209 protein-coding genes, 1 tRNA gene, 1 pseudogene and 1 riboswitch (1 of these 212 only partly in view) are annotated in these 225,396 nt (G+C 72.8%); of the genes and pseudogenes, 81 read left to right on the forward strand and 130 right to left on the reverse strand.

Going from position 1 to position 225,396, the window contains the following annotated elements:
- Positions 1-524 precede the first annotated feature (524 nt).
- Positions 525-1,166 carry a DNA-3-methyladenine glycosylase gene (locus ACSMX9_RS04225; protein ID WP_445400073.1) on the reverse strand — a complete coding sequence of 214 codons (642 nt, stop codon included), beginning with the start codon at positions 1,164-1,166 and terminating at the stop codon, positions 525-527.
- A gap of 132 nt (positions 1,167-1,298) precedes the next feature.
- Here ACSMX9_RS04225 and ACSMX9_RS04230 point away from each other — a divergent pair, with 132 nt between their 5' ends.
- From ACSMX9_RS04230 to ACSMX9_RS04240, 3 genes are all read left to right on the forward strand, one after another.
- The gene (locus ACSMX9_RS04230; RefSeq protein WP_366117855.1) at positions 1,299-2,081 is read left to right on the forward strand and encodes a sporulation protein; all 783 of its coding nucleotides are present in this window, start codon (positions 1,299-1,301) and stop codon (positions 2,079-2,081) included.
- Between the two features lie 66 nt (positions 2,082-2,147).
- On the forward strand, positions 2,148-2,687 hold the full coding sequence (locus ACSMX9_RS04235) for a YbhB/YbcL family Raf kinase inhibitor-like protein (RefSeq protein WP_445400075.1): 540 nt from the start codon (positions 2,148-2,150) through the stop codon (positions 2,685-2,687).
- A 239-nt stretch (positions 2,688-2,926) separates the two neighbouring features.
- The gene (locus ACSMX9_RS04240) at positions 2,927-3,466 is read left to right on the forward strand and encodes an HNH endonuclease (protein WP_445400077.1); all 540 of its coding nucleotides are present in this window, start codon (positions 2,927-2,929) and stop codon (positions 3,464-3,466) included.
- A gap of 72 nt (positions 3,467-3,538) precedes the next feature.
- On the opposite strand, the gene ACSMX9_RS04245 is transcribed toward ACSMX9_RS04240, so the two are convergent.
- The 3 genes from ACSMX9_RS04245 to ACSMX9_RS04255 all read right to left on the reverse strand — a co-directional run bounded on the left by ACSMX9_RS04245 (position 3,539) and on the right by ACSMX9_RS04255 (position 6,029).
- The gene (locus ACSMX9_RS04245) at positions 3,539-4,477 is read right to left on the reverse strand and encodes an SPFH domain-containing protein (RefSeq protein ID WP_351244164.1); all 939 of its coding nucleotides are present in this window, start codon (positions 4,475-4,477) and stop codon (positions 3,539-3,541) included.
- 178 nt (positions 4,478-4,655) lie between these two features.
- The gene (locus ACSMX9_RS04250; protein WP_351244166.1) at positions 4,656-5,084 is read right to left on the reverse strand and encodes an NfeD family protein; all 429 of its coding nucleotides are present in this window, start codon (positions 5,082-5,084) and stop codon (positions 4,656-4,658) included.
- Positions 5,085-5,237: 153 nt separating this feature from the next.
- The gene (locus ACSMX9_RS04255) at positions 5,238-6,029 is read right to left on the reverse strand and encodes an ABC transporter ATP-binding protein (RefSeq protein ID WP_351244168.1); all 792 of its coding nucleotides are present in this window, start codon (positions 6,027-6,029) and stop codon (positions 5,238-5,240) included.
- A gap of 118 nt (positions 6,030-6,147) precedes the next feature.
- On the opposite strand from ACSMX9_RS04255, the gene ACSMX9_RS04260 reads away from it, so the two are divergent.
- Positions 6,148-6,951, forward strand: a complete 804-nt coding sequence (locus ACSMX9_RS04260; protein WP_445400079.1) for a hypothetical protein — start codon at positions 6,148-6,150, stop codon at positions 6,949-6,951.
- A gap of 15 nt (positions 6,952-6,966) precedes the next feature.
- On the opposite strand, the gene ACSMX9_RS04265 is transcribed toward ACSMX9_RS04260, so the two are convergent.
- From ACSMX9_RS04265 to ACSMX9_RS04280, 4 genes are all read right to left on the reverse strand, one after another.
- The gene (locus ACSMX9_RS04265; RefSeq protein WP_351244172.1) at positions 6,967-7,206 is read right to left on the reverse strand and encodes a chaplin; all 240 of its coding nucleotides are present in this window, start codon (positions 7,204-7,206) and stop codon (positions 6,967-6,969) included.
- A gap of 228 nt (positions 7,207-7,434) precedes the next feature.
- The gene (locus ACSMX9_RS04270; protein WP_351244174.1) at positions 7,435-7,677 is read right to left on the reverse strand and encodes a chaplin family protein; all 243 of its coding nucleotides are present in this window, start codon (positions 7,675-7,677) and stop codon (positions 7,435-7,437) included.
- A 227-nt stretch (positions 7,678-7,904) separates the two neighbouring features.
- A complete protein-coding gene (locus ACSMX9_RS04275; protein ID WP_351244176.1) occupies positions 7,905-8,549 on the reverse strand; it encodes a response regulator transcription factor in 645 nt (214 codons plus the stop codon).
- Entirely contained in the window at positions 8,542-9,687 is a 1,146-nt protein-coding gene (locus tag ACSMX9_RS04280) for a GAF domain-containing sensor histidine kinase (protein WP_445400081.1), read from the reverse strand. The genes ACSMX9_RS04275 and ACSMX9_RS04280 overlap by 8 nt, the downstream gene beginning before the upstream one ends.
- 258 nt (positions 9,688-9,945) lie before the next feature.
- Here ACSMX9_RS04280 and ACSMX9_RS04285 point away from each other — a divergent pair, with 258 nt between their 5' ends.
- Together ACSMX9_RS04285 and ACSMX9_RS04290 are read left to right on the forward strand one after the other, a co-directional pair.
- Positions 9,946-10,650 (forward strand): SDR family NAD(P)-dependent oxidoreductase, encoded by a 705-nt coding sequence (locus tag ACSMX9_RS04285; RefSeq protein WP_351244180.1) that lies wholly within the window; start codon positions 9,946-9,948, stop codon positions 10,648-10,650.
- A gap of 488 nt (positions 10,651-11,138) precedes the next feature.
- Complete coding sequence (locus tag ACSMX9_RS04290) at positions 11,139-11,909, forward strand: transglycosylase SLT domain-containing protein (protein ID WP_445400083.1); 771 nt, start codon at positions 11,139-11,141, stop codon at positions 11,907-11,909.
- A 102-nt stretch (positions 11,910-12,011) separates the two neighbouring features.
- On the opposite strand, the gene ACSMX9_RS04295 is transcribed toward ACSMX9_RS04290, so the two are convergent.
- Positions 12,012-14,474, reverse strand: coding sequence for an FHA domain-containing protein (locus ACSMX9_RS04295; protein WP_445400085.1), 2,463 nt, complete (start codon positions 14,472-14,474; stop codon positions 12,012-12,014).
- Positions 14,475-14,820: 346 nt separating this feature from the next.
- On the opposite strand from ACSMX9_RS04295, the gene serB reads away from it, so the two are divergent.
- Positions 14,821-16,029 (forward strand): phosphoserine phosphatase SerB, encoded by a 1,209-nt coding sequence (gene serB, locus ACSMX9_RS04300; protein ID WP_445400087.1) that lies wholly within the window; start codon positions 14,821-14,823, stop codon positions 16,027-16,029.
- A gap of 55 nt (positions 16,030-16,084) precedes the next feature.
- On the opposite strand, the gene ACSMX9_RS04305 is transcribed toward serB, so the two are convergent.
- The 4 genes from ACSMX9_RS04305 to ACSMX9_RS04320 all read right to left on the reverse strand — a co-directional run bounded on the left by ACSMX9_RS04305 (position 16,085) and on the right by ACSMX9_RS04320 (position 18,542).
- Positions 16,085-16,609, reverse strand: coding sequence for a SixA phosphatase family protein (locus ACSMX9_RS04305; protein ID WP_445400089.1), 525 nt, complete (start codon positions 16,607-16,609; stop codon positions 16,085-16,087).
- Between the two features lie 93 nt (positions 16,610-16,702).
- A complete protein-coding gene (locus ACSMX9_RS04310; RefSeq protein WP_351244190.1) occupies positions 16,703-16,921 on the reverse strand; it encodes a hypothetical protein in 219 nt (72 codons plus the stop codon).
- A 153-nt stretch (positions 16,922-17,074) separates the two neighbouring features.
- Positions 17,075-17,191 (reverse strand): SGM_5486 family transporter-associated protein, encoded by a 117-nt coding sequence (locus ACSMX9_RS04315; RefSeq protein WP_351244192.1) that lies wholly within the window; start codon positions 17,189-17,191, stop codon positions 17,075-17,077.
- 43 nt (positions 17,192-17,234) lie between these two features.
- Positions 17,235-18,542 (reverse strand): CynX/NimT family MFS transporter, encoded by a 1,308-nt coding sequence (locus ACSMX9_RS04320; RefSeq protein WP_445400091.1) that lies wholly within the window; start codon positions 18,540-18,542, stop codon positions 17,235-17,237.
- 140 nt (positions 18,543-18,682) lie between these two features.
- Between ACSMX9_RS04320 and ACSMX9_RS04325 the strand changes: the two genes are divergently transcribed.
- Complete coding sequence (locus ACSMX9_RS04325) at positions 18,683-19,399, forward strand: FadR/GntR family transcriptional regulator (RefSeq protein WP_445400093.1); 717 nt, start codon at positions 18,683-18,685, stop codon at positions 19,397-19,399.
- A gap of 10 nt (positions 19,400-19,409) precedes the next feature.
- On the opposite strand, the gene ACSMX9_RS04330 is transcribed toward ACSMX9_RS04325, so the two are convergent.
- From ACSMX9_RS04330 to fabG, 3 genes are all read right to left on the reverse strand, one after another.
- Positions 19,410-19,778, reverse strand: coding sequence for a hypothetical protein (locus tag ACSMX9_RS04330; RefSeq protein ID WP_445400095.1), 369 nt, complete (start codon positions 19,776-19,778; stop codon positions 19,410-19,412).
- Positions 19,779-19,956: 178 nt separating this feature from the next.
- Positions 19,957-20,724 (reverse strand): enoyl-ACP reductase FabI, encoded by a 768-nt coding sequence (gene fabI / locus ACSMX9_RS04335; protein ID WP_445400097.1) that lies wholly within the window; start codon positions 20,722-20,724, stop codon positions 19,957-19,959.
- Between the two features lie 5 nt (positions 20,725-20,729).
- Complete coding sequence (fabG, locus tag ACSMX9_RS04340) at positions 20,730-21,446, reverse strand: 3-oxoacyl-[acyl-carrier-protein] reductase (protein WP_351244202.1); 717 nt, start codon at positions 21,444-21,446, stop codon at positions 20,730-20,732.
- 342 nt (positions 21,447-21,788) lie between these two features.
- Between fabG and ACSMX9_RS04345 the strand changes: the two genes are divergently transcribed.
- From ACSMX9_RS04345 to tyrS, 3 genes are all read left to right on the forward strand, one after another.
- Positions 21,789-23,312 (forward strand): TldD/PmbA family protein, encoded by a 1,524-nt coding sequence (locus ACSMX9_RS04345; protein ID WP_445400099.1) that lies wholly within the window; start codon positions 21,789-21,791, stop codon positions 23,310-23,312.
- Positions 23,309-24,703: a metallopeptidase TldD-related protein gene (locus ACSMX9_RS04350; protein WP_445400101.1), complete on the forward strand. Its 1,395-nt coding sequence runs from the start codon at positions 23,309-23,311 to the stop codon at positions 24,701-24,703. The genes ACSMX9_RS04345 and ACSMX9_RS04350 overlap by 4 nt, the downstream gene beginning before the upstream one ends.
- Positions 24,704-24,807: 104 nt before the next feature.
- The gene (gene tyrS, locus ACSMX9_RS04355) at positions 24,808-26,097 is read left to right on the forward strand and encodes a tyrosine--tRNA ligase (RefSeq protein ID WP_445400103.1); all 1,290 of its coding nucleotides are present in this window, start codon (positions 24,808-24,810) and stop codon (positions 26,095-26,097) included.
- Between the two features lie 83 nt (positions 26,098-26,180).
- Here tyrS and ACSMX9_RS04360 read toward each other — a convergent pair whose 3' ends face one another.
- A complete protein-coding gene (locus tag ACSMX9_RS04360) occupies positions 26,181-26,462 on the reverse strand; it encodes a GlsB/YeaQ/YmgE family stress response membrane protein (RefSeq protein ID WP_445400105.1) in 282 nt (93 codons plus the stop codon).
- A gap of 220 nt (positions 26,463-26,682) precedes the next feature.
- Between ACSMX9_RS04360 and ACSMX9_RS04365 the strand changes: the two genes are divergently transcribed.
- Together ACSMX9_RS04365 and ACSMX9_RS04370 are read left to right on the forward strand one after the other, a co-directional pair.
- Entirely contained in the window at positions 26,683-27,069 is a 387-nt protein-coding gene (locus ACSMX9_RS04365; RefSeq protein WP_445400107.1) for a DUF3099 domain-containing protein, read from the forward strand.
- Between the two features lie 303 nt (positions 27,070-27,372).
- Positions 27,373-27,624 carry a hypothetical protein gene (locus tag ACSMX9_RS04370; RefSeq protein ID WP_445402885.1) on the forward strand — a complete coding sequence of 84 codons (252 nt, stop codon included), beginning with the start codon at positions 27,373-27,375 and terminating at the stop codon, positions 27,622-27,624.
- 22 nt (positions 27,625-27,646) lie between these two features.
- Here ACSMX9_RS04370 and moaA read toward each other — a convergent pair whose 3' ends face one another.
- The 3 genes from moaA to ACSMX9_RS04385 all read right to left on the reverse strand — a co-directional run bounded on the left by moaA (position 27,647) and on the right by ACSMX9_RS04385 (position 30,852).
- Complete coding sequence (gene moaA, locus ACSMX9_RS04375; RefSeq protein ID WP_445400109.1) at positions 27,647-28,648, reverse strand: GTP 3',8-cyclase MoaA; 1,002 nt, start codon at positions 28,646-28,648, stop codon at positions 27,647-27,649.
- A 192-nt stretch (positions 28,649-28,840) separates the two neighbouring features.
- A complete protein-coding gene (locus ACSMX9_RS04380; RefSeq protein WP_445400111.1) occupies positions 28,841-30,481 on the reverse strand; it encodes a solute symporter family protein in 1,641 nt (546 codons plus the stop codon).
- On the reverse strand, positions 30,478-30,852 hold the full coding sequence (locus ACSMX9_RS04385; RefSeq protein WP_351244217.1) for a DUF485 domain-containing protein: 375 nt from the start codon (positions 30,850-30,852) through the stop codon (positions 30,478-30,480). Before ACSMX9_RS04385 ends, ACSMX9_RS04380 begins: the two co-directional genes overlap by 4 nt.
- A gap of 576 nt (positions 30,853-31,428) precedes the next feature.
- On the opposite strand from ACSMX9_RS04385, the gene ACSMX9_RS04390 reads away from it, so the two are divergent.
- From ACSMX9_RS04390 to ACSMX9_RS04400, 3 genes are all read left to right on the forward strand, one after another.
- The gene (locus tag ACSMX9_RS04390) at positions 31,429-32,994 is read left to right on the forward strand and encodes a S8 family serine peptidase (RefSeq protein WP_445400113.1); all 1,566 of its coding nucleotides are present in this window, start codon (positions 31,429-31,431) and stop codon (positions 32,992-32,994) included.
- Positions 32,995-33,180: 186 nt separating this feature from the next.
- The gene (locus ACSMX9_RS04395; protein ID WP_445400115.1) at positions 33,181-34,719 is read left to right on the forward strand and encodes a S8 family serine peptidase; all 1,539 of its coding nucleotides are present in this window, start codon (positions 33,181-33,183) and stop codon (positions 34,717-34,719) included.
- Between the two features lie 202 nt (positions 34,720-34,921).
- The gene (locus ACSMX9_RS04400; RefSeq protein WP_445402886.1) at positions 34,922-35,971 is read left to right on the forward strand and encodes a CopD family protein; all 1,050 of its coding nucleotides are present in this window, start codon (positions 34,922-34,924) and stop codon (positions 35,969-35,971) included.
- Here the strand turns inward: ACSMX9_RS04400 and ACSMX9_RS04405 are convergent.
- The 3 genes from ACSMX9_RS04405 to ACSMX9_RS04415 form a co-directional block, all read right to left on the reverse strand.
- The gene (locus ACSMX9_RS04405; RefSeq protein WP_445400117.1) at positions 35,925-36,665 is read right to left on the reverse strand and encodes a lysoplasmalogenase; all 741 of its coding nucleotides are present in this window, start codon (positions 36,663-36,665) and stop codon (positions 35,925-35,927) included. The genes ACSMX9_RS04400 and ACSMX9_RS04405 overlap by 47 nt on opposite strands.
- Before the next feature lie 182 nt (positions 36,666-36,847).
- The gene (locus ACSMX9_RS04410; RefSeq protein WP_445400118.1) at positions 36,848-37,579 is read right to left on the reverse strand and encodes a VIT1/CCC1 transporter family protein; all 732 of its coding nucleotides are present in this window, start codon (positions 37,577-37,579) and stop codon (positions 36,848-36,850) included.
- A 75-nt stretch (positions 37,580-37,654) separates the two neighbouring features.
- A complete protein-coding gene (locus tag ACSMX9_RS04415; RefSeq protein ID WP_351244227.1) occupies positions 37,655-37,981 on the reverse strand; it encodes an antibiotic biosynthesis monooxygenase family protein in 327 nt (108 codons plus the stop codon).
- A 387-nt stretch (positions 37,982-38,368) separates the two neighbouring features.
- Here ACSMX9_RS04415 and ACSMX9_RS04420 point away from each other — a divergent pair, with 387 nt between their 5' ends.
- The 8 genes and pseudogenes from ACSMX9_RS04420 (at position 38,369) to ACSMX9_RS04455 (ending at position 44,100) form a co-directional block, all read left to right on the forward strand.
- On the forward strand, positions 38,369-39,235 hold the full coding sequence (locus tag ACSMX9_RS04420) for a hypothetical protein (RefSeq protein WP_445400119.1): 867 nt from the start codon (positions 38,369-38,371) through the stop codon (positions 39,233-39,235).
- A gap of 673 nt (positions 39,236-39,908) precedes the next feature.
- Positions 39,909-40,376: pseudogene (locus ACSMX9_RS04425) on the forward strand (Scr1 family TA system antitoxin-like transcriptional regulator); the annotation flags it as partial.
- Positions 40,301-40,639: a Scr1 family TA system antitoxin-like transcriptional regulator gene (locus tag ACSMX9_RS04430; RefSeq protein ID WP_445402887.1), complete on the forward strand. Its 339-nt coding sequence runs from the start codon at positions 40,301-40,303 to the stop codon at positions 40,637-40,639. The pseudogene ACSMX9_RS04425 and the gene ACSMX9_RS04430, both read left to right, overlap by 76 nt.
- Entirely contained in the window at positions 40,636-40,824 is a 189-nt protein-coding gene (locus tag ACSMX9_RS04435; RefSeq protein ID WP_445400121.1) for a DUF397 domain-containing protein, read from the forward strand. Before ACSMX9_RS04430 ends, ACSMX9_RS04435 begins: the two co-directional genes overlap by 4 nt.
- Before the next feature lie 145 nt (positions 40,825-40,969).
- Entirely contained in the window at positions 40,970-41,158 is a 189-nt protein-coding gene (locus tag ACSMX9_RS04440) for a DUF397 domain-containing protein (protein ID WP_445400123.1), read from the forward strand.
- A gap of 170 nt (positions 41,159-41,328) precedes the next feature.
- Complete coding sequence (locus ACSMX9_RS04445) at positions 41,329-42,336, forward strand: DEDDh family exonuclease (RefSeq protein ID WP_445400125.1); 1,008 nt, start codon at positions 41,329-41,331, stop codon at positions 42,334-42,336.
- Positions 42,337-42,494: 158 nt separating this feature from the next.
- Entirely contained in the window at positions 42,495-43,295 is an 801-nt protein-coding gene (locus tag ACSMX9_RS04450; protein WP_351244237.1) for an SURF1 family cytochrome oxidase biogenesis protein, read from the forward strand.
- A 49-nt stretch (positions 43,296-43,344) separates the two neighbouring features.
- Positions 43,345-44,100: an SDR family oxidoreductase gene (locus ACSMX9_RS04455; protein ID WP_445400126.1), complete on the forward strand. Its 756-nt coding sequence runs from the start codon at positions 43,345-43,347 to the stop codon at positions 44,098-44,100.
- Positions 44,101-44,135: 35 nt separating this feature from the next.
- Here ACSMX9_RS04455 and amaP read toward each other — a convergent pair whose 3' ends face one another.
- The 8 genes from amaP to abc-f all read right to left on the reverse strand — a co-directional run bounded on the left by amaP (position 44,136) and on the right by abc-f (position 49,775).
- The gene (gene amaP / locus ACSMX9_RS04460) at positions 44,136-44,714 is read right to left on the reverse strand and encodes an alkaline shock response membrane anchor protein AmaP (protein WP_445400128.1); all 579 of its coding nucleotides are present in this window, start codon (positions 44,712-44,714) and stop codon (positions 44,136-44,138) included.
- Positions 44,715-44,719: 5 nt separating this feature from the next.
- Entirely contained in the window at positions 44,720-45,343 is a 624-nt protein-coding gene (locus tag ACSMX9_RS04465; protein WP_445400130.1) for a DUF6286 domain-containing protein, read from the reverse strand.
- Positions 45,340-45,735: a hypothetical protein gene (locus tag ACSMX9_RS04470; protein ID WP_445400132.1), complete on the reverse strand. Its 396-nt coding sequence runs from the start codon at positions 45,733-45,735 to the stop codon at positions 45,340-45,342. Before ACSMX9_RS04470 ends, ACSMX9_RS04465 begins: the two co-directional genes overlap by 4 nt.
- 3 nt (positions 45,736-45,738) lie before the next feature.
- Positions 45,739-45,924, reverse strand: a complete 186-nt coding sequence (locus ACSMX9_RS04475) for a hypothetical protein (protein ID WP_351244247.1) — start codon at positions 45,922-45,924, stop codon at positions 45,739-45,741.
- Positions 45,925-46,006: 82 nt separating this feature from the next.
- Positions 46,007-46,459, reverse strand: coding sequence for an Asp23/Gls24 family envelope stress response protein (locus ACSMX9_RS04480; RefSeq protein ID WP_351244249.1), 453 nt, complete (start codon positions 46,457-46,459; stop codon positions 46,007-46,009).
- Between the two features lie 120 nt (positions 46,460-46,579).
- Positions 46,580-47,359, reverse strand: coding sequence for an enoyl-CoA hydratase/isomerase family protein (locus tag ACSMX9_RS04485; protein WP_445400134.1), 780 nt, complete (start codon positions 47,357-47,359; stop codon positions 46,580-46,582).
- 180 nt (positions 47,360-47,539) lie between these two features.
- The gene (locus ACSMX9_RS04490) at positions 47,540-47,764 is read right to left on the reverse strand and encodes a helix-turn-helix domain-containing protein (RefSeq protein ID WP_351244253.1); all 225 of its coding nucleotides are present in this window, start codon (positions 47,762-47,764) and stop codon (positions 47,540-47,542) included.
- Between the two features lie 412 nt (positions 47,765-48,176).
- Entirely contained in the window at positions 48,177-49,775 is a 1,599-nt protein-coding gene (gene abc-f, locus ACSMX9_RS04495) for a ribosomal protection-like ABC-F family protein (protein ID WP_351244255.1), read from the reverse strand.
- 255 nt (positions 49,776-50,030) lie between these two features.
- On the opposite strand from abc-f, the gene ACSMX9_RS04500 reads away from it, so the two are divergent.
- Positions 50,031-50,444 carry a VOC family protein gene (locus ACSMX9_RS04500; protein ID WP_351244257.1) on the forward strand — a complete coding sequence of 138 codons (414 nt, stop codon included), beginning with the start codon at positions 50,031-50,033 and terminating at the stop codon, positions 50,442-50,444.
- 3 nt (positions 50,445-50,447) lie between these two features.
- On the opposite strand, the gene ACSMX9_RS04505 is transcribed toward ACSMX9_RS04500, so the two are convergent.
- Both ACSMX9_RS04505 and ACSMX9_RS04510 read right to left on the reverse strand, forming a co-directional pair.
- The gene (locus ACSMX9_RS04505) at positions 50,448-51,881 is read right to left on the reverse strand and encodes a hypothetical protein (protein WP_445400136.1); all 1,434 of its coding nucleotides are present in this window, start codon (positions 51,879-51,881) and stop codon (positions 50,448-50,450) included.
- 194 nt (positions 51,882-52,075) lie between these two features.
- Positions 52,076-53,212: an alpha/beta hydrolase family protein gene (locus ACSMX9_RS04510; RefSeq protein WP_445400138.1), complete on the reverse strand. Its 1,137-nt coding sequence runs from the start codon at positions 53,210-53,212 to the stop codon at positions 52,076-52,078.
- Between the two features lie 411 nt (positions 53,213-53,623).
- On the opposite strand from ACSMX9_RS04510, the gene ACSMX9_RS04515 reads away from it, so the two are divergent.
- The 7 genes from ACSMX9_RS04515 to ACSMX9_RS04545 all read left to right on the forward strand — a co-directional run bounded on the left by ACSMX9_RS04515 (position 53,624) and on the right by ACSMX9_RS04545 (position 62,279).
- Positions 53,624-54,880, forward strand: coding sequence for an anion permease (locus ACSMX9_RS04515; protein WP_445400140.1), 1,257 nt, complete (start codon positions 53,624-53,626; stop codon positions 54,878-54,880).
- A gap of 10 nt (positions 54,881-54,890) precedes the next feature.
- On the forward strand, positions 54,891-55,127 hold the full coding sequence (locus tag ACSMX9_RS04520) for a hypothetical protein (protein ID WP_445400142.1): 237 nt from the start codon (positions 54,891-54,893) through the stop codon (positions 55,125-55,127).
- Between the two features lie 171 nt (positions 55,128-55,298).
- Positions 55,299-55,424, forward strand: a riboswitch (cobalamin riboswitch).
- A gap of 144 nt (positions 55,425-55,568) precedes the next feature.
- A complete protein-coding gene (locus ACSMX9_RS04525; protein WP_445400144.1) occupies positions 55,569-56,528 on the forward strand; it encodes a cobalamin biosynthesis protein in 960 nt (319 codons plus the stop codon).
- A gap of 5 nt (positions 56,529-56,533) precedes the next feature.
- Complete coding sequence (locus ACSMX9_RS04530; RefSeq protein ID WP_445402888.1) at positions 56,534-58,075, forward strand: cobyric acid synthase; 1,542 nt, start codon at positions 56,534-56,536, stop codon at positions 58,073-58,075.
- Positions 58,076-58,163: 88 nt separating this feature from the next.
- On the forward strand, positions 58,164-60,245 hold the full coding sequence (locus ACSMX9_RS04535; protein WP_445400146.1) for a putative cobaltochelatase: 2,082 nt from the start codon (positions 58,164-58,166) through the stop codon (positions 60,243-60,245).
- Positions 60,245-60,880, forward strand: coding sequence for a cob(I)yrinic acid a,c-diamide adenosyltransferase (cobO, locus tag ACSMX9_RS04540; protein ID WP_445400148.1), 636 nt, complete (start codon positions 60,245-60,247; stop codon positions 60,878-60,880). Before ACSMX9_RS04535 ends, cobO begins: the two co-directional genes overlap by 1 nt.
- A 7-nt stretch (positions 60,881-60,887) precedes the next feature.
- A complete protein-coding gene (locus tag ACSMX9_RS04545; protein WP_445400150.1) occupies positions 60,888-62,279 on the forward strand; it encodes a cobyrinate a,c-diamide synthase in 1,392 nt (463 codons plus the stop codon).
- A gap of 23 nt (positions 62,280-62,302) precedes the next feature.
- Here ACSMX9_RS04545 and ACSMX9_RS04550 read toward each other — a convergent pair whose 3' ends face one another.
- On the reverse strand, positions 62,303-63,031 hold the full coding sequence (locus ACSMX9_RS04550; protein ID WP_351244275.1) for a ZIP family metal transporter: 729 nt from the start codon (positions 63,029-63,031) through the stop codon (positions 62,303-62,305).
- An 88-nt stretch (positions 63,032-63,119) separates the two neighbouring features.
- On the opposite strand from ACSMX9_RS04550, the gene cobC reads away from it, so the two are divergent.
- Complete coding sequence (gene cobC, locus ACSMX9_RS04555) at positions 63,120-64,637, forward strand: Rv2231c family pyridoxal phosphate-dependent protein CobC (RefSeq protein WP_445400152.1); 1,518 nt, start codon at positions 63,120-63,122, stop codon at positions 64,635-64,637.
- Positions 64,638-64,697: 60 nt separating this feature from the next.
- On the opposite strand, the gene ACSMX9_RS04560 is transcribed toward cobC, so the two are convergent.
- Both ACSMX9_RS04560 and ACSMX9_RS04565 read right to left on the reverse strand, forming a co-directional pair.
- A complete protein-coding gene (locus tag ACSMX9_RS04560; RefSeq protein ID WP_445400154.1) occupies positions 64,698-65,657 on the reverse strand; it encodes an SCO1860 family LAETG-anchored protein in 960 nt (319 codons plus the stop codon).
- Between the two features lie 329 nt (positions 65,658-65,986).
- A complete protein-coding gene (locus tag ACSMX9_RS04565) occupies positions 65,987-67,078 on the reverse strand; it encodes an amidohydrolase family protein (RefSeq protein WP_445400155.1) in 1,092 nt (363 codons plus the stop codon).
- A 102-nt stretch (positions 67,079-67,180) separates the two neighbouring features.
- On the opposite strand from ACSMX9_RS04565, the gene ACSMX9_RS04570 reads away from it, so the two are divergent.
- The 5 genes from ACSMX9_RS04570 to thpD all read left to right on the forward strand — a co-directional run bounded on the left by ACSMX9_RS04570 (position 67,181) and on the right by thpD (position 71,884).
- Positions 67,181-68,227 carry a pyridoxal-phosphate-dependent aminotransferase family protein gene (locus ACSMX9_RS04570; protein WP_445400156.1) on the forward strand — a complete coding sequence of 349 codons (1,047 nt, stop codon included), beginning with the start codon at positions 67,181-67,183 and terminating at the stop codon, positions 68,225-68,227.
- Positions 68,228-68,657: 430 nt separating this feature from the next.
- Positions 68,658-69,212: a diaminobutyrate acetyltransferase gene (gene ectA / locus ACSMX9_RS04575; RefSeq protein WP_445400158.1), complete on the forward strand. Its 555-nt coding sequence runs from the start codon at positions 68,658-68,660 to the stop codon at positions 69,210-69,212.
- A gap of 46 nt (positions 69,213-69,258) precedes the next feature.
- Positions 69,259-70,530: a diaminobutyrate--2-oxoglutarate transaminase gene (ectB, locus tag ACSMX9_RS04580; protein WP_445400160.1), complete on the forward strand. Its 1,272-nt coding sequence runs from the start codon at positions 69,259-69,261 to the stop codon at positions 70,528-70,530.
- 53 nt (positions 70,531-70,583) lie between these two features.
- The gene (locus tag ACSMX9_RS04585) at positions 70,584-70,982 is read left to right on the forward strand and encodes an ectoine synthase (RefSeq protein WP_351244289.1); all 399 of its coding nucleotides are present in this window, start codon (positions 70,584-70,586) and stop codon (positions 70,980-70,982) included.
- Positions 70,983-70,984: 2 nt separating this feature from the next.
- Positions 70,985-71,884, forward strand: a complete 900-nt coding sequence (thpD, locus tag ACSMX9_RS04590) for an ectoine hydroxylase (RefSeq protein ID WP_445400162.1) — start codon at positions 70,985-70,987, stop codon at positions 71,882-71,884.
- Between the two features lie 52 nt (positions 71,885-71,936).
- On the opposite strand, the gene ACSMX9_RS04595 is transcribed toward thpD, so the two are convergent.
- Complete coding sequence (locus ACSMX9_RS04595) at positions 71,937-72,983, reverse strand: aminotransferase class V-fold PLP-dependent enzyme (protein WP_445400164.1); 1,047 nt, start codon at positions 72,981-72,983, stop codon at positions 71,937-71,939.
- A 51-nt stretch (positions 72,984-73,034) separates the two neighbouring features.
- Complete coding sequence (locus tag ACSMX9_RS04600; RefSeq protein WP_445400166.1) at positions 73,035-73,571, reverse strand: GNAT family N-acetyltransferase; 537 nt, start codon at positions 73,569-73,571, stop codon at positions 73,035-73,037.
- A gap of 173 nt (positions 73,572-73,744) precedes the next feature.
- Here ACSMX9_RS04600 and ACSMX9_RS04605 point away from each other — a divergent pair, with 173 nt between their 5' ends.
- Positions 73,745-74,944, forward strand: coding sequence for a TerD family protein (locus tag ACSMX9_RS04605; RefSeq protein ID WP_445402889.1), 1,200 nt, complete (start codon positions 73,745-73,747; stop codon positions 74,942-74,944).
- Positions 74,945-74,995: 51 nt separating this feature from the next.
- Here the strand turns inward: ACSMX9_RS04605 and ACSMX9_RS04610 are convergent, their stop codons facing one another.
- Positions 74,996-76,519: a hypothetical protein gene (locus ACSMX9_RS04610; RefSeq protein WP_445400168.1), complete on the reverse strand. Its 1,524-nt coding sequence runs from the start codon at positions 76,517-76,519 to the stop codon at positions 74,996-74,998.
- Between the two features lie 277 nt (positions 76,520-76,796).
- Here ACSMX9_RS04610 and ACSMX9_RS04615 point away from each other — a divergent pair, with 277 nt between their 5' ends.
- On the forward strand, positions 76,797-78,644 hold the full coding sequence (locus tag ACSMX9_RS04615) for an endonuclease/exonuclease/phosphatase family protein (protein ID WP_445400170.1): 1,848 nt from the start codon (positions 76,797-76,799) through the stop codon (positions 78,642-78,644).
- Between the two features lie 30 nt (positions 78,645-78,674).
- Here ACSMX9_RS04615 and ACSMX9_RS04620 read toward each other — a convergent pair whose 3' ends face one another.
- The 13 genes from ACSMX9_RS04620 to ACSMX9_RS04680 form a co-directional block, all read right to left on the reverse strand.
- On the reverse strand, positions 78,675-79,853 hold the full coding sequence (locus ACSMX9_RS04620; protein WP_445400172.1) for a hypothetical protein: 1,179 nt from the start codon (positions 79,851-79,853) through the stop codon (positions 78,675-78,677).
- Positions 79,850-80,470, reverse strand: coding sequence for a SigE family RNA polymerase sigma factor (locus ACSMX9_RS04625; RefSeq protein WP_445400174.1), 621 nt, complete (start codon positions 80,468-80,470; stop codon positions 79,850-79,852). Before ACSMX9_RS04625 ends, ACSMX9_RS04620 begins: the two co-directional genes overlap by 4 nt.
- 178 nt (positions 80,471-80,648) lie before the next feature.
- The gene (gene dapD / locus ACSMX9_RS04630) at positions 80,649-81,638 is read right to left on the reverse strand and encodes a 2,3,4,5-tetrahydropyridine-2,6-dicarboxylate N-succinyltransferase (RefSeq protein ID WP_445400176.1); all 990 of its coding nucleotides are present in this window, start codon (positions 81,636-81,638) and stop codon (positions 80,649-80,651) included.
- A gap of 77 nt (positions 81,639-81,715) precedes the next feature.
- Positions 81,716-82,255, reverse strand: a complete 540-nt coding sequence (locus tag ACSMX9_RS04635; RefSeq protein WP_445400178.1) for a TetR/AcrR family transcriptional regulator — start codon at positions 82,253-82,255, stop codon at positions 81,716-81,718.
- Positions 82,255-82,575, reverse strand: coding sequence for a DMT family transporter (locus ACSMX9_RS04640; RefSeq protein ID WP_351244307.1), 321 nt, complete (start codon positions 82,573-82,575; stop codon positions 82,255-82,257). The genes ACSMX9_RS04635 and ACSMX9_RS04640 overlap by 1 nt, the downstream gene beginning before the upstream one ends.
- A 127-nt stretch (positions 82,576-82,702) precedes the next feature.
- The gene (locus ACSMX9_RS04645) at positions 82,703-83,038 is read right to left on the reverse strand and encodes a metal-sulfur cluster assembly factor (RefSeq protein WP_351244309.1); all 336 of its coding nucleotides are present in this window, start codon (positions 83,036-83,038) and stop codon (positions 82,703-82,705) included.
- A complete protein-coding gene (gene sufU, locus ACSMX9_RS04650) occupies positions 83,035-83,493 on the reverse strand; it encodes a Fe-S cluster assembly sulfur transfer protein SufU (RefSeq protein WP_351244311.1) in 459 nt (152 codons plus the stop codon). The genes ACSMX9_RS04645 and sufU overlap by 4 nt, the downstream gene beginning before the upstream one ends.
- Before the next feature lie 10 nt (positions 83,494-83,503).
- Complete coding sequence (locus tag ACSMX9_RS04655) at positions 83,504-84,772, reverse strand: cysteine desulfurase (protein WP_351244313.1); 1,269 nt, start codon at positions 84,770-84,772, stop codon at positions 83,504-83,506.
- Positions 84,769-85,533, reverse strand: coding sequence for a Fe-S cluster assembly ATPase SufC (sufC, locus tag ACSMX9_RS04660; RefSeq protein ID WP_351244315.1), 765 nt, complete (start codon positions 85,531-85,533; stop codon positions 84,769-84,771). The genes ACSMX9_RS04655 and sufC overlap by 4 nt, the downstream gene beginning before the upstream one ends.
- A 7-nt stretch (positions 85,534-85,540) precedes the next feature.
- Positions 85,541-85,858: a non-heme iron oxygenase ferredoxin subunit gene (locus tag ACSMX9_RS04665; RefSeq protein WP_351244317.1), complete on the reverse strand. Its 318-nt coding sequence runs from the start codon at positions 85,856-85,858 to the stop codon at positions 85,541-85,543.
- Entirely contained in the window at positions 85,855-87,039 is a 1,185-nt protein-coding gene (gene sufD, locus ACSMX9_RS04670) for a Fe-S cluster assembly protein SufD (RefSeq protein ID WP_445400180.1), read from the reverse strand. Before sufD ends, ACSMX9_RS04665 begins: the two co-directional genes overlap by 4 nt.
- A gap of 81 nt (positions 87,040-87,120) precedes the next feature.
- The gene (gene sufB, locus ACSMX9_RS04675; RefSeq protein WP_445400182.1) at positions 87,121-88,542 is read right to left on the reverse strand and encodes a Fe-S cluster assembly protein SufB; all 1,422 of its coding nucleotides are present in this window, start codon (positions 88,540-88,542) and stop codon (positions 87,121-87,123) included.
- Complete coding sequence (locus ACSMX9_RS04680; protein ID WP_351244323.1) at positions 88,539-89,384, reverse strand: helix-turn-helix transcriptional regulator; 846 nt, start codon at positions 89,382-89,384, stop codon at positions 88,539-88,541. Before ACSMX9_RS04680 ends, sufB begins: the two co-directional genes overlap by 4 nt.
- 193 nt (positions 89,385-89,577) lie before the next feature.
- On the opposite strand from ACSMX9_RS04680, the gene ACSMX9_RS04685 reads away from it, so the two are divergent.
- From ACSMX9_RS04685 to ACSMX9_RS04695, 3 genes are all read left to right on the forward strand, one after another.
- A complete protein-coding gene (locus ACSMX9_RS04685) occupies positions 89,578-90,510 on the forward strand; it encodes an ABC transporter ATP-binding protein (RefSeq protein ID WP_445400184.1) in 933 nt (310 codons plus the stop codon).
- Complete coding sequence (locus ACSMX9_RS04690; protein WP_445400186.1) at positions 90,507-91,313, forward strand: ABC transporter permease; 807 nt, start codon at positions 90,507-90,509, stop codon at positions 91,311-91,313. Before ACSMX9_RS04685 ends, ACSMX9_RS04690 begins: the two co-directional genes overlap by 4 nt.
- Positions 91,314-91,374: 61 nt before the next feature.
- Entirely contained in the window at positions 91,375-92,373 is a 999-nt protein-coding gene (locus ACSMX9_RS04695; protein WP_445400189.1) for a COX15/CtaA family protein, read from the forward strand.
- Positions 92,374-92,462: 89 nt separating this feature from the next.
- Here the strand turns inward: ACSMX9_RS04695 and ACSMX9_RS04700 are convergent, their stop codons facing one another.
- From ACSMX9_RS04700 to ACSMX9_RS04715, 4 genes are all read right to left on the reverse strand, one after another.
- The gene (locus ACSMX9_RS04700; RefSeq protein WP_445400191.1) at positions 92,463-93,566 is read right to left on the reverse strand and encodes an amidohydrolase family protein; all 1,104 of its coding nucleotides are present in this window, start codon (positions 93,564-93,566) and stop codon (positions 92,463-92,465) included.
- Positions 93,566-94,903, reverse strand: coding sequence for a glutamine synthetase (locus tag ACSMX9_RS04705; RefSeq protein ID WP_445400193.1), 1,338 nt, complete (start codon positions 94,901-94,903; stop codon positions 93,566-93,568). Before ACSMX9_RS04705 ends, ACSMX9_RS04700 begins: the two co-directional genes overlap by 1 nt.
- A 145-nt stretch (positions 94,904-95,048) precedes the next feature.
- Positions 95,049-95,405: a hypothetical protein gene (locus ACSMX9_RS04710; protein WP_445400195.1), complete on the reverse strand. Its 357-nt coding sequence runs from the start codon at positions 95,403-95,405 to the stop codon at positions 95,049-95,051.
- 101 nt (positions 95,406-95,506) lie between these two features.
- A complete protein-coding gene (locus ACSMX9_RS04715) occupies positions 95,507-96,469 on the reverse strand; it encodes a heme o synthase (RefSeq protein WP_445400197.1) in 963 nt (320 codons plus the stop codon).
- A 542-nt stretch (positions 96,470-97,011) separates the two neighbouring features.
- On the opposite strand from ACSMX9_RS04715, the gene tkt reads away from it, so the two are divergent.
- The 5 genes from tkt to pgl are packed head-to-tail and all read left to right on the forward strand — an operon-like array spanning position 97,012 to position 103,651.
- A complete protein-coding gene (gene tkt, locus ACSMX9_RS04720) occupies positions 97,012-99,099 on the forward strand; it encodes a transketolase (protein ID WP_445400199.1) in 2,088 nt (695 codons plus the stop codon).
- A gap of 40 nt (positions 99,100-99,139) precedes the next feature.
- The gene (tal, locus tag ACSMX9_RS04725) at positions 99,140-100,258 is read left to right on the forward strand and encodes a transaldolase (protein ID WP_351244341.1); all 1,119 of its coding nucleotides are present in this window, start codon (positions 99,140-99,142) and stop codon (positions 100,256-100,258) included.
- Between the two features lie 5 nt (positions 100,259-100,263).
- Positions 100,264-101,796 (forward strand): glucose-6-phosphate dehydrogenase, encoded by a 1,533-nt coding sequence (gene zwf / locus ACSMX9_RS04730; protein WP_445400201.1) that lies wholly within the window; start codon positions 100,264-100,266, stop codon positions 101,794-101,796.
- Positions 101,793-102,854 (forward strand): glucose-6-phosphate dehydrogenase assembly protein OpcA, encoded by a 1,062-nt coding sequence (gene opcA, locus ACSMX9_RS04735; RefSeq protein ID WP_445400203.1) that lies wholly within the window; start codon positions 101,793-101,795, stop codon positions 102,852-102,854. The genes zwf and opcA overlap by 4 nt, the downstream gene beginning before the upstream one ends.
- A complete protein-coding gene (gene pgl / locus ACSMX9_RS04740) occupies positions 102,851-103,651 on the forward strand; it encodes a 6-phosphogluconolactonase (protein ID WP_445400205.1) in 801 nt (266 codons plus the stop codon). The genes opcA and pgl overlap by 4 nt, the downstream gene beginning before the upstream one ends.
- Positions 103,652-103,725: 74 nt before the next feature.
- On the opposite strand, the gene pgi is transcribed toward pgl, so the two are convergent.
- The 13 genes from pgi to ACSMX9_RS04805 all read right to left on the reverse strand — a co-directional run bounded on the left by pgi (position 103,726) and on the right by ACSMX9_RS04805 (position 118,494).
- A complete protein-coding gene (gene pgi, locus ACSMX9_RS04745; RefSeq protein ID WP_445400207.1) occupies positions 103,726-105,378 on the reverse strand; it encodes a glucose-6-phosphate isomerase in 1,653 nt (550 codons plus the stop codon).
- 64 nt (positions 105,379-105,442) lie between these two features.
- Positions 105,443-106,714: an MFS transporter gene (locus ACSMX9_RS04750; RefSeq protein WP_445402890.1), complete on the reverse strand. Its 1,272-nt coding sequence runs from the start codon at positions 106,712-106,714 to the stop codon at positions 105,443-105,445.
- A 132-nt stretch (positions 106,715-106,846) separates the two neighbouring features.
- Positions 106,847-107,182: an RNA polymerase-binding protein RbpA gene (locus tag ACSMX9_RS04755; protein WP_173263245.1), complete on the reverse strand. Its 336-nt coding sequence runs from the start codon at positions 107,180-107,182 to the stop codon at positions 106,847-106,849.
- Positions 107,183-107,386: 204 nt separating this feature from the next.
- Entirely contained in the window at positions 107,387-107,623 is a 237-nt protein-coding gene (gene secG / locus ACSMX9_RS04760) for a preprotein translocase subunit SecG (protein WP_366116652.1), read from the reverse strand.
- 182 nt (positions 107,624-107,805) lie between these two features.
- Entirely contained in the window at positions 107,806-108,588 is a 783-nt protein-coding gene (gene tpiA, locus ACSMX9_RS04765; RefSeq protein WP_445400209.1) for a triose-phosphate isomerase, read from the reverse strand.
- A 6-nt stretch (positions 108,589-108,594) separates the two neighbouring features.
- Positions 108,595-109,806 carry a phosphoglycerate kinase gene (locus ACSMX9_RS04770; protein ID WP_366116654.1) on the reverse strand — a complete coding sequence of 404 codons (1,212 nt, stop codon included), beginning with the start codon at positions 109,804-109,806 and terminating at the stop codon, positions 108,595-108,597.
- Between the two features lie 169 nt (positions 109,807-109,975).
- Positions 109,976-110,986 (reverse strand): type I glyceraldehyde-3-phosphate dehydrogenase, encoded by a 1,011-nt coding sequence (gene gap, locus ACSMX9_RS04775; protein ID WP_351244360.1) that lies wholly within the window; start codon positions 110,984-110,986, stop codon positions 109,976-109,978.
- 447 nt (positions 110,987-111,433) lie between these two features.
- On the reverse strand, positions 111,434-112,423 hold the full coding sequence (gene whiA / locus ACSMX9_RS04780) for a DNA-binding protein WhiA (RefSeq protein ID WP_351244362.1): 990 nt from the start codon (positions 112,421-112,423) through the stop codon (positions 111,434-111,436).
- Positions 112,414-113,466, reverse strand: a complete 1,053-nt coding sequence (locus tag ACSMX9_RS04785) for a gluconeogenesis factor YvcK family protein (RefSeq protein WP_445400211.1) — start codon at positions 113,464-113,466, stop codon at positions 112,414-112,416. Before ACSMX9_RS04785 ends, whiA begins: the two co-directional genes overlap by 10 nt.
- Positions 113,463-114,356, reverse strand: coding sequence for an RNase adapter RapZ (gene rapZ / locus ACSMX9_RS04790; protein ID WP_351244378.1), 894 nt, complete (start codon positions 114,354-114,356; stop codon positions 113,463-113,465). The genes ACSMX9_RS04785 and rapZ overlap by 4 nt, the downstream gene beginning before the upstream one ends.
- Before the next feature lie 140 nt (positions 114,357-114,496).
- The gene (gene uvrC, locus ACSMX9_RS04795; protein WP_445400213.1) at positions 114,497-116,641 is read right to left on the reverse strand and encodes an excinuclease ABC subunit UvrC; all 2,145 of its coding nucleotides are present in this window, start codon (positions 116,639-116,641) and stop codon (positions 114,497-114,499) included.
- A gap of 297 nt (positions 116,642-116,938) precedes the next feature.
- A complete protein-coding gene (locus tag ACSMX9_RS04800; RefSeq protein WP_445400215.1) occupies positions 116,939-117,841 on the reverse strand; it encodes a hypothetical protein in 903 nt (300 codons plus the stop codon).
- Positions 117,838-118,494: a papain-like cysteine protease family protein gene (locus ACSMX9_RS04805; protein ID WP_445400217.1), complete on the reverse strand. Its 657-nt coding sequence runs from the start codon at positions 118,492-118,494 to the stop codon at positions 117,838-117,840. The genes ACSMX9_RS04800 and ACSMX9_RS04805 overlap by 4 nt, the downstream gene beginning before the upstream one ends.
- 226 nt (positions 118,495-118,720) lie before the next feature.
- Between ACSMX9_RS04805 and ACSMX9_RS04810 the strand changes: the two genes are divergently transcribed.
- The gene (locus tag ACSMX9_RS04810; RefSeq protein WP_445400219.1) at positions 118,721-119,698 is read left to right on the forward strand and encodes a hypothetical protein; all 978 of its coding nucleotides are present in this window, start codon (positions 118,721-118,723) and stop codon (positions 119,696-119,698) included.
- A gap of 15 nt (positions 119,699-119,713) precedes the next feature.
- On the opposite strand, the gene ACSMX9_RS04815 is transcribed toward ACSMX9_RS04810, so the two are convergent.
- Complete coding sequence (locus tag ACSMX9_RS04815) at positions 119,714-120,145, reverse strand: Rieske 2Fe-2S domain-containing protein (RefSeq protein WP_445400221.1); 432 nt, start codon at positions 120,143-120,145, stop codon at positions 119,714-119,716.
- A 217-nt stretch (positions 120,146-120,362) separates the two neighbouring features.
- On the opposite strand from ACSMX9_RS04815, the gene ACSMX9_RS04820 reads away from it, so the two are divergent.
- A complete protein-coding gene (locus tag ACSMX9_RS04820; protein WP_445402891.1) occupies positions 120,363-121,274 on the forward strand; it encodes a carbohydrate kinase family protein in 912 nt (303 codons plus the stop codon).
- A gap of 46 nt (positions 121,275-121,320) precedes the next feature.
- Here ACSMX9_RS04820 and uvrA read toward each other — a convergent pair whose 3' ends face one another.
- The gene (gene uvrA / locus ACSMX9_RS04825; RefSeq protein ID WP_445400223.1) at positions 121,321-124,296 is read right to left on the reverse strand and encodes an excinuclease ABC subunit UvrA; all 2,976 of its coding nucleotides are present in this window, start codon (positions 124,294-124,296) and stop codon (positions 121,321-121,323) included.
- Positions 124,297-124,529: 233 nt separating this feature from the next.
- On the opposite strand from uvrA, the gene ACSMX9_RS04830 reads away from it, so the two are divergent.
- Positions 124,530-125,216: a maleylpyruvate isomerase family mycothiol-dependent enzyme gene (locus ACSMX9_RS04830; RefSeq protein ID WP_445400225.1), complete on the forward strand. Its 687-nt coding sequence runs from the start codon at positions 124,530-124,532 to the stop codon at positions 125,214-125,216.
- An 88-nt stretch (positions 125,217-125,304) separates the two neighbouring features.
- A complete protein-coding gene (locus ACSMX9_RS04835; RefSeq protein WP_445400227.1) occupies positions 125,305-125,961 on the forward strand; it encodes an MBL fold metallo-hydrolase in 657 nt (218 codons plus the stop codon).
- Between the two features lie 17 nt (positions 125,962-125,978).
- Here the strand turns inward: ACSMX9_RS04835 and aroQ are convergent, their stop codons facing one another.
- From aroQ to ACSMX9_RS04870, 7 genes are all read right to left on the reverse strand, one after another.
- Positions 125,979-126,458, reverse strand: a complete 480-nt coding sequence (gene aroQ, locus ACSMX9_RS04840; protein WP_445400229.1) for a type II 3-dehydroquinate dehydratase — start codon at positions 126,456-126,458, stop codon at positions 125,979-125,981.
- Between the two features lie 73 nt (positions 126,459-126,531).
- The gene (locus tag ACSMX9_RS04845; protein ID WP_445400231.1) at positions 126,532-127,641 is read right to left on the reverse strand and encodes a calcium:proton antiporter; all 1,110 of its coding nucleotides are present in this window, start codon (positions 127,639-127,641) and stop codon (positions 126,532-126,534) included.
- Positions 127,642-127,802: 161 nt separating this feature from the next.
- Complete coding sequence (locus ACSMX9_RS04850; protein ID WP_445400233.1) at positions 127,803-128,789, reverse strand: TerC family protein; 987 nt, start codon at positions 128,787-128,789, stop codon at positions 127,803-127,805.
- Between the two features lie 444 nt (positions 128,790-129,233).
- Complete coding sequence (locus tag ACSMX9_RS04855; RefSeq protein WP_445400235.1) at positions 129,234-130,964, reverse strand: TerD family protein; 1,731 nt, start codon at positions 130,962-130,964, stop codon at positions 129,234-129,236.
- A 135-nt stretch (positions 130,965-131,099) separates the two neighbouring features.
- Entirely contained in the window at positions 131,100-131,720 is a 621-nt protein-coding gene (locus ACSMX9_RS04860; RefSeq protein WP_445400237.1) for a TerD family protein, read from the reverse strand.
- 171 nt (positions 131,721-131,891) lie between these two features.
- Positions 131,892-134,030 carry an excinuclease ABC subunit UvrB gene (uvrB, locus tag ACSMX9_RS04865; RefSeq protein ID WP_445400239.1) on the reverse strand — a complete coding sequence of 713 codons (2,139 nt, stop codon included), beginning with the start codon at positions 134,028-134,030 and terminating at the stop codon, positions 131,892-131,894.
- 96 nt (positions 134,031-134,126) lie between these two features.
- Positions 134,127-135,074 (reverse strand): MHYT domain-containing protein, encoded by a 948-nt coding sequence (locus ACSMX9_RS04870; protein WP_445400241.1) that lies wholly within the window; start codon positions 135,072-135,074, stop codon positions 134,127-134,129.
- Positions 135,075-135,365: 291 nt separating this feature from the next.
- On the opposite strand from ACSMX9_RS04870, the gene ACSMX9_RS04875 reads away from it, so the two are divergent.
- From ACSMX9_RS04875 to ACSMX9_RS04885, 3 genes are all read left to right on the forward strand, one after another.
- A complete protein-coding gene (locus tag ACSMX9_RS04875; RefSeq protein ID WP_445400243.1) occupies positions 135,366-136,256 on the forward strand; it encodes a glycerophosphodiester phosphodiesterase in 891 nt (296 codons plus the stop codon).
- Positions 136,257-136,331: 75 nt separating this feature from the next.
- A complete protein-coding gene (locus ACSMX9_RS04880) occupies positions 136,332-136,931 on the forward strand; it encodes a methylated-DNA--[protein]-cysteine S-methyltransferase (protein ID WP_445400245.1) in 600 nt (199 codons plus the stop codon).
- A 218-nt stretch (positions 136,932-137,149) separates the two neighbouring features.
- Positions 137,150-138,295: a magnesium and cobalt transport protein CorA gene (locus ACSMX9_RS04885; RefSeq protein ID WP_445400247.1), complete on the forward strand. Its 1,146-nt coding sequence runs from the start codon at positions 137,150-137,152 to the stop codon at positions 138,293-138,295.
- A gap of 15 nt (positions 138,296-138,310) precedes the next feature.
- Here ACSMX9_RS04885 and ACSMX9_RS04890 read toward each other — a convergent pair whose 3' ends face one another.
- Positions 138,311-138,730, reverse strand: coding sequence for a CBS domain-containing protein (locus tag ACSMX9_RS04890; RefSeq protein ID WP_445400249.1), 420 nt, complete (start codon positions 138,728-138,730; stop codon positions 138,311-138,313).
- 173 nt (positions 138,731-138,903) lie between these two features.
- Here ACSMX9_RS04890 and ACSMX9_RS04895 point away from each other — a divergent pair, with 173 nt between their 5' ends.
- Positions 138,904-140,391: a glutamate synthase subunit beta gene (locus ACSMX9_RS04895; RefSeq protein ID WP_445400251.1), complete on the forward strand. Its 1,488-nt coding sequence runs from the start codon at positions 138,904-138,906 to the stop codon at positions 140,389-140,391.
- Between the two features lie 96 nt (positions 140,392-140,487).
- Here the strand turns inward: ACSMX9_RS04895 and ACSMX9_RS04900 are convergent, their stop codons facing one another.
- Entirely contained in the window at positions 140,488-140,730 is a 243-nt protein-coding gene (locus ACSMX9_RS04900) for a DUF397 domain-containing protein (RefSeq protein ID WP_351248499.1), read from the reverse strand.
- Positions 140,731-141,591 carry a helix-turn-helix domain-containing protein gene (locus ACSMX9_RS04905; RefSeq protein WP_351248501.1) on the reverse strand — a complete coding sequence of 287 codons (861 nt, stop codon included), beginning with the start codon at positions 141,589-141,591 and terminating at the stop codon, positions 140,731-140,733. It lies immediately after the preceding gene.
- Between the two features lie 214 nt (positions 141,592-141,805).
- Between ACSMX9_RS04905 and ACSMX9_RS04910 the strand changes: the two genes are divergently transcribed.
- The 3 genes from ACSMX9_RS04910 (at position 141,806) to ACSMX9_RS04920 (ending at position 143,639) form a co-directional block, all read left to right on the forward strand.
- Complete coding sequence (locus tag ACSMX9_RS04910; protein WP_351248503.1) at positions 141,806-142,309, forward strand: ATP-binding protein; 504 nt, start codon at positions 141,806-141,808, stop codon at positions 142,307-142,309.
- Positions 142,300-142,740, forward strand: coding sequence for a hypothetical protein (locus ACSMX9_RS04915; protein ID WP_351248505.1), 441 nt, complete (start codon positions 142,300-142,302; stop codon positions 142,738-142,740). Before ACSMX9_RS04910 ends, ACSMX9_RS04915 begins: the two co-directional genes overlap by 10 nt.
- Positions 142,741-143,234: 494 nt before the next feature.
- Positions 143,235-143,639, forward strand: coding sequence for a RidA family protein (locus ACSMX9_RS04920; protein ID WP_366116321.1), 405 nt, complete (start codon positions 143,235-143,237; stop codon positions 143,637-143,639).
- Here ACSMX9_RS04920 and ACSMX9_RS04925 read toward each other — a convergent pair.
- Entirely contained in the window at positions 143,608-144,417 is an 810-nt protein-coding gene (locus ACSMX9_RS04925; protein WP_445402892.1) for a uracil-DNA glycosylase, read from the reverse strand. The two genes, ACSMX9_RS04920 and ACSMX9_RS04925, sit on opposite strands and share 32 nt — an antisense overlap.
- Before the next feature lie 104 nt (positions 144,418-144,521).
- Here ACSMX9_RS04925 and ACSMX9_RS04930 point away from each other — a divergent pair, with 104 nt between their 5' ends.
- Entirely contained in the window at positions 144,522-145,058 is a 537-nt protein-coding gene (locus ACSMX9_RS04930; RefSeq protein WP_445400253.1) for an RNA-binding S4 domain-containing protein, read from the forward strand.
- Between the two features lie 15 nt (positions 145,059-145,073).
- On the opposite strand, the gene ACSMX9_RS04935 is transcribed toward ACSMX9_RS04930, so the two are convergent.
- Positions 145,074-145,751: a class I SAM-dependent methyltransferase gene (locus tag ACSMX9_RS04935; protein ID WP_445400255.1), complete on the reverse strand. Its 678-nt coding sequence runs from the start codon at positions 145,749-145,751 to the stop codon at positions 145,074-145,076.
- A gap of 82 nt (positions 145,752-145,833) precedes the next feature.
- On the opposite strand from ACSMX9_RS04935, the gene ACSMX9_RS04940 reads away from it, so the two are divergent.
- Complete coding sequence (locus ACSMX9_RS04940) at positions 145,834-146,097, forward strand: DUF6343 family protein (protein ID WP_351248513.1); 264 nt, start codon at positions 145,834-145,836, stop codon at positions 146,095-146,097.
- Positions 146,098-146,124: 27 nt separating this feature from the next.
- On the opposite strand, the gene ACSMX9_RS04945 is transcribed toward ACSMX9_RS04940, so the two are convergent.
- The 4 genes from ACSMX9_RS04945 to rpsA form a co-directional block, all read right to left on the reverse strand.
- Positions 146,125-146,505 (reverse strand): tetratricopeptide repeat protein, encoded by a 381-nt coding sequence (locus ACSMX9_RS04945; RefSeq protein ID WP_445400257.1) that lies wholly within the window; start codon positions 146,503-146,505, stop codon positions 146,125-146,127.
- An 80-nt stretch (positions 146,506-146,585) separates the two neighbouring features.
- The gene (gene coaE / locus ACSMX9_RS04950) at positions 146,586-147,188 is read right to left on the reverse strand and encodes a dephospho-CoA kinase (RefSeq protein WP_445400259.1); all 603 of its coding nucleotides are present in this window, start codon (positions 147,186-147,188) and stop codon (positions 146,586-146,588) included.
- 31 nt (positions 147,189-147,219) lie between these two features.
- Positions 147,220-148,158, reverse strand: coding sequence for a PAC2 family protein (locus ACSMX9_RS04955; RefSeq protein ID WP_445400261.1), 939 nt, complete (start codon positions 148,156-148,158; stop codon positions 147,220-147,222).
- Positions 148,159-148,359: 201 nt separating this feature from the next.
- On the reverse strand, positions 148,360-149,856 hold the full coding sequence (rpsA, locus tag ACSMX9_RS04960) for a 30S ribosomal protein S1 (RefSeq protein WP_445400262.1): 1,497 nt from the start codon (positions 149,854-149,856) through the stop codon (positions 148,360-148,362).
- Positions 149,857-150,093: 237 nt separating this feature from the next.
- Between rpsA and ACSMX9_RS04965 the strand changes: the two genes are divergently transcribed.
- On the forward strand, positions 150,094-151,062 hold the full coding sequence (locus ACSMX9_RS04965; protein WP_445400263.1) for a class I SAM-dependent methyltransferase: 969 nt from the start codon (positions 150,094-150,096) through the stop codon (positions 151,060-151,062).
- Between the two features lie 121 nt (positions 151,063-151,183).
- Positions 151,184-153,769 carry an ATP-dependent helicase HrpB gene (gene hrpB, locus ACSMX9_RS04970; protein ID WP_445400265.1) on the forward strand — a complete coding sequence of 862 codons (2,586 nt, stop codon included), beginning with the start codon at positions 151,184-151,186 and terminating at the stop codon, positions 153,767-153,769.
- Between the two features lie 54 nt (positions 153,770-153,823).
- Here the strand turns inward: hrpB and ACSMX9_RS04975 are convergent, their stop codons facing one another.
- Together ACSMX9_RS04975 and polA are read right to left on the reverse strand one after the other, a co-directional pair.
- The gene (locus ACSMX9_RS04975; protein WP_445400267.1) at positions 153,824-155,608 is read right to left on the reverse strand and encodes a lytic transglycosylase domain-containing protein; all 1,785 of its coding nucleotides are present in this window, start codon (positions 155,606-155,608) and stop codon (positions 153,824-153,826) included.
- 274 nt (positions 155,609-155,882) lie between these two features.
- A complete protein-coding gene (polA, locus tag ACSMX9_RS04980; RefSeq protein ID WP_445400269.1) occupies positions 155,883-158,612 on the reverse strand; it encodes a DNA polymerase I in 2,730 nt (909 codons plus the stop codon).
- Positions 158,613-158,797: 185 nt separating this feature from the next.
- On the opposite strand from polA, the gene ACSMX9_RS04985 reads away from it, so the two are divergent.
- The 7 genes from ACSMX9_RS04985 (at position 158,798) to ACSMX9_RS05015 (ending at position 168,070) form a co-directional block, all read left to right on the forward strand.
- On the forward strand, positions 158,798-161,104 hold the full coding sequence (locus ACSMX9_RS04985; protein ID WP_445400271.1) for an FdhF/YdeP family oxidoreductase: 2,307 nt from the start codon (positions 158,798-158,800) through the stop codon (positions 161,102-161,104).
- Between the two features lie 76 nt (positions 161,105-161,180).
- Positions 161,181-161,648 (forward strand): PaaI family thioesterase, encoded by a 468-nt coding sequence (locus tag ACSMX9_RS04990; protein ID WP_351246866.1) that lies wholly within the window; start codon positions 161,181-161,183, stop codon positions 161,646-161,648.
- Between the two features lie 699 nt (positions 161,649-162,347).
- Positions 162,348-163,571 (forward strand): branched-chain amino acid ABC transporter substrate-binding protein, encoded by a 1,224-nt coding sequence (locus ACSMX9_RS04995; RefSeq protein WP_445402893.1) that lies wholly within the window; start codon positions 162,348-162,350, stop codon positions 163,569-163,571.
- A gap of 149 nt (positions 163,572-163,720) precedes the next feature.
- Positions 163,721-164,653, forward strand: coding sequence for a branched-chain amino acid ABC transporter permease (locus ACSMX9_RS05000; RefSeq protein WP_445400273.1), 933 nt, complete (start codon positions 163,721-163,723; stop codon positions 164,651-164,653).
- The gene (locus tag ACSMX9_RS05005) at positions 164,650-166,455 is read left to right on the forward strand and encodes a branched-chain amino acid ABC transporter permease (RefSeq protein ID WP_445400275.1); all 1,806 of its coding nucleotides are present in this window, start codon (positions 164,650-164,652) and stop codon (positions 166,453-166,455) included. The genes ACSMX9_RS05000 and ACSMX9_RS05005 overlap by 4 nt, the downstream gene beginning before the upstream one ends.
- Before the next feature lie 77 nt (positions 166,456-166,532).
- Entirely contained in the window at positions 166,533-167,357 is an 825-nt protein-coding gene (locus tag ACSMX9_RS05010; RefSeq protein ID WP_445402894.1) for an ABC transporter ATP-binding protein, read from the forward strand.
- Entirely contained in the window at positions 167,354-168,070 is a 717-nt protein-coding gene (locus ACSMX9_RS05015; protein ID WP_445400277.1) for an ABC transporter ATP-binding protein, read from the forward strand. The genes ACSMX9_RS05010 and ACSMX9_RS05015 overlap by 4 nt, the downstream gene beginning before the upstream one ends.
- 123 nt (positions 168,071-168,193) lie before the next feature.
- Here ACSMX9_RS05015 and ACSMX9_RS05020 read toward each other — a convergent pair whose 3' ends face one another.
- Positions 168,194-168,853 carry an ANTAR domain-containing response regulator gene (locus tag ACSMX9_RS05020; protein ID WP_445400279.1) on the reverse strand — a complete coding sequence of 220 codons (660 nt, stop codon included), beginning with the start codon at positions 168,851-168,853 and terminating at the stop codon, positions 168,194-168,196.
- A 93-nt stretch (positions 168,854-168,946) separates the two neighbouring features.
- Here ACSMX9_RS05020 and ACSMX9_RS05025 point away from each other — a divergent pair.
- A tRNA-Leu gene (locus ACSMX9_RS05025) sits at positions 168,947-169,029 on the forward strand.
- A 294-nt stretch (positions 169,030-169,323) separates the two neighbouring features.
- On the opposite strand, the gene pyk is transcribed toward ACSMX9_RS05025, so the two are convergent.
- From pyk to ACSMX9_RS05050, 5 genes are all read right to left on the reverse strand, one after another.
- Positions 169,324-170,754: a pyruvate kinase gene (gene pyk / locus ACSMX9_RS05030; protein ID WP_445400281.1), complete on the reverse strand. Its 1,431-nt coding sequence runs from the start codon at positions 170,752-170,754 to the stop codon at positions 169,324-169,326.
- A gap of 211 nt (positions 170,755-170,965) precedes the next feature.
- Positions 170,966-172,411 carry a lysine N(6)-hydroxylase/L-ornithine N(5)-oxygenase family protein gene (locus tag ACSMX9_RS05035; RefSeq protein WP_445400283.1) on the reverse strand — a complete coding sequence of 482 codons (1,446 nt, stop codon included), beginning with the start codon at positions 172,409-172,411 and terminating at the stop codon, positions 170,966-170,968.
- A gap of 295 nt (positions 172,412-172,706) precedes the next feature.
- Positions 172,707-175,199 (reverse strand): aminopeptidase N, encoded by a 2,493-nt coding sequence (gene pepN / locus ACSMX9_RS05040; protein ID WP_445400285.1) that lies wholly within the window; start codon positions 175,197-175,199, stop codon positions 172,707-172,709.
- 249 nt (positions 175,200-175,448) lie between these two features.
- Positions 175,449-175,793, reverse strand: coding sequence for a chorismate mutase (locus ACSMX9_RS05045; RefSeq protein ID WP_351246880.1), 345 nt, complete (start codon positions 175,791-175,793; stop codon positions 175,449-175,451).
- Between the two features lie 98 nt (positions 175,794-175,891).
- Positions 175,892-176,677: a S1 family peptidase gene (locus tag ACSMX9_RS05050; RefSeq protein WP_445400287.1), complete on the reverse strand. Its 786-nt coding sequence runs from the start codon at positions 176,675-176,677 to the stop codon at positions 175,892-175,894.
- A 231-nt stretch (positions 176,678-176,908) separates the two neighbouring features.
- On the opposite strand from ACSMX9_RS05050, the gene ACSMX9_RS05055 reads away from it, so the two are divergent.
- Positions 176,909-177,796, forward strand: coding sequence for a hypothetical protein (locus ACSMX9_RS05055; RefSeq protein WP_445400289.1), 888 nt, complete (start codon positions 176,909-176,911; stop codon positions 177,794-177,796).
- Positions 177,797-177,805: 9 nt separating this feature from the next.
- Here ACSMX9_RS05055 and ACSMX9_RS05060 read toward each other — a convergent pair whose 3' ends face one another.
- From ACSMX9_RS05060 to hisI, 15 genes are all read right to left on the reverse strand, one after another.
- Positions 177,806-178,636, reverse strand: coding sequence for a TrmH family RNA methyltransferase (locus ACSMX9_RS05060; protein ID WP_366117637.1), 831 nt, complete (start codon positions 178,634-178,636; stop codon positions 177,806-177,808).
- 150 nt (positions 178,637-178,786) lie between these two features.
- Positions 178,787-180,247: a glutamate synthase subunit beta gene (locus ACSMX9_RS05065; protein WP_445400291.1), complete on the reverse strand. Its 1,461-nt coding sequence runs from the start codon at positions 180,245-180,247 to the stop codon at positions 178,787-178,789.
- The gene (gene gltB, locus ACSMX9_RS05070) at positions 180,240-184,754 is read right to left on the reverse strand and encodes a glutamate synthase large subunit (RefSeq protein WP_445402895.1); all 4,515 of its coding nucleotides are present in this window, start codon (positions 184,752-184,754) and stop codon (positions 180,240-180,242) included. Before gltB ends, ACSMX9_RS05065 begins: the two co-directional genes overlap by 8 nt.
- Positions 184,755-185,253: 499 nt before the next feature.
- Positions 185,254-185,985, reverse strand: a complete 732-nt coding sequence (locus tag ACSMX9_RS05075; RefSeq protein WP_351246890.1) for a VIT1/CCC1 transporter family protein — start codon at positions 185,983-185,985, stop codon at positions 185,254-185,256.
- Positions 185,986-186,173: 188 nt separating this feature from the next.
- Positions 186,174-187,115 carry a prolipoprotein diacylglyceryl transferase gene (gene lgt, locus ACSMX9_RS05080; protein WP_445400293.1) on the reverse strand — a complete coding sequence of 314 codons (942 nt, stop codon included), beginning with the start codon at positions 187,113-187,115 and terminating at the stop codon, positions 186,174-186,176.
- A 135-nt stretch (positions 187,116-187,250) separates the two neighbouring features.
- Positions 187,251-188,033 (reverse strand): DsbA family protein, encoded by a 783-nt coding sequence (locus tag ACSMX9_RS05085; RefSeq protein ID WP_445400295.1) that lies wholly within the window; start codon positions 188,031-188,033, stop codon positions 187,251-187,253.
- Positions 188,034-188,172: 139 nt separating this feature from the next.
- Complete coding sequence (gene trpA, locus ACSMX9_RS05090) at positions 188,173-189,027, reverse strand: tryptophan synthase subunit alpha (RefSeq protein ID WP_366117225.1); 855 nt, start codon at positions 189,025-189,027, stop codon at positions 188,173-188,175.
- Positions 189,024-190,310, reverse strand: a complete 1,287-nt coding sequence (gene trpB / locus ACSMX9_RS05095; RefSeq protein WP_366117224.1) for a tryptophan synthase subunit beta — start codon at positions 190,308-190,310, stop codon at positions 189,024-189,026. The genes trpA and trpB overlap by 4 nt, the downstream gene beginning before the upstream one ends.
- 110 nt (positions 190,311-190,420) lie before the next feature.
- Positions 190,421-190,615, reverse strand: coding sequence for a tryptophan biosynthesis modulator TrpM (gene trpM / locus ACSMX9_RS05100; protein WP_445400297.1), 195 nt, complete (start codon positions 190,613-190,615; stop codon positions 190,421-190,423).
- Between the two features lie 8 nt (positions 190,616-190,623).
- A complete protein-coding gene (trpC, locus tag ACSMX9_RS05105; RefSeq protein ID WP_351246900.1) occupies positions 190,624-191,433 on the reverse strand; it encodes an indole-3-glycerol phosphate synthase TrpC in 810 nt (269 codons plus the stop codon).
- A 157-nt stretch (positions 191,434-191,590) separates the two neighbouring features.
- Complete coding sequence (locus ACSMX9_RS05110; protein WP_445400299.1) at positions 191,591-192,028, reverse strand: DUF2752 domain-containing protein; 438 nt, start codon at positions 192,026-192,028, stop codon at positions 191,591-191,593.
- Positions 192,029-192,207: 179 nt separating this feature from the next.
- Complete coding sequence (locus ACSMX9_RS05115) at positions 192,208-192,432, reverse strand: HGxxPAAW family protein (protein WP_445400301.1); 225 nt, start codon at positions 192,430-192,432, stop codon at positions 192,208-192,210.
- A gap of 152 nt (positions 192,433-192,584) precedes the next feature.
- Entirely contained in the window at positions 192,585-193,226 is a 642-nt protein-coding gene (locus ACSMX9_RS05120; RefSeq protein ID WP_445400303.1) for a TIGR02234 family membrane protein, read from the reverse strand.
- Positions 193,227-193,280: 54 nt separating this feature from the next.
- On the reverse strand, positions 193,281-194,768 hold the full coding sequence (locus ACSMX9_RS05125) for an anthranilate synthase component I (RefSeq protein ID WP_445400305.1): 1,488 nt from the start codon (positions 194,766-194,768) through the stop codon (positions 193,281-193,283).
- 11 nt (positions 194,769-194,779) lie between these two features.
- Entirely contained in the window at positions 194,780-195,148 is a 369-nt protein-coding gene (gene hisI, locus ACSMX9_RS05130; RefSeq protein WP_351246910.1) for a phosphoribosyl-AMP cyclohydrolase, read from the reverse strand.
- 144 nt (positions 195,149-195,292) lie between these two features.
- Between hisI and ACSMX9_RS05135 the strand changes: the two genes are divergently transcribed.
- Complete coding sequence (locus tag ACSMX9_RS05135) at positions 195,293-195,928, forward strand: TIGR03085 family metal-binding protein (RefSeq protein ID WP_351246912.1); 636 nt, start codon at positions 195,293-195,295, stop codon at positions 195,926-195,928.
- Positions 195,929-195,951: 23 nt separating this feature from the next.
- Here ACSMX9_RS05135 and hisF read toward each other — a convergent pair whose 3' ends face one another.
- The 8 genes from hisF to hisD are packed head-to-tail and all read right to left on the reverse strand — an operon-like array spanning position 195,952 to position 201,692.
- The gene (gene hisF, locus ACSMX9_RS05140) at positions 195,952-196,707 is read right to left on the reverse strand and encodes an imidazole glycerol phosphate synthase subunit HisF (protein WP_445400307.1); all 756 of its coding nucleotides are present in this window, start codon (positions 196,705-196,707) and stop codon (positions 195,952-195,954) included.
- Positions 196,704-197,102 carry a RidA family protein gene (locus ACSMX9_RS05145; RefSeq protein WP_351246915.1) on the reverse strand — a complete coding sequence of 133 codons (399 nt, stop codon included), beginning with the start codon at positions 197,100-197,102 and terminating at the stop codon, positions 196,704-196,706. Before ACSMX9_RS05145 ends, hisF begins: the two co-directional genes overlap by 4 nt.
- Entirely contained in the window at positions 197,099-197,827 is a 729-nt protein-coding gene (gene priA, locus ACSMX9_RS05150; protein WP_351246917.1) for a bifunctional 1-(5-phosphoribosyl)-5-((5-phosphoribosylamino)methylideneamino)imidazole-4-carboxamide isomerase/phosphoribosylanthranilate isomerase PriA, read from the reverse strand. Before priA ends, ACSMX9_RS05145 begins: the two co-directional genes overlap by 4 nt.
- Positions 197,824-198,480 (reverse strand): imidazole glycerol phosphate synthase subunit HisH, encoded by a 657-nt coding sequence (gene hisH, locus ACSMX9_RS05155; RefSeq protein ID WP_445400309.1) that lies wholly within the window; start codon positions 198,478-198,480, stop codon positions 197,824-197,826. Before hisH ends, priA begins: the two co-directional genes overlap by 4 nt.
- A gap of 8 nt (positions 198,481-198,488) precedes the next feature.
- The gene (locus tag ACSMX9_RS05160; protein WP_445400311.1) at positions 198,489-198,653 is read right to left on the reverse strand and encodes a hypothetical protein; all 165 of its coding nucleotides are present in this window, start codon (positions 198,651-198,653) and stop codon (positions 198,489-198,491) included.
- 2 nt (positions 198,654-198,655) lie between these two features.
- Positions 198,656-199,258, reverse strand: coding sequence for an imidazoleglycerol-phosphate dehydratase HisB (gene hisB / locus ACSMX9_RS05165; RefSeq protein ID WP_351246923.1), 603 nt, complete (start codon positions 199,256-199,258; stop codon positions 198,656-198,658).
- Complete coding sequence (locus ACSMX9_RS05170; protein WP_445400313.1) at positions 199,255-200,370, reverse strand: histidinol-phosphate transaminase; 1,116 nt, start codon at positions 200,368-200,370, stop codon at positions 199,255-199,257. The genes hisB and ACSMX9_RS05170 overlap by 4 nt, the downstream gene beginning before the upstream one ends.
- On the reverse strand, positions 200,367-201,692 hold the full coding sequence (hisD, locus tag ACSMX9_RS05175) for a histidinol dehydrogenase (RefSeq protein ID WP_445400315.1): 1,326 nt from the start codon (positions 201,690-201,692) through the stop codon (positions 200,367-200,369). Before hisD ends, ACSMX9_RS05170 begins: the two co-directional genes overlap by 4 nt.
- A gap of 540 nt (positions 201,693-202,232) precedes the next feature.
- Here hisD and ACSMX9_RS05180 point away from each other — a divergent pair.
- From ACSMX9_RS05180 to ybaK, 4 genes are all read left to right on the forward strand, one after another.
- On the forward strand, positions 202,233-203,744 hold the full coding sequence (locus ACSMX9_RS05180) for an oxidoreductase (protein ID WP_366117231.1): 1,512 nt from the start codon (positions 202,233-202,235) through the stop codon (positions 203,742-203,744).
- Positions 203,745-203,861: 117 nt separating this feature from the next.
- The gene (locus ACSMX9_RS05185; RefSeq protein ID WP_445400317.1) at positions 203,862-204,890 is read left to right on the forward strand and encodes a hypothetical protein; all 1,029 of its coding nucleotides are present in this window, start codon (positions 203,862-203,864) and stop codon (positions 204,888-204,890) included.
- 11 nt (positions 204,891-204,901) lie between these two features.
- Positions 204,902-205,642: an LON peptidase substrate-binding domain-containing protein gene (locus tag ACSMX9_RS05190; protein ID WP_445400319.1), complete on the forward strand. Its 741-nt coding sequence runs from the start codon at positions 204,902-204,904 to the stop codon at positions 205,640-205,642.
- Positions 205,643-205,690: 48 nt separating this feature from the next.
- Complete coding sequence (gene ybaK / locus ACSMX9_RS05195; protein ID WP_445400321.1) at positions 205,691-206,188, forward strand: Cys-tRNA(Pro) deacylase; 498 nt, start codon at positions 205,691-205,693, stop codon at positions 206,186-206,188.
- A gap of 25 nt (positions 206,189-206,213) precedes the next feature.
- Here ybaK and ACSMX9_RS05200 read toward each other — a convergent pair whose 3' ends face one another.
- The 4 genes from ACSMX9_RS05200 to ACSMX9_RS05215 all read right to left on the reverse strand — a co-directional run bounded on the left by ACSMX9_RS05200 (position 206,214) and on the right by ACSMX9_RS05215 (position 210,300).
- Positions 206,214-206,954, reverse strand: a complete 741-nt coding sequence (locus ACSMX9_RS05200; RefSeq protein WP_445400323.1) for a hypothetical protein — start codon at positions 206,952-206,954, stop codon at positions 206,214-206,216.
- A gap of 34 nt (positions 206,955-206,988) precedes the next feature.
- Positions 206,989-207,813, reverse strand: a complete 825-nt coding sequence (locus ACSMX9_RS05205) for an ABC transporter permease (protein WP_445400325.1) — start codon at positions 207,811-207,813, stop codon at positions 206,989-206,991.
- A 58-nt stretch (positions 207,814-207,871) separates the two neighbouring features.
- Entirely contained in the window at positions 207,872-208,852 is a 981-nt protein-coding gene (locus ACSMX9_RS05210) for an ABC transporter ATP-binding protein (protein WP_445402896.1), read from the reverse strand.
- Between the two features lie 161 nt (positions 208,853-209,013).
- A complete protein-coding gene (locus tag ACSMX9_RS05215) occupies positions 209,014-210,300 on the reverse strand; it encodes an NYN domain-containing protein (protein WP_445400327.1) in 1,287 nt (428 codons plus the stop codon).
- Between the two features lie 290 nt (positions 210,301-210,590).
- Between ACSMX9_RS05215 and ACSMX9_RS05220 the strand changes: the two genes are divergently transcribed.
- Positions 210,591-210,770, forward strand: coding sequence for a hypothetical protein (locus ACSMX9_RS05220; RefSeq protein ID WP_351242569.1), 180 nt, complete (start codon positions 210,591-210,593; stop codon positions 210,768-210,770).
- 115 nt (positions 210,771-210,885) lie between these two features.
- Here ACSMX9_RS05220 and dnaE read toward each other — a convergent pair whose 3' ends face one another.
- Positions 210,886-214,425: a DNA polymerase III subunit alpha gene (gene dnaE / locus ACSMX9_RS05225; RefSeq protein ID WP_445400329.1), complete on the reverse strand. Its 3,540-nt coding sequence runs from the start codon at positions 214,423-214,425 to the stop codon at positions 210,886-210,888.
- A gap of 188 nt (positions 214,426-214,613) precedes the next feature.
- Between dnaE and ACSMX9_RS05230 the strand changes: the two genes are divergently transcribed.
- Together ACSMX9_RS05230 and ACSMX9_RS05235 are read left to right on the forward strand one after the other, a co-directional pair.
- Positions 214,614-215,306, forward strand: coding sequence for a hypothetical protein (locus ACSMX9_RS05230; RefSeq protein WP_445400331.1), 693 nt, complete (start codon positions 214,614-214,616; stop codon positions 215,304-215,306).
- Between the two features lie 123 nt (positions 215,307-215,429).
- The gene (locus ACSMX9_RS05235) at positions 215,430-216,248 is read left to right on the forward strand and encodes a thioredoxin domain-containing protein (protein WP_445400333.1); all 819 of its coding nucleotides are present in this window, start codon (positions 215,430-215,432) and stop codon (positions 216,246-216,248) included.
- A gap of 71 nt (positions 216,249-216,319) precedes the next feature.
- On the opposite strand, the gene murJ is transcribed toward ACSMX9_RS05235, so the two are convergent.
- The 7 genes from murJ to ACSMX9_RS05270 form a co-directional block, all read right to left on the reverse strand.
- Positions 216,320-217,888, reverse strand: a complete 1,569-nt coding sequence (gene murJ, locus ACSMX9_RS05240) for a murein biosynthesis integral membrane protein MurJ (protein WP_445402897.1) — start codon at positions 217,886-217,888, stop codon at positions 216,320-216,322.
- A gap of 196 nt (positions 217,889-218,084) precedes the next feature.
- The gene (locus tag ACSMX9_RS05245) at positions 218,085-218,795 is read right to left on the reverse strand and encodes a bleomycin resistance protein (protein ID WP_445400335.1); all 711 of its coding nucleotides are present in this window, start codon (positions 218,793-218,795) and stop codon (positions 218,085-218,087) included.
- An 82-nt stretch (positions 218,796-218,877) separates the two neighbouring features.
- Positions 218,878-219,459, reverse strand: coding sequence for a dienelactone hydrolase family protein (locus ACSMX9_RS05250; RefSeq protein WP_445400337.1), 582 nt, complete (start codon positions 219,457-219,459; stop codon positions 218,878-218,880).
- 43 nt (positions 219,460-219,502) lie between these two features.
- Entirely contained in the window at positions 219,503-221,089 is a 1,587-nt protein-coding gene (locus tag ACSMX9_RS05255) for a Na+/H+ antiporter (protein ID WP_445400339.1), read from the reverse strand.
- A gap of 77 nt (positions 221,090-221,166) precedes the next feature.
- Complete coding sequence (locus ACSMX9_RS05260) at positions 221,167-222,108, reverse strand: RluA family pseudouridine synthase (RefSeq protein ID WP_445400341.1); 942 nt, start codon at positions 222,106-222,108, stop codon at positions 221,167-221,169.
- Positions 222,109-222,146: 38 nt separating this feature from the next.
- Positions 222,147-222,770, reverse strand: a complete 624-nt coding sequence (gene lspA, locus ACSMX9_RS05265) for a signal peptidase II (protein ID WP_445400343.1) — start codon at positions 222,768-222,770, stop codon at positions 222,147-222,149.
- Positions 222,771-222,882: 112 nt separating this feature from the next.
- Positions 222,883-223,818, reverse strand: a complete 936-nt coding sequence (locus ACSMX9_RS05270) for a TraR/DksA C4-type zinc finger protein (protein WP_445400345.1) — start codon at positions 223,816-223,818, stop codon at positions 222,883-222,885.
- 540 nt (positions 223,819-224,358) lie between these two features.
- Between ACSMX9_RS05270 and ileS the strand changes: the two genes are divergently transcribed.
- Positions 224,359-225,396: the start of an isoleucine--tRNA ligase gene (ileS, locus tag ACSMX9_RS05275; RefSeq protein WP_445400347.1), read on the forward strand. 2,130 nt of this gene lie beyond the right edge of the window; 1,038 of the gene's 3,168 nt are visible here — the first part of the coding sequence; it begins with the start codon at positions 224,359-224,361; the stop codon falls past the right edge of the window.

Consider the following 225,396-nt stretch of genomic DNA (forward strand, 5'->3'; position numbering starts at 1 on the left):
TGTATTTCAAAGGAACCTCATCACCAGACCATGACGGTCACAGTGACGGGGTATCAACATATCTGGCGTTGACTTTTGGCACGCTGTTGAGTTCTCAAGGAACGGACGCTTCCTTCGTACTCACCCCCACCATCCGGTGCAGGCTTTCCTCCGGGCGCTTCCCTTCGGTGTTCCCGACTCTATCAGACCGTTTCCCGACCCGATTTCCTCGGCGCTTTCCCGGAGAGCGATTCGCTCGCTTTCCTTTCCAGCAGTTCCGACTCTATCAGATCCTTTTCGGCGTCCGACCCCCAGTCAGCGGGGTTCCTGCTTTCATCTCCGAGCCTTTCGGCTTTTCGATGTCCACTACGTTAACCGACTTCCCTGAAGGCACATAATCGAGCTCACAGGTTCGAAAATCGACATGCCGAAAAAGGGCCCTCGCGGGCTCGTTGTCGGTAGTGGTGGGCCGCCTCCGGACGGTGACTGAAACGTCGACCGGCGCAAAGCGGCTTCAGCTACGTTACGGACCGGCCGGAGGGGAGTCAAGCTCGGCGGGCGCGGGGGGCGTGGGCCCGGTAGGGGCTGACCGTGGGGTCACCGTCGATCCAGAAGCGCCAGGGGTGCGCTCCGCCCGGGCCGGACACTCCGGTCCGGGGGCCGGTGCGCACCTGGTCGGGCTGGACGGGAGTGCCGTGCAACACCGCAAGGGCGGTGGCGGGACCACCGCAGGCGTCGGCTCCGTCGAGGGTCCGGTCGACGTCCAGGGCGGTCGCCAGACGCGCCGGCCCTTTGGCCAGTTCCTTGTCGCTTCGGGCCGAGAGTCGCCGTTTGCGAGCCAGCTCCGTGCCTTCGGTGATCTGTCCCGCGCGGAGGAGCACCCCGCTCGCGAAGCCCTCGGGGCCGCACACGAGGTTCATGCAGTGCCACATGCCGTAGGTGAAGTACACGTACACATGGCCGGGCGGGCCGAACATCACGGCGTTCCGGGCGGTGAGGCCGCGGTAGGCGTGGGAACCGGGGTCGATGGTCCCCGCGTACGCCTCGACCTCGGTGAGCCGGAGCACGATCGGACCGGCGGGCGAGTTCCGCACCAGCAGGCGACCGAGCAGGTCGGGGGCGACCTCCAGCACGGGGCGGTCGAAGAAGTCCCGGGGCAAAGGCATACGGTCGGGGGGTTCGGTCATGCGCTCCGAGCGTAGTGCAGTGATCGTGCGGCGGGAGCGGGCCGGGGCGAACCCCGGAACCGACTCCGGTCGGCACGCGTTCCTATGGGGCGAGGATCAACCAGCACAGGCTCTGGGCCTGGAGGGAGAGTCATGGGGTTCAAGAAGCTGCTCGCGAGCCTGGGGGCCGGCGGCGCCTCGGTCGAGACGGTGCTCAACGAGGTGAACGTGGTTCCCGGCGGGGTGGTGCAGGGCGAGGTCCGCATCCAGGGCGGTTCGGTGAACCAGAAGATCGAGGCGCTCTCGGTCGGGTTGCAGGCCAAGGTCGAGGTGGAGAGCGGGGACCAGGAGTACCACCAGGACATCGAGTTCACCAAGCAGCGGCTCGGCGGGGCCTTCGAGCTCCAGGCCGGTGCGGTGCACGCGGTCCAGTTCGGGTTGGAGATCCCGTGGGAGACCCCGATCACCCACTTCGCCGGTCAGCACCTGCGCGGAATGAACATCGGGGTGTCGACGGAGCTGGAGATCGCGCGCGCGGTCGATTCCGGTGACCTGGACCCGATCAACGTGCACCCGCTGCCCGCGCAGCAGGCGATCCTGGACGCGTTCGCAGAGCTCGGGTTCCGTTTCAAGAACGCCGACATGGAACGGGGACACATCCGCGGTACCCGGCAGCAGCTACCGTTCTACCAGGAGATCGAGTTCCTTCCGCCGCAGCAGTACCACGGGCTGCACCAGGTGGAGCTGAGCTTCGTCGCGGACGGCGTCGGGATGGACGTCATCCTGGAGATGGACAAGAAGCCGGGCCTGTTCCGCGAGGGCGGTGACAGCTACCGGGCCTTCAAGGTGGGGCTGAACGACTTCCGGGAGACGAACTGGACCGCGTACCTCAACCAGTGGCTGTCGGAGGTCGGCGGAAAGCGCAACTGGTTCTAGGCTCGGCGCCGGAATCGCTTCGCCGTCCACGCACGCGCAACGCGCGCAGAACGCAGGAGGTATCAGGTGACCGAGGTGTCAAGGCCGCCGCTCCCCCATGACTTCCATCCGCAGGTGCCCTCGTTCACGGTGGTGAGCGAGGACGTCGCCCCGGGCGGAGTGTTGAAGGACGCCCAGGTGTACGCGGCGGGGAACACGTCGCCGCAGCTGCGGTGGGAAGGGTTCCCGGAGGAGACCGGGAGCTTCGCCGTGACCTGCTTCGACCCGGACGCGCCGACCGGCAGCGGCTTCTGGCACTGGACGGTGTTCGACATCCCCGCCTCGGTCACCGAGCTGCCAGCGGGTGCCGGGAGCGGTTCGTTCGTCGGTCTGCCGCAGGGTGCCGTGCACGTGCGGAACGACTACGGGACGAAGGACTTCGGCGGTGCGGCCCCGCCGGCCGGCGACCCGGCGCACCGGTACGTGTTCACCGTCTACGCGGTGGACCGGGAGCGGCTCGGGCCGGACGGCGATGCCAGTCCGGCCGTGATCGGCTTCAACCTGCGGTTCCACACCCTGGCGCGCGCCCAACTGATCGGTGAGTACGCGGCTCCCGCCGCGGATTGAGGTCCTCGGACCGCTTCGCTGAACTCGCCGTTCGCCGGACGTTTGCCCGTCCCTGGTCTTGGAAGTGATCAGGGGCGGGCGTTTTCGTGTGCGCGTTCCGATGGGGCGGTGCCGGGGTCCGCTGGTGTGCAGCAGTCCCGGGTGCCCGCGGATATTGCGTTGTTCATCTCTTCGGGCCCGGCCAGAGTGGGTGCCGGCCCGCCAGGGGGTGGGCCGGCCCGTACGGGAGGTGGGCGGAAATGCGTGACACCTTGGTCCTCAACGCGAGTTTCGAACCGCTGTCGACGGTGACTCTGCACCGAGCTGTGGTCCTGGTGCTCCAGGACAAGGCGGTCGTCGAGCAGACCCACCCCGAGATGTGGCTGCGGGCGGCGGCGGTGGAGTTGCCGGCGCCCCGGGTGATCCGGTTGTGCCGGTACGTGCGGGTGCCGTTCCGAAGACGTGCTCCGTGGTCACGGCGGGGGGTGTTGGTGAGGGACCGGCACCGGTGTGCGTACTGCGGGCGGCGGGCGACGACGGTGGACCATCTGGTGCCCCGGTCGCGCGGGGGCTCGGACTCCTGGTTGAACACGGTCGCGGCCTGCGCGGAGGACAACCACCACAAGGCCGACCGGACGCCCGAGCAGGCCGGGATGTCCTTGTTGCGACAGCCCTTCGAGCCGAGCCCCGCGGACGCGATGTTGCTGGCGCTGGGGCTCGACGGGGGGAGCCTGCCGGGATGGCTCTCCGGAGGTCCGCCCGGAGTCGGGCGGCGGCTGGACCCGGAGGCCGCCGCGTAGGCGACCCGGACGTGTGTGGCCCGGCACCCTGGGGGTGCCGGGCCACACACGTCCGGGTGCGCTTGCCGCCGGTCAGTCGAGGGGCGGGTTCTCGCGCCGTTCGGGGGAGGGGATCTTGGGCATGGCGGGGGCAGGGGCTCCGCCCAGGTTGCCGAAGGCCCCGGAGAGACCCTTCAACGCGTCGCCGATCTCGCTGGGCACGATCCAGAGCTTGTTGGCGTCGCCCTCGGCGATCTTCGGGAGCATCTGGAGGTACTGGTAGGAGAGGAGCTTCTGGTCCGGGTCGCCCGCGTGGATGGACTCGAAGACGGTGCGGATCGCCTGGGCCTCGCCCTCCGCGCGCAGGGCCGCGGCCTTGGCTTCGCCCTCCGCGCGCAGGATCGCGGACTGCTTCTCGCCCTCCGCGGTGAGGATCTGCGACTGGCGGATGCCCTCGGCGGTGAGGATGGCGGCGCGCTTGTCGCGGTCGGCGCGCATCTGCTTCTCCATCGAGTCCTGGATGGAGGTGGGCGGTTCGATGGCCTTGAGCTCGACGCGGTTGACGCGGATGCCCCACTTGCCGGTGGCCTCGTCGAGGACGCCGCGCAGTGCGGTGTTGATGTCCTCGCGGGAGGTCAGGGTGCGCTCCAGGTCCATGCCGCCGATGATGTTGCGCAGCGTGGTGACGGTGAGCTGCTCGATGGCCTGGATGTAGCTGGCGACCTCGTAGGTGGCGGCCCGGGCGTCGGTGACCTGGTAGTAGATCACGGTGTCGATGTTGACGACGAGGTTGTCCTGGGTGATCACCGGCTGCGGCGGGAACGGCACGACCTGTTCGCGCAGGTCGACGCGGTTGCGGATGGAGTCGATGAACGGGACGACGATGTTGAGGCCCGCGTTGAGGGTGCGGGTGTAACGGCCGAAGCGCTCGACGATGGCCGCGCTGGCCTGTGGAATGACCTGGACGGTCTTGATCAGGGCGATGAAGACCAGCACCACCAGAATGATCAGGACGATGACGATCGGTCCCATCGTGGTTCCCCGTACCCTTCTTGCCTCGGTGTCCGGACGATCGGCGGATCGTCGGCCTACGTGAAGATCTTGAGTCTGTCAGAACGTCGGCTGGTCCGGGGGATGTTCCGGCCACCCGTGAGCGGTGCCCGGCCCGGCGGCGTACCGGGCTCGGGGTCGGCGTGCGGGCGTCGGGCGCTCAGATCACCACGGCGGTGGCGCCGTCGATCTCCACCACGTCGACCTGTTCGCCCGCCTCGTAGGAGCGGCCCGGGTCGAGCGCGCGGGCGGACCAGACCTCCCCGGCGAGCTTGATGCGACCCCCCTCTCCGTCGACCCGCTCGGTCACGGTCGCCTGACGGCCCTTCAGCGCGTCGACGCCCGTGGCCGTCGAGGGGAGCTGCGCGCGGTGCCGGGCCGCGATGGGCCGCACCACGGCGAGGAGAGCCACCGACACCACGACGAAGACGAGGACCTGGAGGACGACGCCTCCGCCGAGCGCCGCCGTCACCGCACCCGCGAGCGCACCGACGGCGAACATGCCGAACTCCGGCATCGCCGTCATCACGAGCGGAATCCCCAGCGCCACCGCGCCGATCAGCCACCACACCCATGCATCGATGTCCACACCGTCATGGTAGGACCGCGACGGGTGTTGCGGCAGGTCCCCTAACCGGGCAGATCGGGCAATCGCCGGTGGCGGTGCGGGAGTTCGCCGGTCCGGGCGCCCCGACCGGGTGACGGAAGGGGCGGGGGTGACGGACGGGGCCGGTGGGACTGGTCAGCTCAGTGGAAGGCCGTGGGCGGTCCAGCGGTCTCCCCGCTGCTCGACGACGAGGGGGAGGCCGAAGCAGTGCGACAGGTTGCGGGAGGAGAGCTCCAGCTCGATCGGGCCGGCGGCCATCACCCGGCCCTGGCGGATCATCAGCACGTGCGTGAAGCCGGGAGCGATCTCCTCGACATGGTGGGTGACCATGATCATCGACGGGGCGATGGGGTCGCGGGCCAGTCGGCCGAGCCGGCGCACCAGGTCTTCCCGGCCGCCGAGGTCGAGACCGGCCGCGGGCTCGTCCAGCAGGAGGAGTTCGGGGTCGGTCATCAGGGCGCGGGCGATCATGGTCCGCTTACGCTCGCCCTCGGAGAGGGTGCCGAACCGGCGGTCGAGGTAGTCGCTCATGCCGAGCCGGTCGAGGAAGGCGCGGGCGCGCTGCTCGTCGACGTCCTCGTAGTCCTCGTGCCAGCCGGCGGTCATGCCGTAGGCGGCGGTGAGCACGGTCTGGAGGACCGTCTGACGCTTGGGGAGCTTCTCCGCCATGGCGATGCCGGCGACGCCGATGCGGGGGCGGAGGTCGAAGACGTCGACCTTGCCGAGCCGGTCGCCGAGGATGGTGGCGGTGCCCTTGCTCGGGAAGAGGTAGCTCGAGGCGACGTTCAGGAGGGTGGTCTTGCCGGCGCCGTTGGGGCCCAGGATGACCCAGCGCTCCCCTTCCTTGACGGACCAGGAGACCTGGTCAACCAGTGCCCGGCCCTCGCGGACCACGGATACGTCCACCAGTTCCAGTACATCGCTCATGACCGCGTTGTCTCCTGTGTAGTTCGGCTGTCGCTTGCGTCGGTGAACGCAGCCCCGGATAAAACCTACGCCACCCGTCGGGCACGCCGTGCTCGTGGTCGGTCCTTATCGTGGTCGCATGCTTGCGGAACCACGCTCTGGACGGTTGGCAGCCTGGGGAAACGCCCTTTTGGCTGGTTTTGTCGCACCTGATGATGCGGTGCAGGCGGTGGTCGGAGAGGACTCCGTGCACCGGGTGGAGGGGGTTCCCGGGGAGCCCGGGCCGATCGGGCTGACCCTGGCGCTCGGCCGGCTGCGGGCGCTCGGGGTGACCGGACTACGGGTGGCCCTGCCGGTGCCGGGACACCCGTTGGGGCTCAGCGGGCCGGCGGAGTTCAACACCGCCGCGTTGGCGGCCGGCGAGGCGGTGCTCTGCCGGGGGGCCGCGCTGGGCCTCGTGCCGGAGGTCGTCGAGGCGGGGCCGCGCGGGGACGTGCACGTGGAGGTGGTGTGGCGGTGCGCGCCGGTCCGGGAGGCACCGCCCGCGGACGTGCCCTCGCTGTCGGAGGCCGAGCGGGAGTTGGCGGAGGCCCTGCGGGAGGCGACGGCCCTGCTCTCCCGGCTGGACCTGGCGGGCTCGGGGCCCGTGGCGCAGGCGGCGGCGGACGCCTACCGGGTGCGGGCGGAGGGGGGCCGCGAGCTGTTGGCCCCCGGCTACCCCCCGCGCGCGGTGCGGGTGTTGGAGCTGGCGCAGCGGGTGGGGCTGCTGGTGTCGGTGGCGGACGAGTACGCGTCCGAGCACCGGACCGGGGGCGCGGTCAGCGCCGCTGAGTTGGCCGCACGGTCCGGGGCGTTGCGACCGGTGGAGCGAACGGCGCGGCGGGCGCAGGTGGCGGCGTACAACGCGTACGTGGAGGCCGGGGAGGGGAACGGGAACCGCTGAGGGCGGGCACGGCGGTCAGCCGTTGACGCCGGTGTTGCCGAACGCCGGGTTCAGCAGCCCGATGACGTTGATGGTGTTGCCGACCACGTTCACCGGAACGTGAACCGGGACCTGGACGACGTTGCCGGACAGCACGCCCGGGGAGCCGATGGCGGCACCCTCGGCACCCGCGCTGGCGACGGCGGCACCGGCCGAGGCGCCGGCGGCGACACCGGCGGCGGCGACGACGAGGGCGGCCTTCTTCGCGATCTTCATGGGATGTTCCTCCTGGGTGAGCGTAGCGACCCGGCCGCGGGTCGCACGCTGAGAACGTGCGCCCCCGAGGGACGACACGGGAGCGGCTCCCGATCGGCCCGATCGGAGCAATGGGCACATGGTCGGATCGTCGGACCGGTGCGGGCCGGACGTGCTGCGACCGCTCGGCGGGGGCGCGGAACCGCCGCGCCCCCGCCGGTCGGGGGACGGCGTGGCCCCCGCGGGTGCTCAGTGGTTGATGCCGGTGTTGCCGAAGGCCGGGTTGAGCAGTCCGATGACGTTCACGGTGTTGCCGACCACGTTCACCGGAACGTCCACCGGGACCTGGACGACGTTGCCGGAGGCGACGCCCGGGGAGAACGCCGCCGCGCCCTCGGCGTGCGCGCCGGTGGCGGAGGCCAGGCCGCCGCCGGCGACCACCAGTCCGCCGGCCGCCATCGTCACGGCCGCGACGCGCTTCAGGTTCATCACGTTTCGTTCCTCCTCGATCCGCCGCGGCCGTGCGCCGCGGCGGTATCCGGGTGAACGGGCGCGGAGACCCCGGGGATACGCCGTTCGAGTGACGTCCACCCGACCGTATGAATCTCATCCCGGAGGGGAACCGGCATCGAGCGCCTTGACGGGCGCGCGCCGGAGCGCGCCCCCCGGACGAGTGAGGAGGAGGGGGCCTGGTCAGCGGGGCCGCCCGGGCGGCCCGGTCAGCCGGTCGCCTCGTGGCGCACGGCCCACAGGGCGGCTTGGGTGCGGTCGGCGAGGTCGAGCTTCATGAGGATGTTCGAGACGTGGGTCTTGACCGTCTTCTCGGAGAGGACGAGGGCCCGGGCGATCTCCCGGTTGGACCGGCCGTCCGCGATCAGGGCGAGCACCTCCCGCTCCCGTTCGGTCAGGGAACCCGCGCGGCCCTGGCCCTGACCGCCGCCGTCCTGGCTGAGCAGCGCGTCGGCGACCTCGGGCTGGAGGAGGACGTGTCCGGCGTGGACCGAGCGGATGGCCCCGGCGAGCGCCTCCGGATCGACGTCCTTGTACACGTAGCCGGCGGCCCCTGCCTTGAGGGCGGGGACCACCGTGCGCTGTTCGGTGAAGCTGGTGACGATCAGCACCCTGGCCGGGTTGCCCAGTTCGCGCAGCCGGCGCAGGGCCGCCACCCCGTCCATGCCCGGCATCTTGACGTCCATCAGGACGACGTCGGGGCCCAGTTCCTCGGCCCGGGCGACCCCTTCGGCGCCGTCGGCCGCCTCCCCGACGACCTCGATGTCCCCCTGGACCTCCAGGAAGGTGCGCAGCCCGCGGCGGACCACCTGGTGGTCGTCCACGAGGAGCACGCGGATGTTCTTGTCAGCCACCGGGGACCTCCATCTGGATCGTGGTGCCCTGGCCGGGCTCCGATGTCACGGTCAGCGTGCCGCCGACGCCGTCCGCGCGGTCCCGCATGGACACCAGCCCCAGGTGGCGCCCGGCGTGCCGGACCGCCTCGGGGTCGAAGCCCGCGCCGTCGTCGGTGATGCGCAGGACGGCGCCCCGGCCGTGGGGTTCGAGGAGGACGTCCACCCGCTCGGCCCCCGAGTGGCGCAGGGCGTTGTGCAGGGCCTCCTGGGCGACCCGGAGCACGGCCTCCTCCTGGGTGGCGGGCAGTGCGCAGGCGAGGTGGCCCCGGTAGGCGACGCGGGCGGAGTGCACCCGGTCCAGGACCTGGACGTGGGTGCGCAGGGTGGCCACCAGGCCGTCCTCGTCGAGGGCGGCGGGGCGCAGCTCGACCACGGCGGCGCGCAGTTCGTCGGCGGCCTCGGCCGCGAGTGCGGCCACCTGGTTCAGCGCGTCCTTGGCCCGGGCCGTGTCGCGGTCGACCAGGGCGGTGGCGGCCTGGGCGGTCAGGCGCAGCGAGAACAGCTTCTGGCTGACGGCGTCGTGCAGCTCGTGGGCGAGCCGGGAACGTTCCTCGGCGATGGTCAGCTCCCGGCTGCGTTCGTAGAGGCGGGCGTTGGTCAGGGCGATCGCCGCGTGTTGGGCGAGGATCGCGAGGAGGTCCTCGTCCTCTTCGGTGAAGCCGCAGCCGCCGTCCGGGGCCGGGTGGTTCTTGTTGGCGAGGAAGAGCGCGCCGATGATCTCGTCGCCGTCCCGGATCGGCATGCCGAGGAAGTCGGACATCTCGGGGTGGGCGGCGGGCCAGCCCTCGAAGCGGGGGTCCATCCGGACGTCGGCGAGGCGCTCGGTGCCGGCGTCCTTGAGCATGGCCGCGAGGATGCCGTGCTGGCGGGGCAGGGGGCCGATGGCGCGCCACTGCTCGTCGCTGATGCCGTCGACCACGAACTGGGCGAACCCTCCGTGGTCGTCGGGCACGCCGAGGGCCGCGTACTGGGCGTCGAGCAGTTCCCGGGCGGAGACCACGATCGTCTTGAGGACGTCGCGCACCTCCAGGTGCCTGCTCATGGCCAGCAGCGCGGAACTGACCGCGGAGAGGCCGGAGCCCGGGCCTTGACTCATGTGTTCACCGTACCGGCGGGGGTGGCGGCTCGGATCGGACGGCGGACGTCGTGGGGGTAGGGCGCGGGGCCTAGGTCCAAGGGGGCGCGGGAATCCGGGCCGACGTCCGAGGCGGGGGCGGGGGCGGGCTCCTACCGTGGAACCGCGGACCGGCGCCCCGGTGACCAGGTGCCCGGGCGTCGGGCCGCGCGGGCGGGGCGGAAGAGACGGCAGGGCGCGGCGGGACACCGCGGCGCCGGAACGAGGGGAGCCGGACGCATGCCGGTGGCGATCGTCACGGGGGCTTCTAAGGGGTTGGGGCGGGCCCTGGCACTGGCGCTGGCGCGCCGGGGCTGGGACCTGGTGCTGGACGCCCGGACGGCCGGGGTGCTGGAGCGGACCGCACAGGACGTGCGCACCCACGGCACCCGGGTGGTGGCGCTGCCCGGCGACGTGACGGATCCGGCGCACCGCGGGGAGCTGGTGGCGGCGGCCCGCGGGCTGGGCGGCCTGGACCTGTTGGTGAGCAATGCGAGCGTGCTCGGGGCGGAGCCGCTGGTGCGGTTGGAGGCGCAGCCCTTGGCGGGGCTGCGGCACGCGCTGGAGGTGAACGTGGTGGCGGCCCTGGGCCTGGTGCAGGAGGCGCTGCCGCTGTTGCGGCTGGCCCCGGCGGGTTCGGTGATCGTGCTGAGTTCCGAGGCGGCGGCCGAGGCGTACGAGACGTGGGGCGGGTACGGGGCGTCCAAGGCGGCGCTGGACCAGGTGGCGGCGGTGCTGGCGGTGGAGGAGCCGGGGCTGCGGGTGTGGGCGGTGGACCCGGGCGACATGCGGACGGACCTGTACCGGGCGGCGGAGCCGACGGCGGACGAGTCGGGGCGTCCGTTGCCGGAGCGGGTGGTGCCGGCGTTCCTGCGGTTGCTGGACCGGCGGGCGCCCAGCGGGCGCTACGACGCCCCGTCCTTGGTGGACCCCCTGACCCGTTGAGGGTGCCGCTTCGCCGGGCACCGGGCCGGCCCCGGGTCGCGGGATCGTGCCGGCCGGTGCACCGCGCGCGCGTCGGTGTATACGAGGGCCGGGCCGGTGCGGGTGCCGGGTGGGAGCGCCCGAGGCGACCGCAGGGCGCACCGCGGGACCCCTTCGACTCACCGTGAGCGTTGCTTCAGCAACATTCGGTGAGATTCGCGGGTGAGCGGTGTGAGCCCCGGCATAGGACGCACATCACGTACGACGCTCCTTAGTGGGTTCATCGTCCGCTTACGAGCGGGGTGGATGACGGATTCGAGCGATTCGCCCACCCCCCTGATCCACTAGCCGGCTTCGTAGGTCACATGATTGCCAGCGAATTTTGCGACAGCTAAGAATGGCTGCCGTCGCTCAGCGCCGCGGGAGTTTGCCCGCGGCGTTCGTGTCGGAAACACCAGTCCCTGCCGGGCCATGGGCGACTCCCGCTACACGGAGAGGTCCCCACAGCCATGTCGAAGAACAGCTCTGCCTCCGGAAGCCGTCGTACGACGTTGACCCGGGCCCACAAGTTCTCCATCGCCGGTGTCGCGACCCTCGGTGCGGCGGCGCTCGCGCTGTCGCTGGTTCCCGCGGACGCCTCCGACTCCCCCGTGACCGAGGCCGCCCCCGCGGCCTTCCAGAGCAAGAAGATCGAGGACGTCCGGGCGGACGTCACCGACCAGAAGGCCGCGGCCGACCAGAAGGCCCGGGCCGCCGCCGAGCGCATCGAGGCCCAGCGGGCCGCCGAGGCGAAGCAGGCAGCCGGCGCCAAGGCGAGCGCCGACCGGGCGCAGCGCGCCGCCGAGGCCAAGAAGGCGGTGGAGGCCGCGAAGGCGAAGCAGGCCGCCGAGTCCGCCGCCGAGCGCTCCCGTCAGCAGCCGAGCTCGGCCAGCCGTGCGTCCGCCCGGACCGTGGTGTACGCCAACAACCTGGACGGGTGGATCCGCGAGTCGCTCGACGTCATGAAGAAGAACGGCATTCCGGGCAGCTACAACGGTCTGTACCGCAACATCATGCGGGAATCGAGCGGCAACCCCCGGGCGATCAACCTGTGGGACATCAACGCCCGCAACGGCATCCCCTCCAAGGGTCTGCTCCAGGTGATCCCGCCGACCTTCAGCGCGTACCACGTCACGGGCACGCCGTTCGACATCTACCACCCGGTCTCGAACATCACGGCCGCCGCCAACTACGCGGCCGACCGGTACGGCTCGATCGACAACGTCTTCGGCGCCTACTGACCCCGATGCTCCGCGGGCCGTCGTGCCCGGGCGACGACGAGGGCGGCACCCGCACTGGTGCCGCCCTCGTCGTCGCTGCGTGCCCCGGTGCGGGGCTCCGGGTCACTTGCTGCGCATGACCTCGGGTTCGTGGCGGCGCAGGAAGCGGGAGACCAGGAAGCCGCACAGGGCGCCGAGCGCGAGCAGGGCGCCCATGTCGAGCAGCCAGGTGCCCGCGTCGTGGTCCCACAGCGGGTCGGTGTTGCCGGGGTCGTCGGTGCTGGGGTTGACCCGGTTGAAGTCGAGGGTCGCGCCCGCCGCGGCGACCGCCCAGCGCGAGGGCATCAGGTAGGACAGCTCGTTGACGCCGACGCTGCCGTTCAGGGTGAACAGACAGCCGGTGAAGACGACCTGGATGATCGCGAACATCACCAGCAGCGGCATGGTCTTCTCGGCGGTCTTGACCAGCGCGGAGATGATCAGGCCGAACATCATCGAGGTGAAGCCGAGCGCCATGATCGGCAGGCAGAGCTCCAGCAGGGTCAGCCCGCCGAGGACGACGCCCTCCTCGGGGACGTCCCGCATGGTGAAGCCGATGCCGCCGACGATCGCGCCCTGGAGGACGGTGATCATGCCCAGCACGATGACCTTGGACATCAGGTACGCGGAGCGGGAGAGGCCGGTGGCGCGTTCCCGTTCGTAGATGACCCGTTCCTTGATCAGCTCGCGCACGGAGTTGGCGGCGCCCGCGAAGCAGGCGCCCACGGCGAGGATCAGCAGGACCGTGGCCGCGGTGCCGTTGGGCACCGGGCGGCCGTCCGGTGCCGGCGGATTGGGCAACAGCCCCTGGTCGCTGTTGATCAGCAGGCTGACGACGCCGAGGACCGCCGGGAGCACCAGCATCAGGGCCATGAAGCCCTTGTCGGAGGCGATCACCGACAGGTAGCGGCGGACCAGGGTCAGCAGCTGGGAGCCCCAGCTCTGCGGCTTGGGCTGGCGCACCGACTGCGGGGACGGCACCTGCACCGACTGCGGGGCGACCGCATCGATGTCGGCCGCGTACATCTGGTAGTGCTGCGAGCCCTTCCAGCGGCCGGCCCAGTCGTAGTCGCGGTAGTTCTCGAAGGCGGAGAAGACGTCGGCCCAGGTCTCGTAGCCGAAGAAGTTCAGGGCCTCCTCGGGCGGACCGAAGTAGGCGACGGCCCCGCCGGGGGCCATCACCAGCAGCTTGTCGCAGAGCGCCAGCTCGGCCACCGAGTGGGTGACCACCAGGACCGTGCGACCGTCGTCGGCGAGGCCGCGCAGCAACTGCATGACGTCCCGGTCCATGCCCGGGTCGAGGCCCGAGGTGGGCTCGTCCAGGAAGATCAGCGAGGGCTTGGTCAACAGCTCCAGGGCGACCGAGACCCGCTTGCGCTGGCCGCCGGAGAGGGAGGTGACCTTCTTGTCCTTGTGGATGTCGAGCTTCAGCTCGCGCAGCACCTCGCCGATGCGCTGCTCGCGCTCCTGCTCGCTGGTGTCGGCGGGGAAGCGCAGCTTGGCCGCGTAGCGCAGCGCCTTCCGGACGGTCAGCTCCTTGTGCAGGATGTCGTCCTGCGGGACCAGGCCGATGCGCTGGCGCAGCTCGGCGAACTGCTTGTAGAGGTTCCGGTTGTCGTACAGCACGTCGCCGCGGTCGGCCGGGCGGTAGCCGGTGAGGGCCTTGAGCAGGGTCGACTTGCCGGAGCCGGAGGGGCCGATCACCGCGACCAGGGACTTCTCGGGGACGCCGAAGGAGACGTCCTTGAGGATCTGCTTGCCGCCGTCGACGGTGACGGTCAGGTGGCGGGCCGAGAAGGACACCTCACCGGTGTCGACGAACTCCTCCAGCCGGTCGCCGACCAGCCGGAACGTCGAGTGACCGACACCGATGATGTCCGTGGGGCCGAGGAGGGCGCTGCCGCCCTTGGCTATCGGCATGCCGTTGACGTAGGTGCCGTTGTGGGAACCGAGGTCCCGGATCTCGAACCGGCCGTCGGGCGTGGCGTGGAACTCCGCGTGGTGGCGGGAGACCTGGAGGTCGGAGACGACCAGTTCGTTCTCCAGCGCACGGCCGATGCGCATGACCCGGCCCAGGGCGAACTGGTGGAACGTGGTGGGGCTGCGGTCCCCGTAGGCCTGGGGCGACTCGGCGCCGCCCGGCCCCGACTGCCGCGGCTCGCTTGCCGCGGGCTGCTGCCAGCCCTGCTCCGGGTGGGCCTGGGGCCGCGGAGCCGCCTGCTGGCCGGCCCAGCCCTGGTGCGGGGAGGCCGCGGCGGCGTCCCGCAGGTCGACCCGGGGGCCGTCCGTCGCGTTGCCGAGGTGCACGGTCGAGCCGGGCCCGAGCTCCATCTGGTGGACGCGGTGCCCCTGCACGAAGGTGCCGTTGGTGCTGCCGTGGTCCTCGACCACCCAGGTCCGTCCGCTCCAGCTGATCGTGGCGTGGCGCCAGGAGACCCTGGCGTCATCGAGCACGATGTCCCCCTGCGGATCGCGTCCGAGGGTCCACGGTCTGGACGGATCGAGCGTCCAGGTCCGTCCGTTCACTTCCAGTACGAGTTCCGGCACTCCATGCCCCACTGCTGTGTCCCCCGATGGTTCCCCCGGCTTGGGGAGTCTAGGGATGTCGAACAATGTGGGGAACTATTCCAGGCCGGGCCCCGGAATCGAAAGTCGGGCCGTGCGAAGGGCTCCGACAGGCCCTCCGGGCAAGGCCGTTGACCGACCGGAACCGGACGGTTCGGGTGTCTCGTCCTCGCTTCTGCCGGATGCTCCCCCGGCCTCGGCCGGCGGGGGCGACGAGGGTGGCAGCGGGGAGGTGCCGACGGGGCGCGCAGACGGGCGCACACCGGATTTGTCCGCCACCCGGACCGCTCGCGCGCCCGTCCTGTGCGCCGGATACCGTGGAAGGACCATGAGCGCTTCGCAGACCTCAGACGATCCCACTCTTCTGGTCAAGATCTTCGGCAAGGACCGCCCCGGTCTCACCGCCGGACTGTTCGACACCCTCGCCGCCTACTCCGTCGACGTGGTCGACATCGAGCAGGTCGTCACCCGTGGCCGCATCACCCTGTGCGCGCTGGTCACCGAGCCCTCGCACGGGCGCGGGGGCGACCTGCGGGCCACCGTCCACGGCTGGGCGGAGTCCATGAAGATGCAGGCCGAGATCATCTCCGGTCACGGCGACAACCGGCCGCGCGGCCTGGGCCGCTCCCACGTGACCGTTCTCGGGCATCCGCTCTCCGCCCGGTCCACGGCCGGGATAGCGGCCCGGATCACCGCGACCGGCGGCAACATCGACCGCATCTTCCGACTCGCCAAGTATCCCGTGACGGCCGTGGAGTTCGCGGTGTCCGGGGTCGCGACGGAGGTGCTGCGCACCGAGTTGGCGACGGCCTCCGCGGCGCTCGACATCGACATCGCCGTGGTGGCGGCGGGCCTGCACCGGCGGGCGCAGCGCCTGGTGGTGATGGACGTCGACTCGACGCTCATCCAGGACGAGGTCATCGAGCTGTTCGCCGCGCACGCCGGCTGCGAGGACCGGGTCGCCGAGGTGACCGCCGCCGCGATGCGCGGGGAACTGGACTTCGAGCAGTCGCTGCACGCCCGGGTGGCGCTGCTCGCCGGGCTGGACGCGTCGGTGGTGGAGAAGGTCCGGGCCGAGGTGCGGTTGACGCCCGGTGCCCGGACCCTGATCCGCACCTTGAAGCGGCTCGGCTACCAGGTGGGGGTGGTCTCGGGCGGGTTCACCCAGGTCACCGACGATCTGAAGGAACGGCTCGGGCTGGACTTCGCGCAGGCCAACACCCTGGAGATCGTGGACGGCAAGCTGACCGGCCGGGTCACCGGGGAGATCGTGGACCGGGCGGGCAAGGCCCGGCTGCTGCGCCGGTTCGCGGCGGAGGCGGGGGTGCCGCTGTCCCAGACGGTGGCGATCGGCGACGGCGCGAACGACCTGGACATGTTGAACGCGGCGGGGCTCGGGGTGGCCTTCAACGCGAAGCCCGTGGTGCGGGAGGCCGCACACACGGCGGTCAACGTGCCCTTCCTCGACACCGTGCTCTACCTCCTGGGGATCTCCCGCGAGGAAGTGGAGGCCGCGGACGAGGGGACCGGCACCTGAGCCCTCCGGTCACGTGTTCCGCCGGGTCCGCGCGGACCCGGCGGAACGGGTGCGGTCAGTGGCTCTCGCCGGGCGCCCAGTAGTCGGTCAGGGTGGCCGCACCGGGTTCCAGGGCCTTCCAGGAGCCGGTGAAGGCGAGGACGGCGAAGGCCGCGGTCACGAAGCCCCGGCGGGCCAGGCGCTCGGCGGCGTCGCCCTCGGCGGCACCGGCCAGGACCTCGGTCACCCCTTGGGCGCCCGGGTTGTGGCCGATCACGATGACGTCGCGCGCCTCGTCCGGTAGCTCGTTGAAGACGGCGATCAGCTCGCCGGGGGTCGCCTCGTAGACGCGCTCCTCGTACACCGTCTTCGGGCGGTGCGGAAGCTCCTGGACGGCGAGCTTCCAGGTCTCCCGGGTGCGGGTCGCGGTGGAGCAGAGGGCCAGGTCCAGTGCGATGCCCGAGTCGGCGAGCCTGCGGCCGGCGACGGGGGCGTCCTTGCGGCCGCGCTCCGCCAGCGGGCGTTCGTGGTCGTTGAGGTCGGGCCAGTCGGCCTTGGCGTGCCGGAATACGACGATCCTGCGGGGTTCTGCGACGCTCATGCCGTCAAGCTTCGCACGAAACCCGGTACGTGGCGCAGGGAGTTGACGACCGCTGTGCGCTGTTCGCGCGAGGGGGCGGTCGGGCCCGTGCGCTCAACGCGTCAGGAGGTGGCGGGCCCGCTCCAGGAGGGGGCCGAGCGAGGGCTCGGCGGTGGCCGCGTGGGCCTCGGCCGGGTTCAGCAGCAGGGTCAGCAGCAGCGCGAAGGCCAGCACCGGCAGGGCCACGGCCCACCAGGGCAACCGGAGTCCGGTGCGGCCGGCGCCTTCGGAGGACGCCGTGCGGGACTGCCGGGGGTGCGGGCGGGCCGACATGACGCCTCCACGAGCTTCGGTACCGGTGGCCGCAGGGTGTCGCGGCACGGTTCGACGCTACGGGGAGCGGGGTCGCCAACCCATCGGGAAGGCCACCCACTTGACCCTGAAGCGGGCCCCCTAGGGGATGGGGGGCAGCCCCACCCTCCGGGTTCAGGGGGAGGCGATGGTGGCGATCACGCCGATGACGACGGTGATGCCGAGCATCGCGCCGAAGACGAGGAGCAGCTTGCGCTGACCGTTGGGGGGGTTGGGTTCCAGGACGGGCATGGGGCCAGTCTCGCACTGCTGCCCGCCGGCGCGCGCGGTGGGGTCACCCGCGCGCCGCCCACTCGGCTTCCACGGTGCGGTTGCGGCCGGCGAGGACGCCCGCCGCCATCTGCGGGACGAGGAGCGCGGCCATCAGGGCGATGGGCAGGCCCCAGCCGCCGCTGTGCTGGTAGAGCACGCCGACCAGGATCGGGCCCGGTATGGACAGCAGGTATCCGGTGCTCTGGGCGAAGGCGGACAGCTTGACCACCCCGGCGGCGGTGCCGGCGCGCATGCCGACCATGGTGAGGGCCAGCGGGAACGCGCAGTTGGCGACGCCCAGCAGCAGCGCCCAGGCCCAGGCGCCGGCGGCCGGGGCGAGGTAGAGGCCGGCGTACCCGGCCAGTCCGCTCAGCCCCAGGACCAGCACGATCGGGCCCTGGCGGGGCAGCCGGGTGGCGACCCGCGGGATGACGAAGGCGAGCGGCACGCCCATGACCATGGTGACGGCGAGCAGCAGTCCTGCGGTGTCGGCGGGGACCCCGGCGTCCCGGAAGATCTGCGGCATCCACCCCATGGTGATGTAGGCGGCGGTGGACTGGAGCCCGAAGAAGGCGGCGAGCGCCCAGGCGGTGCGGCTGCGGGTGATGCGCAGCGCCTCGCCCGTCGCGGCGTCCCGGGCGGCGGGGGGAGCGGTCGGGGCGGGGGACGCGGTGCGGCTGCGGGCGACGACGAGCAGCCACGGCACCACGGCGAGGGCCGCGAGCGCCGCCCACACCGCGAGCCCGCTGCGCCAGTTCCCGCCGAGGGCGTCGGTCAGCGGGACGGTGACGGCCGCCGCGGTGGACGTGCCGACGGCGAGGGCCATGGAGTACAGCCCGGTCATGGTGCCGACCCGGTCGGGGAACCAGCGCTTGACGATCACCGGCATCAGGACGTTGCTGACGGCGATGCCCATCAGGGCGAGGGCGCTGCCCACCAGGAGGCCGACCGTGCCGCCGACGAAGGGGCGGACCGCCAGCCCGACGGCGACGGCGGCCATGCCGGCGCAGACCACGGCGGCGGGGCCGTGGCGGCGGGCCAGGCGGGGCGCCGTGATGCCGAAGACGGCGAAGCAGAGGGTGGGCACGGAGGTGAGGAGTCCGGCGACGGTGCCGCTCATGCCGAGCCCGGTGCGGACCTCTTCGAGGAGGGCGCCGAGGCTGGTGATCGCCGGGCGGAGGTTGACGGCGGTGAGGACGAGGGCGACACCGACGAGTACCAGCCCCGCGGAGCGCGTCCGGGGGGCGGGCGGAACCTCGACGGCCAATGGACCGTCCTCGTGGGTGCCCCGGCCGACGGGGGTGACGGTGGGCATGTCCTCGCTACGCATGCCCCCCATCATAGAATCATGGGATGATTGATCGGGACCTGGTGCCCGCTCACCCGCTCCACCACCGCGGTGGACCTCCCGCCGCGGCTCTCCCCCGTCCGTGCGCCTCCCCCGTCCCCCACCCGAAAGGGCCCCAGCCCATGCCGCTCGCCCACCCCCGACGATCGGCCCTGTCCGAGCAGGTGATCGCGGCGCTCCGGGCCCAGATCACCTCCGGCGAATGGCCGGTCGGCTCCCGCATCCCTACCGAACCCAAGCTGGTCGAGCACCTGGGGGTGGCCCGCAACACGGTGCGCGAGGCGGTCCGCGCCCTCGCCCACAACGGGCTGCTGGACATCCGGCAGGGATCGGGCACCTACGTGCTGGCCACCAGCGAACTGGCCGGGGTGATGCAGCGCAGGTTCGCCGCGGCCGATCCCGGGCACGTCGCCGAGGTGCGGGCCACCCTGGAGTCCAGCGCGGCCCGGATGGCCGCCGAACGGCACACCGCGCGCGACCTCCAGCAGCTCGACGCCCTGTTGCTGCGCCGTGAGACGGCCTGGGCCTCGGGCGATGCGGAGGCGTTCGTCACCGCCGACGCGAGCTTCCACCTCGCGGTGGTGTCCGCGTCCCACAACGACGTCCTCACCGCGATGTACGCGGACCTCGGCGAGGTGATGCGGGACTGGCTGCGCTGGGACGTGGGCGGGACCCTGGTGCCGGAGGAGTACATGGACCACGGCCGGCTGGTCGACGCGATCCGGGCGGGGGACCCCGGGACGGCCGCCTCGGAGGCCGCGGCCTACGCCTCGCTGTGCCGCCGGGAGCGCCTGCGGGAGGCCGCCGACGCGGGGGCGGGCGGGCGCAGCACGCCGTGACCGAGCCGGATCAGACCCGGTGCTGGGTGACCCAGACCGCGTCGATTCCGCTCCAGCAGCGCGCCGCGAGCCGTACCGTCCCGGCCGGGCGCACCTCCACCGCCGCACCGTCGACGTCGAGGTCCCACCAGTGGGCGCACTCCACGTGCAGGGCGACCCGGTAGAGGGCCGGATAGGGGTTGTGGCAGTGGGCGACGGCCTGCGGGCCGTCGACCGCGGTGCGGCACTCGGGGCCGTCGCGGCCGAAGTCGCCCTCCGCGCGGACGGGCCGCTCGGCGTCCGGACCGGACCGGGCGCCCTCGGAGCCGGCGACGGCGGGCAGCGAGGTCAGGAAGACCAACAGCGCGAGCAACGGGACGAAACCGTGGGACCACCGCACCAGGCAACCTCCTCGGCCGTACCGTGACGGACCGAGGGGCCCGTCACGGCTGCACCACAAGGGGGAACTCCTGGTCCAGCGTCCCCCGTTCGGCCGGGGCGGCGCCCGATCTGTTGACCCGAACGGGCGATGCCCCGCCTCCCGGGAGGCGGGGCATCGCCCGGCGGCGGGGCGGGGCTCAGGCCCCGATGGCGTGCAGTCCGCCGTCGACGTGGACGATCTCGCCGGTGGTCTTCGGGAACCAGTCGGACAGCAGGGCCACCACGCCCTTGCCCGCCGGCTCCGGGTCCTTGACGTCCCAGCTCAGCGGCGAACGGCTGTCCCAGACCGTGGCCAGCTCCTCGAAGCCGGGGATGGACTTGGCGGCCATGGAGCCGATCGGCCCGGCGGAGATCAGGTTGCAGCGGATGTTCCGCTCGCCCAGGTCACGGGCCAGGTAGCGGTTGACGGACTCCAGCGCCGCCTTGGCGGGGCCCATCCAGTCGTACTGCGGCCAGGCGTACTGGGCGTCGAAGGTGAGGCCGACGACCGAGCCGCCGTTCTGCATCTGCGGCAGGCAGGCCGTGGTCAGCGACTTCAGCGAGAAGGCCGACACGTGCATGGCGGTGGCGACCGACTCGAACGGGGTGTTGAGGAAGTTGCCGCCCAGGGCGTCCTGCGGGGCGAAGCCGATGGAGTGGACGATCCCGTCGAGGCCGCCGAGTTCCGCTGCGACCACGTCGGAGAGGCGTCCGAGGTGCTCGTCGTTGCTGACGTCCAGTTCCACCACCTTGGTGGGCTTGGGCAGCTTCTTGGCGACCCGCTCGGTGAGCGTCGGGCGCGGGAAGGCGGTGAGGATGATCTCCGCGCCCTGCTCCTGGGCGAGCTTCGCGGTGTGGAACGCGATGGAGGACTCCAGCAGCACCCCGGTGATCAGGACGCGCTTGCCGTCGAGGATTCCGCTCATGGTGATCAGTGACCCATTCCCAGTCCGCCGTCAACCGGGATGACGGCTCCAGTGATGTACGAGGCGTCGTCGGAGGCGAGGAAGCGCACCACCGCGGCGACCTCCCCCGGGTCCGCGTAACGGCCGAGCGGCACCTGCGCGACGATGCCGGCGCGCTGCTCCTCGCTGAGGGCCGCCGTCATGTCGGTGTCGACGAAGCCGGGGGCGACGACGTTGAAGGTGATGTTGCGGGAGCCGAGCTCCCGGGCGAGGGACCGCGCGAAACCCACCAGGCCGGCCTTGGAGGCGGCGTAGTTGGCCTGGCCGGCGGAGCCGAGGAGGCCGACGACGGAGGAGATCAGGACGACCCGCCCCTTACGGGCGCGCAGCATCCCCCGGTTGGCGCGCTTGACCACCCGGAAGGTGCCGGTGAGGTTGGTGTCGACGACCGAGGTGAAGTCCTCCTCGGTCATCCGCATCAGGAGCTGGTCCTTGGTGATCCCGGCGTTGGCGACGAGGACCTCGACCGTGCCGTGCGCGGCCTCGATCTCCTTGTACGCCTGCTCCACCTGCTCGGCGTCGTTGATGTCGCACCGGACGGGCAGCAGGCCGTGGGCCCGCAACGCCTCGGCGTCACCCGAGCGGTACGTGATCGCGACCTTGTCGCCCGCGTCGGCGAACGCGCGGGCGATGGCGAGGCCGATGCCCCGGTTGCCTCCGGTGACGAGAACCGAGCGGCTCAACGGATCACCCTTTCGTTAGCGGTCTGTTGACGCGGCGGCGTCCGCCGCGCACCGCGCGGGCGTTCGGTGCCGCCCTGCCCCGAACCTATCGGTACCGTCCGGCACGGGGGGAATCGGCCACCGACAGTGACTCCGGGGCCGCTCTGTCGATTCCCTACAGAACGCCGCGCCCGGGGAACCCGTCAGGATGTGGCCATCGGGACCCGGGTCGGACATGATCGGTACGGGTCGGGCAGCACGACGCCCGTGCGACCGCCGCTCCCGCGCCGGCCCCGGCGGTCGTCGACCGCGCCGGCCGACCGCGCCCGTCCACCGCTCGCCACGCCCGCAGGGAGACCCTCCGTGCCACATTCGATCGACGAAGCCTTCACGGCGTTGCCCTTGCGGGCGCTCGCCGATGCGGCGCTCGCCCGGGCCCGCGCGCTGGGCGCCGAACACGCGGACTTCCGGCTGGAACGGGTGCGCAGCGCGTCCTGGCGACTGCGGGACGCCAAGCCGGCGGGCACCTCGGACACCACCGACCTGGGGTACGCGGTGCGGGTGGTGCACGGCGGCACCTGGGGCTTCGCCTCGGGCGTGGACCTGACCATGGACGCGGCGGCCCGGGTGGCGTCCCAGGCGGTGGCGATGGCCAAGCTGTCGGCGCAGGTCATCCGGGCCGCCGGGTCCGACGAGCGGGTGGAGCTGGCGGACGAGCCGGTGCACGCCGACCGGACCTGGGTGTCCTCCTACGAGGTCGACCCCTTCGCCGTGGCGGACGGGGAGAAGGCGGGGCTGCTCGCCGACTGGAGCGCGGCGCTGCTGGCCGCCAAGGGCGTGACCCACGTGGACGCGGCGCTGACCACCGTCCACGAGAACAAGTTCTACGCGGACACCGCGGGCACCGTGACCACCCAGCAGCGGGTACGGCTGCACCCGGAGTTCACGGCGGTCGCGGTGGACGAGTCCACCGGCGAGTTCGACTCGATGCGCACCCTGGCCCCGCCGGCCGGCCGGGGCTGGGAGTACCTGACGGGGAACCACTGGGACTGGGCCGGCGAACTGGCCGAGCTGCCCGAACTGCTCGCCGAGAAGATGCTGGCGCCGAGCGTGGAGGCGGGGCTGTACGACCTGGTGGTCGACCCGTCGAACCTGTGGCTGACCATCCACGAGTCGATCGGGCACGCCACCGAACTGGACCGGGCGCTGGGCTACGAGGCCGCCTACGCGGGCACCTCCTTCGCCACCTTCGACCGGCTCGGCAAGCTGCGCTACGGCTCGGAGGTCATGAACGTCACCGGGGACCGCACCGCGGAGCACGGCCTGGCCACCGTGGGGTACGACGACGAGGGCGTGGCCGCGCAGTCCTGGGACCTGGTCAAGGACGGCACCCTGGTCGGCTACCAGCTGGACCGGCGGATCGCCCGGCTGACCGGGTTCAAGCGCTCCAACGGCTGCGCCTACGCCGACTCCCCCGGGCACGTGCCGGTGCAGCGGATGGCGAACGTGTCGCTGCGCCCGGACCCGGCGGGCATGTCGACCGAGGACCTGATCGGCGGGGTGGAGCGGGGCATCTACGTGGTCGGTGACCGGTCCTGGTCCATCGACATGCAGCGCTACAACTTCCAGTTCACCGGGCAGCGCTTCTTCCGGATCGAGAACGGCCGGATCACCGGTCAGCTGCGGGACGTGGCCTACCAGGCGACCACCACCGACTTCTGGGGCTCGATGACGGCGGTCGGCGGCCCCCAGACGTACGTCCTCGGTGGCGCCTTCAACTGCGGCAAGGCCCAGCCGGGCCAGGTCGCGGCGGTCTCCCACGGCTGCCCCAGCGCCCTGTTCCGGGGCGTCAACATCCTCAACACCACGCAGGAGGCCGGGCGATGAGTCCACGGGTGAGCAGGCCGCACGAGCTGGTCGAGCGGGCGCTGGAGCTGTCGCGGGCGGACGGCTGCGTCGTCATCGCGGACGAGCACTCGACGGCCAACCTGCGGTGGGCCGGCAACGCGCTGACCACCAACGGGGTCACCCGGGGGCGCACCCTCACCGTGGTGGCCACGGTGGACGGCGCCCGGGGGACCGCGTCCGGGATGGTCTCGCGCTCCGCGGTCACCGCCGGGGACCTGGAGCCCCTGGTGCGGGCCGCCGAGGAGGCGGCCCGGGCGGCCGGCCCGGCGGAGGACGCCCAGCCGCTGGTGACCGGGGTGCCGCACTCCCCCGACTTCACCGACGCCCCGGCCGAGACCTCCTCGGCGGTGTTCGCGCAGTTCGCCCCGGCGCTCGGCGAGGCGTTCGCCCGGGCCCGGGCCGGCGGCCGGGAGCTGTACGGTTTCGCCAACCACGAGCTGGTGTCCAGCTATCTGGGCACCTCGGGCGGGCTGCGGCTGCGCCACGACCAGCCCAAGGGCACGCTGGAGCTGAACGCCAAGTCGCCCGACCGCACCCGGTCCGCCTGGGCGGGCCGGGCGACCCGGGACTTCACCGATGTGGACCCGGGCGAGCTGGATGCCGAGCTGGCGCGCCGGCTGGGCTGGGCGCGGCGCCGGATCGCGCTGCCGGCGGGGCGGTACGAGACGCTGTTGCCGCCGACCGCGGTCGCGGACCTGTTGATCTACCAGTACTGGTCGGCGGCGGGTCGGGACGCGGCGGAGGGGCGCACGGTGTTCTCGACGCCGGGCGGGGGCACCCGGGTCGGCGAGAAGCTGGCCGGGCTGCCGCTGACGCTGCGCAGCGATCCGCACGAGCCGGGGCTGGAGACCGCCCCGTTCGTGCTGGCGCACGCCTCGGGCGGGGAGTCCTCGGTGTTCGACAACGGGCTGCCGCTGACGGCCACCGAGTGGATCTCCGAGGGGGCGCTGTCCCGGCTGGTGACCACCCGGCACAGCGCCGAGCTGACCGGGTTGCCGGTGTCACCGGCGATCGGGAACCTGATCCTGGACGGCGGCGACGACCGCTCGCTGGACGAGATGGTCGCGGCAACGGAGCGCGGGCTGCTGCTGACCTGCCTGTGGTACATCCGCGAGGTGGACCCGGCGACGCTGCTGCTGACCGGGCTGACCCGGGACGGGGTGTACCTGGTGGAGGGCGGCGAGGTGGTCGGGGAGGTGAACAACTTCCGGTTCAACGAGTCGCCGGTGGACCTGCTGGGCCGGGCCGTGGAGGCGGGGCGGACGGAAAAGACCTTGCCCCGGGAGTGGAGTGATTGGTTCACTCGTGCCGCGATGCCCGCATTGCGCGTTCCCGACTTCAACATGAGTTCGGTGAGCCAGGGGGTCTGACGGGGAGGACCTAGACTTGGCCGGGAACCGCGCCGTGGGCGCACCCCGGGCACCGGCCCCCTCGACGGATTCCGGTGCCGGCGAGACTGAGGAGACACGGAACCGTGACGGACATCGTCGACGAGCTGAAGTGGCGCGGGCTGCTGGCCCTGTCCACTGACGAGGACGCCTTGCGCAAAGCGTTCGCGGACGGTCCCGTCACGTTCTATTGCGGTTTCGACCCGACCGCGCCCAGTCTGCACCTGGGCAACCTCGTGCAGATCCTGACCATGCGCCGCATCCAGCAGGCGGGCAACCGTCCGCTGGGCCTGGTCGGCGGGGCCACCGGCCTGATCGGCGACCCCAAGCCCAACTCGGAGCGCACCCTGAACGCGCCGGAGGTCGTCGCCGCCTGGGTGGAACGGCTGCGCGGGCAGATCCAGCCGCTGCTGGACTTCGAGGGCCCGAACGCCGCCGTCATGGTCAACAACCTGGACTGGACCCAGGGCATGTCGGCCATCGAGTTCCTGCGCGACGTGGGCAAGCACTTCCGGGTCAACAAGATGATCGCGAAGGAGGCCGTCTCCCGGCGGCTCAACTCCGACGCGGGCATCAGCTACACCGAGTTCAGCTACCAGATCCTCCAGGGCATGGACTACCTGGAGCTGTACCGGCGCTACGGCTGCACCCTCCAGACCGGTGGCAGCGACCAGTGGGGCAACCTGACCTCCGGCACCGACCTGATCCACCGGGTCGAGCCGGGCGCCGAGGTGCACGCGCTGGGCACCCCGCTGATCACCAAGGCGGACGGCACCAAGTTCGGCAAGACCGAGTCCGGCACGGTGTGGCTGGACCCGGAGATGACCACGCCGTACGCCTTCTACCAGTTCTGGTTGAACGCGGACGACCGGGACGTGTCGAAGTTTCTCCGGATCTTCAGCTTCCGGTCCCGTGAGGAGATCGAGGAACTGGAGCGGGCCACGGAGGAGCGTCCGCAGGCCCGGGCCGCGCAGCGGGCGCTGGCCGAGGAGCTGACGACGCTGGTGCACGGTGCGGAGCAGTGCGCCGCGGTGACGGCCGCCTCCCGGGCGCTGTTCGGGCAGGGCGAGCTGGCGGACCTGGACCCGGCCACGCTGGCGGCGGCGCTCTCCGAGGTGCCGCACGCCCGGGTCGAGGCCCTGGGTCCGGTGGTCGACCTGTTCGCCGCGGTGGGCCTGGTGGCCAGCAAGTCGGCCGCGCGGCGCACCGTGAAGGAGGGCGGCGCCTACGTGAACAACGTCAAGGTGACCGCCGAGGACGCGGTGGCCGAGGCCGCCGAACTGCTGCACGGCCGCTGGCTGGTGCTGCGGCGCGGCAAGCGGAACCTGGCGGCGATCGAGCTGGTCGCTCCCGGCGACGGGACCGCCACCGGCTGAGCTCGCTGCGAGCGCGGGAACGGGTTCGGGGAGGGGCACGGTGCCGAGGCACCGTGCCCCTCCCCGTTCTCCCGCGCGGGGCTTCAGACGCGTTGCTTCTTCTTGTTGCCCCACAGCGCCATGTACGCCATGTCGCCGAGTCCGACGACGACGATCGCCGCGATGAGCTGGAGGGTGTGCCTCCCCCAGTCGAAGCCCCTGGTCTCCGCGATGCCGAACGCCGCGGCCAGGGAGTTGCCGATGATCGCCCCGATCATGCCGAAGATCGTCGTCAGCCACAGCGGGCTGTGCTGCTTGCCCGGGAGGATCGCCTTGGCGATGAGTCCCAACACGAAACCGACGATGATCGCCCACAACCAGCTCATGGGTGCCTCCTGATTCGGCTCGACGCGTGGTTCGTCGTGCGTGCCCCCAGTGTCCGACCGATGACCCTACGGCGCACGTCGGACGGGCCGGTCGGCATCCGGCCGACCCGAGGCGGGGGCACGGCCCCTCCCCGGTCTCGTCCGCAACGGGACCGGGGCGTACGGTGAAAGCGGTTCGGGCCGGCGTGGGCCCGGCGGACTGGGGCGGTGGTGGAATCCGATGCGGAAGCAGGGCGACGGCGAGGTCTTCCGGATCACGGGGGCCCGGCAGGGGCTCACCGAGGACGTCCGGCGCAGACAGCGGCGGTACGTGATCTCGATGTCCGTCCGCACGGTGTCGTTCGTCCTCGGCGCGGCCCTGTGGGACGTGCAGCGATATGTGGCCATCGTGGCGCTCGTCCTCGGCATGGTGCTGCCGTACATCGCCGTGGTGATCGCCAACGCGGGCCGGGAGAACGCTCCTTCCCTCCCGTCGATCTTCGTTGCGCCGCCCGTGCGGCCGGTCTTGTCGGGACCTGCGGCGGAACCCGGCGCGGAATCCCCGGGCCGGACCTCCGGGGAGGGCGGCGGGGGCGGCGCGGGCCCCACCGGGGGCGGTTCGGGCTGAGCGGAGCCATTGCGCCAAGCTCAAGAAGTGCTCAAATCAATCATGCGAATCCTGTGCCGGCTCCCGGGTGACGCGTGACATACTGCGTACGCGCTCCGCATCCCCCGTCGGAGCGACTGACCGACGCCGGGCAGCTCCCCCCGTGGCTGCCCGGCGTCGTGGTGTCCGGGCCCTTGCGGCCCGGCTGCGCCACGCGGGGCTCGCGGCGCTTAGTGTGGTGGGGTGAACGCGCTTTCCCCGCACCCCGATGAGCCGTTGCCCGCCGAGTCCCCGAACCCGTCCGGCTCCGAGGGCCGCTTGGGCATCCCGGGGTTCTTCGGCACCGCTCCCGAGGCGGTGCCCGGCCCTCCGGTCTGCTCGGCCAAGGGCTGCCGGGCCGCCGCCGTGTGGGTGCTCGCCTGGAACAACCCGAAGCTCCACACGCCCGAGCGGCGCAAGACCTGGCTCGCCTGCGAGGAGCACCGGGAGCACCTCTCCCAGTTCCTGGGGGTCCGCGGCTTCCTCAAGGACGTGGTGCCGCTCGCCGACTGGAGCGAGCCGTCCGCGGAGGGCTGAGCCCGGTCCCTTCCGGGGCGCGTCAGCCGCCGATGGCGGACATGGGGCGGTCGGGCTGACGGAACGACGGGGCGTCGAGACCGGAGCCGGGCGCCTTGCCCCGCATGGCGCGGCGCCAGAGCCGGACGATCTCCTCCTCCGTGCGCTGCGGGCCGTGACCGGCCCGCAGGGCGGCCCTCAGGTCCGTCTCCTCGCGGGCGAACAGACAGGTGCGGACCTGCCCGTCGGCGGTCAGCCGGGTGCGGTCGCAGGCCGCGCAGAACGGGCGGGTGACCGAGCCGATCACACCGACCCGCTGCGGGCCGCCGTTCACCAGCCAGCGCTCGGCCGGTGCCGAGCCCCGGTCCCCGTCCCCTGCCGGTTCCAGGGTGAAGCGGGTGCGCAGGGAGGCCAGGACGTCGCTCGCGGTGATCATCCCGTCCCGGCGCCAGCCGTGCTGCGCGTCGAGGGGCATCTGCTCGATGAACCGCAGCTCGTAGTCGTGGTCGAGGGCCCAGGCCAGCAGGTCGGGGGCCTCGTCGTCGTTGAGGCCGGGCATCAGGACGGCGTTGACCTTGACGGGGGTCAGTCCGGCGGCGCGGGCCGCAGCGAGGCCGGCGAGGACGTCGGGGAGCCGGTTGCGGCGGGTGAGCGCCTTGAAGACCTCGGGGCGCAGGGTGTCCAGGGAGACGTTGACCCGGTCGAGGCCGGCGGCGCGCAGCGCGGGTGCGGTGCGGGCCAGGCCGATGCCGTTGGTGGTGAGCGAGATCCGGGGCCGGGGCGCCAGTTCCGCGACCCGCGCCACGATCCCGACCAGGCCGGGCCGCAGCAGGGGCTCGCCCCCGGTGAAGCGGACGTCGGTGATCCCGAGCCGGGTGACCGCGATGCGCACCAGTTCCACGATCTCGTCGTCGGTGAGGACCTCGGACTTCGCCAGCCAGGCCAGGCCCTCTTCCGGCATGCAGTACGTGCAGCGGAGGTTGCACCGGTCCGTGAGGGAAACCCGCAGGTCGGTCGCGGTGCGGCCGTGGGTGTCGCTGAGCATGTCGGCCCCCTGCCCGGTGGTGTCTCGGTGAGTCGGCGCGTCGTCCCGGACGGTCGGCCACGGATGGTTCCGTGCGCTCGGGTGCACCGGGGCCACTGACACGAGCCTACGCGAGGGCGCCGACAGCGGTGGTGAGGACGGTCGGAGCCCGCCCCGAGGGGCGGGCTCCGGTGGCGGACGGGGCGGGCCCGGTCAGTGGGCGCCGGTGCCGGTGAGCGAGCGGACCTCCAGTTCGGCGTACTTGCCGCGGTCGGCGGTCTCCTTGGACAGCACGGTGCCGAGCCAGCCGAGGAGGAAGCCGAGCGGGATGGAGACGATGCCCGGGTTCTCCAGCGGGAACCAGTGGAAGTCGACGTCCGGGAACATCGAGGTGGCCTTGCCGGAGACCACCGGGGAGAAGAGCACCAGGACGACCGCCGAGGTCAGGCCGCCGTAGATGGACCACAGGGCGCCACGGGTGGTGAACCGCTTCCAGAACAGGCTGTAGAGGATGGTGGGCAGGTTCGCGGAGGCGGCGACGGCGAAGGCGAGCGCCACCAGTCCGGCCACGTTGAGGTCGCGGGCGAGGGCGCCGAGTCCGATGGAGACGACGCCGATCGCGACGGTGGCCAGCCGGGCGGCCCGCACCTCCTGTTGCTCGGTGGCCCGCCCCTTCTTGATGACGTTCGCGTAGATGTCGTGGGCGAACGAGGAGGAGGAGGCGAGGGTCAGCCCGGCGACCACGGCCAGGATGGTGGCGAAGGCGACGGCGGAGATGGTGGCCAGCAGGACGGCGCCCCAGGTCGAGTCCACGCCGCCGATGTGCAGGGCGAGCAGGGGGGCGGCGGTGTTGCCGGCCTTGTTGGAGGAGGTGATCTCCTCGGGCGCGATGAGGGCCGCGGCACCGAAGCCGAGGGCGATGGTCATCAGGTAGAACGCGCCGATGATGCCGATGGCCCAGTTGACCGACTTCCGGGCGGCCTTGGCGGTGGGCACCGTGTAGAAGCGGATGAGGATGTGCGGCAGTCCGGCGGTGCCCAGGACCAGGGCGATGCCCAGCGAGATGAAGTCGATCTTCGAGGTGGCGGTGGCGCCGTACTTGAGGCCGGGCTCCAGGAAGGCTGCGCCCTTGCCGCTGTTCTCGGCGGCCTTGCCGAGCAGGTCGGAGACGTTGAACTGGAACTTGAGCAGCACCAGGAAGGTGATCAGCAGGGTGCCGCCGATGAGCAGGACCGCCTTGACCATCTGGACCCAGGTGGTGCCCTTCATCCCGCCGATGGTGACGTAGAGGATCATCAGCACCCCGACGAGGGCGACGATCAGGACCTTCCCGCTGTCGCTGGTGATGCCGAGCAGCAGGGAGACCAGGACGCCGGCTCCGGCCATCTGGGCGAGCAGGTAGAAGATGGACACGACGATGGTGGAGGTGCCGGCGGCGGTGCGCACCGGGCGTTGGCGCATCCGGTAGGCGAGGACGTCGCCCATGGTGTAGCGGCCCGAGTTGCGCAGGGGTTCGGCGACCAGCAGCAGCGCCACCAGCCAGGCGACGAGGAAGCCGATGGAGTAGAGGAAGCCGTCGTAGCCGAAGAGGGCGATGGCGCCGGCGATGCCCAGGAAGGAGGCGGCCGACATGTAGTCGCCGGAGACGGCGAGGCCGTTCTGGAAGCCGGTGAACTGCCGCCCGCCCGCGTAGAAGTCGGCGGCGTCCTTGGTCTGGCGTCCGGCCCACACGGTGATGAACAGGGTGGCGATGACGAACGCGGCGAACAGGGAGATGATCAGCGGCCGGTGCTCGCTGGCCTCGGAGGAGGCGGCGAGGACGGTCGGGGCGAGGTGTGCGGTCGCGGGGCTCATGCGCGGTGCTCCATCCGGTCCTTGATGGCCTCGGCCCGGGGGTCGAGGTGGGTGGCGGCGTGCCGGGAGTACCACCAGGCGATGAGGAAGGTCGTCAGGAACTGCGCGAGGCCCAGGACGAGGGCGACGTTGACGTTGCCGAAGAGCCGGGTGCCCATGAACGCGCCCGCGTAGTTGGAGAGCAGGACGTACAGCAGGTACCAGGCGATGAAGGCGACGGTCAGGGGGAAGGCGAACGAGCGGTAGGAACGGCGCAGTTCCGCGAACTCCGCACTCTCCTGGACCGCGAGGAACTCCTCGGTGGAGGGGAGGTCGGCACGGGGGTCGGGAGCGTCGTCGGAGTGCGGTGGGGGTGGTGCGTCGGTGGCCACGGAGTCTCCTCGCGGTGCGGATGCGATGGACGGGGGGTGTGAACCCGGTGTGGTGCGCGATGCAGTGGTGCGGGGTGCCGTCGGATCGCCCGGTGCGGCGGGTGCCGCGACCGGGGGCGAGGGCACCGGTGCCGCTGACGGTGTGCGGGGTTCCGGCGTGGGCGCCGGGTTGGGGACGGAGGCGTCAGTCATGTCGGTGTCCGACCTCACGGTGATGTGGATCACGCGAGCCCGATGGATGCTAGGCCCCTCGGGCGTGATCCGACAGGGGGCTGTATGGCGGGTGCCGCATGCCCAACGTCGTGGCGGGGGCCGAGGAAGCGGTGCGAGGACGATCGCTTCGGGACCGAACGGGCGTGCGGCCGGCGGTCCCTGACGGGTCGGCGGCCGGGTCGGCGCCCGGGGTCACGCGCAACTGGACGCGCATAGAACGGCTCGTTCGGCATTTCTTCGGGAAATCATTGAAGGGCGGGGACGGCGGGGGATAACTTCACCCTGAGTTCTACGTCATGTACCTGCCCGATCCGATGACCCGCGGTCGGGTTGCCCCCCGTTTCCGGATGATGTGGAGATCCCATGGTTCCGCTGCGCTCCAGACGACGGTCCGCCCTGACGGTGCCGGTCGGTCTGGCGCTCGTCGCCTCGCTCGGCTTCCTGCCGGGCACCGCGACCGCCGTGCCGGACGGCTCGGCCGACGCCCCCACGGCCTCGACGACCGCGGCCGGCTCGAAGCTGGCGTACGTGGTCAACACCCGGGCCGACCGCAAGACGGTCGCCTCCGTGCGCCGGGCGGTCGAGAAGGCCGGCGGCGAGGTCGTCATCGCGTACGAGAAGATCGGCGTGATCGTCGCCCACTCGGCCGACCCGGACTTCGCGAGGACGATGCGCGCGGTGCGCGGCGTCGCCTCCGCCGGCGCGACCCGCACCGCACCGCTGAGCCCGGCCGGCACCACCCAGGAAGGCCCCCCGCAGTACCTGTCCGAGGCCGCGACCAACGCCGCCACCCGACCGTCCGCCCTGACCGCGGGCCGGCAGGGCGCGGCGCCGGACAGCGAGCCGCTGGAAGCCGAGCAGTGGGACCTGCGGGCCATCGGCGCGGACAAGGCCGCGAAGATCAACCCCGGTAGTTCCAAGGTGACCGTCGCCGTCATCGACACCGGCGTCGACGACACCCACCCGGACCTGGCGCCCAACTTCTCCGCCGCGCAGTCCGCCAACTGCGCGGGCGGCAAGCCCGACACCTCGGCGGGCGCCTGGCGCCCCGACACCCCGCAGGACTACCACGGCACGCACGTGGCCGGGGAGATCGCGGCCGCCCGCAACGGCATCGGCGTCGCCGGGGTGGCGCCCGGGGTGAAGGTCTCCGGCATCAAGGTGACCGACCCGGCCAACGGGCTGTTCTACCCGGAGAGCGTCGTGTGCGCCTTCGTGTTCGCCGCCGACCGCGGGGTCGAGATCACCAACAACAGCTACTACGTGGACCCGTGGCTGTACAACTGCACGGCCGACCCCGACCAGCGGGCCGTGGTCCACGCCGTCAACCGCGCCCAGCTGTACGCCCAGCGCAAGGGCGTCCTGCACCTGGCCTCGGCCGGCAACTCCAACCACGACCTCGCCGCCGACGAGATCCTGGACGACTCCAGCCCCAACGACACGGTCCCGGTCCCGCGGACCGTCGACCCGAGCAAGTGCTTCGACCTGCCGACCCAGCTCCCGGGCGTGGTCACGGTCAGCGCGACCGGCTCCAAGGGCTTCAAGTCGTACTACTCCTCGTACGGCAAGGACGTGGTGGACGTCGCGGCCCCCGGTGGCGACCGCCTCTACCAGATCCCGGACACCCCCTCGAAGAACGGGCGCATCCTCTCCACCATGCCCGGTGGCCAGTACGCCTGGCTCCAGGGCACCTCGATGGCCGCTCCGCACGCCGCCGGGGTCGCCGCGCTGTTGAAGTCCCGGCACCCGTGGGCCTCCCCCGCCGTGCTCCAGACCCTGCTCAAGGCGCAGGCGGACAACCCCGGCTGCCCGACCGGCCCGTTCGACCCCGACGGTGACGGGGTCGCCAACGCGGTCTGCGAGGGCGACCGGCGCACCAACGGCTTCTACGGCCACGGGGTGGTCGACGCGCTCGACGCCGTCGACTGACCCGACCCGCGCACCACCGGCCGGAGGGTGCGGGGACGGTCCCCCGTCCCCGCACCCTCCGGCACCCCCGCTGAACCGCTCCCGAGGCCCGCCCGCCGTCGTCGAGCCCGTGCCCGTGCGCGCGCCTCGACCGAACCCCCACCCCGGCCCGCCGTGCGCGCGCCGACCGAACGAACTGGAGTTCCCATGGCCCCCCGCCTCCCGCGCACCCGTCGCGCCGTGGCCGTCCCGCTGGGCATGGCCCTCGCCTCCTCCCTGGCCTTCCTGCCGCAGGCCACCCCGGCCGCCGCGGCCGACACGGAGATCACGCCGTCCGCCCTGACCGCGGCGGCCGAGGGCACCAAGCTCAGCTACGTCGTCAACCTGCGCCACCACAAGGCCACCGACTCCGTCGAGCGGGCCATCACCCGGGCCGGCGGCACCGTCGTCGCCACCTACCGGAAGATAGGCGTGATCGTCGCCCACTCCGCCGATCCGGAGTTCGCGAAGGTGCTCCGCACCGTGCGCGGCGTGGAGTCGGCGGGAGCCACCCGCACCGCGCCGCTGCCCGCCCAGGCCACCGAGGTCGTCGGAGCGCCCCGGGCGCTCTCCGCCGAGGAGGTCGCGGCGGCCACCAGGGCGGCGAACGCCACCCAGGACCCGCTCCAGCCGCTCCAGTGGAGCCTGCCGGCGATCAAGGCGGACAAGGCCCACGAGCGCACCCTCGGCAGCAAGGACGTGACGGTCGCCGTCCTCGACACCGGCGTCGACGACACCCACCCCGACCTCGCCCCGAACTTCGACCGGCGGGCCTCCGCCAACTGCGTGTCCGGCAAGGCCGACACCACCGAGGGCTCCTGGCGTCCCGGACCGGGCGAGAGCGCCCACGGCACCCACGTCGCCGGGGAGATAGCCGCGGCCAAGGACGGCGCCGGCATGACCGGGGTGGCACCGGGCGTGAAGGTCTCCGGCATCAAGGTCTCCACCCCGGCCGGCTTCTTCTACGCCGAGGCCGTGGTCTGCGGCTTCATGTGGGCCGCCGAGAACGACGTGGACATCACCAACAACAGCTACTACACCGACCCGTGGTACTTCAACTGCGACGACGACCCGGACCAGCGGGCCCTGGTCGAGGCGGTGTCCCGGGCCGCGCGGTACGCCGAGCGCAAGGGCGCCGTGAACGTCGCCGCCGCGGGCAACGAGAACTTCGACCTCGCCGCCGACGAGTTGACCGACCCGTCGAGCCCCAACGACACCACCCCGGGCACCCGGGTGGTCGACCCCTCCGAGTGCCTCGACATCCCCACCCAGCTCCCCGGGGTGGTGACCACCGCGTCGATCGGCGCCAAGGGCATCAAGTCGTCCTTCTCCAACTACGGCAAGGGCGTCGTCGACATCGCCGCGCCCGGCGGCGACTCCACCGCCTTCCAGCGCCCCGAGGCACCCGCCACCAGCGGACTGATCCTCGGCACCCTGCCCGGTGGCCGCTGGGGCTACATGGCCGGCACCTCCATGGCCTCCCCGCACGCCGCCGGGGTCGCCGCGCTCATCAAGTCCACCCACCCGCGGGCCACCCCTGCGCAGGTCAAGGCGCTGCTGTACCGCGGTGCGGTCGCCACGCCGTGCACCGACCCGTACGACATCAACGGCGACGGCAAGGTCGACGCCGTCTGCGAGGGCGGCAAGAACCGCAACGGCTTCTACGGCGCCGGTGTGGTGGACGCCCTGAACGCCGTCCGCAAGTAGGGCACCGCCGTCCGTCCGCGCCCGTCGGCCCGAGGGCACGGACGGACGGTCCCTGGGATGCGGGTCCATGAGCGATGACGCGCACCCCTCCGTCCCGGCGGTCTGGCACGGCGAACCGGGCTGACTTGCCCCTGTCCGTACCCGGTGGTGAAGATTCGGTGTGGACTCCCTCCCTCCGATATCCGGGGCGGCGGACGACGCGGTGGCCGCCGGGCCGGAGCCGCTCGCCGCCGCCCGACCGCCGTGGCGCGGCCCGCTCGTGCGGACGGCCGCCGTCCTGGTCCTGCTGCTGCTCGCCGCGCTGATCCCGCTGCTCGGACCGGACTGGGCCTTGGAGGGCACCGGGGAGGACCCGGCGCCGGGCACCGCGGGGATCGGGCTCCTGCGCACGGTCCTGTTCGCGGCGCTCGCCGTCCAGTTCGGCGAGGTCTTCGGCGAGGTGCTCGCCCGCCGGGTGCCCGCGCCCGCCGGGGCGGGCCCGCCGCGCCCGTGGTCGGGGTACGCGGCGCTCGCCGGGACGGTGGCCGCCCTGGGCCTGGCCTCGGTGGTGGCCACCGGGAACCTGGTGCCCACCAGCCCCGCCGACATGAACATCGGCGGCCTGTACCAGACCAGGGACGGGGCGCTGGCCCTGGTCGAGGTGAACGCCTTCATCGCCGCCGGGCTCCTGCACCGGTCCCGCCGGGTGGTCGTCCGGGTGCTGCCGCTGACCGCGGTGGTGGTCGCCGAGGCACTGCGCGCCCACCCGGTGACCGAGCAGCAGCCGCTGGTGGGGACGGGCCTGACGCTGGTGCACCTGACCTGCGCCTCCTTGTGGGTGGGCGGTCTGGTGTACGCGGTGCGGGTGGGCTGGCAGTGGCGCGCCACCGCCCCCGCGGCGGGTGCGGCGCTGCTGGCGGAGTACGCACGGGTGGCGGCCGGCTGTCTGGTCGGGGTGACGGCGACGGGTCTGGTCAGCACCCTCCGCCGGATGCCGCCGGACACCCTGCTCGACCAGTTGCGGACCACGGCCTACGGGCGGGTGCTGTTCGCCAAGGTGCTGTTGATGGTGGTGGTGGCGGTGCTGGCCCTGGTGGCGCGGCAGCGGCTGCGCCGGGTGGCTCGACGTCGGCGGCGGGCCCGCCCCGGTGATCCGCTGGCCGCGTTCGCCCCGGCCCGGGCGGAGGTCGCCGTGCTGGGCCTGGTGGTGGCGGTGTCGGCCCTGCTCACCGCGGTGCCGGTGCCGATCCGGTGGGGTTCCCTGTGGTGGTGAGCGCCGGCTCGGGCAGCCCTCGGGCGTGGGCGGCGAGCACCCCGGCGGCCAACAGGAACTGGGCGGCCAGGTAGGTGAGCATGACCCAGGCGTCCGGGCGCGGGAGTTGCGGCCAGTCGGCGATGCCGGTGGCGATGAGCGTGTCGGAGAGGAGGAACAGCGCCCCGCCGAGCCCGGCGAGCGGGCCGAGGGAGGCCGCCCGGAACGCCACGACGGTGAGCAGCACGCTGTAGAGCGCCACCGGCACCCGCAGCCCGGCGGGCAGGTCCGGCCACAGCAGGCCGACGACGACCACCAGGGCGGTGGCGTACCCGAGACCGAGGGCGGTGCGCCGGGCCCGGGCGCCCGGGTCCGGGACGGCGGCGGGCCGGGCGTGGCGGGCGAAGAGGGCCAAGTAGCAGAGGTGGCCCACGGCGAAGGAGCCCATGCCGGCGAGGAACGCGAGGTCGTCGTCGACGAGGAGCAGCACGTCACCGCCCCACCCGCAGAGCAGGGCCGCGGTGAGCAGCCGGGGCCCGCCGCACAGCGCGGCGCAGGCCGCGAGCAGGAGCAGCAGCACGGGTTTGACGGTGGTGTGCCCGGCGGACGAGCCCGCGAGCAGGAGCGCCACATCGGCGGTGGCGGCGACCGCGTAGGCGAGGAGCAGGGCCCGGACCGCAGTGGAGCGGCGGGACGAGACGGGGCGCGGGATCACGCGGGACCCTCCGCGAAGGCGCGCGGCACCCGCACGGGGAGGGACCGCACCGCGGCGGCGAACGACGACATGGGTGCACCGTACGGCGCGCCCCTCGATCACCACCAGACGGAGTTACTGACAAGTATGCCCGCGTTGACGAGCCCGGTTCCTGTGCACCTCCGCCAAAGGAAGCCGCGGGCTCAGACGCCCGCCGCCCCGAGCAGCGAGCCGACCCCGTAAGTGATCCCCATCGCGAGCGCTCCCCCGCCGACGTTGCGCAGCACCGCCCGACCGGGGGCCGCGGCACCCAGCCGGGCACTGGCCCAGCCGGTGAGGACCAGGGCGGCCAGCACCGACAGCACGGTCACCCCGAGTCGCCAGTCGGCGGGCGGCAGCACGATGGCTAGCAGCGGCAACAGGGCACCGACCGTGAAGGCGAGGAAGCTCGCCCAGGCCGCGTGCCAGGGGTTGGTCAGTTGGTCGGGGTCGATGCCGAGCTCCACCCGGGCGTGCGCCCGCAACGGGTCCCGGGCAGTGAGTTGCTCGGCCGCTTCCCGGGCCACCTCGCCGCTCAACCCGCGGGCGGTCAGCATCTCGGTCAGCTCGGCCAGTTCCGCCTCCGGCTCTTCCGCCAGCTCCCGACGCTCCTGGGCCAGGGCCGCCTTCTCGGAGTCCCGCTGGGTGGAGACCGAGACGTACTCGCCCGCCGCCATCGACAGCGAGCCGGCGAGCAGCCCGGCGAGCCCGGCCGTGAACAGCGCGGCCCGGTCATCGGTGGCGCCGGCGACGCCGACCACCAGTCCCGCCGTCGAGACCACTCCGTCGTTGGCGCCCAGCACGGCGGCCCGCAGCCAGTTGAGCCGGCCGCCGAGCGCGCCGTCGTGGGCCTCCTGGTGCCGCGCCCGGGCGGGCGGGGGCGTCGTTTCGCTCACCCGGCGAGCGTCCCACCCCCGGGCGCGCGGCGCGCGTCGGCCGACCCGGCGGGCCGCCCGCCCGCGCCCGTCCGCTCAACCCTGCTGGGGCCCGGCCTGCTGGACGACCTCGAAGGACCACACCGTGGAGGCGGAAGCGGCGGGCTTGGGCCGCTCCCCCTCGGTGGCGCCGCCCCGGTGCGCCGACCGCATCGGCCCGTCCATCCACTTCTGGAAGTCCTCCTCGCTGCGCCAGCGGGTGTAGACGAGGTACTGGTCGGTGCCCTCGACCGGCCGCAGCAGCTCGAACCACTCGAAGCCGTCGGAGTTCTCCACGGCGCCGGCCCGGGCCGCGAACCGCTGCTCCAGCACCTCGCGCTGCTCGTCCGGGACGGTGAGGACGTTGATCTTCACGATGCTCATGCGCCCATCCTGCCGTGCGGGGCGCTGGGCGGGCGGGTCGGGGTCACGCGCGACCCTCGTTTCCGCTGCCGGGAACACGTGGGCACCGTGGACTCCACCCTGCCGGTGGATGGACCGGCTGCGGGCGGGACGAGTACCGCGAGCAGGGCGCCGCCCCCGACACAGTGGCGAGCACGGGCGCCGAGGATCCGGGCCTTCTGCTTCCCGACAGCGAACGGCGTACGAGGTGTACGGGACCGGCTCGGCCGACGGTCTGGCCCCAAGCCGCCCGCTTGGAGTACCGCCCGGCGACCACCACCGGGTCAAGGCCTCCGGGAGCCCCTGGCCCAGGAGCGGTGGGGAGCGCCGCCTCGGCCACCTCGACCCCGTCCCGTACGCTCCGCTGCCATGAGCACTCAGAAACCGAAGGGAAATCCCCAACTCCCTGGCCTGCTGCTGTACTTGCGCCCGTCCGGAAGTCTCCGGGTCAAGGACGGCACCCTCCTCCTGACACGAGGCCAGCAGCGGTTCCGCATCCCCCTGGAGGCAGTCCAGACGCTCAGGACCAACGACGACGGCGGAGCCCTGGAGATCGTGCTGACGTCCGGCGGGACCACGCCCGGCACCGTGTACCGCTGCGAGAGCCGCAACCTGACGGGGCTGGCCGCCTTCGCCGACGCAGTCAACGACGCCCTGCCCACCCGGGGCCCGGATAGCTTCCGGAAGGAGGGTGACGCCCTGGTCGAGGTGGTACGGCCCCCGGACCGCGGGTCCACGGTCGGTGAATGGCTGCTGCCGATCCTCTTGGCGACCCTCGCCCTCACCGTGGTCGTGGGCGGCGCCGCCCTGATCTACGTGGCGGGGCCGCTCGGGCAGGCCGGCGCGGTTCTCTGGGTGCTTGGCTTCATTCCGCTGTTCACCCTGTTGTCCGTGGGCAAGGAGATCCACCGGCTCTGGGTCCGTTGGCGGCTGCGGAACCGGGGCATCACGATCACGGACGCCCAACAGGACGGCGTGGAACAGCGGTACTCCTTCACCGACCTGACAGGGAAGCGCCGCACCGTGCCACTCGACTATCAAGTCGGCAAGTACAAACACGTCCCGAAGACGATGACGGTCATCTACGACCCGAACCGGTCCGACCGCGCCGCCACCGTCCTCCCTCCATGGAGACTGCTGCTGAAGGCTGCCGCCGTCGTCCTCCTGGGCCCGCCCCTTGTCATCACCGTCGGCTACGTCTACCCGTACCAGCTGATCGCTGCGCTGTTCCTGTGACGGCGCCCGGGCACCCCTCCCCTTCACGACCGCCCCGGCGGACGGGTCAAGGGCGTGCTGGTGGTCGTCCACTCAGCACCCTGCGCTGGTGCCCTTCCAGCCGTTTTTACGGGTCCGCTGCCGAACGATGCCCGGGGCCCAGGTGTGCTCCGTATACGGCAGTCCTCGACCTGGATGTGAACCGGCGGTCGACGTCGCCACGGCGGCCGTACTGGCCGTGTCAGCCCGTCGAGCGCGGATGGGACCGGGGGAGATCCCGGCGCAGCGCGAAGAAGCAGGAACCAACAGAACGGTCAACCGCCCCTGATGGGAACCTCTGGCCCTCAGGCCGGGGAGCGGAAGCCCACACGAGGAACGGGGGCCGCTCAGGCCGGCCCAGCGACCGAGCGGGGTATCGCGAGTCCGCGGAAGGGGACATGGCCACCGTCAGGGGCATCCGGATGGGGCTCCGCTGCGCCCCCTGGCCGCAGCCGGGTCGGACCGAGTGGGCGCGGACGGCTGCACTTCGCACCGTCCCTCCTCCCGCGAGCGGCGTATCGGCTCCGTCACCGGGTGTAATATCTTCGCCCCTGAACCCGACATGAGGGACGGAGTCATGGGTAGGCCCCTCAAAGAGCTGACACCTGACAAGAGCGTGCAGGATCTGATCGGTTGGCGCATCCGGAAGCTCCGGATGGAACGGAAATGGGGCGTCGACGACCTCGCCGCCAAGGTGTTCGTCACCCCGGGACGCATCACCCAGGTCGAGACCGCCAACGACCCACCAGGCAGGGAGTTGACCAAGCAGATCGCGGAGGTGCTGGGCGCACAGGACCTGGTCGAGCTGTGGCCGTTGATGAAGCTGGACAAGTTCAGGGACTACGCCCAGTTGTTCCTGCGGGACCAGGCGGTGGCCCGGAGCATCCACCAGTTCTCGCCGATCGTGCCCGGTCTGCTCCAGGTGGCCGACTACTCCCGGGCGCTCATGGGGTTCTCCTACCCCACGCAGTCCGCGGACTTGGAGGACGCCGTCATACGGCGGATGGAGCGGAAGTCCATCTTCAAGCGGACCGATCCGCCCTGGCTGTGGGTGGTCCTCGCGGAGGGGGCGCTGACCCAGGTACAGGGCAGCCCCGATGTGATGGTCCAACAGATCGACTACCTGCTGGAGATGAGCGCCCGGCCCTACGTCAACATCCAGATCCTGCCGCTGGAGAGGGCGTCGGTTCCCGAGTCGATCAGTCTTCTGTCACCCCCGGTGGAGAGCACTCCGCGTACACCGAGGGATACAGCGTCGGCACCTACTACCGGGAACCCGAGGACGTGGAGCGGCATCAGACGATTTACGATCGGATCCAGGCCGACGCCTTGAGTACGGAGGCGTCGATCCAGGCCATCAGGGACATCCGAAGGAAGCATCGATGACGCAGCCCAACTGGCACATCAGCACCTACAGCGGAGACAACAACGACTGCGTCGAGGTCGCCGTGCTCGACGCCACGCTGCCGGGTGTGGTCCGCGTCCGAGACACCAAGGACCGGAGCATCCCCGAAATCCAGGCATCCGCCACCGCATGGCACCACTTCGTCCGACTCGCGCACCGGCGCTAAACACGCGCACCACCGAACGGGACAATCGCCCCGCGCGCATCGGCGGGGCGATTGCTCACTCCCCCAAACCCGGTCGCCCCATCGCCAACCGGGGGCGGTCTGGAAATCCCGGTTCGGCCGCGCGTAGCCCGGGAAAAAGTCGCCCATGACGCAACCCCGATGGCACATCAGCACCTACAGCGGAGACAACAACAACTGCGTCGAGGTCGCCGTATTCGACACCGCCATGCCGGGTGTGGTCCGTGTCCGCGACAGCAAGGACCGGGCCGTTCCCGAGATCCAGGCATCCGCCACCGCATGGCACCGCTTCCTCCGACCCGTGCAGTGGCACTGAACACCTGCGCCTCGCGGCCACCGGGGCTCGCCCCGCCGCGCACCGAGTGGGCATCAACATGGCGCCGCAGGACACCGGTTGACGCACCCACGGCAACGACCGCCGATCGGGGGTGCTCGTTCGGGTGGCGCCGGACACGGTGTCGGCGACGGGCCGTATCCTCAATGACCATGCTCGACGACCGAACGACCGCAGCGCACCCGCCCACCTGGCCGACCGCCTACCCCGAGGGGTACGCGGTCGTCGACGTCGAGACGACCGGCCTGGCCCGCGAGGACCGGATCGTCTCCGCGGCCGTGTACCGGCTCGACGCCCGGGGTGACGTGCAGGACCACTGGTACACGACGGTGAACCCGCAGCGGGACCCGGGGCCGGTGTGGATCCACGGGCTCACCAGCGCGATGCTGGCCGACGCGCCCCTGTTCGCGGAGATCGCCGAGGAGTTCGCGGCCCGGCTCGACGGGCGGGTGCTGGTGGCGCACAACGCCGTCTTCGACTGGTCGATGATCGCCCGCGAGTACGCGCGCGCCCAGCGCACTCCCCCGGTGCGGCAGCGGCTGTGCACCATCGCACTCTCGAAGGAACTGGGGCTTCCGCTGCCCAACCACAAACTGGAGTCGCTGGCCGCCCACTTCGGCGTGGTGCAGCAGCGGGCCCACCACGCGCTGGACGACGCGCGGGTGCTCGCCGAAGCCTTTCGGCCGAGCCTGCGGGCCGCCGCCTCGGGCGGGGTGCGGCTGCCGCTGCTGGAGTGCCGGCCGCTGACCGAGTGGGTCGGCGGTTCGACGCCGACGATCGGGCGGCAGACCTCCCACCGTGCGGGCGGCTCCTCGGGGTACGGGGCGAGCTGGCGCCCGTCCCGCAAGCGTCCCCCGTGCCCGCACCCCAACCCGGGGCGCTACGAGCCGGGCGGGGCGCTCAAGCAGGGGATGCGGGTGGCGTTCTCCGGGGACACCTCGGTGGAACGGGAGCTGCTGGAGGACCGGGCGGTGGAGGCGGGGCTGCACATCGCGACGAGCCTGTCCCGGTTGACCAGCCTGCTGGTCACCAACGACCCGGACTCGGGCACCTCGAAAACGGCGAAGGCCAGGCAGTTCGGCACGCCCGTGATCGACGAGGCGGCCTTCGGGCAGCTCCTGCGGGACGTCGAACCGGCGGACGGCGCGGCGAGCGGCTGACCGTCCCGCGCCGCCTCCCCCGCCGGTCGGATCGTGGATCGAGCGGAGGAACGGGGAGGTGGCCCGCCCGTCCGCCCGTGACCGCCCGTCCGAGCCCCGCTCCCCCGCCGGCACCCCCTGGCGACGGCGGGGCACCGGCCGAGTTGTACGGTCGGGGGGTGTACCGCTTCCTGTTGTCCCGGCAGTGGGTGATCCTCACCCTCCTCGCCCTCGCCCTCATCCCCACGATGATCGAGTTGGGCTTCTGGCAGTTCCACCGGCACGAGAACCGGATCGCCCACAACCAGCGGATCGAGGCGGCGATCACGGCGGCTCCGGTGCCCGTGGCGGAACTGACCTCCCCGGGGCGGACGGTGTCCGACGAGGAGCGGTACCGCCGGGTCACCGCCGAGGGCACCTACGACACCGAGCACCAGTACGTGGTGCGCCGGCGCACCAACGCCGACGACCAGATCGGGGTGCACGTGCTGACTCCGTTGGTCCTCGACGACGGCACGGCGCTGCTGGTCAACCGGGGGTGGATCGCCTCGAACGGACCGCAGACCCGGCTGCCGCGGATTCCGGAGCCCCCGAGCGGCGAGGTCACCGTCACCGGCCGACTGATGCCCGACGAGACCACCGCCAAGAGCGGCATCAAGGACCTCAAGGGCCTGCCCGAGGGCATGGTCATGCTGATCAACGGCGCCGCGCTGGCCGAGGACATCGGCCGGCCGGTGCTCGGCGGCTTCATCGAGCTCTCCGCCCCGGAACCCTCCGGCGGCACCCCCCAGCTGCTCTCCTCCCCCGACCACAGCGGCATCGGCGCGCACATGGCGTACGCCGTGCAGTGGTGGCTGTTCACCGCCGCGGTGCCGGTGGGCTGGGTGATCCTGGTCCGCCGCGAACTGCGGGACCGGGCCGCGGCCCGTGCCCAGGAACAGCAGGCGGCGGAGCAACCGCCGGCGACCGCCGGGGTCTGACCCGGGGGGCCGTCTCTTCGCCGTCGCCGCGGCGGGGCAGGATGGGGCCATGGATCTGGGATTGAAGGACCGCGTCTACGTCGTCACCGGTGCCACTCGGGGGCTCGGCCACGCCACCGCCCGTGCCCTCGTCGACGAGGGGGCCAAGGTGGTGGTCACCGGACGGGACGAGGCCGGGGTCGCCGAGGCCGCCGCCGCGCTCGGCCCGCAGGCCGTGGGGCTGGCCGCGGACAACGCCGACCCCGGCACCGCCGAGCGACTGGTCGCCGCCGCCCGGGAGCGCTTCGGCCGCTTCGACGGCGTCCTGATCAGCGTGGGCGGGCCGACCCCCGGGTACGTCGCCGACAACACCGACGAGCAGTGGCGTGCCGCCTTCGAGTCGGTCTTCCTCGGGGCGACGCGGCTGGCCCGTGCCGCCGCCGCCGAACTGGGCGAGGGCGGGGTGATCGGCTTCGTCCTCTCGGCCTCCGTGCACGAGCCGATCCCCGGGCTGACCATCTCCAACGGGCTGCGCCCCGGTCTCGCGGGCTTCGCGAAGTCCCTGGCCGACGAGTTGGGGCCCCGGGGGGTACGGGTGGTGGGCCTGCTGCCGGCACGGATCGACACCGACCGGGTGCGCGAGTTGGACGCGCTGTCGGCCGACCCGGAGGCCACCCGCGCCGGGCACGAGGCGAAGATCCCGTTGCGCCGCTACGGCACGCCCGAGGAGTTCGGCCGGGTGGCCGCGTTCACCCTCTCGCCCGCCGCCTCGTACCTGACGGGGATCATGCTGCCGGTCGACGGCGGCGCCCGACACGGTTTCTGACCGGACCCACCGGCCCTCCGGCTCGGCAGGGCCGGTCAGTTCACGCGCCGGGCTCCGTGCCGTACGGCGCGGAGCCGGACCGCCGCGGGCAGTCGGGCGAGGCCCGCGGCGGACCGGGCGGGGGCGAGCACCTCGTCGGCGAGGTGCCGCACCGCGTCCCGGGGGACGCCGTGCGGCTGGAGGACCAGGCGCAGCCGGGCGCTCGGGGCGGTGCGGCGCCCGGTGAGCTTCGCCTCGGCGTGGTCCACCCCGTCCAGCGCGCCGGCCTCGGCGGCGAGGGCCGTCTCCAGGGCGTGGCCCCGGACCAGGGCCCCCTCCCCGTCGCGGCTGTCGACGAGGAGTTCGGCGAGCCGGCGGCGGCGCAGCACCGACGCCAGCCACCACAGGGCGAGCAGCACCAGCACCGCCAACGCCGCGATCACCACGGGCCACCACCAGCCCTCGTCCCGCCACCGGGTGCGCCGGGCGGCGCTCAGCAGCACGTCGTGCCGGTCCTCGTACACCCACCAGGAGGGCGGTCGCACGCCGAGCCCCACCAGCAGGACGCTGCCCCCGCCGACGAGGAGGACCAGCCCGAGCAGGGCGAGCAGGACCCGGTTGACGGTCGTGAGCACCGGGCTCACCCCTTCCTGCCGGGTCGCCGCACCCGCAGCCCCAGGGACGGGGGGCGGGCCAGACCCAGGTGGTCGATGCCTTCGGTGAGCACGGAGTCGAGGTCGCCGCGGACCTCGTCGAGGTCGCGGAAGTGGGAGACGGCGCGGGCGTCCACCCGGCGGCGGCGCACCCGGACCCGGACGGACTGCACCCCGGAGACCTCCACGGCCCGGTCCCGCAGGGTCATGGCGGCGGCCTTGCGGTCCAGGGCGACCCGGAGGTCCGGGTCGGGGGTGCGCATCGGCAGCAGGCCGCGCCGGCCCGGGGTGAGCGCGAGGACGAGCAGCAGCAGTCCGAGGGCGGCGGCGACCCCGGCGCCGACGAGGACCGCCGGGTCGTCCAGGGGGCGGGTCGCGAGTCCGTCGGCGAGCCGGCGGCGCCAGTCCATCGCCGGGTGGCCGGCGCGCACCGCGACGACGTCGTAGAGCAGCAGTCCGGCGCCCGCGGCCAGCAGGAGGGCCGCGAGCCCGGCGGGCACCCGGCGGGCGGACCAGAAGCGGCGCGGCACCCGGTGTCCGGTTCCCGGGTCCTCCTCGGCGCCCGGGGCGGGCGGGTCGAGGACGGGGGCGGGCGGACGGGGTTCGTTCATCGCAGGTTCCCCCGGGTGTCGTGGGCCCGCGGGGAGTGGAGCCGCTCCACGAGGACGGTGACCTCGGGGACCTCCATGCCGGCGAGGCCCTGCACCCGTTCGGTGACGCGGTGGCGCACGGCCGCGCAGCGGGCGCCGATGTCGCAGGGGTAGCCGAGTTCCAGGACGACCCTGATCCGGGCGCTGTCCTGGTGGACGGCGACGGTCGCGTGCGGTGGGGCGCCCGGGGCGGCGCCGGGCGGCCCGGGGTCGGTGGCCAGGGCTTCGAGGGCCGCCCGGGCGGCGATCTTGGCGATGACGCGGTCCGCGATCCGGGTGGCGCCCCGTTCGCCGCGCTCGGCGCGTCCCGTGGGGCCGTGGGCTTCGACCGGCTCGGCGACTCGTGCGGGCACCCGTCACCGCCGCCGGTCGTCGCGGGCGCGGAAGAAGTCCCCGGGCTCCAGGTCCCCGTCCAGGAACCGGCCGCCCAGGAAGCCGACGGCGCCGAGGGCGGCCACCAGCAGGAAGGCCCCGAAGCCGCCGAAGTACCCGGCGAAGGCCAGTGCCATTCCGGCGATCATGCCGATCACGGCCATGCTCATCGTGCGCTCCTCTGCGCGAGTGCGGTGCGGTCCGGTGTCCGCCGGGCCCACGGGCCGCCGTGCGGCCCGCCCGGGACGGTGCTCACTGGAGCCGCGACTCGGGCTCCTCGTCCTCCTCGTCGGGGAGCTTGACGTCGCTCACGGCGATGTTGACCTCGACGACCTCCAGTTCGGTCATCCGCTCCACGGCCGCGATGACGTTCTCCCGCACCGCCCGCGCCACGTCCGCGATCGCCACTCCGTAGTCGACGACGATCTCCAGGTCGAGGGCCGTCTGCACCTCGCCGACCTCGGCCTTGACGCCCCGGGTGACGGACTTGGAGCCGCCGGGCACCCGGTCGCGGACCGCGCCGAAGGTCCGTGACAGTCCGCTGCCCATCGCATGGACGCCGACGACGTCCCGGGCGGCGAGCCCGGCGATCTTCTCGACCACGCCGTCGGCGATGGTGGTGCGTCCCCGGCTCGCGGGGTCGCCCCCGCCGCTCCGCTTGGTCGTCGACGCGTCCGGGTTCTTGCGCTCTGTGGTGTCGGTCATCGCGGTTCCCTCTCACCGGGTTGTCCGTCCTGAAAACCACGGTATGCGGGGATTGCGGACCGCGCTCTGGGAGCTGCGGCGACTGGAGCAAGCGGCGGGCGTTCTTCCCGGCCGGGCCGGTCAGTCGTCGAGCCCGGCCAAGTCCCGGAGGCGGCGGGTCTGGGCGGCCCGCTCGGCGGCGCACTGGGCCGCGAGGTCCCGTCCGGTGGCGCCCTGGAGCAGGGCCTTGGTCTCGATGACGGCGTTCCGGGGTGCGGCCAGCAGGGCGGCGGCGAGTTCGGTGGCGGCCTCGTCGAGCTGGTCGTCGGGGACGACGAGGTTGACGAGGCCGATGCGTTCGGCTTCGTCCGCCCGGACCAGACGGCCGGTGACGCAGACCTCCAGCGCGCGGGCGTAGCCGATCAACGCGACCAGGGGGTGGGTGCCGGTGAGGTCGGGGACCAGGCCGAGGCTGGTCTCGCGCATGGCGAACTGGGCGTCCGTTGCGGCCACCCGCAGGTCGCAGGCGAGGGCGAGCTGGAATCCGGCACCGATGGCGTGTCCCCGGACCGCGGCGACGGACACCAGGTCGGGCCGGCGCCACCAGGCGAACGCCTCCTGGTACCCGGCGATGACGGCGTCCACCTCCGCATCGCCGCCACGGGCGAGGTCGGTGAAGGACGGTTCGCCCGGGAGGCCCTCGGGGGTGAAGGCCCGTCGGTCCAGCCCCGCGGAGAAGGACGGCCCCTCACCGCGGAGCACGACCACCCGCACGCTGCCGGGCAGCGCGCGCCCGGCCTCGGCCAGGGCACGCCACAGGGCGGGGCTCTGGACGTTCCGCCTGGCCGGGTCGGTCAGGGTGACCGTGGCGAGCGGGCCGTCGACGGCGAGCCGTACGCCGTCGTGGTCGAGTACGGACATGGGGGCGCCTCCGAGGGGTGCGGTCCGGGGCCGGGGCGTACCGGTGCACTCGATCGGCCGAAGGGCTCCTCGGTGTGCACGGCGTACGCGGGCGCCCGCAAGTGACTGCACAGTAACCACCCGGTCGACCCACGGGTCGACCGGGTGGCCACACCGGAGCCGGTGGAGCCGCCCGGGATGTCAGTCGAGGGAAGCGGTCTTCTTGCCGCGCGTCGCCCCGCCGCGTCCCCGCAGCGTGACGCCGGATTCGCTGAGCATCCGATGGACGAAGCCATACGAGCGGCCGGTCTCTTCGGCCAGCGCCCGGATGCTCGCACCGGAGTCGTACTTCTTCTTCAGGTCTGCCGCGAGCTTGTCGCGCGCGGCGCCGGTCACCCGGCTGCCCTTCTTCAGAGTCTCGGCCACCCGTGCCTCCTCGTGGGAAGTGCGCTCTGGACTTCTCATGATCACCCCTCCCGGGCTTCCTGGCCACCCATTCGACAAGGTCGATACGGCAACGGGGGGCGCAGCGGAAGCCATCGCCACGAGGGGAATCTTTACCTCCGCCCCCGACCGAACGGGGGGAGGGGGTGACCCCCTCGACGAATCGGCAGGTCAGGGCGGGCGGGCCCGAGCGAGGCGGAACCTTTGATTCCGTCGAGAAGAGTGCCTGTAGGACACACCGCTGCACTAGGAGATCTCACATCTTTGGTGGATCACGGCTAGGCCGAATGATCCACGCACCGTGGATCACCCCGGCGATCGTCCGCTGCCCGGGGCGGCGGACGCCCACCGGTGACCGTGCGGTCACGACGGCGGGCGCCGCGCGCCGGGTGCGTCAGGCGAGGGCGATCAGGTCGGCGTAGTCCGCGCCCCACAGGTCCTCGACGCCGTCCGGCAGCAGGATGATGCGCTCGGGCTGGAGCGCCTCGACGGCCCCCTCGTCGTGGGTGACCAGGACGACGGCGCCCTGGTAGGTGCGCAGCGCACCCAGGATCTCCTCGCGGCTCGCCGGGTCGAGGTTGTTGGTCGGCTCGTCCAGGAGCAGCACGTTCGCCGAGGAGACCACCAGGGTGGCCAGGGCCAGACGGGTCTTCTCGCCGCCGGACAGGACGCCCGCCGGCTTGTCGACGTCGTCGCCGGAGAACAGGAACGAGCCCAGCGTCTTGCGCACCTGGACGAGGTCCAGGTCGGGAGCGGCGGAGCGCATGTTCTCCAGGACCGTGCGGTCCGGGTCCAGGGTCTCGTGCTCCTGGGCGTAGTAGCCGAGCTTCAGGCCGTGGCCCTCGACCACCTGGCCGGTGTCCGGCTTCTCCACCCCGGCGAGCAGCCGCAGCAAGGTGGTCTTGCCCGCGCCGTTCAGTCCCAGGATCACCACCCGGGAGCCCTTGTCGATGGCCAGGTCGACGTCGGTGAAGATCTCCAGCGAGCCGTAGGACTTGGACAGGCCCTCGGCGGTGAGCGGGGTCCGACCGCAGGGCGCCGGGTCGGGGAAGCGCAGCTTGGCCACCTTGTCGGACTGCCGGACGTCTTCGAGGCCGGACAGCAGGCGCTCGGCGCGGCGGGCCATGTTCTGCGCGGCGACCGTCTTGGTGGCCTTGGCCCGCATCTTGTCGGCCTGGGCGTTGAGCGCGGCGGCCTTCTTCTCGGCGTTCTGGCGCTCGCGCTTGCGGCGCTTCTCGTCGGCCTCGCGCTGCTGCTGGTAGAGCTTCCAGCCCATGTTGTAGACGTCGATCACGGACCGGTTGGCGTCCAGGTAGAACACCTTGTTGACGACCGTCTCGACCAGGTCGACGTCGTGCGAGATGACGATGAAGCCGCCGCGGTAGGTCTTCAGGTAGTCGCGGAGCCAGACGATGGAGTCGGCGTCGAGGTGGTTGGTGGGCTCGTCCAGCAGGAGCGTGTCGGCGTCCGAGAAGAGGATGCGGGCCAGCTCGATGCGGCGGCGCTGACCGCCGGAGAGGGTGTGCAGCGGCTGCCCCAACACCCGGTCGGGCAGGTTCAGCGCGGCGGCGATGGTGGCGGCCTCGGCCTCGGCGGCGTACCCGCCCTTGGTCAGGAACTCGGTCTCCTGGCGCTCGTACTGCCGCAGCGCCTTCTCGCGGGTGGCGCCCTGGCCCGTCGCGATCCGCTCCTCGTTCTCGCGCATCTTGCGGATCAGGGTGTCGAGGCCGCGGGCCGACAGGACCCGGTCGCGGGCCAGCATGTCGAGGTCGCCGGTGCGGGGGTCCTGGGGCAGGTAGCCGACCTCCCCGGAACGGGCGACGGTACCGGCGGCGGGGATGCCCTCGCCCGCCAGGACCTTGGTGAGGGTCGTCTTGCCGGCGCCGTTGCGGCCGACCAGGCCGACGCGATCACCCTTGGCGATGCGGAAGGTGGCGGATTCGATGAGGACGCGGGCACCGGCGCGCAACTCGATGCCGGAAGCGGTGATCACGGACGGACTCCTGGGCGGAATGGACGGCGAGGTGGGCAACGAGGGCGGCGACGCCGTCTAGTGCACGAGGAGAACAGCCATGGGAGGAGTCTAACGGGCGCGCGCAAGCGGATTTTCCGGCGCGACCGCGCCGCCGGGCCGGCCCCGTCGTACGGCGGGCGGACCCCCGGGGCCGGTGCCAGACTGGGCGGGGGGGGCACGCGCTTCGGCTCCGCGAACGGTTCCGGTACGCGCCCGTCGCCGAGGAGGCCGACCATGACGAGGACGAACGGTGGACCGCCCACCCTCTACCCGTCGCTGCTGTACACGGACGCGCACGCCGCGATCGAGCTGCTGACCGGGGCGTTCGGCTTCACCCGGGTCGCCGTCCACGAGACGGAGGACGGCAAGGTGGCGCACGCCGAGCTGGCGTACGGGAACGGCGCGGTGATGCTGGGCTCCCGGGGCCGCGGCGGCCGCTTCGACGAGGCGATGGCGGGTGCGGGGCCCGCCGCGACGTACGTGGTGGTGGCCGATGTCGACGCGCACCACCGCAGGGCGGTGGAGCACGGGGTGGAGGTGCTGGTGCCGCCGACCGACCAGGAGTACGGCTCCCGCGACTACCTGGCCCGGGACCACGAGGGCAACGTGTGGGGCTTCGGCACCTACGTCCCCCCGATCGGGGGGTGAGCGTCAGCCGCCGCCGGTGTGCACCTGGAAGGCGGCCCGGCGCACCGCCTTGGCGAGCGCCGGATCGGGGTGGGCGGCGGCGAGGGCCACCAGGACCTGGACGGTGCGGGGGTGCCCCACGTCCCGGACGTCCTCCAGGAGCGCCGGGACGGTCGGCCGGGGCGCGGACTCCAGGTGGCGCACGAGCAGTTGGGCCTCGCCGTGGTCGGCGACGGCAGCCGCGGTGTCGACCCAGAGCCACACCTCTTCGGCGTGGGTCAGCACGGTGTGCACGTCCTCGGGGTCCACGCCCTCTATCTCGGCGAGCCAGAGCAGGGCGTAGGGCCTCAGCGAGGGCTCGTCCCCGGCCTGTCGGACCTCCGCCTCGGCGGGGGCGCCGACCACCCGCAGGGCGTCGAAGGCGAGCCCGCGCAGCAGCGCGTCCTCGCCGCGGGCCGCCTCGATCAGCTCGCTCACGGCGCTGGACACGGTGCGGGCGGCGAGCCAGGCGCGGTACTCGGCGCGGGCCTCGCTGGGGCGGGAGCGGGCGCAGCCGCGGAGCATCGCCTCCGCGGACTGCTCGATGTTGCCGCCGGCGGGGGACTGGGCCGCCACGCAGATCTGCTCCAGCTTGACCCACACCGCCCAGCTGCCGAGCGGGGTCAGGGTGGCCTGCCCGTCGGCGCAGGTCAGCGCCCCCACCGAGGTCAGGGCGTGCAGGGCCCAGTCGAGCAGTTCGGCGACCGTCGGGGAGGCAGTCGGGTCGGCGGCCTCGCCGATCGGCTCGGGGTGCGGGCCGTAGGGGATCTCGCACCGCTCGGTGCGCAGTTCGGTGACGCGCTGCTCCAGCAGGTCGAGGAGTTGGGGCAGGGGCACCGGGCCGGCCGAGAGCTGGAGGAAGGACAGCACCTGGGGCATCGCCTCGACCACCTCGGCGACGGAGGAGGCGTCGGCGCCGCCGGGTGCGGGGTGGGCGAGCGACCAGGCGTCGAACAGGGCGACCCAGCCGCGCAGCACCGCGGAGTCGTCCCGGTCCCAGGCGCGCAGCCGCCAGCCGGGGCGGGCGCAGTCGCCGTGCACCTCGACGAGTCCGGACAGTCGGGCGGTGTCCCAGTCGGCCCGGACCCGGTCGGGGGTCAGGCCGAGTGCGGCGGCGGCCCGGGCCGCGGTCGCCGCGGACAGGTTCCCCCCGCCGTCCGGGGTGGCGGCCAGCGCGGTGGCGGACCCCTCGCCCCGGGGGCGGGGGCTGAGTTCGGTGTCGGCCCAGCGGGCGATCCGGGCGGCCCCGGCGAGGCCGGCGCGGGCGGTGCGGGCCAGTTCCCGGGGGGACGGGGTGCCCTCGGGCGGCCTCGGGGCGGGGCGGCGGGAACGCCGCTCGCCGACCGCCGGGGCGGAGGCGCTCAGGGAGCGCGGACGGACGAGTCGGAGCCTGGAGTCGCGCGGGGTACGGGACGTCACGGGGGCAGTCTTCCGGTTGACGGTCCGAAAACCCAAACGGAATGGGTGGCGAGGAGCGGGCGAACCCTCGTGCGGTGCCGCGCGAGGTGTTCGAGAGGGGGAAGCGGAGCCCTCGGGGAGGAGGGCCGCCCGGGGCGGGCGGGTGACCGTACCCTCACCGAGGGTCACGGTGCGGCGGGGGTGCGTGCGCCGGGTCAGCCGAGCGGGGTCAGGAACCGGCGCAGGGCCTCCTCGTAGCCGGCGGGGTCCGCGTTCCACATGGCGCCGTGCGGGGCGTCGGGGACGGCGTGCAGGGTGACCAGGTCGGGGCGGCTGCGGGCGAAGGCCCGGGAGAGCGCCCAGGGGGCGATCTCGTCGTCCGGGCCGTGCACGACCAGGGTGGGGACGCGCAGGTCGCGGACGTCGGCCCGTTCGCGGACCCGGTGCGGACGCAGACCGGTGCGCCCTTCGGCAGCGCGCACGGCCAGCGGGAGCAGGGCGTGGGGCACGCCGCGGGCGAGGGCGAGGGCGCGGACGGTGGCCTCCCAGTCCAGGACCGGGGAGTCCAGGACCAGCCCCACGATGCGGTCGCGCAGCGGGGAGTGGGTGGCGGCGCGCAGCGCCATGGTGGCGCCGGTGGACCAGCCGTGCACCACGATGCGTTCGGCGCCCCGGCGCACGGCGTGGCGCAGTGCGGCGTCCAGGTCGCGCCACTCGGTCTCCCCGAGGTGGCTGAGGCCGTCCGGGGCGCGGGGGGCGCCGCGGTCGCCGCGGTAGGCGAGGGAGAGCACCGGGAACCGGCTGCGGTGCAGGAAGTCCATGACCACCATCGGGTGCTCGCGGGTGGTGCCGAGGCCGTGCACCGCGATGACGCAGGTGTCCCGGGCGGAGGGCACCCACCAGGCGGGCAGCAGCCCCGTTTCGCCGGGGACCTCGACGTCCTGGTGGTCGAGGCCCAGCGCGGTGCCCGGGTCGCCGGTGTGGACCTGGGGGGTGAGCCGGACCGTGGTCCCCGGGGCGAGGGTGCCGTGGGTGACGCCGTCCAGCCGGCGGACGACGGTGTCGGCGGTGTGCGGGGCGTCGGGGACGACCGGGCCGACGACGGCGTGGACGCGGCGGCCGGTGAGGCCGTAGGTGCCGGGGCGCAGGCTGGCCAGGTCCCTGGTCAGGGTGACGCGGTCGGCGGTGACGGCGTGGACGGTGAGTCGCGGGTCGGTGGGGAGCGGGTGACCCGGGCGGGGTTTCAGGGCGGCGTCGCTGGCGAACCGTCCCGCGGCCAGGGCGAGCAGGCCGGTGACGGTCGCGGTGGCGGCGGCTGCGGTGGCGGCTGTCGCGGCTCGGGCGGTGCGCACGGTGTCCAGTGTCGGGGCGGGGGTGGGGCGCGGCCAGCGGGCGCCGCCGCGTCCCGGGCGGTTCACCCGGCCGGACCCCCCGGACGGAGCCCGCCGGACGCCCGGGAGCACCGGTCGAGTGATGTGTCTTACTTAGATCGGACAAAGAGGGTATGTGGGGCGGCGGGCCGATGAAGGGCCGTACAGTCGGATGAGACGCTGAACGGGTCATCGGCGGCGTGTGGGGCCGTTGCACGGAACCACCCGAAGCCCACCGCTCCAGCCCCCTTACCCCCCCGATCGACCGACCTCCCCATGCGGAATAAAGCTCCCTCAGATCGAGTCACCGTGATGCCTGCCCCAGTTCATCTTCCGTTAACTCAGGTTGCTTACGTTCCAACCCCCACTGACGCCCCACGGAAGCCTGGGTAAATGGAAAACATCACGCTCCTCCTCGGAATCGTGATCGTCACCGCTCTCGTGTTTGACTTCACGAACGGTTTCCACGACACGGCCAACGCGATGGCGACGACCATCTCAACTGGCGCTATGAAGCCCAAAGCGGCGGTCGCAATGTCCGCCGTGTTGAACTTGGTCGGAGCCTTCCTCTCGGTCGAAGTCGCCAAGACGATCTCTGGCGGCATGATCGACGAAGGCGGCATCCAACCCGAAGTCATCTTCGCGGCGCTCGTCGGCGCCATCCTCTGGAACCTGCTGACCTGGCTCGTAGGTCTGCCCTCCAGCTCCTCCCACGCCCTGTTCGGCGGTCTGATCGGCGCCGCCGTGATGTCGGCCGGCTGGGACTCGGTGAACGGCTCCACCGTCGTCACCAAGGTCCTCATCCCCGCAGTCGCCGCCCCCGTGGTGGCCGGCATCGCAGCGATGATCGCCACCCGCCTGACGTACAAGCTCGGCAACAACGTCAGCGACAAGGCCAGCTCCAAGGGCTACCGCGCCGGCCAGATCTCCTCGGCCGCCCTGGTCTCCCTGGCGCACGGCACCAACGACGCCCAGAAGACGATGGGCATCATCACCCTCGCCCTGGTCACCGGTGGCGCACTGGCCCCCGGCTCCAACCCGCCCATGTGGGTCATCGTCTCCGCCGGTGTCGCCATCGCGCTCGGCACCTACCTGGGCGGCTGGCGCATCATCCGCACCATGGGCAAGGGCCTGACCGACCTGCAGCCGCAGCAGGGCTTCGCCGCCCAGTCCAGCGCCGCCACGGTCATCCTCGCCTCCTCGCACCTGGGCTTCTCCCTCTCCACCACGCAGTCCTGCTCCGGCGCCGTGATGGGCGCGGGTCTGGGCCGCAAGGGCGGAGTGGTCCGCTGGTCGACCGCCACCCGGATGTTCGTCGCCTGGGGTCTGACGCTGCCGGCCGCCGGTGTCGTCGGCGCCCTCGCCGAACTCCTCACCAAGCAGGGCCCCTGGGGCGTCGCCGCGACCGCGGCACTGCTGGTCGGCGGATCGGGTGCGATCTGGCTGCGCTCCCGCAAGGAGGTCGTCGACCACACCAACGTCAACGACGTGGACGACGAGCCCGCGGGCGTCGTCACCACCGCCATGGCCGCGGTCACCCCGCCGCCGGCCGGCGACACCACCGCCGTCACGGGTGACCTCTCGGTGACCCTCCCGGCGGACCCGAACAGCCCCTCGACGGAGTCCGCGCCGCGGACCGCCAAGGTGTAAGGAACCCCCAATGAAAATCGACTGGGCAGCACTCGGCTCCGTCTTCGGAGTCAGCCTCGTGGTCACCGTGGTCCTGGTGGGCCTGTTCACCCTCGGCCTCGTCGGACTCTCCAAGCGGGAGGCCGCACTCGCCGGCGACGGACACGCCAAGGGCGGTTCGGCCGCCATCGCCACCACCGGCGCCGTCGCCTGCTTCGCCCTCTGCGTCGCGGCCGTCGCCTACGGCATAAACCTGATCGTCGCCTAACCCCCCAGGTTGCGATCTCCGGTCCGGTCGGTCACCGCCCCCACAGTGGTGACCCACCGGGCCTTCGTCGTGTGTGGGGCTTCACACACTGCCCCGCCGCAGGTCAGCGCGCGGTTGACGGGTGTTCTCGGGGCGTGGTGGACTGCCCGGGCCATTACGGCGGCAGCAGAGAGGAAGCCGGTGCGAATCCGGCGCGGTCCCGCCACTGTCACCGGGGAGCGCTCCCCCGCACCACACGTCACGGCCGTCACGCGGCTGGAAGACCGGGGGCGACGCCGATCCGGGAGCCAGGAGACTCTCGCGGTCGTCTCCGTCGACCCGGGGCGCGGACCCCGAGTGAGGACACAGCGATGCCGGGGCACCCGTCTGCCCGTCCCGCGCCCCACGGCACGGGACCCCACGACCGTACGCGGGCCCGCCGACGCCCGGCGGGCTGAGCCGATGCGGGCCGGGCGCACCTTCGCCTACGGCGCCACCGCCGGACTGATCGGCGACCTCCTCCTCGGCGACCCCCGCCGTGGACATCCGGTCGCCGCCTTCGGTCGTGCTGCGGGCGCCCTCGAACACCTCCTCTGGCGCGACCACCGCGGCTGGGGCGCACTGCACACCGCGCTCTGCGCCGGAGGCGCGGCCGGCGCCGCCGCCCTGGTGGCGCGCGCCGCCGCCCCCTCGCGCACCGCCTCGGTCGCCCTGACCGCCGCCGCCACCTGGGCGGTGGTCGGCGGGACCAGTCTCGGCCGCGAGGCCGCGGCCGTCGGCGCCGCCCTCGCCGTGGGCGACCTCGCCGCGGCCCGACGACGGCTGCCGCACCTGTGCGGACGGGACCCCGAGGCCCTGGACGCGGACGGCATCGCCCGGGCCGTGGTCGAATCCGTCGCCGAGAACACCTCCGACGCCGTGGTCGGCGCCCTGGTGTGGGGGGCGATCGGCGGGGTGCCCGGACTCGTCGGCTTCCGCGCCGTCAACACCCTCGACGCGATGGTCGGCCACCGGTCGCCCCGCCACCGCCGCTTCGGTTGGGCCTCGGCGCGCCTGGACGACGTGGCGGGCTGGCCCGGGGCCCGGCTCACCGGAGCCCTGGCCGTGGCGGCCGGGGGCGCCCCGGCCGCCGCCGCACGGGCCTGGCGCGCGGACGCCCGACGCCACCCGAGCCCCAACGCGGGCGTGGCGGAGAGCGCGTTCGCGGGTGCGCTCGGCGTCCGCCTCGGCGGCACCCTCTCCTACGGCGGGCGGGTCGAGCACCGGCCGGTGCTGAACGGGGACGGGCGGGCCGTCACGGTGGCGGACATCGACCGGGCGGTGCGGCTGTCGCGCCGGGTGGGTTGGCTGACGCTCGCGGTGTGCGTGGCGGGACGCGGGGCGCTCGCGGCCCGGCGCACGGTCACGGGGAAGGGACGGTAGGGGTGCTGCGGGGCGGACTGCTGGTCGCGGGGACCACCTCCGACGCGGGCAAGAGCGTGGTCACCGCCGGGATCTGCCGGTGGCTGGCCCGCCGGGGCGTCAAGGTCGCCCCGTTCAAGGGGCAGAACATGTCCCTCAACTCGTTCGTCACCCGGGACGGCGCCGAGATCGGCCGGGCCCAGGCCATGCAGGCGCAGGCCGCCCGGGTCGAGCCGAGCGCCCTGATGAACCCGGTGCTCCTCAAGCCCGGCGGGGACCGCACCAGCCAGGTGGTGCTGATGGGGCGTCCGGTCGGGGAGATGAGCGCGCGCGGCTTCTTCGGCGCGCCGGGCGGCCCCGAGGCAGGCCAGCCGGTGCCCGGGGGCCGCGAGGCGCTGCTCGACACCGTCGTGGGGTGCCTGGAGGAGTTGCGCGCCACCCATGACGTGGTGGTGTGCGAGGGCGCGGGCAGCCCGGCCGAGATCAACCTGCGGCGCACCGACATCGTCAACATGGGCGTCGCCCGGGCCGGCCGGCTGCCGGTGCTGGTGGTCGGCGACATCGACCGGGGCGGGGTCTTCGCCTCCTTCTTCGGGACGACGGCGCTGCTGGCCCCCGAGGACCAGTCCCTGGTGGCCGGCTACCTGGTCAACAAGTTCCGCGGCGACGTCTCACTGCTGGAGCCGGGCCTCGACATGCTGCGCACCCTCACCGGCCGTCCCACCTACGGGGTGCTGCCGTTCCAACACGGGCTCGGCATCGACGAGGAGGACGGGCTGCGGGTGTCGCTGCGGGGCACGGTGCGCGAGTCGCCGGCCGGCGAGCCGCACGGCACCGAGGTGCTGCGGATCGCGGTGTGCGCGGTGCCGTTGATGTCGAACTTCACCGACGTGGACGCGCTCGCCGCCGAACCCGGGGTCACCGTCCGCTTCGTGGACCGGCCGGAGGAGACCGCCGACGCCGACCTGGTGGTGGTGCCCGGCACCCGGGGCACGGTGGCCGCGCTGCGCTGGCTGGAGCGGCGGGGGCTCGCCGAGGCCCTGCGGCGCCGGGCCGCCGAGGGGCGGCCCGTACTGGGGATCTGCGGCGGCTTCCAACTGCTGGGCGAGGGCGTCGAGGACGAGGTCGAGTCCCGCGCGGGCACCGTCGAGGGCCTCGGACTGCTGCCCGTACGGGTGCGGTTCGCCGTCGAGAAGACCCTGGCCCGCCCCTCGGGCACGGCCCTGGGCGAGCGGGTCGACGGGTACGAGATCCACCACGGCGTCGCCGACGTGCTCGGCGGCGAACCCTTCCTGGACGGCTGCCGACGGGGCTCGGTGTGGGGCACCCACTGGCACGGCTCGCTGGAGTCGGACGGCTTCCGCCGGGCCTTCCTGCGGCAGGTCGCGGCGCAGGCGGGGCGCGGTTTCGTCCCGGCGCCGGACACCTCCTTCGCCGCCCTGCGCGAGGAACAACTGGACCGCCTCGCCGATCTGATCGAGCGCCACACGGACACCGACGCCCTGTGCGAGCTGATCGCCGCCGGGCCGCCGCCGGGTCTGCCGTTCGTCCCGCCGGGCGCCCCGTGAGACGCCCGGCCCCGCCCCGACCCGGCCCGTCCGCCGGGCGTGGCCGTTCCGCACCGACCGAGACCGCTGAAGACTGGGAGGACCACGGGTGACCACCCCGTATCCATTCACCGCCATCGTCGGCCAGGACGACCTCCGGCTCGCGCTGCTGCTGAACGCCGTGTCGCCCGCGGTCGGCGGCGTCCTGGTGCGCGGCGAGAAGGGCACCGCGAAGAGCACCGCGGTCCGGGCGCTGGCGACGCTGCTGCCCGAGGTGGCGGCCGTCGCCGGCTGCCGCTTCTCCTGCGACCCCGACGCACCCGACCCGAACTGCCCGGACGGCCCGCACGGGGCGGGCCCCCGGGCCGGCCGGCCGGCCCGGATGGTGGAACTGCCGGTCGGCGCCTCCGAGGACCGGCTGGTGGGCGCCCTGGACATCGAGCGGGCCCTCGCCGACGGGGTGAAGGCGTTCGAACCGGGCCTGTTGGCCGAGGCCCACCGCGGCATCCTGTACGTGGACGAGGTGAACCTCCTCCACGACCACCTGGTGGACCTGCTGCTGGACGCGGCGGCGATGGGTGCCTCGTACGTGGAGCGGGAGGGGGTCTCGGTTCGGCACGCGGCCCGGTTCCTGCTGGTCGGCACCATGAACCCGGAGGAGGGCGAGCTGCGTCCGCAGTTGCTCGACCGGTTCGGGCTGACCGTCGAGGTGACGGCGTCCCGGGAGCCCGAGCAACGGGTGGCGGTCGTCAAGCGGCGCCTCGCCCACGACGACGACCCGGTGGGCTTCGCCGCGGGCTGGGCCGGGGAGGAGTCGGCGCTGCGCGAGCGGATCGCGGCGGCCCGGCTGCTGCTGCCCGCGGTGCGGCTGGGGGACGGCGCGCTGCTGCGGATCGCGGCGGTCTGCGCGGCCTTCGAGGTGGACGGGATGCGCGCGGACATCGTGATGGCCCGGACCGCGACGGCACTGGCCGCGTGGGACGGGCGGACCGAGGTCCGCACCCAGGACGTCCGGCAGGCGGCGCTGTTGGCGCTGCCGCACCGCCGGCGGCGCAACCCGTTCGACGCCCCGGGCCTGGACGAGGAGAAGCTCGACGAGGTGCTGGACGGCTTCGCGGACGAGGAGCCCGAGCCGGACCCGCCGGCCGGACCCGAGGGACCCGAAGACCCCGACCGCGGGCCGGACGAACCGGGCCCGGACGGCCCCGAGGGCGGCCCGGACGGTCCGCAGGGCGGGCCCGGCGCACCGCCCCCGCCGCGGGAGGCGCCGGAGCAGGCTCCGCCCGCCGAGACGCCCGAGGCACCCGGGGCGCCGGCCGGGCAGCCGGTGGGCGTCGCCCCCGAGCAGCCCGCGGCGGCGGCCGGGGAGCCGTTCCGCACCCGGACCCTGACCGTGCCCGGGCTCGGCGAGGGCGCCGCCGGCCGACGTTCCCGGGCCCGTACCGAGCACGGCCGCACCATCGGGGACCGTCGTCCGCGCGGGGCGCTCACCAAGCTGCACCTGTCGGCGACCGTGCGGGCGGCCGCCCCGCACCAGCACGCCCGCGGCCGGTCCGGCCCGGGGCTGTTGGTGCGCCGGGACGACCTGCGCCAGGCCACCCGGGAGGGCCGGGAGGGCAACCTGGTGCTGTTCGCCGTGGACGCCTCCGGTTCGATGGCCGCACGTCGTCGGATGAGCGCCGTCAAGGGCGCCGTGCTCTCCCTGCTGTTGGACGCCTACCAGCGGCGGGACAAGGTGGGGTTGGTGACCTTCCGCGGCGCGGACGCGGCGCTCGCCCTGCCGCCCACCTCCTCGGTGGACACCGCCGCGACCCGGCTGGCCTCGCTGGCCACCGGCGGCAGGACCCCGCTCGCGGACGGGCTGCTACGCGCCCGCGAGGTGCTGCGGGTGGAGCGGTTGCGGGACCCGGCGCGCCGGGCACTGCTGGTCGTGGTCACCGACGGCCGGGCCACCGGCGGGGTGGAACCGGTGCGGCGGGCCGCCCGGGCGGCCCGGCTGCTGGCCGCCGACCGGGTCGCCTCGGTGGTGGTGGACTGCGAGTCGGGTCCGGTGCGGCTGGGGCTCGCCGGCCGGCTGGCCGCCGACCTCGGCGGGACGCCGGTGACGTTGGAGGAGCTGCGGGCCGATGCGCTCGCGGGACTGGTCAAGGACGTACGGGGTGCCGCGGGCACCCGGGGAAGGGCAGCGTAATGCCACAGGGACAGCCGTCCGTCGTGCCCCAGGACGGGCTCACCACGCGTCAGCGCCGCAACCGGCCGCTGGTGATGGTGCACACGGGCATCGGCAAGGGCAAGTCGACGGCGGCGTTCGGGATGGCGCTGCGCGCCTGGAACCAGGGTTGGCCGATCGGGGTGTTCCAGTTCGTCAAGTCGGCGAAGTGGAAGGTCGGCGAGGAGAACGCGCTGCGGGTGCTGGGGGCCAGCGGCGAGGGCGGCACCGTCGACTGGCACAAGATGGGAGAGGGTTGGTCCTGGATCCAGCGGGCGCCCTCCGCCGCCGCCGAGGGCGCCGACCCGGCCGACTCCAACGCGGTGAACGCGGCGAAGGCGCGCGAGGGCTGGGAGCAGATCAAGCGCGACCTGGCGGCCGAGACCTACCGGCTGTACGTCCTGGACGAGTTCGCGTACCCGCTGCACTGGGGGTGGATCGACGTGGCCGAGGTGGTCGCGGTGCTGCGGGAGCGGCCCGGCAACCAGCACGTGGTCATCACCGGCCGCAACGCCCCCGCCGAACTGGTGGCCTTCGCCGACCTGGTGACGGACATGTCGAAGGTGAAGCACCCGATGGACGCGGGCCAGAAGGGCCAGCGGGGCATCGAATGGTGAACCGACGATGATCGACGTGCCGCGGCTGGTCGTGGCCGCGCCCGCCTCGGGCAGCGGCAAGACCACCGTGACCACCGGACTGATGGCCGCGTTCGCCGAGCGCGGGCTGCGGGTCTCCCCGCACAAGGTCGGGCCCGACTACATCGACCCCGGCTACCACGCCCTGGCCACCGGCCGCCCGGGGCGCAACCTCGATGCGTACATGTGCGGCCCGGAGCGGGTCGGCCCGCTCTTCGCGCACGGCGCCCGGGGTGCCGACCTCGCGGTGGTGGAGGGGGTGATGGGCCTGTACGACGGGGCCTCCGGGCAGGGCGAACTGGCGTCCACCGCGCAGGTGGCCAAACTCCTGCGGGCGCCGGTGGTGCTGGTGGTGGACGCCTCCTCGCAGTCCCGTTCGGTGGCCGCCCTGGTGCACGGCTTCGCCTCCTTCGACCCGCAGGTGCGGATCGGCGGGGTGATCCTCAACAAGGTCGGCTCGGACCGGCACGAGGAGTTGCTGCGGGACGCCCTGGAGGAGGCGGGCACGCCGGTGCTGGGTGCGCTGCGCCGCGCCGAGGGCGTGACCACCCCGTCCCGGCACCTGGGGCTGGTGCCGGTGGCCGAGCGGCACCGGGACGCGACGGCGGCGGTGGCCGCGATGGCCGACACGGTGCGCCGGGGCTGCGACCTGGAGGCGCTGCTCGCGCTGGCCCGCACCGCTCCCCCGCTGTCGGGGGTGCCCTGGGAGCCGAGGCCGCCGGTGGTCCCGGCGGCGGGGCGGCGGCCGGTGGTCGCGGTGGCGGGCGGCGCCGCCTTCTCGTTCCTGTACGCGGAGCACCCGGAACTGCTCACCGCGGCGGGGGCCGAGGTGGTCGTCTTCGACCCGTTGCGCGACGAGCGGCTGCCAGAGGGCACCGCGGGGCTGGTGATCGGCGGCGGCTTCCCCGAGATGTACGTGGGCGAGCTGGCCGCGAACGGGGCGCTGCGGGCCGAGGTCGCCGCCCTGGCCGCGGCGGGCGCCCCGATCGCCGCCGAGTGCGCGGGCCTGCTGTACCTGGCCCGCTCGCTGGACGGGCGGCCGATGTGCGCGGTGGTGCCCGGGGAAGCCCGGATGTCGCAGCGGCTGACCCTGGGCTACCGGGAGGCGGTGGCCGTGTCGGACAGCGTGCTGGCCGCGGCGGGCACCCGGCTGCGGGGCCACGAGTTCCACCGCACGGTGCTGGAGCCGGGCGCCGGCCCCACGCCGGCGTGGGGGCTGCGCACCCCCCGCGCCCGGGTGGAGGGCTTCGTCCTGGGCGGGGTGCACGCGAGCTACCTGCACACCCACTGGGCCGCCGCGCCCGAGGTCGCGGGACGGTTCGTGGCGCACTGCGCGGCGTGGCGGGACGCGGCGGCGCGGGAGTCCTCGTGCGCGGGGTGAGCCGCCGCCCGGCGTGCGCCGGCTCAGTGCCCGGCGGCGCCGACCACCAGCCACATCAGTGCGGCCCCGGCGACCGTGCACAGCAGGGTGGAGCGGGCCGGGTGGCGGTGGCTGGCCTCGGGCAGGATCTCGGCCGCGGCGATGTAGAGCAGGACGCCGCCGAAGAACGCGAGGTAGCCGGCGAGGACCGGCGCCGACACGGTGAACAGCAAGGTGGAGGCGGCGCCGACGAGGGGGGCGCAGGCATCGGCGAGGAGCATGGCGAGGGCCTTGCGGCGGTCGTTGCCGTAGGCGCTGGTGACGGTGTAGGTGTTGAAGCCGTCCGCGAAGTCGTGGGTGATCACGGCGATCGCGACGCTGATCCCCACCGCGGTGTCGACCTGGAACGACGCCCCGATGGCCACCCCGTCGGCGAGGCTGTGGCCCACCATCGCGGCACCGGCGCCCAGCCCGACCTGCGGCACGTGCTCGGGGTCGTGCGCCCCGTGTTCGGCCTGGCGCAGGGCGAGCAGGCGTTCCACCACGTGGGCGCCGAGGAAGCCGCCGACGAACAGCAGCAGCGCCAGCGGGACCCCGTGCACCCGCCGTGAGGCGCCCTCCAGCGCCTCGGGCAGCAGGTCGAAGCCGACGACGCCGAGCATCAGGCCGCCCGCGAAGCCCAGCACCAGGTGTCGGCGGTCCACGACGCGTTGCGCCGCCAGGCCGCCGACCAGCGTCATCACGAACGAACCCAGCGCTACGAGCACGACCATGGCGCCTTGCTAGCGGATGCGCGGGCCGGACGCACGCACTCCGTTCCCCGGTCACCCGACCGGCCCGCCCCTTCGAGAGGAACCCGTCATGGTCCCGTCCGCGCCCCCGGCCCCGTCCGTCCCCCCGCTGCGCTCCGGGGGCGGGGACCGGGCGCGCCCCGGGCGGGTGGTGGCCGGGGTCGGGGCGGGCCGCGGGGTGACCGCGGACGAGGTGCTGGCGCTGGTGCGGGCCGTGTTGGCGGAGGCCGGGCTGGACCGGGACGCCCTGGGGGCGCTGGCCACCGTGGACCGCCGGGCCGGCGAGCCCGGCCTGGTGGGGGCCGCCCGGCGGCTGGGCGTGCCGCTGCGGGCGTATCCGGCGGCGGAGTTGGCGCGGGTGACGGTGCCGCACCCCTCCCCCGGCACGCTGGCCGCGGTGGGCACGCCCTCGGTGGCGGAGGCCGCCGCGCTGTCGGCGGGCGGCGAACTTCTCGTGCCCAAGCGGAAGTCGGCGCCGTCCGACGGCAGGTCGGTGCGGGTCACCTGTGCGCTGGCCCGGCTCCCGGGCGAAGGGGCGCCGGGCGCCGCGCCGGACGATCACGACCTGCGCCACCACGGCGACGCGGAGGTCCGCGACGGGGGACGGGACCTGGTCGACCTCGCGGTGAACGTGCGCACGGGCACCCCGCCGGCGTGGCTGCGGGAGCGGATCGCCGGCTCGTTGCCCGGGCTCGCGGCCTATCCCGACGGGCGGGCCGCCCGGGCCGCGGTCGCCGCCCGGCACCGGGTGGCGGTCGACCGGGTGCTGCTCACCGCGGGCGCCGCGGAGGCGTTCGTGCTGCTCGCGCGGGCGCTGTCGCCGCGCCGGGCGGTAGTGGTGCACCCCCAGTTCACCGAGCCGGAGGCCGCGTTGCGGGACGCCGGGCACCGGGTGGAGCGGGTGCTGCTGCGCCCGGAGGACGGGTTCCGGTTGCGGGACGGGGCGGTGCCCGCGGACGCGGACCTGGTGGTGGTGGGGAACCCGACCAACCCGACCTCGGTGCTGCATCCGGCCGAGGCGCTGCTGCGGCTGGCCCGGCCGGGGCGGACGCTGGTCGTCGACGAGGCGTTCATCGATGCGGTGCCCGGGGAGCGGGAGGCCCTCGCGGGGCGGGAGGTGCCCGGGCTGGTGGTGTTGCGGAGCCTCACCAAGACCTGGGGCCTGGCCGGGCTGCGGGTGGGGTACGTGGTCGCGGAGGCGGGGACGGTGCGGGCGTTGGAGCGGGCCCAGCCGCTCTGGCCGGTGTCGACGCCGGCTCTGGTCGCGGTGGAGGCGTGCCTGTCCGAGCGGGCGCTCGCGGAGGCGGCCCGGGTCGCCGGGGAGGTCGCCGCGGACCGGGCGCGGTTGCTGGCGGGGCTGGCCCGGCTCGCCCCGAGGGGGGTGCGGGTGCACGGGGTGGCGCAGGCGCCGTTCGTGCTGGTGCGGGTGGACGACGGGCCGGGGGTGCGGGAGCGGCTGCGGGGGGCCGGGTTCGCGGTGCGGCGGGCGGATACCTTCCCGGGGTTGGGGCCCGACTGGCTGCGGGTGGCGGTGCGGGACGCCGAGGTCTGCGCGGCCTTCCTCGCCGCGCTGGAACGCGCCCTGTGACGGGCTGAGCGCGGCCCCCGGACCGGTGTGCGGAACGGTCCGGGGGCCGCGCGGTCCGGGTCAGGGCTGGCGACGGGCCCTGCGGGTCAGGTAGAGCGCGCCCGCGCCGCCGGCCACCAGCAGGGCGGCGCCTCCGGCGAGGTACGGGGTGGTGGAGCTGCCGCCGGTCTCGGCGAGGTTCTCCCCGGGGCCCGTCTGGGGCTTGGTGCCCGGCTCCTCGGGCTTCGCCGGCTCCTCGGGCTTGGCAGGCTGCTCCGGCGCCTCGCTCGGCTCGGGCTTCGCCGGCTGTTCGGCGGGGGCGGCCGGGGTCGCGCAGGTGGCGCCGGCCAGGGTCACCGTTCCGTTCACCTCGGCGACGTTGAGCTTCAGCGGGTTGACCGACACCTTCAGTTCGAGCGCCGTCGCGGCGGCGGTGCGGGAGGTGGTGGACCGCTCAGAGAGGTCGATCCGCACCTCGCCGACTCCGGGGACGGCCACCTCGGTGACCCCGCCGGCGGTCAGGGTGACCTTCTTGCCGAGCACCGTGACGTGGCCGAGTACGTTCGCCTCCGCCACCGGCTGCCGGCCCACCGCGCAGAGCGCGCGGGCGGTGACCTTCTCCACCTCGATCAGGGACAGCAGCGGCAGTCCCGGCAGGTTCACCCGGGCCCGGGCCAGGTTGGTGAACCCTTCGGCGCGGGCTTCCTCGACGGTGGCCCTGGCCTGGGCGACGTCGGCGCGCAGCACGGTGAAGGGCTTGCCGCCCTCCACTCCGTCGAGCGTGGCGGTGAGTGCGGTCTTGTCGGCGCTGGCCGGCGCCTGGACGTCGTTCAGGGAGACCGCGAGCGGGACGTTCACGGTCTTGTTGAGCAGGGAGACGTCGAGCCCGGTCCGCAGCACGACGGCGCTCGCCTTGCCCTCGTCGCCGGTGGCGTGCGCGGTGGACGCGCCCACCAGGGTGGCGGGCGCGGCGGCCAGCACGGTGGCGGCGACGGTCGCGCCGAGGCGGCGCGCGGGCAGGCGGAAGGCATTGCTGTTCAAGGTGGTGGGACCCCCACGAGAGACATTCGGAAAGGCGACGGCGGGATCGCTCGGCAGCCCGCACCGGGAACCGGGCGGGCGGCGACCGTGCCGTACGAGTGAATCCTCACGCACCGAGAGTGAACGGGCGGCAACCTGGCGTGAGTTCACTCCAAAGGGGGGTTTCCGTCCCTGTGTTTGATTGCGCTCCCACGAGCGCCCCCTCCGGGGCCCGGCCGCGCCGGCGGTCCGTCACCGGGAGGGGCGGGCCGCCCCCGGTCCGGGCGACGGTGCACCGCGGCCGGCTGACGGCCCGTCAACCGGCCGCCCGGCGACGGGCGACGATCGGCTCAGCCGACGATCCGCCCGCGGAGCACCACGCGGCGGGGCGCGGCCAGCACGCGGACGTCCGACCGGGGATCGTCCCCGTACACGACGAGGTCCGCCGGGGCGCCCTCGGTCAGCCCCGGGCGCCCCAGCCACTCCCGGGCGCCCCAGGTGGTGGCGGAGAGCGCCGCGAGCGGCGGGATGCCCGCCGTGACCAGTTCGGCGACCTCGGCGGCGACCAGGCCGTGCGCGAGCGAGCCGCCGGCGTCGGTGCCGACGAAGACGGGCACCCCCGCGTCGTAAGCGGCACGGACCGTGTCGTAGCGGCGGGCGTGCAGCCGGCGCAGATGGGCGGACCAGCGGGGGAACTTGGCCTCGCCGCCCTCCGCGAGCCGGGGGAAGGTGGCGATGTTGACGAGGGTGGGCACGATGGCCACCCCGCGCTCGGCGAACAGCGGGATGGTCTCCTCGGTCAGCCCCGTCGCGTGCTCGATGCAGTCGATGCCCGCCTCCACCAGGTCCCGGAGCGAGTCCTCGGCGAAGCAGTGCGCGGTGACCCGGGCGCCCAGCCGGTGGGCCTCGGCGATCGCCGCGGTCACGGCGTCACGGGGCCAGCAGGCCGCCAGGTCCCCCGCCTCCCGGTCGATCCAGTCCCCGACGAGCTTGACCCAGCCGTCCCCGCGCCGGGCCTCTTGGGCCACGTAGGCGACCAGGTCGGCGGGCTCGATCTCATGGGCGTAGTTGCGGATGTAGCGGCGGGGGCGGGCGATGTGGCGGCCGGCCCGGACGATCCGGGGCAGGTCCTCGCGGTCGTCGATCCAGCGGGTGTCCGAGGGCGAGCCGGCGTCCCGCAGCAGCAGGGCACCGGCCTCCCGGTCGGCCAGCGCCTGCCGTTCGGCCGTCTCCGGGGGCACCGGACCGTGGGCGTCCAGGCCGACGTGGCAGTGCGCGTCCACCAGACCGGGCAGGGCCCATCCGGTGACGGTGACCGCCTCCCGGACGGCCCGGGGCCGCTGGTAGGTGACCCGCCCGTCGACCACCCACAACTCGTCGCGGACGTCCTCGGGGCCCGCGAGCACCCGCCCCTTCACGTGCAGCACCGGCTGATCCGTCATACCGGCAGCCTAGGGTCATCCCCCGCGCGCGCCGCGCCCGGTTACGCTCGTGGCCGCCCGGGAACCTTCCACGGGCGTTCGATGACCCGGAAAGAGCACGCCGTGACGCATCCCCTCCTCGACGACCTGGCTCCCCTGACCGCCGACCGTTTCGCCGCGATCGAGCGGCAGGTGGCGGGGTTGCTGCACACCGCGCAGGACGTCGTGATCACCCAGGGCGAGGCCCTGTTGCCGCTGGAGGGGTGCATCCGCGGCGCAGCGGGCCCGGGCACCACCGCACTGAACGTCATCACCGGCCCCTACGGCCAGACCTTCGGCGACTGGCTGCGGGACTGCGGGGCGAAGGTGGTGGACCTGGCGGTGCCCTACCACGCCGCGGTGGCGCCCGAGCAGGTCGAAGAGGCGCTGGCCGGCCACCCGGAGATCGACTTCGTGTCGCTGGTGCACGCGGAGGCGGCGACGGGGAACACCAATCCGGTCGCGGAGATCGGCGAGGTGGTGCGCCGGCACGGGGCGCTGTTCATGCTGGACGCGGTGGCCTCGGTGGCCGCCGAGCCGCTGCTGACCGACGCCTGGGGCGTGGACCTGTGCGTGATCGGGGCGCAGAAGGCGATGGGCGGGCCGGCCGGGGTGTCGGCCGTGTCGGTGAGCGAGCGGGCCTGGCGACGGATGGCGGCCAACCCGCGGGCGCCGAGGCGTTCCTACCTGTCGCTCCTCGACTGGAAGGAGCGGTGGATCGACGCGGGGCGCCGTGGACTGCCGCACGCCCCCGCGCAGTTGGAGATGCTGGCCCTCCAGGCGTGCGTGGAGCGGATCGAGGCGACGGGGCCGGAGGTGGTGATGGAGCGGCACGCCGCCGCCGCCCGCGCGGTGCGCGCCGGGGCGGTGGCACTGGGTGTCGGCCTGGAGCCGTACGTCCACGAGGCCCGGCACGCGGCGCCGGTGGCGACCACGCTGCGGGTGCCGGAGGCGGTGGACGCCTCCGCCGTGGTGGCCCGGGCGCTGGACCTCGACCCCGGGGTGCCGTTGGTGGCCGGCGGCGGGACGCTGGCCCAGGAGATGGTCCGGGTCAACCACTACGGTCCGAACGCCTCCCCCGAGGTGGTCGAGCGGTCCCTGGCCGCACTGGGCGGGGCGCTCGCGGACTGATCCGCGCGCCGGGCGGTGCGGGCCCCTCGCACCGGCGGTGCGGGGCCCCTCGCGGGCGGCCGCACCGCCCGGCTTCCCGGCCGTCGTGCGCCCCGGACGTCTTTCCGACGAACCGGGTTGCCTCGATCCGGAATATGAATGCGGAATTGTTTTTCGAACGGCGGACCCCCACTCTCCTGCCCGGCCTTCCCGAGGTTAAACGCCAAGATTTCATCACCGTTCATCGGGTCGATTCTTGAGCGAATTCACGCCTCCCGATCTGTGACCCATTCCACATCAAGCCCGCTTTGCCCCGATAAATACCAGGCAAAGCGGGCTTTTTGCTGCCCGCTCCCGCGCCGTACGCGCCCGCGCGATAACACATCGCTCCGATCTCCGTAACCCCGCCGAGCCATGCAATCCCAAGAATTGGTCGGTAAATTAAATCCGCATGACCGCTGCACAAGCAGATCAGCGCACCCGTTTCCAGGAAATGCCCGTCGGATTGCGGATCGACCGCCCGGAAGTGGCCGACGGGGCCGCCCTGTGGCGGATCGCCCGGGACACCCGCACGCTCGACCTCAACTCCTCGTACAGCTATCTGCTGTGGTGCCGGGACTTCGCCGACACCTCCGTGGTGGCGCGGGACGAGGCCGGCCGGCCGGTCGGCTTCGTCACCGGCTACATCCGCCCCGCCCGCCCCGACACCCTGGTGGTGTGGCAGGTGGCCGTCGACGCGGCGCACCGGGGACGCGGACTCGCCGCCGCCCTCCTCGACGGACTGGTCGCCCGGGTCGGCGCCCACCGCGCCCCGGCCCCGGTCGCCCTGAACCGGGTGGAGGCCACCGTCACCCCCGGCAACACCGCCTCCGAACGGCTGTTCACCTCCTTCGCCGAGCGGCACCGGGTGCCGCTCACCCGTGAGGTGCTCTTCGCCGCCGGGGCGTTCCCCGGGGGCGACCACGCTCCGGAGGTCCTCCACCGCATCGGACCGCTCGGCACCTGAGCCCCGCCCCGCCCGCCCCGCACCCGCCGACCAGCCAGGAGAACCCGTGACCATCACCCAGCCCGACCTGAGCGTCTTCGAGACCGTGGAGTCGGAGGTGCGCAGCTACTGCCGCGGCTGGCCCACCGTCTTCGACCGCGCCCGGGGCAGCCGCATCCACGACGAGGACGGCCACGCCTACCTCGACTTCTTCGCCGGCGCCGGCTCGCTGAACTACGGCCACAACAACCCGGTGCTGAAACGCGCCCTGATCGACTACCTGGAACGGGACGGGGTCACCCACGGGCTCGACATGTCGACGGTCGCCAAACGGGCCTTCCTGGAGTCCTTCCAGAACCTGGTGCTGCGCCCCCGCGACCTCCCGTACAAGGTGATGTTCCCGGGCCCCACCGGCACCAACGCCGTCGAGGCCGCGCTGAAACTGGCCCGCAAGGTCAAGGGCCGCGAGTCGATCGTGTCGTTCACCAACGCCTTCCACGGGATGTCCCTCGGCTCGCTCGCGGTGACCGGCAACGCCTTCAAGCGGGCCGGCGCGGGCATCCCGCTGGTGCACGGCACCCCGATGCCCTTCGACCACTACCTCGACGGCCGGGTACCGGACTTCCTCTGGTTCGAACGGCTGCTGGAGGACCAGGGGTCGGGGCTGAACCACCCGGCCGCGGTGATCGTGGAGACCGTCCAGGGCGAGGGCGGCATCAACGTGGCGCGCCCCGAGTGGCTGCGTTCGCTGGCCGACCTGTGCGCCCGCCGGGACATGCTGCTGATCGTCGACGACATCCAGATGGGGTGCGGACGGACCGGCGCGTTCTTCTCCTTCGAGGAGGCGGGCATCGTCCCGGACGTGGTCACCGTCTCCAAGTCGATCAGCGGCTACGGACTGCCGATGTCGCTCTGCCTGTTCCGCCCGGAGCTGGACGTGTGGGAGCCCGGCGAGCACAACGGCACCTTCCGCGGCAACAACCCCGCGTTCGTGACGGCCACCGCGGCCCTGGAGACCTACTGGTCCGACGGGCCCGCGATGGAGAAGCAGACCCTGGCCCGCGGCCAGCAGGTCGAGGAGGCGCTGGGCGCGCTCACCGGCGAGCACCGCGCCGAGGTCAAGGAGTACCGGGGCCGCGGACTGGTGTGGGGCGTGGAGTTCCACGACAAGGGCCGGGCCGCCCGGGTGGCCCGGCGCGCCTTCGACCTCGGGCTGCTGATCGAGACCTCGGGCCCGGAGGGGGAGGTCGTCAAGCTCCTGCCCGCGCTGACCGTGACCCCCGAGGAATTGGACGAGGGCCTGCGCACCCTCGCCCGGGCGGTCCGCGAGACCGCCTGAGCCGTTCCCCGCGCACCGTCCCACCCGCATGCACGACAGAGAGGCAGCAGACAGTGATCGTCCGATCGTTCAAGGACCTCGACGGAACGGACCGGCACGTGAGGTCCCGTTCGGGGACCTGGGAGAGCAAGCGCATCGTCCTGGCCAAGGAGGGCGTGGGCTTCTCCCTGCACGAGACGGTCCTGTACGCGGGCACCGAGACGTCCATGTGGTACGCGAACCACGTCGAGGCCGTCGTCTGCGTCGAGGGCGAGGCGGAGCTCGTCGACGAGGAGAGCGGGGAGAAGCACCTGATCACCCCCGGCACGATGTACCTGCTCGACGGCCACGAGCGGCACACCCTGCGCCCGGTGACCGACTTCCGCTGCCTGTGCGTGTTCAACCCGCCGGTGACGGGGCGGGAGGACCACGACGAGAACGGCGTCTATCCGCTGCTGACCGAGGAGGGCTGACCATGACCGCCACCGCCGACCGCCGCGCGGACCTGTACCCGAGCCGGGGCCCCGAGGAGGTGACCGTGACCCGCCGGGACCCGGTGGTCTGGAACCACCTGGACGCCCCCGGGCCCGTCTCCCGCGAGGAGCTGGCCGCCTACGACGAGGACGGCTTCCTCACCGTCGACCGGTTGCTCGCCCCCGACGAGGTCGCCGTCTACCGCGCGGAGCTCGACCGGCTGGTGGGGGACCCGGCCGTCCGCTCCGACCCGCGCTCGATCGTCGAGCCGACCTCGCAGGAGATCCGTTCGGTGTTCGAGGTGCACCGGATCAGCGAGGTCTTCGCGGCCCTGGTCCGCGACGAACGGGTGGTCGGCCGCGCCCGGCAGATCCTCGGTTCCGAGGTGTACGTCCACCAGTCCCGGATCAACGTGAAGCCGGGGTTCGGGGCGTCCGGGTTCTACTGGCACTCCGACTTCGAGACCTGGCACGCCGAGGACGGGCTGCCGAACATGCGGACGGTGTCGGTGTCGATCGCGCTCACCGAGAACCTCGACACCAACGGCGGGCTGATGATCATGCCGGGTTCGCACCGCACCTTCCTCGGCTGCGCCGGGGCCACGCCGAAGGACAACTACAAGCGGTCGCTCCAGATGCAGGACGCGGGCACCCCGTCGCACGCCGCCCTCACCGAGCTCGCCGACCGGCACGGCATCCGGCTCTTCACCGGCCCGGCGGGCTCGGCCACCTGGTTCGACTGCAACTGCATGCACGGTTCCGGGGACAACATCACCCCGTATCCGCGCAGCAACGTCTTCATCGTCTTCAACAGCGTGGAGAACGCGGCCCAGGAGCCCTTCGCCGCCCCGGTCCGGCGGCCGGAGTACATCGGGGCCCGGGACTTCAGCCCGGTGCGTTGACGCGGGGCCCGGGGTGCGGCGACCGGAACCGCAGGGCCGCCGCACCCCGGGGTCACAGCAGGTCGAGCAGCCGGTCCACGTCGGCCTCGGTGTTGTAGAGGTGGAAGGCGGCCCTCAGGTTGCCCGCCCGGTCGGACAGCTGGACGCCGGCCCGGCCCAGCTCGCCCTGCCGATCCCCCAGGCCGGGCACCGACACCACCGGGGAACCCGGTGCCGGGACCGGGGCCAGCCCCCGTTCGGCGAGTCCCGCGCGGAACCGCCCGGCCAGGGCAAGGTCGTGCGCCCGGACCGCGTCGGTCCCCAACTCCTCCACCAGCGCCAGGGACTGCCGGGCCCCGGCGTAGGCGAACACGCTGTGGCTCTCGTCGAACCTGCGGGCCGAGCGGGCGAGTTCGGTGACCGGCCCGTAGCAGCTCGCCCAGGGGTCCTCGCCGGACGCCCAGCCGGTGAAGGTGGGCCGCAGCCCGCCGAAGTCCTCCGGCACCACCAGGAAGGCGACCCCGCGCGGGCACAGCAGCCACTTGTACGCCACCGAGGAGACGAAGTCGTACGCCCCGGCGTCCACGTCGAGCCAGCCGGCGCCCTGGGAGACGTCCAGGTAGGTGCGCGCCCCGTGCTCGCGGGCGGCCTCCCGCACCGCTGCCAGGTCGGCGACGCGCCCGTCCGCGGACTGCACCGCGCTCAGCGCGACCAGGTCGGTGCTCGGCACGACGGAGTCCGCGATCCGTTCCAGCGGCACCTCCCGGACCTTGAGGTCACCGCGGCTGTGGAAGGCGGCGACGGTGGAGCTGAAGTCCTGTTCGACGGTGAGCACCTCGGCCCCCGGCGGGAGCGAGGCGGCGATCAGTCCGGTGTACACCGAGACCGACCCGCCCGCCGCCACCCGCCGCTCCGGGACCGACATCAGCCGGGCGAAGGCCGCCCGGCTCGCCGCCACGTCCGCGAACATGTCGGCCGGCAGCCCGTCCGCGGCGGCCCGGGCAGCGGTGTGCATCGCGGCCACGGTCCGGGCCGGCAACAGCCCGGTGCTCGCGGTGTTCAGATAGGTCGTGCGGGGCGTGAACTCGGTGCGGACCAGGGTCCCGTCGAGAGTGTCCATGCCTCCACTGTGCCCCCGCGGCCCGCGCCCGGTCCACGGCGCCCGCCCGGTTCAGTCCAGCGGCTTGGACATGAACAGGGCGATCTCGCCCTCGGCGGGGGTGCCCAGGTAGAGGCTGGTGTCCAGCCCGCACACCGTGAAGCCCAGCCGTCGGTAGGCCCGCACCGCCGGCGCGTTGACGTTGGTGACCTCCAGCCAGAGGGTGCGGGCCCCCACCTCGCGGCCGTAGGACTCGGCCCGCGCCAGCAGCGCACCGCCGATGCCCCGCCCCCGGTACTCCGGATGCACGGTGACCTGCTCGACGTGGGCGCGCCGGTTCCACTCGACGTGCGCGACGGCGACGAAGCCGACCACCCGCTCCCCCTCCACGGCGACCACGGTGTGGTGCGCCCGCGGATCGCGCCGGGCGAGGTCGGCCTCCGGGTCCGCCGGGTACTCCTTGCGCAACGGCGGCTGCACCGCCACGCTGCGGATCTCGAACCCGGACTCCCCCGCGGTGACGTGCAGCACCCGGTCGGTGGTGAAGGAGTCGTCCAGGGCGTCCAGTTGGTCGTGGTCGGCGCTCCCGGCCGTCCGCATCTCGATCATCGGACCAGTCTCCCAGAGGTCGGGACGGGTGCGGCGGAGGACCGCGTCCGGTCGGCCGCGACCGCACCGGCCCGCGCGGCGCGGGTGCCGCCGAACGGGTGCGTTCCGCGGGGCGGACGGTTCCCCCGGGGGAACGGCGCGGGGACACCGTTCGTTAGGTCGGCATGACCGCTATGACCCCCGGCTCGAACCTTCCCCTCACCACCGCCAAGGTGGTGGTGGACGTCGCCGCGCCCGTACGGCTCGACGTCTCGGGCCTGCTGCTCACCGCCGACGGCAAGGTGCGCTCCGACGACGACTTCATCTTCTACAACCAGCCCGCGGGCGCGGGCGTGACCTACCGCTCGGGAGGCGGCACGGCGCCCGACGCGATCACCATCGACACGGCGGCCCTGCCCGCCGGCATCGAGAAGGTCGTGGTGACCGCGAGCCCCGATGCGGCGGGGCAGAGCTTCCAGGGCGTGGAGCCCACGGCCACGGTCCGCGACGCGGTCGGCGGGGGGACGATCGCCACCTTCACCCCGCCGCAGTTGGGCACCGAGACCGCGCTGGTGATCGTGGAGGTGTACCAGCGCAACGGCGCCTGGAAGGTGCGCGCGGTGGGCCAGGGCTACGCCAACGGTCTGGCCGGCATCGCCACGGACTTCGGCGTCACCGTCGAGGAGCCGACCGCGGCAGCTCCCCCGGCGCCCGTGCCCGCCCCGGCGCCGGTGACCCCCGCGCCGGTCGCGCCCCCGGTGCAGCCCGCGCCGCCGGCCCCGGCCGCGGCGCCCGCCGCACCGACGCTCGGCGCCGGCAAGATCAACCTCGACAAGGGGCGGGTCACCCTCCAGAAGAACCAGACGGTCTCCCTGGTCAAGGGGGGTCGTCCGCTGCTCTCCCAGGTGAAGATGGGGCTGGGCTGGGAGCCCGCGTACCGGGGCAAGGACATCGACCTGGACGCCTCGGTCATCGCCTACGGCCCGCAGCGCAACCACCTCGACAGCTGCTACTTCGGCAAGCTGTCGATCCTGAACGGTTCGATCAAGCACTCGGGCGACAACCTCACGGGGGAGGGCGCGGGCGACGACGAGGTCATCGTGGTCGACCTGGGCCGGCTGCCCCAGGAGGCGTCGGGCCTGGTGTTCACGGTGAACTCCTTCTCCGGCCAGAAGTTCACCGAGGTCGCCAAGGCGTACTGCCGGCTGATCGACGCGGCGACCGGCGAGGAGCTGGTCCGCTTCGACCTGACCAGCGCGCAGCCCCAGACCGGGGTGATGATGTGCAAGCTGATCCGCCAGTACAGCGGCGAGTGGGAGATGACCGCACTCGGCGACTTCGTCAAGTCGCGCACCGTGCGCGGGATGGTGAAGCCGGGCGCCCAGATCCTGTGACCCGAGGGAGCCGCCGGCCCGCGTGCGCGGGCCGGCCCCGGCTCCGGGGGGTCAGGACTGCCGGTGGGACCGGGCCTTGAAGGCCGCCTTCCGCGCCTGCTTGGCGACCGCCTTGTCGGGGTGGAGCCGTCCCATGGCCTCCAGCACCTCGGCCGTCGCGGGGTGCCCGACCTTCCACACCACGTCGAAGAACCCGGTGTGCTGGGCGGCGAGCCCCTCCACCAGGGCCTGCAACTCGTCCGAGTTGCCCTCGGCCGCGAGCTGGGCGGCCACCGTGTCGACGGTGAGCCAGAAGATCATGTCCTCACCGGGCGCCGGCACGTCGGCCGCCCCGTGTTCGGCGAGCCACACCCGGGCCAGCCCGCCCAGCTCCGGATCGTCGAGCACCTCCCTGAGCGCCGGCTCGGCCGGGCCGCCCACCAGGGCGAGCGCCTGCTGGCAGCAGAGCCGGCGCAGCGGTCCGTCCTCGTCCGTGCCGCGGGCGGCGGCCAGCAGTTCCCGGGCGGCGGCCAGGGGCTCGCGGTCGGCGAGCCACAGCGTGGTCTCGGTGCGGGCCGCCTCGGAGGGGAAGCGGGCCGTGCGGTCCAGGAGCACGTCGGCGCCCTTGTCGGCGAGGTCTCCCACCACGGGCGCCTCGACGCCGGCCTCCAGGATCCGGGCCCGCACCCCGTACAGTCCGAGCGGGGTGAGCCGGACCATGCCGTACCTGCTCACGTCGAGGTCGTCGGGGTCGTCGGGGGCGGGTTCCTCCGCGACGGTCCCGTCCTCGGCCATCAGGGCCTCGTCGACGGGCTCGTAGTCGACCAGCCCGAGCGGGGCCAGCATCCGGAACTGTCCGTCGAGCCGGAGCATCGCGTCGGACACCTCTTCGAGGACGTCGTCGCTGGGCTCGCCCATGTCGTCGGGGACGAGCATCGACGCGGCCAGCGCCGGCAGCGGCACCCGGCCGTCGAGCGGGCCGTCCTCGCTGGCGGTCAGCAGGTACAGGTTGCCGAGCACGCCCTCCAGGAACGCGGCCTCGGCCTCGGGGTCCCAGTCCAGTTCGGCGAAGTCGACGGTGCCGCCCTCTTCGAGGACGTCGACCAGCCCGTCGAGGTCGGGCACGCTGGCATCGGCGAGGACGGCGTCCAGCGCGGTCAGCCAGAGGCCGAGCACCTCGTGCGGGGTGCCCTCGGTGACCAGGGCCAGGTCCGCCCCGTGGATGACGGTGCCGCCTTCCCCGTCCTGCGCCCGGGGGGCCTCGTCCCCGGAGTCCTCCTCGTCGTCCTCGACGATGTCGAGCAGGCCCGTGTCGACGGCGATCCGCCATGCCTCGCTGGCGTCGGCGAGGGCGTCCTCGACCTCGTCGGGGGACCCGGCGGGCGCGGTGCCGTCGGCCGGCAGGAGGCCGAGTTCGACGGCCGCCGCGGGGAGCAGTTCCGTGGCGAGTTCGCCCCCGGCGCCCACCCGGCTCCCGGGGCCGGCCCACCGGGCCAGGCGGACGGCACGGGAGAACAAGGGGGAGGCGAGCGCGTCCCTGGCGAGTTCCGCCTCGGGGCGCAGCCGCACCGGGGGGAACGGGGAAGGATCGGTCATCGCGGGGGTCTCCTCCAGGCATACGGTCCGGCCGCTCAGCCTAGACGGGTTTCGGGACGGCCCCTCCGGTTCATGTACTCGTCACGCACTGCCGGTCGTCGGGGCCTTGACAACTCCACTGCCCACCCAAGAGATTGACGCGCGTAGAAACCGGTCGGTCACCGGTCGGAGCGAAACGTTCCGCTCAGGGCCGAAGCCCCCTGCCCCCGTCCGCTCGTCCCGGCTCCGGCGACCGCCGTCCCCCGCACCGTCCGCTTCACCCTTCGGAGGGACCCCCTTGCCGAGCAGCACCTCGACCCGCCTCGCCGCGCTCACCGTCGCCGCCGTGTGTTCCACGGTGGCGTCCACGGTGCTGACCGTCCCGGCCCGGGCGGCGACCCCCACGACGGACCGGGTCGCCATCCACGACATCCAGGGCACCACCCGCCTCTCCCCGCTCGTCGGCGCCCAGGTCACCGAGGTCCCCGGCACCGTCACCGGGGTCCGCGGCTACGGCTCGTCCAAGGGCTTCTGGTTCCAGAGCACCGTCCCGGACCGGTCGCCGGCGACCAGCGAGGGCCTGTTCGTCTTCACCGGAACGGCCCCCGCGGTCGCCCCCGGGGACGAGGTGCGGGTCTCGGGCACCGTCACCGAGTTCGTCCCCGGCGGCACGGCCGGCGGGAACCAGTCGCTCACCCAGCTCAGCCGCCCGACCGTGACCGTGGTGTCCAGCGGCAACCCGCTGCCCGCGCCGGTCACCCTCGACGGCCGTTCCGTCCCGGACTCCTACACCCCCGTCGGCGACCCGACCGCCGGGGGTTCGATCAACGGGCTGCCCCTGCGGCCCACCGTCCACGCCCTGGACCGCTACGAGTCCCTGGAGGGCATGAACGTCCGCATCGGCAGTTCCCGCGTGGTCGGGGCCACCGCGTTCAACGAACTGTGGGTGACGGTGAAGCCCGGCGAGAACGCCAACCGGCGCGGCGGCACCGTCTACGGCTCCTACCGGGACCAGAACACCGGACGCCTCAAGGTCCAGTCCCTGGCCCCGGTCGCCGAGCGACCCTTCCCCGCCGCGAACGTCGGCGACCTGCTGAAGGGCGGCGCGGAGGGCCCCCTCGACTTCAACCAGTTCGGCGGCTACACGCTGACCGCCCGGACCCCGGTCACGGTCGTGGACCGCGGGCTGGAGCGGGAGCGCACCCGCCCGCAGCACCGGCGCGAACTGGCGGTGGCCACCTACAACGTCGAGAACCTCGACCCGGGCGACCCGCAGGAGAAGTTCGACTCCCTCGCCGAGGCCGTGGTGACCAACCTCGCCTCCCCCGACGTCCTGGCCCTGGAGGAGGTCCAGGACGACAACGGGCGCACCGACGACGGCACGGTCTCCGCCGGGGTGACGCTCGCCCGGTTCACCGAGGCGATCGCCGCCCGCGGCGGCCCGCGCTACGCCTGGCGGTCCGTCGACCCGGCGGACGGCCGGGACGGGGGCGAGCCCGGCGGCAACATCCGCCAGGTCTTCCTCTTCAACCCGCAGCGGGTGTCCTTCACCGACCGGCCCGGCGGCGACGCCACCACCGCCACCGGGGTGGTCCGCCGCGCCGGCAAGGCGGCACTGACCCATTCCCCCGGGCGGGTGGCCCCCGCCTCGGACGCCTGGACGAACAGCCGCAAGCCGCTCGCCGGGGAGTTCGTCTTCCGGGGGCGCACCGTGTTCGTGATCGCCAACCACTTCGCCTCCAAGGGCGGCGACCAGGCGCTGACCTCGCAGTTCCAGCCGCCGGCGCGCTCCTCGGAGAACCAGCGGCACCGGCAGGCCACGGAGCTGAACGCCTTCGTCAAGGACATCCTGAAGGTCCAGCCCACCGCGGACGTGATCGCCCTCGGCGACATCAACGACTTCGCGTTCTCCCGGACCACGGAGCTGTTGGAGGACGGCGGCGCCCTGTGGTCGGCGGTCAGGTCGCTGCCGGCCGGGGACCGCTACTCGTACGCGTACCAGGGCAACAGCCAGGTCCTGGACCAGATCCTGGTGAGCCCATCGGTGCGCCGGGGCGGCTTCTCCTACGACACCGTGCACATCAACGCCGAGTTCGCCGACCAGAACAGCGACCACGACCCGCAGGTGCTGCGGGTGCGCCGCTGACCGGGGTCACGGCGCACCCGCCGGGGCCGGTCAGCGCGGTGCGAAGACCGGCTCCCACCGCCCCTCGCCCTGCCGCGGCCCGGTGCCGCTCAGCGGGGCGGCGGTGCCCCTCGCCACGTCCACCAGGACCAGCCGCCCGGTGGCCCCGGGGTCCGCACAGGACTTCGGTGCGCAGCTCCAGGTGATCACCTGGCCGCGGGCGGGCCAGGCCAGGGGCCGGGCCTCGGGCCGCTGTCCGCCGCCGGCGGGAGCTGCCGTCCCGGGCCCGGCCGGGACGGGGTCGCCGGCGTCCAGCGCGAACGCCTCGGCGAGCGTCCTCGACCGCGCGGGGGTGCCGTCGAGGTGACGGGCGCCCACGTCGGAGGGCGGCAGTCCGTTCGAGGGGTCGTGGCGGGCGTAGCCGAGGTCGGTGCGGGGCACGTGCACGTGCAGTCCGTCCCGGCTCCAGTCGAAGTCCGCGCGCACCTGGTCACCACCGGCACCGGCGGCGACCTCGTCCACGGTCGGCTCCGCGGTGTGCCACCGCTGGGTGCCGGAGCCGGTGTCGATGACGCCGAACCCGGTCCGGCTGAGTTCCGCGGGGCCCGCTGCGGTGCGCAGCACCGCGGGGTCACGGGCGTAGCGGGTCGCCACCAGTCGCCGTCCGTCGGGCGAGAAGGCGACGGCGGCGACCGGATGGCGCGCGGTGAGCCAACGGGTCACCTCCCCCGTGTCCAGGTCGACCAGACCGATCCGGCGCGTCGGCAACTCGCCCGCGAGGACCGCGGCGGTGCGCAGCCCCGGGGCGACGTCGACGTACGACCAGCCGACCGCGCGGTAGGTGCCGCTGGTGCGGTCGAGGAGCCGGTAGGCGCGGTCCTCGACGGTGCGGCCGTCGCGGTCGGTGCGGGTGGTGACGGTGTAGTGGGCGCCGAGCGCCACGTCGCCGGCCGCGACCAGTTCGCGGGGCGGGGACTGGTCGGGGCGGGCCAGCAGCGGCGAATCGCCGCGTGCGGAGGCCGGCTGGGCGCCCCACGGGTAGCCGGGCAGCCCCTGGGTCGCGGTGAGGCCGAGTCCGGCGACGGCCGCGATGGCGGCGGTGGCCGTCGCGGTCCGGACCCGGGCGCGCCGACGACGGGCGGCGAGCACCCGATCGGCCAGGTCGGCGGGCGCGGGCCGGTGGGCCGGGTCGTCCCGCAGCGCGTTCTTGAGCAGCTCTTCGAGGTTCACGGCCTCGCCTCCACGGGTGCGGCGCCGGCGGGGGACGCGGTCGACCCGCGACGGGGCGCCGGTCGGACGGGACGGACGGCGGCGGGCGGCGGCTCGTCCGGGAGTTCGGCCGCGCCGGACAGCACGTCCAGGTCGGGGGCGAGCACGCGCAGCCGGGCCAACGAGCGGTGCGCGGTGGACCGCACGGTGCCGACCGTGCAGTCCAGCAACCGGGCGACCTCAACCTCCGGCCGGTCCTCGATGTACCGGAGCACCAGCACGCTGCGCTGCCGGGGGGTGAGCCGGGCGAGGGCCTTGAGCAGGACGATCCGGAGCTCCACGGTGGCGTGGGCGTCCTCGGTCCCGGGGGCGCCGTCCGGCAGTTCGGGGACCACGGTCTCCCGGCGGGGCCACTTCAGACGCCAGCGGTTGACCTGTTGGCGGTACAGGGTGCGACGCACGTACGCCTCGTGGTCCTCGATGCGGTGCCAGCGGCCCACCGCCCTGAGCAGCGCGCCCTGGAGGAGGTCTTCGGCGGCGTGCCGGTCGCCCCCGCTGAGGAGGACCGCGGTCCTCAACAACGCCGCGGACCGGTGCGCCACGAACGTGCGGAACGCCTCTTCTGTTGCAGCGTCCATCTCCGCCTTCCCGTGTGGACGGGACGACGCCGGGCGGTGCCGTCCCGTTGTCGAGGACGGGTGGACGGGCGGGTGGCTATGCCCCGTCGTTCCCGGAAACGCGCGGCACCCCGGGAACGACCGGGCGGTCCGTGCGGACGGGAGCCCCCGTCCGCACGGACCGCCCGTGTGGCGCGCGTCAGTTGTGGCTGTGCAGGACCTCGTTGAGTCCGCCCCAGACGGCGTTGTTGGGTCGGGCCTCGACGGCACCGGTCACCGAGTTGCGGCGGAAGAGGATGTTCGAGGCGCCGGAGAGTTCGCGGGCCTTGACGACCTGCCCGTCGGGGAGGGTGATCCGGGTGCCGGCGGTGACGTACAGGCCGGCCTCCACGACGCATTCGTCGCCCAGGGCGATGCCGACGCCGGCCTCGGCGCCGACGAGGCAGCGCTCGCCGATGGAGATGATGACGTTGCCGCCGCCGGAGAGGGTGCCCATGGTGGAGGCGCCGCCGCCGATGTCGGAGCCGTCGCCCACGACGACACCCGCCGAGATGCGGCCCTCGACCATGGAGGTGCCGAGCGTGCCGGCGTTGAAGTTGACGAAGCCCTCGTGCATCACGGTGGTGCCGGCCGAGAGGTGGGCACCGAGGCGGACCCGGTCCGCGTCGGCGATCCGCACGCCGGTCGGGACCACGTAGTCCGTCATGCGGGGGAACTTGTCGATCGAGGTCACCTGGAGGTGCAGGCCCTCGGCGCGGGCGTTGAGCCGCACCGTTTCGATGGTGTCCACGGCGACCGGGCCGAGCGAGGTCCAGGCGACGTTGGCGAGCAGTCCGAACACGCCGTCGAGGTTCTGGCCGTGCGGCTTGACCAGCCGGTGCGAGAGCAGGTGCAGACGGAGGTAGGCGTCGTGGGCGTCGAGCGGCTTGTCCTCCAGGGAGGCGATGACCGTGCGGACCGCGATGACCTCGACGCCGCGCCGGGCGTCGGCGCCGAGGGCGCGCGCGGCGCCCACGCCGAGGAGTTCCACCGCACGCTCGGCGCTCAGGCGTTCCGTCCCGGCCGGGCCGGGCTCGGAGGTGAGCTCGGGGGCGGGGAACCAGGTGTCGAGGACGGTCCCGTCGGGGGTGACGGTGGCGAGCCCGGCGGCGGCGGCGCCGGTGGTGCGTGCAGCAGTCGTGTCGGTCATGGGGGAAACCTAACGGGCGGGGCGGCGGTGAGGCGAACCGGTGCCCGGTCCGCGCCCGGCCGTGCGACGGATCGGCCTCAGGCGCGCAGGAGGCGGCGGAGCATCTCGCGGGCGTACGCCTCGTCGTAGGGGACCTCGGTCAGCAGGACCTGGAGGAAGAGGCCGTCCACCAGGGCGCTCACGGCCCGGGCGGTGTCCGGGTCGGTCCGTTCGGCGAGCCGCCCGGTGACGTGCTCGGTCCACTCGGCGGCCACCGGCCGCAGCCCGGGTTTGCGCAGGGCGGCCAGGTACAGCTCGTACTCCCGCTCGACGCCGGTCCGCTCCCGGTGCAGCCACCGCCCCATCAGGGCGGCGATGCCGGCGGCGAGTTCGTCCTGGGAGCCGGTGGCGGAGAGCGCCTGGTCGAAGAGGTCCGCGGTGGACCGGTTGACCTGGCGCAGCGCCGCCACCAACAGCTCGTCCAGGGTGGCGAAGTGGTACGTGGTGGACCCGAGGGGGACGTCCGCCTCGGCGGCCACGGTGCGGTGGCTTAGCCCCTCGACGCCCCGGGCGCCGATGACGCGGATCGCGGCGTCGACGATCCGTTGCCGCCGGCCGGGGTCGTGACGGCGGGCCATCAGTGGGCCCCGCCGAGGTTCAGCAGTACGACGCCGGCGATGACGAGGGCGATGCCGCCGATCTTCGCGGCGGTCAGCGTCTCGCCGAGGAAGGCCATGCCGATGGCGGCGATCGCGGCGGTGCCGACGCCGGACCACACGGCGTAGGCGGTGCTGACGGACATGGTCTTGAGGCACTGCGCCAGCAGGGCGAAGGCGACGAGGTAGCCGCCGGCGGTGAGCACGGAGGGCCACAGCCTGGTGAAGCCCTCGCTGTACTTCATCGAGGTGGTGGCGAGGACTTCGAAGGCGATGGCGCCGGCGAGGAAGACGAATCCCATGCGTACGATCGTACACATCGTTGCGTACGCCCGTACGCAACGGCCCGCGCCCGGGTCCCGACACGCACGAGGGGCGCCACCGGATCGCGGTGGCGCCCCTCGGTCGGGCGTACGGAGCGGCTCGGGCTCAGACGTTGAAGCCCAGCGCCCTCAGCTGCTCACGGCCATCGTCCGTGATCTTGTCGGGGCCCCACGGCGGCATCCACACCCAGTTGATGCGCAGCTCGCTGACGAGGCCCTCGGTGGCCGACTTCGCCTGGTCCTCGATGACGTCGGTGAGCGGGCAGGCCGCCGAGGTGAGGGTCATGTCGACCGTGGCGATGTTCGCCTCGTCGACGTGGACGCCGTAGATCAGCCCCAGGTTGACCACGTCGATGCCCAGCTCGGGGTCGACCACGTCCAGCAGCGCCTCGCGGACCTCCTCCTCCGAGGCCGGCTTCATCAGGGTGTCGTTGTCCGTCATGCGGTCTTCGCCTCCTCCGCGAGGGCCTGGGCCGTCGCGTCCTTCCAGGCCATCCAGCTCAGCAGGGCGCACTTCACCCGTGCCGGGTACTTGGAGACCCCGGCGAACGCGACCGCGTCCTCCAGGAGCTCCTCCATCTCGTCGTCCGGTTCCACCCGGCCCTTGGACTGCATCAGTTCGAGGAACACGCCCTGGATCTCCTGGGCCTCGGCGAGTTCCTTCCCCACCAGCAGGTCGTTGAGCACCGACGCGCTGGCCTGGCTGATGGAGCAGCCCTGGCCCTCGTAGGAGATGTCGGCGATCCGCTGCCCGTCGTACTTGACCCGGAGCGTGATCTCGTCGCCGCACGTCGGGTTGGTGTGGTGCACCTCCGCGTCGCCGTCCCGCAGACCACGCCCGTGCGGGTGCTTGTAGTGGTCGAGGATGACGTCCTGGTACATCGAATCGAGCTTCACCGTGTGACCCCTAGCCGAAGAAGTTCCGTACGTGCTCCAACCCGTCGACCAGTGCGTCGATCTCGGCGGGAGTGGAGTACAGGTAGAACGACGCCCTGGTGGTCGCGGGAATTCCGTACCGCAGGCAGACCGGCCGTGCGCAGTGGTGGCCGACCCGGACCGCGATGCCCTGTTCGTCGAGCACCTGGCCGACGTCGTGCGGGTGGATGTCCCCGAGGGTGAAGGAGATCGCGGCGCCGCGGTCCTCGGCCGTGGTGGGGCCGATGATCCGCAGGTCGGGCACTTCCTGGAGGCGTCGGACGGCGTACTCGGTCAGCGCGTGCTCGTGCTGCGCGATCCGCTCCATGCCGATGCCGCTCAGGTAGTCCACCGCCGCGCCCAGCGCCACGGCCTGGGCGATCGGCGGAGTGCCCGCCTCGAACTTGTGCGGGGCGGGGGCGTAGGTCGAGGAGTGCATGGACACCGTCTCGATCATCTCGCCGCCGCCGAGGAACGGGGGCAGGTCCTCCAGGAGCTCCTGGCGTCCCCACAGCACCCCGATCCCGGTGGGACCGCACATCTTGTGGCCGGTGAAGGCCACGAAGTCGGCCTGGAGCGCCTGGACGTCCATCGGCATGTGCGGAGCCGCCTGGGAGGCGTCGATCAGGACGAGCGCCCCGACCTCCTGGGCGCGGCGCACGATGGCCTCGACCGGGTTGACGGTGCCCAGGATGTTGGAGACCAGCACGAAGGAGACGATCTTCGTCTTCTCGGTGATGACCTCGTTGAGGTTGGACAGGTCGAGCCGGCCGTCGTCGGTGAGGCCGAACCACTTCAGCTTCGCGCCGGTGCGCTGCGAGAGCAGCTGCCAGGGCACGATGTTGGAGTGGTGCTCCATCTCCGTGATGACGATCTCGGTGTGCTGGTCCACCCGGTAGGGCTCGTCGGCCCAGCCCAGCATGTTGGCCACCAGGTTCAGCGACTCCGAGGCGTTCTTGGTGAAGATCACCTCGTCGCGGCTGGGTGCGTTGATGAAGGCGGCGACCTTGTCGCGGGCGCCCTCGTACAGCGCGGTGGCCTCCTCGGCGAGCACGTGGACGCCGCGGTGGACGTTGGCGTTGTGCTGCTCGTAGTACTCGGCGATCACGTCGAGCACCTGCCGCGGCGTCTGCGAGGTCGCCGCGTTGTCCAGGTACACGAGCTTCTTCCCGTCGTGGAGCACGCGGTCCAGGATCGGGAAGTCCTTGCGGAGCGCCTCGGTGTCGAGAAGACCGGAGAGCCCCTGTCGGGCCGTCGTCACGCGGACGCGCCTCCCTTCACGTACGCCTCGTAGCCCTCGTTCTCCAGCTTGTCGGCGAGCTCGGGACCGCCGGACTCGACGATCCGCCCGTTTGCGAAGACGTGGACGTGGTCGGGCTTGATGTAGCGGAGGATGCGGGTGTAGTGGGTGATCAGCAGGGTGCCCACCTCGCCGGTCTCGCGGACGCGGTTGACGCCCTCGGAGACCACGCGCAGCGCGTCCACGTCGAGGCCGGAGTCGGTCTCGTCGAGGATGGCGACCTTCGGCTTGAGCAGTTCGAGCTGGAGGATCTCGTGACGCTTCTTCTCGCCGCCGGAGAAGCCCTCGTTGACGTTGCGCTCGGCGAAGGCGGGGTCCATGTTGAGGCGCTCCATGGCCTCCTTGACCTCCTTGACCCAGGTCCGCAGCTTGGGGGCCTCGCCGCGGATGGCGGTGGCGGAGGTGCGCAGGAAGTTGGAGACGGAGACTCCGGGGACCTCGACCGGGTACTGCATGGCGAGGAAGAGGCCGGCGCGGGCCCGCTCGTCGACGGACATCTCCAGGACGTCCTCGCCGTCGAGGGTGACGGTGCCGCCGGTGATCTGGTACTTGGGGTGACCCGCCAGCGAGTAGGCGAGGGTCGACTTGCCGGAGCCGTTGGGGCCCATGATGGCGTGCGTCTCGCCCTGCCTCACGGTGAGGTCGACGCCCTTGAGGATCTCCTTCGTGGCGTTGTCGGCCTCGACGGTGACGTGCAGGTCTCGGATTTCAAGCGTTGCCATGGGTGTCTCAGGACTCCTGGGTGAGGGAGACGAGCACATCGTCCCCTTCGATCTTGACGGGGTATACGGGGACGGGGCGCGTCGCGGGAAGGCCGGAGGGCTTGCCGGTGCGCAGGTCGAAGCTGGAGCCGTGCAGCCAGCACTCGATCTGGCAGTCCTCCACCTCGCCCTCCGACAGGGAGACGTTCGCGTGCGAGCAGATGTCGTGGATGGCGAACACCTCGCCCTCGGTGCGCACGACCGAGACGGGCGTGCCGTCGAGCTCCACCCGCATGGGGGTGTCGTCCTCCAGCTCGCTCAGCCCGCAGGCACGTACGTACGTCATGCGACGGACGCCTCCAGCTCCTGCTCGATCTTGGCGATCAGCCGCTCCTCGACATCGGGGAGCCCGATCTGCTGGACCAGCTCGGCGAAGAAGCCGCGCACCACGAGGCGGCGGGCCTCGTGCTGCGGGATGCCGCGGGCCATCAGGTAGAAGAGCTGTTCGTCGTCGAAGCGGCCGGTGGCGGAGGCGTGTCCGGCGCCGACGATCTCACCGGTCTCGATCTCCAGGTTGGGCACCGAGTCGACCCGGGCGCCGTCGGTGAGGACGAGGTTCCGGTTCATCTCGTAGGTGTCGGTGCCCTCGGCGGCGGCCTGGATGAGGACGTCGCCGATCCACACCGCGTGCGCGTCCTGTCCCTGGAGCGCGCCCTTGTAGACGACGTTGGACGTGCAGTGCGGGGTGTTGTGGTCGACCAGCAGGCGGTGCTCCTGGTGCTGCCCGCGGTCGGTGAAGTACAGCCCGAAGAGTTCGGCCGCACCGCCCGGGCCGGTGTAGGCGACCCGGGGGTGGAGGCGGACCAGGTCGCCGCCGAAGGTGACCACCACGGACCTGAAGGAGGCGTCCCGGCCGAGCAGCGCGTTGTGCTGGGCCACGTGGACGGCCGTGTCGTCCCAGTCCTGGACCGAGACCACGGTGAGCTTGGCGCCGTCGCCGAGGACGTACTCCACGTTGGCGGCGAGCACCGCGTCACCGGTGTGGTCGACGACCACCACGGCCTCGGCGAAGGCGCCGAGCTCCACGACCTGGTGCCCGTAGGAGGTGCCGCCCTCGCCGTGCACCGTGATCCGGATCGGCTCGGCGAGGACGCTCTCCCGGGCGACGGTCACCACGGTCGCCGTCTCGAAGCCGGTGTACGCCTGGGCGGCGACCCGGTCCACAGGCGTCCCGGCGCGGCCGAGGCGGGCGTCGTCCCGGCCCACGGTCTCGACGGTGACGCCCGCGGGGGCGTTGATCGCGACCTTGACGCCGGAACCGGTGGCGACGGCGGTGCCGTCGTGCAGCCCGCGCAACCGGTCCAGCGGGGTGAACCGCCACTCCTCCTCCCGGCCGTGCGGCACCGGGAAGTCCGCCACGTCGAAGGACGGCGGGGCGCTCATGCGGGTGGCGACGGTCGACTCCGCCGCCACGGCGATGGCGCCGGCGGTGGTGGACCCCACCGGGGTGTTCTGAGCCTCAGCCATGGCTGTCTTGGTGCTCGCTTTCTGGTGAAGACGTGACGCGGTGGTGGCCCGGCGCGGGCCCCGTGCGGGCGGGCGGCCGGGTCAGCCGACCGCGCCCTCCATCTGGAGCTCGATCAGCCGGTTCAGCTCAAGGGCGTACTCCATGGGCAGCTCCTTGGCGATCGGCTCGACGAAGCCGCGCACGATCATCGCCATCGCCTCGAACTCGGTGAGGCCGCGGCTCATCAGGTAGAAGAGCTGGTCCTCGGAGACCTTGGAGACGGTCGCCTCGTGCCCCATCGACACGTCGTCCTCGCGGACGTCGACGTAGGGGTAGGTGTCCGAGCGGGAGACCGTGTCCACCAGCAGCGCGTCGCAGAGCACGTTGGACTTGGCGCCCGGCGCACCCTCGCCGATCTCGATGAGACCGCGGTAGGAGGTGCGTCCGCCGCCCCGGGCCACCGACTTGGAGACGATGTTCGAGGAGGTGTTGGGGGCCATGTGGACCATCTTGGCGCCCGCGTCCTGGTGCTGGCCCGCGCCCGCGAAGGCGATGGACAGGGTCTCGCCCTTGGCGTGCTCGCCCATCAGGTACACGGCCGGGTACTTCATGGTGACCTTGGAGCCGATGTTGCCGTCGACCCACTCCATGGTCGCGCCCTCGTAGGCCACGGCACGCTTGGTGACCAGGTTGTAGACGTTGTTCGACCAGTTCTGGATCGTCGTGTAGCGGCAGCGGGCGCCCTTCTTCACGATGATCTCGACCACCGCGGAGTGCAGCGAGTCGGACTTGTAGATCGGCGCGGTACAGCCCTCGACGTAGTGGACGTAGGCGTCCTCGTCGACGATGATCAGCGTCCGCTCGAACTGGCCCATGTTCTCGGTGTTGATGCGGAAGTACGCCTGGAGCGGGATCTCCACGTGCACGCCCTTGGGGACGTAGATGAAGGACCCGCCGGACCACACGGCCGTGTTGAGCGAGGCGAACTTGTTGTCGCCGACCGGGATGACGGTGCCGAAGTACTCCTTGAAGAGCTCCGGGTGCTCCTTGAGCGCGGTGTCGGTGTCCAGGAAGATGACGCCCTGCTCCTCCAGGTCCTCGCGGATCTGGTGGTAGACGACCTCGGACTCGTACTGCGCGGCGACACCGGCGACCAGCCGCTGCTTCTCCGCCTCGGGGATGCCGAGCTTGTCGTAGGTGTTCTTGATGTCCTCGGGCAGGTCCTCCCAGGACTCCGCCTGCTTCTCGGTGGAGCGCACGAAGTACTTGATGTTGTCGAAGTCGATGCCGGAGAGGTCGGAGCCCCAGTTCGGCATGGGCTTCTTCTCGAACAGGCGCAGGCCCTTGAGGCGGAGCTTGGTCATCCACTCCGGCTCGTCCTTCTTGGCCGAGATGTCCCGGACGACGTCCTCGCTGAGGCCGCGCTTGGCGGCGGCCCCGGCTGCGTCGGAGTCCGCCCAGCCGTATTCGTACGTGCCCAGCCCCTCGAGTTCGGGGTGGGCAGTCTCCGTGGGGAGAGTCATGCGGGGTTCCTCCCGGCCGTGCTTGCTGATGGGTGACGCTCTGTTCGGGGTGGTGTGCGGGGGGCCGTCCGCTCCGGCGGCTCCCTCGGCCCGGTCGGACCGGGCGCCGCAGGGGCGCCCGACGCGTCCGGCGCGTGGGGGATGTACGTGGTGCAGACGCCGTCGCCGTGGGCGATGGTCGCCAGCCGCTGGACATGGGTCCCGAGGAGACGGGAGAAGACCTCCGTCTCGGCCTCGCACAGCTGTGGGTACTGCTCCGCCACGTGGACGACCGGGCAGTGGTGCTGACACAACTGCTCGCCGCGCTGACGGCCGGGCGCGCTGCGCGCCGTAGCAGCGTACCCGTCCTCGGTGAGGGCCCTCGCCAGGGCCTCGGTGCGCTTCTCGGGCGGTGCGGCCTCGACCGCGGCGCGGTACGCCTCGGCGAGGTTGGCGATCCGGTCCCGCGCGAAGGCGGCGACGGCGGCCTCGCCGACGGCTCCGCCGCCCGCGGTGCGCGCGATCCAGCGCAAGGCGTCGGTGGCGAGCTTGTCGTACGACTGGTCGAAGGCGTCCCGACCGCAGTCGGTCAGGGCGAACACCTTGGCAGGTCGACCACGGGTACGGGCCCCGTACACTCGCTGCTCGCGCGCCTCGACGACACCGTCGCCGAGGAGCGCGTCCAGATGGCGACGGACGGCGGCCTGGGTGAGGCCGAGCCGGCCCGCGAGGGCGGCCACCGTCGACGGGCCGTGGTCCAGGATCGAGCGCGCGACGCGGTTGCGCGTGGAGCGCTCACCGGTCGCGGGGTCCTCCTGGGACGCCCCCTGGGGAGCGGTCCGGGCCTCGCCGACGTTTTTCACAACGCCATTGTTGCGTAATTCCCCGAAGACGGACAAGCAGCCGAGGTCAGCCGGGTCGGTGGCATCCGTCACTAAGGCTTACCTAACCGCCGCCCGTCTGCTATGGGGCGCACGGCTCCGCCGGTCGTGCGCCGGTCACCGCGACCGACCCCCCGGCCCCGGCGCCCCGCGCGCCTCCCTAGACTTGCGCCTCATGCGAAGCGAGCCCGTCCTCCAGGTCCACGGCCTGGTGAAGCGGTACGGAACCAGACCCCCCAAGACCGCCGTCGACGGCCTCGACCTGGTCGCCGGGGCGGGCGTCACCGCCGTGCTCGGGCCCAACGGCGCGGGCAAGACCTCCACCATCGAGGTGTGCGAGGGCTACCGCGCCCCCGACGCCGGCACCGTCCGGGTCCTCGGGCTGGACCCGCAGCGCGAGGCCGCGGCGCTGCGGACCCGGATCGGGGTGATGCTCCAGTCCGGCGGCGTCTACTCCGGGGCCCGCGCCGAGGAGATGCTGCGCCACGTCGCCCGGCTGCACGCCCATCCGCTCGACGTCCCCGCGCTGATCGAGCGCCTCGGCCTCGGCGGCTGCGGACGCACCGCCTACCGGCGGCTGTCCGGCGGACAGCAGCAGCGCCTGGCGCTCGCCATGGCCGTCGTCGGCCGCCCCGAGCTGGTCTTCCTGGACGAGCCCACCGCCGGACTGGACCCGCAGGCCCGCCGCGCCACCTGGGACCTGGTCCGCGAGCTGCGCGGGGACGGCGTGAGCGTCGTCCTCACCACGCACCACATGGACGAGGCCGAACAGCTCGCCGACGACGTCGCGATCATCGACGCCGGCAAGGTCATCGCCCAGGGCTCCCCCGAGCAGCTGTGCCGGGGCGGCGCGGAGAACACCCTGCGCTTCGGCGGACGCGCCGGGCTGGACCTGGAGTCCCTGCTGAAGGCCCTGCCCCCGGGCTCCGCGGCCGACGAGCCCGCCCCCGGCGGGTACCGGGTGACGGGGACCATCGACCCGCAACTGCTCGCCACCGTCACCTCCTGGTGCGCGCAGCACGGGGTGATGCCGGACCGGATCGCGGTGGAGCGGCACACCCTGGAGGACGTCTTCCTGGAGCTGACCGGTAGGGAGCTGCGCCCATGACCGCAGAGGTCGACCCCGTCGCCGAGCGCCCGCGCACGGGCCGCGGCACCTTCGCGCCCCGCCCCGGGGCGGCCCCGCTGCCGCGGATGATCGCCGCGCAGGCCGCCCTGGAGACCCGGATGCTACTGCGCAACGGCGAACAGCTGCTGCTGACGGTGATCATCCCGGCACTGCTGCTGGCCCTGTTCAGCTCGGTGGACGTGGTGGACACCGGAGAGGGGCCGGCGGTGGACTTCCTCGCCCCCGGGGTGCTGGCGCTCGCCGTGATGTCCACGGCGTTCACCGGGCAGGCCATCGCCACCGGCTTCGAACGCCGCTACGGGGTGCTCAAGCGGCTCGCGGTCTCCCCGCTGCCGCGCTGGGGGCTGATGACCGCGAAGTCGCTCTCCGTGCTGGTGGTCGAGGTGCTCCAGGTGGCGCTGCTCACCGTGATCGCCCTCGGTCTGGGCTGGTCGCCGCAGGGCAACCCGCTGACCGTGCTGCTGCTGTTGGTGCTCGGCACCGCCGCCTTCTCGGGGCTCGGGCTGCTGATGGCGGGGACGCTGAAGGCCGAGGCGACGCTCGCCGCGGCGAACCTGGTGTTCCTGCTGTTGCTCGTGGGCGGTGGCGTGGTGGTGCCGCTGGACACCTTCCCGTCGGCCGCGCAGGCCGCGCTGGAGTGGTTGCCCATCGCCGCGCTCGCCGAGGGCCTGCGCGAGGTGCTGCGGGACGGCGCCGCGCTGCCCTGGGACCACCTGGGCGTCCTCACCGGCTGGGCCGTCGTCTCCCTCGCCGCCGCCGGCCGGTTCTTCCGCTGGGAGTGACCGGCCGGCCTACGCATGCCCCTCGTGAAGCCGTGCACAAGCGGCCGCCTACCATGTGCATGTGCCAAACAGGACCCGACCCGACAGCGCCGGGGCTGCCCGCAATCCGCTGGCCTACATCGCCGCGCGCTGGTCCCCCGCCCCCCACATCGTCCGGCGGGCCGCGCTGGCCGCCCTCGTGATGATGGTCGTCATCGTCGTCACGGGTGGCGCCGTCCGGCTCACGGGCTCCGGCCTGGGCTGCCCCACCTGGCCGAAGTGCACCGACGACTCGCTGACCGCCACCCGTGAGATGGGGTTGCACGGGGTCATCGAGTTCGGCAACCGCCTGCTGACCTACGCGCTCTGCGCGGCGGTCGGCTGGGCGATCGTCGCCGCCCGCTCGCAGAAGCCCTGGCGGCGCTCGCTGACCCGGCTCGGCTGGGCGCAGTTCTGGCTGGTCATGGGCAATGCGGTGCTGGGCGGCATCGTCGTCCTCGTCGGCCTCAACCCGTACACGGTGGCCGCGCACTTCCTGCTGTCGACCGCGCTGATCGGGGTGGCCACGGTGATGTGGCAGCGCTCCCGCGAGGGCGACGCACCGCCCCGGCCGCTGGTCGGCAAGGCCGTCCAGCAGTTGGTCTGGGTGATGGTGGTGGTCACGGTGCTGCTGATCGCGGTCGGCACGGTGGTCACCGGTGCGGGTCCGCACGCCGGCGACTCCAGCGACGTGCCGCGGATGACCTTCGTCGGCTGGGAGACCGTCAGCAAGGTGCACGCCGTGCTCGCCTGGATCGTGGTGTCGCTGACCTTCGCCCTGTGGTTCGTGCTCAAGGCGGTGGACGCGCCCCGGGGGCCGCTGGACCGGACCCGGGACCTGTTCCTGGTGCTGCTGGCCCAGGGCGTCATCGGCTACGTCCAGTACTTCACCGACCTGCCCGAGGTGCTGGTCGGTCTGCACATGTTCGGCTCGTGCCTGGTGTGGATCGCGACCCTGCGGGTGTTGCTGGCGCTCCGGGAGCGGGCGCCGGAGCCGTCCCGGGTGCCGGCCCAGGCCGACCCGGCGCTGTCGTCGGTCTGAGGCCGGCCCGCACGCCGTTGTGGTGGGGCCGCCGGGGAGCGTTCCCCGGTGGCCCCACCGGCGTCCGTCCGCCCCACCGGGGCCGCCGGTCAGAGTCCGTATACCCGGCGGGCGTTGCCCGAGGCCAGCATCAACGCCACCCGGCGGGCGTCCGGGTAGGCCCATGAGCCGTCGCGCACCCACTCCCCCAGCACGTGCTCCACGGCGGTGCGGAACAGCCGCGCCCCCACCACGTACAGCTCGGGCAGCCCGTATCCGTCGGTGGAGAACAGCAGCTTGCCGAAGGGGGTCAGCTCCAGCATCTCCGCGAGGACGGCCCGGGCCCGGGCCCCGGTGTGACCGAGGGTCAGCCCCATGTCCGCGTAGACGTGCGGGTACACCGCGGCCAGGTAGCCGGCGCCCCGGTGGAAGGGGTAGCCGTGCAGCAGCACCAGGTCGCAGCCTCGGCCGGCGGTCGCCCGGACGAAGTCGGTGAGCAGCAGCGGGTCGGCCCGGTCGAGCCGGAGGTCGGGGTCGCCGAAGCCGGTGTGCAGTTGGAGCGGCAGTTCGGTCCCGACCGCGCTCCACAGCAGGTGGCGCAGGAGCACCGGATGGGTGAGGCGTTCCCCGGGGCTCCTTCCGGCGAGCCAGGCGGCGGCCGCCGACCGCACCTCGTCCGGGGCGGGCGGTTCGGGGGCGAGGGCCAGACCGTGCCGGTAGGCGGCGACGGATTTGAAGGCGACGGCGTGCGGGGCAGCGCCGCGCACCGCCGCGTCGAGGGCGTCGAGGAACGAGACGGCGTCCGCGGCGGTGTCGGCCACCCGCTCGGCGAGGGCTTCGAGGCGGACGACCTCCAGGGCCCGGCTGCCCGCGGCGCGGGAGAGCTCGCCGGGCGTGGTGAGCGCGCCCGGGAGTCCGGTGTCGACCAGGAAGGTGCCGATGCCGGTGGCACCCAGCAGTCGGCGGGCGACCTCCTCGGGGCCCAGCTCGCGGCGGCGGTTCAGGTAGCGGCTGGGGGAGGTGTGCGGGTCGAGGCCCAACAGCGGCGGGCACCAGCGGCGGACGGCGAAGCCGACCTGGCTGTCGAAGAAGCTGGTGCCGGGGGCGGCCGGGGCGTGCGACTCGGTGAGGTACGAGGCGAACCCCTCGGCGCCCGGGTCCTCGCGGAGGACGCCGTGGCAGTGGTGGTCCACCAGGGGCGGCAGGTCGAACATCAGTACCGCCAACGGGTCTCGGCGGCGATGCGTTCGGGCTCGCTGCCCGCGAAGTCCTCCGCCTCGGCCCGCCGCACCGCGAGCACCGCCCCGTACAGCACCTCCCCCATGGCCTCGCGCAGTTCCCCGGCGGCGGCGAAGTGCTCGACGGTCTCGTCGAGCGAGGTGGGCAGCCGTGGCACGTCCGGGCGGGCGACGGGGTCCCCGGTGACCGGGTCGGGCAGTTGGGCGCCCTCGGCGATGCCCGCGAGTCCGGCCGTGATGACGGCGCCCACCAGGAGGTAGGGGTTGGCGGCGGCGTCGAAGCACTTGAGTTCGGCGTGGCCCTCCCCCGGCACCAGGCGCAGCGCGGCCTCCCGGTTCTCCACGCCCCAGCAGCGGTGGGCACCGGCCCAGCGGGACGGTTGCAGCCGCAGGTAGCTGGCCGGGGAGGGGGCGCCGAGGGCGAGCAGTGCGGGCAGCCGGTCCAGTACGCCGGCGAGGAACGCCGCCGCCTGCGGGGCGAGCCCGTGGCGGGCGGTGGGGTCGCGGTGCAGGTCGGTGCCCTCGCGGTGCAGACCGAGGTGGAGGTGGCAGCCGTTGCCGACCTCCGCCGCGTGGAACGCCGGGGCGAACGAGGCCCGCAACCCGTGCCGGGCGCTGACCGCGCGGACGGTCTCGCGGACCAGGACGAGGTCGTCGGCCGCGGCGACCGGCCCGTCGGCGGGTGCGGTGGACACCTCGAACTGCCCGGGTGCGTACTCCGGGTGGAACTGGAGCACCCGCAGGCCCTGTTCGGCGAGGGCCTGGAGCAGGTCCCGGCCGTAGTCGGCGAGTTCCACGATGCGGGTCATGCCGTAGGCGGGCCCGGTGGTGGGGCTGCTGCCGTCCGGACGGCGCAGGATCCACTCGGTCTCGAAGCCCATGGTGAACCGCAGGCCGAGCCCGGCGGCCCGGGCTGCGGCCCGGCGGGCGAAGTCGCGCTGGTCGCCGGCGTAGCGGCGGCCGTCCTGTTCGTGGCGGTCCGCCGGCGACCAGGCCCAGCCGGGCTGGGCGGCCAGCGGGACGATCCGCTCCGGATCGGGGAAGAGCCGCAGGTCACCGTCGGGGCCGCCGAGGTGGGGGGAGCTGACCATCCGGTCGGCCGAGGTGTAGACGTCGAAGCAGGGCGAGAGGCCCACGCCCCGTTCGGCGACCTCGGCGAGCCGGGCCAGGGGGAACGTCTTGGCGCGGCAGATCCCGGCGTTGTCCACCGTGGTCAGGGCGATGTTCCGGACGCCCCGGTCGGCGAGTTCGGCCGCTCTGATCCGCCACTCCCCCCGTGCGTCCCGCCCGTCGCTGCCGTCCCTGGCACCCATGACCCGCTCCTTCGTCTCGGCGGATGTGCCGGTTCCCCGGAGCATCCGGTCCGCCCGGTGGTCCGACACCTTCCCTGGGATAACGGGCCGGACGCGCAGGGGGTGTGCCTTCGGGAGCGGACGGACGGCGCACGGTGGTGCGCGGTCAGCGGCGGGCGAAGCCGCCGAGTTGGCTCCCGGCCATCCGGGACCACTCGTAGGGGCCGGTGCGGACCCGGGCCGCGAAGGCGCCGTCGAAGGTCGCGTGCACGGTGATCCCGGCCCGGTCCACGGCCGCCTGCGCCACCTCGGGGGACGGGGCCACCAGGTCCCCCCAGGCCCCGTCGCTGCCGACGAGGACGATGCGGGCGCCCTTGCGGCCCAGGTGGGCGACGTGGCCTTCGGTCCCGCCGTGGGCCTTGCCGAAGGCGCCGATCTCCCGGGCCAGTCGGTTCACCCGGCGCCGTACCCGGGCCGTCGGTTCGCTGCTGCCCGCGGTCGGGGCGGGCTGTGCGTTCTCCATGACCGGAGCCTACCGGCGAGTAGGAAGGCGGGGAACCCCGTGCCGGGACACGACGGAGCGCCGCCACCCCGGGCGGGGGCGGCGGCGCTCGGTGCCGGAGCTCAGCGCAGGAAGGGGTCCACGGCGACGGCCACGAACAGCAGCGAGACGTAGGTGATGGACCAGTGGAACAGGCGCATCTCCTTCAGCTTCGCGCCGGTGAGGCCGTTCTTCGCCCGGGCGAGCAGCCCGTGCGCCTCCCAGAGCCACCAACCGCCGGTGACCAGGGCGACCGCGGTGTAGAACCAGCCGGTGTAGCCGAGCGGGGTCAGCAGCAGCGACACCCCGACCATCACCCAGCTGTACGCGACGATCTGCCGGGCGACCACCTTGTTGGAGGCGAGCACGGGCAGCATCGGGACGCCGACCCGGGCGTAGTCCTCCTTGACCTTCATCGACAGCGGCCAGTAGTGCGGCGGCGTCCAGAAGAAGATGACGAGGAAGAGGATGACGGCGGCCCAGGAGAGCGAGTTGGTGACGGAGGACCAGCCGATCAGCACCGGCAGGCAACCCGCGATGCCGCCCCAGACGATGTTCTGGGTGGTGCGCCGCTTCAGGATCATCGTGTAGACGACCACGTAGAAGAGGAGGGCGCCCAGCGCCAGCCACGCGGAGAGCCAGTTGACGAAGAGGCCGAACCACAGGGTGGAGACCACGGCGAGGGTGATGCCGAAGACCAGCGCCTCGCGGGGCGAGACCATCCCGGTGACCAGGGGCCGGCGGGCGGTCCGCTCCATCAACGCGTCGATGTCCCGGTCGATGTACATGTTCAGCGCGTTGGCGCCGCCCGCGGAGAGGTAACCGCCGATCGTCGTCATCAGCACGAGCCTGAGGCTGGGCACGCCCTGCTGTGCCAGGAACATCACGGGAATCGTGGTGATCAGCAGCAGTTCGATGATCCGCGGCTTGGTCAGCGCCACGAACGCCATGACCCGGGCTCGCAGCGGCCGGTGTCCCCGGCTCGTCCGCAGCATTCCCGCCGGACGGGATTCAACGGCCGTCACGCACACCCCTGACAGAGACATCAAAGCAAGCCTCCGGCTAGGCAGTCCCCGGCAACGGCTCGCGCGTACCACGCCACTGTAGACGTTGGCCTTACCTCGCCCTTCGCGGGGGTCGCTCGTGTTGGAGCGGGCTCCCCGACGCCTTCGCGACCTCGTGGTTCCCCCGCCGACGGCGGGCTGGCCGCCGTTCGGGCGACCCCGGGAGCCACGGTTCGGGGGCGCGCCCGCAGGGCGCTCGGGCGTGCCGGAGGGAGGGGCGCCGGACCGGAGGGCGACCCGGGCGGGTGCGGCCAGCGGTGCACGGCGTCCGCTCAGCGGAATGCGCGGGAGGGCCCCGAGAGGCGAACGGAAGCGGGCCCCGGCAGTCTGGTAGTTAAGCGAAAAATCGCACGTGGCGACGGCGGTAGGCTCGGCAGCGACCGGTGGGTGCTCGGACGCACCGGTTTCGGCGACGTGTCGTGCACCGCGGACGTCCCGGCCCGCACCGCCGCGGGCTGCGCCCGATACCCGACAACCCCGTTTTCCGAGCTTTCCGAGGACACCGAGAGGAGCCCTGACCCAGGGTGAGCACCAAGCCGACCACGACCGACCTCGACTGGACCGAACTGGACCAGCGTGCCGTGGACACCGCCCGTGTCCTTGCCGCCGATGCCGTACAGAAGGTCGGCAACGGCCATCCCGGTACCGCCATGAGCCTGGCGCCGGCCGCGTACACCCTCTTCCAGAAGGTGATGCGGCACGACCCCGCCGACCCGCAGTGGACCGGCCGCGACCGGTTCGTGCTCTCCGCCGGGCACTCGTCGCTGACCCTCTACACCCAGCTGTACCTGGCCGGGTTCGGCCTGGAGCTGGACGACCTGAAGGCGTTCCGCACCTGGGGCTCCAAGACCCCGGGCCACCCGGAGTACGGGCACACCGCCGGGGTCGAGACCACCACCGGTCCGCTGGGCCAGGGCGTCGCCAACGCGGTGGGCATGGCGATGGCGGCCCGCTACGAGCGCGGCCTCTTCGACCCGGAGGCGGCCCCCGGCACCTCCCCCTTCGACCACCACGTGTTCGTGATCGCCGGTGACGGCTGCCTCCAGGAGGGCATCTCCGCCGAGGCGTCCTCCCTGGCCGGGCACCAGAAGCTCGGCAACCTGGTGCTGCTGTGGGACGACAACCACATCTCCATCGAGGGCGACACCGAGACCGCGGTCTCCGAGGACACCGCGGGGCGGTACGAGGCGTACGGCTGGCACGTGCAGCGCGTCGAGCCGCAGGCCAACGGCGACCTCGACCCGGTGGCCCTGTACGCGGCGCTGGAGGCGGCCAAGGCGGAGACCGAGCGCCCGTCGTTCATCGCGATGCGTTCGATCATCGCCTGGCCCGCGCCCAACGCCCAGAACACCGAGGCCGCCCACGGCTCGGCGCTCGGCGAGGAGGAGGTCGCGGCCACCAAGCGGGTCCTCGGCTTCGACCCGGAGCAGAGCTTCGAGGTCGCCGACGAGGTCATCGCCCACACCCGGGCCGCGCTGGACCGGGGCCGGGAGGCCCGCGGCGAGTGGGAGAAGGGCTTCGCTGCCTGGCGCACCGCCCACCCGGAGCGCGCCGCCGAGTTCGACCGGATCGCGGCCAACGAGCTCCCCGCGGGCTGGGAGGACAAGCTCCCGGTGTTCGAGGCGGGCAAGAGCGTGGCGACCCGGGCCGCGTCCGGCAAGGTGCTCCAGGCACTCGGCGCGGTGATCCCGGAGCTGTGGGGCGGTTCCGCCGACCTGGCCGGGTCCAACAACACGACCATCGACAAGAACTCGTCGTTCCTCCCCGAGGGCAACCCCCTCCCGGAGGCCCACCCCTACGGGCGGACCATCCACTTCGGCATCCGCGAACACTCGATGGCCGCGGAGATGAACGGCATCGCCCTGCACGGCAACACCCGCATCTACGGCGGCACCTTCCTGGTGTTCTCCGACTACATGCGCAACGCGGTGCGGCTCTCGGCCCTGATGCACCTGCCGGTGACGTACGTGTGGACGCACGACTCCATCGGCCTCGGCGAGGACGGCCCGACCCACCAGCCGGTCGAGCACCTGGCCTCGCTGCGGGCGATCCCGGGGCTGAGCGTGGTCCGCCCGGCCGACGCCAACGAGACGGCGATCGCCTGGCGCGAGATCCTGCGCCGGCACACCAAGGTGTTCGGCGAGGGCACCCCGCACGGGCTGGCGCTGACCCGGCAGGGCGTGCCGGTGTACGCCCCGAACGAGGACGCGGCCAAGGGCGGCTACGTGCTGTTCGAGGCGGAGGGCGGCGCCCCCGAGGCGGTGCTGATCGCCACCGGCTCCGAGGTCCACCTCGCGGTGGAGGCCCGGGAGCGGCTCCAGGCGTCCGGCGTGCCGACCCGGGTGGTGTCGATGCCGTCCGTGGAGTGGTTCGAGGAGCAGCCGCAGGAGTACAAGGACGCGGTGCTGCCGCCGTCGGTGCGGGCGCGGGTCGCCGTCGAGGCGGGCATCGGGCTGACCTGGCACCGCTACGTCGGGGACGCGGGCCGCATCGTGTCGCTGGAGCACTTCGGTGCCTCGGCGGACGGCAAGGTCCTGTTCCGCGAGTTCGGCATCACCGCGGAGGCGGTCGAGGCCGCCGCCCGGGAATCCCTGGCCGCCGTTCAGCGCTGACGCCAGTAGACGCAGAGATCACGTAGGAGTTGCTTTTCCCATGACCGACGCACTCAAGCGCCTCTCCGACGAAGGCGTGGCGATCTGGCTGGACGACCTGTCGCGCAAGCGCATCACGTCCGGCAACCTCGCCGAACTGATCGACCAGCAGCACGTCGTCGGCGTCACCACCAACCCGTCGATCTTCCAGAAGGCCATCTCCGGCGGCGACGGCTACGAGGCCCAGCTCGCCGACCTCGCGGCCCGCAGGCTGACGGTCGACGAGGCCGTCCGCATGATCACCACGGCGGACGTCCGGGACGCCGCGGACGTCCTGCGTCCGCTGTTCGACTCGACCGGCGGCCAGGACGGCCGGGTGTCCATCGAGGTGGACCCGCGGCTGGCGCACGACACCCGGGCGACCGTCGCCGAGGCCAAGCAGTTGGCCTGGCTGGTGGACCGGCCGAACACGCTGATCAAGATTCCGGCGACCAAGGCCGGCCTGCCGGCGATCACCGAGGTCATCGGCCTCGGCATCAGCGTCAACGTCACGCTGATCTTCTCGCTGGAGCGCTACCGCGCCGTGATGGACGCCTACCTGGCCGGTCTGGAGAAGGCGAAGGCCGCCGGCCTGGACCTGTCCGAGATCCGCTCGGTGGCCTCCTTCTTCGTGTCCCGGGTGGACACCGAGATCGACAAGCGGCTGGACGGGCTCGGCACCCCCGAGGCCGCCGCCGCCCGCGGCAAGGCGGGGCTCGCCAACGCCCGGCTCGCCTACCAGGCGTACGAGGAGGTCGTCTCCTCCGACCGCTGGCTGGCGCTGGACAAGGCCGGCGCCCACCCGCAGCGTCCGCTGTGGGCCTCGACCGGGGTGAAGGACCCGGCGTACAAGGACACCCTGTACGTCGACGACCTGGTCGCCCCGGGCACCGTGAACACCATGCCGGAGGCCACCCTGGAGGCCACCGCCGACCACGGGGTCATCACCGGCAACACCATCGCCGGTACGTACGAGCAGGCGCGGGCCGACCTCGACGCGGTCGAGGCGCTCGGCATCTCGTACGACGACGTGGTGAACCTGCTGGAGGACGAGGGCGTCGAGAAGTTCGAGGCGGCCTGGAACGACCTGCTGGCATCGACCGAGGCGGAGCTGAAGCGCCTCGCCCCCTCGGAAGGCTGAGACCCTTGACATCCGTCCACGGAGCCAATCCGCTTCGTGACGCCGCGGACCGACGGCTCCCGCGCATCGCGGGGCCGTCGGGCCTGGTCATCTTCGGCGTCACGGGCGACTTGTCCCGTAAGAAGCTGATGCCCGCCGTCTACGACCTCGCCAACCGGGGTCTGTTGCCGCCGGGCTTCTCGCTGGTGGGCTTCGCCCGCCGGGAGTGGCAGAACGAGGACTTCGCACAGGAGGTCCACGACGCCGTCAAGGAGCACGCCCGCACCCCCTTCCGGGAGGAGGTGTGGCACCAGCTGATCCAGGGCATGCGCTTCGTCCAGGGCGACTTCGACGACGACGACGCCTTCGAGCACCTGCGGGCCACGATCACCGACCTGGACCAGGCGCAGGGCACCGGCGGCAACTTCGCCTTCTACCTGTCGGTCCCGCCGAAGTTCTTCCCGCTGGTCGTGAAGCAGCTCAAGAAGCACGGCCTGGCCGACCAGGAGAACGGTTCCTGGCGCCGGGCGGTCATCGAGAAGCCGTTCGGGCACGACCTGGCGTCCGCGCAGGAGCTCAACGCGATCGTCCACGAGGTGTTCACCCCGGACCAGGTGTTCCGGATCGACCACTACCTGGGCAAGGAGACCGTCCAGAACATCCTGGCGCTCCGCTTCGCCAACACCCTGTTCGAGCCGATCTGGAACCGGTCCTACGTCGACCACGTGCAGATCACCATGGCCGAGGACATCGGCATCGGCGGCCGGGCCGGCTACTACGACGGCATCGGCGCCGCCCGGGACGTCATCCAGAACCACCTGCTGCAACTGCTCGCGCTGACCGCCATGGAGGAGCCCGCCTCCTTCGACGCGGACGCGCTGGCCGCGGAGAAGACCAAGGTCCTCGGGGCCGTGAAGCTCCCCGCCGACCTGGGCGCCGACACGGTCCGTGCCCAGTACGCCGAGGGCTGGCAGGGCGGCGAGAAGGTCATCGGCTACCTCCAGGAGGACGGCATCGACGGCCGGTCGAAGACCGACACCTACGCGGCCGTGAAGCTCCAGATCGACAACCGCCGCTGGGCGGGGGTCCCGTTCTACCTGCGCACCGGCAAGCGGCTGGGCCGCCGGGTGACCGAGATCGCGGTGGTCTTCCAGCGCGCCCCGCACTCCCCCTTCGACCACACCGCGACCGAGGAGCTGGGGCAGAACGCCCTGGTCATCCGGGTCCAGCCGGACGAGGGCGTCACCGTGCGCTTCGGCTCCAAGGTGCCGGGCACCTCGATGGAGGTCCGGGACGTGTCCATGGACTTCGCGTACGGCGAGTCCTTCACGGAGTCCAGCCCGGAGGCGTACGAGCGACTGATCCTGGACGTGCTGCTCGGCGACTCCAACCTCTTCCCCCGCACGGAGGAGGTCGAGCTGTCCTGGAAGATCCTGGACCCGATCGAGCGCTACTGGGACGGCCACGGCAAGCCCGCGCAGTACGCGTCCGGGACGTGGGGCCCCGCCGAGGCGGACGAAATGCTCGCACGAGACGGACGGAGCTGGCGCCGGCCATGAACATCGACCTTACGGACACCACGGCCAGCCGGATCAACAAGGCGATGGTCGAGGCCCGCCGCGCCATCGGCTCGCCGGCCGTCGGCATGGTGCTGACCCTGGTCATCGTCACCGACGAGGAGAACGCCTACGACGCGCTGAAGGCGGCCAGCGAGGCCTCGCGCGAACACCCCTCGCGCACCGTGGTGGTCATCCGCCGGGTGTCGCGCTCCCCACGGGGCCGCACCACCTCCCGGCTGGACGCCGAGGTCCGGGTGGGCGGCGAGGCCGGCACCGGGGAGACCGTGGTGCTGCGGCTGTACGGCGAGGTCGTGGACCACGCGCAGTCGGTGGTGCTGCCGCTGCTGCTGCCGGACGCGCCGGTCGTGGTGTGGTGGCCGATCAACGCGCCCTCCGACCCGGCGCGCGACCCGCTGGGCGCGCTCGCCCAACGGCGGATCACCGACGCCTACACGGCCGAGCACCCGGTCGGGGAGCTGTCGGCCCGGGCCGACAGCTACGCCCCCGGGGACACCGACCTGTCCTGGACCCGGATCACCCCGTGGCGGTCGATGCTGGCCGCGGCCCTGGACCAGATCGTCTGCACGGTCACGGCCGCCGAGGTCGAGGGCGAGGAGTTCAACCCCAGTGTGGAGCTGCTGGCCATGTGGCTGGCGGAACGGCTGGGAACTCCGGTGACCCGGACCGTGTCGAGCGGCCCCGGGCTGACCGCGGTGCGGCTCCAGACCGACTGCGGCCAGATCGGGCTGGACCGCCCGGACGGCTCGTTGGCCACGCTGTCCATCGCCGGGCAGCCGGACCGTGCGGTCGCGCTCAAGCGGCGGGAGACCGCCGAGCTGATCGCGGAGGAGTTGCGGCGGCTGGACCCGGACGACACCTACGCCTCCGTCCTGCGGTTCGGGGTGGGCCGGTTGGTGGACACCGCGAACGGTGACGCCCCCGCCGGGCGGGAGCCCGCGCCGGAGCCGTCGCAGGAGCAGGGACCGGACGCGGCCGGGGAGGCCAAGCCCCCGGCCAAGGCGGCGAGGAAGCCGGCGGCCCGGAAGGCGCGCACGTGAGCACACCGCAACTGGTGGTCCACCGGGACAAGGAGCTGATGGCGCAGGCCGCCGCCGCCCGGTTGATCACGAAGATCGTGGACGCCCAGGCCGCCCGGGGCTCCGCCTCGGTGGTGCTCACCGGCGGGCGCAACGGCAACGCGGTGCTCGCCGCACTGGGCGCCGCACCGGCCCGGGACGCCGTGGACTGGTCGCGGATCGACCTGTGGTGGGGTGACGAGCGCTTCCTCCCGGAGGGCGACCCCGAGCGGAACGTCACCCAGGCCCGGGCGGCCCTGTTGGACGCGGTACCGCTGGACCCCGAACGGGTGCACGCGATGCCGGCCTCCGACGGGCCGTACGCGACCGGCGGGCCGGAGGGCGACGGGGCGGACACCGCCGCCGCCGCGTACGCCGCCGAACTGGCCGCCGCCGCGGGCCCCGAGGACCACGGACCCGTGCCCACCTTCGACGTGCTGATGCTGGGCGTCGGCCCGGACACCCACGTGGCCTCGCTCTTCCCGGAGCTGCCGGGGGTACGGGAGACGGAGCGGACGGTGGTCGGAGTGCACGGAGCGCCGAAGCCGCCGCCCACCCGGATCTCGCTGACCCTGCCCGCCATCCGGGCCGCCCGTGAGGTGTGGCTGCTCGCGGCGGGCGAGGACAAGGCGGAGGCCGTGGCCATCGCCCTGTCCGGGGCGGGCGAGGTGCAGGCCCCGGCCGCCGGGGCACGGGGGCGGGCGCGGACCCTGTGGCTGCTGGACGCGGCCGCCGCCTCCGGGCTGCCCCGGGAGCTGTATCCGCCGGCCTCCCCGTAGGGGCCCCCTCCCCGTACGGTCCGATCGACGCGCGTGCCGGGCACCCGGAGGTTCGGGTGCCCGGCACCGTCATGTCAACGGCCGCGCAGCTCCCGGTACTTGGCGACCAGGGCCGTGCTGGAGGCGTCGAGGCCGGGGACCTCGGCGCCCTCGGTCAGGGCGGGCTCCACCCGCTTGGCGAGCACCTTGCCCAGTTCCACGCCCCACTGGTCGAACGAGTCGATGTGCCACACCGCGCCCTGGACGAAGACCTTGTGTTCGTACAGGGCGATGAGCTGGCCGAGCACCGAGGGCGTCAGCTCCTTGGCGAGGACGGTGGTCGTCGGGTGGTCGCCGGGGAACGTCTTGTGGGGGACCAGGTGCTCCGGGACCCCTTCGGCGCGCACCTCCTCCGCCGTCTTGCCGAAGGCGAGGGCCTGGGTCTGGGCGAAGAAGTTGGCCATCAGCAGGTCGTGCTGTGCGGCGAGGCCGGGGGCGAGGTCGGCCACCGGCTCGGCGAAGCCGATGAAGTCGGCCGGGATCAGCTTGGTGCCCTGGTGGAGCAACTGGTAGTAGGCGTGCTGCCCGTTGGTGCCCGGGGTCCCCCACACCACCGGGCCGGTCTGCCAGGCGACGGGTTCGCCGTCGCGGTCGACGTACTTGCCGTTGGACTCCATGTCCAGCTGCTGGAGGTAGGCGGCGAACTTGGACAGGTAGTGCGAGTACGGCAGCACCGCGTGCGACTGGGCGTCGTGGAAGTTGCCGTACCAGATGCCGAGCAGCCCGAGCAGCAGCGGCACGTTCTGCTCGGGCGGGGCGTTGCGGAAGTGGCGGTCCACGATGTGGAAGCCGTCGAGCATCTCCCGGAACCGCTCCGGCCCGATGGCGATCATCAACGACAGCCCGATGGCCGAGTCGTAGGAGTAGCGCCCGCCGACCCAGTCCCAGAACTCGAACATGTTCGCCGGGTCGATGCCGAAGTCGGCGACCTTCTCGGCGTTGGTCGACAGCGCCACGAAGTGCCGTGCCACCGCTTCCTGACCGGCCGACAGCCCGTCGAGCAGCCAGCTGCGGGCGGCGGTGGCGTTGGTGATGGTCTCGATGGTGGTGAAGGTCTTGGAGGCGACGATGAACAGGGTCTCCGCGGCGTCCAGGTCGCGGACCGCCTCGTGCAGGTCGGCGCCGTCCACGTTCGACACGAAACGGAACGTCAACGAGCGGTCCGTGTACGAGCGCAGCACCTCGTAGGCCATGGCGGGACCGAGGTCGGAGCCGCCGATGCCGATGTTGACGACGTTCTTGATCCGGGCCCCGGTGTGGCCGGTCCACTCCCCGGAACGGATCCGTTCGGCGAAGGCGCCCATCCGGTCGAGGACCCGGTGCACCGCGGGCACCACGTTGCGCCCGTCCGCCTCGATGACGGCGTCGACGGGCGCGCGCAGCGCGGTGTGCAGGACCGCACGGTCCTCGGTGGTGTTGATCTTCTCCCCGCGGAACATGGCGTCCCGCAGCGCGTACACCCCGGCGGCCTCGGCCAGTTGGCGCAGCAGGCGCAGGGTGTCGTCGGTGACCAGGTGCTTGGAGTAGTCGATGTAGAGGTCACCGACCTGGAGCGCGTAGCGGGTGGCGCGGTCCGGGTCGGCGGCGAACAGGTCGCGCAGCCGCAGTGCGTCCTGTTCCTCCCGGTGCTTGACCAGGGCGGTCCACTCGGGCGTCTGGTGGAGCCGAGTACGGCCTTCTGCATTCATCTCGGACTTCGTCCTTCTCTCTGCCGTCGCCTGTTGCCGTGCCTTGCCGCGGGCACTCTCCAACCTAGTTGATCAGGGGCCCGGACGACGGTCGCCCACAGCTGCCGGCCCCGCCCCGGACCCGGGACAGCAGGACGAGGGCGGCCAGGGCGAAGGTCGCCGCGGCCAGGTGGGCCGGCGCCCGCGGACCCCACCCGGTGGCCGCGACGCCGCCGAGCAGGGCGCCGAGCGCGCCGGCCCCGATGCTCAGGGTGCGGAACGCCGCGCTCACCCGACCGAGCGACCCGGGTGGCGTGCGGAGTTGGGTCACCGTCGTCTGCTGGACGTTCCACACCAGGCCCAGGAAGCCGAACGCCACCAGGGCGGCCACCAGGACGGCGATGCCGGGGGCCGCGCCGGCGGCGACCAGGGCGCCGCCCTGTCCGACCGCGCAGCACAGCAGCGTCCGGAGGGCTCCGAGCCGGTCGCCGAGGCGGCGGGCGAGGAATCCGGCGACGAGGCTGCCGACCGCGTACCCCGTCAGGGCGAGGGCGTACTCCCCCTCCCCCGCGTGCAGCCCGTCGGTAACGAGGACGATCAGGGTGGCGACCAGGGCGCCCACCCCGAGGTTGGTGAGGGCGGTGGCGGTGCACAGCGCCCGGAGCACCCCGTCCCGCCACAGCGACCGCACTCCCCGGACCACCTCGGTGCGCAGGCCCGCCCCCGGGGCCTGGGACGGGCGGTCGGGCGGGTCGACCGGGCGCAGGGCGGTCAGCAGGGCCGCGGCCAGCAGATAGGTGAGCGCGTCCACGGCGTAGGGGGCGGCAGCGCCCAGGGTCAGCACGAGGGGGACCAGCGGGACGGCGATCAGCCCGCCGGCGATCTGTTGTCCCGTCATCAGCCGGGCGTTGGCGCTGGCCAGCGCATCCGCGGGGACCAGCGCGGGCAACAGGGCGGTGGCGGCGTTGTCGAAGAGCGTCTGGAGGGTGGTGAGGGCGAGGGCCAGCACCACCAGCAGTCCGATCGACGCCCGGTCGAGGGCGACGGCCACCGCGAACGCGCCGACCAGCAGGGCGCGGACCAGGTCGACGTGGATCATGGCGCGCCGCTGGTCGAGGCGGTCGGCGAGGGCGCCGCCGAGGAGCCCGAAGACCAGCCACGGCAGGTATCCGCTGGCCGTGACGGTCGCGATCAGCAGGGGTTCGTCGGTGAGGGTCGCCGCGAGCAGGGGCAGCGCGGCGGTGCGCAGGGCGTCGCCGAAGCGGGACAGCACGGCCGCCGCCCACAGCCGTCCGAATCCGCCGCGCCACCGCACGGCCGTGGCGGTGCTCCCCCGCACTCCGCTGGTCACGGCCACCGCTCCGGCCCCCCGTCGTCGCCCACCGATCACTGGCGCAACCGTAGGGCCCGCCACTGACAGGGGTGCACGACCTGCGGGAACGCGAGGGGCCGGGCGCCCCGTGGGGTCCCGGCCCGGGTGGGTCCGCCGTCAGATCTCGCCGCGCAGCTTCGCCAGCGCCTCGGCGAGGATCGCCTCGCCGTCGGCGTCGCTCCGCCGTTCCCGCACATAGGCGAGGTGCGTCTTGTACGGCTCGGTCCGCGGGGGGGCCGGGGGGTTGTCCCGGTCCTGCCCCGCGGGGAAACCGCACCGCGGGCAGTCCCAACTGTCGGGGACCTGCGCGTCGCTGGCGAAGCTCGGCTGCGTCTCGTGCCCGTTCGAGCACCAGAAGGAGATGCGCAGCCGTGGCGCGGACTCGCCGCGCTCGGCCTCGCCCATCGGCCCCGCCCCGACCCGGCTTCCTCGGATCGCGTTGCCACTTGCCACGGTCGTAACTCCCTGCGTGATGGTGCCGCGAAGCGAGTCGGCGTAACGCTTCGCTGCGAGCGCCTCAGTCTACGTAAGGCCCAACGCGCGTCCAGGGACGGGAGTTACCCCCTGCCCCGAGACGCAAGCCCCATGATAGGCCGCGCCGGGGGGCGCGGACCCGTCATGGGGCTCGACGTGGCGTGCGGGTGCGACGGACGAGGCTCAGTTGTCGAGCTTCATCATGATCGCGAGGGCGACGATGCAGGCGAACCAGAGCAGGCCGACCACGACGGTGATCCGGTCGAGGTTGCGCTCGGCGACCGAGGAGCCGCCGACCGACGACTGCATGCCGCCGCCGAACATGTCGGACAGACCGCCGCCCTTGCCCTTGTGCATCAGCACCAGCAGCGTGAGCAGCAGGCTGAAGACGATCACGGCGATCGAGAACCCGAAAACCACAGCGAACTCCCTTTCCGGGGTCTTCCCTCGGATCTTGATGGACGGCGCGGGGGCCGCGGACGTCGGACGGGCCGGTGGACGTCCGCCCCGCGGGACCCTGTGGTACCCGCGTGCCGAGCGCCGTGCCCGTCTTCCGGCCGTCGGCCCCCGCAAGGGTACGACGGATCGTCGCTAGCGCCTACTCACGCCTGCTCGAAGCGGACGATCCTGACGAACTCGTCGGCGTCCAGTGCGGCACCGCCGACGAGGGCGCCGTCCACGTCGGGCTGCGCCATGATCGCGGCGACGTTGCCGGACTTCACGGAGCCGCCGTACTGGATGCGGACCTTCTCGGCGAGTTCCTTGGAGTAGAGCTCGGCGAGCCGGCCGCGGATCGCCGAGCACACCTCCTGGGCGTCCTCGGGCGTGGCGACCTCGCCGGTGCCGATGGCCCACACGGGCTCGTAGGCGATGACGATGGTCTCGGCCTGCTCGGCGGGCAGGTCCTTGAGGGCCCCGTCCAGCTGGTTGAGGGTGTGCGGCACCTGCTGGCCCGCCTTGCGCACCTCCAGGCCCTCGCCCACGCACAGGATCGGGGTGATCCCGTGCTTGAAGGCGGCCTTGACCTTGGCGTTGCACAGCTCGTCGGTCTCGCCGTGGTACTCGCGGCGCTCCGAGTGGCCCACCGCCACGTAGGCGCAGTTCAGCTTGGCGAGCATCACCCCGGAGACCTCGCCGGTGTACGCACCGGAGTCGTGCGCCGAGAGGTCCTGCGCGCCGTACTTGATCTTCAGCTTGTCGCCGTCGACGAGGGTCTGCACGGACCGCAGGTCGGTGAAGGGCACCAGGACGGCGACCTCGACGGCCTCGTAGTCCTTGTCCGCGAGGGCGAAGGCGAGCTTCTGGGTGTGGGCGATGGCCTCGAGGTGGTTGAGGTTCATCTTCCAGTTGCCCGCCATCAGCGGGGTACGGGTCTGGTTCGTCATGAAGGTTCAGTTCTCCAGTGCGGCGAGACCGGGGAGCGTCTTGCCCTCAAGGTATTCGAGGGAGGCGCCGCCGCCGGTCGAGATGTGACCGAATGCCCGCTCGTCGAAGCCCAGGGTGCGCACGGCCGCGGCGGAGTCGCCGCCGCCGACGACCGTGAATCCCGGGGAGTCGATCAGGGCCTGGGCGACCGCGGTGGTGCCCTCGGCGTAGTCGGGGTGCTCGAAGACACCCATGGGGCCGTTCCAGAAGACGGTGGCCGCGTCGGCCAGCTTCGCCGCGTACAGCTCACGGGTCCTCGGACCGATGTCCAGGCCCTGCTGGTCGGCCGGGATGGCGTCCGCGGCGACCGTGGTGGGGTGGGCCGGGGCCTTGGTCTTCAGGTCCGGGAAGCGGGGGGCGACCAGGAGGTCGACCGGGAGCACGAACTCCACACCGCGCTCGGCGGCCCGCTTCAGGTACTCCTGGACGGCCGGGATCTGGTCCTCCTGGAGCAGCGAGGTGCCCACCTCGTGGCCCTGGGCCTTGAGGAAGGTGTACGCCATGCCGCCGCCGATGAGGATGCGGTCGGCCCGCTCCAGCAGGTGGTCGATCACCCCGAGCTTGTCGGAGACCTTGGCGCCGCCGAGCACGACCGCGTAGGGCCGCCGGACGTCCTCGGTGAGCTTCTCCAGGACGCCGACCTCGGTGGCGATCAGATGCCCGGCGTAGTGCGGCAGCCGGGCCGGCAGGTCGAGGACGGAGGCGTGCCCCCGGTGCACGGCGCCGAAGCCGTCGCCCACGTAGACGTCGGCGAGGGCGGCGAGGCGGTCGGCGAACTCCCCGCGTTCGGCGTCGTCCTTGGAGGTCTCCCCCGGGTTGAAGCGCAGGTTCTCCAGGACGGCGACCTGGCCCGGCTGGAGGCCGTCCACGGCCTCGTGGGCGGCGGCCCCCACGGTGTCCTGGGCGAAGGCGACCGGCGCACCGAGCAGTTCACCGAGGCGCTCGGCCGCGGGCAGCAGCGAGAACACCGGGTCGGGGGCGCCCTGGGGGCGGCCCAGGTGCGAGGCGACGACGACCTTGGCGCCCGCTTCGGCCAGCGCCTTCACGGTGGGCAGCACGGCACGGATGCGCCCGTCGTCGGTGATGGTGCCGTCGGCGAGCGGCACGTTGAGGTCCGCGCGCACGAAGACCCGCTTGTTGTCGACGCCTTCGGCGAGGAGTTCGTCGATCGTCTTCATTCAGTCGCTCCTAGTACTCCAACGAGGAGGTCTCGCAGGGCGTTGCGAGGAACTGCGGGGGCGCAGGGTGCTCCCCGCAGGGCTTGTGCATGTGAGAGGGCCCGGGCGAGCGCTCCTTCGCGCTGCCCGAGCCCTCTTGCTCACATGGGGTGCCCGTAGCGGGTACGGATCAGAGCTGCTCGCCGACGAAGACCGTCAGGTCCACGAGGCGGTTGGAGTAGCCCCACTCGTTGTCGTACCAGCCGAGGATCTTCACCGTGTTGCCCTCCTGGACCATGGTCAGGGAGGAGTCGAAGATGCAGGACGCCGGGTCGCTGACGATGTCGGAGGAGACGATCGCGTCCTCGGTGTAGGCCAGGAAGCCCTTGAGGGCGCCGTCCTCGGCCGCCTTCTTGAAGACGGCGTTGACCTCGTCCTTGGTGGTCTCGCGCTGGAGCGTGACCACCAGGTCGGTGGCGGAGCCGGTGGGGACCGGGACGCGCATGGCGATGCCGTCCAGCTTGCCCTTGAGCTGCGGCAGGACCAGGGCGGTGGCCTTGGCGGCGCCGGTCGTCGTCGGGATGATGTTCTCGGCGGCGGCGCGGGCGCGGCGCAGGTCCTTGTGCGGGAAGTCCAGGATGCGCTGGTCGTTGGTGTACGCGTGGACCGTCGTCATCAGGCCCTTGACGATGCCGAAGTTCTCGTCCAGGACCTTCGCCATCGGCGCCACGCAGTTGGTGGTGCAGGAGGCGTTGGAGATGACGTGGTGCTGCGCCGGGTCGTACTGGTCCTGGTTGACGCCCATGACGACGGTGATGTCCTCGTCGGTGGCCGGAGCCGAGATGAGGACCTTCTTGGCGCCGCCGGCCAGGTGCTTCGCGGCGTCGGCCTTCTTGGTGAAGATGCCGGTCGACTCGATGACGATGTCGACGCCGAGCTCGCCCCAGGGGATGTCGGCCGGGTTGCGCTCGGAGAGCACCTTGATGGTGTGGTCACCGACGGTGATCGTGTCGGCGGTGTGCGACACCTCGGCCTTCAGTCGACCCAGGATGGTGTCGTACTTCAGCAGGTGGGCGGTGGTCGCGGTGTCACCCAGGTCGTTGACAGCCACGATCTCGATGTCTGCACCCTGCTCCAGCAGCGCGCGGAAGTAGTTACGACCGATGCGGCCAAAGCCGTTGATGCCTACGCGGATCGTCACGAACCGATCTCCTCGTTGGTGCGCCGGGGTGCGACGCCCGGCGAGTTGTATGGGATGTCCCCGACCACTTCCGACCCTACCTCCCCGGGCCGCCCGGGGTGACACCGAGATGCCATTTAAGGGAGCCCTCGGAGGCGTACCACCGGGTAGTCGGTGCGCCCCGCAGCTCTTCCGATACGGGGCCCCCGCGGATGAGCGCGAAGAGGGGTGGCGCGCGCGGGGCGCACCCTCCCGGCGGGCACCGAGGGCGGTTGTGCAACGACGTTCCGTCACGCCCCCGCGGGTCTCCCGTGCCGGTCCGGGCACCGGGCGCCGTCACCCGGAGTGACCTCGCACGGGAGGGGCGTGCGGTGCGCGCCCGCGCCGTCGGAGCATGCGAGAGGGGCGCGGACCGGTCCGAGTGGACGGCGGTCCGCGCCCCCCGGGGCGCGTCTGCGGGCGGTTCCGTCAGCCGACCAGGTTGTCGGCCATCTCCTCGGTCAGATTGGACTCCGTCCCCGGGATGCCCAGGTCCGAGGCGCGCTTGTCGGCCATCGCCAGCAGGCGGCGGATGCGGCCGGCGACCGCGTCCTTGGTCAGCGGCGGATCGGCGAGCGCCCCCAACTCCTCCAGGGACGCCTGCTTGTGCTCCATCCGCAGCCGACCGGCCGCCGCCAGGTGCTCGGGGACCTCCTCGCCCAGGATCTCCAGCGCCCGCTGGACCCGGGCGCCCGCCGCCACCGCCGCCCGTGCCGAGCGGCGCAGGTTGGCGTCGTCGAAGTTGGCGAGCCGGTTGGCGGTGGCCCGCACCTCGCGGCGCATCCGCCGCTCCTCCCAGGCCAGCACCGATTCGTGCGCGCCCAGCCGGGTCAGCAGGGCGCCGATCGCGTCCCCGTCCCGGACGACGACGCGGTCCACTCCGCGCACCTCACGGGCCTTCGCCGCGATCTGGAGCCGGCGGGCCGCCCCGACCAGGGCGAGCGCGGCCTCCGGCCCCGGGCAGGTGACCTCCAAGGAGGAGGAGCGGCCCGGTTCGGTGAGCGAGCCGTGCGCCAGGAAGGCCCCGCGCCAGGCCGCCTCGGCATCGCAGGTGGCCCCCGAGACCACCTGGGGCGGCAACCCCCGGATGGGGCGGCCGCGGCCGTCCACCAGGCCCGTCTGGCGGGCCAGTTGGTCGCCGCCGGCGACCACCCGGACCACGAATCGGGAACCGCGGCGCAACCCCCCGGGGGCCATGACGATCAGTTCGGAACTGTGTCCGAAGATCTCCAGCACGTCCCGCTTCAGCCGCCGGGCGGCCATCGCGGTGTCCAGCTCCGCCTCGATCACGATCCGTCCGCTGACCAGGTGCAGCCCGCCCGCGAACCGCAGGACCGACGAGACCTCCGCCTTCCTACAGCAGGTCCGGGTGACGGGGAGCCGGGAGACCTCGTCCTTCACCGCTGCCGTCATCGCCATGGGCCGATCCTTCCATGCATCCGAAAAATACGGTCGTACGCGGCGGCCAACAGCTCCGGATCGTGCCTCGGGCTGCCGTCGGGCCGGGCCACCGGGGCCAGCTCGACCGCGGCACCGAAGCTCTGTGCGGCCTCGGCCAGTGATTCGCGGTCGGGCACGGCCGCCTCGTCGGCGAGCACCACGTCCAGGGCGAGTTTAGGGGCGTGTCGTCCCAAAACCTCCAAATGACGCTGCGGGGAGAAGCCCTCGGTTTCGCCGGGCTGCGGTGCCAGGTTCAACGCGAGCACCCGGCGCGCCTTGGTCTCGGTGAGGGCGTCCAGCAGCTCGGGCACCAGCAGGTGCGGGATCACCGAGGAGAACCAGGACCCCGGCCCCAGCACCACCCAGTCGGCGTCGAGGACCGCGCCCACCGCCTCCGGCACCGCCGGCGGGTCGTTGGGCACCAGGTGCACCGACTGCACCTCGCCGGGGGTGAGAGCGACGGTGGCCTGTCCGCGCACGGTGTCCACGTCGTCCGGACGCTCCGGATCGTGCCCCTTGACCAGGGCCTCCAGCTCCAGGGGCACCGCGGACATGGGGAGCACCCGGCCGTGCGCCCCCAACAGCTTGCCCACCAGGTCCAGGGCGAGCACGTGGTCGCCGAGCTGCTCCCAGAGGGCCACGATCAGCAGGTTGCCGACCGCGTGGCCGTGCATCTCGCCGGCCGAGTGGAAGCGGTGCTGGATGACCCGCGCCCAGGTCTGGCCCCAGTCGTCGTCCCCGCACAGGGCGGCCAACGCCTTGCGCAGGTCACCGGGGGGCAGGACGCCCAACTCGTCCCGGAGCCGTCCGCTGGAGCCGCCGTCGTCGGCGACGGTGACCACGGCGGTGAGGTCGCCGGTGATCCGGCGCAGTGCGGCGAGGGAGGCCGACAGGCCCATGCCCCCGCCGAGCGCCACGACCTTGGGCTGCGCACCGCGACGGCGGGCCCGTACCGGCTTTTCACCCGGACGGAGGGGGGTGGTGCGCCCGGCGCGCCGCAGCCGGATTGCGCGCGCCGTCATTCGCGGCCCATGTCCCGGTGCACGACGACGGTCTCCACGCCCTCCGCGGCCAGTCGCGCGGCGAGCTTCTCCGACATCGCGACGGAGCGGTGCTTGCCGCCGGTGCACCCGACCGCGATGGTCACGTACCGCTTGCCCTCGCGGCGGTAGCCGGCGGCGATCAGGCGCAGCAGTTCGGCGTACCGGTCCAGGAACTCCTTGGCCCCGGGCTGGTTGAAGACGTAGGCGGCGACCTCCTCGTTGAGCCCGCTGAAGGGCCGCAGCTCGGGCACCCAGTGCGGGTTGGGCAGGAACCGCATGTCCACCACGAGGTCGGCGTCGACGGGCAGCCCGTACTTGAAGCCGAACGACATCACCGTGGCCCGCAGCTCCGGCTCCTCCTCGCCGGCGAACTGGGCGTCCATCTTGGCGCGCAGTTCGTGGACGTTGAGGCTGGAGGTGTCGATCACCAGGTCGGCGTCGCCGCGCAGTTCGCGCAGGAGTTCGCGTTCGGCGGCGATGCCGTCGACGATCCGGCCGTCGCCCTGGAGGGGGTGCGGCCTGCGCACCGACTCGAAGCGGCGCACCAGGGCGTCGTCGGAGGACTCCAGGAAGACGATGCGGCGGGTGACGTGCCGGGCCTCCAGGTCGGCGAGGGACTCGCGGAGGTTGTCGAAGAAGCGCCGGCCCCGGACGTCCACGACGACCGCGATCCGGGCGACGTTGCCCTGGGAGCGGGCCCCGAGCTCGACCATGGTGGGGATCAGCGCGGGCGGGAGGTTGTCGACCACGAACCAGCCGAGGTCCTCCAGGCACTTCGCGGCGGTGGAACGGCCCGCTCCGGACATCCCGGAGATGATCACCAGTTCGGGGATGGCCGTCTCGGGGACGCCGCTGGCGTCGATCACCATGTCGGCACCCGCCTGCGCGCCGTCGCTGCCCGGTTCCGTATGTGCACCCTGTCCGCCCTCGTCCCGTCCGGTGACCGCGTCCCGGGCGCCGGGCCCGGGCGCGGCGCCCGTATCGCGTGTGTCGTGTGCGTCGCCGTTGGTCATGGTTCCTGCCCCCGTCGGTTCTCCGAGGTGTCCGCGGACGCGGGCCCCTCGTCTTCAATGATCTCTCCGGTCGCCGTGTTCACGGCGGGTGCGGCCGGAGCCGCCCGTGCGAAGGCCGCGAGAACGGCCTCGGCGGTCTTGCGGCCCATGCCGGGGACCGCACAGATCTCTTCGATTGTGGCGGACCGGAGCTTCTTGACCGAACCGAAGTGCTTCACCAGGGCGTGCTTGCGGGCCTCCCCGAGGCCGGGCACGTCGTCGAGGGGGCCGGTCCGCAGCCGCTTGGCCCGTTTGGCGCGCTGGTAGGTGATCGCGAACCGGTGCGCCTCGTCACGGACCCGTTGCAGCAGGTACAGGCCCTCGCTGGTCCGGGGCAGGACCACCGGGTCGTCCTCCCCGGGCACCCACACCTCTTCGAGGCGCTTGGCCAGGCCGCACACCGCGATGTCGTCGAGCCCCAGTTCGTCCAGCGCCCGCTGGGCGGCGGCCACCTGGGGCCGGCCGCCGTCGACCACGACGAGTTGCGGCGGGTAGGCGAACCGCCGGGGGCGGCCGTCGCCGTCGGTCGGCCCGGCGGGCTCCTCCGGACGGCCGTCGGCGCGCAGCACCTCGGTCTCCGGCTCCGCGCCGGCGGGCGCCGGGTACCCGGCGCCTTCGAGGCCCTCCGCGGGCTCGTCGTTCCCGGCGGGCTCACCGGTCCACTCCCCGGTGCGCTCCTTCTCGGCGAGGTAGCGTCGGAAGCGTCGGGTGATCACCTCGTGCATCGAGCGCACGTCGTCCTGGCCCCGGCCGTGCCAGAGCGGGGTGTCACCGGCCCGGCCCTTGATCTGGAACCTCCGGTACTCGCTCTTGCGGGCGAGCCCGTCCTCGAAGACCACCATGGAGGCCACGACGTCGTCGCCCTGGAAGTGGGAGACGTCGTAGCACTCGATCCGCAGCGGGGCGCTCTCCAGGTCCAGGGCGGTGGCGATCTCCTCCAGCGCGCGGGAGCGGGTGGTGAGGTCGGAGGCGCGCTTGGTCTTGTGCAGGACCAGGGACTGCTGCGCGTTGCGGGCGACGGTCTCCATCAGGGCCTTCTTGTCACCGCGCCGGGGGACCCGTAGCGAGACCTGGGAGCCGCGCCGGCCGGACAGCCACTCCTGGACGGGGTCGGCCGGCTCCGGCAGCGCGGGGACCAGCACCTCCTTGGGGACGGCGTCCCCGCTCTCCTCCCCGTACAGCTGTTGCAGGGCGTGCTCGACGAGGCCCCCGGTGGTGACGGCCTCTACCTTGTCGGTGACCCAGCCGCGTTGGCCGCGCACCCGGCCGCCGCGCACGTGGAAGATCTGCACGGCCGCCTCCAACTCGTCCTCGGCGAGGGCGATCAGATCGGCGTCGGTGGCGTCCGCGAGGACGACGGCGCTCTTCTCCATGGCCTTGCGGAGCGCCTCGATGTCGTCGCGCAGCCGGGCGGCCCGCTCGTACTCCATGTCCTCCGCCGCCTCCTGCATCCGCTCCTCCAGCCGGCGGAGGTGGGCGCCGGTGCGGCCGGCCATGAAGTCGCAGAACTCCTCGGCGAGTTCACGGTGCTCCTCGGGGGTGACCCGGCCGACGCAGGGGGCCGAGCACTTGCCGATGTAGCCCAGCAGGCAGGGCCGGCCGGTGCGCGCGGCGTTCTTGAACACGCCCGCCGAGCAGGTGCGCACGGGGAAGACCCGGAGCAGCAGGTCGACGGTGTCGCGGATGGCCCACGCGTGCCCGTAGGGGCCGAAGTAGCGCACGCCCCTGCGCTTCTGGCCGCGCATCACCTGGACCCGGGGGAAGTCCTCGTTCATCGTCACCGCGAGGTACGGATAGCTCTTGTCGTCGCGGTACTTGACGTTGAAGCGGGGGTCGAACTCCTTGATCCAGGAGTACTCCAACTGGAGCGCCTCGACCTCCGTCGACACCACCGTCCACTCCACCGACGCGGCCGTGGTGACCATCGTGCGGGTGCGCGGGTGCAGGCCCGCGAGGTCCTGGAAGTAGTTCGCCAGCCGCTGGCGCAGGCTCTTCGCCTTGCCGACGTAGATCACCCGGCCGTGCTCGTCCCGGAACTTGTAGACCCCCGGCGAGTCGGGGACCTGTCCCGGCTTGGGGCGGTAGCTGGAGGGGTCGGCCATGTCCACACCCTACTGGCGCGGACCGACAGGCCGGCCGGTCAGGGGGCCGGCCGCGGTGCGGTCGGGGTGCGGCTCCGGGGTGCCGGGCCGCAGCCGGTTTCCGTGGGCCCGGCGGGCCCGGTCCGGCGCCCCGCGGGGCGAGTGGTCCCGCGGGGCGAGTGGTCCCGCGGGGCGAGTGGTCCCGCGGGGCGAGTGGTCCCGCGGGGCGTCGAGGGGTTCGGGCGGTGCCGCGGGTCGGCCCGCAGCACCGTCCCGGGGCGCGCGAAGCGGCGCGCACCCCGGGGTGGTGCGGTGCGGTCAGCCGGCGGGGCGGTCCGCACGGCGCCGCAGGGCGGTGCCGGCCCAGAGGAGCGCGGCGAGCGCGCCGACCCCGGCGGCGCCGGAGGCCACCGCGACGGAGACGTTCACCGGGCCGGCGGCGTCCTGCACGGGAGCGGCCGCCCGGGAGACGGGCGCGTCGTGGTCGCCCGCTCCGGTGGCGGCGGTCGCCCCGTACCCGCCCGCCTTGCCCGACTTCGCGTACGCCGAGCCCTTCAGCTTGTCGCCGTAGGCACGGCGCACGTGCGTGCGGTACTCGGCGAGGCTCGCGCCGTCCGCGCCGATCGCCTTGCGGGCCTGACCGTCCAGGGGCACCACGCGGTCGCCCCGGTGCACGTACCAGGCGCCGACCTGGGGTTCCTGGAAGACGGTGCCGCCGGGCAGCTTCCGCTCGCCGAGCGCCGCGTAGCGGGTCTCGTCGTCGCCGGTGGCGATGTTCACGACCTGCCAGCGGCCCTCGTGACGCGCCGTCCACAGGGAGGCCGTGCGGCCGTCCGCGGCGACCGCGCGGCTGGCGTGGTACACGGGCACCGCGACCGGGGCGCCCCGCTCCCCCGCGACGAAGTCCGGGGAGAGGTGGTGCACCGGCACCGCACCGTCCTCGACCTGCGCGGCGTCGGCCCGGGACACCCGGGCGGCGTCGTTCGCGGCGGCCGGTGCCCCGTCCTGGGCGAAGAACCGGGCGAGGGTGTCGGCCACCTCGGGGGAACCCGCCGCCCGGTCGGCGGCGGCGCTGGCCGCCCGGTCCTTCTCGGGGGTGGTGTCGGCGAGGGCCGTGGGGGCGGCCAGGCCGGTCAGCAGGACCGCGGCGCCGAGGGCGAGCGCGGTGCGCGGCAGGGCACGGGTCGAACGCGCGGGTATCTGGTGTCGCACCGTGCTCACGCCCCGATCCGGTAGAGGGAGTGGGTCCAGCTGAAGGTGGAGTTGTTCACGTACCAGTCGTGGGCGGCCCAGCTGTAGCGCTGGCTGGTCTTCCACGGATCGCCCCAGTAGACCCAGTTCCGGGAGTCGTCGTAGCCGTACAGGACGTGCATGTGACCGCCGCCGGAGGACCACTGGATGCGGGTCTCCACGGGCCGGTTGGCGTTGATCTCGGTCTGGAGCGTGGCGTACCGCAGCCAGCCGTTCACGTACGAACCGGGGGCGACGCCCGCCCAGCGCAGTCCGGTCTGGACGTTGGCCAGGGTGGCCTGCGAATTGGGGCACTGGGTGTTCTGGGAGCGGTTGAAGGCGGCGTTGCAGAACTGGTTCTGCGAATAGGTGCGGCCGTACCAGGCGGCGATGGTGTTGCCGGCCGCGGCCCAGCACCAGTTGGTCTTCTCCTGGGCCTGCATGGTGATGTCCAGCTGCTTGGCGGCCAGGGCCGACACCCCGCCGGGGGCGACCCGTTCCGCGGTCGCGACGGCGGCGGGCTCGGTGGCCAGGGGGGCCGCCTGGGCGGGGCTGGTGAGTGCGGCCAGGGCCGCGGCGGCGACGGTCGCCGCCAACAGCGCGGGCCGCCGTGTTCGGAGGGAGCGGAGGGTTCTGTTGCGCATCGCGTTCCTCGCAGGGGGATGGTTGAGCTGAGGAGCGCGTCCGGACGCTGGGGTTGAGCATTAAGTGTTGTCCAGTGCAGGTCAACAGGCTTCAATGCGGGGGGACGTGAGTCCGTGAACGGGGGCGTACGTATGTGAACGAGCCGGGGAAGACCGCCAGGTCATCCCCGGTACCGGTACCGGCGGCCGGCAGGGCCGTTGTGGACATTCACAGAAGGGGCCCTTGATGCAGCACGGCACCACCCCGTCGGACGCTCCGGTCGAGAGCGGCGCACCGCCCACCGCTCCGGTCGAGGACCTGGAGACGGCGCTGAAGACGGGCCCCTTCCACGTCGCCCTGCGGGCCGCGATCACGGCGCGTTGCCTGTCCCTCCAGCGGGTGCAGCACCACCTGGCCCGGGCGGGGGTGCGGGTCGGGGTGACCAGCCTGAGCTACTGGCAGCAGGGCGCGCGCCGCCCGCGGCGGCCGGAGTCCCTCCGGGCGGTACGGGCGCTGGAGGAGATCCTGCGGCTCCCCGAGGAGTCCCTGATCAAGCTGCTCGCCCAGCCGGACGGCGCCAAGGGCGCGGGACGCCCCTCGTCCCGTTCCTACCGCTCCCTGGTGGAGGCGGCGGACGTGCTCGAACAGCTCCTCGGCGAGTTGGAGTCCCCGGTGGACGGCGGACTGCACACGGTCGGCCACCACGAGCGGGTCCGGATCGGGGCGCGCCGGGAGCTGATGGGCCGCGAATCGCACCAGATCGTGCGCGCCCACAAGGACGGGGTCGACCGGTACGTCGCCATCCACCACGGCGACCCCGGGTGCGCACCGGACCGGGTGGCCGTCCGCGCCTTGGAGAACTGCCGCACGGGGCGGGTCCGTTGGCACACCGGGACCGGGGTGTTGGCGGCGGAGTTCCTCTTCGACACGGTGCTGCGGGGCGGGGACACCCATCTGTTCCGGTACGCCTTCGAGGACGGCACCGCGGGCGCCTCCGAGGAGTACGTGCGGGGCTTCAGCTTCGCGGGCGGGCAGTACCTGCTCCAGGTGCGCTTCGCCGAGGAGGCCCTGCCGGTGCGGTGCCACCGCTTCGCCCAGCACTCCGCTGCGGCGCCCCGCGGTGCGCGCCGGGAGCTGCCGTTGAGCGGGAGGCACCGCTCGGTGCACTTCGTGGAGCCCCAGGTCCGCGCCGGGCTGCTCGGCATCACCTGGGACTGGGACTGAGCGTCCCCCTCGCGGTCAGGCCTCCGGGCCCGCGATCAGCTTGCCGCCCTCGATCCGGACCGGCACCTTCGGCAGCGGCACCGTGGCCGGACGCTGGAGCACCTCGCCGGTGGTGGCGTCGAAGTGGCTGCCGTGACAGGGACAGATCAGGGTGGTGCCCTCCAGCTTGCTGATGGCGCACCTCCCGTGCGTGCAGACGCTGCCGTGGGCGGTGAGGGCGCCGTCCGCGGCCCGGGTGACCACCACCCTCTCCTTCCTGAACAGCTTGGTCTCGCCCTTCGCCACCTCCGCCTCGGGCCCCAGGTCCACGGGGGCGGTGGGGGTGGCGCTGGCCGCCCGGGGGAGGTTCCCGGTGGCGGAGCAGGCGGTGAGCCCGATGCCGGCCACCGGTACGGCCGCCGCCCCTTGCAACAGGGTGCGGCGGCTCGGCGTCGGGTGAGCGGACATGGCGTCTCCGTGGGTGCGTGCGGGTGGGGGTCCGGGCCCGGGCGAAGGCAGCGGGCGGACCGCGGTGGGGCGGTTCCGACCCTACCCGCCGCCGTCCGGCCGGCCCGGCGGGGGTGGCGGCCGCGGCGGGCCGCGTACGCTGCGGTCCGGACCCGTGCCGGTCTCCGGAGGCGCCCCCGGCGCTCCGGCCGGAACCGACCCGTGGGAGGACCCGTACGTGATCGTCGTCGCCGGTGAGGCCCTGATCGACCTGGTGCCCGACCGCCCCGACCCCTGGGCGCCCCTGCACCCGCGGCCCGGCGGGGGCCCGTACAACACCGCGCTGGCCCTGGGGCGGCTGGGCTCGCGCACCGCGTTCCTGTCCCGGCTGAGCGAGGACGGCTACGGCACGGCGCTGCTGGCCGGGTTGAGCGGGGCCGGGGTGGACGTGTCGGGCGTGCAGCGCGGTCCCGAACCCACCACCCTGGCCCTGGCCTCGGTGGCCCCGGACGGCGGCGCGGGGTACGCGTTCTACGGGGAGGGCACCGCCGACCGGCTGTTCACCGCTCCGGACCGGCTGCCCGCGGGGACGCGGGCGGTGTCCTTCGGCACCTGCTCCCTGGTCCTGGAACCGGGCGCCAGCGCCTACGAACGGGTGCTGCACCGCGCCCACCGGGACGGCGTCCTCACCGTGCTGGACCCCAACGTCCGCCCGGCCCTGGTCCCGGACGCCAAGGCCCACCGGGCGCGGTTCCGGTCCTGGTTGCCCTCCGTCGACCTGCTGAAGCTCTCCGTCGAGGACGCCCGGTGGCTGGGCGGCACGCCGGCCGACTGGCTGGCCGCGGGCCCGGCCGCGGTGGTGCTGACCCGGGGCGCGGACGGACTCTCGGTGCACACCCGCGCCGGGGAGGAGGTGCGGGTGCCCGCCGTCCGGGTGCGGGTGGTGGACACGATCGGCGCGGGTGACACGGTCACCGCGGCGTTGCTGCACCGCTTGGCGGCGCACGACGCGCTGGGCGCGGGGGCACTCGCCGCGCTCCCGCGGAGCGGCTGGGCCGACGTCCTCGGCTTCGCGGCCCGGGCGGCGGCGCTCACCTGCACCCGCCGGGGCGCGGACGCCCCGACCGCGGCGGAGGTGTCGGCGTCCTGAGCCGCCCGGGGCCGGCCGCCGCGCGGCGGCCGGCCCCGGGGTGCCGTCACGCCTTGCGGGTCCGGCGGGCCGCAGTCGTCTTCTTGGCCGGGGCCTTCTTCGCCGCCGTGGTCTTGGCGGCTGCGGTCTTGGCGGCCGTCCGCCGCTTGCGGACCGGGGACACCGTGGCGGCACCCACCCGGTCGGCTCCCAGGACGTCCTGGAGGAACTTGCCGGTGTGGCTGGCCGGGACCCCCGCGATCTCCTCCGGGGTCCCCTCGGCGACGACCAGACCGCCGCCGTTGCCGCCCTCCGGCCCCATGTCCACGACCCAGTCCGCCGTCTTGATCACGTCGAGGTTGTGCTCGATCACGATGACGGTGTTGCCCTTGTCGACCAGTCCGGCCAGCACGGTGATCAGCTTGCTGATGTCCTCGAAGTGCAGGCCGGTGGTGGGCTCGTCGAGGACGTACACCGTGCGGCCGGTGGAGCGCTTCTGCAACTCGCTGGCGAGCTTGACCCGCTGGGCCTCGCCGCCGGAGAGGGTCGGCGCGGGCTGTCCGAGGCGGACGTAGCCGAGCCCGACCTCGTGCAGCGTCTTGAGGTGCCGGGCGATGGCGGGCACCGCCTCGAAGAAGTCGAGCGCCTCCTCGATGGGCATGTCGAGCACTTCGGCGATGGACTTGCCCTTGTAGTGGACGTCCAGCGTCTCCCGGTTGTAGCGCGCGCCGTGGCAGACCTCGCAGGGCACGTACACGTCCGGCAGGAAGTTCATCTCGATCTTGATCGTGCCGTCGCCGGAGCAGTTCTCGCACCGACCGCCCTTGACGTTGAACGAGAAGCGGCCCGGCTGGTACCCGCGGACCTTGGCCTCGGTGGTCTCCGCGAACAGCCTGCGCACGTGGTCGAAGACCCCGGTGTAGGTGGCCGGGTTGGAGCGGGGGGTCCGTCCGATCGGGGACTGGTCGACGTGGACGACCTTGTCGACCAGGTCGTCGCCGTCGACCCGGGTGTGTCGGCCGGGCACGCTCCGGGCGCCGTTCAGTTCGCGGGCGAGGTGGGTGTAGAGGATGTCGTTGACCAAGGTCGACTTCCCGGAGCCGGAGACCCCGGTGACCGCGGTGAGCACGCCCAGCGGGAAGGAGACGTCGATGTCCCGGAGGTTGTTCTCGCGGGCGCCGTGCACGGTGAGCCGGCGGGAGGGGTCGACCGGGCGGCGGATCTCGGGCAGCGGGATGCTGCGCTCGCCCGCGAGGTACGCCCCGGTGATCGAATCGCCGTTGGTCAGGAGTTCGGCCAACGAACCGCTGTGGACGACCTCGCCGCCGTGCTCGCCGGCGCCGGGGCCGATGTCCACCACCCAGTCGGCGACCTTGATGGTGTCCTCGTCGTGCTCCACCACGATGAGCGTGTTGCCCATGTCGCGCAGCCGCACCAGGGTCTCGATCAGCCGGTGGTTGTCCCGCTGGTGGAGCCCGATCGACGGCTCGTCCAGCACGTACAGCACGCCCACCAGACCGGAGCCGATCTGGGTGGCCAACCGGATGCGCTGGGCCTCGCCGCCGGACAGGGTGCCCGCCGCACGGTTCAGCGAGAGGTAGTCGAGGCCGACGTCCACCAGGAACCGCAGGCGCTCGTTGACCTCCTTGAGGACGCGTTCGGCGATCTTCTTGTCACGGGCGTTGAGCTTGAGCCGCCCGAGGAAGTCCGCGCAGTCGCTGATCGACATGGCGGAGACCTCGGCGATCGACTTCTCCATCACCGTGACCGCCAGCACGATCGGCTTCAGCCGGGTGCCCTGGCAGGTGGGGCAGGGCACCTCGCGCATGTAGCCCTCGAAGCGCTCCCTGCTGGTGTCGCTCTCGGCCTCGCTGTGCCGCCGCTTCACGAACTGCACGGCGCCCTCGAAGGCGGTGGTGTAGACCCGCTCCCGGCCGTAGCGGTTGCGGTAGCGGACCTCGATCTGCGTGCGGTGTCCGTTGAGCAGGGCCTTCTTGGCCCGTTGCGGCAGTCCTCGCCAGGGGATGTCCGTCCGGAAGCCCAGGGCCTCGGAGAGTGCCCCGACCAGCCGTCCGAAGTAGTCCTTGGTCGCCCCGTGGGACCAGGGGTGGATCGCCCCCTCGTCCAGGGACTTGTCCTCGTCCGGGACGATCAGCTCCGGATCGACCTCCATCCGCGTGCCGATGCCGGTGCAGTCGGGGCAGGCGCCGAAGGGGGAGTTGAAGGAGAAGGAGCGCGGCTCCAGCTCCTCGAACGACAGGTCGTCGTAGGGGCAGTAGAGGTGCTCCGAGTACATGCGTTCGCGCTCGGGGTCGTCCTCGGGCAGGTCCACGAAGTCCAGCACGACCATGCCGCCGGAGAGTCCGAGGGCGGTCTCCACCGAGTCCGTCAGCCGGCGCTTGGCGCTGTCCTTGACGGTGAGGCGGTCCACGACCACCTCGATGGTGTGCTTCTCCTGCTTCTTCAGGACGGGCGGCTCCGCGAGCTGGACGGTCTCCCCGTCCACCCGGGCCCGGCTGTAGCCCTTGGTCTGGAGGTCGGCGAAGAGGTCGACGAACTCGCCCTTGCGCTCGCGCACCAGCGGCGACAGGACCTGGAAGCGGCTGCCCTCGGGCAGGGCGAGGACCTTGTCCACGATCGCCTGGGGCGACTGGCGGGAGATCGGGCGCCCGCACTCGGGGCAGTGCGGCTTGCCGATCCGGGCGAAGAGGAGCCGCAGGTAGTCGTAGACCTCGGTGATCGTGCCGACCGTGGAGCGGGGGTTGCGCGAGGTGGACTTCTGGTCGATCGAGACGGCCGGGGACAGCCCCTCGATGAAGTCGACGTCCGGCTTGTCCATCTGCCCGAGGAACTGCCGGGCGTACGAGGACAGCGACTCGACGTAGCGCCGCTGCCCCTCGGCGAAGATCGTGTCGAAGGCGAGCGAGGACTTGCCCGAACCGGACAGGCCCGTGAAGACGATGAGCGAGTCACGCGGCAGGTCGAGCGAGACGTTCTTCAGATTGTGCTCGCGGGCACCACGGACGATGAGACGGTCGGCCACGCCGGTCCGCACCTTTCTTGAATGAAGCGACAGGGCGGGGCCCCCGGTCCTCCCGGACTCCTGAGGGGCCGCCGTCAGCGATGGGCGGTCGTGCTGGAAACGGGACGCTCGACGGCGCTCCCGACATGTCAAGCATGCCCGATGCTCGTTCCGAGCTTATAGCACGTGCATTCGATTTCCGGTCCTGGGACGCCACCTTCACTCGAAGGTGTGGCGGGGCTATCGTCGTGGCCATGATTGATCATGTACGCGACCTGGAAGCTGTACGTGACGCGACCGAGCGGCTCCTCGCCGCGATCGCCGCCCTGGACAACGCCTCATCAGCCGAGCCGTCACGCCTGCCCGGCTGGAGCAGAGGGCACGTGCTGGCCCATCTGTCCCGCAACGCCGACGCCCTCGTGAACGTGCTGACCGGGCTCCCCATGTACGAGAGCGCCGAGGCCCGGGAGGCGGACATCGCCCGGGACGCCGACCGGGACCTCGACACCCACCTCAAGGACGTGCGCACGAGCGCGGAGCGGTTGTTCGCGACCGCCGCCGCGCAGACCGACTGGTCCCGGACGGTGCACCTGCGGGGCGGGGTCACCGACACCGCCTCCCGCGTCCCGTTCCGCCGTCTGGTGGAGGTCGAACTGCACCACGTCGACCTGGGCATCGGCTACGAGCTGGAGGACCTGCCGCTCGGCTTCGTCCAGCAGGAGATCCTCTTCCTCGCCGAACGGTTCCGCGGGCACGACACCGTCCCGGGCGTCCTGATCCGCCAGGACGACGGCCGCATGATCACGACCGGCGACCGCACCGGAACCCCGCTCACCGTCACCGGCCGCCAGGCCGACCTCCTGGGTTGGCTGGCCGGTCGTCGCGACGGCGCGGCGCTCACCGTCGTCGGCGGAGCCCTCCCCGTGCTGCCGGGCCTCTGAGCCACCCCGTACCGGGCGGGTCCGGGAGGGCCCGCCCGGACCTCGCGGTTCGACCCCGCCCCCGCACCGTGCTGAGTAGGCTGAAGCCATGACGTACAGCGGAGTGGTGAAGGTCGGCGGTCCCGCGGACGTGCACGAGTTGCAGGACCTGATGATCTCCAAGGTCGCGGTCGGACCGATGGAGAACAACGCCTATCTGCTCCGCTGCCGCGCCACCGACGCGCAGTTGCTGATCGACGCCGCCAACGACGCCCCGACCCTGCTCACGCTGATCGGCTCCGACGGGATCGCCTCGGTGGTCACCACCCATCGGCACGCGGACCACTGGCAGGCGCTCGCCGAGGTGGTCGCCGCGACCGGCGCCCGCACCTACGCCGGGCGGTACGACGCCGAGGGCATCCCGGTGCCGACCGACGTGCCGGTGGCGGACGGCGACGTGCTGCGGGTGGGGCGGGTCGAACTGCGCGCCGTCCACCTCCGGGGCCACACCCCCGGGTCGATCGCTTTGGTCTACGACGACCCGCACGGCCCCCCGCACGTGTTCACCGGTGACTGCCTGTTCCCCGGCGGGGTCGGCAACACCCGCCGCGACCCGGTCGCCTTCACGGACCTGCTGAACGACGTGGAGACCAAGGTCTTCGACGTGCTGCCCGACGAGACCTGGGTCTACCCGGGGCACGGCCGGGACACCACCCTGGGCGCCGAGCGCCCCCAGCTCCCCGCGTGGCGGGCCCGCGGCTGGTAGCCGTCCGGGCCCCGCCCTCAGCCGTCCGCCCGCTCGGCCAGCAGCGCCGCGACGCGCTCCACGCCGAAGGCGTAGCCCTGCACCCCGCAGCCCGCGATGACCCCGTCCGCGCGCAGCGACACGTAGGAGTGGTGCCGGAACGCCTCGCGCCGGTGGACGTTCGAGATGTGCACCTCCACGACCGGCAGGCCGTCGCAGGCGTTGAGGGCGTCGAGCAGGGCGACGGAGGTGTGCGAGTAGGCGGCCGGGTTGATCACGATGCCCGCGTGGCCCAGGCGGGCCTCGTGGATCCAGTCCACCAACTCGCCCTCGTGGTTGGACTGCCGGAAGTCCACGGTGCCGCCGTGCCCGGCGGCCGTTCGGGCGCACAGGTCCTCGACGTCGGCGAGGGTGGCGCGGCCGTAGATCTCGGGCTGGCGCAGCCCCAGCAGGTTCAGGTTGGGCCCGTTGAGGACCATGATCGGGGCGGTGGCCAGGGAGTGGGCGGGGCGGGTCATCGCGGGGCCTCCGGTCGGTGCGGCGTTCAGGGGTGTCTATCACGCGCGGCGGACCGCCCGGGAGGCCGCGCGGTCAGGGGTTCACGGCGAGCACCAGGTAGGCGGCGAGCAGCACCAGGTGGACGCCGCCTTGGAGGGGGGTGGCCCGGCCGGGCACCACGGTGAGGGTGCCGACGACGACCGTGAGCGCGAGCAGCACCATGTGGGTGGCGCTCAGTCCGAGCACCAAGGGCCCGGACAGCCAGATCGAGGCGACGGCGACGGCCGGGATGGTCAGCCCGATGCTGGCCATCGCCGAGCCGAGGCCGAGGTTCAGGCTGATCTGCACCCGGTCGCGGCGGGCGGCCCGGACCGCGGCGATGGTCTCCGGGAGCAGCACGAGCAGCGCGATGATGACGCCGACCACCGCGTGCGGCATCCCGGCGCCCTCCACCGCCGACTCGATGGTCGGTGAGACTCCTTTGGCGAGCCCGACCACCCCCACGAGGGCGAGGACCAGCAGGGCGAGGCTGGCGTAGGCGGCCCGGGCACTGGGCCGTTCGGCCTCCTGGCCGGCGGAGGTGGTGTCGATGACCTCGCCGCCCTGGGTGATCGGCAGGAAGTACGACCGGTGGCGCACGGTCTGGGTGGCGACGAAGAGCCCGTACAGGATCAGCGAGGCCACGGCGGCGAAGGTGAGCTGCGAGGTGGAGAACTCGGGTCCGGGCTTGCTGGTGGTGAAGGTGGGCAGGACGAGGCTGAGCGTGGCGATGGTGGCCACGGTGGCGAGGGCCGCTCCGGTTCCCTCGGGATTGAAGACCGCGACCCGGTGCCGCAGGGAGCCGACGAGGAGGCTGAGACCCACGATGCCGTTGCAGGTGATCATGACGGCGGCGAAGACGGTGTCCCGGGCGAGGGTGGCGCTCTTGTCACCTCCGTCGATCATCAGGGTGACGATCAGGGCCACCTCGATGATCGTGACGGCGACCGCGAGGACCAGGGAGCCCAGGGGTTCGCCGACCCGGTGGGCGACGACCTCCGCGTGGTGCACGGCGGCGAGCACGGCCGCGGCGAGGACCAGGGTGACCACGCCGACGAGGGGGCCCGCGAGGTCCCGCCCCCAGGTGAGGGCCAGGAGGACCACTCCGAGGACCGGCATCGCCTCGGTCCAGCGCGACACCACTTCTCGAAGCCCAACGATCATGATCCGATCGTACGATCCGAGCCTCCGTCGTTCCAGACGGGGTCAGCACCCATATCGGGTGGAGTCGGGAGGACGACGACGGCCGCCGGCCCGGGGGCCGGCGGCTGTCGCGAGGTGGTGTCCGCGGCCGGTGGGCGTGGTGCCACCGGCCGCGGCAGGGGTCAGAGGTCGACGCCCTGGTGGTCCGCCTTCTCCGCCTCTTCGCGGGCCTGCTTCTTGGAGGCCATGAGGCTGGTGATGGTGGTCACGATGAGGACGGTGCAGATCACGCCCAGCGAGACCGGGATGGAGATCTCCGGGACGCTGACGCCGCTCTCGTGCAGTGCGTGCAGCACCAGCTTGATGCCGATGAAGCCGAGGATGACCGACAGGCCGTAGCTGAGGTGGACCAGCTTCTTGAGCAGTCCGCCGATCAGGAAGTACAGCTGGCGCAGACCCATCAGGGCGAACGCGTTGGCCGTGAACACGATGTACGGGTCCTGGGTCAGACCGAAGATCGCGGGGATCGAGTCCAGGGCGAACAGGATGTCCGTGGTGCCGATGGCCAGCATGACCACCAGCATCGGGGTCATGACCTTCTTGCCGTTCTCCACGATCCACAGCTTGGTGCCGTGGTACTCGCTGGAGACGCCGAAGCGCTTCTCCGCGGCCTTGAGGAGACGGTTCTCGTCCCAGTCCTCGTCCTCCTCGTCGGCGCGGGCCTCCTGGATCAGCTTCCAGGCGGTGTAGATGAGGAAGGCACCGAAGATGTAGAAGACCCAGGAGAAGTTGGTGATGATCGCGGCGCCGGCCGCGATGAAGATCGCCCGGAGCACCAGGGCGACGAGCACGCCGATCAGCAGGACCCGCTGCTGGTACTGGGTCGGGACGGCGAACTTCGCCATGATCAGGACGAAGACGAAGAGGTTGTCGACGCTCAGCGACTTCTCGGTGATGTAGCCGGCGAAGAACTCGCCGGCGGGGGTGGCACCGCCCCAGATCCACAGGCCGATGCCGAACAGTGCGGCCAGCACGACCCAGACGATCGTCCAGATGCCGGCTTCCTTGATGGACACGTCGTGCGGCTTGCGACCGATGAAGAAGTCGGCCCCGATCAGCACACACAAGCCCACGATGGTGGTGACCCACAGGGTCATGGAAACATCCACTGCGCCTCCGGCAGTACGTAACGGCAGGTTCCAGCGTCGTCCGCTGCCGGAGGTCTCTTCCACCCGGGGGCGGGGAACGTGTGACCGCTCCCCCGTCCCGCGGGCCGACGCCCCGGGACCCTGCCGGGTCCGTATTGACGGGTACGCCGCAGATTAGGGAGTACTCCCCTCCGCGTGCATCAGATTACCCGACCGATCAAACCGCAGTAAAGAAGAAGGTAAAGTGAGAGCCAAGTCACCAGGCCAGGCAAATGCACGAAACAACGTGTCACGCACATTGACCCTTCCGGGTGCAATGCGTGAGCGACTGCCGTCCGAACCGGCTCGCGAACGTCCGAACGAGTGAGCCACCGCGCCTTTTCGCGGGTTTTCCTCGTTAAAACCATTCCGTTCGTGGACCCGGTCGTTTCCGGGTCCACGGCACCGGCCGTCCGTCCCCCCGGCTCAGCGTCCCCGGTCCCGCCGGGCGGCGGCCACCCGGGCCAGCACCCGGTGGAGGACCTCACCGCCGGACGGCGGGAGCGAGGGTTCGTAGGTCCAGGCGTGCCCCACCCAGGGGTCGACGAGGTGGTCGTCGGGCACGGGGGTCAGTCGGAGCAGTGAACGCCACAGCGGGTCGAGCAGCGGGCCGAAGGCCGCGGCGTCCTCGCGGTCGGCCACCATCAACAGGTGCACCCCGACGCCGGGGCCCTCGTCGGCGAGGTACCGCAGCTGGGTGACGGCCCGGTCGTCGAAGCCGTGCGGGAAGTCGTGGACGATCAGCAACTGCCGCGCGGTGTCCAGGTCGCTCGGGAGTGCGTCGACCGCCTCGTTGCGCAGCGCCATCTGCACCAGGTCCACCCGCCGGGTCAACCGGGCGAGCACCTCGGCCACCCCGGCCGCCCCCCGGGCCGGCGGGGAGGCGAGGGCACCGCCGTCGAGGAGGGGGGCGAGACCGTTCGCCCCGGCACCGGCCGCGTCGATCGCGTGGACCGCGAACTCGCCGGGCGGGTGCACGGCGACGATGCGGACGACGTGGGCCACGGCGCTCGCCAGCGCCAGACGTCGGTGGGTGTCCTCGTCGACGGTGGCCGCCACCACCGAGGTCCGACCGCTGTCGACCCAGAGCCCGCGCTCCAGGGGCAGTCGGACCAGCATCGGCACGCGGAGCCGGTCGGCCTCGGGCAGGCGCAGGTCTCCCAGGCGCAGTGCCATCGGGGCTTCGACGGGCAGGGGCGCGCCCTGCCACACCGCGTTGTCCCAGCGGGCGAAGGCCGCCGGCAGCGCGGGTTCGACGACGGCGGACTCGTCGCGCAGTCGGGCGAGGTCGCGGTCGAGAGCGGCCTTGGCCCGCTCGACCAGCGCCACGTACCTGTCGCGGGCCGCCCGCCGGGCGCCGTCGCCCGCGTCCAGTCGGCCCCGGGGGTCCGCGAGGGCCCGGTCCAGTTCCCGGTCCCGCCGGGACTCCGCGAAGTCCACGGCGCTGCGGTACGCGGCGACGCTGCGGGCCAGGTCCTCGAACATGCCGCGGACCTGGTTGTACAGCCGTTCCTCCCACGACCAACCGGTGGCATCGCCCGCGACGGGCACGGGGGGCGACCCGGCCGCGGGGGAACGGCCCCGGTGGGTGTAGTCGACGGAGCCCGGCGCCAGCACCCTGGTCGCGGCGACGGCCCCGGCCCGTTCGACCGCGTCGGGCACCCCGTGGTCGGCGAGCAGTTCGGCCAGCCCGCCCGCGTAGCCCTGGCCGACCGCGCGCACCTTCCAGACGCCGCCCCTGCGGTAGAGCTCCAGGACCACGACCGCGGACTCCGTGTCCAGGCCGATCACGGTGTAGGTGGCGACCTCGGTGCCGTGCGGTTCGCCGACCGCGGCGAACGGCGCGGGCAGGGCCCCGAAGCCCGTCGGCCCGCCACCGGCGGCCGGAAGGGCCAGGAAGACCTGCACCCGTTCCGTCCCCTCTGGCAGTGCGCTCAGGTCCAGGGCGAGGCGGTGGCCCGCGGCCGTGCCCGGCACGACCTCCAGGCCGGGGAGCGCGGGCGCGCCGGGGTGCACGACCCGGGCCGGACCCGATGCCCCGCTCCCGTCGCCACCGAGGACGGCCCCGGCGATCACCGACCCGTCCGTCGTGATCCGGACCTCCAGGCGGGTCCGGATCAGTGGGCGGTTCTCCCCCCGGACCAGTTCGGCCGTCATCGCCCGCGTCCCCCGTGTCCCGAGCGCGGTGCGCGCTCCGTGTCGTTCCGTGCGCCCGGTGGGCTCCGTCCGCGCGCTCCGCCCGGGTCGGCCCGGAAGCGGACGGCGGTGGGCCGGCGGCGCCGGCCCGCTCCGCTACAGGTGCGGCAGGATCGCCGGCATCAGGTCCTGGAAGGTGCGGCCGTTGGCCGGCTGTCCGATGGCCGTCATCCGCCACCCCGTGCCCGCCCGGTGGACCTTGGCCATGATCTGCGCGGTGGCGCGTCTCCAGTCGGCGCCCGCGGTGTCCCGGTCCCCGGAGGCGGCTTCGCCGCCGTCGAGCGAGTAGCGGGCCAGTTCCTGGCCGTTGGTCTCGTCCACGAGGCGGCAGAACGCGTTCTGCACCTCGGCGAAGGTCTGGCCGGTGAACGAGTTCACCGTGAAGACGATCTGGTCGACGTGGACCGGCAGCCGTGCGAGGTCGACGACGATGGCCTCGTCGTCCCCGCCCTGGCCGGCGCCACCGACCAGGTTGTCCCCGGTGTGCTGCACGGAACCGTCGTCGCTGACGAGGTGGCGGAAGAAGACCACGTCGACGGGGTTCTTCTCGGCGAAGAGCACCGCGGAGGCGTCCAGGTCGACCTCCCGGGTGCGGGAGCCGAACAGGCCGCGGCGCCGTGCCGCCTGCCAGCCGAGCCCCATGCGCACCGCGGTCAGGGCGCCCCCGTCGCCCTTCTGCAGACTGATGGCCTGCCCCTTGGACAAGTTGACCGTCACGCGTTGTCCCCTCTCCGACCGTCCCCGGGCCGCGGTGAAACGCGGTTGCCGAGAACCCTATGCACGGGCGCCGATCGCGCCGCACCGATGTCCGCCGTTTGTGTCGGTCTTGCAACACACCGGCGCGCAGGCTCCCGCGACCGGTCGCGGGAGCCGCGGCACGGGCCGCCGTCAGGACAACCCGGCCTCCTTCATCTGCCGGAGTTCCTTCTTCATCTCCGACACCTCGTCCCGCAGCCGGGCCGCGATCTCGAACTGGAGGTCGGCCGCGGCGGCCCGCATCCGTGCGGTCATCTCCTCGATCTGCTCGGCGAGCGCGGCGGCCGGCCGGTCCGTGGGTCCGCCCGCCGCGGCGGCCCCGGCCGCGGACCGCTGCGTGCCCTTGGCCGCACCGCCGCGCGTGGGGACGGGGGCCTTCGCACCCTTGCCGTCCTTCGTCGCCCGGTACCCCGTGCCGAGGAGTTGCTCGGTGTCGACCTCCTCGCGGGCGATGGTGGCCACGATGTCGTTGATCTTCTTGCGGAGGGGCTGCGGGTCGATGCCCCTCTCCTTGTTGTAGGCGACCTGCTTCTCCCGGCGGCGGTTGGTCTCCTCGATGGCCTTCTCCATCGCCGGGGTGACCTTGTCCGCGTACATGTGGACCTGCCCGGAGACGTTGCGGGCCGCCCGTCCGATGGTCTGGATCAGCGAGGTGCCCGACCGCAGGAAGCCCTCCTTGTCCGCGTCCAGGATGGCGACCAGGGAGACCTCGGGCAGGTCGAGTCCCTCGCGGAGGAGGTTGATGCCGACCAGGACGTCGTACTCGCCCGCCCGCAGCTCCCGCAGGAGTTCGACCCGGCGCAGGGTGTCGACGTCGCTGTGCAGGTAGCGCACCTGGATGCCCAGTTCCAGGAAGTAGTCCGTGAGGTCCTCGGCCATCTTCTTGGTGAGGGTGGTGACCAGGACGCGTTCGTCCCGCTCGGTGCGCTTGCGGATCTCGTGCACCAGGTCGTCGATCTGGCCCTCCGTGGGCTTGACGACGACCTCGGGGTCGACCAGGCCGGTGGGGCGGATGATCTGCTCGACGAAGCCGTCCGACCGCGCCAGCTCGTAGTTCCCGGGGGTCGCGGAGAGGTAGACGGTCTGGCCGATGCGCTCCTGGAACTCCTCCCACCGCAGCGGGCGGTTGTCGAGGGCGGAGGGCAACCGGAACCCGTGGTCCACCAGGGTGCGCTTGCGGGAGGCGTCGCCCTCGTACATCGCACCGATCTGGGGCACCGTGACGTGCGACTCGTCGATGACCAAGAGGAAGTCCTCGGGGAAGTAGTCCAGCAGGGTGTTCGGCGGAGAGCCCGGGGAGCGGCCGTCGAAGTGCATCGAGTAGTTCTCCACGCCGGAGCAGGAGCCGATCTGCCGGAGCATCTCGATGTCGTAGGTGGTGCGCATCCTCAGCCGCTGCGCCTCCAGCAGCTTGCTCTGCTTCTCCAGGTCGGTCAGCCGCCCCGTCAGCTCCGCCTCGATGTCGTTGACCGCGCGCTCCAGCCGCTCCGGGCCGGCCACGTAGTGCGAGGCGGGGAACACGTGGAGGTGCTGGTCGTCGCTGATCACCTCGCCGGTGAGCGGGTGGAGGGTGGACAGGGCCTCGATCTCGTCCCCGAACATCTCGATGCGGACCGCGAGCTCCTCGTAGACCGGGAAGATCTCGATGGTGTCCCCGCGCACCCGGAAGGTCCCGCGGGTGAACGCCGCGTCGTTGCGCGTGTACTGGATGTCGACGAAGCGGCGCAGCAGGGCGTCGCGGTCGATCTCCTCCCCGACCCGGAGGGAGACCATCCGGTCGACGTACTCCTGGGGCGTGCCGAGGCCGTAGATGCAGGAGACGGAGGCCACCACGACCACGTCCCGACGGGTCAGCAGGGAGTTCGTGGCGGAGTGCCGCAGCCGCTCCACCTCCTCGTTGATCGAGGAGTCCTTCTCGATGTACGTGTCCGACTGGGGGACGTACGCCTCGGGCTGGTAGTAGTCGTAGTACGAGACGAAGTACTCGACGGCGTTGTTCGGCAGCAGCTCGCGGAACTCGTTCGCCAGCTGGGCGGCCAGGGTCTTGTTGGGGGCCATCACCAGGGTGGGGCGCTGGAGCTTCTCGATCATCCACGCCGTGGTGGCGGACTTGCCGGTGCCGGTCGCGCCCAGCAGGACGACGTCCTTCTCCCCCGCGCGGATGCGGCGGTCGAGCTCCGCGATGGCCGCGGGCTGGTCGCCGCTGGGGCGGTAAGGGCTGACGACCTCGAAGGGTGCCGTCGTGCGTTCGATGTGGGATACGGGCCGCATGACATCCACCGTACGGCGCCGCACTGACACCGGCCGGCACCCGCGGGATGCGGGCCGGGCCGGCCGCCGAGGCGGACCGGCCCGTTCCGGGTCAGTTCACCAGTTCTCCGAACCCGGCTGCGCCGGGCGGGTCGGGGCGGCACCGGGCGCGCCCCCGTAGGGACCGGCGCCGTAGGGCGTGCCCCCGTAGGGCGCGGCGGGGGTGCCGGCGGGCCGGAAGGCCGGGGTGGTGGGGGTGAAGACGGACTGCTGGGCCGCCGCGGCCCGCTCGGCCCGGGCCCGGTCGGCGGCCTGGCCGGCCTCCCACTCGGAGCGCCCCATGATCAGCACCGGGTCGAACATCACGATGACGCCGGCGAGCAGCAGGAAGGCCAACGGGCCGATCAGCATCGGGGTGAGGAGTTCCGCGGAGGAGGCGCCGCTCAGGCTGCCCGCTCCGTCGTGCACGCTGACGCTGAGCGCGGCCATGCCGGTGTAGTGCATGCCGGTGACGGCGACGCCCATCACCAGGCTGGCGCCGAGCGTCCAGACGAAGCCCCGGACCTGGGCGGCGGCCCACAGCGCGGCGGTCGCGGCGAACACGGCGACGAGCACCGACAGGACCACGGTCCCGGTGTCGTAGAGCAGGCGGCCGTTGAGGTGCATGGCCGCCATGCCCAGGTAGTGCATGGAGGCGACGCCCAGGCCGGTGAGGGTGCCGCCGGTGAGCAGCGCCAGGGTGGTGCCGCCCTTGTAGCCGACGATGAAGACGCCCACTCCGACCATCGCGATCGCCACGCCGAGGCTGGCGAAGGTCATGGTGATGTCGTAGTTGATGGGCGACTCCCGGACCGTGAAGCCCATCATCGCCACGAAGTGCATGGTCCAGATGCCCGAGCCGATCGCCGCCGATCCGAGCGCCAGCCAGCCCGGCCGCCAGGAGTCCGCGACGAGCAGTGACCTGGTGGTGCAACGCAGCCCCAGTGCCGCCCCCAGACAGGCCATCACGTACGCGATCACCGGAGTGACCCAACCGTAGGTGAAGCCGTCGATGGTGCCTTGCATGTACGGATGCCCTTTCCCTGATGAGGTGCCCCCCGGTGGCGTCCGTTTCCCCCCTCCCAGGGCCCGGATCGTCATGGGCTGATCGAGATTATGGCCCGAAGAAGAACGCGCGAGCGATTTTCCGAATAAAGGATCACGCTCGTCATTCCCGGGTGGGCACCCGTAAATGCGCCCGACCGGGTCATCCGTTCCGTGCGTGTGCACGCGCCGTACACGTTTCCTCGCGCTCCGCCTGGCAGGGTCGGTCCCGTGCTCGTTCATATGATGCGAAAACTTCCGGTATCCGCACGGATGGGCGTCGTCGCCTCGATCATCACTTTGAGTACGACGGCTGTGGTTCTGCCCACACTTTCCTCCCGGGCCCTCGCCACCGAGGGGAAGGTCACCGTGATCGCCCACCGCGGGGCCTCGGCGCAGGCTCCGGAGAACACCCTCGCCGCCGTCGACCGGGCGGACGCGTTGGGCGTCGACTGGGTCGAGAACGACGTCCAGCGCACCAGGGACGGGGTCCTGGTCGTCATCCACGACACCGACCTCAAACGCACCACCGACGCCGAGGAGGTGTTCCCCGACCGGGCGCCGTGGAAGGTCGCCGACTTCACCGCCGAGGAGATCGCCCGTCTGGACGCGGGCTCGTGGAAGGGGAAGGCGCACGCCGGTGCCCGCGTGCCCACGCTCCGCGCGTACCTGCGCCGCGTCGACGACAACGGCCAGAAGCTGCTCCTGGAGCTCAAGTCGCCGAAGTCCTACCCGGGCGTCGAGGAGGACCTGCTGGAGGTCCTCGCCGAGGAGCGCTGGCTCGACCAGCGCCACCTCAGGGACCGGCTGGTGGTCCAGAGCTTCGACGCGGACGCCCTGCGCACCCTGCACGGTGCCCGCCCCGACCTGCGCACCGGCTTCCTGGGCGCCCCCTCCCCCGCCGCGCTTCCCTGGTACGCGCAGTTCACCGACCAGATCAACCCGAAGAGCAGCACCGTGTCCGCCGCGTACGTGGCGACCGTCCAGGCCCTCGGCGGACCCCACGGCCGCCGACTGGAGGTCAACGTCTGGACGGTGGACGAGCCCGAGGAGGTCCGACGCGCCGTTCGCAAGGGGGTGGACGGCATCATCACCAACGCGCCCGACGTGGTCCGCGAGACGCTGGACGGACGGAAGTCGTTCGCGGTCGCCGGAACGGGCTGACCGCCACCGGACGGGCCCGCCCGGTGGAGCCCTCGGCCGGCTCCCGGGGCGGGCCCGTGGGCGTACCGTGGCCCCATGGTCAGCACGCACGGCGCCCGGAGCACCGACACCACCGACGAGGACGTCCCGGGGGCCGGCCCCGGCCGGGTGGCCCGATGGGCGGTCGTCGACAGCGCCATCGGCCCGCTCCTGCTGGTCGTCACCCACCGCGGACTGGCCAAGGTCGCCTTCCACGCGGACGCGGCGGTCTGCGAGGAGGTGCTCGACGCGCTGGCGCCCCGGCTGGGCGGCCGGCCGGTGCACGCGCCCGACGACCCTGCGGTGGCGCGGGCGGTGCGGCAGACGGCCGCGTACTTCGCGGGCCAGCTGCGGACCTTCGACCTGCCCCTGGACTGGTCGTTGGTATCGGGCTTCCACCGCGAGGTGTTGCGGGAACTGCTGGCGAGCGTCCCCTACGGAACGGTCGCCGGCTACGGGGAGTTGGCCGGCCGGGTGGGGCAGCCGGGCGCCGCGCAGGCGGTGGGCGCGGCCATGGGCGCCAACCCGCTGCCGGTGGTCGTGCCCTGCCACCGGATCGTCGAGAGCGACGGGGGCATCGGCGGGTTCGGGGGCGGACTGGAGGCCAAGCGCACGCTGCTGGCCCTGGAGGGGGTCCTTCCCCAGCCGTTGTTCTGACCTCGGGTCCGTGCGGCCCCGCCCCGGACGGATGCCGGGATCATCCCGGGGCGGACCTCGCCCGGTGCGACGGATGGGCGTCCGGGACGAACGTGCAGGTCACTGATGTGAGTGAACCTCTGGGGGAACGAAGCCTTCCCCTTCCCGGCCGTCCCCGAAGTCGCCCCGGGACTGGCAGACTTGCCCGCCGAGCGCAGTCGAGAACGAGGAGTCCCGGCATGTCGGTGGCGGAGAACCTGCGGAGGGTCACGGGGCTGCGCTCCGTCGGCAGGTGGCGCAGGGCGGCCCGGTTGCCCCGGGTCCGCAGACGGGTCGACCTCAGCCACCCGGCCCGCTCCCCGTTGGGGTCCGCCGTGGTCAACTGCGTACGGTACCGAGGCGGGGTCCGACAGGCGGGCGCCACCGGCAGCCGCGGCCAGGAGCTGCTGGAGGCCGAGGTGGCGAAGGCCAGGGAGAGCGGTGACGGCTTCGTCTGGGTGGGGCTGCACGAGCCCACCGAGGAGCAGTTCGCCGGCATCGCCCGGCTCTTCGACCTGCACCCCCTCGCGGTCGAGGACGCGGTCCACGCGCACCAGCGGCCCAAGGTCGACCGGTACGGAACGACGCTGTTCGCCGTCTTCAAGACCGTCTGCTACGTGGAGCACACCAGGCTGACCGCCACCAGCGAGGTGGTGGACACCGGGGAGTTGATGGTCTTCGTCGGCCGCGAGTTCGTGATCACCGTCCGGCACGGTCGGCACGGCTCGCTCGGCCCGCTCCGCGAGGAGCTGGAGGCCGCACCGCACCGTCTGGCCAAGGGCCCGATCGCGGTGCTGCACGCCGTCGCCGACCAGGTGGTCGACGAGTACCTCCAGGTCACCGACGCCTTCCAGAACGATCTGGACCAGATCGAGTCCGAGGTGTTCGCCGAGGACGGGGCCCGGGTCGACCCGGGCCGGGTGTACCAGCTCAAGCGGGAACTGCTGGAGCTGAAGCGCGCCGTGGTGCCGCTGAGCGGGCCGCTCCAGGTCCTCTCCGACCAGCCCTCCCCCACGCCGGACACGGACATACGGGCGTACTTCCGGGACGTCGCCGACCACGTGCTGCGGGCCGGGGAGCAGATCGGCGCCTACGACGACCTCCTCAACTCGATCCTCCAGGCCCACCTCGCCCAGGTCACCGTCGCCCAGAACTCCGACATGCGGAAGATCACCGCCTGGGCGGCGATCATCGCGGTGCCGACGATGGTGTGCGGGGTCTACGGCATGAACTTCGCGCACATGCCGGAACTCGGCTCCCCCTACGGCTACCCCGCGGTGCTCACCGTCATCGCCGTCGCCTGCTTCCTGGTGCACCGGGGGTTCCGGCGCAACGGCTGGCTCTGACGGCGCGGGGGAGGATCAGCGCGCCGCGTAGACGCTCTCGGCCCAGGTGGCGAGTTGCCCGTCGGTGAGGTGCCCGGCGAGGTCGGCCTCGCTGATCATCCCCACCAGGCGCTTGTCCTCGATCACCGGCAACCGGCGGATACGGTGGCCCTGCATCTCCTGGAGCACCGCGTCCACGTCGGCGTCCGCGTCGATCCAGCGGGGGGTGCCCTCGGCGAGCTCGCCCGCGGTCACCTTGGCGGGATCGTGGCCCATGGCCACGCACTTCACCACGATGTCGCGGTCGGTGACGATGCCGCAGAGCCGTTCGTCGGCGTCGGCGATCGGCAGCGAGCCGACGTCCAGGTCGCGCATCAACTGGGCGGCCCGGTCGAGGGTCTCGTGAGCGGGGATCCACTGGGCGCCCCGGTGCATGATGTCTCCGGCGGTGGTCATGCGGTACCTCCCGGTGCCGGACGGCCGGCGCGGCGCGGGACGCGTCGCTAGTCCCGGCGGCATCCATTCTCTCCGGGGCGAGGGGGTCGCGCACGCGGGCGGCCCCCGGCCGGCGTGCGCCCGGCGGCGCCGGTCGTATCGTGGAGGGGGAGGCGCCACGCGAGGAGACGGCCATGGCCGACCCCAAGGGCTTCCTGCGGACCGGTCGCGAGGAGTGGCCGCGCCGACCGGTCGAGGAGCGGGTCCGGGACTGGGACGAGGTGTACGTCCCCGGGGCCCTGCTGCCCCTGATCAGGCGCCAGGCCGACCGGTGCATGGACTGCGGGGTGCCCTTCTGCCACCAGGCGTGCCCCTTGGGCAACCTCATCCCGGAGTGGAACGACCTGGTGGCCCGGGACGACTGGCGGGCCGCGAGCGAGCGGCTGCACGCGACCAACAACTTCCCCGAGTTCACGGGACGGCTCTGTCCGGCGCCCTGCGAGACCGGATGCGTGCTGGCGATCGACCAGCCGGCGGTGACGATCAAGAACGTCGAGGCGGCGATAGCGGACCGGGCCTGGGCGGACGGCCGGGTGCCGCCCCGGCCCCCGGAGCGGCTCTCGGGGCGGAGGGTCGCGGTGGTCGGGTCGGGCCCGGCGGGCCTCGCGGCGGCGCAGCAGTTGACCCGGGCCGGGCACACGGTGGCCGTCTTCGAACGGGAGGACCGGATCGGCGGGCTCCTGCGGTACGGCATACCGGCGTTCAAGATGGACAAGGCGCAACTGGAGCGGCGGCTGGGGCAGATGCGCGAGGAGGGGACGAAGTTCCGCACGGGGGTCGCGGTGGGCGGCCGGGACCTCCCCGCCGAGGAACTGCGTTCCCGCTACGACGCCGTGGTGCTGGCCACCGGCGCCACCCGCTGGCGGGAGTTGCCGGTGCCGGGAAGGCACCTGACGGGGATCCACCAGGCGATGGAGTACCTGCCGTGGGCGAACCGGGTCCGCGAGGGCGACCTGGAGGTCTCGCCGCTGTCGGCGGCCGGTCGGGACGTCGTCGTGATCGGCGGCGGGGACACCGGTGCGGACTGCCTGGGCACGGCCCTGCGCGAGGGGGCCGCCTCGGTGACCCAACTGGACATCCACGCCCTGCCCGGCCCGGACCGTCCCGCCGAGGAACCCTGGCCCACGTATCCCCGGGTCTACCGGCTGTCGGCGGCCCACGAGGAGGGCGAGGAACTGCACACCGCGCCGGTGTCGGACGCGGACGCCCGGCTCTTCGCGGCCTCGACCCTGGGCTTCGTCCCGGACGCCGGGGGCCGGGTGTGCGGGGTGCGGGTGGCGGACGTGGACGCGCGGCGGCGACCGTTGGCCGGTTCGGGACGCACCCTGCGGGCGGACCTGGTGTTGCTGGCGCTCGGCTTCTCGGGGCCCGCGCGGGACGACGGGCTGGTCGAGGGGCTGGGGCTGGCCCTGGACGAGCGGGGGACCTTCGCCCGTGACCGGGCCTTCGCCACCAACGTTCCCGGCGTGTTCGCCGCGGGGGACGCGGCGCGCGGGCAGTCGCTGGTGGTGTGGGCGATCGCGGAGGGCCGGGCGGTGGCGGCGGCGGTGGACCGCTTCCTCCTCGGGAGCAGCACGCTCCCCGCGCCGATCGACCCGCAGGACCGTGCGATGGGGGTGTGAACGCACGGGCGGGCCGACCCTGGGGCATCGGGGCCGCTCCGCCCCGCCGCCGACCGGACCGCGGTGCGCCGACCCCGCGGGCGCCGTGGACACGCGTCAAGAGAGCAGGAAGTCGGCCTCCCCGGCCTTGGCGCCCTGGATGAACGCCCTGATCTCTCCACGCGTGTAGATCAATGCGGGCCCGTCCGGATCCGCGGACTGACGCACGGCGACCCTGCCGTCGGCCAGCTTCATGGCCTCGACGCAGTTCCCGCCGTTCCCCCCGCTCCAAGGCTTGTGCCAGCCCTCGGTGCCGAGTTCGCGTGCCGGCATGCCGTTGTATATCCCCTGGCGATCCATTCACAGCTCCTTGCGGAGATCCCGCAGGATCTCCTTCGTGCGATGTGCCGTAGCGGCCTGGGCCGCCATGCGGTCCATGACCTCTAGGTGCCGGGTGACCTCGGGACGTGCATCGAGGTAGACGGCGCCGGTCAGGTACTCGCTGTAGACCATGTCGGGCAACTCCGGCATGGCGAAGCGGAACAGCACGAAGGGCCCGTACGTGCCGGGGTGCGGACCCGAGTCGAACTGGGCGATCTGGAGGGTCACGTTCGGCAGCTTCGTGCGGTCCAACAGCGTGTCGATCTGCTCGCGCATCACCTCGGGGCCACCGGCGGGACGGCGCAGAACGGTTTCGTCCATGACGACCCACAGCCGGGGCGCGTCCCGGCGGGTCAGCAGTTCCTGCCGCTGCATCCGCAGGGCCACGTGCCGTTCGATGTCCTCGGGTCGGGTGCGGCCCACGGCGCCCGACCGGAGCACGGAGCGCGCGTAACCTTCCGTCTGGAGCAGTCCGGGAACGAAGTGGGGTTCGTACGTGCGGATGAGGGTCGCGGCACCCTCCAGGCTGACGTGCATGGAGAACCAACCCGGCAGGACGTCGTGGAAGCGCTGCCACCAGCCCGGACGGTTCGCCTCCTCCGCCAGGTTGACGAAGGTGTCGACCTCCTCCTCCGGGACCCCGTACGCCTTCAGCAGGAGTTGGAGGTACGGAATCTTGAGCGCCACCTCCGCGGTCTCCATCCGACGGACGGTGGCCGATGCGACCCGCAGGACCTGCGCTGCTTCCTCCCGCTTCAGCCCTGCGCGTTCTCGCAGGTCCTGGAGGCGGCGCCCGAGCACGACCTGACCGACGGTCGGCGCGGACCGCGGTTCGCTCACGTCCACCTCCGGAGAGTCACCGATGATCGGGCAGCACAGAAGAGCGGACCCAACCGGGGCCGCTTCGCGTGCTGTTGCGAGCAGTGTGTCATGTGTCCTACGCCAAGCACACTGCACTCTGCAATTTTCAGAGTGGTACTTGCCAAGTGTTCACGGCGGGGAGATAGTGGCAAACGTGATTCCGTCCGCGCCGTTAGGAACAGAGGCTGCCGTCATGGGTATCGGTGCCGAGGCAGCCGGGGCGTCTCCTGGCGAGACCACCAGGCGCCGTTTCCGCTTCGAGTTGGCCGCACATCCGAGTTCACCCGCACGGGCCAGGCGTCTCACCCGGGCCAGGTTGTCCGGCTGGTCCGTGTGCGAGGACACCTGCGACGCGGCCGATCTCGTGGTGTCCGAGCTGGTGACCAACGCCATCGTGCACACCGCTTCGGACCTGATCGTCTGCGAGTTGCACGACGACTCCGAGAAGGTGCGCATAGCCGTCAGCGACGAGGGCTGCGCACCGGGCGACCCCCGTCCCTCGTCCCAACGGCCCGAGGAGGAACACGGACGCGGGCTGCTCCTCGTGGCGGCGGTCTCCACCGCCTGGGGCGCCCAGGAGACCGGGCCCGGCCTGCTGGTGTGGGCCGAACTGCCGCGGACCGCACCGCCGTCGGACGGATCGCCGTCCGGGTCCCGCGCGGGGGAGTTCCGCGGAACGGGGGCCGAATGGGTGTGACGATCGGGCGGACGCTGAGCCTCGGCACGCTGGCCAGGCTGGACCGCCACCGCAAGGCGAACGGACGCGGAGGCAGCACCTGTCCCCTGCGGTTGGCCCTGCCCACGGGCATGTCCGTACCGCTCGGCTGCGACGCGGTGTCGGTGCCCTCCCCCTACGCCCGACGGGTGAACCGCCGTCTCCCCCGGGTCGGTTGCGTCTACGCCGACCTGGACCGCTGGTGGTGGATCGTCCCGTCCGACTCCGACGTGGCGCTGGAGTGGCCGGCGCCCGCCCGCTACGCCTGCGGGGCCCTGCTCCCGGACGAGGGACGCCCCCCGGGGCTGATCCACCGGCCGGACGCCACCGTCCCCTACACCCCGCCCATACCGCTCTATCTGGCGCTATGCCGCGTCACGGGAACGCCGCCCAGTTGGTGCCGCGTCCCGTGACAGCCTGACCGGCGACCCTGGGGGTGTCGCCCGGTCACCCGGTCCGACCGGCGGCCCGTGGGGGTGCCGCCGGTCGGACCCCTTTTGCGTCCGGCCGGGAGCTCACCACCTGACGGGCAGTTCCCCCAGTCCACGGGCCCGCAGGTTGCGCCCGCATTCCCCTCGTCGTGCGACAGCCGTGCTTCACCGAGTCCGGCCCGTAGGGTCGTCGAGCAACCACCGGGCGTCATCGGGGGCCGGGCGGCCGGCCGGGCGGGGCGCGCGGTCGGGGCGGTCGTCGGGGTCCGGGCGCGAGGGGGGCGAGACGAGGGCCATGGGCGTCCACCCTGGGGCCGGACGCGGGCGCCGGGAGGACGTTCCGGGAGGTGGCCGGAGTCGATCGGCGGGGTGGCTCGAACCGGTGATCCGGGTGCACCGCACGGAACGCCGTCGCATGATCGGATCCGATGGCCCCGCGCACCGGAGGCGGGGCCGCCGTACGGCTGAGGAGTCCCGTGATCCGTCGTGTCACCGTTCCGTCCCTGTTCGCCCCGCCCGCCTACGCGCACGCCTCCGTGGTGGAGGCCGGCACCCGACTGGCGTTCCTCGCCGGCTCCGTCCCGCTGGACGCGAGCGGCGAGCTGGTCGCCCCCGGGGACCCGGTGGGGCAGACCGAGCAGATGATCGCGAACCTCGCCGAACAGGCGGGGGCCGTCGGCGCCGGGCTGGAGGACGTCGTGTACACCGACGTGTACGTGGTCACCGACTCGCCCGAGGTCATCGCGACGGTCTGGGACGTGGTCCGGGCGAGCGGGCTGAGCCGGGGCCCGCACTCCTCGACGATCATGGGCGTGACCTGTCTGGGGTACCCGGGCCAGCTCGTGGAGATCACGGCGACGGTCGCGGTCCCCCGGGACTGAGGCCGTCCGGGCCGGTGCCGGCCACCGCGGACGCCTCCCGGAGCACCTCGCCCAGCATCGCGGGGGTCAACCGCCCGGTGAACGTGTTGCGCTGGCTCACGTGGAAGCAGCCGAAGACGGTCAGGTCCGAGGCCGCCGCTCCGCCGGCCCGGGGCGGCGCCGCTTCCAGGACGTAGCGGGCGCCGTGGCCGAAGGCCGGCCGCGGCCTCGGCACCCGGTAGCCGGCCGCGGCGAGCGCCGGGAACAGCGCCTGCCAACCGAAGGCCCCGAGCACCACCACCGACTTCAGGGTGGGCCGCAGCAGCTCCAGTTCGCGGACCAGCCAGGGGCGGCAGGTGTCCCGCTCCCCGGGCGTCGGACGGTTGGCGGGCGGCGCGCAGTGCACCGGAGAGGTGATCCGCACGCCCCGCAGGGCCAGTCCGTCGTCCGCGGACTCGGTGCGGGGCGCGGAGGCCAGGCCCAGCGCGTGCAGCGCCGCGTACAGCACCTTGCCCGAACGGTCGCCGGTGAACATCCGCCCGGTCCGGTTCGCGCCGTGCGCGGCGGGCGCGAGGCCCACGATCAACAGAGCGGCGTCGGGCGGCCCGAAGCCGGGTACGGGGCGCGCCCAGTACGTCCAGTCGCGGTAGGCGGCACGTTTGACCCGTCCGGCCTCCCGGCGCCATGCGACGAGCCGGGGGCAGGCCGTGCAGCCGGTGATCCGCCCGTCCAGCACGGCGAGCCCGTCCCGGTCCGGAACGTCCCGCGCCGCGGCCCGCACCCGCGCGGCGCTCCCGATGGCTTCGACGGCGTCCACCCCACCACGGTAGGCATCCGCGGCTTTCCCCGCCGGCGGGGAGATATTCACGGCGGTCGGCCCGAGCGGCCGACTATGGTCGGAGCATGGCTTCTGATGTGGCGGGCGGACCCGGTCCGACCCCGCCGGACACCCCGTCCGATCCGGCTCCCGAGCACCCGGCGAAGGCCGACCCGGCCCTCGCGGTCGCCCCCGACCCGTCCCGGGGCAGTGTCCGGGTGGACAGTTGGATCTGGTCGGTGCGCCTGGTGAAGAGCCGTTCACTGGCGGCGACCGCCTGCCGAGGCGGGCACGTCCGGGTCAACGGCGAGCGGGTGAAGCCCGCACACGGCGTACGGGTCGGGGACGAGGTGCGCGTGTGGCACGCCGGGCGCGAGCGGGTCGTGGTCGTCAAGGAACTCCTGCGCAAGCGGGTCGGGGCACCGGTGGCCGTCAGCTGCTACCTCGACAACAGTCCGCCGCCCCCGCCGCGCGAGGCCGTGGTGCCCATCGGCCTCCGGGACCGGGGCACCGGTCGCCCCACCAAGCGGGACCGCAGGGAACTGGAGCGGCTGCGCGGCCCCGACGCCCCCACGGGCTTCGGTGACCCTTCGACCCGGGGACGGAGCGGGAGCCCTCGCTGACCCCTCCCGCCGGTTTCACGCCTGCGGCACCACCCGCAGCCACATCCCGTCGTCGGTGAGGGCGCGGTCCACCCGCAGCCCCGACTCCGCGAGCACTTCGTCCAACTCCGCCGGGGTCATCGGGCGGCTGAGGAAGGTCTGCCGCCAGACGGCGTCGGGGAAGACGTACTCCGCACGGACCTCACGCACCCCGTCCGCCGCGGGCAGCGAAGCGATCCGCACGGTGAAACCGGCGGGGTCGACCCGTTCGACCGGGCCGCGGGTGTGGTAGTCGGCCCCTTCCCGCTGGACGATCACGCACCCTTCGGCGGTGACGTGACGGCGGCAGGCGTCGAGGATGCCGCGCTGCACCCGGCGGTCACCGGAGTGCACCAGGTACGACGTCAGCGTCACCACGTCGAAGGTCTCGCCCAGGTCGAGCGACTCGATGGAGCTCCGCACGGTACGGGCCCCCTTCACCCGCGCCAGCATCTCGGCCGACTCGTCGACCGCGGTGACGTCGAACCCGCGCTCCACCAGAGGCCCGGTCATCCGACCGACTCCGCAGCCCAGTTCGAGGAGCCGGGCCCCCGCGGGCGCCGCCCCGGCGATCACCTCCGGCTCCCCGTACAGGGGCAGTCGTGCGTACAGCTCCACCGCGCACCCGTCGGGAGTGATCGCACCGGGCCCGGATCCCTCGTATCCCTCACGCATGGAGGACTCCTACCCGGTCCTGCGACGGCTAGCCCACGGTGTGTCCGCGGAGTACGGTGCAGGAGGGAGTGGTGATGGCACCATGCGCACTGGCAACGAGCCGGCCACCGCGCGCAGCCCGCTGCGCATGCGGTTCTGGCTGAACCTCTGGGGCATGGCCTGGGCGATCGCGGGAACGGCCGCCTTCGCCTGGGTCGGGCGACCGGGCTGGGCGGCTGCCTGCGCGGTCCTGTGGGTGATCACCGTGGTGGACCTGTTCGCGATCGTCCGGCACATCCGGCAGGGCCCGCACTACCAGCCGGGTCGGGACGTCCCGCCCTACGAGCCGCCCTCGGACGACCGGTGACCGTGCCCTCCGCCCCGGACGGGGGCATCAGTCGTCGAAGCGGGCCGCGGCCAGGTACTCGGGGTTGGGGTCCAGGGCCGCCGCGAGCCGGAAGTGCCGCACCGCCTGCTCGGGTCGGCCCGCCCGCTGGTAGGTCCGGGCGAGCGCGAAGTGCGCGAAGGCGTTGTCGGGCTCGCGCTCCAGCACGATCGTGAATTCCAGCTCGGCCGGCCTGAGCTGGGCGGCGGCGAAGAAGGCCCGCGCCCGCAGCAACCGGGCCGCGGTGTTCTCCGGGTGCGCCGCGATGACCCGGTCCAGCAGTTGCACGGCCCCTCGGGGGTCCCTCGCGTCCAGCAGCCGCTCGGCCGCACGGTAGTCGATGACGTGGGTCTCCGGGCTTCGTCCGCTGGATGCACTGCGCTCGGCCACACCTCATCCCTTCCCCTCCGTCACCCGTTCAACGCGCCGCCCCCGCCGCCGCATTCCCCGTGCCCGCAGGCGGCCACCCGTCACGCACCGGTCGCCCGCCGCACCAACCCCTCCCAGACCCGGGCCACCGCTTCCCTCAGCTCGTCGAGCGGCACGTCGTTGTCGATCACGATGTCGGCGACGGCCAACCGCTGCTCCCGCGTGGCCTGGGCGGCCATCCGGGCCCGGGCGTCCGCCTCGGACATGCCCCTCAGCCGCGTCAGCCGGTCCAGCTGGGTCTCCGGGGCGACGTCGACCACGACGACGAGGTCGTAGAGGTCGGACAGGCCGTTCTCCGCGAGCAGCGGAACGTCCTGGACGACCACCGCGTCGGCGGGGGCGGCGTCCTTCAGCTCCGCGGAGCGGGCGCGTACCAGGGGGTGCACGATCCCGTTGAGCACGGCCCGTCGATCGGGGTCCGTGAAGACGATCGCCCCCAGTGCGGCACGGTCCAGCGAACCGTCCCCGGCCAACACCTCCGGTCCGAAGGCATCCACCACCGCGGCCAGCCCGGGCGTCCCCGGCTCGACCACCTCCCGGGCGATCCGGTCGGCGTCGATCAGCACCGCGCCGTGCTCCACGAGCAGCCGGGACACCTCGCTCTTGCCGGCTCCGATGCCACCGGTCAGGCCCACTGTCAGCATGCCCGCAGCCTAGTGCCGTGGCCCCGACGGCTCAGGCGTCGCCCTCGCGCTCCGCGAGGAAGCGTTCGAACTCCCGGCCGATCTCGTCGGCGGAGGGGATCTCAGAGGGCTCGGCCAGCATGTTGCCCCGGCTCTCCGCACCGGCCGCGGCGTCGTACTGGTGCTCCAACCCCTGGACCAGGCTGGTCAACTCCTCGTCGCCCTCCCTGATCTGACGGTCGATCTCGGTCTGCGTGCGGTGCGCCTCGGTGCGCAGGGCGTGCGCGACGCTCGGGAGGACCAGACCGGTGGCGGAGGTGATGGCCTCCAGGGCGGTGAGGGCCGCGTCGGGATAGGCGGAGCGGGCGATGTAGTGCGGTACGTGCGCCGCGACGCCGAGGACGTCGTAGCCGGCCTCCATCAGCCGGTACTCCACCAGCGACTCCGCGCTACCGGGCACCTGGGCCTCGTCGAAGGGGCTGCGGTGGCCGGGCACCAGGTCGGTGCGGGAACCGTGCGGGGTGAGCCCCACGGGTCGCGTGTGCGGGACACCCATGGGGATGCCGTGGAAGTTCACCGCGAGCCGGACCCCGAGACGGTCCACGATCTGCTGCACGGCGGCGGCGAAGCGCTCCCACTCGACATCGGGTTCGGGGCCGGAGAGGAGGAGGAAGGGGGCCCCGGTGGCGTCCTGGACGAGGCGCACCTCCAGCGCGGGCACCTCGTACTCCGTCCAGCGGTCCCGCCGGAAGGTCAACAGCGGGCGCCGCGCGCGGTAGTCGACCAGCCGGTCGTGGTCGAAGCGGGCGACCACCTGGTGCGGCATCGCGTCCAGCAGTCTCTCCACGATCTGGTCGCCGGTCTCCCCCGCGTCGATGTAGCCGTCGAAGTGGTAGAGCATCACCAGGCCCGCGGACTCCTGGGCCAGCGCCACGTCGACGACGGCCAGGCCCTTCGGCTCCCACGTGTACAAATCCTGCGGATCAAGCACAGCCGCTCCTCCTCGTGTCCCTCAGCCAGAACACGCTGTGGGACGGGGGCATTCCCCGCGTGACCGCCGGACATGCCCGTTCATCCGTCCGTCCCGTCACCCGAACGGCGACCGGCGGACCGGAGCGCACACGACGAAGGGCCCGCACCCCCGGGAAGGGGTGCGGGCCCGACGTCAGCGGCTAGCGCCTAGTGGGGAGCCTCAGCTCTGGCCACCGGCGAGCTTCTCGCGGAGCGCGGCGAGCGCCTCGTCCGAAGCCAGGGCGCCGGAGTTGTCCGCGGACTCCGAGGAGTACGAACCGCCACCGGAGGCAGCCTGGGCGGCGACGGCGTCGCCACCCTCGGCGGCAGCCTGCGCGTCGGCCTCGCGGGACTTGATGACCTGGGCCTGGTGCTGCTCGAAGCGGGTCTGCGCCTCCGCGTACTGGCGCTCCCACTCCTCGCGCTGCTTCTCGTAACCTTCGAGCCAGTCGTTGGTCTCGGGGTCGAAGCCCTCGGGGTAGATGTAGTTGCCCTGGTCGTCGTAGGACGCGGCCATGCCGTACAGGGTCGGGTCGAACTCGACCGCGGACGGGTCGGCACCGAAGGACTCGTTGGCCTGCTTCAGCGAGAGGCTGATGCGGCGACGCTCCAGGTCGATGTCGATGACCTTGACGAAGATCTCGTCGTTGACCTGGACGACCTGCTCCGGGATCTCCACGTGGCGCTCGGCCAGCTCGGAGATGTGGACCAGGCCCTCGATGCCCTCGTCCACGCGGACGAACGCACCGAACGGAACGAGCTTGGTGACCTTGCCGGGGACGACCTGACCGATCTGGTGCGTCCGGGCGAACTGCTGCCACGGGTCTTCCTGGGTCGCCTTGAGCGACAGGGAGACGCGCTCGCGGTCCATGTCCACGTCGAGGACCTCGACGGTGACTTCCTGACCGACCTCGACGACCTCGGAGGGGTGGTCGATGTGCTTCCAGGAGAGCTCGGAGACGTGGACGAGACCGTCGACGCCACCCAGGTCCACGAAGGCACCGAAGTTGACGATCGAGGACACGACGCCGGAGCGGACCTGGCCCTTCTGGAGGGTGGTGAGGAACGTCTGGCGGACCTCGGACTGGGTCTGCTCCAGCCAGGCTCGGCGGGACAGGACCACGTTGTTGCGGTTCTTGTCCAGCTCGATGATCTTCGCCTCGAGCTCCTTGCCGACGTACGGCTGGAGGTCGCGGACGCGACGCATCTCGACCAGGGAGGCCGGGAGGAAGCCGCGGAGGCCGATGTCGAGGATGAGACCACCCTTGACGACCTCGATGACGGTACCGGTGACGATGCCGTCCTCTTCCTTGATCTTCTCGATGGTGCCCCAGGCACGCTCGTACTGGGCGCGCTTCTTCGAGAGGATCAGGCGGCCTTCCTTGTCCTCCTTCTGGAGGACGAGGGCCTCGATCTCGTCACCGACGGCGACGACCTCGTTGGGGTCGACGTCGTGCTTGATCGAGAGCTCGCGGCTCGGGATGACACCTTCGGTCTTGTAACCGATGTCGAGCAGGACCTCGTCCCGGTCGACCTTCACGATGACGCCGTCGACGATGTCGCCGTCGTTGAAGTACTTGATCGTCTCGTCGATCGCGGCGAGGAAGGCTTCCTCGTTACCGATGTCGTTGACCGCTACCTGCGGGGTGGTGGCGGTGGTCTCGGTGCTGCTCGTCATGTGGGAAAGGGCTCCGGTACGGACATTGAAGTCGTAGGTACTGCTACGCCGGGAGCCGTTGTCGCTCTGCAGAAGCCGGACAGTCCTGAGAAGCGCGCTCCGAACCCTCGCGGGAAAAACGGACCACACCTCGAAACCGAGGGGACATACATACAGACGCGAGCGCAGCCTGCTCTGTCTGAGGAGCGCAGGCTCGCAGCGCAACTTGTAGCATACGGGGGCAGCCGGACAGGGTCAATGCGCGAAAGGCGCACACCCGGGGCGGATCGCCGCATTCCCGGCACCGAAACCGTCACGCGAGGCCACAGCGGCCACATCCGGCCATGGACCGATCTCTTTCGGCCAACGTGGAACGCGTCCGCGGTTCGTCGGAAGAGTACGACGAGGGAGCCAATCATCCAAGAGGTCGAACTGCCCGAGCCGGAAGCCACCCGGCGCACCGTTTCGGGCACGGAGAGCAGCCGCGCCAACCGCGGCTGGTGGGACCGCAACGCCGACGAGTACCAGAGCGACCACGGGGCGTTCCTCGGGGACGACCGGTTCGTCTGGGGCCCCGAAGGGCTGGACGAGGCGGACGCCGCGCTGCTGGGGCCGGCGGCGGAACTGGCCGGGCGGGACGTCCTGGAGATCGGGGCGGGGGCCGCGCAGTGCTCGCGCTGGCTGGCCGCGCAGGGGGCCCGGGCGGTGGCGCTCGACCTGTCGCACCGGCAGCTCCAGCACGCCCTGCGGATCGGGTCGGACGGGGTGGCCCTGGTGGAGGCGGACGCCGGAGCGTTGCCGTTCCGGCCGGACTCCTTCGACCTGGCGTGTTCGGCCTACGGGGCGCTCCCGTTCGTCGCGGACCCGGTGCGGGTGCTGCGCGAGGTGCGTCGGGTGCTGCGACCGGGCGGCCGGTTCGTCTTCTCGGTGACCCACCCGATCCGCTGGGCCTTCCCCGACGAGCCGGGTCCCGAGGGCCTGTCGGTGGCCGCGTCGTACTTCGACCGCACGCCCTACGTGGAACAGGACGAGAGCGGCGAGGCCGTGTACGTGGAGCACCACCGCACGCTCGGCGACCGGGTGCGGGACGTGGTGGCCTCCGGATTCCGCCTGGTGGACCTGGTGGAGCCGGAGTGGCCGGAGTGGAACGGGGAGGAGTGGGGCGGTTGGTCGCCGCTGCGCGGGCACCTGATCCCCGGCACCGCGGTCTTCGTCTGCGAGCGGTAGGGATCGCCCCCGGGCCCGGCTGCGCGCCCCCTTCACCATGGAAAATCACATCATCATGCGATCCGACCCCGCTTGTGGATAACCGAACGCACCGGTCGCGCCCAGGCCGCACACTGACCGCATGATCCGAACCGATGCACTCGAACGTCTCCCGGTGCGCGAGGCCGTGCCCGCCCTGCTGTCCGCCCTGGACGACCACGGGACGGCGGTGCTCTGCGCACCGCCCGGCACGGGCAAGACGACCCTGGTGCCGCTGGTGCTCGCCGGTCTGGTCGGCCCGCAGGGCGACCGACCGGGGTCGCCCGCTCCCCACCGGGTCCTCGTCGCCGAGCCGCGTCGGATCGCCGCCCGGGCCGCCGCGCGCCGGATGGCCTGGCTGCTGGGCGAACGGCCCGGCGGGCGGGTGGGGTTCACCGTGCGCGGTGAGCGGGTGGTGGGACCGCAGACCGTGGTCGAAGTGGTCACGACCGGCGTGCTGCTCCAACGTCTCCAGCGGGAGCAGGAGTTGACGGGAGTGGGGACGGTGGTCCTGGACGAGTGCCACGAGCGGCACCTGGACGCGGACACCGCTGCCGCGTTCCTGCTCGACGTGCGGGGCACGCTCCGTCCGGACCTCCGGCTGGTGGCCGCGTCGGCGACCACCGACGCGCGCGGCTGGGCCGAACTCCTGGGCGGGGCACCGGTGGTGGAGACGGCGGGGGCGTCCCATCCGGTGGACGTGGTGTGGGCACCGCCCCCGCGCACGGTGCGACCTCCGCACGGCACCCGGGTCGACCCGGCCCTGCTCGCGCACGTCGCCTCGGTGGTGCGGCGGGCCTGGGCGGAGCGGACGGGGGACGTGCTGTGCTTCCTGCCCGGGGTCGGGGAGATCGCCCGGGTGGCGGGGCAGCTGGCGGACCTCCCGGCCCCCTCGGGCGGGGGCGGCGCCGAGGTACTCCAGGTGCACGGACGGGCACCGGCCGCCGTGCAGGACGCGGTGTTGGCCGGTGGGTCGGCGCGCCGGGTGGTGCTGGCGACCTCGGTGGCCGAGTCCAGCCTGACCGTGCCGGGCGTGCGGACCGTGGTGGACGCGGGCCTGGCCCGGGAGCCGCGGACGGACCACGCCCGGGGACTCGGTTCCCTGACGACGGTGCGGGTGTCCCGGGCCGCCGCCGACCAGCGGGCCGGGCGGGCCGGGCGGGAGGCCCCGGGGACGGTGTACCGCTGTTGGTCGCCCGCGGAGCACGACCGGTTGGCCCCGTTCCCGCTTCCGGAGATCAAGGTGGCCGAGTTGACGGCGTTCGCCTTGCAGAGCGCGGTGTGGGGTGACCCGGAGGCGACCGGCCTCGCCCTGTTGGACGCGCCTCCACCGGGTGCGCTCGCCGCCGCCCGGGCCAGCCTGGGCGCGCTCGGCGCGGTCGACGGATCGGGTCGGGTGACCCGGCGCGGGCTGCGGATGGCGCGCGTGGGGCTGCACCCACGGCTCGCGCGGGCGCTGTTGGACGGGGCCGCGGAGGTGGGCGGGCGGCAGGCGGCCGAGGTGGTGGCGCTGTTGAGCGAGGAGCCTCCCCGGGCATACGGGGACGACCTCGCGGCCGCGTGGCGCTCCGCCCGACGGGGCGACGACGGCTACGGCACACGGTGGAAGGCCGAGGTGCGCCGGCTGACGGCGGCCCTGGACGGGGCGGACCACGAGCGCTCCGGCGGCCCCGCGGTCGGGGTCCGGCCCGCTCAGGACTCCCTGCTCGACGACCGGGACCGGGTGGCGGGACTCGTGGCGGCGTTGGCCTTTCCGGAACGGCTGGCCAGGGAACGGGGCGAGGGCGACTACCGGATGGTGTCGGGCACCCGGGCCCAGTTGGGCGAGGGCTCGGCACTGCGGGGCGTGCCCTGGCTGGCGGTGGCCGTGGCGGACCGGCCGGCGGGGGCGGGGCACGCCCGGGTCCGGCTCGCCGCCGCGGTGGACGAGGGGGTCGCGCACCGGGCTGCCGGGTCCCTGCGCACCGAGGGGGACGAGGTCGCCTGGTCGGACGGGGACCTGGTGGCGCGGCGGGTCGAGCGGTTGGGAGCGGTGGAGTTGTCGGTGCGCCCGTTGGCGGAGCCCGATCCCGCGTTGGTCGGGGAAGCGGTGTTGGAGGGGTTGCGCCGGGAGGGGCTGGGCCTGCTCGGTTGGGACCGTGACGCCACGGTGCTGAGGCAGCGGCTGGCGTTCCTGCACCGCACCCTGGGCGGCGGCTGGCCCGAGGTGTCCGATGCGGCACTGATCGCGCGCGCCGCGGAGTGGCTGCAGCCGGAACTGGGGCGGGTGCGGAGCCGGGCGCAGTTGGCGCGCATCGATGCGGGGCGGGCGCTGACCCGGTTGCTGCCCTGGGCGAGCGGGGAGGCCGCCCGCCTGGACGCGCTGGCACCCGAGCGCATCGAGGTGCCGAGCGGCTCCCGGATCAGGGTGGACTACGCGGACCCCGAACGGCCGGTGCTCGCGGTGAAGTTGCAGGAGGTGTTCGGGTGGGTGCGCACGCCCGAGGTGGCGGGGGTGCCGCTGTTGATGCACCTGTTGTCCCCGGCGGGTCGGCCGGCTGCGGTGACCGCGGACCTTCCCTCGTTCTGGTCCCAGGGGTACCGGGCGGTGCGGGCCGAGTTGCGGGGGCGCTACCCCAAGCACCCGTGGCCGGAGGATCCGTCGACGGCGCTGCCGACTCGGCACACCACGGCCCGGGCGGGGGGATGAGGTGGTGTCCGCCCGGGCCCGCCGAGCGGCGGGCCCGGGCGGGCGGACGCCGCCTCAGAGGGCGGGCGCCTTCTCGATCGTGAGCTCGATGGTGAGGGTGGCGCCGCCGGCGGTGGTGATGCGGAGCAGGTGGGTGCCCGAGGTCTCGTCCGCGAAGAGTGCGGGCAGGCGGAGCAGTCCGTCCTCGTCGGTGACGAGGTCGGTCCGGGTCCGCACGGGGTTGCCGTCAGCGTCCTTGAAGTGGGGGCCCCGGTCGTTCTCGGCAGGGCCTTCGGCGGACTTGACGAGGGTCGCCGAGGCGGCGACCCGGCCGGCCGCGGCTCCCCGGCGGGTGGCCTTGACCTCGATGGCGTCCGGGAACTGCCCACCCGGCAGACAGACCAACTCCTCGTCGCCGATGCGGACGAGGGCGTCGGCCTCGCGCTGGACGACGGCGGCCTGGAGGTCGGTGTGCACGCTGCGGCCCACCACCGCGGCGCGGACCTCGAAGCGGCCGGTCCGCTCCCCCGCGATCAGTGCGGGCGCGGTGGCGAACCCGGACCGGTCGGTGAGGACGCTGGCGAAGCGTTCGCCGCCGGGGAAGGCGGTGTCGGTTTCGCCCTGGACGGCGAAGCGGACCCGCACCCCTGCCACCGGGTCGCCGGACCGGGTGACCGCGCGCACCTTGGCCTGCTGGGCGAAGGTCTCCCCGGCGGTCGCCGTCAGCTGTGCGCTGCTGGCCGCCACCAGTCGTGTCACGGTGTCGGTGGGCGTGGGGGGCTTGGTCGGAGGTGTGGTGGGTCGGGTGGCCGGCGGCGGGGCGGGCGGCTTGGTCGGGGGCTTGGCGGGCGGTGTGGTGGGCGGCGTCGTCGGCGGGGTGCGGGGGTCTTCGGGCTCGGGCGACGGGCTGCGGCCCGGGCCCCCGGGCCGGGGGGAGGGCTCGGGTGCGTCCCCGGAGCGGGGCGGCCGGCGCTCCGCCGCCCCGTCGGCGTCCTCGGACCTGTCCGGGCGGCTGCGCTCCTTGGGCACGGTGCCGGTTCCGTCGGGGATCTCGTGGGTGCCCTCGCGGTAGTACTCCAGCCACGACAGCACGGTGTTCACGTACTCGGTGGAACGGTTGTAGCTGAGGATCGCGGCCCGGAGTTGGGAAGCGGAGGAGAGGTCGCGGCCGCCGGCGCAGAGGTAGAGTCCGGCGGCGAGCGCGGCATCGTAGATGTTGTTGGGGTCGCGCTGGCCGTCGCCGTTGCCGTCGGCGCCCCAGCCCTCGCCGTCCGGTCCGCCCTGACCCCAGGTGGAGGGGATGAACTGCATCGGGCCCACGGCGCGGTCGTAGTGCGGGTCGTCGTCGTAGGCGCCGTTGTCGGTGTCCCTGATGGTGGCGAAACCGTTGCCGTTGAGGACGGGGCCGAGGATCGGTGTGGTCGTGGTGCCGTCCGCGTCGACCCGGCCTCCGCTGGCGTGGCCCGACTCGACCTTGCCGATCGCGGCGAGCAGTTGCCACGGCAGCCTGCACTCCGGCTGGGAGGCGCGCAGTGACGATTCGGCCTTCTTGTAGGCGTCGAGGACGGTGGCCGGGATGCCGGACTCGGACCGGCCGCCGGTGGCCTGTTCACCCGCGGTGGGGGGCACCGCCGGGCTCTTGAGCGGTGGGAGTTCCGTGTAGTAGGGCGAGTCTCCGGTGGCTGAGGGCTCGGCGCCCTCTTCGTCCGGCAGGTTGTCGAGCGTCTGGAGGCCCGAGACGGAATCGGTCACTCCCTGGGCTCCGGGAGCGCCCGAGGCGGACAGCGCCGCCACGGCCAACGCCGCCACGGCGGTGGTCGCCGCTCCCTTGTACAGCCGTTTGCCGAAGTACGCCGCCATGAATCCCCGATTCCCCTTCCGCCGGTGCCCGTTCGCGGTACGCGCGGCTCTGGCGCACCCCGACGCCAGTGACCCTACGGCAACTTCCCCGGCGTAGGTACGGGCCGGTGACCGTTATGGGCGATTGGCTCATTGGTGGGGGGTAGGCGGGCGCGCACGACTCGCGACCGGGGGCTCCCTCCCGCCGTCACGGCCCGGAGCCGGTTGCCGCAAGGGCGGGGCCTCGCCGTGCGCACCAGCACGCCGAGGCCCCGCCCACTCCCGTGGCGGCGCCTCAGTGGGCGGCCGACTCCCAGGTGTCGCCGACACCGACCGACACGTCGAGCGGGGCCCGCAGGCGCACCGCGTCCGCCATCTCCCGGCGCACCAGCGCCTCCAGCGGCTCGCGCTCTCCGGGAGCGACCTCCAGCACGATTTCGTCGTGGACCTGGAGGAGCATGCGGGAGGCCAGCCGTGCCTCGTCCATCGCCCGGTCGACGTTCAGCATCGCGATCTTGACGATGTCGGCGGCCGTGCCCTGGATGGGGGCGTTGAGGGCCATCCGTTCGGCCATCTCCCGGCGCTGGCGGTTGTCGCTGTTGAGGTCGGGGAGGTACCGGCGCCGGCCGAACAGGGTCTCCGTGTACCCCGTGGCGCGGGCCTCCTCCACCACCCGCTGGAGGTAGTCGCGGACCCCGCCGAAGCGCTCGAAGTACGTGTCCATCAGGGCGCGGGCCTCCGCCGCCTCGATGTTGAGCTGCTGGGAGAGCCCGAACGCCGACAGGCCGTAGGCCAGACCGTAGGACATGGCCTTGATCTTGCGGCGCATCTCCGGGTCCACCGCGGACCGGTCCACGCCGAACACCTGGGAGGCGACGGTGGTGTGCAGGTCCTCGCCGGAGGTGAACGCCTCGATGAGTCCCGCGTCCTCGGACAGGTGCGCCATCACCCGCAGTTCGATCTGGCTGTAGTCCGCCGTCATCAGGGACTCGAAGCCCTCCCCGACGACGAACCCCCGCCGGATCGCCCGGCCCTCGTCGGTACGGACGGGGATGTTCTGGAGGTTCGGCTCGGTGGAGGACAGTCGCCCCGTGGCCGCGACGGTCTGGTTGAAGGTGGTGTGGATGCGGCCGTCCGCGGCGATCGTCTTGATCAACCCCTCGACGGTGACCCGCAGCTTCGCCTGCTCCCGGTGGCGGAGCATGATGACGGGCAGTTCGTGGTCGGTCTGGGTGGCGAGCCAGGCGAGCGCATCGGCGTCGGTTGTGTAGCCGGTCTTCGTCTTCTTCGTCTTCGGCAGGTTCAGCTCCCCGAAGAACACCTCCTGGAGCTGCTTGGGGGAGCCGAGGTTGAACTCACGGCCCACCGCGGCGTGCGCCTCCTTCACCGCCTGCTGGACGGAGCCCGCGAACATCTGCTCCATGGACTCCAGGTGCGCCCGGTCGGCGGCGATGCCGTGCCGCTCCATCCGCGCCAACAGCACGGAGGTGGGCAGTTCCACCTCGCGCAGCAGATCGGCCGCGCCGACCTCCGGCAACCGGGTCCCGAAGGCACCGCCGAGGTCGAGTACGGCCCGCGCCTGCACCATCAGGGCCTGCGCCTCCGCCTGTTCGTCCACGCCGAACGCGAGCTGCCCGTCGGGGGCTGCGGCCGGCGCCAGTTCCCGTCCCAGGTACTCCAGGGTCAGCGCGTCCAGCGCGAAGGAGCGGCGTCCGGGCTTCACCAGGTACGCGGCCAGGGCCGTGTCCATGGCGATGCCCTCGATCGTCCAGCCGTGCTCGGCGAAGGCCCGCAGCACGCCCTTGGCGTTGTGCAGCACCTTCGGCCGGTCGGCGTCGGCCAGCCAGCCGGCGAACGCGTTCTCGTCCGCCTCGTCCAGCTGGGACGGGTCGAACCAGGCCGCCGCTCCGTCCGCGGCGGCGAGGGCGACCTCGGTCACCGAGCCCGTCCCGAGGGACCAGGTGTCCACCGTGGCCAGCCCGAGGGGGGCGTCCGCGTGTCCGGCCAGCCAGGGGGCGACCTCGCCGGTCCCCAGCACGCTGCCGTCGACCTCGACGGCCGCCTCGATCACCGGCTCCTCCCCGGCCTCTCCCGGGTCCACCGCGAGCAACCGCTCGCGCAGGGACGGGTTGCGGATCTCCAGGGTGTCCAGGACCAGCGCCACGGCCTTGCGGTCGTACGGGGCGCGTTCCAGGTCGGTGACGGTCCTGGGCAGCTCGACGTCCCGGGTGAGCTCGGTGAGCCGGCGGTTGAGCTGCACGGACTCCAAGTGGTCGCGCAGGTTCTGCCCGGCCTTCCCCTTGACCTCGTCGACCCGCTCCACCAGCTCCGCGAACGAGCCGAACTGGTTGATCCACTTCGCCGCGGTCTTCTCCCCCACCCCCGGGATGCCGGGCAGGTTGTCCGAGGGGTCGCCGCGCAGCGCGGCGAAGTCCGGGTACTGCGCCGGGGTCAGGCCGTACTTCTCCTGGACCTTCTCCGGGGTGAACCGGGTCAGCTCCGAGACGCCCTTCGTCGGGTACAGCACCGTGGTGTGGTCGCTGACCAACTGGAAGGAGTCGCGGTCACCCGTGACGATCAGCACCTCGAAGCCCTCGGCCTCCGCCTGCGTGGCCAGGGTGGCGATCACGTCGTCGGCCTCGAAGCCGTCCACGGCGAACCGCTCGGCGTGCATCGCGTCCAACAGTTCGCCGATCAGCTCGACCTGGCCCCGGAACTCGTCGGGGGTCTTCGAACGGTTCGCCTTGTAGTCGGCGTACTCCGCGGAGCGCCACGTCCGCCGCGAGACGTCGAAGGCGACCGCGAAGTGCGTGGGCGCCTCGTCACGCAGGGTGTTCGCCAGCATCGAGGCGAACCCGTAGATCGCGTTCGTCGTCTGACCCGCCGCGGTCGTGAAGTTCTCCGCGGGCAGCGCGAAGAACGCCCGGTACGCCAGCGAGTGCCCGTCCATGAGGAGCAGTCGGGGCCGGTCACCCCCGCCCGTGCCCGCCGCGGTCCCGGTCTTGTTCGATGCTGTCTCTGCCACGCCCCCGATCCTGCCACGCCGCACCGACAGCCGTGGCCGCCCCGCCCCGGACGCCCCCTGCGCACCCGGGCGGGACCGCGGGGGCGCGGAACGGAGCCGGGACGGTATAGACAGGGAACGGCAAGGACGGCAGGAGGGCCCCGCGGCACGTCACCGCGGGCGCCCGCGCTCGACGAGGAGCCGAGATGGCCAGTGAACCGCCCCGGCACGACCCGGTGCAGGACGATCCCGAGGTGACCCCGCCCCGGCACGCGGCGGCGGGGCTGCCCGGCGTCGGGCACGCCCTGCGCCACGCGCACCGACAGATGGGCGTGCGGCGCACCGCGCTCACCCTGCTGCGCGTCAACCAGGAGGACGGCTTCGACTGTCCCGGCTGCGCCTGGCCGGAGCCGGAGCGCCGCCACACGGCGGAGTTCTGCGAGAACGGTGCCAAGGCCGTCGCCGAGGAGGCCACTCTGAGGCGGGTCGGCCCCGCCTTCTTCGCCGAGCACTCCGTGTCCGGGCTGGCCGCCCGCAGCGGCTACTGGCTCGGACAGCAGGGACGCCTCACCCACCCCCTGCACCTGCCCGAAGGCGCGGACCACTACCGGCCGATCTCCTGGGAGCGCGCCTTCGAGCTGATCGCCGCGGAGTTGAACGCGCTGGACTCGCCCGACGAGGCCGTCTTCTACACCTCCGGACGCACCAGCAACGAGGCGGCGTTCCTCTACCAGCTCTTCGTCCGCGAGTTCGGCACCAACAACCTCCCCGACTGCTCCAACATGTGCCACGAGTCCTCGGGGTCGGCGCTCACCGAGACGCTCGGCGTCGGCAAGGGCAGCGTCCTGCTCGAAGACCTCCACCGGGCCGACCTGATCGTCGTCGCCGGCCAGAACCCGGGGACGAACCACCCGAGGATGCTCGGCTCGCTGGAGAAGGCCAAGCGGGCCGGGGCGAAGATCATCACGATCAATCCGCTGCCGGAGGCGGGGCTGGAGCGGTTCAAGGACCCGCAGAGTCCCCGGGGGCTGCTGCGGGGCACCGCCCTGACCGATCTGTTCCTCCAGATCCGCATCGGCGGCGACCAGGCGCTGTTCCGCCTGCTCAACCGGCTGCTGCTGGACGCCGACGCGAACGGCACCGCGGGGGCCGTGGACCACGAGTTCGTCCGTGCGCACACCCACGGCTTCGAGGCGTTCGCAACCGCCGCCCGGGCCGCCGACTGGGAGCGGACGCTCGCCGCGACCGGACTGGAACGCGCCGCCGTGCAGGAGGCGTTCCGGATGCTCCTCGCCTCCCGTCGGACGGTGGTGTGCTGGGCGATGGGCCTGACCCAGCACAAGCACTCCGTCGCGACCATCAAGGAGGTGGTCAACCTCCTGCTGCTGCGCGGGGCCGTCGGTCGGCCCGGTGCCGGGGTGTGCCCGGTGCGCGGCCACTCCAACGTGCAGGGCGACCGCACGATGGGCATCTTCGAGCGCCCGGCGGACGCCTTCCTCGACGCGCTGGCGGAGGAGTTCGGCTTCGCTCCCCCGCGGGCGCACGGCCACGACGTGGTCCGCGCCATCCGGGCGCTGCGCGACGGCGCGGCGAAGGTCCTCGTGGCCATGGGCGGCAACTTCGTCTCCGCCTCCCCGGACACCGCCGTCACCGAAGCCGCGGTGCGGCGGGCACGGTTGACCGTGCACGTCTCCACCAAGCTGAACCGTTCGCACGTCGTCACCGGGGCGCACGCCCTGATCCTGCCGACCCTCGGGCGCACCGAACGCGACGTGCAGGCGGGCGGGCCGCAGTTCGTGACCGTCGAGGACTCCATGGGCGTGGTCCACGCCTCCCGGGGGCGGCTCGCCCCGGCCGGCCCGGAGCTGCTGTCCGAGCCGGTGATCGTCTGTCGGCTGGCCCGTGCGGTGCTCGGCGACCGCAGCGTCGTGCCCTGGGAGGACTTCGCCGTCGACTACGGGAGGATCCGCGACCGCATCGCGCGCGTGGTGCCCGGCTTCGAGGACTTCAACGCCAAGGTCTCCCGGCCCGGCGGGTTCACCCTCCCGCACGCCCCGCGCGACGAGCGCCGCTTCCCCACCGCCACCGGCAAGGCCAACTTCACGGCCGAGCCCGTCACCCACCCCCACGTCCCCGCCGGACGGTTGCTGCTCCAGACGCTGCGCTCCCACGACCAGTACAACACCACCGTCTACGGGCTCGACGACCGCTACCGGGGCATCAGGAACGGACGCCGCGTGGTGCTGGTCCACCCGGAGGACGCCCGGGCGCTCGGGTTCCCCGACGGGTCCCACGCCGATCTGGTGGGCGAGTGGCGGGACGGGGTCGAGCGGCGCGCTCCGGGGTTCCGGGTGGTCCACTACCCGACGGCGCGCGGGTGCGCCGCCGCGTACTACCCGGAGACGAACGTCCTCGTGCCCCTCGACGCGACGGCCGACACCAGCAACACTCCGGCGAGCAAGTCCGTGGTGATCCGGCTCGAACCGTCCGGCGCCGGCCCCGCAGGCACCTGAGCCCCCGCTCACCCGACCTGGTAGGAAGGGACGGACACGCCGGGTCGACCGACCCGGCGCCACCGAGGAGGAGTCCATGGGCGAGCAGCGCACGGTGAAGTTCCCCCAGGAGGTCGTCGACGAGTACGCGGGCCTCGGCGTCGACCTGCCCGCCCTGTTCTCCGCGGGGCACCTCGGCACCCGCATGGGCATCGAGATCCAGGAGGCGTCCGCCGAGCGCGTCGTCGGGACGATGCCCGTCGAGGGCAACACCCAGCCGTACGGGCTGCTGCACGGCGGGGCATCGGCGGTGCTCGCCGAGACCCTCGGTTCCATCGGCGCGATGCTGCACGGCGGGGCACGCCGGATCGCGGTGGGCGTGGACCTCAACTGCACCCACCACCGCGGGGTGCGCTCCGGCTCCGTCACCGGCACCGCGACCCCCGTGCACCGGGGCCGTTCCACCGCCACCTACGAGATCGCCGTCACCGATGCCGAGGGCAGGCGGGTGTGCACCGCGCGCCTCACCTGCATGCTGCGCGAAGCGGACGCCCCGAAGGGCTGAGCGCGCCCGCCCCACCTCCCGAGCCCGCGGGTCCGCCCGCGGGCTCGACGCGTTCCCGCCGCCCGGGCGGTGACGGGGAGGCGGGCCCGTTCGCCGCCGGGGGACCGATCGTCCCCCGACGCTCCCGGACACGCCCGCGCCGCGCCCCTGCCGCAGGGGAGACGCCGCGCCCCCTCTCCGCACTCCCGGATCGTTCCGCCCCACTCGGCTCCACCCGCTTCGTGGAGCCTTCATCCACCATTCCCGGAAATCACGAGGAAAAGACCGACAAGGGAACCCGGTACGAATTTCCGGGAATGCACGCCCCGTCACACCGAGTAGCGGAAAGGCGATCTTGATTCATCGCCTCAATGGTGGCTCCATCTAAATTATCGATCATTTCCCGCAGTCGAAAGATCACCGAGCGACCGCTCTCCGATACATCCCGCACTGCTCAGCGGAGGGGTTCGCGCACGAAATGCTGACCACCGGGAGAAACTCCGGAGCCACCTTCACCACAAAGAACGGAATCTCAAATTCCGCCCTGTCATAACAAGAGAGTCACAAGCGCACCCGGGCCACTGCCCCGGGCCGGGAGTCAGGCTTTAGAGTCACCGCCAGTCACCGATCCATCGGGAGTTCAGTACCAGTTCGACATTGCTCCGGCCCATTCAGGGAAGGGCGGGTCGACGGAAAGGACTGATCGTGCGACAGCGTTCTTTGCTGATGCTCACCTCCGTTCTCACCACCGGAGCGCTCGCCCTCACCGCTTGTGGCTCGCGGGACGACACGGGCGCGGGGGACGGGTCCAGCGGCGACACGACCCTCACCATCGGTGTGGACGCACCCCTGTCCGGGGAGAATTCCGCTACGGGACTCGGCATCCGGGGCGGCGTCAAGATCGCCGTCGACGACGCCAACGAAAAGAAGCTCGTTCCTGGTGTGAAATTCGAGCTCAAGGCGCTCGACGACAAGGCACAACCGGCCACCGGACAACAGAACGCGACAGCCCTGGTCGGCGACAAGTCCGTCGTCGGGGTCGTCGGCCCGCTCAACTCGGGGGTCGCCCGGTCCATGCAGCAGGTCTTCGCCTCCGCCAATCTGGTCCAGATCTCCCCCTCCAACACCGATCCCGAACTGACTCAGGGCAAGAACTGGCAGAACGGCGACAAGAAGCGCCCCTACGCCACGTACTTCCGCACCGCGACGACCGACGTCATCCAAGGTGGATTCGCGGCCGACTACGCCTTCAACACCCTCAAGAAGAAGAAGGTCTACGTGGTCGACGACAAGCAGGCGTACGGCGCCGGCCTCGCGAAGATCTTCCGAGAGGATTTCCAGGAGGCGGGCGGCACGGTCGTCGGCACCGACAGCATCAACACCGGGGACAAGGACTTCGCCGCCCTCATCACCAAGATCGAGGACGCCAATCCCGATCTCGTCTACTACGGCGGCCAGTACGACGAGTCCCAGCTCATCACCAAGCAGCTGAAGGAGGCCGGGGCGAAGATCCCGCTGTTCGGCGGCGACGGCATGTTCACCCCCACCTACATCGAGACCGCGGGCGCCACCGCCGAGGGCGACCTCGCCACCTCCGTCGGCGTCCCGGTCGACACCCTGCCGGCCGCCAGGACCTTCATCGAGACCTACAAGGCCAAGGGGTACAAGGGCGACTACGGCACCTACGGCGGCTACTCCTACGACGCCGCGTCCGCGATCATCAACGCCGTCAAGTCGGTCAAGGAAGCCAACGACGGCAAGCTGCCCGGCGCGGACGACCTGCGCGAACAGGTCGTCGCAGCGGTCGGCAAGAGCGACTTCGAGGGCATCACCGGCAAGGTCTCCTTCGACGAGTACGGGGACACCGGCAACAAGCAACTGACCGTCTACCAGGTCGAGCAGGGCACGTGGGAAGCCGTCAGGACCGGCACCCACAACGGCTGACGCACCACGGCACCGCACCGGCCGACGCCCGGACGCCGACACCACCCCGGAGTCCGGCGGGCACCCCCGGGCCGCGCGGACGACGGACCCGACCGCGCGGCCCCGCGTCTGACCCACCCCGCCCCCCAAGCGACTATGGAGGCCACGCGGTGAACACCCTGCCGCAACAGCTGGCCAACGGGCTGCTCCTCGGCTCGATGTACGGGCTGATCGCCATCGGCTACACGATGGTCTACGGCATCGTCCAGCTGATCAACTTCGCACACGGCGAGATATTCATGGTCGGCGGCTTCGGCGCGCTCACCGTGTACGCCTACGTCCTGCCCACCGGCACCTCGATCTGGGCCGCCCTGCCCCTGATGCTCCTCGGCGGCGGACTGATCGCCGTCCTCTTCGCCGTGGGGGCCGAGAGGTTCGCCTACCGGCCCCTGCGTGGAGCGCCACGCCTGGCGCCCCTGATCACCGCCATCGGCCTCTCCCTGGCGCTCCAGGAGGCCGTCCGCAACTTCTACCCCCGTGCCGACAAGCCGCGCGTCTTCCCCCAACTCGGCGGTGGGAGCCACCAGATCGGCTCCCTGACGCTCACCCGGGCCGACGTCTTCCTGCTCGCGGTCGCCGTCGTCTGCATGACCGGACTCGCCCTCTTCGTCCGGCGCAGCCGCACCGGACGCGCCATGCAGGCCACCGCACAGGACCCCGACACGGCGCAGCTCATGGGCATCGACACCCACCGCATCATCGTCATCGCCTTCGCCATCGGCGGGTTCTTCGCCGCCGTGGCCGCGGTGGCCTACGGCTTCAAGTACGGCCACGTCGAGTACCGCATGGGCTTCATCATGGGGCTCAAGGCGTTCACCGCGGCGGTCCTCGGCGGCATCGGCAACATCTACGGCGCCATGCTCGGCGGGGTCGTCCTCGGCCTCGCCGAGACGCTGGCCAGCGCCTACATCGACGGCGTGCCCGGGATGGACCAGCTCGGCGGCGCCAGTTGGGCCAACGTCTGGGCCTTCTGCCTGCTCATCCTCGTCCTCCTGGTGCGGCCCCAGGGGCTGCTCGGCGAACGCGTCACGGACAGGGCGTGAGGGCCGTGACGACGAACCGGTACGCCGCGATCCTGCCCCTCCCCGCCCCGGCGGCCCGTGCGCTGGTCCTCGCCGGCGCCGGCGCGAGCCTCGTGACGCCGTTCCTCGCCTGGACCTGGACCAGCGCGTTCCCCGGCGACCTCACCGTCCACGGGTACCCCGGCGGCCTCCAGTGGATGACCTTCGTCGCCGCCGGCCTGACCCTGCTGTTCGCGCTGGCGACCCGTCCCGTCCCCGGGATGCGCCGGCTGAACCCGGGCGGCACCGACGCCCCGCTCGTGCTCAGCGCGCTCGGGCTCTTCGCCACCACCTGGTTCACCACCCTCGCCATCGCCGTCACCCTCGGCGGCCTGGCCCACCTGGAACCGGGCGGCCACATCGCCGCGGCGGCCTCCGCGCTGCCCCTGCTGGGGGTGCTCGCACTCCCCCAGCCCGCCGCGTCCCGCCCCGACGGCACCGTCGACCGGCGCGAGGTGCTGCGCCGGCTCGTCCGCAGACCGGAGCGGCTCGCCGCGCCGAGCCGCCCGCCCGCACCCTGGGTGCAACGTGCGGTCATCACCCTGGTCGTCATGGTGGGGCTGGCCGTCTTCACCTACGGCGTGGACACCCCCTCCGAAGAGGGCGAGACCTTCATCGGCTACCTCATCGTCGTCGTCTCCGGGATCTGGGCCCTCCACGCGGCCGGGGCCGTCGAGCGGTTCTCCCGACTGACCGCCGACAACCGGTCCTTCACCCTGGCGACGGGCTTCGCCGCGGCGATCCTCTTCCCGTTCACCCAGAACGACGACCACTACACCAACATCGGCGTCAACATCCTGATCTTCGGGACCGTCGCCCTCGGCCTGAACGTCGTGGTGGGCCTCGCCGGTCTCCTCGACCTCGGGTACGTCGCCTTCCTCGGCGTCGGCGCCTACACGGCGGCCCTGGTCTCCGGGTCCGAGTTCTCCCGCTTCTCCGGGGTGCAGTTCCCCTTCTGGGCGGCGGCGCTCACCGGGGCCGCGGCCTCCCTCCTCTTCGGAATCCTCATCGGTGCCCCCACCCTGCGACTGCGCGGCGACTACCTCGCCATCGTCACCCTCGGCTTCGGCGAGATCTTCCGCATCGCGGTCAACAACCTCGACGGGGACTCCGGACCCGACCTCACCAACGGCCCCACCGGCATCCCCGCCATCCCCGACCTCGAATTCCTCGGCTTCGACTTCGGCGAGACCCACGAGGTCGCCGGCATCACCCTCGGCAGGTTCGCCAACTACTACCTGTTGATGGTGCTGGTGATGGCCGTCGTCGTGATCGTCTACAACCGGGCCGCGGACTCCCGCATCGGCCGCGCCTGGGTCGCCATCCGCGAGGACGAGACCGCCGCCACCGCCATGGGGATCAACGGCTTCCGCGTCAAGCTGATCGCCTTCGCGCTCGGTGCCGCCCTCGCCGGTCTGGCCGGCACCGTGAGCGCCCACGTCACCTACAACGTGGTGCCCACCCCGTACCAGTTCGCCGGCTCCACCCCGCCGAACTCCGCGTTCCTGCTCGCCGCCGTGGTGCTCGGCGGGATGGGCACGGTCAGCGGCCCCCTGCTGGGCGCCGCGCTCCTCTACCTGTTGCCCGAGAAGCTCGTGTTCCTCCAGGACAAGTCCCTGCTCGCGTTCGGCGTCGCGCTGGTGGTGCTGATGCGGTTCCGTCCCGAGGGCATCGTCGCCGACCGGCGCCAGCGGCTCGCGTTCCACGAGACCGACCCACTCGACCCACCCGGCGGGCGGCACGCACCCGACCCGGCCGTGGACACCACCAAGGCGGGGGCGTGACCCACGTGAACACCACCACCGGCACCCGCCCCCGACCTGCCCCCGACACCGCCGTCCTGCGGGCCACCGGGGTCACCATGCGCTTCGGGGGCCTCACCGCCGTGCGCTCCGTCGACCTCACCGTCGACGCCGGCGAGATCGTCGGCCTCATCGGGCCCAACGGTGCGGGGAAGACCACCTTCTTCAACTGCCTCACCGGCCTCTACGTCCCCACCGAAGGGACCGTCGCCTACCGCGGCAGGGTCCTCCCGCCCAAACCCCACCTGGTCACCCGGGCCGGGATCGCCCGCACCTTCCAGAACATCCGGCTCTTCGCCCAGATGACCGTCCTGGAGAACGTGCTGGTCGGGCGGCACACCCGCACCAAGGAGGGGCTGTGGTCCGCCCTCCTGCGCGGGCCCGCGTTCACCCGGGCGGAGCGGGCCTCGGAGGAACGCTCGATGGAGCTCCTCGACTTCGTCGGACTCGCCCCCAAGCGCGACCACCTCGCCCGCAACCTCCCCTACGGGGAACAGCGCAAGCTCGAAATCGCCCGGGCGCTCGCCAGCGACCCCGGGCTGCTCCTGCTCGACGAGCCCACCGCCGGCATGAACCCGCAGGAGACCCGCGCCGCCGAGGAACTCGTCCTCGCCATCCGCGACCGGGGCACCGCCGTGCTCGTCATCGAGCACGACATGCGCTTCGTCTTCGGTCTCAGCGACCGGGTCGCCTGCCTGGTCCAGGGCGAAAAGCTGGTCGAGGGCGCCAGCGACGTCGTCCGACGCGACGAACGCGTCGTCGCCGCCTACCTCGGCACCCCGTACGAAGGGGCGCCCGAGGACCCGGCGGGCGCCGTCCCGGCCGGGGACGCCGAACCCGCCCGCGGCACCCGCGCCACCCGCCCGGAAGGGGACACCCCGTGACCGCGCTCCTGGACGTCAAGGACCTGAAGGTCGCCTACGGCAAGATCGAGGCCGTCAAGGGGATCTCCTTCACCGTGGACGCGGGGCAGGTCGTCACCCTGATCGGCACCAACGGCGCCGGCAAGACCACCACCCTGCGCACCATCTCGGGCCTGCTCAGACCGCTCGCCGGCAGCATCTCCTTCGCCGGCGTCCCGCTGGGCTCCATCCCCGCCCACGAGATCGTCGCCCTGGGCCTCGCCCACTCCCCCGAGGGCCGCCGCGTCTTCCCCCGCCTCACCGTCGAGGAGAACCTCCGACTCGGCGCGTTCCTGCGCGAGGACGTCGACGGGATAGACCGGGACGTCGCCCGGGCCTACGCCCTCTTCCCCGTCCTGGAGGAGCGCCGGGCGCAGGCCGCGGGCACCCTGTCCGGCGGCGAGCAACAGATGCTGGCCATGGGGCGGGCCCTGATGTCCCGGCCGAAGCTCCTCATGCTCGACGAGCCCTCCATGGGGCTCTCGCCGATCATGATGCAGAAGATCATGGCGACCATCGTCGAGCTGAAGGCCCTGGGCACCACGATCCTGCTGGTGGAGCAGAACGCCCGGGCCGCGCTCTCCCTCGCCGACCGGGGCTACGTCATGGAGACCGGACGGATCGTCCTCTCCGGCTCCGGAGCGGAGCTGCTCCACGACGAGTCCGTCCGCAAGGCGTACCTGGGCGAGGACTGAAGCGCGCGCCCCGTCCTCGGCCACGGCACGCAGGAGGCCCGCCGCCCGGGCGCCCACCCGGGTGACGGGCCCTCACCGGCGCGCGCGACGGCCGTCGCGACCGCCCCACACGCCCCGGGACGCCTACTGCTGCTTCTCCTTGGCCGCACGGCGCTCCCGGCCGTCCTCGATCACGGCCTCCGCGACCTCGCGCATCGACAGTCTGCGGTCCATGGACGTCTTCTGGATCCAGCGGAACGCGGCCGGCTCGGTCAGCCCGTACTCGGTCTGGAGCACCGACTTGGCCCGGTCCACCAGCTTGCGGGTCTCCAGCCGTTGGGTGAGGTCGGCAACCTCCTGCTCCAGGGTTTGCAGCTCCGTGAAGCGCGAGACCGCCATCTCGATGGCCGGCACGACGTCGCTCTTGCTGAACGGCTTGACCAGGTAGGCCATGGCCCCGGCGTCGCGCGCCCGTTCCACCAGGTCCCGCTGGGAGAACGCGGTGAGCATCAGCACCGGGGCGATGGACTCCCCGGCGATGCGCTCGGCCGCGGAGATGCCGTCCAGCTTGGGCATCTTCACGTCGAGGATCACCAGGTCCGGGCGGAGTTCCTGGGCGAGGGCCACGGCCGTCTCGCCGTCGCCCGCCTCGCCGACCACGCTGTAGCCCTCTTCCTCCAGCATCTCTTTGAGGTCGAGGCGGATCAGCGCCTCGTCCTCGGCGATGACCACACGGGTCGTCAGCGGAGGCACGTGCGACTTGTCGTCGTCTGCTTCGGGCTGGGGTGGCTCGGGGGCGGTCACCTGGGGCTCCTCATGACGGGCCTGTTCTCGTGGTTGTGCAGCCTACCCAGCAGCGGGGAAGCCCGCCGACCCGGTATGCTGCTCGGGTGCTCGGCCGGGTTGGCGGAATGGCAGACGCTGATGTCTCAAACACATCTGTCCGAAAGGGCGTGCGGGTTCGAATCCCGCACCCGGCACTCCTGAAGCGGAAGCTCACCTTCGTGTGAACTTCCGCTTTTTCGCTACCCAAGACGCCGTTCCGTCACGCAGAGTAGCCGCATGGACCTTCTCTGCACGGGCGTTCGACGAAGCGCACCTTCCCGCCGCGAGGGCGGCAACGACGGCCGTTCCGGACGCGCCGGACGGGCGCTCCGGAGGCCCCGGGGCCGCCCCGGGCGGCTCCGGAACGGGGCGCGTGCGCCGGGGCGGAGGGGTACGCACCCCGGCCCGGTCCGGACGACCGGGCGGGAGGCGTCGTTCACGCGTGTCGATCAGGACGGGTTGTCACCGATGTGGTGGACGCGGACCAGGTTGGTGAAGCCCGCGACCCCGGGCGGGGAACCCGCAGTGATCACCACCGTGTCACCGCGTTGGCAGCGACCGATCCTCAGGAGCTGCTCGTCCACCTGCTCGACCATGGCGTCGGTGGAATCGACCCGGGGCCCGAGGAAGGTCTCCACGCCCCAGGTGAGATTGAGTTGGGAGCGGGTCGCCGCGTCGGGCGTGAAGGCGAGCAGCGGGATCGGCGAGCGGTACCGGGAAAGACGCCTGACGGTGTCGCCGGACTGCGTGAAGGCGACGAGGAACTTGGCGCCGAGGAAGTCGCCGATCTCCGCGGCCGCACGGGCGACCGCCCCGCCCTGGGTGCGCGGCTTGTTGGCCTCGCTCAGCGGCGGCAGCCCCTTGGCGAGGAGGTCCTCCTCGGCGGCCTCGACGATCCGCGCCATGGTCCGCACCGTCTCGATCGGGTACTTCCCGACGCTGGTCTCGCCGGAGAGCATCACCGCATCGGTGCCGTCGATGACGGCGTTGGCCACGTCGGACGCCTCCGCCCGGGTGGGACGGGAGTTCTCGATCATCGAGTCCAGCATCTGGGTGGCCACGATGACGGGCTTGGCATTGCGCCGGGCGATTTTGACGGCACGCTTTTGGACGAGGGGGACTTGCTCCAGGGGCATTTCGACGCCGAGGTCACCCCGGGCCACCATGAGGCCGTCGAATGCGGCGACGATGTCGTCCAGGTTGTCGACCGCCTGGGGCTTTTCGATTTTGGCGATGACCGGGACGAAACGGCCCTCTTCTTTCATAATGCGGTGGACGTCCCTGATGTCCTGTCCGCTCCGCACGAAGGAAAGGGCGATGACGTCGAAACCGGTACGCAGCGCCCAGCGGAGGTCTTCCTGGTCCTTGGTGGAGAGGGCGGGCACCGAGACGGCGACACCGGGGAGGTTGAGGCCCTTGTGGTCGGAGACCATGCCGCCCTCGATGACGGTGGTGCGCACCCGAGGACCATCGACGGCGACGACCTCCAGGGTCACCTTGCCGTCGTCCACCAGGATGCGTTCACCGGGGGTGACGTCGGCGGCGAGGCCGTCGTACGTGGTCCCGCAGGTGTGGCGGTCCCCTTCGACTCCATCCTCGACGGTGATGGTGAAGGCGTCCCCGCGCTCCAGGAGCACCGGGCCTTCGAGGAAGCGGCCGAGCCGGATCTTGGGACCTTGGAGGTCCGCGAGGAGCCCGACGCTGCGTCCGGTCTCCTCGGCCGCCTTGCGGACGCGCTGGTAGCGCTCCTCGTGTTCGGCGTAAGACCCATGACTGAGGTTGAAACGGGCAACGTCCATTCCGACCTCGACCAGTGCCTTGATCTGGTCGTACGAGTCAGTGGCGGGGCCCAGAGTACAGACGATTTTTGCTCGGCGCATGGTTCGAGCCTAGGGCTTACCGGCGGGTAGGAAATTGGTATCCGGTGACTGCCCAACATCCTTTCCATGAAAGGGTTTTAACGACTGTCGAATTGTGCAGAGGGGCGCTCCGATGAGCATTTACTCGCGTCCATGACCAGCCTCGCACCGGGAGGCACGGGGCAGGGGCCCACGCTCCCGGAAGGGCCCGGACCGCGGCGAGCGGTGCGGCTCAGCGGGGCGCGCCCTGTGAGCGGGAGCGGACGGGGACCAGTCCGAAGGTGGTGAACGCGGTGCGGGCGGGCAGGGGATAGGGGTTCTTGCCGGTGAGGTCGTTGAGGATGGTGGCGCCGCGCCAAGCGGCGAGTCCGAGGTCGGGGGTGCCGACGCCGTGCGTGTGGCGTTCCGCGTTCTGGACGTAGACGTGGCGGCCCGGGCCGACCACGGACGGGTCGAGCACCAGCCGTTGGTGCCGGTCGACGCGGAGGCGTCCGGTCTCGTCGTGGCGCAGCAGGGGGACGAGGTCCGCGAGGACCGGGCCGAGGGGGCGCTCGCGGTAGCCGGTGGCGAGGACCACCGCATCGGTGGCGAGCCGACTGTGGCGGTGTTGCTGCCGGTGCTCCAGGTGGAGGGCGATCCGTGCGTCGGCGAGGCGTTCGACGGAGCGGACCTCGACCGCGGGGGTGAGGACGACGTCGGGCCAACCGCCGTGCAGGGTACGGCGGTAGAGCTCCTCGTGGATGGCACTGATGGTCTCGGTGTCGATGCCCTTGTGGAGTTGCCACTGCCGGGGCACGAGGGCCTCGCGGACGGACGCGGGGAGCCCGTGGAAGTAGCGGGTGTAGTCGGGGGTGAAGTGTTCGAGGCCGAGTTTGGAGTACTCCATGGGGGCGAACGCCTCGGTGCGGGCGAGCCAGTGGAGGCGTTCGCGACCGGGGGGCCGCTGCCGCAGGAGGTCGAGGAAGACCTCGGCGCCGGACTGGCCGGAGCCGATGACGGTGAGGTGGTCGGCGGTGGCGAGGCGTGCGCGGTGGGTGAGGTAGTCGGCGGCGTGGTGGACGGCCACCGCGGGGTCGTCGGCCAGGGGGCGCAGGGGCTCGGGGACGTGGGGCGCGGTGCCGATGCCGAGGGCGACGTTCTTGGCCCGGGCGCGCTCGCGGGACAGGGGGCGGCCGTCCGGGTCGAGGCGGGTGAGCCCGACGTCGAAGAGGGCGTCCGCACGGTTCCAGCGGACGGAGTCGACGCGGTGGCCGAAGCGGAGGCTGGGGAGTCCTTCGCTGACCCAGCGGCAGTAGGCGTCGTACTCGGTGCGGTGGATGTGGAAGCGCTCGGCGAAGTAGAAGGGGAAGAGGCGCTCGTGGGCGCGGAGGTAATGGAGGAAGGTCCAGGGGTTCGCCGGGTCGACGAGGGTGACGAGGTCGGCGAGGAAGGGGACCTGGAGGGTGGCTCCGTCGAGCAGCAGACCGGGGTGCCAGTGGAAGGCGGGGCGCTGGTCGTAGAAGACGGCGTCCAGGGTGGTGAGGGGGTGGGCGAGGGCAGCGAGGGAGAGGTTGAAGGGGCCGATGCCGATGCCGATGAGGTCGCGGGGGGTGGCGGACTCCGGCCGGGGGCTCGGCGGGGCGGAGGACCGGACGGGTGCGGGGGACGCGGGGCGCGGGGGCGTCGGGGCGGGGGCCATGGGGGTGTCCTTGTGCCGGGGCGGGGGTCGGTTCCTCCCGGTCGGGGGTGGCCTGGGTGCGGGGGTGGTGCGGCGGGGACACGGCGCCCGGGCGGGAGGGCGCCCGCTCGACGGGCGCAGCGTGTTCATCCTGGCGCGCGGGGCGAGGCGCCCGGGGCGATGTGCGGGCGGGGAACCCGAAAGAGTTACCGCGGGTGGACACGGGCCGCCGGCGGCCCGCGCGCCGCGGGGCGGAGCGCGGCTGCCGCGCCCGGTGGGGCGCGGCAGCCGTGGGGGCGGGGTGGTCCCGGTGCCGTCAGGCGCTGCGGATGCGGAGGGCGCGGGCGAGGTCGTCGAGTTGGTCCGCGAGCCGACGGTGCAGGGCCGGGGTGGTCTCGGGATCGGCGAGGCAGGCACGGCCGAGGGCGAGGGTGTCGGGGTCGACGGCGTGCACGGGGAAGCCGTGGTGGCCGACCGCGGTGGCGATCGCGGGTCCGCGGCGGGCGGAGAGCGCGATGGCCTCGGTGAAGTAGCGGGGGACGTAGTCCGCCACCAGATCGGCCTGTTCGGGCTGCCAGAAGCCCCGTGCGGTGGCGGTGAACAGGTAGTTGGAGAGCCGGTCGTCGGGGTGGAAGAGGGCCTCCCAGGCGGCCTGCTTGGACTCCGGGTCGGGCAGGGCGGCGCGGCAGAGCGCGGCGCCTTCCTGGCCGGTGGCGCTGGGGTCGCGGGCGAGTTCGGCGTCGATGGCGGCGTGGTCGGTCGCGCCGAGGACGGCGAGGCGGGCGAGGATGCGCCAGCGCAGTTCGGGGTCGAGTTCGGGGCCGCCGGGGACGGTGCCCTCGTCGAGCCAGTCGCCGATGGTGTCCGGGTGGGCGGCGGCGGAGATGAGGTGGCGGACCGCGGTCAGGCGCAGCCCCGGGTTGTCGCCGTCCTCGGTGCGGCGGATCAGCGCGCGGCAGATCCCGGTGACGGCGGTGAGCGCCTCGGGGCGCTGTTCGGGGGTGAGGTAGCGGTCCGCGATGTGGGTGGCGGCGAAGGTGAGGACGCCCTGGACGAGGGCCAGGTCGGTCTCGGCGGGCAGGTGGGCGGCGGCGGTGACGAGGTAGGCGGCGGGTTCGAGGTCGCCGTCGCGGACCATGTCGCGCAGCGCGTTCCACAGGACGGCGCGGGCGAGCGGGTCGGGCACTGCGGAGAGCGCGCGCAGCGCGGTTTCCTCGGAGTCGGTGTCGAGGCGGAGCTTGGCGTAGGTGTGGTCCTGGTCGTTGGGGAGGACGAGGGCCGGCCGGACCCCGGTGCGGGTGGTGGGGGCGTCCTGCGGGAGGTCGACGTCCAGCCGTTCGCGCAGGACGAGGGCGTCCGTGTCGTTGAGGTCGCGGTCGTAGACGCCGACGGTCACCCGGTGCGGGCGGCTGCCGTCCCGGTCGAGGGCGAGGGACCAGGTGCCCGGCTTGGCGGTGACGGCGGCGGTGAGGGTGTCGACCCCGGTGGTGCGCAGCCAGGCGTCGGCCCATCCGTGGACGTCGCGTTCGGTGGCGCTGGCGACGGAGTCCAGGAAGTCGGCGAGGGTGGCGTTGCCGAACTTGTGGCGGGCGAAGTGGGTGTTGATGCCGGCGAGGAAGTCCTTCTCGCCGAGCCAGGCGACGAGCTGGCGCAGGGCGGAGGCGCCCTTGGCGTAGGAGATGCCGTCGAAGTTGAGCAGGGCGGAGGCGGTGTCGTCGACGGCGTCGGGGGCGACGGGGTGGGTGGTGGGGCGCTGGTCGGCGTCGTACCCCCAGGCCTTGCGGGCCACGCCGAAGTCGACCCAGGTGTGGGTGAAGCGGGTGCACTCGGTGAGCGTCTGGTAGCCCATGTACTCGGCGAACGACTCGTTCAGCCAGATGTCGTCCCACCACTTGAGGGTGACCAGGTCGCCGAACCACATGTGCGCCATCTCGTGGGCGATGACCATGGCGCGGGTCTGCCGCTCGGTCTCCGTGACGGCGGAGCGGTAGACGAACTCGTCGCGGAAGGTGACGAGGCCGGGGTTCTCCATGGCGCCGGCGTTGAACTCGGGGACGAACGCCTGGTCGTAGGAGTCGAAGGGGTAGGGCTCCTCGAACTTCTCGTGGTAACGGTCGAAGAGGGCCTTGGTGAGGTCGAGGATCTCGTCGGCGTCGGGGTCGAGGTAGGGGCCCAGGGAGCGACGGCAGTGGATGCCGAAGGGCAGGCCGCGGTGCTCGGTGCGGACGCTGTGCCAGGGTCCGGCGGCGACGGCGACGAGGTAGGTGGAGATGCGGGGGGTGGTGGCGGCGGTCCAGCGGCCGTCGCCGTGGTCGGTGGTGACGGTGTTGGCGAGGACGGTCCAGCCGTCCGGGGCCGTCACGGTCAGGTCGAAGGTCGCTTTCAGGTCGGGCTGGTCGAAGGCGGCGTAGACGCGCTGGACGTCGTCGAGGAAGAGCTGGCTGTAGACGTAGGTCTCGCCGTCGCTGGGGTCCGTGAAACGGTGCATGCCCTCGCCGGTGTGGCTGTAGCGCATGGTGGCGGTGACGGTGAGCTCGTGGGGGCCCTCGGCGAGGGTGAGGGGGAGCCGGTTGTCGTCGAGGGTGGCGGGGTCCAGCGGGGTCCCGTCCAGGGTGGCGGAGTGCAGGTCCACGGGCTTCAGCTCGACGAAGGTGTCCGCGTCCGCGCGGGAGACGAAACGGATGACCGTGCGGGAGGCGAAGGTGTCGTCGCCGGTGGTGAGGTCCAGTTCGACGGTGTAGTGCTGGACGTCGAGGAGCTTGGCTCGGTTGTGCGCTTCGTCGCGCGTCAGTACGGACATGCAGCACATGCTGCACGATGCACGGCCCGCGGCACAGGGCAGCCGTCCGCTCCGGGCGGTTCTGCGGCACTTGTACCGTTGTTCAGCAGGGCGCGGGAGCGATTCGGGGGAGGTGCGCGGGCGCCGCCTGCGCCGGGGTGCCGGTCGGGCGGATCCGGGCGGGCGGGACGGTGGCGCGGCCCCGTCCGGGTCGGACGGACCCGGGCCCGGGCTGCCGGGGCGGGTGACCCGGGGGCGGCCGTCGGCGGCGGGCCGGGGTCAGCGGGTGTCGGCGATCTGTTCGTGGTGGCGGATGACCTCGGCGATGATGAAGTTGAGCAGCTTCTCCGCGAAGGCCGGGTCGAGCTTGGCGTTCTCGGCCAGGCTGCGCAGCCGGGTGATCTGTGCGGCCTCACGGGCCGGATCGGCCGGCGGCAGGTGGTGGGCGGCCTTGAGGACGCCCACCTGCTGGGTGCACTTGAAGCGCTCCGCGAGCATGTGGACGACGGCGGCGTCGATGTTGTCGATGCTGTCCCGCAGGCGGGCGAGTTCGGCCTGCACGTCCGCTTCGACGGTGCCGGAGCCCGGACGGTCGTGCTGGTGATCGGTGTCGCTGGTGGTCATGGTGGATCACCCTACGGTGCGAGGGGCCGGCGCCGGGCGCGGCCCCGCCCGGCGCCACGGGGGCGGGGGGCGGGGCCGCACGGCGGCGGCTGAGGGGGCTACAGGGCGGCGGCGGCCGCGGCGATCTCCGCGGCGAAGGCGGACACTTCGGTGTACACCCCGGGGTAGCCCGGTCGGGCGCACCCCTGGCCCCAGCTCACGATGCCGACCTGGATCCACTGACCGACCGCGTCCCGGCGGAACATGGGCCCGCCGGAGTCTCCCTGGCAGGTGTCGACGCCGCCGGTCTGCACGTACCCGGCGCACAGTTCCTCTTCGGGCACCAGGGAGGAGCCGTACGCCTGCTGGCAGACGGCGTCGCTGACGTGGGGCACCTCCGCCTTGAGCAGGTACCGCTGCTGGGCGCCGCCCTCCCGGGCCGAGCCCCAGCCGGCGACGGTGAAGGTCCCGGTGTCGTACTCGGGGGTGGTCGCGGTCGCCAGGGTGGGCAGGGCGACGGGCCGGTCCAGTTTGACCAGGGCCCAGTCCTTGCCGTAGCCGAAGTAGCCGGGGGCCTGGAGCACCTCGGTGGAGCGCGCCGTGACGGCGCGCGGGTCCTGGAGGTCGACGACTCCGGCGGTGGCGGTGATGGACGTGTTCGGCCCCGAGCCGCTGACGCAGTGGGCGGCGGTGAGGACGATCTGCTGGGTGTACAGCGAACCGCCGCAGCCCATCGAGAGCCGGACCATGAACGGGAACTCGCCCTGGGCCGCCCGGGTGCCGCCGACGACGGGCGAGGGGGTCGCCTGGGCGGGTCCGGGGAGTTGGAGGGAGACGGCGGCGAGGAGGACCGCGCCGATCGCTATCAGCCGTCTGGCGCCCGGCAGGGTCTTCAGGAGCTTCACGGTGCGTCCTTTCGTGGGGGGCGCCGGGCGGCCGCTGCCGCACCGGCGACGGCGGGACCCCGTCCGCCGGTCGTCGACCGCGCCCCGACATGACATGTACCCGCCAATACACTGGGGAGTATGGGGACCGCCGGCACCCGCCACAAGGACCCGGTTCCGGACAGTGGCCGCGCCGGCGACCCGGACCCACCTACAGTGGAAACCGGTTCGGTGTCGGCAGGGGGTCCGGACGTGGCGAACGGCTCAACGGTCGAACACGGCTACCCGCACCTGGGCACCGTGCGGGCGGCGATCACCGCGCTGCACCGGCACCTGCCCCCCGGGGCGCTCCACGCCTTCGCCACCAGCGTGACCCCGCTGGACGTGGCGTTCGACGACGCGGAGGACCTGCTGCCGGGGGCGCAGCGGGTGGCCCGGGACATGGTGCACCACTACGGGCTGCCGGACGCCCGACTGGTCATCGCCTTCCGGGCGATGGACCGGGCGGCGACCGTGGAGCTCGGCGACGGGCCCGTGTACTCCGTCGAGCTGAACGAACGGTTCCGCCGCCACCGCCGGGACATCGGCGCGGCCCTCGCCCACGAGGTGGCCCATGTGTACCTCCACCGACTGGGCCTGGTCCTCCCGGACACCGGGGAGAACGAGGTCCTGGTGGACACCGCCGCCGCGTACCTGGGCGCCGGATGGCTGCTGCTGGACGCCTACCGGGTGGACGGCGTCTCCTCGCAGAAGCTCGGGTACCTCACGCCGGAGGAGTACGGGTACGTCCTGGCCAAACGGGCGCTGCTGTTCGGCGAGGACCCCTCGCCGTGGTTCACCAGCCCCCAGGCATACCCGGCGTACGTCCGGGGAGCGGCCCGGGCCCGGCACGACCGGCGACAGCCGCCGCTGGTCGGAGCCGGCTGGGCGGCCCGGCGCCGCTACGCGGCGGATCGCCGCCGGGCCGGGACCGGCCGAGCGGTCCCCTCCCCCGAGGACGCCTACCGCTTCGAGGGTCCTCCACCGCTGCGGGTGAACTTCGCCTGCCCCACCTGCCACCAACGGCTCAGGGTGCCCGTGCGGGGGCGGGTCCGGGCGCGCTGCGGACTGTGCCGGACGGTCCTGGAGTGCGACACCTGAGCCCGGCGGTCAGTGCGGGGGGAAGCCGCGCTGCCGGGCCGTCTCGTACAGCAGGACGGTCGCCGCGGCGGCGGCGTTCAGGGAGCTGGCGGCACCGCCGATCGGAATGGCGACCGTGGCGTCGCACAGCTCGCGCCAGGCCGCGCTCATCCCGGAGGTCTCGTTGCCGATCACGATCAGGGTCGGCCCGGTCAGGTCGGTGTCCGTGATGCCCGCCGAACCCCGCTCGTCGGTGCCGACGATCCGCAGCGGCACCCCGCGGGCCCGGACCCCGGCCGCCCAGCCGGCCACGTCCTGCGGGGACGGCACCCGCACCACGGGCACGGCGAACAGGGAGCCGGTGCTGGCCCGCAGGGACCTGGGGTCGTAGACGTCGGCGGCGTGCCCCGAGACGACGACCCCGTGGGCGCCGAAGGCGTCGGCGGAACGGATGAGGGTGCCGATGTTGCCCGGGGTGATGGGGCGGTCGAAGGCCACGCCCAGGAAGTCGGGGCCCGGCGCGATCCGGTCGAACCCGTCCTCCGGCATCGCGGCGACGGCCAGCAGTTCGGGGACGGTGTCCTCCTTGCCGCCGAGCTCGTGGAGCAGTTCCTCCGCCATGACCACCCGCGGGGTGTGGGCGGGCACCCGGTCGAGGACCTCGCGCGCCCAGCGGGACAGGCCCCGGTCGCCGGAGTGCAGCACCGCGCGCAGGGGCCAGTCGTGCTCCACGGCGAGCGTGATCGGCCGGACGCCCTGGACGAGGAACTCCCCGGCCCGTTGCCGCTTGGAGCGGTTGCCGAGGAGGGCCTGCCACTGCTGGAACCTGGCGTTGCGGGTGGTCACCCGTAGCGAACTCATGCGCCCCACTCTGCCACCGGCCCGGTGGCGGAAGGCACTCGGCGCCCGTTCCCCTCCGTCCGGTCGGGGACGTGGAGGGGAGGGCGCCGAGCTGTACCGCACGCCGTTGTGCGGAACGAACGGTGGCGACCGCGGCGCGGTCGCGGGACCTCAGGCGGTCAGGGCCCGGTCGGTGGGCCGCACCGGGGCGGGCAGGTCGCTGGCGCCGCCGAGGAAGCGGTCGACGCCCCGGGCCGCGGAGCGGCCCTCGGCGATCGCCCACACGATGAGCGACTGCCCGCGACCGGCGTCACCGGCGACGAACACCCCCGGCACGTTGGTCTGGTACTCCCCGTCGCGGGCGACGTTGCCCCGTGCGTCGAGCTCCAGTCCGAACTGGGCGACCAGCCCGTTCTCCTGGTCGGTGCCGGTGAAGCCCATCGCCAGGGTGACCAACTGGGCGGGCAGCGTCCGCTCGGTGCCGGGCTTCTGGACCAGCTTGCCGTCCACGAACTCGACCTCGACCAGGTGCAGCGCCTGGACGTTGCCGTCCTCGTCGCCCTCGAAGCGGGTGGTGGAGACGGAGTAGACCCGCTCGCCGCCCTCCTCGTGCGCCGAGGTCACCTTGTACAGCATGGGGAAGGTGGGCCAGGGCTGGTTCGCGTTCCGCTCCTCGCCGGGGCGCGGCATGATCTCCAGCTGGGTCACGGACAGCGCGCCCTGCCGGTGGGCGGTGCCGACGCAGTCGGCGCCGGTGTCGCCGCCGCCGATGACCACGACGTGCTTGCCCTCGGCGGTGATCGGCGGGGCGACGAAGTCGCCCTCCTGCACCTTGTTGGCGAGCGGCAGGTACTCCATCGCGAAGTGGACGCCGTTCAGCTCGCGCCCGGGCACGGGCAGGTCGCGGGAGACGGTGGCGCCGGCGGCGATGACGACGGCGTCGTAGCGCTTGCGCAGCTTCACCGCGTCGATGTCCCGACCCACCTCGACACCGGTGCGGAACTTGGTGCCCTCGGCGCGCATCTGCTCGACGCGCCGGTTGATGTGCCGCTTCTCCATCTTGAACTCGGGGATGCCGTACCGCAGGAGCCCGCCGATCCGGTCGGCGCGCTCGTAGACGGCGACGGTGTGCCCGGCCCGGGTGAGCTGCTGGGCGGCGGCGAGTCCGGCGGGACCGGACCCGATGACCGCCACGGTCTTGCCCGACAGGCGCTCGGGGGCCTGCGGGGCGACCCCGCCGTCCTCCCACGCCTTGTCGATGATGGAGACCTCGACGTTCTTGATGGTCACAGCGGGCTGGTTGATGCCGAGGACGCAGGCCGACTCACAGGGAGCCGGGCAGAGCCGACCGGTGAACTCCGGGAAGTTGTTGGTGGCGTGCAGCCGCTCGGAGGCGGCCTGCCAGTCCTCGCGGTAGGCGTAGTCGTTCCACTCGGGGATGAGGTTCCCCAGCGGGCAGCCGTTGTGGCAGAACGGGATCCCGCAGTCCATGCAGCGGCTCGCCTGGGTGCTGATGACGGGCAGCAGGGAGCCGGGGACGTAGACCTCGTTCCAGTCGCGCAGCCGCTCCTGCACCGGGCGGGAGCAGGCGACCTGGCGGCCGTGGTTCAGGAAGCCCTTCGGGTCAGCCATTGATCGCCGCCTCCATCATCTTCTCGGTGATCTCGGACTCGGGGAGTCCGGCTCGCTCGGCGGCGTCCTTGGCGGCGAGCACTGCCTTGTACGTGCTGGGGATGATCTTGCTGAAGCGCTCCGCGGCGGTGTCCCAGTCGGCGAGCAGCTTCTCGGCGACGGTGGAGCCGGTCTCCTCGTGGTGGCGGCGCACCACGTCGTGCAGCCACTGCCGGTCGGCCCCGTCCAGCGCCTCGACCGCACCGAGGTTGCCGGAGTTGACGTTGTCGCGGTCCAGGTCGATGACGTAGGCGACGCCGCCGGACATGCCCGCCGCGAAGTTGCGTCCGGTCTCGCCGAGGACGACCGCCTGTCCGCCGGTCATGTACTCGCAGCCGTGGTCGCCGACGCCCTCGGAGACGACCAGCGCGCCGGAGTTGCGGACGCAGAACCGTTCGCCGGTCCGACCGCGCAGGAACATCTCGCCGCCGGTGGCGCCGTAGCCGATGGTGTTGCCGGCGATGGTGGAGTACTCGGCCAGGTGGTCGGCCGAGCGGTCCGGCCGGACCACGATCCGGCCGCCGGACAGGCCCTTGCCGACGTAGTCGTTGGCGTCGCCCTCCAGCCGCAGGGTGACTCCGTGCGGCAGGAACGCGCCGAAGGACTGGCCCGCGGAACCCGTGAAGGTGATGTCGACGGTGTCGTCGGGCAGGCCCGCGCCGCCGAAGGCCCGGGTGACCTCGTGGCCCAGCATGGTGCCGACCGTGCGGTTGATGTTGCGGATCGCGACCCGCGCCCGGACCGGGGCGGCCTCCTCCCGGGAGGGGGCGGCGAGCGCGTCGGCGGCGATCCTGATCAGCTCGTTGTCGAGGGCCTTCGCCAGCCCGTGGTCCTGCTCGACGAGCTGGTGCCGGACGGCGCCCTCGGGCAGCTCCGGGACGTGGAAGAGCGGGGCCAGGTCCAGGCCCTGGGCCTTCCAGTGGTCGACGGCGCGGCCGACGTCCAGCGCCTCCGCGTGGCCGACGGCCTCCTCGACGGAGCGGAAGCCCAGCTCGGCGAGGATCTCGCGGACCTCCTCGGCGATGAACTCGAAGAAGTTGACGACGAACTCGGGCTTGCCGGAGAACCGGTCCCGCAGCACCGGGTTCTGGGTGGCGATGCCGACCGGGCAGGTGTCGAGGTGGCAGACGCGCATCATGACGCAGCCGGAGACCACCAGCGGCGCGGTCGCGAAGCCGAACTCCTCGGCGCCGAGCAGCGCGGCGATGACCACGTCGCGGCCGGTCTTGAGCTGGCCGTCGGTCTGCACGACGATGCGGTCCCGCAACCCGTTGAGCAGCAGCGTCTGCTGGGTCTCGGCGAGGCCCAGCTCCCAGGGGCCGCCCGCGTGCTTGAGCGAGGTGAGCGGTGAGGCGCCGGTGCCTCCGTCGTGGCCGGAGATCAGGACGACGTCCGCGTGGGCCTTGGAGACGCCCGCGGCGACCGTGCCGACGCCGACCTCGGAGACCAGCTTCACGTGGATGCGGGCCTTCGGGTTGGCGTTCTTCAGGTCGTGGATGAGCTGGGCGAGGTCCTCGATGGAGTAGATGTCGTGGTGCGGCGGCGGGGAGATCAGCCCCACGCCCGGGGTGGAGTGCCGGGTCTTGGCCACCCACGGGTAGACCTTGTGGCCGGGCAGCTGGCCGCCCTCGCCGGGCTTGGCGCCCTGCGCCATCTTGATCTGGATGTCGTCGGCGTTGACCAGGTACTCGGAGGTGACGCCGAAGCGGCCGGAGGCGACCTGCTTGATGGAGGAGCGGCGCGCCGGGTCGTACAGGCGCTCCGGGTCCTCCCCGCCCTCGCCGGTGTTGGACTTGCCGCCGAGTTGGTTCATCGCGACGGCGAGCGTCTCGTGCGCCTCGCGGGAGATGGACCCGTACGACATGGCGCCGGTGGAGAAGCGCTTGACGATCTCGGAGACGGGCTCGACCTCGTCCACCGGGACCGGGGCGCGTCCGCTGTCGAAGGCGAACAGGCCGCGCAGCGTCATCAACCGCTCGGACTGCTCGTTCACCCGGTCGGTGTACTGCTTGAAGATGTCGTAGCGACGGTTGCGGGTGGAGTGCTGGAGCCGGAACACGGTCTCCGGGTCGAACAGGTGCGGCTCGCCCTCGCGGCGCCACTGGTACTCGCCGCCGATCTCCAGCGCGCGGTGCGCGGGGGCGATCCCGGAGGCGGGGTACGCCTTGGCGTGCCGGGCGGCGACCTCCTTGGCGACGACGTCGATGCCGACGCCGCCGATCTTGGTGGCGGTGCCGTTGAAGTAGCGGTCGACGAACTCGTCGGAGAGCCCGACCGCCTCGAAGACCTGGGCGCCCCGGTAGGAGGCGACGGTCGAGATGCCCATCTTGGACATGACCTTGAGGACGCCCTTGCCGAGCGCGTGGATCAGGTTGCGGATCGCGGTCTCGGGCTCGCCGCCGGGCAGGAAGGTGCCGGCGCGGACCAGGTCCTCGACGGACTCCATGGCCAGGTACGGGTTGACGGCGGCGGCGCCGAAGCCGATGAGCAGCGCGACGTGGTGGACCTCGCGCACGTCGCCGGCCTCGACCAGCAGACCCACGTGGGTGCGCTGCTTGGTGCGGATGAGGTGGTGGTGCACGGCGGCGGTGAGCAGCAGCGAGGGGATCGGCGCGTGCTCGGCGTCGGAGTGCCGGTCGGAGAGCACGACCAGCCGGGCCCCGGCCTCGATCGCGGCGTCGGCCTCGGCGCAGACCGCGTCCAGCCGGGCGGCCAGGCCCTCGCCGCCGTCCGCGACCCGGTAGAGGCCGGAGAGCGTGACGGCCTTCATGCCGGGCATGTCGCCGTCGGCGTTGATGTGGATGAGCTTGGCCAGCTCGTCGTTGTCGATGACCGGGAACGGCAGGGTGACGTTGCGGCAGGACGCGGCGGTCGGGTCCAGGAGGTTGCCCTGCGGGCCCAGCGAGGAGCGCAGCGAGGTGACGAGCTCCTCGCGGATGGCGTCCAGCGGCGGGTTGGTGACCTGGGCGAAGAGCTGGGTGAAGTAGTCGAAGAGCAGCCGGGGCCGCTCGGAGAGGGCGGCGATGGGCGTGTCGGTGCCCATGGAGCCGATGGGCTCCGCGCCGGACTTCGCCATCGGGGCGAGCAGGACGCGCAGTTCCTCCTCGGTGTAGCCGAAGGTCTGCTGGCGACGGGTCACCGAGGCGTGGGTGTGCACGATGTGCTCGCGCTCGGGGAGGTCCGACAGCTCGATCTCGCCGGCCTCCAACCACTGGGCGTAGGGCTGTTCGGCGGCGAGGGCGGCCTTGATCTCGTCGTCCTCGATGATGCGGTGCTCAGCGGTGTCCACCAGGAACATCCGGCCGGGCTGGAGGCGGCCCTTGCGCACGACGCGGGCGGGGTCGATGTCCAGGACGCCCACCTCGGAACCGAGGACGACGAGTCCGTCCTCGGTCACCCAGTAGCGTCCGGGGCGCAGCCCGTTGCGGTCGAGCACGGCGCCGACCTGCACGCCGTCGGTGAAGGTCACGCAGGCGGGGCCGTCCCAGGGCTCCATCATCGTGGCGTGGTACTGGTAGAAGGCCCGGCGTGCGGGGTCCATGGAGGTGTGGTTCTCCCACGCCTCCGGGATCATCATCAGCACGCTGTGCGGCAGGGAGCGTCCGCCGAGGTGGAGCAGTTCCAGGACCTCGTCGAAGGAGGCCGAGTCGGAGGCGTCCGGGGTGCAGATCGGGAAGATCCGGTCGAGGGTGGCCCGGTCGCCGCCGAAGAGTTCCGAGGCGAGCTGCGATTCGCGGGCGCGCATCCAGTTACGGTTGCCCTTGACCGTGTTGATCTCGCCGTTGTGGGCGACGAACCGGTAGGGGTGCGCCAGCGGCCAGCTCGGGAAGGTGTTGGTGGAGAACCGGGAGTGCACCAGCGCGACGGCGCTGGCGAACCGGCGGTCCGACAGGTCGGGGAAGAAGGGTTCGAGCTGCCCGGTGGTCAGCATGCCCTTGTAGACGACGGTCCGCGCGGACAGCGAGGGGAAGTACACCCCGGCCTCGCGCTCGGCGCGCTTGCGCAGCACGAACGCCTTGCGGTCCAGGGCGATCCCGCTGCTGGTGCCGTCGGAGACGAAGAGCTGCCGGAAGGCCGGCATCGTGGAGCGGGCGGTGGCGCCGAGGAGCTGCGGCGCGACGGGCACCTCGCGCCAGCCGAGGACGGTCAGGCCCTCTTCGGCGGCGATGACGTCGATCCGCGCGGCGTGGGCGTCGGCGTCGTGCTCCGGCAGGAAGGCGATGCCGACCGCGTAGCCGCCCGCGTCGGGCAGCGGGAAGTCGGTGACCTCGCGCAGGAAGGCGTCGGGCACCTGGGTGAGGATGCCGGCGCCGTCGCCGGAGTCGGGCTCGGAGCCGGTGGCGCCGCGGTGCTCCAGGTTGCGCAGAACCGTGAGCGCCTGGTCGACCAGCGCGTGGCTCGCCTCGCCGGTGAGGGTGGCCACGAAGCCGACGCCACAGGCGTCGCGCTCGTTGCGCGGGTCGTACATCCCCTGGGCAGCGGGGCGAGCGTCCATGTGCGCCCAGGGGGCGCTCACGGGGAGCTGGGATGGCTGGCGCGGCGTACGCATCGGCACTCCCGTCGTCGTCGTGGCATGTATCCGGTGCCGAGGGACGACGTTGGCCCTCTGCGAAAAATTTCGTGCAGGTTACATGATGGAATGCTTCTCGAAAAGCGGATAACTCATTCCAACATGCGGACGCCCCGAGGGCCCGTGGAGGTGGTGCGGGCGTGGGACGCGGTGGCGGCGCGCGTCGACCGGCCCGGAGGGTTCTCGGGGCCATGGACGTCGGCGACTGTGGTTCGGGGGACCCGCGTGGGGTCGGGGCGGTGACCGTGCGGGCCACCGGAGGACGGGTGGGCTTCGTTGCCCACGGCGCTTACGGCTCATGCCCAGCCGTCGGAGACTCGAAACCGCTCTTCGACGGCTGCCCTCGGGCTTCCGCGCCGGGACCCCGTCCCGGCGCCGGCGGCACCGGGCGCACCCGTCATCCTACGGCCGTTCCCAGGATATTGCCCAGGAGGTAAGTCACAGCGGCCGCCGCGCCGCCCAGCGCCAGCTGTCGCAGTCCGCTGTACCACCAGCTGCGGGCGGTCACCTTGGCCACCACCGCCCCGCACAGGAAGAGCCCGACGAGCGCCACCACCACCGCCGGCCACAGCGCACCGGCGCCCAGCAGGTACGGCAGCACGGGCAGCAGGGCGCCCAGGGCGAAGGCGGCGAACGAGGAGGCCGCCGCGACCAGCGGGGACGGCAGCTCGCCCGGGTCGATGCCGAGCTCCTCGCGGGCGTGGATCTCCAGCGCCTGCTCCGGGTCCCGGGAGAGCTGCCGGGCGACCTCCCGGGCCAGTTCGGGCTCCACCCCGCGGGCGGTGTACAGCTCGGCCAGCTCCCGTTCCTCGTCCTCGGGGTGCTTGCGCAGTTCCCGGCGTTCCACGGCCAGCTCGGCCTCCACCAGCTCCCGCTGGGAGGCCACCGAGGTGTACTCCCCCGCCGCCATGGAGAACGCGCCCGCCGTGAGCCCGGCCAGTCCGGCGATCACGATCGTCCGTTGGGAGACGTCGCCGCCGGCGACGCCGGTCATCAGCGCGAGGTTGGAGACCAGGCCGTCCATCGCACCGAACACCGCCGGCCGCAGCCACCCGCCGTTGACGTCGCGGTGCGTGTGGTTGTCGCGGTGGGCCGCGTGGAGCGGCGCCTCCGTCTGGATGAGGGCCATGGTGGTGCCGACTCCGTTCCGTGGTGAGTTCCGGTGACAGCACCGAACTTACGCACGAAAAACGGCTCTGACCAGCAAGGAAGGCCATACTTACCCAGCGTGGAAGGGCTTGCTGGAAGCCCGGGCACCAGGCAGGAGGGGGGCGGACACCGGGTGTCCGCCCCCCTCTTCCGGATGGGTGTGCTCCGTCAGCCCTTGCCGCTCGGGGTCCCGGACCTTCCGGATCCGGCCGACCGCTCCCCGGGGCCCTCGGACCCGTCGGTCGACGCGGACTCCTCGTCCGCGTCCGCCCCGCCGGAGTCCTCGCCGGAACCGTCACCCGGCTCGACGACCTCCTCGCGTCCGGGCCGCTTCTTCAGCGAGACCACGAGGTAGACCACGGCGAGCACGAAGACGAACAGTGCGGTCCAGTTGTTGAGGCGCAGTCCCAGGATGTGGTGGGCCTCGTCGACCCGCAGGTACTCGATCCAGAACCGGCCCGCGCAGTACGCGGCGACGTAGAGGGCGAAGGCGCGGCCGTGTCCGAGCCGGAAGCGGCGGTCCGCCCAGATGACGAGCACCGCGACGCCCACGCACCACAGCGACTCGTACAGGAAGGTCGGGTGGTACGTGCCGGGCACCCGACCGTCCGCCGTGGAGGTGATCTCCACGGCCCAGGGCAGGTCGGTGGGACGTCCGTAGAGCTCCTGGTTGAACCAGTTGCCCCAGCGGCCGATCGCCTGGGCGAGGGCGATGCCGGGGGCGACGGCGTCCGCGTACGCGGGCAGCGGGATGCCCCGCTGACGACAGCCGATCCAGGCGCCGAGCGCACCGAAGGCGATCGCGCCCCAGATGCCGAGGCCGCCCTCCCAGATCTTGAACGCGTCGATCCAGTCCCGGCCCGCGCCGAAGTACAGCTCGTAGTCCGTGATCACGTGGTAGAGCCGGCCGCCCACCAGACCGAAGGGGACGGCCCAGACGGCGATGTCGGCGACGGTGCCGGACCGGCCGCCCCGGGCGATCCAGCGGCGGTTGCCGAGCCAGACCGCCACGAAGACGCCGATGATGATGCAGAACGCGTAGCCGCGCAGCGGAATGGGCCCGAGATACACCACACCGCGCGAGGGGCTGGGGATGAAGGCAAGTTCCATGGCGATGACGACGCTACCTTGCCGAACGCCCCGCCCGGCAGCCGACCCCGGACACGTCTGGGTAACGGGGCCCGCTCGGGCGGCCCGCCGTCCGAGCGGGGCGGTGGGGCGCACGCGCCCCACGTGCGCGCCCGGTCAGCCCCGGTCGGCGGCTGCGGCGTCGACCTGCTGCTTCAGCTTCGCCGGGGTGAGCGGGTTGGACTGGTCCCCGTAGACGTCCTTGCCGTTGAGCAGGACGGTCGGGGTGCCGCGCAGTTCGGCGTCCTGGAACGCCTGGTTGGACTTGGCCACCCAACTGTTGTGGGTCCCGTCGTCCACACAGGTGCGGAAGGCGTCGGTGGCGAGGCCCTGGACCTCGCCCGCGAGGTCGATCAGGGTGCCGTCGTCGGCGAAGGCGTCATCGGTCTCGGCGGGCTGCTTCTCGAAGAGCACGTCGTGGTAGGCGGGGAACTTCCCGGTCTCCTGGGCGCACGCGGCGGCGTTCGCGGCGTGCAGTGAACCGCTCCCGCCCATGTTGCCGTCGATCAGCGTCGCGAAGCGGTACTCCACCTTGAGCTTGCCGCTGTCGGTCAGCTCGTGGATGGTCGAGCGGTAGGTGTCCTCGAACATCTTGCAGCCGGGGCAGCGGAAGTCCTCCCAGACCGTGAGGGTCGACGGGGCGTTGTCCTTGCCGACCGGGATGACCAGCCCGTCCTTGCCGGTGGCGCCCTTCGGCACCACCACGGGGCCCGAGGTGTCGCCCCCGCCGCCCGAATTCGCGGCGATCACCCCGACCACGGCGGCCAGGCCGAGCACCCCGACGACGGCGCTGCTGACGATCAGGGTCCGGCGGCGGCGCTCCCGCGCCTTCTCACGCTCGCGTTCGACCGCCAGCCGCTCGCGGGCGGTGCGCTTTCCCTCACGGTTCTTGTCACTCACACCCGGCAAACGAGCTGGCGGCCCGGCCGTCCCCACCCGGCCTGAGGACCATCCCTTCGGGTGACGGGCCGCCCCTGCTCAGCCGTTCGAACAGCACGTCGGGGCGCACGCGCCGGCGTGCGCCCCGACGAGGAGCTGATCAGCCGCGGCGTACGCCGGCGGCCAGCTCACCGGCCAACTGCCGTACCGCGGCGAGTCCCTCGGCGGGACCGTCCGCGTCCAGCATCCGCTTGACGAAGGCCGATCCGACGATGACCCCGTCGGCGAAGCCGGCGACCTCCGCCGCCTGCTCCGCGTTGGACACGCCGAGCCCCACGCACACTGGCAGCTCGGTGCTGGCCCGGGTGCGCCGCACCAGGTCCTGGGCCTGCTCCCCCACCGACTCGCGGGTGCCCGTGACCCCCATCAGCGAGGCGGCGTAGACGAACCCGGAGCCGGCGGCGGTGATCTCGGCGAGCCGGGCGTCCCGGCTGCTGGGCGCCACCACGAACACGGTCGCCAGCCCGTGCTTCTCGGCGTGCTCCCGCCACAGCGCCGACTCCTGGACCGGGAGGTCGGGCAGGATGCACCCCGCGCCGCCGGCCGCGGCCAGCTCCGCGGTGAACCGCTCGACGCCGTAGCGGTCGATCGGGTTCCAGTAGGTCATCACCAGGACCGGCTTGCCGGTGGCCAGGAACGCCTCGCGGACCGTGCGCATCACGTCGGCGATGCGCACCCCGCCCCGCAGCGCGATGTCGTCGGCGGTCTGGATGACCGGGCCGTCGAGGACGGGGTCGCTGTGCGGCAACCCGACCTCGACCACGTCCGCGCCGCCCTCGAAGGCCGCCTTGACGGCTTCGATGCCGCCGTCCACGGTCGGGAAGCCGGCCGGGAGGTAGGCGATCAGGGCGGCACGGCCCTCGGCGCGACTCGCGGCGAGGGTCTCCTCCAACAGCCGTCGTTGGCCGCCGAGGCCGGCGGACGGCTCGGTGCTCGTGTCGGTCGTCGCGGTCACTTCGCGTCCCCCTGGATCTCGGCGGCGCCGCCGTCGCTGTCCGCCGCGACCGCGGCGTCGGTGTCGTACAGCCCGAAGTACCGGGCGGCGGTGTCCATGTCCTTGTCACCGCGACCGGAGAGGTTCACCAGGACGAGCCCGTCCGGACCCAGCTCCCGGCCCACCTCCAGGGCGCCCGCGAGGGCGTGCGCGCTCTCGATGGCCGGGATGATGCCCTCGGTGCGGGAGAGCAGCCGCAGCGCCTGCATCGCCGCGTCGTCGGTGACCGCGCGGTACTCGCCGCGCCCGCTGTCCTTGAGGTACGCGTGCTCGGGGCCGATGCCGGGGTAGTCGAGGCCGGCGGAGATGGAGTAGGGCTCGGTGATCTGGCCCTCGTCGTCCTGGAGGACGTAGGAGCGCGAACCGTGCAGGATGCCCGGCTCGCCCTGGGTCAGGGTCGCCGCGTGCTCCCCGGTCTCCACCCCGTGGCCGGCCGGCTCGCAGCCGATCAGCCGGACGGAGGAGTCCGGGACGAAGGCGTGGAAGAGGCCGATCGCGTTGGAACCGCCGCCCACGCAGGCCACCGCGGCGTCCGGCAGGCGACCGGCGCGCTCCAGGACCTGCCGGCGGGCCTCGACGCCGATGACCCGGTGGAAGTCGCGGACCATCCCCGGGAAGGGGTGCGGCCCGGCGACCGTGCCGAACAGGTAGTGCGTGCGGTCCACGTTGGCCACCCAGTCGCGGAACGCCTCGTTGATGGCGTCCTTGAGGGTGCGCGAACCGGACCGGACGGCGACGACCTCCGCGCCGAGCATCCGCATGCGCGCGACGTTCAGCGCCTGGCGCTGGGTGTCGATCTCGCCCATGTAGACGGTGCATTCGAGGCCGAACAGCGCGCAGGCGGTGGCGGTGGCCACGCCGTGCTGACCGGCTCCGGTCTCGGCGATGACCCGGGTCTTGCCCATCCGCCGGGTGAGCAGGGCCTGGCCCAGCACGTTGTTGATCTTGTGCGAGCCGGTGTGGTTGAGGTCCTCGCGCTTGAGGAACACCCGGGCGCCGCCGGCGTGTTCGGCGAACCGCGGCACCTCGGTCAGCGCGCTGGGGCGCCCCGTGTAGTGGACCAGCAGGTCCTCCAACTCGGCGGCGAAGGCGGGGTCCGACTTGGCCTTGTCGTACTCGACGGCGACCTCGTCGACGGCGGCCACCAGGGCCTCGGGAATGAACTTCCCGCCGTACGCCCCGAAGTAGCCCTCGGGGCTCGGGACGGAGCCGTCGGGGTCGGGAACGAAGAAATCACTGGGCATGTCTGGCTTCCTCACGGGGCGCACGCGCCCCGGAAACTCGGTCCGACGATGACTGCGCGGGACGGCCGCCGGGATCGGGTGCCCTTGAGGGACCGACGTCGACGCGTCGGTCAGCCCCGCCCGGCGCACGCCGGGCGGAGGGGTACCACGGTCCCCGGACCGTCCGGGGCACACCATCGCATGCCGTTCACCTGGCCGGGCTCGTCCCCGATGACGTACCGCACCCGCCGCCCCCTCACCCGCCGTGCGGGCGCACGACAGCCGCGCGGCTTGCAGCCGCGGGCGAGTCGGGAGGCGATGGGCACGGGTGTCGTCAGCTCCGCCCGTGCCGCAGCGCGGGGTGCGCGCCGGCGGCGACCAGGTCGGACACCGCGGTCCGCGGGTCCTTGCCGGTGACCAGGGACTCGCCCACGAGGACCGCGTCGGCGCCGGCGTTGGCGTACGCGATGAGGTCGTGCGGCCCCCGCACGCCGGACTCGGCGACCTTGACGATCCCGTCCGGGATCTCCGGGGCGACCCGGTCGAAGGTGCCGCGGTCCACCGCGAGGGTCTTGAGGTTGCGGGCGTTCACCCCGATGATCCGGGCGCCGGCGTCCACCGCGCGCTCCGCCTCGTCCTCGTCGTGGACCTCCACCAACGGGGTCAGCCCGATGGACTCGGCGCGTTCGATCAGCGACACCAGGGCCGGCTGGTCGAGGGCGGCGACGATCAGCAGGGCCAGGTCGGCGCCGTAGGCGCGGGCCTCCCACAGCTGGTACGAGGTGACGATGAAGTCCTTGCGCAGGACCGGGATGTCGACCCGGGCCCGTACGGCCTCCAGGTCGGCGAGCGAGCCGCCGAAGCGACGCTGCTCGGTGAGGACGGAGATGACGGCCGCGCCGCCCTCCTGGTAGTCGGAGGCGAGGCCGGCCGGATCGGCGATGGCGGCCAGCGCGCCCTTGGAGGGGCTGGACCGCTTCACCTCGCAGATCACCCGGACGCCCTCGCCGCGCAGCGCGGCGACCCCGTCACGGGCCGCGGGGGCCTTCGCCGCACGCTCCTTGAGCTCGTCGAGGCTGGTGCGGGCCTGCCGTTCGGCGAGGTCGGCACGGACTCCGTCGATGATCTCGTCGAGCACACTCACGCGAGCGGCCCCCTTCCCTGACGGTTGGCGGGTGGAGAGGTGGTGCTCCCGGGCCGCCGGGGGGCGGATCGGGTGGTCACTTGCGATGGTATCCGCAGGACGGCGGCCGGTTCGCATCGGTGCCGCGCAGTCCCACGGGATGGACGTTCTCCGGTGGTCAAGGTCTCAGCCGGTCACCGAAGGGCAGGTTCCGGACGACCGTGAACACGGCCACCACGGCGCCCAGCGTCCAGAGCACCGCGGTGGGCGGGACCGGGAGGGGCCGTCCCCGTGCCGCGCGCAGCGCCCACCCCGTCCACAGCACCGCGAAGGCGAGGAAGGCGAGGACGGCGAGGGCGTTGGCGCCCAGGGCGGTGCCCAGGTCCCCGTGGACGAAGGCGTGGGCGCTGCGCAATCCGCCGCAGCCCGGGCAGTACGCCCCGGTCACCCGGATCAACGGGCAGGGCGGGTAGTGGCCCGGCTCGTTGGGATCGACGGCCCCCACGTACCCGAACCCCGCGACGACCGCGCCCAGGACGCCGAGCGGCACGAGGAGGCGCCGCAGGGCCCCGGGTTCGGGCGGGGCGAGGGGGGCCGGTTCGGGATCGACGCTCACCCGTGCATTCTGCCCGGCGGGCACGGCCCGCGCGCGGCGGCGGGGCGGGCGGGGCGGACACGGCCCCCCAGAACGCGCGGGTTCCGCGCGCGCGGAAGGCGGGCCGCCGGCGTGCTCGCCGGGCCCGCCCGTCCTTCGGGACGGGTCGCGCGCGGCGTACCGGCGCGCCCCCGGCCGGCTCAGCCCTCGGGGTTCAGGATGTCCTTGGGGCGCTTCTGGCCCATGCCGGCCATGCTCATGGCGCCGCCGACGACCGGGGAGAGCCCGAGGATGGCCATGCCGACCCAGAAGCCGGTGGTGTTCGCCATGACCATGAAGGCGCCAGCGACGCAGAAGCCGACGAAGGCGATGATGACGCTGGTCCAGGCGGCGGGGGTGTGACCGTGGCTGCTGCTGCCCGACATGACTTGCTCCTCGTTGCTGAAAGGCGGCTGGGTGCGGCCGTATCCGTGGGGGGAGCCGGACGCTCGGTGGTCATTGTTCCGCACCGGGGGCCCGGAGGTGTGCGCGGGGTGCGTGGCGGCGCGCTGCCGTCCGGGTGGGACCCGGGAGGGCGTCAACCGTCCTGTCGAGTGGGGTCCTCACCGCGGTCCAGGGCCTTCCACAGGTCCTCGGGGCGGTCCGGGTCCACGGGGGCCGCGGCGCGGCGGCGCGGGGTGCCGTCCCGTTCGTAGCGCCCGGACATGGCCGGCCACAGCCGCCCGTAGCGCAGCGCCAGCAGCCCGGCGAGCAGGATCAGCAGCCCGCCGACCGCGGCCACGTAGGGCCAGCCGCTGTGGCTGAGGGCCTGCACGGTGGCGGAGGTGTCGCCGGAGACCTCGGCGGCCCGTTCGTCCAGGGCCCCGCTGTCGCTCGCGCCGAGGACGGCCGCGACGACGGTGCCCGCCCCGCAGAGGGTGAGCAGCGCGGCGACGGCGACCCGTCCGCTGCGGCGCACCGCGAAGACCGCCACCAGGGCGGCCAGCCCGACGACCGCGAGCGCCGCGGGGACCCCCGTCACCTCGCTGCCCTTGGCGGTCAGCGGGAAGTCGCCGCCGGGAACGGTGGCCGTGCCCGCGGTCCACCCCTGACGGCTGGCGAGCAGGGCCACCGCGGCCCCGGCCGCGCCCAGCAGCAGGGCCACGGCAAGGCTGCGGAGCCCGGCCCTCGCGGACGGTCCTTCGGTGCCCCCTCGGGGCTGTGGTACGGCTGTAGTCACCCCACCACTATCCCTTGCCCGGCCTCCGGCGCCGAGCCGGGGGTGCTGCTCCGGTCAGCCGGTGGCGAGACGGTTCGCGGTGTGCACGGCGCGCAGCACCGCCGCCGCCTTGTTGCGGCACTCCTGGTCCTCCAGCTCGGGGTCGGAGTCGGCGACGACCCCGGCTCCGGCCTGCACGTAGGCGGTGCCGTCGCGCAGCAGGGCGGTGCGGATGGCGATGGCCGTGTCGGAGTCCCCGGCGAAGTCCAGGTAGCCGACGCAGCCGCCGTACAGCCCGCGCCGGGACGGCTCCAGCTCGTCGATGATCTGCATGGCCCGCGGCTTGGGGGCGCCGGAGAGGGTGCCCGCGGGGAAGCAGGCGGTCAGCACGTCGAAGGCGGTGCGGTCGGCAGCGACCCGCCCGGTCACCGTGGAGACGATGTGCATGACGTGCGAGTAGCGCTCGATGGACATGAAGTCCACGACCTCGACGGAGCCGGGCTCGCAGACCCGTCCGAGGTCGTTGCGCCCGAGGTCGACGAGCATCAGGTGCTCGGCGCGCTCCTTGGGGTCGGCGAGGAGTTCGTCCGCGAGGGCCTGGTCCTCCTGGGGCGTGGCGCCGCGCGGCCGGGTGCCCGCGATGGGGTGCAGCAGGGCGTGCCCGTCCTCGACCTTCACCAGGGCCTCCGGGGAGGAGCCGACGACGTCGAAGTCCTCGAAGCGGATCAGGTACATGTACGGGGACGGGTTGGTGGCCCGCAGCACCCGGTACACGTCCAGGGCGCTGGCCTCGCAGGCGGTCTCGAAGCGTTGCGAGGGCACCACCTGGAACGCCTCGCCGGCCCGGATGCGCTCCTTGACGTCCTCCACGGCGGCCCGGAAGTCCGGGCCGCCCCAGCGGGCGGTGAACTCGGGCAGTTCGGAGGGCGGCAGCGCGGCCGGGGGCTGGGCGACCGGTCGGGAGAGGTCGGCCTCCATGGCGTCGAGCCGGGCGACCGCGTCCGCCCACGCCTCGTCCACCCCGGTGTCGAGGTCGTTGTGGTTGATGGCGTTGGCGATCAGTTGGACGGTGCCGTTCCAGTGGTCGAGGACGGCGAGGTCGGAGGTGAGCAGCATGGTCAGCTCGGGGAGCTTCAGGTCGTCCCGCTCCCCGGGGCCGATCCGCTCCAGCCGGCGCACGATGTCGTAGCCGAGGTAACCGACCATGCCCCCGGTGAAGGGCGGCATCCCGGCGGTGAGGTCACGGGGGGTGTGCAGCAGTTCCACGGTGGCGCGCAGCGCCGCGAGCGGGTCCCCGTCGACCGGGACCCCGACCGGCGGGGTGCCCAGCCAGTGGGCCTCGCCCCCGCGGGTGGTGAGGGTCGCGGCGCTGCGGACCCCGACGAAGGAGTAGCGGGACCAGGAGCGGCCGTTCTCGGCGGACTCCAGCAGGAAGGTGCCCGGCCGCTCGGCGGCGAGCTTGCGGTACAGGCCGACCGGGGTGTCGCCGTCCGCGAGGAGGGTGCGGCTGACGGGGACGACGCGGCGGTCGGCGGCGAGCTTGCGGAAGGTCTCCAGGTCCATGGCGGGTGACCCTACTGGCCCAGCGGCAGGGCGCCGGCATCGAAGCAGGTGCGGTCGCCGGTGTGGCAGGCGGCGCCGACCTGGTCGACCTTGACGAGGACGGTGTCCGCGTCGCAGTCGAGGGCGACGGACTTGACGTGCTGGACGTGTCCGGAGGTGTCGCCCTTGACCCAGTACTCCCGGCGGCTGCGGGACCAGTAGGTGCAGCGGCCGGTGGTGAGCGTGCGGTGCAGCGCCTCGTCGTCCATCCAGCCGAGCATGAGCACCTCACCGGTGTCGTACTGCTGGGCGATGGCGGGCAGGAGGCCGTCCGGGCTGCGCTTGAGGCGGTCGGCGATCTCGGGGGCGAGACCGCTGGGCTCACGGGGCGTGCTGGTCATGGCCCCATTGTGCGCCACCCGGGTGACCCCGCGGGGTGCCCGTCCGGTCGCTGGACGCGTTCGGGGGGGCGCACGGGTGCGTCGGGGCCCGCGGTGGGCGGTGTCCCGTGGCAGGGCCACCGACTCGGCCGTACTCTGGGCGGCATGTCGACCCATGCCACGCGTGAACGCCTCTTGCTCGCCGATCTGTTGGAGTCCGCGGGCCCCGACGCCCCCACCCTGTGCGAGGGCTGGCGCACCCGGGACCTGGCCGCGCACCTGGTGGTGCGCGAGCGCCGGGCGGACGCGGCGGGCGGAATCGTCTTCAAGCCCCTCGCGGACCGCTTGGAACGGGTGCAGGCGGAGTTCGCGGCGAAGCCGTACGAGGAGTTGTTGCAGCTCATCCGGTCGGGGCCGCCGAAGTTCTCGCCGTTCTCGCTGAAGCAGGTGGACGAGGCGTCGAACGTGGTGGAGTTCTACGTGCACGCCGAGGACGTGCGCCGGGCGCAGGAGGAGTGGGCGGCGCGCCCCCTCGATCCCGTCTTCGCGGACGTGCTGTGGCGCCGGTTGGAGCGTTCGGCCCGCCTGGTGGGCCGCAAGTACCCGGTGGGCGTGGTGCTGCGGCGCCCGGACGGTCAGACGGTGGTGGCCCACCGCGGCGCGCCCGTGGTGACGGTCACGGGCGAGCCGGGTGAGCTGTTGATGTTCGCGCTGGGGCGCCGGGACGCCGCCCGGGTGACCCTGGACGGCGACCCGGAGGCCGTCGAGCGGCTGAACGCGGCCAAGCAGCTCGGCATCTGAGGCGGGGCGCGGCCCCCGGCGGCTCAGCGCACCGGGTGGCCGGCCTCCCGCAGGGCCTGCTTGACCTCGCCGATGCGCAGGTCACCGAAGTGGAACACGGACGCGGCCAGTACCGCGTCGGCGCCCGCCCCGATCGCCGGCGGGAAGTCGGCGAGGCTTCCGGCGCCGCCGGAGGCGATGACCGGGACGGTGACGTGCCGCCGGACCGCGGCGATCATCTCTAGGTCGTAGCCGTCCTTGGTGCCGTCCGCGTCCATCGAGTTAAGCAGGATCTCCCCGGCGCCGAGCTCGGCGGCCCGGTGGGCCCACTCGACGGCGTCCAGGCCGGTGCCGCGGCGACCGCCGTGGGTGGTGACCTCGAAGGTGCCCTCCGGGGTGCGGCGGGCGTCGACGGAGAGCACCAGGACCTGGCGGCCGAACCGCTCGGCGATCTCCCGGATGAGCTCGGGACGGGCGATGGCGGCGGTGTTCACGCCCACCTTGTCGGCCCCGGCCCGCAGCAGCTTGTCGACGTCCTCGGCGGTGCGCACGCCTCCGCCGACGGTGAGCGGGATGAACACCTGTTCGGCGGTGCGGCGCACCACGTCGTAGGTGGTCTCCCGGTTGCCGGAGGAGGCCGTGATGTCGAGGAAGGTCAGCTCGTCGGCGCCCTCGGCGTCGTAGACCTTGGCCATCTCGACGGGGTCGCCCGCGTCCCGCAGGTTCTGGAAGTTGACGCCCTTGACGACCCGGCCGGCGTCCACGTCCAGACAGGGGATGACCCGGACCGCGAGGGTCATGCGGCACCTCCCCGGTACGCCTCGACCTCGACCTCCACCAGCAGCCTGGGGTCGACCAGGCCGGCGACGATCACCATGGACGCCGCGGGGCGCACGGCGTCGAAGAGCTCCTTGTGGGCCCGGCCGACCTCCTCCACGTCCCGTGCGTGGGTGACGTACATCCGGGTGCGCACCACGTGCTCCGCACCCAGGCCGAGCTGGTCGAGGGCGGCGAGGGCGACCCGGAAGGCGTTGACCGCCTGTTCGTGGGGGCCGCCCTCGGCGATCCGCCCGTCGACCACGGAGGTGCAGCCGGAGACCAGGACGAGCCCGCCGGGGAGTTCCACCGCGCGGGAGTAGCCGAACTTCTCCTCCCAGGGGGCGCCGGTCACCACCTTGCGCACGGAGTCGGTCATGCGGACGCCACCGCCTGGAGCGCCTCTTCCAGGGTGAACGCCTTGGCGTAGAGGGCCTTGCCGACGATCGAGCCCTCCACGCCCCGGGGCACGAGGGCGGCGATGGCCCGCAGGTCGTCGAGGGAGGAGACCCCACCGGAGGCGACGACCGGCCGGTCGGTGGCGGCGCAGACGTTCTCCAGCAGTTCCAGGTTGGGACCCTGGAGCGTGCCGTCCTTCGCGATGTCGGTGACCACGTAGCGGGCGCAGCCCTCGGCGTCGAGCCGGGCCAGCGTCTCGTACAGGTCGCCGCCGTCGCGGGTCCAGCCCCGGCCGCGCAGGGTGGTGCCGCGGACGTCCAGGCCGACGGCGATCTTGTCGCCGTGCTCGGCGATGACCTTGGCGACCCACTCGGGGGTCTCCAGGGCGGCGGTGCCGAGGTTGACCCGGGTGCACCCGGTGGCGAGCGCGGCGGCCAGGGAGGCGTCGTCGCGGATGCCGCCGGAGAGTTCGACCTTGATGTCCATGGCCCGGGTGACCTCGGCGATCAGCTCCCGGTTGTCGCCGGTGCCGAAGGCCGCGTCGAGGTCGACCAGGTGCAGCCACTCGCCGCCCGCCCGCTGCCAGGCGAGGGCCGCCTCCAGCGGGGAGCCGTAGGAGGTCTCCGTGCCGGACTCGCCGTGCACGAGGCGGACGGCCTGTCCGTCGCGGACGTCGACGGCGGGGAGGAGTTCAAGCGTGCTCACAGGGTTCCGATCCAGTTGGTGAGGAGCTGGGCTCCGGCGTCGCCGGACTTCTCGGGGTGGAACTGGGTGGCCCACAGGGCGCCGTTCTCGACCGCGGCGACGAACGGCTTGCCGTGGGTGGACCAGGTGACGAGCGGCGCGCTCATCGCCTCGTTGGTGATCTCCAGGGTCCAGTCGTGGACGGCGTAGGAGTGCACGAAGTAGTAGCGGGCGTCGGCCTCCAGGCCGGCGAAGAGCCGGGAGTCCCCGGGGGCGTCGACGGTGTTCCAACCCATGTGCGGAACCACGTCAGCCTCCAGCGGCGCGACGGTGCCGGGCCACTGGTCGAGGCCCTCGGTGCGCTCGCCGTGCTCGATGCCCTCGGCGAAGAGGATCTGCATGCCGACGCAGATGCCGAGGACGGGGCGTCCGCCGGAGAGCCGGCGGTCGACGATCCAGTCGCCGCGGGCCCGCCGGAGGCCGTTCATGCAGGCGGCGAAGGCGCCGACGCCGGGCACCAGCAGGCCCTCGGCGTTCATCGCGGTGTCGTAGTCGCGGGTGATCTCGACCTCGGCGCCCACGCGGGCGAGGGCGCGCTCCGCGGAGCGGATGTTGCCGAAGCCGTAGTCGAAGACCACGACCTTCTTGCGGCGGCCGGTGGTGGGGGTGCTCACGGTGGCCCTCAGTTCCAGTAGTCGAGCCGCAGGACGCCGGCCAGCAGGCACATGCCGGCGGCGATGGACAACAGGGTGACCACGTTCTTGGACGTGCCCTGCTTGGCGAACGAGATGATGCCGCCGACCAGGAAGAGCCCCACGAAGATGAGGACGGTGGAGAGGCCGTTCATGCCTACAGGGCGCCCTTCGTGGACGGGAGGATGCCCGCGGCGCGCGGGTCCCGCTCGCTGGCGTAGCGCAGGGCGCGGGCGAGCGCCTTGAACTGGCACTCCACGATGTGGTGGGCGTTGCGGCCGTAGGGCACGTGGACGTGCAGCGCGATCTGCGCCTGGGCGACGAACGACTCCAGGATGTGCCGGGTCATGGTGGTGTCGTAGGTGCCGATCATGGGCGCCATGTTCTCGGGCTCGCTGTGCACCAGGTAGGGGCGGCCGGAGAGGTCCACGGTGACCCGGGCGAGGGACTCGTCCAGCGGGACGGTGCAGTTGCCGAAGCGGTAGATGCCGACCTTGTCGCCGAGCGCCTGCTTGAAGGCGGCGCCGAGGGCGAGGGCGGTGTCCTCGATGGTGTGGTGGGTGTCGATGTGGAGGTCGCCCTCGGTCCGGACGGTCAGGTCGAACAGACCGTGGCGGCCGAGCTGGTCGAGCATGTGGTCGTAGAAGCCGACCCCGGTCGACACGTCGACCTTGCCGCTGCCGTCGAGGTCGATCTCGACGAGGACGGAGGTCTCCTTGGTGGTGCGTTCCACCCTGCCGGTGCGTGCCTGGCCGGTCATGCGCTGAGCTCCTTCTTCACTTCACGGACCGCGTCGAGGAACGCGTCGTTCTCTTCGGGGGTGCCCGCGGTGACCCGCAGGTAGCCGGGTACGCCGTTGTCGCGGACCAGGACGCCCCTCTCCAGGATGCGCTGCCACACGGCGTGCGTGCCGTCGGGGTCCTCGAAGCGGCCGAACTGCACGAAGTTGGCGTCGGAGACGGTGACCTCGTACTCCAACGCCCGCAGCTCGGTGACCAGGCGGTCGCGTTCGGACTTGAGCTGGTCGACGTAGCCGAGCAGGGTGTCCGTGTGCTCCAGCGCGGCCAGTGCGGTGGCCTGGGTGACGGCGGACAGGTGGTAGGGCAGCCGGACCAGTTGGACGGCGTCCACCACGGCCGGGTCGGCGGCGAAGTAGCCCAGGCGCAGCCCGGCGGCGCCGAACGCCTTGGACATGGTCCGGGAGACGACCAGGTTCGGACGGCCCGCCAGCAGCGGCAGCAGCGAGTCGCCGTGGCTGAACTCGACGTACGCCTCGTCCACGATCACCAGCGAGGGCCGGGCGGCCTGGGCGGCCTCGTAGACGGCACGGACGGTCTCGGCGGGGACGGCGTTACCGGTGGGGTTGTTGGGGGTGGTGATGAACACCACGTGCGGACGGTGCTCGGTCACGGCACGGACCGCGGCCTGGGTGTCGAGGGTGAAGTCGGGCTCGCGGGGGCCGTCGATCCAGTCGGTGCCGGTGCCGCGGGCGATCAGCGGGTGCATCGAGTACGAGGGCTCGAAGCCGATCGCGGTGCGGCCGGGGCCGCCGAAGGTCTGGAGGAGCTGCTGGATGACCTCGTTGGAGCCGTTGGCCGCCCAGACCTGTTCCCCGGTGACGGGGTGGCCGCCGGTGCGGGTGAGGTACTTGGCGAGTTCGGTGCGCAGCTCGACGGCGTTGCGGTCGGGGTAGCGGTTGAGGTGGCGGGCGGCCTCGCGGACCCGCTCGGTGATCCGCTCGACCAGGGCCTCGGGCAGCGGGTAGGGGTTCTCGTTGGTGTTCAGCCGGACGGGGACGTCGAGCTGGGGCGCGCCGTAGGGGGACTGGCCGCGCAGTTCGTCCCGTACGGGCAGGTCGTCGATGCTGGTCACTTGCTCTGGGGAACCTTCCATCCGAACCGTGCCTTGACCGCCGCGCCGTGCGCGGGCAGGTCCTCCGCCTCCGCGAGGGTCACCACGTGGTGCGCCACGTCGGCGAGCGCCTCCCGGGTGTAGTCCACGATGTGGATGCCGCGCAGGAAGGACTGCACGGAGAGCCCGGAGGAGTGGCAGGCGCAGCCGCCGGTGGGCAGCACGTGGTTGGAGCCGGCGCAGTAGTCGCCGAGGGAGACCGGGGCCCAGGGGCCGACGAAGATCGCGCCGGCGTTCTTGACCCGGTCGGCGACCGCGGCGGCGTCGGCGGTCTGGATCTCCAGGTGCTCGGCACCGTAGGCGTCGACCACCCGCAGGCCCTCCTCCACGCCGTCGACCAGGACGATCGCGGACTGCCGGCCGGTCAACGCGGGCCGCACCCGGTCCTCGACGTGCTTGGTCGCGGCGACCTGCGGCTCCAGTTCCTTGACGACGGCGTCGGCGAGGGTGACGGAGTCGGTGACGAGCACCGCGGCGGCCAGCGGGTCGTGCTCGGCCTGGCTGATCAGGTCGGCGGCGATGTGCGCCGGGTCGGCGGTGTCGTCGGCGAGGACCGCGATCTCGGTGGGGCCGGCCTCGGTGTCGATGCCGATGCGGCCGGTGAAGTAGCGCTTGGCGGCGGCCACCCAGATGTTGCCGGGGCCGGTGACCATGGCGGCGGGCGGGCAGGACTCGGTGCCGTAGGCGAACATGGCGACGGCACCGGCGCCGCCGGCGGCGTACACCTCGTCCACGCCGAGCAGGGCGCAGGCGGCGAGGACGGTGGGGTGCGGCAGCCCGTCGAAGTCCCGCTGCGGGGGCGAGGCCAGGGCGATGGAGCCGACTCCGGCCTCCTGCGCGGGGACGACGTTCATCACCACGGAGGACGGGTACACCGACCGGCCGCCGGGGGCGTACAGCCCGACCCGCTCGACCGGCACCCACTTCTCGGTGACCGTGCCCCCGGGGACGACCTGGGTGGTGTGGCTGGTGCGGCGCTGTGCGCGGTGGACCAGCCGGGCGCGGCGGATGGACTCCTCCAGGGCGGCGCGCACCGCGGGGTCGAGGGCGGCGAGGGCGGCGGAGAGCGCCTCGGCGGGGACTCTGACCCGGTCCAGGGCGACTCCGTCGAACCGCTTGGCGAAGTCGATCAGCGCTGCGTCGCCGCGATGGTGCACGTCCTCGCAGAGGGGGCGCACCTTCTCCAGGGCGGCCTCGACGTCGAAGTCGGCACGGGGCAGCAGGTCGCGCAGGGCGCCGCCCTCGGGGAGGGCGTCGCCGCGCAGATCGATTCGGGAGATCACGGGGCCAATTCTCGCAGACGGCGCGGGCTCGCCGGGCGGCCGTATCAGTCACTGATACGGCCGCCCGGGGACGTCGGGGAGCGCCCCGGAGCGCGCGGGGGCGACGCGGCAGGGCCCGCACTCCTGATCAACCTCACCGTACGTGTTCACATCGTCACTCAATGGGTATGAACGACTGTACGAGCCGCCGAGGCTGGTGAGCCGCGCGGGGTCGAGGTGATCACCCACCCGGAACGGGCCGCACGGACGGCACGAGCACCGCGCACCGACGGCAGTCGACGGACGGTCCCGGGAGCGTTGCGCTCCCCGTCGCCGGGCCCGCGGGTTCCCGACGGCTCCGTCGCCCTCCGCTCCCCCGGCCGACCGCGGGCGGGGCCGACCGGCCGGCGGCGAACGGCGCGCACGGTGAGGCGAGGAGGCGTGGTCGTGGGCAACGGCACGGAGCACGGAATAGGCGGCGGCGGTAGCGCCGGCAGCGAGGGGACGGCAGTGAGCGGCAACGGCGAACCGCCGGACGGGCTGACCCCCGCCGAGGTCGGCATGTGGCAGGCGTTCCGCAACGGGAGCCGCTACGACCTGCGCACGGGCGACCCGTTCGTGGACGACCCGCACGGCGGACGGCCCTGGGGGCCGGAGCGCACGGTGCGGGCGCGGGTGGTGTGCTGGCTGCTGCTGGACGGGCCGCCGGCGCTGCCCGGCCGGGTGGCCTCCCTGAAGCTGACGGGCCTGCTCATCACGGGCACCGTCGACCTCGCGGGCGGTGACGTCACCCCGTACGTGGAGATCAACCGCTGCCGCTTCGAACGGGAGGTGCTGCTGCCCGAGGCCGGGTTCACCACGCTGCGGCTCGTCGACTGCGCGGTCCCCCGGCTGGAGGCGGCGCGGGTCCACACCGAGGGCGACCTCCACCTGCCGCGCTGCCGGTTCCAACACGGCGTCCGGATGACCGACGCCCAGATCGGCACGGACCTGCTGCTCAGCCAGGCGGTGGTGTTCGGCGACCGGCGCGGCCGGGCCCTGGTGGCGGACGGCATGAGCGTCGGCCAGGACCTCCAGGCGGAGCTGCTGGAGGCGTACGGGGAGGTGAGCCTGCGCGGCGCGAAGGTGGGCGTCTCGTTGAGCCTGCGCGGCTGCCACCTGACCAACCCGTACGGGGACCGGGCGCTGAACGCCCCGCAGCTCACCGTCGAACGGACCCTGTACCTGACGCCGGCGAGCATCGGGGACCCGCTCACCCGGGGCACCACGCCCGCGCACGGCACCCGGGTGCAGCGCTTCGAGTGCCGGGGCAGCGTCCGTCTGGACGACGGACGGTTCGGCGACGCCGTCGACCTGGCGGGGGCGCGGTTCGCGCTCACCGACGAGCAGGAGCTGTCCCTGCGCCGCGTCCACACCCCGGAGCTGCGGTTCCTCGGGGAGCGGCCGGAGCGGGGCCGGGTGGTGCTGTCGGGGGCCCGGGTGGTCAACCTGGTCGACCGGGCCACGAGTTGGCCGGGGCTGGGGCGCCTCCAGATGGACGGTTTCCGGTACGAGCGCCTGGTGCCGACCGGTGGGTTCCCGTTGGCCCGCCGGCTGGAGTGGGTCGCGGCGGCCACCCCCGAGTACCACCCGGAGCCCTACGAGCGGCTCGCCACGGTGCTGCGGGACGGCGGCGAGGACGAGGACGCCCGCGAGGTGCTGCTGGCCAAGCAGCGCCGGCGCCGGGAGACCCTGCCCCTGACCGGCCGGGCGTGGGGGTACGCGCAGGACTGGACGGTGGCCTACGGGTACCGGCCCGGGCGGGCGGCCTGGTGGATGGCGGTGCTGTGGGGGGCGTGCGGGCTCGCGTTCTCCCGGGCCGCACCGGCCCCGCTCAAGCCCGGGGAGAACCCGGAGTGGAACGCCGGGCTGTTCGCCCTGGACCTGCTGGTCCCGGTGATGGACCTGGGGCAGGACGGCCACTGGCGACTGTCCGGGGGGTGGCAGTGGTTCGCGACCGGCGTGATCGTCGCGGGCTGGATACTCGCGACGGCCGTGGCCGCGGGCGCCACCCGGTTGCTGCGGCGCGGGTGAACGAGCCGCCCCCGCCCGGGAGCTTTGCCGGGACTTGACCCGGCGGCGGGCAACCCCGGACGGGGTTACCGAACCGTCACCGGCTTCCCCTGGTGCGGGTCCGACCTGCGGTTTTCAATGGTTCGGACCATGGTTCTGCTGCGTGCCCTCATCCGTACCGCCCGGATGGCCCGACACACCTCCTCGCTGGCCGCGGGACTGCCCGCCGACGACGAGGTGCTCCTGGACGCCCCCGACGCCCGGCTGGGTCCGGCGCTGGTGGCCGCCGGCCGCGGCGAGTACCGCCCCGCGGCCCGACTGCTCGCCGCCACCCGCGAGGACGCCGCCTGGGAGGACCGCGACCGCTACGTCATGCGGCTCGCCGCCTTCGCCGGGGCCCGGCCCGAGTGGCTGGCCAGGTGGCGGACCGACGCCCCGCGCGACCCGGACCTGCTGTTGCTGGTCGCCGAGCGGGCCGTGGCCGACGCCTGGTCCTCGCCGGCCCGGGCGGAGCGGCTGCACGAGGTCACCGACCTGGTCACGGCCGCCGCCCGGCCCGCTCCGGGCGACCCGGTGCCCTGGCGGGTCGCGCTCGACCACGCCCGCGGCACTCCCGTGCCCCGCGTCCCCTTCGAGGAGCTGTGGGCCGAGGCGGTGCGGCGCTCCCCGCACCACTACGGCTGCCACGTGGCCGCGCTGCGTTTCCTGGCCACGGCCGGCGGCGGTGCGGGGCACGGACAGTGCTTCGACTTCGCCGAGCGCGCCGCGCAGGACGCGCTGCCCGACTCGCTGGTGCAGGCGCTGCCGGTGCGCGCCGTCTTCGGCCACCTCTCCTCGCCGGCCGGCCCCGAGCCCGTCCCCCGGGCCCGCCTGGACGCCGCAGCGGACCGGGGGGTCGCCCTCTCCGCGCGGTACGCGCCCGCCGACCCCTGGCCGGCGGAGGTGCGCAACCTCCTGGTCTGCGTGCTGGTGCGGCTGGAGCGCTGGACGGACGCCTTGGAGCAGGTGCGCCGGATCGGCCCGTACGCCACCTCCTTCCCCTGGGACCGGCTCTCCGACGATCCGCTCGGCCAGTTCCTGGAGGTGCGCGACGGCGTGCGGATCGAGGTGGCCGCCTCGACACCGCTGCGGACCCGTCCGCGCCGCGCCGCGGCCGACGACCACTAGGCTTGGACGTCGTGACCACCGTCCGGCTGCCGCTGTTCCCGCTCAACTCGGTGCTGTTCCCGGGGCTCGTCGTGCCCCTGAACGTCTTCGAGGAGCGCTATCGCGCCCTGATGCGCGACCTGCTGAAGACCCCCGACGACGAGCCCCGACGGTTCGTGATCGTCGCGATCCGGGACGGCCACGAGGTCGCGCCCAGCGAACCGGGGCTCCCCGACCCGACGGCCGCCGCGGAGCGCGGTCCGGCCGCGGGCTTCGGCACCGAGCCGCTGACGGCGTTCCACGGCACGGGCTGCATCGCCGACGCGGCCACCGTGCGCGAACGCACCGACGGCGGCTTCGAGGTCCTCGCCACCGGCACTACCCGGGTGCGGCTGCGCTCCGTGGACGCCTCCGGGCCGTATCTGACGGCCGAGGTGGAGGAGTTGGCCGAGGAGCCGGGCGACGAGGCGGGGGCCCTCGCCGAAGGCGTGCTGCGGGCCTTCCGGACGTACCAGAAGCGGCTCGCCGGGGCGCGCGAACTGTCGCTGTCGACGGGCGGCGACCTCCCGGACGAGCCCTCGGTGGTGTCGTACCTGGTGGCCGCGGCGATGATGCTCGACATCCCGACCAAGCAACGGCTGCTCCAGGCCCCCGACACCGCCTCCCGGCTCCGGGACGAGTTGCGGCTGCTGCGCACCGAGAGCGCGATCCTGCGCGCCCTGCCCTCCGTCCCGGCGACGGACCTCACCCGCGCGCCCACCCACCTGAACTGATCCGCCGCACGATCCCGGGAGACCGGGGAGACGAGGACCGCACAGCCGATGGCGAAGAAGCAGAAGCAGCAGCCGGGCGGCACCCCCGCGACGGTGGCCCTGACCGCGGCGGGCACCGCGTTCACCGTCCACGCCTACGCCCACGACCCGGGGCACCCCTCGTACGGCGAGGAGGCCGCCCAGGCGATGGGGGTCTCCCCCGAGCGGGTGTTCAAGACCCTGGTCGCGGAGGTGGACGGGGAGCTCACGGTGGCGGTGGTCCCGGTGGCCGGGTCGCTCGACCTCAAGGCGCTGGCGAACGCGGTCGGCGGCAAGCGGGCGGCGATGGCCGACCCGGCGGCGGCGGAGCGCGTCACCGGCTACGTCCGGGGCGGCATCTCCCCGCTCGGGCAGCGCAAGCGGCTGCGCACGGTGCTGGACGCCTCGGCCGGAGAGCACCCCACGATCTGCGTGTCCGCCGGCCGGCGGGGCCTGGAGGTCGAACTCGCCCCGGCCGACCTCCAGGCGCTCACCGGCGCCGCCCTGGCCCCCATCGGCCGCCTCTGAACGGGACCGTGCGGGCCTGCGGCGCCTACGGCCGCCGGTCGGGTGGCGGGGCGAAGGGGTCGGCCGCGTCGGGGCCGGTCGCCGTGGACGGTCCGGCCGGGCCGCGGTCCCACTGCGGGGTCCCGTAGGGGTGCTGCGCGAGGTACGGGTCGGGGTCGCGGGGGCCGAACAGCGCGGTCAGGCAGAGGTGGGCGAGGAGCGCGGTGACCGGCCACACCAGCAGGGCGCCCCGGGCCCCGAGCCTGAGCGGGGCGTCGAAGGTCACGCCCTTGCCGACCTCCTTGGCGTGCTCCACCACGTTCTGGGTGGGGCCGAGCCCCACCCCCAGCCGCCAGGCCAGCAGGGAGCCGAGCAGCCCGCCGAGGGCGAGGCCGACCACCAGCGGCACCCCGCCGCGCCGGCGCAGCCAGAACACCACGGCCGCACTGGCCAGGCCGAAGGCGACCGCGAGCAGGGTGAACGTTCCGTCGATCCCGATGGCCTGCTCCCCCTCGGTGTCCCCGAGGTAGACGGCCTCGGCGTCCGAGACCAGCGGCACCCGGGGCGCCCACCACAACCACAGCAGCCCGAGCAGCGCCCCGGCCACGCCGAGCACGAGGGCGATCACGGCGGCGTCGCGCAGTTCGACCCGGAGTTCGGCGGCCTTCCCCGGGCCGGGCTCCGCGCCGTCCCCGAAGTCCCCGGTGAAGGGTGCGGCGGGCGGATGGCCACCGTCCCCTCGGGCGGGGGGTCTGTCCTGCGGCGGTGGTGTCAGCGGTGCGGTCACCCTGACATCGTGCCAGGGCGGCGCGGCGCCCGCGTCATCGGACGGCGGCCCTCCGGTACGCCCAGGTCGCCACCGCGAGGGAGATCACTCCGACCCCGGCGCAGACGGCCAGGTGCAGCCCGACGATCCGCCAGTCGGGGTGGGCCTCGAAGGTCCGGGCGAAGGCCTCCACCCCGTAGGTGGAGGGCAACAGGTCCCGCCCGTACTGCACCAGCGAGGGCAGCCGCTCGGGCGGGAGCACCCCGAGCAGCAGCGCCGCGGACATGCCCAACTGGCCGAGCAGGGTGGCCAGCTCCGGACGGGGCGCCAGCAGTCCGAGGGCCGCGCCGAGCCCGGCCAGCGCGGCGCCCGCGAGCGGGATCACCGCGAGCAGCACCCACAGGTGGGTGAAGGGCAACTGGAACAGGACGCACCCCACCGCGGCCGTGACCAGGGTGCCGGGCACCGTGAACGAGGCGTAGGCCGCGGCGGCACCGAGGACCACGGCGGCGGGCGGCACCGGCAGCGTGGCGTAGTGGTCGAGACCGCCGTCCGCGCGCAGCCGGCCGAAGTACTGGGCGAGCAGGTTCAGCGCGACGAAGGCGACCACCAGGACGCTGGAACCGGCGACCACGGCGCGGGCCTCCTCGCCGCCGTCCACCACGCCCCGCATCAGGATCATGATCCCGACGGACTGGAAGGTCGCGACGAACAGCAGCGGGATGCGGGCGACCCGGGCCCGGGAGAGCTGGGCGCGGTAGACGGCGGCGAGGGAGGGCAGCAGCCGGGCGCGGGGCGCCAGCTCGGCGGGGGCGGGGCGGCTCGCCGGGCGGGCGGCCCCGGCGCTGCGGGACGGGGCCTCGGCGGGTACGACGGTCACGGGGTGCGGCTCCTGTTCCTGACAGCGTGCGGCACGGCGTCCTTCGGCGGTCGGTAGGTCATGCCTTCACCAGGCCCGCGGCATCGGTGCGGGTGCCGCCGAGGGCCAGGTAGACGTCCTCCAGGCTGGGGGTGGCGAGCGTGAAGTCGTCGAGGGCGGCGAAGGCCGCGCCGCCGGTGACCGCGGCCACCGCGGCCCGGGCCTCGTCGGGGGCGAGCCGCAGCACCCAGCGGCGGCCGGACTCGGTGGCGGACGACCGCAGGGCGGCGACCTCGGGGATGTCCAGCGGGGCGCGCTCGCGCCACACCAGTTCCACCCGGACCTCGCCGGCAAGTCGTTCCTTGAGCCCGGACGGGGTGTCGCAGGCGATGACCCGGCCCCGGTCGAGGACGGCGACCCGGTCCAGGACCGTTTCGGCCTCGATGACGTTGTGGGTGACGAGCAGCACGGTGGTGCCGTGTTCGGCCCGGCGCCGGTCGATCGCCGCCCACACCGCGCGCCGGGCGAGCGGGTCCATGGCGGTGGTGGGCTCGTCCAGCACCAGCAGGGGGCGCTCGCCGACCAGGGTGGCGGCGACGCAGGCGAGCCGCCGCTGGCCACCGGAGAGCTTGGCGAGCGGGCGGGAGGCGAGCGGGGTGAGGCCCAGTTCGTCGAGGACGGCGTCCCGCTCGGCGCGGGCGGCGCGGAGGTCGAGGCCGCGGAGCCGGGCGGTGGTCTCGGCGGCCAGGGAGACGGTCAGTTCGTCGAGGGCGCTGGACTCCTGCCCCAGGTGGGCGAGGATGCGGGCGGCGCGCTCGGGGTGGCGGACGATGTCGTGCCCGAGGATCTCGATACTGCCGGAGTCGGGCCGCATCAACCCGGTGAGCTGGCGCACCAGGGTGGACTTGCCGGCGCCGTTGGGGCCGAGTAGGCCGAAGACCTCGCCGCGCCGGACGTCGAGGCGGACCCCGTCGGTGGCCCTCACCTCGGGGGCGCCGGGGGTACCGCGGCGGGGCCGGGTGGCCGGGTAGGTCTTCACCAGGTCGCGCACCGCGCACACCACGTCGCCGAGGTGTTCCGGGGGTGCGGGGCGCGTACTCACGAGGAAGGAGCCTACGGGGTGCGGGGGGCGCGGTGCGCCTCCGGGGTGGTCGTGGACCCGCCCCGGGCGTACCGGCGCCCGCTCGTCGGCGGGGCGCGCGCCCCGCCGACGAGCCCGGCTCACTCCGCCGCGGGGGCGTGCTCCGCGGCCTTCGGGTCGACCTCGCGCCAGAACCCGGCGCGGATCGCGTAGCGGTCGTGCTCGTCGATCTGGTCGTCCTTGTGCGCGAGCAGGCCGAAGCGGGCGGCGTAGCGGAGCAGTTCGCCGTCGATGCGGTGGGGAACGCGGGGGTAGAGCGCGGAGAGCCGGGTGAGGTCCGTGGCGTGCGGCAGTCGGTCGAGCCAGCGGCGGGCGAAGACCTGTCCGACCTCGTAGGGGTCGCCGCCGACCGTGGTGATGTCCTCCTCCCGGTCGGCCCAGCGCTGTTCGGCGCTGGTGAGCTGGGCGAGGGTGGGCAGCACGGCGATCTCGGGGGGTTCGGCGGGGCCGGGCCGGTCCACCCAGCCCTTGTCGGAGGACCAGCGCAGGGTGGCGGCGGGCTGGGGCGGCGGCGCGGACGGGGTCGGGGGAGTCGGGGGGCGCAGGGCGGCGAGGTCCTTGGGGGTGGGCACCGGTCGGGCGCGCTCCGGGTGGTCACCGGCTCCGTCGGACCCGTCGCCGCCGCCTGCCGGGGCGGTGCCGTTCCGGTGGCGGGTCGCGGGACCGGCCGCCCGGTGCTCGGCCCCCTCCGTCCGGGCGGGTTCCGGATCGGCGCGGGCGGCGGGCGGGACGAGTTCGGAGGGCGGGGCGGAGAGGATCGCGGCGATCTCGGGCCGGGGCACCGGCGGCGCGGCGTGCGTCCCGGCGGCGTCCCGGGCGCGGACGGCCCGGGTGATCCAGGCCCGGTCGAGGACGCGGCGCTCGTCGGCCTCGGCGACCAGGTCCTCGGACTGGTTGTAGTCGCCGCCGGCGGCCTGCACGGCCCACAGGTGGACCGCGACGCCGTGTTCCTTGGCGGCCATCATGCCGGGCAGGAGGTCGCCGTCACCGGTGACCAGGACGATGTCCGAGCAGGCCCGGTTGCGGGCCAGTTCGGTCAGTTCCGCGTGCATGGCGGCGTCGACGCCCTTCTGCGCCCAGCGTCCGTCGCTGCGGGTCAGTGCGCCGAGGCGGACCGTGACCCGGGACATCACGCGCAGTCGGCGGTGGTCGGGCTGGGGGACGCGGTCGGGGGCGCCGTCGAACCAGTAGATACGCAGCAGCGCGCGCCGGGTGTCCTGTTCGGCGCGTTCGCGCAACCCCTGGATCAGTGCGGCGTGGTCGACCGCGATGCGGGACCTCGACGGTTCTCCGGCGAGGAGGCTGGCAGCGGCTCCCAGCAGGTACCCGGCGTCGACCAGGACGACACAGCGTTCCACGCGACCCACCTCTTTCCTGATCTGTCCCTGCTTCGTGCGACGGGAAGGTCCCGGAGGCGTCCCACCGGGGCCGCGGGCCTCGGTGGGCCCCGCGTCGGGTGTTCTCGGGCTCGGTTCGAGTCTGCCCGACCTACGGGGCCTTAACGGTGTGAACTGGATCTTCGGCGCGGCGGATTCACCCCGGGCGCCCTTCCGCCACCCGTGACAGAGGGTGAATCTCCGACATGCACGACTTGTCGGACCGTGTGAACCTGGTTCCGGCTCTGGCCCCCAGATCCCCCTACAGGAGGCAGATCACCATGGCCAAGAACAAGAACCGCAAGCACGGCGGTGCCCCCCAGCGTTCCTCCGCCGCCGAGCAGAGCAGCCAGGACGCTCAGCGGTCCTCCTTGGAGTCCCAGACCCAGCAGCGGCAGTCCCAGGTCACCCCCGGGGACGTGGCCCGCAAGGGGCGTCAGAAGCGCTTCGGCCACAACTGACCCGTCGCGGCACCGCCGTCCCCGGGGCGGCACCCGACGAGACGAGGGGCGCGCCCGTGCGGGCGCGCCCCTCGCGTTCGCTTCGAGCACCCCGGCGTACCCCGGGCGCTCCGGCTCAGCCGGCCAGGCAGGACGGGCCGAGCAGCACCTTCAGGTCGCCGAAGAGCGCGGGATCGGGCTGCACCCGGTGCCGGTCCAACCGCAGCACGGTGGTCTTGCGGGGGCCCTCCAGCTTGATCCGCACCTCGCTGTTGCCCTTGTGGTGGCTGAGGATCTCCCCGAGGCGGCTGACCATCGGCGGGTTGACCCTGGTCACCGGGATGGTGATCACCACGGGGGCGTTGGCGCCCGCGTTCGACAGGTCGGGGACCTGGAGCTCCATCGCGACCAGCCGGGGCACGTCCTCCCGCTTGTCGAGCCGTCCCTTGACGAACACCACCGCGTCCTCGACCAGTTGGGTGGAGACCAGCTGGTACGTGGCGGGGAAGAACATGCACTCGATGGAGCCGGCCAGGTCCTCGACGGTGGCGATGGCCCAGGCGTTGCCCTGCTTGGTCATCTTGCGCTGGAGGCCGGAGATGATGCCGCCGATGGTGACCACGGCGCCGTCGCCGTGCTCGCCGCCGGTGAGCTGCGAGATGGAGGCGTCGGCCTTGTCCGACAGGACGTGCTCGATGCCGAACAGCGGGTGGTCGGAGACGTACAGGCCGAGCATCTCGCGCTCCTGGGCCAGCAGGTACGTCTTCTCCCACTCGTCCGGGGAGAACTCCACGTCGAGGCCGAAGCCCGGCTCCTCGGCGCCCTCGTCGCCCATTCCGCCGAACAGGTCGAACTGGCCCTCGGCCTCCTTGCGCTTGACCTGCACCACGTTGTCGATCATGGGTTCGTACTGGGCGGTGAGGCCCTTGCGGGTGTGCCCCATGGTGTCGAAGGCCCCGGCCTTGATCAGGGACTCCGTGGTCCGCTTGTTGCAGACCACCGCCTCGACCTTGTCCAGGTAGTCGGGGAACGAGGCGTACTTCCCCTTGGCCTTCCGGCTGCGGATGATCGAGTCCACCACGTTGGTGCCGACGTTGCGCACCGCGGAGAGCCCGAAGAGGATCACGTCGTCGCCCTGGGCCGCGAAGTTCGCCATCGACTCGTTGACGTTGGGCGGCAGCACCTTGATGCCCATCCGGCGGCACTCGTTGAGGTAGACCGCCGACTTGTCCTTGTCGTCCTTGACCGAGGTGAGCAGCCCCGCCATGTACTCGGCCGGGTAGTTGGCCTTCAGGTACGCCGTCCAGTACGAGACCAGCCCGTAGGCCGCCGAGTGGGCCTTGTTGAACGCGTAGCCGGCGAACGGCACCAGCACGTCCCACAGCGCCTGGATGGCCTCGTCGCTGTAGTCGTTCTTGCGGGCACCGGCCTGGAAGATGGTGAAGTTCTTCTCCAGTTCCTCCGGCTTCTTCTTGCCCATCACGCGGCGGAGGATGTCGGCCTCGCCGAGCGAGTAGCCGGCGACGATCTGGGCGGCCTTCTGCACCTGCTCCTGGTACACGATCAGGCCGTAGGTGACGTCCAGGACCTCCTTCAGGGGCTCTTCGAGCTCCTTGTGGATGGGCGTGATCTCCTGTTGGCCGTTCTTGCGCAGGGCGTAGTTGGTGTGCGAGTTCATGCCCATCGGGCCCGGCCGGTACAGGGCGGACACGGCGGAGATGTCTTCGAAGTTGTCGGGCTTCATCAGCCGCAGCAGGGACCGCATCGGGCCGCCGTCGAACTGGAAGACGCCGAGGGTGTCCCCGCGCTGGAGGAGTTCGAAGGTCTTCGGGTCGTCCAGCGGCAGCCCGAGGAGGTCGATGTCGACGTCCTTGTTGGACTTCACCATCTTGACGGCGTCGTCCATGATCGTCAGGTTGCGCAGGCCGAGGAAGTCCATCTTCAGCAGGCCGAGCGACTCGCAGCTCGGGTAGTCCCACTGGGTGATGGTGACCTGGTCGGTGTGGCGCACCCAGACGGGCACGTGGTCGGTGATCCGCTCGCTGGACATGATCACGCCGGCGGCGTGCACGCCCATCTGCCGCACCAGGCCCTCCACGCCGCGCGCGGTGTCGATGACCTTCTTGACGTCCGGCTCGTTCTCGTACATCCCGCGCACCTCGCCCGCCTCCGAGTAGCGCGGGTGCTTCGGGTCGGTGATGCCGGAGAGCGGGATGCCCTTGCCGAGGACGTCGGCGGGCATCGCCTTGGTGATCCGGTCGCCCATGGCGTAGGGGTAGCCCAGGACGCGGGCCGAGTCCTTGATCGCGTTCTTGGCCTTGATGGTGCCGTACGTACCGATCATGGCGACCTTGTCGGCGCCGTACTTCTCGGTCACGTAGCGGATCACCTCGACGCGCCGGCGCTCGTCGAAGTCGATGTCGACGTCGGGCATCGAGATGCGCTCGGGGTTCAGGAAGCGCTCGAAGATCAGGCCGTGCGGGATCGGGTCGAGGTCGGTGATGCCGAGCGCGTAGGCCACGATCGAACCGGCCGCGGAGCCGCGCCCCGGGCCCACCGCGATGCCCTGGTTCTTGGCCCACATGATGAAGTCGGCGACCACGAGGAAGTAGCCGGGGAAGCCCATCGAGATGATGGTGTCCATCTCGTACTCGACCTGCTTGAGCCGGTCCTCGGGAATGCCTCCCGGGAAGCGGCGGCCCATCCCGGCCATGGTCTCCTCGCGGAACCAGGAGACCTCGGTGTAGCCCTCCGGGATGTCGAACTTCGGCATCAGGTCGCGCTTGGTGAACATGCCCTCGGTGTCGACCTGCTCCGCGACCAGCAGGGTGTTGCGGCACCCGGCCTGCCAGGCGTCCGAGGAGTCGATGGCGTACATCTCGTCGGTGGACTTCAGGTAGTAGCCGGTGCCGTCGAACCTGAACCGGTCCGGGTCCGAGAGGTTCTTGCCGGTCTGGATGCACAGCAGCGCGTCGTGCGCCACCGACTCCGAGGCGTAGGTGTAGTGCGAGTCGTTGGTGACGATCGGGGGGATGCCGAGCTTCTTGCCGATCTCCAGCAGCCCGTCCCGCACCCGGCGCTCGATCTCGATGCCGTGGTCCATCAGCTCCAGGAAGTACCGGTCCTTGCCGAAGATGTCCTGGTAGTCGGCGGCGGCCTTCAGTGCCTCGTCGAACTGGCCGAGCCGCAGTCGGGTCTGGAGTTCGCCCGAGGGGCAGCCGGTGGACGCGATCAGCCCCTCCGACCACTGCGCGATGGTCTCCTTGTCCATCCGCGGCCACTTCTGGAGCCAGCCCTCGGCGTACGCGTCCGAGGAGAGCCGGAAGAGGTTGTGCAGGCCCGTCGCGTCGGCCGCCCAGATCGTCTTGTGGGTGTAACCGCCCGAGCCGGAGACGTCGTCCCGCTTCTGGTGCGGCTGCCCCCACTGGATCTTGCGCTTGTTGCGCCGGGACTCCGGGGCCACGTACGCCTCGATCCCGATGATCGGGGTGATGCCCGACTTCGTCGCCTGGTGGAAGAAGTCGTACGCCCCGTGCAGGTTCCCGTGGTCCGTCATGGCGATGTGCGTCATGCCCATCTCGCCGCAGGCGTTGAACATGTCCTTCAACCGCGCGGCACCGTCCAGCAGCGAGTACTGGGTGTGGACGTGCAGGTGCGTGAACGGCGGTTTCGACACGGGGCGGCCTCCAGCGGAAGGATCGGCGACGGTCCGGGGGACATCCGGGGGGACAGGCCGGAAGTCTACGTCTCCGAGGTGGCCCGACCCCCTCGACCACGGAGGTCCACGCGCGCCCGCCGGGCCCCGGACGTCCACAGGAACCCTTTAGTGCTCCCTTACCCCCGGCCGTGGGACACTCCTGGACGATGGACATACCCGGTACCCCGCTCAGAGCGCTGCGCGCGGCACTGTTCACGGCCCTGACCGTGACGCTGTCGACCGCGTCGCACGTGCTGCTGTCCGGGGTGCCCCTGCCGCTGTCCACCACCCTGGGCGTCACGCTCGTCGTCTTCGTGCTGGCCTACGCCCTCGCCGGACGGCAGGAACGCGGCTTCGGCCCCATCGCGGCCCTGCTGGTGCCGCTGGAGCTGACCGCGGACACCGTCTTCACCGTGGGACAGCACACCTGCTACGGCCCCGCCGGCGGCCCGGTCACCGGGCCGCTGCGCTCGGTGGGCCTCAGCGTGTTCTGCGGGGGCACCGAGGTCGGCACGCCCCTGACCGCGGTCGCGCTCGGCGACCGCAGCCACCCGGCGGGCCTCCTCGCCGAGAGCGGTCCCGCCACCTCCTGGCTCCTGCTCGGCGCCCACCTGGGTGTCGGGCTACTGGCCTCCCTGTGGCTGTGGCGCGGCGAACGGGCCCTGGGACGGCTGCTGCGCACGGTGGCCGTCGGCGCCTTCCGCCCGCTGCTGCTGGCCGCCCGGGCGTGCACCGCACGGGGCGACTCCACGGGCCCGTCGGCCGCCGCCGTCCCGAGCACCCCGGTGATCGTCCGGCCGCGGCTGTGGACGCACTCGGTGGGCCGCCGGGGACCGCCCTGCTCGCCCGTCCTCGGCTGACCCGTCCGCTCCCGTAGCCGACCGGTCCCCGGGCACGACCGACCCGCCGGGCGATCCGGCACCCCCACTTCCCATCCCGCACTCCGCCGCGCGCGGACTGCGTCATCACACGGAGACTCCCCCATGAGCAAGCGGAACAGCCAGGCGGCGAAGACGGCGGCACGCGAGCGGCTGCGCGTCGAGCGCGAGAAGCAGGCGAAGAAGGAGAAGGCCAAGCGGAAGCTGATCGTGGCCGTGTCGGTGGTCGGCGCGCTCGCGGTCGCCGCCGGCGCCGGTTTCCTGATCATGGAGTCCAACAAGCCCGAGTACTGGGAGCAGGCGGCCAAGGACAAGCTGGTCAAGCCGGCGAACACCAGCGGTGAGAACGGCACCACCGTGGTCATCGGCAAGGACTCCGCGAAGAAGACCCTGAAGCTCTACGAGGACCCGCGCTGCCCCGCCTGCGCCAGCTTCGAGCAGTCCGTCGGCCCGACCATCAAGAAGGACCTCGCGGACGGCAAGTACAAGGTCCAGTTCATAGGCGCCGCCTTCCTGGACAAGAGCCTCCTCGGCGAGGGCTCCCGCAACGCGCTGAGCGCGCTGGGCGCCGCCCTGAACGTCAGCCCGGGCGCGTTCATGGACTTCAAGGAGCAGCTGTACTCCGCGAAGTACCACCCCCAGGAGTCGAAGGACGACTTCAAGAAGGACTCCTACCTCATCGAGGTCGCCGACCAGGTCAAGGAGCTGAAGGGCAACGAGGAGTTCCGCAAGGCGGTCGAGGACGGCACCTACGACCGTTGGGCCCTGGAACTCGCGAAGACCTTCAACACCACCAAGGACGACGTCAAGGGCACCCCGACCGTCTACCTGGACGACAAGAAGATCACGGCCCAGGGCTCGGACAGCGCGCCCGGCACCCCCGAGGAGTTCAACCGGGCGGTGGACGCGGCCCTGAAGGGCTGACGCCTCCTCCCCTGACGGGCGCCGCCGCACTCCACGGCGGCGCCCGTCCTGCCGTCCGCCGGCGGGCCGGGTCAGCGCAGGCCGGGGAGGCGGCGCAGTTCGTCCGCCTTCAGCAGCCGGCCGAGGGCCAGGTACCCCAGGGCGAGGGCGAGCGTCCCGGCGCCCAGGGCGAGGGCGGTGCCGCCGGTGCCGCCGATCCACCGCTCGCACCCGCGGGCCACGCACCAGCCGAGGGCGGCGGCCGGGGCGGCGGCACCCAGCAGCTTCCCGTGGGCGCGGAGCAGGCCGCCCCGGTCCCCGCCGATGCGGCCCCCGAGCCGTCTGCGCAGCAGGTGCGCGGTGAGGGCGAGGCCGGCGGCGGAGGCGAGCGCATAGGCCGCGGCCATGCCGACCACCGCCCAGCGGGCGGACAGCAGCAGGTGGCAGGCGGTCGCCAGGGCGATGTTCACGGCCGCGGTGAAGGCCGCCATCAGGAACGGGGTCCGGGTGTCCCCGAAGGCGTAGAAGCCGCGCAGCAGCAGGTACTGGGCCGAGAACGGGACGAGCCCCAGCCCCAGCGCCTGCAACATGTACCCCAGGGGGCGCAGCGAGTCGGCGTCCGCGGCCCCGTGCGCCAGCAGCGACGAGAACTGCGGCCCCAGGGCCAGGAACAGGAAGCCGGCGGGCACGACGAGGGCCCCGCTGACCCGCAACCCCCGGGAGAGGTCCGCCCGCAGGTCACCGAGGCGCCCCTGCGCCGCGGCCCGGCTCATCCGCGGCAGCAGCGCCGTCACCAGGGACACCGTCACGATCGACTGGGGCAGCATCCAGATGGTCTGGGCGTAGGTGTAGGCGGCGAAGCCGACCCCGGCCTGCGGCAGCTCGGCGTCGGCGGCGTTGGCGTAGTTGGTGACCACCGTGTGGGCGGTCAGGTTGGCCAGGACGAACAGCAGGGTCCACTTGGCGGCGTGCACGCTGGCCCCCAGGCCGCTGCCCCGCCAGTCGAACCGGGGCCGGAAGCGGAAGCCCGCCGCCCGGGCGAACGGGACCAGCGCCAGCGCCTGGACGGCGATGCCCGCCGTGGTGCCGACGCCCAGCCACCGCACCTGGCCCGCGGTGATGTCCTGCACGCTGTCCGGGACCGTCATCGTCGCCAGGTAGGCGAGGAACATCCCGATCAGCACGACGTTGTTCAGCACCGGGGTCCACATCATCGCGCCGAACCGCTCGCGGGCGTTGAGGACCTGGCCGTAGATGCCGAAGAGCCCGTAGAAGAAGATCTGCGGCAGCAGGAACCGGGCGAAGGTCACCGTCAGGTCGAACGCCTCCCGGTTCTGCGGGGTGTCCCGCATGTACAGGCCCACGATCTGGGGCGCCGCCCAGACCGCCAGTGCCGTCCCGACGGCCAGGACGCACACCACCAGCGTGACCAGCCGCTGTTCGTGGGCCCGGCCGCCGTCCGGGTGGGTCTCCCGGGCCCGCACCAGTTGGGGCACCAGCACCGCGTTGAGGGCGCCCCCGATCACCAGCGTGTACAGGCTCGTCGGCACCGTGTTCGAGGTGGTGTAGGTGCTGGCCAGCAGTCCCGTGCCGAGTGCGGCGATCTGGAGGAACTGGCGGATCAATCCCGTCGCCCGGGACACCACGGTGCCGACGGCCATCAACAGAGACGCCCGGGCGGGTCCGCCACCGGCCTTCCGGCGCGGCGCGGCGTGCCTCCTTCCGCCCCGGCCTCCCGGTCGTTCCGTGCTCGGGGCGATGCGCCGGTCCGCCGTTGCGTCCATGGGGTCGGGGTTCCTCATGGCACCACGCTATCGGGGCGGCGAGGGGCGGCCCGCTCCACCGCGGACGCCTCATCTACCGCTGCCCTTCCCGGAGTTGCTCCAACCGCGCCAGGTCGTCGGAGACCTCGGCCCGTTCCTCGGCGGTCAGGGGGACCGCGGCGGCCTCGGCGCGGGCCCCGGCCGCGCGGGCCCCGTCGCCGAGGCGGTCGGCGACGTCCGCGCGCAACGCCAGCAGACGCAGCAGCAGGGGTGCCGCGGGCCGTTCGTCCGGGAGGGCGAGCACCCGGTCGATGACCCGGGCGGCGGCGGCCGGCTCTTCCTTGGAGTCGGCCAGCAGGGCGGCGTGGTGCAGGGCCCGGGCGAACGCCTCCCGGGGCGCGGGCCGGTGACCGTGGTCCTCGTCGAGGGGCTGCGCGACGCGCAGGCAGTTGCCGCCCGGGTCGGTCATCAGGAACTGCCGCGTGCCGTGCGAGGTGTCGGCGAGCGCGCCGATCCGGGGCAGCCCCCGGGTCGGCACCCGCCCGTACGCGGCCTTGAGCGCGGCGCGGAACGCGGTGTGCAGTCCATCGACGTCATCGGTCCCGATGCAGCAGGTGCTGTGGGACTCGGTGGGCTCGTAGTGCTTCATGGCGAAGAAGTGCAGTTCGATGCCGCCGCGCCGGACCACGGCGTACGGGTTGGGGCTCCGCTGGTGGAAGGTCACCTCGAAGCCCAGTGCGGTGTAGAAGTCGAGGACCGGCGGGAGGGTGCGGCAAGGCAGGATCGGCGTGGTCGTCTCGGTCATGACCCCGGAGTCTAATCAAACTTGACTAGAGGGAGCGGGGGCCGCCGCCGTCGCCACCCGGCGGTCGAGGGGCACCGGCTCCCTAGCGGTCCCCGGCGAGCGACTCCAGGAACTCCAGCACCGCCTGCCAGGTCCGCTCGGTGGCCTCCGCATCGTGGTCCGGCAGCCCGGGGTCGGTGTAGAGGTGGCCGGCGCCGGGGTGGCGGTACACCTCCGTCCGGGCGCCCGCCCGGTCCATCCCGAGGTACCAGGACTCCACCCAGTCCTCCGGTTCGAAGGGATCGGGGTCGGCCAGGTGCAGTTGCACCGGGAGGCCGTCCAGCCGGGCGCCCTCCGGCACCTCCGACATCGAGTGCAGCAGTACCGCGCCCCGCGCCTTCTCGTCGCCCATCGCCAGGGTCTGGGCGTAGCCGGCGCCCAGCGAGTACCCGGCGTACACCAGTCCCCGCTCGGAGTGGGGCGCGGCGGCCAGCACGGCCCGCTTCAGCAACTCCTCGGCGCCGACGGCGTCCCGGTGGGCCAGCCCCTCCTCCACCGTGTCGAAGGTCCGGCCGTCGAACAGGTCCGGGGTCCACACCTGGTGGCCGGCCGCACGGAGCCGGTCGGCGGCCTCCCGCACGGCGGGCCGCAGGCCGAAGGTCGAGTGGAAGAGCACGATGTCCATCCCGCCATCGTGCCAGGGGGTACGACAACCGCCCCCGACGGACTCACCGCAGGCTGCGCACGTCCAGGTGGCGCAGCACCCGGTCGACGACCTCCGGATCGGCCCCGGGTTCGGTCCGCGCGGCCAGCACCTCGTGCCGGGCGGCGGAGAGCATCTCGCCCTGGACCCGCCTCAGCCGCCGCAGCCGGCTCATCCGCTGCGCGTGGTCCTCCCGCCGCTCCTCCTCCCCCAGGTCCGGGCTGATCCGCACCCCGATCTCGACGGCCCGGTGCAGCAGTTGGTCGACCAGGTCGTCCGGGAGGTCCTCCACCTCCTCGATCTCCCGCAACCGCCGACGGGCGGCCTTGGCGGCCCGTACCGCGAGGTGGCGCTCGTACGCCTCCTCCGCTTCCGAGTCGGCCTCCACGCCCAGGGCCCGCACCAGGCGCGGCAGGGTGAGCCCCTGGACGACGAGGGTGAACAGGATCACCCCGAAGGCGATGAAGACGAGTTCGTCGCGGGCCGGGAACGGCGATCCGTCCTCGGTGCGCAGCGGCAGCGCCAGGACGAGCGCGACGGAGGCCACCCCGCGCATTCCGGACCACCACATCACGACCGTCTCGCGCCAGCTGGTGGGGATCTCCTCGTCCACGTCGCGACGGGCGTGCAGCCGTTTGGTCAGCCAGGTCGCCGGCAGCAACCACGCCAGTCGCACCAGGACGACCGCGGCGGCCACCGCGGCGGTCCAGCCGAGCAGTTCGCCCCAGCGCCCCGCCGCGGTGTCCAGCACCTGGCTCAGTTCCAGTCCGATCAGTCCGAACGCCACCCCGGTGACCAACGTGTCGACGATCTCCCAGAAGGTGGTGCCGGCCAGGCGCGCGGTCACGTCGTCCGCGCCGAGCGCGTACTCGGCCAGGAACAGGGCGGTGACCAGGACGGCGAGCACTCCCGAGCCGTGCAGCTCCTCGGCGAGCAGGTAGGAGACGAAGGGGACGAGGAGGGTCAGGCCGATCTGGAGGGTGGGATCCCCCAGGTACCCCATCAGCCGGTTGGCCGCCCAGCCGATCGCCAGCCCCACCACGACGGCGAGGACCGCGGACAGCACCAGTTCGAGGACGGCCCCGGGCAGGGAGAACGTACCGCTGACGGCCGCGGCGACCGCCACGTGGTAGAGCACGATCGCGGTCACGTCGTTGAACAGCCCCTCGCCCTCCAGGACGGAGACCAGCCGCCGGGGCAGCCCCAACCGTCCGGCGACGGCGGTCGCCGCGACCGGGTCGGGCGGCGCCAGCAGCGCCCCCAGGGCGACCGCGGCGGCCAGCGGCAGACCGGGCACCACGGCGTCGACGACGAGGGCGACGGCGGCCGTGGTCACGAAGACCAGGGCCACCGCCAACAGCAGGATGGGGCGGAGGTTCGCGGTGAACTGCCGCCAGGAGGTGCGCTGCACCGCGGCGTACAGCAGCGGCGGCAGCACCGCGGGCAGGATGAGTTCGGGCGGGAAGGCGACGTCGGGGACCGGGGGCACCAGAGCGAGGGCCATGCCCCCGAGGGTCATCAGCACCGGTGCCGGAAGGTTCCACCGGTCGCCGAGCGGAACGCTGACCACGGCCCCGAGCAGCAGCAGGAACAGCAGCGCCAACTGGTTCACCCGGCCAGCCTGCACCGCCGCTCCCCCGGGCGGCGGCAGCCCGGTCCGCCCGGGGTGTCGCGTCGGTGCTCAGGGCCTCACGAGGATTCGGCGCGCACCCGGTCCAGCGCCCGCTGGAGGTCGGCGGGGTAGCCGCTCTCGAACTCCACCCACCGCGCCTCGCCCGGGTGCTCGAACCCGAGGCGCACCGCGTGCAACCACTGCCGGGTCAGCCCGAGCCGCTTGGCCAGGGTCGGGTCGGCCCCGTAGGTCAGGTCGCCGACGCAGGGGTGGCGGTGGGCGGACATGTGGACCCGGATCTGGTGGGTGCGCCCGGTCTCCAGCTTCACGTCCAGCAGCGAGGCCGCCCGGAACGCCTCCAGCAGGTCGTAGTGGGTGATCGACGGCTTGCCCTCGGCGATCACCGCCCACTTGTAGTCGTGCTGCGGGTGGCGGCCGATCGGCGCGTCGATGGTGCCGCTGGTGGGGTCCGGGTGGCCCTGCACCAGGGTGTGGTAGCGCTTGTCCACGGTCCGCTCGCGGAACTGCTGCTTGAGGGAGCTGTACGCGTACTCGGACTTGGCGACCACCATCAGTCCCGAGGTGCCCACGTCCAGGCGGTGCACGATGCCCTGGCGCTCGGCCGCCCCCGAGGTGGAGATCCGGTACCCGGCCGCGGCCAGCCCGCCGATCACGGTGGGGCCGCTCCAGCCGGGACTGGGGTGCGCGGCGACCCCGACCGGCTTGACGATCACCACCACGTCCTCGTCGTCGTGGACGATCTCCATGCCCTCGACCGGTTCGGCGACGACCTGGACGGGAGCGGGCGGCAGCGGCATCTCGACCTCCAGCCAGGCGCCCCCGTGCACGCGCTCCGACTTGCCGACCGCCGAGCCGTCGACCAGCACCTTGCCCGCCGCGGCCAGCTCGGCCGCCTTGGTACGGGAGAAACCGAACATCCGGGAGATGGCGGCGTCGACGCGCTCGCCCTCCAGGCCGTCCGGCACGGGCAGGGTTCGGATCTCGGGAATCGCACTCACCCGTCGAGTATGACGGACGCGGGAGGCGCCCCGGGCCGTCAGTCCTTGTGGACCGTGCCGTCCGGGTCGAGCCCGCGGAAGGACAGCAGCACGATCAGGATGCCGCCGCACACGATCGCCGAGTCGGCCAGGTTGAAGACGGCGAAGCCCTTCGGCGCGATGAAGTCGACGACCGCGCCCTTGAAGACCCCCGGCGAGCGGAAGATCCGGTCGGTGAGGTTGCCGAGCGCCCCGCCGAGCAGCAGACCGAGGGCGATCGCCCAGGGCACGCTGTAGAGCTTGCGGGCGAGCCGCACGATCACCACGATCACCGCGGCGGCGATCACGGTGAAGATCACGGTGAAGGCCTCGCCGAAGCCGAAGGCGGCGCCGGGGTTGCGGAGCGCCTCGAAGCGCAGCCACTCGCCGATCACCTCGATCGGCGGGTGGTGCTCCAGCTCCGCCACCACCAGCAGCTTGCTTCCCAGGTCGAGCGCGTAGGCGAACACGGCCACCGCGAAGAGCACCGCGATCCGTCGCTTGCCGCGCGAGGCGCCCTCCGCCCCGTCCGCCGCGGTCCCGGACGCGGCGGGCGGCTGCCCGACCGGCCCGTCGGGGGCCGGCGTCGCCCCGGTCGGTTCCGGGGAGTCCGGGGTGTCGATGGTGCGCTCCGCCTCTGCCACGTGAGTCCCTCAGCCTAGGTGCCTGACTGAGGACGAGGGTACGGCACGCGCCGGCCGGTGGACCGGCCCGTTCGACCGGCCCCCGGGCCGGCGGCGCGCTCCGGGTCCGACGTCAGCCGCGTCGCTCCTGCCGCTGCTTGCACTCCACGCACAGGGTCGCGCGCGGGAACGCCTGCATCCGGGCCTTGCCGATCGGCTTGCCGCAGTTCTCGCAGAGCCCGTACGTCCCCGCGTCGAGCCGTTCCAGGGCGTGCTCGGTCTGCTCCAGCATGGTGCGTGCGTTGGCGGTCAGCGCCAGCTCGTGCTCGCGGGTGATGTTCTTGGTGCCGGTGTCCGCCTGGTCGTCGCCCGCACCGTCCCCGGAGTCCCGCATCAGCCCGGCCAGGGAGGCCTCGGCGGAGTCGATCTCCTCGCGCAGCCGCAGCGCGTCCGCGGTGAGCAGGGCCCGGGCCTCGGCGGCCTCGTCCGGGGTCCACGGATCCTCACCGGGGCGCACCGGCAGCTCACCGGGGGCCAGCGCCGCGGGCCGGGCCTTGGGCACCGGGGGTTGCGCACCGGACGCCCTCGGCGGCGCGGTGCTCGTCGTCGTGGGCTTCGTTGCCGTACCCCGCGTCTTCTTCGCGACCACTGGCGTGGCTCCCGTCATCTCCGCGACTTCAGCCGCACTGTCCGTGCCGTTCCCTCCGGATGCGCTCCTGCGGCGCCCCGGACGCTCCGCTCCCCCGTCCCCGTCGGCCCCCTCGGGCGGCGCCGCCGCGGCGCTCTTCCTCCGCATCTCTGCCCGCGCGGTGGACCGCTTACTGCTGCCGGCGTCCACCGCGGCTCCCCCGGACGCACCGGCCGCCGTCCGCTTCCGGGCGGTCCGCTTGGCCGCGGCCCGTTCGGGGTCGGGTGCCCCGCCGGTCGGGGCCGCGGTCGTCTTCTTCGCGGCACGTTCCGTCGCGGTCCGCTTGGCGGCCTTCCGCGCGGGCGACCGTTCGGCGGTCGGCTCCGCCCCGTGCTCCTCGTCCGGCGGCGGGTCGTGCGCGCCGGTCTCTCTCGCCACCATGGCCACGGCCCCTTACACCTGTGCGATCTGGCTCCCGCACCGTCCTGGGGACGATAAATCGCCACGAAGGGGGCGGCAACGGGAAGCGGAGGGGACAGTGCCCTCCGCACCCGGCGCGGGCGCCGCCCCCCGGCCGCGGGCGGTCCCGGAGCGGCCCTGCCCCGTCCGGGTGGTTCCCCGCCCCGGGCCACCGGTCCGGGAATCCGGTTCGGCGCGCCCGGTCGCGGCCCGTACACTGGCCGGAGCGAACAGGTGTGGATGGGGCCGAGTAACGGCGTACGCAGCCCAGAGCGACCCGGGGACGGTGGGAGCCCGGGGGCGAGCGCGACGTGAAGATCTCCCCGGAGCCGCCGGAAGAACGCCCCCGCCCCACGGGCACCGGGCCAGTAGAACCGGCATCGCGGCCCAATGAGGGGGCCGTCCGACGCAGCCGCGCCGGGAGGCCAAGGAGGGTGGTACCGCGGGAGCGCGCCGCAGTCGGCGCACACGGGCTCTCGTCCCTCCGACGGAAGGCAGCAGTCCGCCCGAGGAGCCGTCGCGATGACCCCGCCGCACCACGAACCCGCCCCCAGCGCCCCGGCCCGGTACCAGCAGGTGCCCGCCCAGGTCGACCTGCCCGCGCTCGAACACGCGGTGCTCGACTTCTGGCGCGAGAACGAGGTCTTCGCCCGGAGCCTGGAGCAGTCCGAGGGCCGCCCCGAGTGGGTGTTCTACGAGGGCCCCCCGACCGCGAACGGCATGCCCGGAGCCCACCACATCGAGGCCCGGGTCTTCAAGGACGTGTTCCCCCGCTTCCGCACCATGCGCGGCTACCACGTGGCGCGCAAGGCGGGGTGGGACTGCCACGGGCTGCCCGTGGAACTCGCCGTCGAGAAGGAGCTCGGCTTCAGCGGCAAGAAGGACATCGAGGCGTACGGCATCGCCGAGTTCAACGCCAAGTGCCGGGACTCGGTGACCCGGCACACCGACGCCTTCGCCGCCCTGACCAACCGCATGGGCTACTGGGTCGACCTCGACGACGCCTACCGCACCATGGACCCCGAGTACATCGACTCCGTGTGGTGGTCGCTGAAGCAGGTCTTCGACAAGGGCCTGCTGGTCGAGGACCACCGGGTGGCGCCCTGGTGCCCGCGGTGCGGCACCGGCCTCTCCGACCACGAGCTGGCCCAGGGCTACGAGACGGTCGTCGACCCGTCGGTGTACGTGCGCTTCCCGCTGACCTCCGGTCCGCTCGCGGGCACGGCGTCGCTGCTGGTGTGGACGACCACCCCGTGGACCCTGGTCTCCAACACCGCGGTCGCCGCGCACCCCGAGGTCACCTACGAGGTGGTGACCGACGGCACGGAGCAGCTGGTGGTCGCCCGCCCGCTGGTGGCCAAGGCGCTCGGCGAGGGCTGGGAGCCCACCGGGCGGAGCTTCAGCGGTGCCGAGATGGAGCGCTGGACCTACCGGCGCCCGTTCGACCTGGTGGAGTTCCCCGTCGAGGCCGGCCCGGCGCACTACGTGGTCAACGCCGACTACGTGACCACCGAGGACGGCACGGGCCTGGTCCACCAGTCCCCCGCCTTCGGCGAGGAG

This window comes from Streptomyces sp. LE64, from assembly GCF_052606915.1.

Excerpts from the sequence above, each read along its gene's own strand:
- rapZ (WP_351244378.1), bottom strand. The coding sequence starts at position 114,356 with ATGGTGATCGACGCCAGCGGCGTCCCCGAGACGGCCATCCCCGAACTG.
- ACSMX9_RS05060 (WP_366117637.1), bottom strand. The coding sequence starts at position 178,636 with ATGAGTTCGCTACGGGTGACCACCCGCAACGCCAGGTTCCAGCAGTGG.
- ACSMX9_RS04525 (WP_445400144.1), top strand. The coding sequence starts at position 55,569 with ATGCGGGCCGGGCGCACCTTCGCCTACGGCGCCACCGCCGGACTGATC.
- ACSMX9_RS04390 (WP_445400113.1), top strand. The coding sequence starts at position 31,429 with ATGGTTCCGCTGCGCTCCAGACGACGGTCCGCCCTGACGGTGCCGGTC.
- ACSMX9_RS04245 (WP_351244164.1), bottom strand. The coding sequence starts at position 4,477 with ATGGGACCGATCGTCATCGTCCTGATCATTCTGGTGGTGCTGGTCTTC.
- thpD (WP_445400162.1), top strand. The coding sequence starts at position 70,985 with ATGACCGCCACCGCCGACCGCCGCGCGGACCTGTACCCGAGCCGGGGC.
- ACSMX9_RS04870 (WP_445400241.1), bottom strand. The coding sequence starts at position 135,074 with ATGCAAGGCACCATCGACGGCTTCACCTACGGTTGGGTCACTCCGGTG.
- ACSMX9_RS04260 (WP_445400079.1), top strand. The coding sequence starts at position 6,148 with ATGCTTGCGGAACCACGCTCTGGACGGTTGGCAGCCTGGGGAAACGCC.
- ACSMX9_RS04635 (WP_445400178.1), bottom strand. The coding sequence starts at position 82,255 with ATGGCCCGCCGTCACGACCCCGGCCGGCGGCAACGGATCGTCGACGCC.
- gltB (WP_445402895.1), bottom strand. The coding sequence starts at position 184,754 with ATGTACGACCCGCGCAACGAGCGCGACGCCTGTGGCGTCGGCTTCGTG.
- ACSMX9_RS04320 (WP_445400091.1), bottom strand. The coding sequence starts at position 18,542 with ATGCGTAGCGAGGACATGCCCACCGTCACCCCCGTCGGCCGGGGCACC.
- ACSMX9_RS04380 (WP_445400111.1), bottom strand. The coding sequence starts at position 30,481 with ATGAGCCCCGCGACCGCACACCTCGCCCCGACCGTCCTCGCCGCCTCC.
- sufC (WP_351244315.1), bottom strand. The coding sequence starts at position 85,533 with ATGGCAACGCTTGAAATCCGAGACCTGCACGTCACCGTCGAGGCCGAC.
- tal (WP_351244341.1), top strand. The coding sequence starts at position 99,140 with ATGACCGACGCACTCAAGCGCCTCTCCGACGAAGGCGTGGCGATCTGG.
- ACSMX9_RS04935 (WP_445400255.1), bottom strand. The coding sequence starts at position 145,751 with ATGCGTGAGGGATACGAGGGATCCGGGCCCGGTGCGATCACTCCCGAC.
- ACSMX9_RS04990 (WP_351246866.1), top strand. The coding sequence starts at position 161,181 with ATGGGCGAGCAGCGCACGGTGAAGTTCCCCCAGGAGGTCGTCGACGAG.
- ACSMX9_RS04600 (WP_445400166.1), bottom strand. The coding sequence starts at position 73,571 with ATGATCGAGATGCGGACGGCCGGGAGCGCCGACCACGACCAACTGGAC.
- trpB (WP_366117224.1), bottom strand. The coding sequence starts at position 190,310 with ATGCCCAGTGATTTCTTCGTTCCCGACCCCGACGGCTCCGTCCCGAGC.
- ACSMX9_RS05065 (WP_445400291.1), bottom strand. The coding sequence starts at position 180,247 with ATGGCTGACCCGAAGGGCTTCCTGAACCACGGCCGCCAGGTCGCCTGC.
- ACSMX9_RS04285 (WP_351244180.1), top strand. The coding sequence starts at position 9,946 with ATGCCGGTGGCGATCGTCACGGGGGCTTCTAAGGGGTTGGGGCGGGCC.
- ACSMX9_RS04875 (WP_445400243.1), top strand. The coding sequence starts at position 135,366 with ATGGGCGTCGTCGCCTCGATCATCACTTTGAGTACGACGGCTGTGGTT.
- ACSMX9_RS04475 (WP_351244247.1), bottom strand. The coding sequence starts at position 45,924 with ATGAGCATGGCCGTGATCGGCATGATCGCCGGAATGGCACTGGCCTTC.
- serB (WP_445400087.1), top strand. The coding sequence starts at position 14,821 with ATGAGCGCTTCGCAGACCTCAGACGATCCCACTCTTCTGGTCAAGATC.
- ACSMX9_RS04225 (WP_445400073.1), bottom strand. The coding sequence starts at position 1,166 with ATGACCGAACCCCCCGACCGTATGCCTTTGCCCCGGGACTTCTTCGAC.
- ACSMX9_RS04455 (WP_445400126.1), top strand. The coding sequence starts at position 43,345 with ATGGATCTGGGATTGAAGGACCGCGTCTACGTCGTCACCGGTGCCACT.
- hisF (WP_445400307.1), bottom strand. The coding sequence starts at position 196,707 with ATGACCCTCGCGGTCCGGGTCATCCCCTGTCTGGACGTGGACGCCGGC.
- ACSMX9_RS04360 (WP_445400105.1), bottom strand. The coding sequence starts at position 26,462 with ATGAGCTGGTTGTGGGCGATCATCGTCGGTTTCGTGTTGGGACTCATC.
- ACSMX9_RS04545 (WP_445400150.1), top strand. The coding sequence starts at position 60,888 with ATGATCGACGTGCCGCGGCTGGTCGTGGCCGCGCCCGCCTCGGGCAGC.
- ACSMX9_RS04770 (WP_366116654.1), bottom strand. The coding sequence starts at position 109,806 with ATGAAGACGATCGACGAACTCCTCGCCGAAGGCGTCGACAACAAGCGG.
- ACSMX9_RS04415 (WP_351244227.1), bottom strand. The coding sequence starts at position 37,981 with ATGAGCATCGTGAAGATCAACGTCCTCACCGTCCCGGACGAGCAGCGC.
- ACSMX9_RS04710 (WP_445400195.1), bottom strand. The coding sequence starts at position 95,405 with ATGGAGAACGCACAGCCCGCCCCGACCGCGGGCAGCAGCGAACCGACG.
- ACSMX9_RS04985 (WP_445400271.1), top strand. The coding sequence starts at position 158,798 with ATGGCCAGTGAACCGCCCCGGCACGACCCGGTGCAGGACGATCCCGAG.
- uvrB (WP_445400239.1), bottom strand. The coding sequence starts at position 134,030 with ATGCGGCCCGTATCCCACATCGAACGCACGACGGCACCCTTCGAGGTC.
- ACSMX9_RS04255 (WP_351244168.1), bottom strand. The coding sequence starts at position 6,029 with ATGAGCGATGTACTGGAACTGGTGGACGTATCCGTGGTCCGCGAGGGC.
- ACSMX9_RS04485 (WP_445400134.1), bottom strand. The coding sequence starts at position 47,359 with ATGTCCGTACTCGACCACGACGGCGTACGGCTCGCCGTCGACGGCCCG.
- ACSMX9_RS05185 (WP_445400317.1), top strand. The coding sequence starts at position 203,862 with ATGGTTCGGACCATGGTTCTGCTGCGTGCCCTCATCCGTACCGCCCGG.
- lgt (WP_445400293.1), bottom strand. The coding sequence starts at position 187,115 with ATGGAACTTGCCTTCATCCCCAGCCCCTCGCGCGGTGTGGTGTATCTC.
- ACSMX9_RS05160 (WP_445400311.1), bottom strand. The coding sequence starts at position 198,653 with ATGAACGGCCTCTCCACCGTCCTCATCTTCGTGGGGCTCTTCCTGGTC.
- ectA (WP_445400158.1), top strand. The coding sequence starts at position 68,658 with ATGACCGCTGCACAAGCAGATCAGCGCACCCGTTTCCAGGAAATGCCC.
- fabI (WP_445400097.1), bottom strand. The coding sequence starts at position 20,724 with ATGAGCGGAATCCTCGACGGCAAGCGCGTCCTGATCACCGGGGTGCTG.
- ACSMX9_RS04610 (WP_445400168.1), bottom strand. The coding sequence starts at position 76,519 with ATGACCGATCCTTCCCCGTTCCCCCCGGTGCGGCTGCGCCCCGAGGCG.
- ACSMX9_RS04885 (WP_445400247.1), top strand. The coding sequence starts at position 137,150 with ATGTCGGTGGCGGAGAACCTGCGGAGGGTCACGGGGCTGCGCTCCGTC.
- ACSMX9_RS04280 (WP_445400081.1), bottom strand. The coding sequence starts at position 9,687 with ATGAGTCAAGGCCCGGGCTCCGGCCTCTCCGCGGTCAGTTCCGCGCTG.
- sufD (WP_445400180.1), bottom strand. The coding sequence starts at position 87,039 with ATGGCTGAGGCTCAGAACACCCCGGTGGGGTCCACCACCGCCGGCGCC.
- ACSMX9_RS04830 (WP_445400225.1), top strand. The coding sequence starts at position 124,530 with ATGATTGATCATGTACGCGACCTGGAAGCTGTACGTGACGCGACCGAG.
- ACSMX9_RS04700 (WP_445400191.1), bottom strand. The coding sequence starts at position 93,566 with ATGTTCGACCTGCCGCCCCTGGTGGACCACCACTGCCACGGCGTCCTC.
- ACSMX9_RS04230 (WP_366117855.1), top strand. The coding sequence starts at position 1,299 with ATGGGGTTCAAGAAGCTGCTCGCGAGCCTGGGGGCCGGCGGCGCCTCG.
- ACSMX9_RS04445 (WP_445400125.1), top strand. The coding sequence starts at position 41,329 with ATGCTCGACGACCGAACGACCGCAGCGCACCCGCCCACCTGGCCGACC.
- uvrC (WP_445400213.1), bottom strand. The coding sequence starts at position 116,641 with ATGGCCGACCCCTCCAGCTACCGCCCCAAGCCGGGACAGGTCCCCGAC.
- tpiA (WP_445400209.1), bottom strand. The coding sequence starts at position 108,588 with ATGACGAACCAGACCCGTACCCCGCTGATGGCGGGCAACTGGAAGATG.
- ACSMX9_RS04395 (WP_445400115.1), top strand. The coding sequence starts at position 33,181 with ATGGCCCCCCGCCTCCCGCGCACCCGTCGCGCCGTGGCCGTCCCGCTG.
- opcA (WP_445400203.1), top strand. The coding sequence starts at position 101,793 with ATGAACATCGACCTTACGGACACCACGGCCAGCCGGATCAACAAGGCG.
- ACSMX9_RS04910 (WP_351248503.1), top strand. The coding sequence starts at position 141,806 with ATGGGTATCGGTGCCGAGGCAGCCGGGGCGTCTCCTGGCGAGACCACC.
- ACSMX9_RS04880 (WP_445400245.1), top strand. The coding sequence starts at position 136,332 with ATGGTCAGCACGCACGGCGCCCGGAGCACCGACACCACCGACGAGGAC.
- ACSMX9_RS04305 (WP_445400089.1), bottom strand. The coding sequence starts at position 16,609 with ATGAGCGTCGCAGAACCCCGCAGGATCGTCGTATTCCGGCACGCCAAG.
- ACSMX9_RS05245 (WP_445400335.1), bottom strand. The coding sequence starts at position 218,795 with ATGACCGAGACGACCACGCCGATCCTGCCTTGCCGCACCCTCCCGCCG.
- hisI (WP_351246910.1), bottom strand. The coding sequence starts at position 195,148 with ATGACCAGCACGCCCCGTGAGCCCAGCGGTCTCGCCCCCGAGATCGCC.
- ACSMX9_RS04855 (WP_445400235.1), bottom strand. The coding sequence starts at position 130,964 with ATGACGGCCGAACTGGTCCGGGGGGAGAACCGCCCACTGATCCGGACC.
- ACSMX9_RS04515 (WP_445400140.1), top strand. The coding sequence starts at position 53,624 with ATGGAAAACATCACGCTCCTCCTCGGAATCGTGATCGTCACCGCTCTC.
- coaE (WP_445400259.1), bottom strand. The coding sequence starts at position 147,188 with ATGCTGACAGTGGGCCTGACCGGTGGCATCGGAGCCGGCAAGAGCGAG.
- ACSMX9_RS05125 (WP_445400305.1), bottom strand. The coding sequence starts at position 194,768 with ATGGACCTGGAGACCTTCCGCAAGCTCGCCGCCGACCGCCGCGTCGTC.
- ACSMX9_RS04645 (WP_351244309.1), bottom strand. The coding sequence starts at position 83,038 with ATGACGGACAACGACACCCTGATGAAGCCGGCCTCGGAGGAGGAGGTC.
- ACSMX9_RS04965 (WP_445400263.1), top strand. The coding sequence starts at position 150,094 with ATGCGCGAAAGGCGCACACCCGGGGCGGATCGCCGCATTCCCGGCACC.
- dapD (WP_445400176.1), bottom strand. The coding sequence starts at position 81,638 with ATGACCGACACGACTGCTGCACGCACCACCGGCGCCGCCGCCGCCGGG.
- ACSMX9_RS05270 (WP_445400345.1), bottom strand. The coding sequence starts at position 223,818 with ATGGTGGCGAGAGAGACCGGCGCGCACGACCCGCCGCCGGACGAGGAG.
- ACSMX9_RS04665 (WP_351244317.1), bottom strand. The coding sequence starts at position 85,858 with ATGACGTACGTACGTGCCTGCGGGCTGAGCGAGCTGGAGGACGACACC.
- ACSMX9_RS04685 (WP_445400184.1), top strand. The coding sequence starts at position 89,578 with ATGCGAAGCGAGCCCGTCCTCCAGGTCCACGGCCTGGTGAAGCGGTAC.
- ACSMX9_RS04420 (WP_445400119.1), top strand. The coding sequence starts at position 38,369 with ATGAGCACTCAGAAACCGAAGGGAAATCCCCAACTCCCTGGCCTGCTG.
- ACSMX9_RS05145 (WP_351246915.1), bottom strand. The coding sequence starts at position 197,102 with ATGACCGACTCCGTGCGCAAGGTGGTGACCGGCGCCCCCTGGGAGGAG.
- ACSMX9_RS05220 (WP_351242569.1), top strand. The coding sequence starts at position 210,591 with ATGGCCAAGAACAAGAACCGCAAGCACGGCGGTGCCCCCCAGCGTTCC.
- ACSMX9_RS05115 (WP_445400301.1), bottom strand. The coding sequence starts at position 192,432 with ATGTCGGGCAGCAGCAGCCACGGTCACACCCCCGCCGCCTGGACCAGC.
- ACSMX9_RS04835 (WP_445400227.1), top strand. The coding sequence starts at position 125,305 with ATGACGTACAGCGGAGTGGTGAAGGTCGGCGGTCCCGCGGACGTGCAC.
- ACSMX9_RS04810 (WP_445400219.1), top strand. The coding sequence starts at position 118,721 with ATGCAGCACGGCACCACCCCGTCGGACGCTCCGGTCGAGAGCGGCGCA.
- ACSMX9_RS04900 (WP_351248499.1), bottom strand. The coding sequence starts at position 140,730 with ATGGATCGCCAGGGGATATACAACGGCATGCCGGCACGCGAACTCGGC.
- ACSMX9_RS05235 (WP_445400333.1), top strand. The coding sequence starts at position 215,430 with ATGAGCAAGCGGAACAGCCAGGCGGCGAAGACGGCGGCACGCGAGCGG.
- ACSMX9_RS04940 (WP_351248513.1), top strand. The coding sequence starts at position 145,834 with ATGCGCACTGGCAACGAGCCGGCCACCGCGCGCAGCCCGCTGCGCATG.
- ACSMX9_RS04520 (WP_445400142.1), top strand. The coding sequence starts at position 54,891 with ATGAAAATCGACTGGGCAGCACTCGGCTCCGTCTTCGGAGTCAGCCTC.
- ACSMX9_RS04465 (WP_445400130.1), bottom strand. The coding sequence starts at position 45,343 with ATGAACGAACCCCGTCCGCCCGCCCCCGTCCTCGACCCGCCCGCCCCG.
- ACSMX9_RS04315 (WP_351244192.1), bottom strand. The coding sequence starts at position 17,191 with ATGCCCGTCCTGGAACCCAACCCCCCCAACGGTCAGCGCAAGCTGCTC.
- ACSMX9_RS04290 (WP_445400083.1), top strand. The coding sequence starts at position 11,139 with ATGTCGAAGAACAGCTCTGCCTCCGGAAGCCGTCGTACGACGTTGACC.
- ACSMX9_RS04440 (WP_445400123.1), top strand. The coding sequence starts at position 40,970 with ATGACGCAACCCCGATGGCACATCAGCACCTACAGCGGAGACAACAAC.
- ACSMX9_RS04915 (WP_351248505.1), top strand. The coding sequence starts at position 142,300 with ATGGGTGTGACGATCGGGCGGACGCTGAGCCTCGGCACGCTGGCCAGG.
- ACSMX9_RS05180 (WP_366117231.1), top strand. The coding sequence starts at position 202,233 with ATGTGGCAGGCGTTCCGCAACGGGAGCCGCTACGACCTGCGCACGGGC.
- ACSMX9_RS04565 (WP_445400155.1), bottom strand. The coding sequence starts at position 67,078 with ATGACGGATCAGCCGGTGCTGCACGTGAAGGGGCGGGTGCTCGCGGGC.
- sufB (WP_445400182.1), bottom strand. The coding sequence starts at position 88,542 with ATGACTCTCCCCACGGAGACTGCCCACCCCGAACTCGAGGGGCTGGGC.
- ACSMX9_RS04240 (WP_445400077.1), top strand. The coding sequence starts at position 2,927 with ATGCGTGACACCTTGGTCCTCAACGCGAGTTTCGAACCGCTGTCGACG.
- murJ (WP_445402897.1), bottom strand. The coding sequence starts at position 217,888 with ATGGCCGTCGGCACCGTGGTGTCCCGGGCGACGGGATTGATCCGCCAG.
- ACSMX9_RS04480 (WP_351244249.1), bottom strand. The coding sequence starts at position 46,459 with ATGACCGACACCACAGAGCGCAAGAACCCGGACGCGTCGACGACCAAG.
- ACSMX9_RS04930 (WP_445400253.1), top strand. The coding sequence starts at position 144,522 with ATGGCTTCTGATGTGGCGGGCGGACCCGGTCCGACCCCGCCGGACACC.
- ACSMX9_RS04605 (WP_445402889.1), top strand. The coding sequence starts at position 73,745 with ATGACCCCCGGCTCGAACCTTCCCCTCACCACCGCCAAGGTGGTGGTG.
- ACSMX9_RS04325 (WP_445400093.1), top strand. The coding sequence starts at position 18,683 with ATGCCGCTCGCCCACCCCCGACGATCGGCCCTGTCCGAGCAGGTGATC.
- ACSMX9_RS04890 (WP_445400249.1), bottom strand. The coding sequence starts at position 138,730 with ATGACCACCGCCGGAGACATCATGCACCGGGGCGCCCAGTGGATCCCC.
- ACSMX9_RS04815 (WP_445400221.1), bottom strand. The coding sequence starts at position 120,145 with ATGTCCGCTCACCCGACGCCGAGCCGCCGCACCCTGTTGCAAGGGGCG.
- hisB (WP_351246923.1), bottom strand. The coding sequence starts at position 199,258 with ATGACCGGCCAGGCACGCACCGGCAGGGTGGAACGCACCACCAAGGAG.
- ACSMX9_RS05230 (WP_445400331.1), top strand. The coding sequence starts at position 214,614 with ATGGACATACCCGGTACCCCGCTCAGAGCGCTGCGCGCGGCACTGTTC.
- rpsA (WP_445400262.1), bottom strand. The coding sequence starts at position 149,856 with ATGACGAGCAGCACCGAGACCACCGCCACCACCCCGCAGGTAGCGGTC.
- ACSMX9_RS04365 (WP_445400107.1), top strand. The coding sequence starts at position 26,683 with ATGCGGAAGCAGGGCGACGGCGAGGTCTTCCGGATCACGGGGGCCCGG.
- ybaK (WP_445400321.1), top strand. The coding sequence starts at position 205,691 with ATGGCGAAGAAGCAGAAGCAGCAGCCGGGCGGCACCCCCGCGACGGTG.
- ACSMX9_RS04640 (WP_351244307.1), bottom strand. The coding sequence starts at position 82,575 with ATGGGATTCGTCTTCCTCGCCGGCGCCATCGCCTTCGAAGTCCTCGCC.
- ACSMX9_RS05035 (WP_445400283.1), bottom strand. The coding sequence starts at position 172,411 with ATGGCCCCCGCCCCGACGCCCCCGCGCCCCGCGTCCCCCGCACCCGTC.
- ACSMX9_RS04705 (WP_445400193.1), bottom strand. The coding sequence starts at position 94,903 with ATGGGTGCCAGGGACGGCAGCGACGGGCGGGACGCACGGGGGGAGTGG.
- ACSMX9_RS05250 (WP_445400337.1), bottom strand. The coding sequence starts at position 219,459 with ATGGACATCGTGCTCTTCCACTCGACCTTCGGCCTGCGGCCCGCCGTG.
- ACSMX9_RS05075 (WP_351246890.1), bottom strand. The coding sequence starts at position 185,985 with ATGGCCCTCATCCAGACGGAGGCGCCGCTCCACGCGGCCCACCGCGAC.
- ACSMX9_RS04550 (WP_351244275.1), bottom strand. The coding sequence starts at position 63,031 with ATGGTCGTGCTCGTAGCGCTGGGTTCGTTCGTGATGACGCTGGTCGGC.
- whiA (WP_351244362.1), bottom strand. The coding sequence starts at position 112,423 with ATGGCGATGACGGCAGCGGTGAAGGACGAGGTCTCCCGGCTCCCCGTC.
- ACSMX9_RS04785 (WP_445400211.1), bottom strand. The coding sequence starts at position 113,466 with ATGACGGCGCGCGCAATCCGGCTGCGGCGCGCCGGGCGCACCACCCCC.
- aroQ (WP_445400229.1), bottom strand. The coding sequence starts at position 126,458 with ATGACCCGCCCCGCCCACTCCCTGGCCACCGCCCCGATCATGGTCCTC.
- pgi (WP_445400207.1), bottom strand. The coding sequence starts at position 105,378 with ATGAATGCAGAAGGCCGTACTCGGCTCCACCAGACGCCCGAGTGGACC.
- hrpB (WP_445400265.1), top strand. The coding sequence starts at position 151,184 with ATGATCCGAACCGATGCACTCGAACGTCTCCCGGTGCGCGAGGCCGTG.
- ACSMX9_RS04350 (WP_445400101.1), top strand. The coding sequence starts at position 23,309 with ATGAGTCCACGGGTGAGCAGGCCGCACGAGCTGGTCGAGCGGGCGCTG.
- ACSMX9_RS04895 (WP_445400251.1), top strand. The coding sequence starts at position 138,904 with ATGGCCGACCCCAAGGGCTTCCTGCGGACCGGTCGCGAGGAGTGGCCG.
- moaA (WP_445400109.1), bottom strand. The coding sequence starts at position 28,648 with ATGCTCAGCGACACCCACGGCCGCACCGCGACCGACCTGCGGGTTTCC.
- ACSMX9_RS04805 (WP_445400217.1), bottom strand. The coding sequence starts at position 118,494 with ATGCGCAACAGAACCCTCCGCTCCCTCCGAACACGGCGGCCCGCGCTG.
- ACSMX9_RS04625 (WP_445400174.1), bottom strand. The coding sequence starts at position 80,470 with ATGGACGCTGCAACAGAAGAGGCGTTCCGCACGTTCGTGGCGCACCGG.
- ACSMX9_RS04690 (WP_445400186.1), top strand. The coding sequence starts at position 90,507 with ATGACCGCAGAGGTCGACCCCGTCGCCGAGCGCCCGCGCACGGGCCGC.
- ACSMX9_RS04265 (WP_351244172.1), bottom strand. The coding sequence starts at position 7,206 with ATGAAGATCGCGAAGAAGGCCGCCCTCGTCGTCGCCGCCGCCGGTGTC.
- cobC (WP_445400152.1), top strand. The coding sequence starts at position 63,120 with ATGGTCCCGTCCGCGCCCCCGGCCCCGTCCGTCCCCCCGCTGCGCTCC.
- ACSMX9_RS05010 (WP_445402894.1), top strand. The coding sequence starts at position 166,533 with ATGCGCTTCGGGGGCCTCACCGCCGTGCGCTCCGTCGACCTCACCGTC.
- ACSMX9_RS04310 (WP_351244190.1), bottom strand. The coding sequence starts at position 16,921 with ATGTCGGCCCGCCCGCACCCCCGGCAGTCCCGCACGGCGTCCTCCGAA.
- ACSMX9_RS05135 (WP_351246912.1), top strand. The coding sequence starts at position 195,293 with ATGTCGACCCATGCCACGCGTGAACGCCTCTTGCTCGCCGATCTGTTG.
- pyk (WP_445400281.1), bottom strand. The coding sequence starts at position 170,754 with ATGCGCCGAGCAAAAATCGTCTGTACTCTGGGCCCCGCCACTGACTCG.
- pepN (WP_445400285.1), bottom strand. The coding sequence starts at position 175,199 with ATGTGCTGCATGTCCGTACTGACGCGCGACGAAGCGCACAACCGAGCC.
- ACSMX9_RS04435 (WP_445400121.1), top strand. The coding sequence starts at position 40,636 with ATGACGCAGCCCAACTGGCACATCAGCACCTACAGCGGAGACAACAAC.
- ACSMX9_RS05045 (WP_351246880.1), bottom strand. The coding sequence starts at position 175,793 with ATGACCACCAGCGACACCGATCACCAGCACGACCGTCCGGGCTCCGGC.
- ACSMX9_RS04975 (WP_445400267.1), bottom strand. The coding sequence starts at position 155,608 with ATGGCGGCGTACTTCGGCAAACGGCTGTACAAGGGAGCGGCGACCACC.
- ACSMX9_RS04715 (WP_445400197.1), bottom strand. The coding sequence starts at position 96,469 with ATGTCTCTGTCAGGGGTGTGCGTGACGGCCGTTGAATCCCGTCCGGCG.
- ACSMX9_RS04595 (WP_445400164.1), bottom strand. The coding sequence starts at position 72,983 with ATGGACACTCTCGACGGGACCCTGGTCCGCACCGAGTTCACGCCCCGC.
- ACSMX9_RS04845 (WP_445400231.1), bottom strand. The coding sequence starts at position 127,641 with ATGATCGTTGGGCTTCGAGAAGTGGTGTCGCGCTGGACCGAGGCGATG.
- cobO (WP_445400148.1), top strand. The coding sequence starts at position 60,245 with ATGCCACAGGGACAGCCGTCCGTCGTGCCCCAGGACGGGCTCACCACG.
- ACSMX9_RS04500 (WP_351244257.1), top strand. The coding sequence starts at position 50,031 with ATGACGAGGACGAACGGTGGACCGCCCACCCTCTACCCGTCGCTGCTG.